The organism is Ruegeria marisflavi, assembly GCF_025673445.1.
GTDB classification, from domain to species: Bacteria; Pseudomonadota; Alphaproteobacteria; order Rhodobacterales; family Rhodobacteraceae; genus Ruegeria_B; species Ruegeria_B marisflavi.
Genome location: NZ_JAOVQN010000003.1, coordinates 1 through 225200, shown reverse-complemented (window position 1 = coordinate 225200; position 225200 = coordinate 1). Strand labels below are relative to the sequence as shown.

General features: G+C 62.9%; 220 protein-coding genes, 7 tRNA genes and 3 pseudogenes (1 of these 230 running past the window's edge). 120 read left to right on the top strand and 110 right to left on the bottom strand.

The features are described 5' to 3' along the window. The 3 genes in view from OEZ49_RS04915 to OEZ49_RS04905 are tightly spaced (each overlapping or abutting the next) and all read left to right on the top strand, a layout consistent with a single transcriptional unit that may run on beyond the window. A protein-coding gene (locus OEZ49_RS04915) for a glutathione S-transferase family protein (RefSeq protein WP_263387271.1) crosses the window boundary here: on the top strand, nt 1–215 show its final stretch. It extends 391 nt beyond the left edge of the window; 215 of the gene's 606 nt are visible here — the last part of the coding sequence; the start codon falls outside the window, past its left edge; it ends in the stop codon at nt 213–215. Next, nucleotides 212–946 (top strand): SDR family oxidoreductase, encoded by a 735-nt coding sequence (locus OEZ49_RS04910; RefSeq protein WP_263387270.1) that lies wholly within the window; start codon nt 212–214, stop codon nt 944–946. The genes OEZ49_RS04915 and OEZ49_RS04910 overlap by 4 nt, the downstream gene beginning before the upstream one ends. Continuing rightward, a complete protein-coding gene (locus OEZ49_RS04905; protein ID WP_263387269.1) occupies nt 946–1548 on the top strand; it encodes a 2-hydroxychromene-2-carboxylate isomerase in 603 nt (200 codons plus the stop codon). The genes OEZ49_RS04910 and OEZ49_RS04905 overlap by 1 nt, the downstream gene beginning before the upstream one ends. Here OEZ49_RS04905 and OEZ49_RS04900 read toward each other — a convergent pair. From OEZ49_RS04900 to OEZ49_RS04865, 8 genes are read right to left on the bottom strand one after another with little or no spacing between them, the layout of a single operon-like run. After that, a complete protein-coding gene (locus OEZ49_RS04900; RefSeq protein WP_263387268.1) occupies nt 1545–2324 on the bottom strand; it encodes an IclR family transcriptional regulator in 780 nt (259 codons plus the stop codon). The two genes, OEZ49_RS04905 and OEZ49_RS04900, sit on opposite strands and share 4 nt — an antisense overlap. A gap of 17 nt (nt 2325–2341) precedes the next feature. Then, nucleotides 2342–3370, bottom strand: coding sequence for a phosphotransferase (locus tag OEZ49_RS04895; protein ID WP_263387267.1), 1029 nt, complete (start codon nt 3368–3370; stop codon nt 2342–2344). Nucleotides 3371–3380: 10 nt separating this feature from the next. Next, the gene (locus tag OEZ49_RS04890) at nt 3381–4031 is read right to left on the bottom strand and encodes a histidine phosphatase family protein (protein WP_263387266.1); all 651 of its coding nucleotides are present in this window, start codon (nt 4029–4031) and stop codon (nt 3381–3383) included. A 3-nt stretch (nt 4032–4034) separates the two neighbouring features. Further along, a complete protein-coding gene (locus OEZ49_RS04885) occupies nt 4035–5036 on the bottom strand; it encodes an NAD(P)H-dependent flavin oxidoreductase (RefSeq protein WP_263387265.1) in 1002 nt (333 codons plus the stop codon). 13 nt (nt 5037–5049) lie between these two features. After that, nucleotides 5050–5979 (bottom strand): SDR family NAD(P)-dependent oxidoreductase, encoded by a 930-nt coding sequence (locus tag OEZ49_RS04880; protein ID WP_263387264.1) that lies wholly within the window; start codon nt 5977–5979, stop codon nt 5050–5052. A 10-nt stretch (nt 5980–5989) separates the two neighbouring features. Continuing rightward, nucleotides 5990–6808, bottom strand: coding sequence for an SDR family NAD(P)-dependent oxidoreductase (locus OEZ49_RS04875; RefSeq protein WP_263387263.1), 819 nt, complete (start codon nt 6806–6808; stop codon nt 5990–5992). Nucleotides 6809–6817: 9 nt separating this feature from the next. After that, a complete protein-coding gene (locus OEZ49_RS04870; RefSeq protein WP_263387262.1) occupies nt 6818–7933 on the bottom strand; it encodes an acyl-CoA dehydrogenase family protein in 1116 nt (371 codons plus the stop codon). 5 nt (nt 7934–7938) lie between these two features. Next, entirely contained in the window at nt 7939–9096 is a 1158-nt protein-coding gene (locus OEZ49_RS04865; protein ID WP_263387261.1) for an acyl-CoA dehydrogenase family protein, read from the bottom strand. 138 nt (nt 9097–9234) lie between these two features. Here OEZ49_RS04865 and OEZ49_RS04860 point away from each other — a divergent pair, with 138 nt between their 5' ends. Then, nucleotides 9235–10230 carry an NADPH:quinone oxidoreductase family protein gene (locus OEZ49_RS04860; RefSeq protein WP_263387260.1) on the top strand — a complete coding sequence of 332 codons (996 nt, stop codon included), beginning with the start codon at nt 9235–9237 and terminating at the stop codon, nt 10228–10230. 5 nt (nt 10231–10235) lie between these two features. Here OEZ49_RS04860 and OEZ49_RS04855 read toward each other — a convergent pair whose 3' ends face one another. Continuing rightward, the gene (locus OEZ49_RS04855; RefSeq protein ID WP_263387259.1) at nt 10236–10892 is read right to left on the bottom strand and encodes a histidine phosphatase family protein; all 657 of its coding nucleotides are present in this window, start codon (nt 10890–10892) and stop codon (nt 10236–10238) included. Between the two features lie 56 nt (nt 10893–10948). On the opposite strand from OEZ49_RS04855, the gene OEZ49_RS04850 reads away from it, so the two are divergent. The 4 genes from OEZ49_RS04850 (at nt 10949) to OEZ49_RS04835 (ending at nt 13571) form a co-directional block, all read left to right on the top strand. After that, entirely contained in the window at nt 10949–11773 is an 825-nt protein-coding gene (locus OEZ49_RS04850) for an enoyl-CoA hydratase-related protein (RefSeq protein WP_263387258.1), read from the top strand. A 9-nt stretch (nt 11774–11782) separates the two neighbouring features. Next, nucleotides 11783–12253: a MaoC family dehydratase gene (locus tag OEZ49_RS04845; protein ID WP_263387257.1), complete on the top strand. Its 471-nt coding sequence runs from the start codon at nt 11783–11785 to the stop codon at nt 12251–12253. A gap of 116 nt (nt 12254–12369) precedes the next feature. Further along, complete coding sequence (gene aroQ, locus OEZ49_RS04840) at nt 12370–12816, top strand: type II 3-dehydroquinate dehydratase (protein WP_263387256.1); 447 nt, start codon at nt 12370–12372, stop codon at nt 12814–12816. Further along, nucleotides 12816–13571 carry a LuxR family transcriptional regulator gene (locus OEZ49_RS04835; RefSeq protein ID WP_263387255.1) on the top strand — a complete coding sequence of 252 codons (756 nt, stop codon included), beginning with the start codon at nt 12816–12818 and terminating at the stop codon, nt 13569–13571. Before aroQ ends, OEZ49_RS04835 begins: the two co-directional genes overlap by 1 nt. 484 nt (nt 13572–14055) lie before the next feature. On the opposite strand, the gene tsf is transcribed toward OEZ49_RS04835, so the two are convergent. The 5 genes from tsf to OEZ49_RS04810 all read right to left on the bottom strand — a co-directional run bounded on the left by tsf (nt 14056) and on the right by OEZ49_RS04810 (nt 17826). After that, on the bottom strand, nt 14056–14931 hold the full coding sequence (tsf, locus tag OEZ49_RS04830; protein WP_263387254.1) for a translation elongation factor Ts: 876 nt from the start codon (nt 14929–14931) through the stop codon (nt 14056–14058). Between the two features lie 78 nt (nt 14932–15009). Further along, nucleotides 15010–15777 (bottom strand): 30S ribosomal protein S2, encoded by a 768-nt coding sequence (gene rpsB, locus OEZ49_RS04825; protein ID WP_263387253.1) that lies wholly within the window; start codon nt 15775–15777, stop codon nt 15010–15012. 173 nt (nt 15778–15950) lie between these two features. Beyond that, the gene (locus OEZ49_RS04820; RefSeq protein WP_263387252.1) at nt 15951–16778 is read right to left on the bottom strand and encodes a lysophospholipid acyltransferase family protein; all 828 of its coding nucleotides are present in this window, start codon (nt 16776–16778) and stop codon (nt 15951–15953) included. Nucleotide 16779: 1 nt separating this feature from the next. Further along, entirely contained in the window at nt 16780–17535 is a 756-nt protein-coding gene (locus tag OEZ49_RS04815) for a GNAT family N-acetyltransferase (protein WP_263387251.1), read from the bottom strand. Nucleotides 17536–17643: 108 nt separating this feature from the next. After that, nucleotides 17644–17826 carry a DUF3553 domain-containing protein gene (locus tag OEZ49_RS04810; RefSeq protein WP_164127794.1) on the bottom strand — a complete coding sequence of 61 codons (183 nt, stop codon included), beginning with the start codon at nt 17824–17826 and terminating at the stop codon, nt 17644–17646. 49 nt (nt 17827–17875) lie between these two features. On the opposite strand from OEZ49_RS04810, the gene OEZ49_RS04805 reads away from it, so the two are divergent. Then, nucleotides 17876–18472 carry a histidine phosphotransferase family protein gene (locus tag OEZ49_RS04805; RefSeq protein WP_263387249.1) on the top strand — a complete coding sequence of 199 codons (597 nt, stop codon included), beginning with the start codon at nt 17876–17878 and terminating at the stop codon, nt 18470–18472. On the opposite strand, the gene OEZ49_RS04800 is transcribed toward OEZ49_RS04805, so the two are convergent. The 9 genes from OEZ49_RS04800 to OEZ49_RS04760 all read right to left on the bottom strand — a co-directional run bounded on the left by OEZ49_RS04800 (nt 18473) and on the right by OEZ49_RS04760 (nt 25905). Then, nucleotides 18473–19726: a glutamate-5-semialdehyde dehydrogenase gene (locus OEZ49_RS04800; RefSeq protein ID WP_263387248.1), complete on the bottom strand. Its 1254-nt coding sequence runs from the start codon at nt 19724–19726 to the stop codon at nt 18473–18475. A gap of 53 nt (nt 19727–19779) precedes the next feature. Beyond that, entirely contained in the window at nt 19780–20886 is a 1107-nt protein-coding gene (gene proB / locus OEZ49_RS04795; RefSeq protein ID WP_263387247.1) for a glutamate 5-kinase, read from the bottom strand. Further along, a complete protein-coding gene (gene obgE / locus OEZ49_RS04790; RefSeq protein ID WP_263387246.1) occupies nt 20874–21908 on the bottom strand; it encodes a GTPase ObgE in 1035 nt (344 codons plus the stop codon). Before obgE ends, proB begins: the two co-directional genes overlap by 13 nt. A gap of 37 nt (nt 21909–21945) precedes the next feature. Continuing rightward, nucleotides 21946–22482: a GNAT family N-acetyltransferase gene (locus tag OEZ49_RS04785; RefSeq protein WP_263387245.1), complete on the bottom strand. Its 537-nt coding sequence runs from the start codon at nt 22480–22482 to the stop codon at nt 21946–21948. Next, the gene (locus tag OEZ49_RS04780; RefSeq protein ID WP_263387244.1) at nt 22479–23087 is read right to left on the bottom strand and encodes a LysE family translocator; all 609 of its coding nucleotides are present in this window, start codon (nt 23085–23087) and stop codon (nt 22479–22481) included. The genes OEZ49_RS04785 and OEZ49_RS04780 overlap by 4 nt, the downstream gene beginning before the upstream one ends. Nucleotides 23088–23184: 97 nt before the next feature. Further along, nucleotides 23185–23454, bottom strand: a complete 270-nt coding sequence (rpmA, locus tag OEZ49_RS04775) for a 50S ribosomal protein L27 (RefSeq protein ID WP_164127779.1) — start codon at nt 23452–23454, stop codon at nt 23185–23187. A gap of 11 nt (nt 23455–23465) precedes the next feature. Further along, the gene (rplU, locus tag OEZ49_RS04770; RefSeq protein WP_263387243.1) at nt 23466–24038 is read right to left on the bottom strand and encodes a 50S ribosomal protein L21; all 573 of its coding nucleotides are present in this window, start codon (nt 24036–24038) and stop codon (nt 23466–23468) included. Between the two features lie 221 nt (nt 24039–24259). Beyond that, complete coding sequence (locus OEZ49_RS04765) at nt 24260–25066, bottom strand: DUF2059 domain-containing protein (RefSeq protein WP_263387242.1); 807 nt, start codon at nt 25064–25066, stop codon at nt 24260–24262. Then, nucleotides 25066–25905, bottom strand: a complete 840-nt coding sequence (locus OEZ49_RS04760) for a DUF2059 domain-containing protein (protein WP_263387241.1) — start codon at nt 25903–25905, stop codon at nt 25066–25068. The genes OEZ49_RS04765 and OEZ49_RS04760 overlap by 1 nt, the downstream gene beginning before the upstream one ends. Nucleotides 25906–26028: 123 nt before the next feature. Between OEZ49_RS04760 and OEZ49_RS04755 the strand changes: the two genes are divergently transcribed. Together OEZ49_RS04755 and OEZ49_RS04750 are read left to right on the top strand one after the other, a co-directional pair. Then, nucleotides 26029–26118, top strand: a tRNA-Ser gene (locus OEZ49_RS04755). Nucleotides 26119–26634: 516 nt separating this feature from the next. Continuing rightward, entirely contained in the window at nt 26635–27948 is a 1314-nt protein-coding gene (locus OEZ49_RS04750; RefSeq protein WP_263387240.1) for a M8 family metallopeptidase, read from the top strand. Nucleotides 27949–28208: 260 nt separating this feature from the next. Here the strand turns inward: OEZ49_RS04750 and OEZ49_RS04745 are convergent. Beyond that, nucleotides 28209–28294, bottom strand: a tRNA-Leu gene (locus OEZ49_RS04745). A 138-nt stretch (nt 28295–28432) separates the two neighbouring features. Between OEZ49_RS04745 and OEZ49_RS04740 the strand changes: the two genes are divergently transcribed. Continuing rightward, the gene (locus tag OEZ49_RS04740) at nt 28433–29011 is read left to right on the top strand and encodes a YqaA family protein (protein WP_263387239.1); all 579 of its coding nucleotides are present in this window, start codon (nt 28433–28435) and stop codon (nt 29009–29011) included. Then, entirely contained in the window at nt 29011–29472 is a 462-nt protein-coding gene (locus tag OEZ49_RS04735) for a disulfide bond formation protein B (protein ID WP_263387238.1), read from the top strand. Before OEZ49_RS04740 ends, OEZ49_RS04735 begins: the two co-directional genes overlap by 1 nt. 82 nt (nt 29473–29554) lie before the next feature. Here OEZ49_RS04735 and OEZ49_RS04730 read toward each other — a convergent pair whose 3' ends face one another. Further along, nucleotides 29555–29980, bottom strand: a complete 426-nt coding sequence (locus OEZ49_RS04730) for an Lrp/AsnC family transcriptional regulator (RefSeq protein ID WP_263387237.1) — start codon at nt 29978–29980, stop codon at nt 29555–29557. Between the two features lie 111 nt (nt 29981–30091). Here OEZ49_RS04730 and rocF point away from each other — a divergent pair, with 111 nt between their 5' ends. The 4 genes from rocF to OEZ49_RS04710 all read left to right on the top strand — a co-directional run bounded on the left by rocF (nt 30092) and on the right by OEZ49_RS04710 (nt 33505). Then, a complete protein-coding gene (rocF, locus tag OEZ49_RS04725; protein ID WP_263387236.1) occupies nt 30092–31018 on the top strand; it encodes an arginase in 927 nt (308 codons plus the stop codon). Continuing rightward, a complete protein-coding gene (ctlX, locus tag OEZ49_RS04720) occupies nt 31015–31944 on the top strand; it encodes a citrulline utilization hydrolase CtlX (protein ID WP_263387235.1) in 930 nt (309 codons plus the stop codon). Before rocF ends, ctlX begins: the two co-directional genes overlap by 4 nt. Then, nucleotides 31941–33008, top strand: a complete 1068-nt coding sequence (locus tag OEZ49_RS04715) for an ornithine cyclodeaminase (RefSeq protein ID WP_263387234.1) — start codon at nt 31941–31943, stop codon at nt 33006–33008. Before ctlX ends, OEZ49_RS04715 begins: the two co-directional genes overlap by 4 nt. Nucleotides 33009–33169: 161 nt before the next feature. After that, complete coding sequence (locus OEZ49_RS04710) at nt 33170–33505, top strand: zinc ribbon domain-containing protein YjdM (protein WP_263387233.1); 336 nt, start codon at nt 33170–33172, stop codon at nt 33503–33505. 59 nt (nt 33506–33564) lie between these two features. Here OEZ49_RS04710 and OEZ49_RS04705 read toward each other — a convergent pair whose 3' ends face one another. After that, nucleotides 33565–34149 carry an HNH endonuclease gene (locus OEZ49_RS04705; RefSeq protein WP_164127914.1) on the bottom strand — a complete coding sequence of 195 codons (585 nt, stop codon included), beginning with the start codon at nt 34147–34149 and terminating at the stop codon, nt 33565–33567. A 214-nt stretch (nt 34150–34363) separates the two neighbouring features. On the opposite strand from OEZ49_RS04705, the gene OEZ49_RS04700 reads away from it, so the two are divergent. Beyond that, a complete protein-coding gene (locus tag OEZ49_RS04700) occupies nt 34364–34936 on the top strand; it encodes an rRNA large subunit pseudouridine synthase E (protein WP_263387232.1) in 573 nt (190 codons plus the stop codon). Between the two features lie 134 nt (nt 34937–35070). Here the strand turns inward: OEZ49_RS04700 and OEZ49_RS04695 are convergent, their stop codons facing one another. From OEZ49_RS04695 to OEZ49_RS04685, 3 genes are read right to left on the bottom strand one after another with little or no spacing between them, the layout of a single operon-like run. After that, nucleotides 35071–35370: a putative quinol monooxygenase gene (locus tag OEZ49_RS04695; RefSeq protein ID WP_263387231.1), complete on the bottom strand. Its 300-nt coding sequence runs from the start codon at nt 35368–35370 to the stop codon at nt 35071–35073. Nucleotides 35371–35391: 21 nt separating this feature from the next. After that, complete coding sequence (locus OEZ49_RS04690) at nt 35392–36057, bottom strand: alpha/beta hydrolase (protein WP_263387230.1); 666 nt, start codon at nt 36055–36057, stop codon at nt 35392–35394. Continuing rightward, a complete protein-coding gene (locus tag OEZ49_RS04685) occupies nt 36054–36686 on the bottom strand; it encodes a DNA-3-methyladenine glycosylase family protein (protein WP_263387229.1) in 633 nt (210 codons plus the stop codon). The genes OEZ49_RS04690 and OEZ49_RS04685 overlap by 4 nt, the downstream gene beginning before the upstream one ends. 104 nt (nt 36687–36790) lie before the next feature. Between OEZ49_RS04685 and OEZ49_RS04680 the strand changes: the two genes are divergently transcribed. Next, on the top strand, nt 36791–38008 hold the full coding sequence (locus OEZ49_RS04680) for an MFS transporter (protein ID WP_263387228.1): 1218 nt from the start codon (nt 36791–36793) through the stop codon (nt 38006–38008). 128 nt (nt 38009–38136) lie between these two features. On the opposite strand, the gene OEZ49_RS04675 is transcribed toward OEZ49_RS04680, so the two are convergent. The 3 genes from OEZ49_RS04675 to cysS form a co-directional block, all read right to left on the bottom strand. Then, a complete protein-coding gene (locus tag OEZ49_RS04675; protein ID WP_263387227.1) occupies nt 38137–38919 on the bottom strand; it encodes a squalene/phytoene synthase family protein in 783 nt (260 codons plus the stop codon). Further along, complete coding sequence (gene cimA, locus OEZ49_RS04670; RefSeq protein WP_263387226.1) at nt 38916–40547, bottom strand: citramalate synthase; 1632 nt, start codon at nt 40545–40547, stop codon at nt 38916–38918. The genes OEZ49_RS04675 and cimA overlap by 4 nt, the downstream gene beginning before the upstream one ends. A gap of 93 nt (nt 40548–40640) precedes the next feature. After that, complete coding sequence (gene cysS / locus OEZ49_RS04665; RefSeq protein WP_263387225.1) at nt 40641–42014, bottom strand: cysteine--tRNA ligase; 1374 nt, start codon at nt 42012–42014, stop codon at nt 40641–40643. A gap of 259 nt (nt 42015–42273) precedes the next feature. On the opposite strand from cysS, the gene OEZ49_RS04660 reads away from it, so the two are divergent. Beyond that, the gene (locus OEZ49_RS04660) at nt 42274–43461 is read left to right on the top strand and encodes a pyridoxal phosphate-dependent aminotransferase (RefSeq protein ID WP_263387224.1); all 1188 of its coding nucleotides are present in this window, start codon (nt 42274–42276) and stop codon (nt 43459–43461) included. Nucleotides 43462–43504: 43 nt separating this feature from the next. On the opposite strand, the gene OEZ49_RS04655 is transcribed toward OEZ49_RS04660, so the two are convergent. After that, nucleotides 43505–44023: an outer membrane protein gene (locus tag OEZ49_RS04655; RefSeq protein ID WP_263387223.1), complete on the bottom strand. Its 519-nt coding sequence runs from the start codon at nt 44021–44023 to the stop codon at nt 43505–43507. Nucleotides 44024–44430: 407 nt separating this feature from the next. Between OEZ49_RS04655 and OEZ49_RS04650 the strand changes: the two genes are divergently transcribed. Next, nucleotides 44431–45975, top strand: a complete 1545-nt coding sequence (locus tag OEZ49_RS04650; protein WP_263387222.1) for a trimethylamine methyltransferase family protein — start codon at nt 44431–44433, stop codon at nt 45973–45975. 385 nt (nt 45976–46360) lie between these two features. On the opposite strand, the gene OEZ49_RS04645 is transcribed toward OEZ49_RS04650, so the two are convergent. Then, nucleotides 46361–50008 carry a vitamin B12-dependent ribonucleotide reductase gene (locus OEZ49_RS04645; RefSeq protein WP_263387221.1) on the bottom strand — a complete coding sequence of 1216 codons (3648 nt, stop codon included), beginning with the start codon at nt 50006–50008 and terminating at the stop codon, nt 46361–46363. Between the two features lie 527 nt (nt 50009–50535). Here OEZ49_RS04645 and OEZ49_RS04640 point away from each other — a divergent pair. Then, on the top strand, nt 50536–50982 hold the full coding sequence (locus OEZ49_RS04640) for a hypothetical protein (protein ID WP_263387220.1): 447 nt from the start codon (nt 50536–50538) through the stop codon (nt 50980–50982). A 9-nt stretch (nt 50983–50991) separates the two neighbouring features. Here the strand turns inward: OEZ49_RS04640 and OEZ49_RS04635 are convergent. The 4 genes from OEZ49_RS04635 to pdxH form a co-directional block, all read right to left on the bottom strand. Further along, nucleotides 50992–51068, bottom strand: a tRNA-Pro gene (locus tag OEZ49_RS04635). Between the two features lie 43 nt (nt 51069–51111). Then, on the bottom strand, nt 51112–51579 hold the full coding sequence (locus tag OEZ49_RS04630; RefSeq protein WP_263387219.1) for a DUF192 domain-containing protein: 468 nt from the start codon (nt 51577–51579) through the stop codon (nt 51112–51114). A gap of 9 nt (nt 51580–51588) precedes the next feature. Beyond that, the gene (locus OEZ49_RS04625) at nt 51589–52116 is read right to left on the bottom strand and encodes a cold-shock protein (protein WP_263387338.1); all 528 of its coding nucleotides are present in this window, start codon (nt 52114–52116) and stop codon (nt 51589–51591) included. Between the two features lie 119 nt (nt 52117–52235). After that, nucleotides 52236–52841, bottom strand: a complete 606-nt coding sequence (gene pdxH / locus OEZ49_RS04620; RefSeq protein WP_263387218.1) for a pyridoxamine 5'-phosphate oxidase — start codon at nt 52839–52841, stop codon at nt 52236–52238. Between the two features lie 135 nt (nt 52842–52976). On the opposite strand from pdxH, the gene fabI reads away from it, so the two are divergent. The 6 genes from fabI to OEZ49_RS04590 all read left to right on the top strand — a co-directional run bounded on the left by fabI (nt 52977) and on the right by OEZ49_RS04590 (nt 59532). Further along, complete coding sequence (gene fabI, locus OEZ49_RS04615) at nt 52977–53783, top strand: enoyl-ACP reductase FabI (protein WP_263387217.1); 807 nt, start codon at nt 52977–52979, stop codon at nt 53781–53783. 6 nt (nt 53784–53789) lie between these two features. Continuing rightward, a complete protein-coding gene (gene gpt, locus OEZ49_RS04610) occupies nt 53790–54305 on the top strand; it encodes a xanthine phosphoribosyltransferase (RefSeq protein WP_263387216.1) in 516 nt (171 codons plus the stop codon). A gap of 69 nt (nt 54306–54374) precedes the next feature. Beyond that, a complete protein-coding gene (locus tag OEZ49_RS04605) occupies nt 54375–55550 on the top strand; it encodes an aminotransferase (RefSeq protein ID WP_263387215.1) in 1176 nt (391 codons plus the stop codon). Nucleotides 55551–55640: 90 nt separating this feature from the next. Next, nucleotides 55641–57485, top strand: coding sequence for a peptidylprolyl isomerase (locus OEZ49_RS04600; RefSeq protein WP_263387214.1), 1845 nt, complete (start codon nt 55641–55643; stop codon nt 57483–57485). 11 nt (nt 57486–57496) lie between these two features. Beyond that, entirely contained in the window at nt 57497–59008 is a 1512-nt protein-coding gene (gene trpE, locus OEZ49_RS04595; RefSeq protein ID WP_263387213.1) for an anthranilate synthase component I, read from the top strand. Beyond that, on the top strand, nt 59008–59532 hold the full coding sequence (locus tag OEZ49_RS04590) for a HutD/Ves family protein (protein ID WP_263387212.1): 525 nt from the start codon (nt 59008–59010) through the stop codon (nt 59530–59532). The genes trpE and OEZ49_RS04590 overlap by 1 nt, the downstream gene beginning before the upstream one ends. A 41-nt stretch (nt 59533–59573) precedes the next feature. On the opposite strand, the gene OEZ49_RS04585 is transcribed toward OEZ49_RS04590, so the two are convergent. Then, nucleotides 59574–61013, bottom strand: coding sequence for a divergent polysaccharide deacetylase family protein (locus OEZ49_RS04585; protein ID WP_263387211.1), 1440 nt, complete (start codon nt 61011–61013; stop codon nt 59574–59576). A 162-nt stretch (nt 61014–61175) separates the two neighbouring features. Here OEZ49_RS04585 and OEZ49_RS04580 point away from each other — a divergent pair, with 162 nt between their 5' ends. From OEZ49_RS04580 to lexA, 6 genes are all read left to right on the top strand, one after another. Further along, a complete protein-coding gene (locus OEZ49_RS04580) occupies nt 61176–61757 on the top strand; it encodes an anthranilate synthase component II (RefSeq protein WP_263387210.1) in 582 nt (193 codons plus the stop codon). Further along, nucleotides 61754–62773 carry an anthranilate phosphoribosyltransferase gene (gene trpD, locus OEZ49_RS04575; RefSeq protein WP_263387209.1) on the top strand — a complete coding sequence of 340 codons (1020 nt, stop codon included), beginning with the start codon at nt 61754–61756 and terminating at the stop codon, nt 62771–62773. Before OEZ49_RS04580 ends, trpD begins: the two co-directional genes overlap by 4 nt. Continuing rightward, complete coding sequence (trpC, locus tag OEZ49_RS04570; protein WP_263387208.1) at nt 62770–63582, top strand: indole-3-glycerol phosphate synthase TrpC; 813 nt, start codon at nt 62770–62772, stop codon at nt 63580–63582. Before trpD ends, trpC begins: the two co-directional genes overlap by 4 nt. Beyond that, nucleotides 63582–64055 (top strand): cyclic pyranopterin monophosphate synthase MoaC, encoded by a 474-nt coding sequence (gene moaC / locus OEZ49_RS04565; RefSeq protein WP_263387207.1) that lies wholly within the window; start codon nt 63582–63584, stop codon nt 64053–64055. Before trpC ends, moaC begins: the two co-directional genes overlap by 1 nt. Next, nucleotides 64052–65221: a molybdopterin molybdotransferase MoeA gene (locus OEZ49_RS04560; RefSeq protein WP_263387206.1), complete on the top strand. Its 1170-nt coding sequence runs from the start codon at nt 64052–64054 to the stop codon at nt 65219–65221. The genes moaC and OEZ49_RS04560 overlap by 4 nt, the downstream gene beginning before the upstream one ends. Before the next feature lie 78 nt (nt 65222–65299). Beyond that, nucleotides 65300–65992 carry a transcriptional repressor LexA gene (lexA, locus tag OEZ49_RS04555; RefSeq protein ID WP_263387205.1) on the top strand — a complete coding sequence of 231 codons (693 nt, stop codon included), beginning with the start codon at nt 65300–65302 and terminating at the stop codon, nt 65990–65992. Here the strand turns inward: lexA and OEZ49_RS04550 are convergent. Then, a complete protein-coding gene (locus OEZ49_RS04550; protein ID WP_263387204.1) occupies nt 65986–68016 on the bottom strand; it encodes a ComEC/Rec2 family competence protein in 2031 nt (676 codons plus the stop codon). The two genes, lexA and OEZ49_RS04550, sit on opposite strands and share 7 nt — an antisense overlap. 79 nt (nt 68017–68095) lie before the next feature. On the opposite strand from OEZ49_RS04550, the gene gltX reads away from it, so the two are divergent. Both gltX and OEZ49_RS04540 read left to right on the top strand, forming a co-directional pair. Next, nucleotides 68096–69502, top strand: a complete 1407-nt coding sequence (gltX, locus tag OEZ49_RS04545) for a glutamate--tRNA ligase (RefSeq protein WP_263387203.1) — start codon at nt 68096–68098, stop codon at nt 69500–69502. 123 nt (nt 69503–69625) lie between these two features. Beyond that, nucleotides 69626–70921: a citrate synthase gene (locus OEZ49_RS04540; protein WP_263387202.1), complete on the top strand. Its 1296-nt coding sequence runs from the start codon at nt 69626–69628 to the stop codon at nt 70919–70921. Between the two features lie 136 nt (nt 70922–71057). Here OEZ49_RS04540 and OEZ49_RS04535 read toward each other — a convergent pair whose 3' ends face one another. After that, nucleotides 71058–72146 carry a PA0069 family radical SAM protein gene (locus tag OEZ49_RS04535; protein ID WP_263387201.1) on the bottom strand — a complete coding sequence of 363 codons (1089 nt, stop codon included), beginning with the start codon at nt 72144–72146 and terminating at the stop codon, nt 71058–71060. 253 nt (nt 72147–72399) lie between these two features. Between OEZ49_RS04535 and OEZ49_RS04530 the strand changes: the two genes are divergently transcribed. Together OEZ49_RS04530 and OEZ49_RS04525 are read left to right on the top strand one after the other, a co-directional pair. Next, nucleotides 72400–73098 carry a corrinoid protein gene (locus tag OEZ49_RS04530; RefSeq protein ID WP_164127980.1) on the top strand — a complete coding sequence of 233 codons (699 nt, stop codon included), beginning with the start codon at nt 72400–72402 and terminating at the stop codon, nt 73096–73098. Nucleotides 73099–73289: 191 nt separating this feature from the next. Next, nucleotides 73290–73964, top strand: coding sequence for a DUF1638 domain-containing protein (locus tag OEZ49_RS04525; RefSeq protein ID WP_263387200.1), 675 nt, complete (start codon nt 73290–73292; stop codon nt 73962–73964). A gap of 60 nt (nt 73965–74024) precedes the next feature. On the opposite strand, the gene OEZ49_RS04520 is transcribed toward OEZ49_RS04525, so the two are convergent. After that, entirely contained in the window at nt 74025–74435 is a 411-nt protein-coding gene (locus OEZ49_RS04520; protein WP_263387199.1) for a SufE family protein, read from the bottom strand. 146 nt (nt 74436–74581) lie between these two features. Between OEZ49_RS04520 and OEZ49_RS04515 the strand changes: the two genes are divergently transcribed. Continuing rightward, entirely contained in the window at nt 74582–75106 is a 525-nt protein-coding gene (locus tag OEZ49_RS04515) for a hypothetical protein (RefSeq protein WP_263387198.1), read from the top strand. Here OEZ49_RS04515 and rnd read toward each other — a convergent pair. From rnd to OEZ49_RS04495, 4 genes are all read right to left on the bottom strand, one after another. Then, entirely contained in the window at nt 75103–76260 is a 1158-nt protein-coding gene (rnd, locus tag OEZ49_RS04510; protein ID WP_164127990.1) for a ribonuclease D, read from the bottom strand. The genes OEZ49_RS04515 and rnd overlap by 4 nt on opposite strands. A 126-nt stretch (nt 76261–76386) precedes the next feature. Next, complete coding sequence (gene purN, locus OEZ49_RS04505) at nt 76387–76983, bottom strand: phosphoribosylglycinamide formyltransferase (RefSeq protein ID WP_263387197.1); 597 nt, start codon at nt 76981–76983, stop codon at nt 76387–76389. After that, on the bottom strand, nt 76980–78026 hold the full coding sequence (gene purM, locus OEZ49_RS04500; protein ID WP_263387196.1) for a phosphoribosylformylglycinamidine cyclo-ligase: 1047 nt from the start codon (nt 78024–78026) through the stop codon (nt 76980–76982). The genes purN and purM overlap by 4 nt, the downstream gene beginning before the upstream one ends. Before the next feature lie 118 nt (nt 78027–78144). After that, nucleotides 78145–79107, bottom strand: a complete 963-nt coding sequence (locus OEZ49_RS04495) for an MBL fold metallo-hydrolase (protein WP_263387195.1) — start codon at nt 79105–79107, stop codon at nt 78145–78147. A gap of 119 nt (nt 79108–79226) precedes the next feature. Here OEZ49_RS04495 and OEZ49_RS04490 point away from each other — a divergent pair, with 119 nt between their 5' ends. From OEZ49_RS04490 to OEZ49_RS04480, 3 genes are all read left to right on the top strand, one after another. Continuing rightward, on the top strand, nt 79227–80150 hold the full coding sequence (locus OEZ49_RS04490; RefSeq protein ID WP_263387194.1) for a LysR family transcriptional regulator: 924 nt from the start codon (nt 79227–79229) through the stop codon (nt 80148–80150). 35 nt (nt 80151–80185) lie between these two features. Then, nucleotides 80186–80261, top strand: a tRNA-Ile gene (locus OEZ49_RS04485). A 430-nt stretch (nt 80262–80691) separates the two neighbouring features. Then, complete coding sequence (locus OEZ49_RS04480; protein ID WP_263387193.1) at nt 80692–81540, top strand: sulfotransferase family protein; 849 nt, start codon at nt 80692–80694, stop codon at nt 81538–81540. A gap of 20 nt (nt 81541–81560) precedes the next feature. On the opposite strand, the gene OEZ49_RS04475 is transcribed toward OEZ49_RS04480, so the two are convergent. Continuing rightward, the gene (locus OEZ49_RS04475) at nt 81561–82889 is read right to left on the bottom strand and encodes an ATP-binding protein (RefSeq protein WP_263387192.1); all 1329 of its coding nucleotides are present in this window, start codon (nt 82887–82889) and stop codon (nt 81561–81563) included. Between the two features lie 45 nt (nt 82890–82934). Between OEZ49_RS04475 and OEZ49_RS04470 the strand changes: the two genes are divergently transcribed. The 13 genes from OEZ49_RS04470 (at nt 82935) to OEZ49_RS04410 (ending at nt 95763) form a co-directional block, all read left to right on the top strand. Next, nucleotides 82935–83849, top strand: a complete 915-nt coding sequence (locus tag OEZ49_RS04470; protein ID WP_263387191.1) for an MBL fold metallo-hydrolase — start codon at nt 82935–82937, stop codon at nt 83847–83849. Nucleotides 83850–83928: 79 nt separating this feature from the next. Further along, nucleotides 83929–84003: transfer RNA gene (locus tag OEZ49_RS04465), tRNA-Asn, on the top strand. Nucleotides 84004–84143: 140 nt separating this feature from the next. Then, nucleotides 84144–84218: transfer RNA gene (locus OEZ49_RS04460), tRNA-Asn, on the top strand. Between the two features lie 220 nt (nt 84219–84438). Continuing rightward, nucleotides 84439–85053 carry a hypothetical protein gene (locus tag OEZ49_RS04455; protein WP_263387190.1) on the top strand — a complete coding sequence of 205 codons (615 nt, stop codon included), beginning with the start codon at nt 84439–84441 and terminating at the stop codon, nt 85051–85053. A 181-nt stretch (nt 85054–85234) separates the two neighbouring features. After that, complete coding sequence (locus OEZ49_RS04450; protein WP_263387189.1) at nt 85235–85870, top strand: TetR/AcrR family transcriptional regulator; 636 nt, start codon at nt 85235–85237, stop codon at nt 85868–85870. Between the two features lie 19 nt (nt 85871–85889). After that, a complete protein-coding gene (locus OEZ49_RS04445; protein ID WP_263387188.1) occupies nt 85890–86918 on the top strand; it encodes a zinc-binding dehydrogenase in 1029 nt (342 codons plus the stop codon). A 77-nt stretch (nt 86919–86995) separates the two neighbouring features. Next, nucleotides 86996–87871, top strand: a complete 876-nt coding sequence (locus OEZ49_RS04440; protein ID WP_263387187.1) for a branched-chain amino acid ABC transporter permease — start codon at nt 86996–86998, stop codon at nt 87869–87871. Nucleotides 87872–87875: 4 nt separating this feature from the next. After that, on the top strand, nt 87876–88973 hold the full coding sequence (locus OEZ49_RS04435; RefSeq protein ID WP_263387186.1) for a branched-chain amino acid ABC transporter permease: 1098 nt from the start codon (nt 87876–87878) through the stop codon (nt 88971–88973). Next, entirely contained in the window at nt 88970–89734 is a 765-nt protein-coding gene (locus tag OEZ49_RS04430; protein ID WP_263387185.1) for an ABC transporter ATP-binding protein, read from the top strand. Before OEZ49_RS04435 ends, OEZ49_RS04430 begins: the two co-directional genes overlap by 4 nt. Continuing rightward, a complete protein-coding gene (locus OEZ49_RS04425; protein WP_263387184.1) occupies nt 89731–90504 on the top strand; it encodes an ABC transporter ATP-binding protein in 774 nt (257 codons plus the stop codon). Before OEZ49_RS04430 ends, OEZ49_RS04425 begins: the two co-directional genes overlap by 4 nt. A 17-nt stretch (nt 90505–90521) precedes the next feature. Continuing rightward, nucleotides 90522–92405 (top strand): AMP-dependent synthetase/ligase, encoded by a 1884-nt coding sequence (locus OEZ49_RS04420; RefSeq protein ID WP_263387337.1) that lies wholly within the window; start codon nt 90522–90524, stop codon nt 92403–92405. A 32-nt stretch (nt 92406–92437) separates the two neighbouring features. Next, nucleotides 92438–93598, top strand: a complete 1161-nt coding sequence (locus tag OEZ49_RS04415) for an ABC transporter substrate-binding protein (RefSeq protein ID WP_164127536.1) — start codon at nt 92438–92440, stop codon at nt 93596–93598. 71 nt (nt 93599–93669) lie between these two features. After that, the gene (locus OEZ49_RS04410; RefSeq protein WP_263387183.1) at nt 93670–95763 is read left to right on the top strand and encodes a molybdopterin oxidoreductase family protein; all 2094 of its coding nucleotides are present in this window, start codon (nt 93670–93672) and stop codon (nt 95761–95763) included. A gap of 172 nt (nt 95764–95935) precedes the next feature. Here the strand turns inward: OEZ49_RS04410 and OEZ49_RS04405 are convergent, their stop codons facing one another. From OEZ49_RS04405 to OEZ49_RS04385, 5 genes are all read right to left on the bottom strand, one after another. Further along, the gene (locus OEZ49_RS04405; protein ID WP_263387182.1) at nt 95936–96838 is read right to left on the bottom strand and encodes an isocitrate lyase/PEP mutase family protein; all 903 of its coding nucleotides are present in this window, start codon (nt 96836–96838) and stop codon (nt 95936–95938) included. A 4-nt stretch (nt 96839–96842) separates the two neighbouring features. Beyond that, nucleotides 96843–98117 carry a TRAP transporter large permease gene (locus OEZ49_RS04400; RefSeq protein WP_263387181.1) on the bottom strand — a complete coding sequence of 425 codons (1275 nt, stop codon included), beginning with the start codon at nt 98115–98117 and terminating at the stop codon, nt 96843–96845. Further along, nucleotides 98114–98611, bottom strand: coding sequence for a TRAP transporter small permease (locus tag OEZ49_RS04395; protein ID WP_263387180.1), 498 nt, complete (start codon nt 98609–98611; stop codon nt 98114–98116). The genes OEZ49_RS04400 and OEZ49_RS04395 overlap by 4 nt, the downstream gene beginning before the upstream one ends. A 47-nt stretch (nt 98612–98658) precedes the next feature. Then, complete coding sequence (locus OEZ49_RS04390; protein ID WP_263387179.1) at nt 98659–99639, bottom strand: TRAP transporter substrate-binding protein; 981 nt, start codon at nt 99637–99639, stop codon at nt 98659–98661. 105 nt (nt 99640–99744) lie between these two features. Next, complete coding sequence (locus OEZ49_RS04385; RefSeq protein ID WP_263387178.1) at nt 99745–100323, bottom strand: lytic transglycosylase domain-containing protein; 579 nt, start codon at nt 100321–100323, stop codon at nt 99745–99747. A 205-nt stretch (nt 100324–100528) separates the two neighbouring features. Here OEZ49_RS04385 and ssb point away from each other — a divergent pair, with 205 nt between their 5' ends. Next, nucleotides 100529–101068 (top strand): single-stranded DNA-binding protein, encoded by a 540-nt coding sequence (gene ssb / locus OEZ49_RS04380; protein WP_263387177.1) that lies wholly within the window; start codon nt 100529–100531, stop codon nt 101066–101068. Between the two features lie 15 nt (nt 101069–101083). Then, nucleotides 101084–102154, top strand: coding sequence for a site-2 protease family protein (locus OEZ49_RS04375; RefSeq protein WP_263387176.1), 1071 nt, complete (start codon nt 101084–101086; stop codon nt 102152–102154). Nucleotides 102155–102166: 12 nt separating this feature from the next. Here OEZ49_RS04375 and aroB read toward each other — a convergent pair whose 3' ends face one another. Together aroB and OEZ49_RS04365 are read right to left on the bottom strand one after the other, a co-directional pair. Further along, nucleotides 102167–103279 carry a 3-dehydroquinate synthase gene (aroB, locus tag OEZ49_RS04370; protein WP_263387175.1) on the bottom strand — a complete coding sequence of 371 codons (1113 nt, stop codon included), beginning with the start codon at nt 103277–103279 and terminating at the stop codon, nt 102167–102169. A gap of 1 nt (nt 103280) precedes the next feature. Beyond that, complete coding sequence (locus tag OEZ49_RS04365) at nt 103281–103868, bottom strand: shikimate kinase (protein WP_164127554.1); 588 nt, start codon at nt 103866–103868, stop codon at nt 103281–103283. A gap of 218 nt (nt 103869–104086) precedes the next feature. Here OEZ49_RS04365 and OEZ49_RS04360 point away from each other — a divergent pair, with 218 nt between their 5' ends. The 4 genes from OEZ49_RS04360 (at nt 104087) to OEZ49_RS04345 (ending at nt 109577) form a co-directional block, all read left to right on the top strand. Then, the gene (locus tag OEZ49_RS04360; RefSeq protein ID WP_397545646.1) at nt 104087–105619 is read left to right on the top strand and encodes a hypothetical protein; all 1533 of its coding nucleotides are present in this window, start codon (nt 104087–104089) and stop codon (nt 105617–105619) included. A 3-nt stretch (nt 105620–105622) separates the two neighbouring features. Next, a complete protein-coding gene (locus tag OEZ49_RS04355) occupies nt 105623–106579 on the top strand; it encodes a tyrosine recombinase (protein WP_263387173.1) in 957 nt (318 codons plus the stop codon). A gap of 62 nt (nt 106580–106641) precedes the next feature. Further along, nucleotides 106642–107949, top strand: coding sequence for an HlyC/CorC family transporter (locus OEZ49_RS04350; RefSeq protein ID WP_263387172.1), 1308 nt, complete (start codon nt 106642–106644; stop codon nt 107947–107949). After that, nucleotides 107946–109577: an MFS transporter gene (locus OEZ49_RS04345; protein WP_263387171.1), complete on the top strand. Its 1632-nt coding sequence runs from the start codon at nt 107946–107948 to the stop codon at nt 109575–109577. The genes OEZ49_RS04350 and OEZ49_RS04345 overlap by 4 nt, the downstream gene beginning before the upstream one ends. On the opposite strand, the gene OEZ49_RS04340 is transcribed toward OEZ49_RS04345, so the two are convergent. Further along, a complete protein-coding gene (locus OEZ49_RS04340; RefSeq protein WP_263387170.1) occupies nt 109561–110808 on the bottom strand; it encodes a DUF2254 domain-containing protein in 1248 nt (415 codons plus the stop codon). The two genes, OEZ49_RS04345 and OEZ49_RS04340, sit on opposite strands and share 17 nt — an antisense overlap. A gap of 123 nt (nt 110809–110931) precedes the next feature. Between OEZ49_RS04340 and OEZ49_RS04335 the strand changes: the two genes are divergently transcribed. Together OEZ49_RS04335 and OEZ49_RS04330 are read left to right on the top strand one after the other, a co-directional pair. Next, entirely contained in the window at nt 110932–113340 is a 2409-nt protein-coding gene (locus OEZ49_RS04335; RefSeq protein WP_263387169.1) for a GcvT family protein, read from the top strand. 31 nt (nt 113341–113371) lie between these two features. Then, nucleotides 113372–113968 carry a nucleotidyltransferase family protein gene (locus OEZ49_RS04330; RefSeq protein WP_263387168.1) on the top strand — a complete coding sequence of 199 codons (597 nt, stop codon included), beginning with the start codon at nt 113372–113374 and terminating at the stop codon, nt 113966–113968. Between the two features lie 90 nt (nt 113969–114058). On the opposite strand, the gene OEZ49_RS04325 is transcribed toward OEZ49_RS04330, so the two are convergent. Beyond that, nucleotides 114059–117898, bottom strand: a complete 3840-nt coding sequence (locus tag OEZ49_RS04325; protein ID WP_263387167.1) for a Hint domain-containing protein — start codon at nt 117896–117898, stop codon at nt 114059–114061. Between the two features lie 943 nt (nt 117899–118841). Between OEZ49_RS04325 and OEZ49_RS04320 the strand changes: the two genes are divergently transcribed. From OEZ49_RS04320 to OEZ49_RS04295, 6 genes are all read left to right on the top strand, one after another. Further along, complete coding sequence (locus tag OEZ49_RS04320) at nt 118842–120470, top strand: amidohydrolase (RefSeq protein ID WP_263387166.1); 1629 nt, start codon at nt 118842–118844, stop codon at nt 120468–120470. Continuing rightward, on the top strand, nt 120470–121330 hold the full coding sequence (locus OEZ49_RS04315; RefSeq protein ID WP_317853158.1) for a CobW family GTP-binding protein: 861 nt from the start codon (nt 120470–120472) through the stop codon (nt 121328–121330). The genes OEZ49_RS04320 and OEZ49_RS04315 overlap by 1 nt, the downstream gene beginning before the upstream one ends. Nucleotides 121331–121339: 9 nt before the next feature. Next, nucleotides 121340–122713: a M20 family metallopeptidase gene (locus tag OEZ49_RS04310; protein WP_263387165.1), complete on the top strand. Its 1374-nt coding sequence runs from the start codon at nt 121340–121342 to the stop codon at nt 122711–122713. A gap of 104 nt (nt 122714–122817) precedes the next feature. Next, a complete protein-coding gene (locus OEZ49_RS04305) occupies nt 122818–124254 on the top strand; it encodes a DegQ family serine endoprotease (RefSeq protein WP_263387164.1) in 1437 nt (478 codons plus the stop codon). Between the two features lie 177 nt (nt 124255–124431). Further along, nucleotides 124432–125112, top strand: a complete 681-nt coding sequence (locus OEZ49_RS04300) for a response regulator transcription factor (protein ID WP_263387163.1) — start codon at nt 124432–124434, stop codon at nt 125110–125112. Next, on the top strand, nt 125105–126472 hold the full coding sequence (locus OEZ49_RS04295; protein WP_263387162.1) for a sensor histidine kinase: 1368 nt from the start codon (nt 125105–125107) through the stop codon (nt 126470–126472). The genes OEZ49_RS04300 and OEZ49_RS04295 overlap by 8 nt, the downstream gene beginning before the upstream one ends. Before the next feature lie 2 nt (nt 126473–126474). Here OEZ49_RS04295 and OEZ49_RS04290 read toward each other — a convergent pair whose 3' ends face one another. The 4 genes from OEZ49_RS04290 to OEZ49_RS04275 all read right to left on the bottom strand — a co-directional run bounded on the left by OEZ49_RS04290 (nt 126475) and on the right by OEZ49_RS04275 (nt 130858). After that, nucleotides 126475–127212, bottom strand: coding sequence for a ParA family protein (locus OEZ49_RS04290; RefSeq protein ID WP_263387161.1), 738 nt, complete (start codon nt 127210–127212; stop codon nt 126475–126477). Between the two features lie 3 nt (nt 127213–127215). After that, nucleotides 127216–128724, bottom strand: coding sequence for a CHAD domain-containing protein (locus OEZ49_RS04285; RefSeq protein ID WP_263387160.1), 1509 nt, complete (start codon nt 128722–128724; stop codon nt 127216–127218). Between the two features lie 71 nt (nt 128725–128795). Continuing rightward, entirely contained in the window at nt 128796–130025 is a 1230-nt protein-coding gene (locus tag OEZ49_RS04280; RefSeq protein WP_263387159.1) for a cytochrome P450, read from the bottom strand. Beyond that, nucleotides 130022–130858 carry a class I SAM-dependent methyltransferase gene (locus OEZ49_RS04275; RefSeq protein WP_263387158.1) on the bottom strand — a complete coding sequence of 279 codons (837 nt, stop codon included), beginning with the start codon at nt 130856–130858 and terminating at the stop codon, nt 130022–130024. Before OEZ49_RS04275 ends, OEZ49_RS04280 begins: the two co-directional genes overlap by 4 nt. Nucleotides 130859–130953: 95 nt before the next feature. Between OEZ49_RS04275 and OEZ49_RS04270 the strand changes: the two genes are divergently transcribed. Then, on the top strand, nt 130954–131304 hold the full coding sequence (locus OEZ49_RS04270; RefSeq protein WP_263387157.1) for a TfoX/Sxy family protein: 351 nt from the start codon (nt 130954–130956) through the stop codon (nt 131302–131304). Nucleotides 131305–131457: 153 nt separating this feature from the next. Here the strand turns inward: OEZ49_RS04270 and ndk are convergent, their stop codons facing one another. Both ndk and OEZ49_RS04260 read right to left on the bottom strand, forming a co-directional pair. After that, nucleotides 131458–131880, bottom strand: a complete 423-nt coding sequence (ndk, locus tag OEZ49_RS04265) for a nucleoside-diphosphate kinase (RefSeq protein ID WP_093027089.1) — start codon at nt 131878–131880, stop codon at nt 131458–131460. 127 nt (nt 131881–132007) lie between these two features. Further along, the gene (locus OEZ49_RS04260; RefSeq protein ID WP_263387156.1) at nt 132008–133207 is read right to left on the bottom strand and encodes a multidrug effflux MFS transporter; all 1200 of its coding nucleotides are present in this window, start codon (nt 133205–133207) and stop codon (nt 132008–132010) included. Nucleotides 133208–133327: 120 nt separating this feature from the next. Between OEZ49_RS04260 and OEZ49_RS04255 the strand changes: the two genes are divergently transcribed. From OEZ49_RS04255 to OEZ49_RS04240, 4 genes are read left to right on the top strand one after another with little or no spacing between them, the layout of a single operon-like run. Next, the gene (locus OEZ49_RS04255) at nt 133328–135178 is read left to right on the top strand and encodes an ABC-F family ATP-binding cassette domain-containing protein (protein ID WP_263387155.1); all 1851 of its coding nucleotides are present in this window, start codon (nt 133328–133330) and stop codon (nt 135176–135178) included. Continuing rightward, nucleotides 135175–135657: a GNAT family N-acetyltransferase gene (locus tag OEZ49_RS04250; RefSeq protein ID WP_263387154.1), complete on the top strand. Its 483-nt coding sequence runs from the start codon at nt 135175–135177 to the stop codon at nt 135655–135657. The genes OEZ49_RS04255 and OEZ49_RS04250 overlap by 4 nt, the downstream gene beginning before the upstream one ends. Continuing rightward, nucleotides 135654–136274: a MarC family protein gene (locus tag OEZ49_RS04245; RefSeq protein ID WP_164127599.1), complete on the top strand. Its 621-nt coding sequence runs from the start codon at nt 135654–135656 to the stop codon at nt 136272–136274. Before OEZ49_RS04250 ends, OEZ49_RS04245 begins: the two co-directional genes overlap by 4 nt. 39 nt (nt 136275–136313) lie before the next feature. Beyond that, nucleotides 136314–136895, top strand: coding sequence for a retropepsin-like aspartic protease family protein (locus tag OEZ49_RS04240; protein ID WP_263387153.1), 582 nt, complete (start codon nt 136314–136316; stop codon nt 136893–136895). Nucleotides 136896–136904: 9 nt separating this feature from the next. On the opposite strand, the gene OEZ49_RS04235 is transcribed toward OEZ49_RS04240, so the two are convergent. Next, nucleotides 136905–138461, bottom strand: coding sequence for an AMP-binding protein (locus tag OEZ49_RS04235; protein ID WP_263387152.1), 1557 nt, complete (start codon nt 138459–138461; stop codon nt 136905–136907). Between the two features lie 315 nt (nt 138462–138776). On the opposite strand from OEZ49_RS04235, the gene OEZ49_RS04230 reads away from it, so the two are divergent. Further along, complete coding sequence (locus tag OEZ49_RS04230) at nt 138777–139301, top strand: GNAT family N-acetyltransferase (protein WP_263387151.1); 525 nt, start codon at nt 138777–138779, stop codon at nt 139299–139301. Between the two features lie 41 nt (nt 139302–139342). On the opposite strand, the gene OEZ49_RS04225 is transcribed toward OEZ49_RS04230, so the two are convergent. Both OEZ49_RS04225 and OEZ49_RS04220 read right to left on the bottom strand, forming a co-directional pair. Then, entirely contained in the window at nt 139343–139807 is a 465-nt protein-coding gene (locus OEZ49_RS04225; protein ID WP_263387150.1) for a DNA polymerase III subunit chi, read from the bottom strand. A gap of 5 nt (nt 139808–139812) precedes the next feature. Next, nucleotides 139813–141288, bottom strand: coding sequence for a leucyl aminopeptidase (locus OEZ49_RS04220; RefSeq protein ID WP_263387149.1), 1476 nt, complete (start codon nt 141286–141288; stop codon nt 139813–139815). A 252-nt stretch (nt 141289–141540) separates the two neighbouring features. Here OEZ49_RS04220 and lptG point away from each other — a divergent pair, with 252 nt between their 5' ends. The 5 genes from lptG (at nt 141541) to rsmA (ending at nt 147895) form a co-directional block, all read left to right on the top strand. Further along, nucleotides 141541–142638, top strand: a complete 1098-nt coding sequence (gene lptG, locus OEZ49_RS04215) for an LPS export ABC transporter permease LptG (protein ID WP_263387148.1) — start codon at nt 141541–141543, stop codon at nt 142636–142638. Further along, nucleotides 142638–144785 (top strand): LPS-assembly protein LptD, encoded by a 2148-nt coding sequence (locus OEZ49_RS04210; protein WP_263387147.1) that lies wholly within the window; start codon nt 142638–142640, stop codon nt 144783–144785. The genes lptG and OEZ49_RS04210 overlap by 1 nt, the downstream gene beginning before the upstream one ends. After that, a complete protein-coding gene (locus tag OEZ49_RS04205; protein WP_263387146.1) occupies nt 144770–146008 on the top strand; it encodes a peptidylprolyl isomerase in 1239 nt (412 codons plus the stop codon). The genes OEZ49_RS04210 and OEZ49_RS04205 overlap by 16 nt, the downstream gene beginning before the upstream one ends. Before the next feature lie 3 nt (nt 146009–146011). Then, nucleotides 146012–146971 carry a 4-hydroxythreonine-4-phosphate dehydrogenase PdxA gene (gene pdxA, locus OEZ49_RS04200; protein ID WP_263387145.1) on the top strand — a complete coding sequence of 320 codons (960 nt, stop codon included), beginning with the start codon at nt 146012–146014 and terminating at the stop codon, nt 146969–146971. Between the two features lie 84 nt (nt 146972–147055). Further along, on the top strand, nt 147056–147895 hold the full coding sequence (gene rsmA / locus OEZ49_RS04195; RefSeq protein WP_164127619.1) for a 16S rRNA (adenine(1518)-N(6)/adenine(1519)-N(6))-dimethyltransferase RsmA: 840 nt from the start codon (nt 147056–147058) through the stop codon (nt 147893–147895). A gap of 86 nt (nt 147896–147981) precedes the next feature. Here rsmA and OEZ49_RS04190 read toward each other — a convergent pair whose 3' ends face one another. The 4 genes from OEZ49_RS04190 to prfA all read right to left on the bottom strand — a co-directional run bounded on the left by OEZ49_RS04190 (nt 147982) and on the right by prfA (nt 152501). Further along, nucleotides 147982–149556, bottom strand: coding sequence for a trimethylamine methyltransferase family protein (locus OEZ49_RS04190; protein ID WP_263387144.1), 1575 nt, complete (start codon nt 149554–149556; stop codon nt 147982–147984). Nucleotides 149557–149727: 171 nt separating this feature from the next. Next, nucleotides 149728–150372, bottom strand: a complete 645-nt coding sequence (locus OEZ49_RS04185) for a DUF4167 domain-containing protein (RefSeq protein ID WP_263387143.1) — start codon at nt 150370–150372, stop codon at nt 149728–149730. 234 nt (nt 150373–150606) lie between these two features. Then, nucleotides 150607–151449, bottom strand: a complete 843-nt coding sequence (gene prmC / locus OEZ49_RS04180; protein WP_263387142.1) for a peptide chain release factor N(5)-glutamine methyltransferase — start codon at nt 151447–151449, stop codon at nt 150607–150609. Next, complete coding sequence (gene prfA, locus OEZ49_RS04175; protein ID WP_263387141.1) at nt 151446–152501, bottom strand: peptide chain release factor 1; 1056 nt, start codon at nt 152499–152501, stop codon at nt 151446–151448. Before prfA ends, prmC begins: the two co-directional genes overlap by 4 nt. Nucleotides 152502–152563: 62 nt before the next feature. On the opposite strand from prfA, the gene OEZ49_RS04170 reads away from it, so the two are divergent. Then, nucleotides 152564–152857, top strand: a complete 294-nt coding sequence (locus OEZ49_RS04170) for a hypothetical protein (RefSeq protein ID WP_164127629.1) — start codon at nt 152564–152566, stop codon at nt 152855–152857. Here the strand turns inward: OEZ49_RS04170 and OEZ49_RS04165 are convergent. From OEZ49_RS04165 to OEZ49_RS04150, 4 genes are read right to left on the bottom strand one after another with little or no spacing between them, the layout of a single operon-like run. Continuing rightward, nucleotides 152798–153196, bottom strand: a complete 399-nt coding sequence (locus tag OEZ49_RS04165; protein WP_263387140.1) for a DUF1499 domain-containing protein — start codon at nt 153194–153196, stop codon at nt 152798–152800. The two genes, OEZ49_RS04170 and OEZ49_RS04165, sit on opposite strands and share 60 nt — an antisense overlap. 9 nt (nt 153197–153205) lie before the next feature. Further along, nucleotides 153206–154153 (bottom strand): agmatinase, encoded by a 948-nt coding sequence (speB, locus tag OEZ49_RS04160; RefSeq protein WP_263387139.1) that lies wholly within the window; start codon nt 154151–154153, stop codon nt 153206–153208. Beyond that, the gene (gene speB, locus OEZ49_RS04155; RefSeq protein ID WP_263387138.1) at nt 154150–155112 is read right to left on the bottom strand and encodes an agmatinase; all 963 of its coding nucleotides are present in this window, start codon (nt 155110–155112) and stop codon (nt 154150–154152) included. Before speB (OEZ49_RS04155) ends, speB (OEZ49_RS04160) begins: the two co-directional genes overlap by 4 nt. A gap of 51 nt (nt 155113–155163) precedes the next feature. Continuing rightward, nucleotides 155164–156327 carry a M20 aminoacylase family protein gene (locus OEZ49_RS04150; RefSeq protein ID WP_263387137.1) on the bottom strand — a complete coding sequence of 388 codons (1164 nt, stop codon included), beginning with the start codon at nt 156325–156327 and terminating at the stop codon, nt 155164–155166. Nucleotides 156328–156393: 66 nt separating this feature from the next. Here OEZ49_RS04150 and mazG point away from each other — a divergent pair, with 66 nt between their 5' ends. The 4 genes from mazG (at nt 156394) to OEZ49_RS04130 (ending at nt 159095) form a co-directional block, all read left to right on the top strand. Then, nucleotides 156394–157215, top strand: coding sequence for a nucleoside triphosphate pyrophosphohydrolase (gene mazG, locus OEZ49_RS04145; protein ID WP_263387136.1), 822 nt, complete (start codon nt 156394–156396; stop codon nt 157213–157215). A gap of 125 nt (nt 157216–157340) precedes the next feature. Then, complete coding sequence (locus OEZ49_RS04140; protein WP_263387135.1) at nt 157341–158282, top strand: nucleoside hydrolase; 942 nt, start codon at nt 157341–157343, stop codon at nt 158280–158282. Beyond that, nucleotides 158279–158728 (top strand): GNAT family N-acetyltransferase, encoded by a 450-nt coding sequence (locus OEZ49_RS04135; RefSeq protein ID WP_263387134.1) that lies wholly within the window; start codon nt 158279–158281, stop codon nt 158726–158728. The genes OEZ49_RS04140 and OEZ49_RS04135 overlap by 4 nt, the downstream gene beginning before the upstream one ends. A 100-nt stretch (nt 158729–158828) precedes the next feature. After that, nucleotides 158829–159095, top strand: coding sequence for a hypothetical protein (locus tag OEZ49_RS04130; protein ID WP_263387133.1), 267 nt, complete (start codon nt 158829–158831; stop codon nt 159093–159095). Here the strand turns inward: OEZ49_RS04130 and OEZ49_RS04125 are convergent. Continuing rightward, nucleotides 159076–159792 (bottom strand): haloacid dehalogenase type II, encoded by a 717-nt coding sequence (locus OEZ49_RS04125; RefSeq protein WP_263387132.1) that lies wholly within the window; start codon nt 159790–159792, stop codon nt 159076–159078. The two genes, OEZ49_RS04130 and OEZ49_RS04125, sit on opposite strands and share 20 nt — an antisense overlap. A gap of 107 nt (nt 159793–159899) precedes the next feature. On the opposite strand from OEZ49_RS04125, the gene OEZ49_RS04120 reads away from it, so the two are divergent. After that, a complete protein-coding gene (locus tag OEZ49_RS04120) occupies nt 159900–160196 on the top strand; it encodes an antibiotic biosynthesis monooxygenase family protein (protein WP_263387131.1) in 297 nt (98 codons plus the stop codon). 129 nt (nt 160197–160325) lie between these two features. Here OEZ49_RS04120 and eno read toward each other — a convergent pair whose 3' ends face one another. The 3 genes from eno to OEZ49_RS04105 all read right to left on the bottom strand — a co-directional run bounded on the left by eno (nt 160326) and on the right by OEZ49_RS04105 (nt 163207). Continuing rightward, on the bottom strand, nt 160326–161603 hold the full coding sequence (gene eno, locus OEZ49_RS04115) for a phosphopyruvate hydratase (protein WP_164127652.1): 1278 nt from the start codon (nt 161601–161603) through the stop codon (nt 160326–160328). A gap of 146 nt (nt 161604–161749) precedes the next feature. Next, the gene (locus tag OEZ49_RS04110; protein ID WP_263387130.1) at nt 161750–162661 is read right to left on the bottom strand and encodes a DMT family transporter; all 912 of its coding nucleotides are present in this window, start codon (nt 162659–162661) and stop codon (nt 161750–161752) included. Nucleotides 162662–162802: 141 nt separating this feature from the next. Then, complete coding sequence (locus OEZ49_RS04105) at nt 162803–163207, bottom strand: ACT domain-containing protein (protein WP_263387129.1); 405 nt, start codon at nt 163205–163207, stop codon at nt 162803–162805. 158 nt (nt 163208–163365) lie between these two features. Here OEZ49_RS04105 and OEZ49_RS04100 point away from each other — a divergent pair, with 158 nt between their 5' ends. Next, nucleotides 163366–163692, top strand: a complete 327-nt coding sequence (locus OEZ49_RS04100; protein WP_263387128.1) for a hypothetical protein — start codon at nt 163366–163368, stop codon at nt 163690–163692. Nucleotides 163693–163794: 102 nt separating this feature from the next. On the opposite strand, the gene OEZ49_RS04095 is transcribed toward OEZ49_RS04100, so the two are convergent. Continuing rightward, nucleotides 163795–164208 carry a Fur family transcriptional regulator gene (locus OEZ49_RS04095; RefSeq protein ID WP_164127660.1) on the bottom strand — a complete coding sequence of 138 codons (414 nt, stop codon included), beginning with the start codon at nt 164206–164208 and terminating at the stop codon, nt 163795–163797. Between the two features lie 337 nt (nt 164209–164545). Here OEZ49_RS04095 and OEZ49_RS04090 point away from each other — a divergent pair, with 337 nt between their 5' ends. Beyond that, on the top strand, nt 164546–165805 hold the full coding sequence (locus OEZ49_RS04090) for a DEAD/DEAH box helicase (RefSeq protein ID WP_263387127.1): 1260 nt from the start codon (nt 164546–164548) through the stop codon (nt 165803–165805). A gap of 89 nt (nt 165806–165894) precedes the next feature. Here OEZ49_RS04090 and OEZ49_RS04085 read toward each other — a convergent pair whose 3' ends face one another. Then, entirely contained in the window at nt 165895–166620 is a 726-nt protein-coding gene (locus OEZ49_RS04085; protein WP_263387126.1) for an endonuclease/exonuclease/phosphatase family protein, read from the bottom strand. A gap of 55 nt (nt 166621–166675) precedes the next feature. Here OEZ49_RS04085 and OEZ49_RS04080 point away from each other — a divergent pair, with 55 nt between their 5' ends. Then, nucleotides 166676–167581: a DMT family transporter gene (locus tag OEZ49_RS04080; protein ID WP_263387335.1), complete on the top strand. Its 906-nt coding sequence runs from the start codon at nt 166676–166678 to the stop codon at nt 167579–167581. Nucleotides 167582–167675: 94 nt separating this feature from the next. Here OEZ49_RS04080 and OEZ49_RS04075 read toward each other — a convergent pair whose 3' ends face one another. Further along, nucleotides 167676–169094, bottom strand: coding sequence for a protein adenylyltransferase SelO (locus OEZ49_RS04075; protein WP_263387125.1), 1419 nt, complete (start codon nt 169092–169094; stop codon nt 167676–167678). Between the two features lie 53 nt (nt 169095–169147). On the opposite strand from OEZ49_RS04075, the gene OEZ49_RS04070 reads away from it, so the two are divergent. Beyond that, nucleotides 169148–169579, top strand: coding sequence for a cupin domain-containing protein (locus OEZ49_RS04070; protein ID WP_397545645.1), 432 nt, complete (start codon nt 169148–169150; stop codon nt 169577–169579). 31 nt (nt 169580–169610) lie between these two features. Next, nucleotides 169611–170501, top strand: a complete 891-nt coding sequence (locus OEZ49_RS04065; protein ID WP_263387124.1) for a fatty acid desaturase — start codon at nt 169611–169613, stop codon at nt 170499–170501. A 66-nt stretch (nt 170502–170567) separates the two neighbouring features. Here the strand turns inward: OEZ49_RS04065 and OEZ49_RS04060 are convergent, their stop codons facing one another. Further along, entirely contained in the window at nt 170568–171680 is a 1113-nt protein-coding gene (locus OEZ49_RS04060) for an anhydro-N-acetylmuramic acid kinase (protein WP_263387123.1), read from the bottom strand. Nucleotides 171681–171742: 62 nt separating this feature from the next. Between OEZ49_RS04060 and tyrS the strand changes: the two genes are divergently transcribed. From tyrS to OEZ49_RS04045, 3 genes are all read left to right on the top strand, one after another. Then, nucleotides 171743–172990 (top strand): tyrosine--tRNA ligase, encoded by a 1248-nt coding sequence (gene tyrS / locus OEZ49_RS04055; RefSeq protein ID WP_164127669.1) that lies wholly within the window; start codon nt 171743–171745, stop codon nt 172988–172990. A gap of 224 nt (nt 172991–173214) precedes the next feature. Continuing rightward, nucleotides 173215–174117: a lipid II:glycine glycyltransferase FemX gene (locus OEZ49_RS04050; protein WP_263387122.1), complete on the top strand. Its 903-nt coding sequence runs from the start codon at nt 173215–173217 to the stop codon at nt 174115–174117. Between the two features lie 27 nt (nt 174118–174144). Next, nucleotides 174145–174900, top strand: a complete 756-nt coding sequence (locus tag OEZ49_RS04045) for an SDR family NAD(P)-dependent oxidoreductase (RefSeq protein ID WP_263387121.1) — start codon at nt 174145–174147, stop codon at nt 174898–174900. 72 nt (nt 174901–174972) lie between these two features. Here OEZ49_RS04045 and OEZ49_RS04040 read toward each other — a convergent pair whose 3' ends face one another. From OEZ49_RS04040 to OEZ49_RS04030, 3 genes are all read right to left on the bottom strand, one after another. Beyond that, on the bottom strand, nt 174973–176781 hold the full coding sequence (locus tag OEZ49_RS04040) for an ABC-F family ATP-binding cassette domain-containing protein (RefSeq protein ID WP_263387120.1): 1809 nt from the start codon (nt 176779–176781) through the stop codon (nt 174973–174975). A gap of 52 nt (nt 176782–176833) precedes the next feature. Continuing rightward, on the bottom strand, nt 176834–177574 hold the full coding sequence (locus OEZ49_RS04035; RefSeq protein WP_263387119.1) for a GNAT family N-acetyltransferase: 741 nt from the start codon (nt 177572–177574) through the stop codon (nt 176834–176836). 99 nt (nt 177575–177673) lie between these two features. Continuing rightward, on the bottom strand, nt 177674–178141 hold the full coding sequence (locus tag OEZ49_RS04030; protein ID WP_263387118.1) for an outer membrane protein assembly factor BamE: 468 nt from the start codon (nt 178139–178141) through the stop codon (nt 177674–177676). 84 nt (nt 178142–178225) lie between these two features. Between OEZ49_RS04030 and OEZ49_RS04025 the strand changes: the two genes are divergently transcribed. From OEZ49_RS04025 to OEZ49_RS03990, 8 genes are all read left to right on the top strand, one after another. Next, the gene (locus OEZ49_RS04025; RefSeq protein ID WP_263387117.1) at nt 178226–178762 is read left to right on the top strand and encodes a YceD family protein; all 537 of its coding nucleotides are present in this window, start codon (nt 178226–178228) and stop codon (nt 178760–178762) included. A 208-nt stretch (nt 178763–178970) separates the two neighbouring features. Continuing rightward, entirely contained in the window at nt 178971–179177 is a 207-nt protein-coding gene (gene rpmF, locus OEZ49_RS04020) for a 50S ribosomal protein L32 (RefSeq protein ID WP_093027172.1), read from the top strand. A 24-nt stretch (nt 179178–179201) separates the two neighbouring features. Beyond that, nucleotides 179202–180320 (top strand): phosphate acyltransferase PlsX, encoded by a 1119-nt coding sequence (plsX, locus tag OEZ49_RS04015; RefSeq protein ID WP_263387116.1) that lies wholly within the window; start codon nt 179202–179204, stop codon nt 180318–180320. 4 nt (nt 180321–180324) lie between these two features. After that, nucleotides 180325–181296 (top strand): beta-ketoacyl-ACP synthase III, encoded by a 972-nt coding sequence (locus OEZ49_RS04010; protein WP_263387115.1) that lies wholly within the window; start codon nt 180325–180327, stop codon nt 181294–181296. A gap of 85 nt (nt 181297–181381) precedes the next feature. After that, complete coding sequence (gene ihfA, locus OEZ49_RS04005; RefSeq protein ID WP_164127686.1) at nt 181382–181684, top strand: integration host factor subunit alpha; 303 nt, start codon at nt 181382–181384, stop codon at nt 181682–181684. A 16-nt stretch (nt 181685–181700) separates the two neighbouring features. Further along, entirely contained in the window at nt 181701–182426 is a 726-nt protein-coding gene (locus tag OEZ49_RS04000; RefSeq protein WP_263387114.1) for a MerR family transcriptional regulator, read from the top strand. Between the two features lie 61 nt (nt 182427–182487). Continuing rightward, nucleotides 182488–182564: transfer RNA gene (locus tag OEZ49_RS03995), tRNA-Pro, on the top strand. A gap of 61 nt (nt 182565–182625) precedes the next feature. Beyond that, nucleotides 182626–183705 (top strand): 2'-deoxycytidine 5'-triphosphate deaminase, encoded by a 1080-nt coding sequence (locus OEZ49_RS03990; RefSeq protein WP_263387113.1) that lies wholly within the window; start codon nt 182626–182628, stop codon nt 183703–183705. Between the two features lie 11 nt (nt 183706–183716). On the opposite strand, the gene OEZ49_RS03985 is transcribed toward OEZ49_RS03990, so the two are convergent. The 7 genes from OEZ49_RS03985 to OEZ49_RS03955 form a co-directional block, all read right to left on the bottom strand. Beyond that, nucleotides 183717–183932, bottom strand: coding sequence for a hypothetical protein (locus OEZ49_RS03985; RefSeq protein ID WP_263387112.1), 216 nt, complete (start codon nt 183930–183932; stop codon nt 183717–183719). Between the two features lie 70 nt (nt 183933–184002). Then, nucleotides 184003–184662: an SMC-Scp complex subunit ScpB gene (gene scpB, locus OEZ49_RS03980; protein WP_263387111.1), complete on the bottom strand. Its 660-nt coding sequence runs from the start codon at nt 184660–184662 to the stop codon at nt 184003–184005. Then, nucleotides 184659–185450, bottom strand: coding sequence for a segregation and condensation protein A (locus tag OEZ49_RS03975; protein WP_263387110.1), 792 nt, complete (start codon nt 185448–185450; stop codon nt 184659–184661). Before OEZ49_RS03975 ends, scpB begins: the two co-directional genes overlap by 4 nt. Beyond that, nucleotides 185440–186447, bottom strand: a complete 1008-nt coding sequence (nagZ, locus tag OEZ49_RS03970; protein ID WP_263387333.1) for a beta-N-acetylhexosaminidase — start codon at nt 186445–186447, stop codon at nt 185440–185442. The genes OEZ49_RS03975 and nagZ overlap by 11 nt, the downstream gene beginning before the upstream one ends. Beyond that, on the bottom strand, nt 186444–187532 hold the full coding sequence (locus tag OEZ49_RS03965) for an SPOR domain-containing protein (protein WP_263387109.1): 1089 nt from the start codon (nt 187530–187532) through the stop codon (nt 186444–186446). Before OEZ49_RS03965 ends, nagZ begins: the two co-directional genes overlap by 4 nt. 94 nt (nt 187533–187626) lie before the next feature. After that, nucleotides 187627–189378 (bottom strand): arginine--tRNA ligase, encoded by a 1752-nt coding sequence (argS, locus tag OEZ49_RS03960; protein WP_263387108.1) that lies wholly within the window; start codon nt 189376–189378, stop codon nt 187627–187629. A 72-nt stretch (nt 189379–189450) separates the two neighbouring features. Beyond that, complete coding sequence (locus tag OEZ49_RS03955) at nt 189451–190608, bottom strand: deoxyguanosinetriphosphate triphosphohydrolase (RefSeq protein ID WP_263387107.1); 1158 nt, start codon at nt 190606–190608, stop codon at nt 189451–189453. 76 nt (nt 190609–190684) lie between these two features. Between OEZ49_RS03955 and OEZ49_RS03950 the strand changes: the two genes are divergently transcribed. After that, nucleotides 190685–191008, top strand: a complete 324-nt coding sequence (locus OEZ49_RS03950; RefSeq protein WP_263387106.1) for a HesB/IscA family protein — start codon at nt 190685–190687, stop codon at nt 191006–191008. Between the two features lie 7 nt (nt 191009–191015). Here OEZ49_RS03950 and OEZ49_RS03945 read toward each other — a convergent pair whose 3' ends face one another. The 3 genes from OEZ49_RS03945 to OEZ49_RS03935 all read right to left on the bottom strand — a co-directional run bounded on the left by OEZ49_RS03945 (nt 191016) and on the right by OEZ49_RS03935 (nt 193453). Further along, nucleotides 191016–191903 carry a DMT family transporter gene (locus OEZ49_RS03945; RefSeq protein ID WP_263387105.1) on the bottom strand — a complete coding sequence of 296 codons (888 nt, stop codon included), beginning with the start codon at nt 191901–191903 and terminating at the stop codon, nt 191016–191018. Next, nucleotides 191900–192976, bottom strand: a complete 1077-nt coding sequence (locus tag OEZ49_RS03940) for a DUF6902 family protein (RefSeq protein WP_263387104.1) — start codon at nt 192974–192976, stop codon at nt 191900–191902. Before OEZ49_RS03940 ends, OEZ49_RS03945 begins: the two co-directional genes overlap by 4 nt. A gap of 63 nt (nt 192977–193039) precedes the next feature. Next, nucleotides 193040–193453, bottom strand: a complete 414-nt coding sequence (locus OEZ49_RS03935) for a DUF6749 family protein (protein WP_263387103.1) — start codon at nt 193451–193453, stop codon at nt 193040–193042. A gap of 340 nt (nt 193454–193793) precedes the next feature. Here OEZ49_RS03935 and xth point away from each other — a divergent pair, with 340 nt between their 5' ends. Next, nucleotides 193794–194600, top strand: a complete 807-nt coding sequence (gene xth, locus OEZ49_RS03930) for an exodeoxyribonuclease III (protein WP_263387102.1) — start codon at nt 193794–193796, stop codon at nt 194598–194600. A 4-nt stretch (nt 194601–194604) separates the two neighbouring features. Here xth and OEZ49_RS03925 read toward each other — a convergent pair whose 3' ends face one another. Continuing rightward, a complete protein-coding gene (locus OEZ49_RS03925) occupies nt 194605–195780 on the bottom strand; it encodes an FAD-dependent monooxygenase (RefSeq protein WP_263387101.1) in 1176 nt (391 codons plus the stop codon). A 72-nt stretch (nt 195781–195852) separates the two neighbouring features. Continuing rightward, nucleotides 195853–196275 carry an RNA polymerase-binding protein DksA gene (gene dksA / locus OEZ49_RS03920; protein WP_164127758.1) on the bottom strand — a complete coding sequence of 141 codons (423 nt, stop codon included), beginning with the start codon at nt 196273–196275 and terminating at the stop codon, nt 195853–195855. Nucleotides 196276–196653: 378 nt separating this feature from the next. Here dksA and OEZ49_RS03915 point away from each other — a divergent pair, with 378 nt between their 5' ends. The 4 genes from OEZ49_RS03915 to OEZ49_RS03900 all read left to right on the top strand — a co-directional run bounded on the left by OEZ49_RS03915 (nt 196654) and on the right by OEZ49_RS03900 (nt 200498). Then, nucleotides 196654–197499 (top strand): AAA family ATPase, encoded by an 846-nt coding sequence (locus OEZ49_RS03915; protein WP_263387100.1) that lies wholly within the window; start codon nt 196654–196656, stop codon nt 197497–197499. Nucleotides 197500–197761: 262 nt separating this feature from the next. Continuing rightward, nucleotides 197762–199135, top strand: coding sequence for a DUF2927 domain-containing protein (locus tag OEZ49_RS03910; protein WP_397545648.1), 1374 nt, complete (start codon nt 197762–197764; stop codon nt 199133–199135). Between the two features lie 6 nt (nt 199136–199141). Beyond that, the gene (locus OEZ49_RS03905; protein ID WP_164127716.1) at nt 199142–199309 is read left to right on the top strand and encodes an apolipoprotein acyltransferase; all 168 of its coding nucleotides are present in this window, start codon (nt 199142–199144) and stop codon (nt 199307–199309) included. Between the two features lie 4 nt (nt 199310–199313). Next, nucleotides 199314–200498 carry a vWA domain-containing protein gene (locus OEZ49_RS03900; RefSeq protein WP_263387098.1) on the top strand — a complete coding sequence of 395 codons (1185 nt, stop codon included), beginning with the start codon at nt 199314–199316 and terminating at the stop codon, nt 200496–200498. A gap of 35 nt (nt 200499–200533) precedes the next feature. Here OEZ49_RS03900 and OEZ49_RS03895 read toward each other — a convergent pair whose 3' ends face one another. Then, nucleotides 200534–200722: a hypothetical protein gene (locus tag OEZ49_RS03895; protein WP_263387097.1), complete on the bottom strand. Its 189-nt coding sequence runs from the start codon at nt 200720–200722 to the stop codon at nt 200534–200536. Between the two features lie 243 nt (nt 200723–200965). Here OEZ49_RS03895 and OEZ49_RS03890 point away from each other — a divergent pair, with 243 nt between their 5' ends. Then, nucleotides 200966–201652 carry a M48 family metalloprotease gene (locus tag OEZ49_RS03890; protein ID WP_263387096.1) on the top strand — a complete coding sequence of 229 codons (687 nt, stop codon included), beginning with the start codon at nt 200966–200968 and terminating at the stop codon, nt 201650–201652. A gap of 17 nt (nt 201653–201669) precedes the next feature. Beyond that, nucleotides 201670–202653 (top strand): LLM class flavin-dependent oxidoreductase, encoded by a 984-nt coding sequence (locus OEZ49_RS03885; RefSeq protein ID WP_263387095.1) that lies wholly within the window; start codon nt 201670–201672, stop codon nt 202651–202653. On the opposite strand, the gene OEZ49_RS03880 is transcribed toward OEZ49_RS03885, so the two are convergent. From OEZ49_RS03880 to OEZ49_RS03860, 5 genes are all read right to left on the bottom strand, one after another. Continuing rightward, a complete protein-coding gene (locus tag OEZ49_RS03880) occupies nt 202645–203199 on the bottom strand; it encodes an RSP_2648 family PIN domain-containing protein (protein ID WP_263387094.1) in 555 nt (184 codons plus the stop codon). The genes OEZ49_RS03885 and OEZ49_RS03880 overlap by 9 nt on opposite strands. Further along, complete coding sequence (locus OEZ49_RS03875; protein ID WP_263387093.1) at nt 203196–204407, bottom strand: RSP_2647 family RNA methyltransferase; 1212 nt, start codon at nt 204405–204407, stop codon at nt 203196–203198. Before OEZ49_RS03875 ends, OEZ49_RS03880 begins: the two co-directional genes overlap by 4 nt. A 39-nt stretch (nt 204408–204446) precedes the next feature. After that, complete coding sequence (locus tag OEZ49_RS03870; protein ID WP_263387092.1) at nt 204447–205013, bottom strand: DUF6778 family protein; 567 nt, start codon at nt 205011–205013, stop codon at nt 204447–204449. 338 nt (nt 205014–205351) lie between these two features. After that, nucleotides 205352–205627, bottom strand: a complete 276-nt coding sequence (locus OEZ49_RS03865) for a hypothetical protein (protein WP_164127734.1) — start codon at nt 205625–205627, stop codon at nt 205352–205354. Continuing rightward, nucleotides 205611–208412 (bottom strand): [protein-PII] uridylyltransferase family protein, encoded by a 2802-nt coding sequence (locus OEZ49_RS03860; protein WP_263387091.1) that lies wholly within the window; start codon nt 208410–208412, stop codon nt 205611–205613. The genes OEZ49_RS03865 and OEZ49_RS03860 overlap by 17 nt, the downstream gene beginning before the upstream one ends. 82 nt (nt 208413–208494) lie before the next feature. Here OEZ49_RS03860 and OEZ49_RS03855 point away from each other — a divergent pair, with 82 nt between their 5' ends. The 4 genes and pseudogenes from OEZ49_RS03855 to OEZ49_RS03840 all read left to right on the top strand — a co-directional run. Then, nucleotides 208495–208980 carry a YbaK/EbsC family protein gene (locus OEZ49_RS03855; RefSeq protein WP_263387090.1) on the top strand — a complete coding sequence of 162 codons (486 nt, stop codon included), beginning with the start codon at nt 208495–208497 and terminating at the stop codon, nt 208978–208980. Nucleotides 208981–209331: 351 nt separating this feature from the next. Next, nucleotides 209332–209493 carry a hypothetical protein gene (locus tag OEZ49_RS03850; RefSeq protein ID WP_263387089.1) on the top strand — a complete coding sequence of 54 codons (162 nt, stop codon included), beginning with the start codon at nt 209332–209334 and terminating at the stop codon, nt 209491–209493. After that, nucleotides 209484–209597 (top strand): annotated as a pseudogene (locus OEZ49_RS03845) (IS481 family transposase); the annotation flags it as partial. The gene OEZ49_RS03850 and the pseudogene OEZ49_RS03845, both read left to right, overlap by 10 nt. 67 nt (nt 209598–209664) lie before the next feature. Then, nucleotides 209665–209790 (top strand): annotated as a pseudogene (locus OEZ49_RS03840) (IS481 family transposase); the annotation flags it as partial. Between the two features lie 31 nt (nt 209791–209821). On the opposite strand, the gene rseP reads toward OEZ49_RS03840, so the two are convergent. From rseP to pyrH, 6 genes are all read right to left on the bottom strand, one after another. Next, nucleotides 209822–211174, bottom strand: a complete 1353-nt coding sequence (gene rseP / locus OEZ49_RS03835) for an RIP metalloprotease RseP (protein WP_263387088.1) — start codon at nt 211172–211174, stop codon at nt 209822–209824. 5 nt (nt 211175–211179) lie between these two features. Next, nucleotides 211180–212367, bottom strand: coding sequence for a 1-deoxy-D-xylulose-5-phosphate reductoisomerase (gene dxr / locus OEZ49_RS03830; RefSeq protein WP_263387087.1), 1188 nt, complete (start codon nt 212365–212367; stop codon nt 211180–211182). Next, nucleotides 212367–213149 carry a phosphatidate cytidylyltransferase gene (locus tag OEZ49_RS03825; protein WP_263387086.1) on the bottom strand — a complete coding sequence of 261 codons (783 nt, stop codon included), beginning with the start codon at nt 213147–213149 and terminating at the stop codon, nt 212367–212369. Before OEZ49_RS03825 ends, dxr begins: the two co-directional genes overlap by 1 nt. Beyond that, entirely contained in the window at nt 213146–213880 is a 735-nt protein-coding gene (locus OEZ49_RS03820; RefSeq protein WP_263387085.1) for an isoprenyl transferase, read from the bottom strand. Before OEZ49_RS03820 ends, OEZ49_RS03825 begins: the two co-directional genes overlap by 4 nt. Nucleotides 213881–213888: 8 nt before the next feature. Beyond that, entirely contained in the window at nt 213889–214452 is a 564-nt protein-coding gene (gene frr, locus OEZ49_RS03815; RefSeq protein ID WP_263387084.1) for a ribosome recycling factor, read from the bottom strand. Nucleotides 214453–214625: 173 nt separating this feature from the next. After that, nucleotides 214626–215366, bottom strand: a complete 741-nt coding sequence (pyrH, locus tag OEZ49_RS03810; RefSeq protein WP_263387083.1) for a UMP kinase — start codon at nt 215364–215366, stop codon at nt 214626–214628. Nucleotides 215367–215459: 93 nt separating this feature from the next. On the opposite strand from pyrH, the gene miaA reads away from it, so the two are divergent. From miaA to OEZ49_RS03780, 6 genes are all read left to right on the top strand, one after another. Next, nucleotides 215460–216362 carry a tRNA (adenosine(37)-N6)-dimethylallyltransferase MiaA gene (miaA, locus tag OEZ49_RS03805; protein WP_263387082.1) on the top strand — a complete coding sequence of 301 codons (903 nt, stop codon included), beginning with the start codon at nt 215460–215462 and terminating at the stop codon, nt 216360–216362. Further along, the gene (locus OEZ49_RS03800) at nt 216335–217201 is read left to right on the top strand and encodes a helix-turn-helix transcriptional regulator (protein WP_263387081.1); all 867 of its coding nucleotides are present in this window, start codon (nt 216335–216337) and stop codon (nt 217199–217201) included. Before miaA ends, OEZ49_RS03800 begins: the two co-directional genes overlap by 28 nt. A 236-nt stretch (nt 217202–217437) precedes the next feature. After that, a complete protein-coding gene (locus OEZ49_RS03795) occupies nt 217438–219102 on the top strand; it encodes an ABC transporter substrate-binding protein (RefSeq protein WP_263387080.1) in 1665 nt (554 codons plus the stop codon). Between the two features lie 140 nt (nt 219103–219242). Continuing rightward, nucleotides 219243–220289, top strand: coding sequence for an ABC transporter permease (locus tag OEZ49_RS03790; RefSeq protein ID WP_164126824.1), 1047 nt, complete (start codon nt 219243–219245; stop codon nt 220287–220289). Nucleotides 220290–220303: 14 nt separating this feature from the next. Beyond that, entirely contained in the window at nt 220304–221506 is a 1203-nt protein-coding gene (locus OEZ49_RS03785; RefSeq protein ID WP_263387079.1) for an ABC transporter permease, read from the top strand. A gap of 105 nt (nt 221507–221611) precedes the next feature. Further along, on the top strand, nt 221612–223699 hold the full coding sequence (locus OEZ49_RS03780) for a dipeptide ABC transporter ATP-binding protein (protein WP_164126828.1): 2088 nt from the start codon (nt 221612–221614) through the stop codon (nt 223697–223699). A 78-nt stretch (nt 223700–223777) separates the two neighbouring features. Here OEZ49_RS03780 and OEZ49_RS03775 read toward each other — a convergent pair whose 3' ends face one another. After that, nucleotides 223778–224896, bottom strand: coding sequence for an alpha-hydroxy acid oxidase (locus OEZ49_RS03775; protein ID WP_263387078.1), 1119 nt, complete (start codon nt 224894–224896; stop codon nt 223778–223780). After that, a pseudogene (locus OEZ49_RS03770) lies at nt 224896–225200 on the bottom strand (sulfopyruvate decarboxylase subunit beta); the annotation flags it as partial. The pseudogene OEZ49_RS03770 and the gene OEZ49_RS03775, both read right to left, overlap by 1 nt.

Genomic DNA, 225200 nt, shown 5'->3' with positions numbered 1-225200 from the left:
TGAAACTTCTCAATCAGATGCTCGCCGCGGTGGATAGGCATATGGAGGGCAGAGAGTATCTGGCGGGAGCGTTTTCGGGTGCCGATATCATGACCGGGCATGCGGTGATCACCTCTGCCCGGTTGGGGGGCGATTTCACCGACAAACCCAACCTGCAACCCTATGCCGGCCGGTTGCTGGCCCGGCCCGCGCTGCAAAAAGCGAACGCGCTGTGAGCGCGCCGGTCGCGCTGATCGTCGGTGCTGGTGACTATATCGGTGCCGCCATCGCGCGCCGGTTTGCGCGGGGCGGTTTCACGGTCTGTCTCGGGCGGCGAAACGGTGACAAGCTGATCCCGCTGGTCGAGGATATCCAGTCCGAAGGCGGCCGGGCGCATGGCTATACCATGGACGCGCGGGACGAGGACAGTGTTGTTGACCTCTTCGCCCGGGTCGAGAGCGAAGTCGGGCCGATCGAGGTCGTGATCTTCAATGTGGGCGGCAACGTCCGGTTTCCCATCCAGGAAACCACTGCGCGGGTGTTTCGCAAGGTCTGGGAAATGGCCTGTTTTGCCGGGTTCCTGACCGGGAGAGAAGCAGCCCGTCATATGGTTCCGCGGGGCCGAGGCAGCATCTTTTTTACCGGTGCCAGTGCCTCGCTGCGCGGCAATCCGGGGTTTGCGGCCTTTGCGGCCGGCAAAGCCGGGCTCCGCGCTTTGGCCCAGAGCATGGCCAAGGAACTTGGGCCAAAGAACATCCATGTCGCGCATCTGGTCATCGACGCAGGCGTCGATACTTCGTTTGTCCGCAAACGGATGCAGCAGGCAGGCCGCGACCCTGATACATTGCCGCCAGACACGCTGATGTCGCCGGATTCGGTGGCCGAGGCTTATTGGATGTTGCACCAACAGACACGGGACGCCTGGAGCTTTGAGATGGACCTGCGGCCCTTTGGAGAAAGATGGTAATGCACAATATCGAGTTCATTTATGATTTTGGAAGTCCGAATGCCTATCTCGTGCATCGGGTCCTGCCCGACCTGGTCGCGCGTCACGGCGCCATCATACGACCGTCTCCGGTCTTGTTGGGCGGTATCTTCAAGGCCACAAACAACCAGTCCCCGATGGAGGCGTTTTCGCGCGTCCGCCACAAGCTGACCTATCAGGCGCTGGACCTGCAACGCTTCGTGCTTCGTCATGGTCTGGTGTTCCACATGAACCCGCATTTTCCGGTGAATACGCTTCTGCCCATGCGCGGAGCAATATTTGCGCGCGGAAAAGATTGGGAAAACAACTATATGGATGCCATGTTTAATGCGATGTGGGTGCATGGCCAGAACCTTTCCGAACGGCATGTGTTCGAAGAGGTGCTGCGCGAGAGCGGCCTGCCTGTGCGGCGCACGCTGGAGGCGGTCGAGACGCCAGAGATCAAGCAGGCGCTGGTCGACGCAACGGCAAGGGCGGTGGAACGCGGCGTGTTTGGCGCGCCCTCGATGTTGCTGAACGACGAGCTGTTTTTTGGCAAGGACTCGCTACCGGACCTGGAGTTCGAGCTGGAAAAGACCGGCTAGGGAGTAAGGCCCAGTGCCTTCCCGGCCGCGATCAGCAGCGGTGCATAGGTGTTTTCCAGTTCCTCGACCGTGACATGAAAGCTGGGGCCGCCCACGTTGAGGCCGTGCACCCGGCTGCCGCCCAGCGAGACCACCGGCACAGCGATGGCATTCACATCGGCGCGCCAGTCTCCATAGCCGGAGCAATAGCCACGCGCTCTGTACTGTTCGACCGCGTTGCGGGCTTCAGCCTCCAGCGCTGCAATCTGTTGACCCGTGTCCCGCGCACCAGCCTGAATTGCCGCGCTCCGATCTTCCTCGGTCATACCCGCCAGAATGGCGCGCCCCATGGCAGAGCGGAACAAGGGCAGGCGCGAACCGACATGCATGCTGAGCGAGACATTCTCGCGCGATCGCGAGACCGCGACATAGACCGCTTCGGCCCGGTGCGCCTCTCCCAGTGCGGCGGTGATATAGGGGTTGGTGCCCGCGCGCAGACCGCGCAGCACCTCGGCGGCGCGGTCGCAGATATCCATGCCCGCCAGCACACCCATGCCCAGTTGCAGCACGCCCACGCCCAGCCGGTAGGCGCCGGTTTCACGATCCTGCACCAGATAACCCAACTGGCACAGCGTATAGGTCAGGCGCGAGACGGTGGGTTTCGGCAGGCTGGTCCGCTCGGACAGGTCGGTATTTGTCAGCAGCACCTCGCCGGGGCGAAAGCTGCGCAGCACATCCAGCCCCCGCGCCAGCGCGGTGACAAAATTGCGGTCCTTGCTCTCGGTCAGACCGTCCATATCACCGCCCTGCCCGCTCACCCGCGCAGCGCCCTCAACCCGTTTTGCGCAAACACGCCCACATACTGGCCCAGCCGCCGGGCGCGTTCGGGGTTTGACGCATTGCCATCCAGTGCGCGTTTGTAGACGCCCTGGATGATCGCGGCCATGCGGAAGAAGTTGAAGGCAAGATAGAAGCCGAACCGGTCGATCCCGCCGATGCCACGCCGCGCGCAATAGGCGGCGATGAATTCGGCATCCGTGGGCAGACCCAGCGCGGCACGGTCGACCCCTGCCAGCCCGCGGCCCTCCTTGCCCGGCGGCATCTGCCATTGCATGATCACGGCGGCCAGGTCGGCATAGGGGTGGCCGATGGTCGACAGCTCCCAGTCCAGCACGCCCAGACAGCGGGTGCCGCCCTTTTCGAACATCATGTTGTCGATCCGGTAATCGCCATGCACCAGCGTGCGCTGGCCGTCATCCGCGGGCATTTCCTGTCCCAGCGCCTCGATCAGCGCGTCCATGTCGGCGATGGTGTCCGTTTCCGAGGCGCGATACTGCTTGGTCCAGCGCGAGAGCTGTCGTTCGAAGTAGTTTCCCGGCGGGCCGTAATCGGACAGGCCCACGGCGTCGATGTCGACCGAATGCAGCGCTGCCAGCACCCGGTTCATCTCGTCGATGACAGCGGTGCGGGTGGCGTTCGTCTCGCCCTCCATCGTGGGTTCGTAGAAATTGCGCCCGTCCAGATGTTCCATCACGTAAAAGGCCGAGCCGATCACCGCATCATCCTCGCACAGCAGATACATGCGCGGCACCGGCACATCCGTGCCCGCCAGTGCGCTTTGCACCCGGAACTCGCGATCCACTGCGTGAGCGGATTTGAGCAAGACACCCGGCGGCTTGCGCCGCAGCACATAATTGCGCGCAGGTGTCTTCAGCAGGAACGTCGGGTTCGACTGGCCAACGTCGAACTTCCGCGCCTCCAGCGGCCCGGCATAACCCGGCAGGTGGTCGCGCAGATAGGCATCGACGGCGCTCAGGTCAAGGCTTTGGGTCGTGTCGCTCATATCCTGTTCCTCAACTATAGCTCAGCATATCCGCATGGGCCGGTTGGGCAAAATGCGGGGTGGCGTTGAATTCATGCAAAAAGAAGGCGCGCGGGGTAAAGATGAACCGCGACATGGCGGTGTTCTTGACCTGCAGGTTCAGCGCGATCATCTGCTCGGGCGGCGCGCTCAGCGCGGCGGCAGTCAACTGTCCGATGGCCCCGCCCGAGCTGATCACCAGCACCCGTTCGGCACCCTCGCGGGTAGCCAGCTGGCGTGCCGCCTCGATCCGGGCTGTGAACTGGGCCCAGCTTTCGCGCGCACCCTCGATACCGCCGCCCTGCCATTCGCGCAAAACATCGCGCAAGGTGCGGAAATGTGTCTTGCGGTCATGCTGCACCGGATCGGGGATAGTGCCGCCGAATTTCACCCGCAACAGGTCGTGGAAATCATATTCGTTCCAGCCCGCGTGCTCCTCGGGTGCGTCCGTGAACCCCATGCCGCGCAGGGTCTCTTTCTGTCGCGCCAGCGTGCCGGTGACCAGCCGGTCGGGCACCCAGCCCATTTCGCGCAGCGCGGCGCCCACCAGTTGCGACTGGCGATGGCCAAGCGCGCTCAGCCGGTCATAGTTGTCCGATCCGAACGAGGCCTGCGCATGGCGGATGACGATCAGTTCCGCCATGGCTCAGCCGGTGAACTCGGCGGCAAGCCGCGCGCCCGCCGCGCGATACTCGCGGTCGATCCGGTCCACCAGATCGGCCACCGGCACAATCTGGTGCACATCGCCCACGCCCTGGCCCGAGCCCCAGATCTCTTTCCACGCCTTGGGTTTGGAAGATCCCTGGCTGAAATTCATCGAACTGGCATCGGCCGAGGGCAGGTTGTCGGGATCCATCCCGGCGCGTTCAACCGACTTCTTCAGGTAATTGCCGTGCACCCCGGTAAAGAGCGAGGAATAGACGATGTCCTCGGCGGTGCTGTCGATGATCATCTGCTTGTATTCGGGCTGTGCATTGGCCTCATTCGTGGCGATGAAGGGCGAGCCCATATAGCCGAAATCGGCCCCCACGGCGCGGGCGGCCAGCAGGCTTTCGCCACAGGCGATGGCGCCCGACAGGGCCAGCGGCCCGTCGAACCACGACCGAATTTCGCGGGTGAGCGCTAGCGGCGATTGCTGGCCAGCATGGCCCCCGGCGCCTGCGGCCACGGCGATTAGCCCGTCGGCGCCTTTTTCAATGGCCTTCTTTGCAAACGTGTTGTTGATCACGTCATGCAGCACAACGCCGCCGCAGCTGTGCGCGGCCTCGTTCACCTCGACCCGGGCACCCAGCGAGGTGATCCAGATCGGCACGTTCCAGCGGCTACAGATCTCCAGATCCCGTTCCAGCCGCCCGTTCGAGCGGTGCACGATCTGGTTTACCGCAAAGGGCGCAGCCGGGCGGTCGGGGTTGTCTTGGTTGTGGCGATCCAGTTCCTCGGTGATGCGTTTCAGCCAGGCCTCGAGCAGCGGCGGCTCACCCTCCGCCTCTCGCGCGTTAAGCGCGGGGAAGGATCCCACGATCCCCGCCTTGCATTGCGCGATCACCAGATCGGGTACCGAGATGATGAATAGCGGCGAGCCGATCAGCGGGATGCGCAGGCCGCGCAGGGCCGGCGGCAGGTGGCTTTCGTCACGGGTCCAGGTCATGTCTTTCACTTTCTCATGCTCCCCAGGGCAGGTCGATGCCACGCGCATCCGCCGCCTTGCGGGCAAATTTGCGGGTCTGGCTGAACGCGTCGGTCAGCTCGCGCTTGCCCTCTTCGCTTTGCACCGATGCAAAGCGGGCGGCAATGTCCTCGGGCGTGTTGGCGCTGCCTTCCAGCAGGATGCCCTCGGTCTCGAATATGCGGGTCTGCGCGTAACAGCCCGCCCCGGCGCAGAGGATCACGCGCGAGGGTGCATCCTCGCTCACCAGATACAGAAGGCCGGGCGTGATCGTTTCGGGCGCCAGCAGCGCCAGCGCCTGTTCGGGGATCAGCGCCTCGGTCATCCAGGTCGCGGCGGTCGGCGCCAGACAGTTGACGCGGATATTGTCGCGCGCGCCCTCGAGATGCAGCACGTTCATCAGCCCCATCATCGCAGCCTTGGCCGCGCCATAGTTGGCCTGCCCGAAATTGCCGTAAAGCCCCGAGGCCGAGGAGGTGAAGACCACCCGGCCATAGCCCTGTTCGCGCATGATCGGCCAGCAGGCATGGGCCACATTGGCGCTGCCGATCAGGTGCACGTCGATCACCTTGCGGAAATCGCCCATACTCATCTTGGCAAAGCTCTTGTCGCGCAGGATGCCCGCGTTGTTGACCACGATATCGACGCGGCCCCATTGGTCCATGGTCTGGGTGACCATGTCAGCCACCTGCGCCTCGTCCGCCACATCGGCCCCGTGCGCGATGGCCTCGCCGCCCATGGCGCGGATCTCCTCGACCACCGCCTGCGCGGCGACGGAGGAGGCACCGGTGCCGTCGGGTGCCGCCCCCAGATCGTTGACCACCACCCTGGCGCCGCGCGCGGCCAGACCCAGCGCATGGGCGCGGCCCAGACCGGCGCCCGATCCCGTGACGATCGCCACCCGTCCGTCAAAACGAATGTCCATCCCCGCCCCCTTACAGCGCCTTTTCAAAGATGTTGGGGCCGGTCATCACGTTGATGCCGCCCGAAACCGGGATCACCGCGCCGGTGACATAGGCGCCGCCGCGCCCGCAAAGGAACAGCATACAGCCAGCGATATCCTCGTCCCGGCCGACCCGGCGCAGCGGCACGTCGCTGCCGACCTTGGTGCGTTTTTCCTCGTCAGCGGTGGCGAATGCGGTCATCCGAGACACAAACGGCCCCGGCGCAAGCGCGTTGACGGTGACGGCATAGGGCGCCAGTTCCTTGCCCATGATCTTGGTCAGATGGATCACCGCCGCCTTGGAGGCCGCATAGCTATAGGCGCCATCGCCCATCGGAACTTCGCCCATGACCGAGCCGACGTTGACCACGCGAGCAGGGTCATCGATGGTGCCGCTTTTCATCAGCATCGGCAACAGCTTCTGGGTCAGGTCAAAGACACCGGCCACATTGACGGACATCACCTTTTCCCAGGCCTCATGCGGGAACTGGCCCATCGGCGCGCCCCAGGTGACACCGGAATTGTTCATCAGGATATCAAGGGCTTCGGTGCGACCCTTCACCTCGGCGATAAGCGCGTCGATGCCCTCTTTGCTCCCCACGTCGCCCGCGAACCCCTCGGCGCTGCCGGGGGCATCCAGCGCGTTCAGCTCGTCAGCGACCGCTTCACAGGCCTCGCCCTTGCGCGAGGCGATCAGCACGCGGGCACCCGCGCGAACCAGCGCCTCGGCTGCCATGCGCCCTATGCCGGTGGCGCCGCCGGTGACCAGCGCGGTCTTGCCATGCAGCGAAAACAAAATCTCAGGTGTCATGATTATTCCTTAAAATCCGCGTGCTTGTGCAACGATGTTCGCGTGATATCCATAGTCGCCCAGCCATTCGGCCCCGACCCGGGCGCGTTTCATGTAGAAGCCCATGTCGAATGCGTCGGTCATGCCGATGCCGCCATGCATCTGCACCCCCTCCTGCACCGCACGCTGTGCAGTGTCGGTGGCGCGCGCCTTGGCCAGCGACACGGCCAGCGCCGCGTTCTCGGGGTCTTCGTCCAGCATCCGGCCCGCGTTCAGGATGGCCGAGGCGGTCACCTCGCATTCGCACCACAGATGCGCGGCACGGTGTTGCAGGGCCTGAAACGCACCAATCGGAACCCCGAACTGCTTGCGTTCCTTGAGATATTCGACGGTCATGGCAAAGGCGCCAGCGGCCAGCCCGGCCATCTCGGCCGCCAGCGCCGCCTGACCGGCCCGCAGTGCGGGTGCCAGAACGGTCATCGCGTCATCGACCTGACCCAGCACATCCTCGCCCGTGGCGATCACATCGGCAAACTCAATCCTTGCCGCGTCACGGCTGTCGATCATCGCCTGCCCCTCGCGGGTGATGCCGTCGCGGTCAGCGGGCAGGTCGAACAGGGTCAGCCCCGCATCGGTCCGCGCCAGCACCAGCAGGCGCTCGGCATTGGCGCCGTCCACGACAAACCGTTTTTCGCCGTTCAGGCGGAACCCGTTGCCCTCGGCCCGCGCCTGCATCTGTGTGGTCTCGGGGTCGAACTTGGCGCCCTCGTCGATGGCCAGCGCATAGGTGACCTCTCCGCTGGCGATCCGCGCCAGAGCCTGCCCCGCGCGGGCATCCGACACCTGCCGCAGCGCCGTCGCCGCGATCACTGCCGTGGACAGAAACGGCGAAGTGACCAAGGTCTTGCCCATCTCGCCGGCCAGTGCGCAGGCGGCGGCGTGGCCCATGTCGCTGCCCCCGGCCTCTTCGGGGACCAGCACCCCGGCCCAGCCCATGGCGGCCATTTCCGACCAGAGCGCCCGGTCCTGCGTCTGCCCGCTGTCGCGCAGCCCCCGCAGATGCGCCACCGGGGCGGCCTGATCCAGAAAGCCGCGCGCGGCATCGGCCAGCATGACCTCTTCTTCTGTACGTACCAGTTTTGCCATCTGCCCTATCCCGGAAGCCCAAGAACGCGTTTGGAAATGATCGACAGCATCACCTCGGAGGTGCCGCCCTCGATCGAATTGGCCTTGGTCCTCAGCCAGTTGGGCGCGCGCCCGTCCTCCCAGACCAGCGCGTCGGACCCGCCCGCCACCATCACCAGTTCCAGATTGCGCTTGTTCAGCTCGGTTCCCATGTATTTCAGCATGGCCGAGGCATCGCCCGCGCCCTGCCCGGTCTCGGCCTGATCCTTGTAGCGCTCCAGTGTCAGCGCCACCGCCAGCCCGTCGACCTCGGCTCGCATCGCATCAGCGCGCAGCACCGTATCGGTGCTGCCGCTATCGGCCAGCACGGCGCCGAGTGCCCGCCCCGAGCCCATGGTGCCACCGGCGGCCGAGATCATCTCGCGCTCATGCGTCAGCAGGTATTTGGCCACATCCCAGCCGCGATTAACCTCGCCCACCACCTGTTCGCGCGGCACCTGCACATTGTCAAAGAAGGTCTCGCAAAACGGCGACGCGCCCGAGATCAGCTTGATGGGTCGCGTGGTCACGCCCGGGCTGGTCATGTCGAGCAAGATGAAGGAAATGCCCTTGTGCTTGGGCGCTTCACGGTCCGTACGTAGCAGCGCAAAGATCCAATCGGCCTTATCGGCGTAAGAGGTCCAGATCTTTTGCCCGCTGACAAGCCAGTGATCACCCTTGTCCTCGGCCCGGCTTTGCACATTTGCCAGATCTGATCCCGCGCCCGGTTCGGAATAACCCTGACACCAGCGGATTTCCCCGCGTGCGATGGGCGGCAGGTAATGCAGCTTTTGCTCATGCGTTCCAAAATGCAAAAGCGCCGGTCCCAGCATCCAGATGCCAAAGCTTTGCAGCGGATAGCGTGCGTTCAGGCGGCGCATTTCCTGGTGGAACACCTTCTCCTGATCCCGGCTCAGCCCGGCACCGCCATACTCGATGGGCCAGGTCGGCACCGTGTACCCTTTGCTGACGCAACGTTGCAGCCAGGTACGCTGGGCTTCTGACGTAAAGTTCCAGTTCTTTCCGCCCCAGCAGATGCTAGCCTCGTCATTACGGCCATCGCGCATGTCTGCGGGGCAATTCGCCTCTAGCCAGGCGCGCAGCTCGTCGCGGAAGGCGGCAATCGCCCTATCCTCTTCGGCCATGTCTCCTCCCCATATACCGATATCTGTTTTGCATTGCAGAATTGCATTTCGATAACCGGTTGACAACCAAGGGGACGGGCCAAAGACTTGACGTCAAATCGCGGTACGCACGCGACCGCAACAGGGAGAAAGACCGATATGAAAGCCATGCTGAGCACCGCCGTGGGCGGCCCCGAAACGCTGGAACTGACCGAACTGCCGGACCCGGTGCCGGGCAAGGGAGAGCTGTTGCTTCGGGTGCATGCGGCGGGGGTGAACTTTCCCGATACGCTGATGATCCGCGACCTCTACCAAATGAAGCCGCCCCGCCCCTTTGCCCCCGGCGGCGAGATCGCGGGAGAGGTTCTGGCGGTGGGCGAAGGTGTCAGCGCCTATGCGCCCGGCGACCGGGTGCTGGCACTGACGGGTCATGGCGGCTTTGCCACCCATCTGACGGTCAAGGCCAATGTCGCGGTCAAGATCCCCGATGCGATGCCCTATGAGGATGCCGCCTGTTTCATCTTTACCTATGGCACCTCGCATCACGCGCTCAAGGACCGCGCGGCGCTGCAACCGGGTGAAACGCTGCTGATCCTGGGTGCTGCGGGTGGCGTGGGCGCCGCCGCGATCGAGCTGGGCAAGGCCGCAGGCGCGCGGGTGATCGCCGCCGTCTCGTCCCAGGAAAAGGCCGAATTCTGCCGCCAGATCGGTGCCGACGAGACGCTGATCTATCCGCGCGAACCGGACCGCGATGGGCAAAAGGCGCTGTCGGCCGAGATCAAGAAACTGGCCGGTGGCAATGGGGTCGATGTGGTCTATGATGCGGTGGGCGGCGCCTATGCCGAACCCTGCCTGCGGGCGATGGCATGGAAGGGCCGTTACCTGGTGGTGGGCTTCCCTGCCGGTATCCCGAACATCCCGTTGAACCTGACCTTGCTCAAAGGCTGCCAGATCGTTGGCGTGTTCTGGGGTGCCTCGGTGTTTCGCGATCCAAAGGGCCACGCCGAGAACATGACCGACCTGTTCCGCCTCTATGCCGAGGGTCGGATCAAACCGCGCATCAGCGCCCGGTTTCCGCTGGAACAGGCGGCTGAAGCGCTGGAGATGATGCAGGACCGCAGGGTTCTGGGCAAGGTCGTCATCACGATGGGCTGATCGGATCACCCCAGATGCGAAATGTCGTTGAACCCCCGGACGGCCATCCGCTCGCCATGTATCACAAGGCGGCTGATGGACCCGTTATGCGCGCCGTTGAAGGCAAACGCCTGTGCCCCACAGGCCATGGCAAGCGCGGCGCCGATGACGCCGCCATGCACGAACACCGCGACCCGTTGGTCGGCATGGCGCGCAGCGATGCGCAACAGCCCCGACCGCACCCGCGCATGGAATTGCGCGGTGGTCTCGGCCCCGGGGATTTCGCCCCATTCCTGCATGTCATGGACTCTCCGGATCACTGGGTCGCCATGCGCGGCCCGGATCCGGTACTCGCCCGTATCCCAGTCGCCCAGGAAAACCTCGCGAAGGTCCGGCTCGACAATCGGTTGCAGGTTCAAATGCGCCGCCAGCGGGGCGGCTGTCTGGTGAGTACGCCGCAACGTGGTGACATAGATCGCCTCCAGCGGTTCGGATTTCAGCCGCTCGCCGACGGCGTGCGCCTGCGCTTCGCCATTGGGGTGCAGTTCCGGGTCGCCATGCCCGTCGACCGTGGGAAATGCCTCGCCCGGTCGCGCGGCCCGGCTTTCTCCATGCCGGATCAGCAAAAGATCCGCCGCACCCTGCGGCGGCATATAGACAGATTGGCGATATTCCCTGGTCATCCGCGCCTCATACTCAGCTTTGCATCAAAGGTGACCCCAGACGGAAAGGAATTGCAATGACCCGACGAAAAATCGAAACGGGCAGTACGTTGGTTCAGTGCGAGGTGTCAAACCATGTCGCCACGATCACTCTGAACAACCCGGAAAAGCGCAACGCCATGTCTGGCAACATGACCGACGCCTTGTCGGAATTGTTCTTGGTACTCGACCTCGATTCCGAGGTGCGGGTTTTGATCCTGACCGGAGCGGCGGGCGCATTTTGCGCCGGTGGAGACGTGGCCAGCATGGGTGGCGCCCTAGCGGGCGGCGCTGCGCCCGATACCGATGCTATGATCCGCCGATTGCGCCATGCCCAGGAAACCGTGGGACTGCGCCTCTACAACCTTGGCAAGCCGACAATCGCGGCCCTGCCCGGTGCTGCGGCAGGGGCCGGAATGTCTCTGGCGCTAGCCTGTGACCTGCGGGTGATGGCTGACAGCGCCTTTCTTCTACCAGCCTTCGGCGGGATCGGACTGTCCGGGGATTTTGGCGGTACCTGGCTGCTCAACCAGTTGGTTGGCCCATCGCGCGCCAAGGAGATTTATTTCACCAACCGCAGGATCGGCGCAGAGGATGCGCTGTCGCTTGGGCTTGCCAACCGGGTTGTTGCCGCTGCCGAGTTGCAGCAAACAGCCGAAACCCTTGCCGCCGAAATTGCCGGATTTGCGCCAATGGCTCTGCGCTACATGAAGGAAAACCACAATCGCGCGCGGGCGACCAATCTGCAAACATCCATGGAGATAGAGGCGGACCGGATGATCCGGACGCTGCAAAGCAAAGATCACGCCGAAGGCGCACGCGCCTTCATGGAAAAGCGTAAGCCAGTATTCACGGGACGTTGAGAAAAAGATATGTCAGCACTCGCTCGGGCACTTGCCACCGAACAGGAGAAAACCGGCACCGAAATCGGCGTGTCGAACTGGATCACTGTCGATCAGGACATGATCGACCGTTTTGCAGAGGTGACGCATGATGACCAATGGATCCATGTCAACCCAGAGCGGGCCGCCGCAGAGACCCCGTTTGGCGGCACAATCGCGCATGGGTTTCTGACCCTGTCCCTGGCCAGCCGCTTCGTCTATGACGTGCTGCCCGAACAACCCGGACAGGTCATGGGCATCAATTATGGTTTCAACAAGCTCAGGTTTCTTGCCCCCGTCCCTGCCGGATCCCGCCTGCGCGGGCGGTTTGTACTAAAGGACGTTCGTCAGCGATCGGCGACCGAGTTGTTGCGCGAACATGCGCTGACAGTCGAGATCGAGGGCGAGAAGACCCCGGCGTTGGTGGCCGATTGGCTGGGCCTCAGCATCTTCGCCGACTAACAAAGTGGGGTAATACTTTGTCCGAACACGCGGCCTTTCACCGATATGGGTGACAGGATTATGGACAGAACACGCTATTCCCGTTTAAGAGATTCCTGAATGGGGATGAAATTGACATGATGAGTATTCTGGTCCTGAACGGCCCGAACCTGAATCTTTTGGGAACACGCCAACCCGAGGTCTATGGGTCCACAACCCTGACAATGGTCGAAGAGGCCTGTATCGCGCATGGCAAAACCCTAGGGCTGGATGTGTCGTGCTTCCAATCGAACCACGAGGGCGCGCTGATCGATCAGGTTCACGAAGCCAAGGGTCAAAAGCGCGGGATCATTCTGAATGCCGGGGCCTACACCCATACCTCGATCGCGTTAATGGATGCTATTTCCTCGATCGAATTACCTGTGGTCGAGGTGCACCTGTCCAATATCCACGCGCGAGAGACCTTTCGCCACAAATCCTATGTCGCGCCGGTCGCTTTGGGGCAAATCTGCGGATTCGGTGCTCAGGGTTACATTCTGGCATTGGACGCGCTCAAGGCTCATCTCTCCAAAGGAGGGACTTGATGAAGCTACGCAGCTATCTAGAGTTCCTGAGCTACGTCAAAACCCTGGAAGAGCTCTGGGATGCTCATACCAAACAGATGGCCGAGTACGGGTTTGACCGCCTGCTATACGGCTATACCAATTACCGGACCGCCACGTCGCTGGGCGATCCCGAAGATTTTGTCATCCTCACCAATCACGAGAAAGCGTATATCGACGGGTTCCTTCATTCCGGTCTCTACTTTCACGCCCCCATGCTGCATTGGGCGCTGGAGAATGAAGGCGCGGGAAGCTGGAAGATGATCTCGGATATGCTGTCCAGCGCAACGATGACCCCACAGGAACAGCGTGTCTATGACTTCAATGCGGCACATGGGGTCACCGCAGGTTACACCGTCAGCTTTACCTCTGTCTCGGCGCGGACAAAGGGCGCGATCTCGCTGAGCGCACCCAAAGGAACAAGGCAGGAAGAGGTCGACGCGGTTTGGTCCGAACACGGACAAGACATTCTGCTGATGAACAATGTCGCTCACCTCAAGATCATGACCTTGCCCTATGTGGCACCGAACCGGTCCCTGACACGCCGGCAACGCGAAGCGCTGCAATGGGTTGGAGACGGAAAAACGACACAAGACATCGCTATCTTGATGGGATTGACCATGGCGACGGTGGAAAAGCATTTGCGATTGGCGCGAGAGGCTCTGTCCGTTGAAACCACGGCACAGGCGGTCTTAAAAGCCGCTTTGCATAATCAGATGTTTATTATGGAAGCCTAAGGCGACATTCGCCCCGTTTCTCAGCCATCGTATTTAAAGAAGAAACCGGACTGTTGCGCTGTTTTTCCTTTTGATTTTCCACGTAAAATCACAATAACCACGCCGGATCCTCCCTAAACTTTCTGCGTAGTTGAACATAGGTAAGGAATCCCCGACTTTCGATCACGACAGGGGTTGGGCAATATGACCTTGTTCCGTGAGTGGTGGCTTTAGCCTGGGGACATCGGGAAAAGATCCTCGTTTATTCGAGAGGCTCTCTGACCTGTCCGGCGGCGGGTGTTTATTGATCGGCAAGCACCGTCGGAGAACATGAGGGGCCCCATCCATCCCCATCGACCGGGGCCCCTCTTCTTTTCAGGTGAAACAGGAGATATCCGGTTTCACCTTTTTCTCGATCAACCAACATAAAACCGGCCGCATTTTAACGCGACCGGTCTTTTCATTTTTCAGTCGGCCAAGTCCAGAGAACGTGGCCATAGACCAATCAGCCCTGCGCCGCCTTGGCGACTTCGGCAGCAAAGTCTTCTTTTTCCACCACGATGCCTTCGCCAACTTCCAGACGAACGAAACCGGTGATTTCCGCGCCAGCTTCCGCTGCTGCGGCCCCAACGGTCAGGTCCGGGTTCACCACGAACTGCTGGCTCAGCAGGGTCGATTCAGCGACGAATTTCTTCATCCGGCCTTCGATCATCTTTTCGATCACCTGCTCCGGCTTGCCGGATTCGCGGGCGATATCCATCTGGATCTGCTTTTCCTTCTCGACGACCGCCGGGTCCATGTCGGCTTCGCTCAGCGCGGCGGGGTTCACGGCGGCGATGTGCATCGCAACCTGTTTGCCCAGGGCTTCGTCGCCGCCTTTCATGGCGACCAGAACGCCGATCTTGCCCATGCCAGCGGTGGCGGCGTTGTGGACATAGGTCACAACGGTGTCGCCTTCGATCTTGGCCATCCGGCGCAGGGTCATGTTTTCGCCGATCTTGGCGATCTTGTCGGTCAGCGTGTCGGCAACGGTCTTACCACCCAGATCGGCACCGTTCAGCGCGTCAAGGTCAGCAACGTTGACAGCGGCGGCCGCGATCTGGCCAACCATGTCCTGGAACTCGGCGTTCTTGGCGACAAAGTCGGTCTCGGCGTTCACTTCGACGGCGACGCCCTTGCCACCTTCGACGACAACGGCGACCAGACCTTCGGCAGCGGTGCGGCCGGATTTCTTGGCGGCCTTTGCCAGGCCCTTGGTGCGCAGCCAGTCGATGGCGGCTTCCATATCGCCGTCGGTTTCAGTCAGTGCTTTCTTGGCGTCCATCATGCCGGCGCCGGTTGCGTCGCGCAGTTCTTTCACGAGTGCAGCTGTGATTGCCATCTTGGCTCTCCTCAAATCGAATCGGATTTGGGGCAGGTCATACCCTGCCCCATTTGACATACAGATGACGGAGACCGATCAGGCCTCGGCGTCTTCCGCCAGTGCTTCTTCGACAGGCGCTTCTTCCAGCGCGCCCAGGTCGACGCCAGCGGCGCCCAGCTGTGCCGACATGCCGTCCAGCGCGGCGCGGGCGGCCAGGTCGCAGTAGAGGCCAATGGCGCGCGCCGCGTCGTCATTGCCGGGGATGATATAGTCGACGCCATCGGGCGAGCAGTTGGTGTCAACCACGGCCACAACAGGAATGCCCAGCTTGTTGGCTTCGGCGATGGCCAGTGCTTCTTTCTTGACGTCGATGACGAACAGCAGGTCCGGCACGCCGCCCATCTCGCGGATACCACCCAGCGAGGCTTGCAGTTTGCCCTGGTCGCGTTCCATGCCCAGACGCTCTTTCTTGGTCAGACCTTCGGCGCCGCCTTCCATTGCTTCGTCAATGGAACGAAGACGCTGGATCGACTGCGAAACGGTTTTCCAGTTGGTCAGCGTGCCGCCCAGCCAGCGGTGGTTCATGTAATACTGTGCCGACTTTTCGGCTGCTTCGGCGATCGGGCCTGCGGCCTGACGCTTGGTGCCGACGAACAGGATACGGCCGCCCTTGGCGACGGTATCGCGGATGACCTTCAGCGCCTGGTCCAGCATCGGAACGGTCTGGGTCAGGTCGACGATGTGGATGCCATTGCGGGCGCCGTAGATGAACGGTGCCATGCGCGGGTTCCAACGTTGGGTCTGGTGGCCGAAGTGAACGCCAGCTTCCAGCAGCTGACGCATGGAGAACTCGGGAAGAGCCATGCGGTATTTTCCTTTTCCGGTTTACGCCTTGGCGGGGGAGAAGAAGCGGATGCTCCAACCGGCGGTTCGGATGGGGATGTCTCCCCCAAACGGACCAAAACCCCGCCTGCGGGTTTTGAATGGCGCGCGTATAGGCCAGCAGCGCCGCAAGCGCAAGGGGCAATATCGTTGTCTCAGGGTCGCGCCAGTTCATGGGCGTGGCGCACGGCGGCCTCGCAATAGGCAGCCAAGGCCTTGCGGCTATCAAAACCCGCGACACGGACGGGCTCGTGATAGATCAGCTCGACCCGGCCCTGTCTGCGGGCGGCCAGGGTCTTTAGCAGATGCGGACCGAACTCCATGTCGCCCCACCAGCCATAGAACCGGTTTGATTGTCCCTCGGGCGGATGGAATACCACCGTAACCGGCTGCACATACATGAAATCGCGCAGCTCAGGTGTGAAAAAGGCGGCAAACAGCGTGGTCTTGAACGGCAAGACCCGAAGCCCGTCGGTCGAGGTGCCTTCTGGAAAGAACAACAGTTTGTGTCCGGCTTTCAGCCGCTCTTCGAACAGCGCGGTCTGTTCGCGCGCCTTCTTGGGGTTGCGCTCGATGAACACGGTGCCGGTCGCCCGCGCCAACCAGCCGATGCCGGGCCAGCTCGCCACCTCGGCCTTGGAGACGAAATAGATCCGCTTGCGCGCGTTCAGCGCAAAAATATCGAGCCACGAGCTGTGGTTTGCCACTACCGCCCCGTGCTGGCGCATCAGCTCTCCGCTGGTAGAGAAGCCCATGCATAGGATACGAAACGCGTTGCGACAGACGAACTGGGTAATGAACGGTGTCACGGGACGGCGCACGCCGCACAAAGGCCGCTCGATCAGCCGCACGCAGAGCAGCACCAAAAGACCGCCAAACACCAACAGGGCCAGCGGCAGGCCGCGCAGCAGCGCCAGCAGCCATCCCAACGGGCCGATTTTCACCTCCTCGGGTGGCTCATCGCTGTTCCACAGAGGTTCCATGCTAAACCCCGGAGTAGATCTTGCGCTGGCGCTCGTTCAGGCGCGTGGTGTCCAGGATCAGACAGACGTCGGTGGTATTGAATGCCTGGTCGACATAGGCGCCATCACCCACGTATCCGCCAAGCCGCAGATATGCCTTAATCAATGCCGGGACGTCGAGCATTGCGCGCCGCCGGTCCAGTTGGTCGGGCGGAACCCGGTTCATCTCGACAAAATGTTGCGGCTGCGCGCGAACGCGAAGCTCTTCGGGTGCAAGATGGCTGTGGTACAGCAAAGACAGCGGTTCGGCCAACGTTTCGGGATTGGTGCCATGGAAACTTGCAACCCCGAAAAGAATCTCGATTTCATGTCTGGCCACATAGGCTGCCAGCCCGTTCCAGAGGTTATACATCGCCATGCCGCCACGATAGTTGCGGTGGACGCAGGAGCGCCCAAGCTCCAACAGCTTGCGGCCCGAGGTCTTGAGGGCCGTAAGATCGTATTCATCCTCGGAATAGAACTGCCCGACCGCCTCTGCCTGTTCCGACCGGAGCAGTCGGTAAACGCCGACAACCTGACCGGACTTGTTGTCGATACACAGCATGTGGTCGAAAAACGGGTCGAATCTGTCCTGCTCCAGGCCGCGATCATGGTCGACCATCGCGCCGCTGCCACCCAGTTCCCGCACAAACACGTCATAGCGCAACGCCTGGGCCGCGCGGATTTCGTCTTCGTTTTCGGCAATTTTCACGGTGAATGTTGATCCGCGATCAGTCATCGGAGATTGCTTCCAGATTTCCCGGTTGCGGGCAGATACCGCGCCTCTGACGAGGTTGGCAACCGAAAGCGAACAGAAACTTTGGCGTTAACCTTTCGGTAAGGCAAATCACAGATCAAAGACGGGCACCAAGGCGATGCGTGTACCGTCGATCACCACCTTTCCTTGATCGGGAAAGTTAACCGTGATCTTTCCGGCGATGCTGGATTGCACCTGGCCGATTCCCCAATCGGGGTAACTCGGGTGGCGTACATACATGCCCGGTGCAAGAATGGCATTCAGATCGGTCATGGGCGCCCCCGTGTGGCAAGCATGTGAAGATCTAAGACGGAGGTATCGCATGGCCCAAAGCGGCGTCAACCTGGCTGGCCTGATCGGCTCGCGCATCTGCCATGACCTGATCAGCCCGGTCGGCGCAATTACCAATGGCCTGGAACTGCTCGAAATGACCGGCGCCGTTCAGGGGCCCGAGATGGATTTGATCTCGGACAGCGTCAATTGCGCCGAGGCGCGGATCAAGTTCTTTCGCATCGCATACGGGGCGGCAGGAGAGCAGAAGATCGGTCGCGCCGAAGTGGCTTCCATTTTCGATGACCTCAATCGTGGAAACCGGATTCGGGCAGAATGGTGTCCCGTTGAGCCGGTGCTGCGCAGCGAAACGCGGCTTGCCTTTCTGGCACTGCAATGCTGCGAAACCGCGATGCCCGTTGGCGGCGAGGTGAAGATCGAGGAGACCTCGGCCAACTGGCGGGTGACGGGAACCGCCAGCAGACTGGCCGTCGATCCGTCTCTTTGGGAAGGGCTGAGCAATCCGGCCGCGCTGGTTCAGATCACCCCGGCCCAGGTTCAGTTTGCCCTACTGCCCGCTGTTGCCGCCGACACCGGCCGGCGGATCACCGTGGAAACCACCGAGTCCCAGGTCATCATCAGGTTTTGATCAGCCCCGGACGGTGCCTTCGCCACGGACCAGATACTTGAAACTGGTCAACTGCGCCGCCCCCACAGGGCCACGCGCATGCATCTTGCCGGTGGCGATGCCGATCTCGGCGCCCATGCCGAATTCGCCGCCATCGGCAAACTGGGTCGAGGCGTTGTGCATCAGAATGGCGCTGTCGAGCCGCTCAAAGAAACGCGCAGCGACCGCGTCATTTTCGGTGATCACGCAATCGGTATGGTTCGAGCCATATTGGCGGATATGGGCGATGGCGGCGTCCACATCCTCGATCACTTTGGCCGCGATGATCATGTCGAGGTACTCCTTGCCCCAATCCGCCTCGCTTGCGGCGATGGATCCGGGCAGGCCTTCGGCCCTTACCTCAACCCCGGCCTCGATCAGCGCGCGCACGAGATCAGCACCAAGACTGTCCGTTATATCCTTGTGAATCAACAGACATTCAGCAGCGCCACAAATCCCTGTGCGGCGCGTCTTGGCATTCATCACCACCCGCAGCGCCTTTTCAGGGTCGGCGTCCTTGTCGACATAGATATGCACGATGCCTTCGAGATGGGCAAAGACCGGCACCCGCGCCTCGCGCTGTACCAGACCCACCAGTCCCTTGCCGCCACGCGGCACGATCACGTCGACATAATCGGTCATGGTCAAGAGCTCGGACACCGCCGCCCGGTCGCGGGTGGGCACCAGCTGGATCGCATCCTCGGGCAGGTTCGCGGCGCGCAGCCCCTCGACCAGACAGGCATGGATCGCGCCCGAAGAGTGGAAACTCTCGGACCCACCACGCAAGATCACCGCGTTGCCCGACTTCAGGCACAGCGCGCCGGCGTCCGCCGTCACATTGGGGCGGCTTTCATAGATCACCCCGATCACCCCCAACGGCGTGCGTACCCGCTGGATATGCAGGCCCGAGGGCATGTCCCATTCCGCCAGAACCTCGCCCACCGGATCGGCCTGTTCGGCCACGGTGCGCAGACCATCGACGATGCCCTGAATGCGCGCTTCGTCCAGTTTCAGCCGATCCATCATCGCCGGGCTCAGCCCCTTGTCGCGGCCATAGTCCAGATCACGCGCATTGGCGGCGATGATCTCGGCCCGGCGAGCCCAAACCGCATCGGCGGCGGCGATCAATGCGGCATGCTTGCGTTCTGCTGTCGCAAAGGCCAACTCGGCCGCAGCGGCCTTTGCCCGTTTGCCGATATCGGTCATGACGGCGGCGATGTCTTCGATGTCTTTCATGGCGGTCCCCTGGCTTGGGTCAGGTCAATGGATAGAGCGTTGCGGTCTCCGGGTCAAAGCGCCATGTCGTCCCGGTGGATCAATGCGGCGCGGCCTGGATAGCCCAGCGTTGCCTCAATCTCAGAGGACTGACGCCCACGAATGGCCCGCGCCTCGTCGCCGGTATAGCGGCAAAGCCCCTGCCCCAGGCGCCGACCGTCCGGGCCCAGAATGGCCACCGGATCACCGCGCCCAAATGAACCCGAAATCGTCGTCACCCCGGCTGGCAACAGGCTTTTGCCACCTTCCAGCGCACGCGCTGCCCCGGCATCGACCGTGATTTCTCCACGCGGTTTCATCGCGGCGATCCAGCGCTTGCGCGCCGCCTGCGGGTCGAGCGTTGCGGTGAACCAAGTGCAATTCGCGCCATTCTCAAGTATTTTCAGTGGGTTCAATGGCGATCCTTCAGTAATCGCCATGGCGCAGCCGCCTGCCGTGGCCATCTGCGCGGCCATCAGCTTGGTCTTCATCCCACCTTTGGACAGACCAGAAACCGCGTCGCCCGCCATTGCCACGATCTCGGGCGTGATGCGGTCGACCACATCGAACCGGGTGGCGCTCGGGTCTTCGTTCGGATTACCGGTATAGAACCCGTCCACATCCGACAGCAGGATCAACTGATCGGCCCCGACCGTCACGGCAATCTGCGCCGCCAGCCGGTCGTTGTCGCCATAGCGGATCTCGTCGGTGGCGACAGTATCATTCTCGTTAACGATGGGCACCGCCCCAAGGCTCAGCAGGGTTTCCAGTGTCGCGCGCGAGTTCAGGTAGCGGCGCCGGTCCTCACTGTCTTCAAGCGTGACCAGCACCTGCGCGGTGGTGATCTTGTGCGGATCCAGCGCTTCCTCATAGGCGCGGGCCAGCCGGATCTGGCCAACAGCGGCTGCGGCCTGCGACTGTTCCAGCGGCAACGCCGTACGCGGCAGGCCCAGTACCCCGCGCCCCAATGCGATGGACCCCGACGAAACCAGGATCACATCCATGCCCTGCCCTTTGAGCCAGGCCACATCCTGTGCCAGCGAGCGCAGCCACTCGGCCCGCAGATCACCGGTCTTGCGGTCGACCAACAGGGCCGACCCGATCTTGACCACCAGCCGCCGGGCTGCCGTCAGGGTTGCCAAGTCTGTTCCTCCTCGGCGGGTTTGTGGCGCAGACGGTCGGCGTCAATCTGCGCGCGCAAAGCGCGCAACACATCGGTGATCCCTTCACGCGAGGCGCCTGACATCATCATCACCGGACCGCCCGAGGCCTCTTCCAGCTCTTCAACCAGAAAGGCACGCTCCTCGTCATCCAGCGCGTCTATCTTGTTCAGAACGGTGATACGCGGCTTGTCGGCCAGATCTCCGCCATAGGCTTCAAGCTCGTGAATGATGGTGTGGTAATCCTCGATCGGATCGCCCGAGGTGCCATCGACCAGATGCAACAACACCGCGCAGCGTTCGACATGGCCCAGGAACCGGTCACCGATCCCCCGCCCCTCGTGCGCGCCCGCGATCAGGCCGGGGATGTCGGCAATCACAAATTCCACGTTGTCGACACCCACAACCCCCAGATTGGGATGCAGCGTGGTGAACGGATAGTCGGCAATCTTGGGCCGCGCGTTCGAGGTCGAGGCCAGAAAGGTCGACTTGCCCGCATTGGGCATGCCCAGCAGGCCCACGTCAGCGATCAGCTTCAGCCGCAGCCAGATGGTCCGATCCACCCCCGGTTGGCCCGGATTGGCACGGCGCGGCGCCTGGTTGGTGGCGGATTTGAAATGCAGGTTGCCGAACCCACCATTGCCGCCACGCGCCAGCAGCACCCGCTCACCCACGGTGGTCAGGTCGGCGAGCACGGTCTCCTCATCCTCGTCGAGGATTTCGGTACCAACCGGCACCCGCAGGACGATGTCACTACCATCCTTGCCCGAACGCTGCTGGCCGCGGCCGGGCTGACCGTTGTCGGCAAAGAAATGCTGCTGATAGCGAAAGTCGATCAGCGTGTTCAGCCCTTCGACCGCCTCGGCCCAGACCGAGCCGCCATCGCCGCCATCACCGCCATCGGGCCCGCCAAATTCGACGAACTTTTCCCGGCGAAAGCTGACACAACCGCCGCCTCCCGCGCCCGAGCGAATGTAGACCTTTGCAAGATCGAGAAATTTCATATTTGCTCCCTACTGCAAAGGCCGCGTACGGCTCAAGTCACAGCTTTCGGCTATAGGTCCAGGTGGGTACGGTCGCGCCCCGCGCAACCGAATAACTCTCGGCGTCTCCAAGATACTGAAACCCGCAATGGGTCAAGACCCTGGCTGAGGCCGGGTTATCCTGGAACACGCTGGCGAACATCGTCGCGTTGTCCATCGGGTTGGCATTTACCAACGCCTCCACCGCCATCGAGGCGATACCGGTGTTCCAGTAGATCGGCGCAACCCAGTATCCAACCTCGGATTGGTTGCGGTCCATCTTCTTGAGCGAGATCACCCCGATCAACTCGGGCCCGTTGTCGCGCGTCGCGTCCATAGCCCAGATATCCTCGCCCCGGTCATCGGACATCGCACGCGCGACAAACGCCTCGGTCATGCCGGGCGGTAAAGGATGCGGGATCGAGGTGGTCATACGCGCGACACGTTCGTCGCTGGCATAATACTCGATCAGCCCCATGTCCGATTTGCGCAAGGGGCGCAGATCGAACCGGTCGGTTTCAATGACAGGCTGATTTATGATCGTATCAAGCTTCATTCCTGTGCTCCTCCTCCGAACACAACAAAAACAACAGAGGCAACCGTCAGCCCCGCCAGCGTCCACATCAGGTATTTCTCGGCAGGCCGTCCTGCAACCACATGGGCAATCCTGTCGCCGGCAAACGCCCAGATCGGGTGGAAAACCGCCTGGCACGCCAGCAATATGCCAGCGATTGTAAATGTCGCTTGAAAATGTGGCGTTCCCGCGACGACAAAACCGGTAAACCCCGCCAAAATCATGGCCCAGGCCTTTGGGTTGAGCGGATGAACCAGCAGGCCCGCGCGAAATCCCGGCGGGTTGTCGCCCCCGGTCTGCGGCGTCAGACGCAGATTGGCGATTTTCCAGGCCAGCCAGCAAACATAGGCCACGCAAAGATATTTCAGCCCCTCAAAAACCCAGGGCGCCCTGTTGGCCAGCTCCATCAGACCAAAGCCCACCGGCCAGATCACCAGCTGCTTGCCCAGAGCCACACCTGCCACAAAGGGCAAGGCCGCCACAAAGCCATAACGCGCGCCGACCGACATCAGGGCCATGTTGGCAGGCCCTGGCGTGCCGACCTGGCTGGCGGCAAAAATCAGAAAGCTGGTCGTGGCAACGCCCATGATCCTGTCCGATCAAACTCCGGTGAAGAACGAGAAAGGGGACCGGCAATCCTTGCCGGTCCCCCATGAATTTTTTCTAAACCTTCTGGGTTTCGGCTTACTCTGCGGCCTCCGCCACCGGCAGGACCGAAATGAAGGTGCGCTGTTTCAGGCCCTTGTGGAACTTCACGGCGCCGTCGACGGTTGCAAAGATGGTGTGATCCTTGCCCATGCCAACACCCTGGCCCGGCCAGAACTTGGTGCCGCGCTGACGCACGATGATGTTGCCAGCATCGACAGCTTCACCGCCGTATTTCTTGACGCCAAGGCGGCGACCGATGGAGTCGCGACCGTTACGGGAGGAACCGCCAGCTTTTTTATGTGCCATTCTTTCTCTCCTTAGCCCTGAGCCAGCTCTTTGGCCTGCTCAACCCATTCGGGTTTCACTTTGACCGCGTCGATAGCAGCAATCTGCTCTTCCGACAAGGCGGCCAGCGCGGCAAAACTGACGATGCCAGCTTCGACCAGCTTCTTGGCGGCTGCGGGACCCACGCCGGTGATCTTGGTCAGATCGTCCGAACCTGCGACAGCTGCGGCCGGAGCAGCGGAGCCTTTGGGGGCCTGGCCGGTAGCAGCCTTGACACCAGTCTTGTCGGCGCCCGAGGTCAGGATCTCGGTGATCTTGACCAGGGTCAGCTTCTGACGGTGGCCCTTGGTGCGCTGCGAGCTGTGCTTACGACGGCGCTTGACGAAATGGATCAGCTTTTCGCCCTTTACCTGATCGATCACCTCGGCCTGAACGGCCGCGCCATCGACCAGCGGAGCGCCCACGACCGGCGCGTCGCCGCCCAGCATCAGCACTTCGTTGAATTGAACTTTTTCACCTGCGTCGGCAGCCAGCTTTTCAACGCGGAGCACATCGCCCGCCTGAACCTTGTACTGCTTGCCGCCAGTCTTGAGGACCGCAAACATGCGTCTTTCCTTCTTGTCACCGCGTTCTTCGGTCCCCGGTTGCCCGGGCGTTCTGGCCCCGTTACGGAAAGCCACCTGCGAACAGCGCGCCCTGTCACGGGCTGATTGGACGATCTGCGGTTTCACGACAGATCAAACGATAACGAAACCCGGCGCGGATTTCCGGCCGGGATGCGGGCTTATCGTCAGATGACGGGTAATTGTCAACCGGAAAACGCGGGCTAAAGGTCCATCGCCCCAAGGGCCACACCAACCGCACGCCCCAGCTCATAGGATATGTCGTCATAGAGCCGATCAAACCCTTGAAACAGTGCATCGTTGACGGCTTGCCCGGCGCCGGTGGCCGAGAAATCCAGGTTCCCCTGCATCTGCGCATTGGTCAAAGGCGAATAGGCGAACAGCAAGAAGCCATACAGCCACTTGCGTGTCTCTGCCTCCGTTTCATGACTGTTTCCGATCAGTTCGCTCAACACCGCCTCGTCGTCGCGCGGCGTGCCCTGCCCGTCGGCCAGACCCAGATAGAAGTAAAAATCCGCACTTATGGCGCCGCGTACGTTGCGCTGGACAAGCTCGTTCAGTCGGATGTACTCGTCGACCAGCCGGTACATCGTTCGGGACTTGTCCATCTCCTGCGCGGTCTCGAACGCCAGTTCCTCGATTTCAGGTTCGGCAAAGGCGCGGCGGGCCGCGTTTTCCAGTTCGAGAATCGTCTGCCCAAGCTCCGAGCCAAAGAAAACCGTGGCCGCCGCCATGTCCTCGGCGCTCAGCCGCTCGGCCAGTACGTCGCGCAAGGTGTCGGTCATCCGGTCCGTATCGTAGATCGCTTTTACCTGCTTGAGAAAGACCTGCCCGCCGGATCCTTCAAGCATTTCCTCATCGAGGGTCTGGCCATAACGCAGACCTTCGTCGTGCAGGATCTCCACCACCTCATCCAGACGCATCGCAATCGCCAGCCGGTCGATGGCCTCGCTGGACCAAGCGGGCCAGGCCAGCGCCAGGCTCAGAACTGACGCGGCAAGCACCCGCATCAAAGATCCTGTGTCGGCTGAAGCCCGGCCATGCGCGCCGCGAGATGCTCGAACCGGTCGGCCATGATGTGGTACTGCACGGCGTTCAGCAACTCATAGACCTCCTGCATCAGCGGCTCCTCCAGTGCCTCGGTATAGCTCTGCACCTCGGCATCCGAAAACGCCTGATAGGTAAAGGCGGCCCCGGCAAGCGCCGAGAGTTGCAGGGCATTGCGCAATTCGGTCTCGTTCCGCTGCAAGAGCGCGCGCAGGTCCTCGGTGTCTATGTCCAGCTCGATCACGCCCGCGGCGCTGGCTGCCAGCAGGAACCGCAACTGGATCTCTTGCAAGGCCTTGAGTGCAGTCCCCGACGAGTCGATGGCTCGGTTCATCCGTTTCAGCCATTCCAGTCGCCCCGAGCCATGCCGGACAAGCTCAGACACGATTGCCTGGCCGGCTTCCTGCTTCAGGTCGTCATCTTCCAGATGGGAATCATTTTCGGCCACCACCAACCGCTGCCCCAAATCGCTGGCGTAGAAATCGACCGCGTGATCCAGGGCCTCCTCGCTCAGGGTTTTCTCGAGGATATCGAGCGCGTCGCTGCGCATTGTTTCGGTATCGAATACTTCTTCAGCCAGATCGCGCCACTGTTGCCCAAAGGCTTCGGCATCCAGCCCCAGCATCTGCGGCGCCGAGGCCGAGGACAGCGCGATCGAGTCAAGCGCCACATCGAACCCGGTGGTCACCAGAAACGCCTCGATCCGGGCCCGGTCAGCCGCCTGCCCAGGGCGCGCCGGCAAGGAAAGAAGTACGATCACAGCCGCGAACGGCACCCAATTGAGAAGACGCAGATGTTTCATGCCCCTGAGCCTAAGTGTTTTCCAGGCCTCGGCAACGGAAAAACGGGGGCGGCAAGAAACTTCGAACTTTCTGCTTGCGCCCATCCGTGAACCTCACTAAATCCCCCCCTCACAGACCCCCGCGGAGAGGTGCCGGAGTGGTCGAACGGGGCGGTCTCGAAAACCGTTGTGGGTGCAAGCCCACCCAGGGTTCGAATCCCTGTCTCTCCGCCATAAACCATTAACATAATGGTTTAATTTTTTCTTTTCCCCGGATTCTCCATCACTATTCCGCCATCTTAATTGTGCTTCGATACCAACACCTGCATAACCAAACTGAAGCTGTCAGGTGTTTTCTGCAATTTCCGAAATTCACATCGGTGCGCCACGAATGCCCTTCGATTTCTCACTCTCTAGGTGCGTGATTGAGGCAAGCTCAAGGTCATTCATTACCTCCCGTAAAACCGAATTGTTCAAAAGCACACCCCCAATCAGTTCGCGCCCTGACCAAAATCAGGAATCCCCTCAACCCCCAGAAATGCCAGTTTCCGGGAAGTTGGATTTGAAAAGCCCAGCACGTTATCCAAACTGTGTGTCAGAATATGAGACGCACTTGAGACCAATTACGGAAGTTCGATCAAAACGAACCCTAGGAAACAGTTTGTTGACCCAAAAATGACATCTTAGCCATATTTTTGCTGCTTTCATTAACGTCTCTTAAGGAAGTATTGTTCTTAAGAGGGACTACGCATGAACCCGATACTGTTCCCGAACCACATTCAGGACATCCTCGATCAAGTTGCTGAGGATATCCTCGGCGACACTTTTGCTTCGTTTCCCGGGAATGTTCCGAGCGTTGCAAACCTCCCAGACTGGCAAGAGGACCTGTTTTCCATTGAACTCGACGCATCGTTGGATGAGTTCGAGTTGGTCCAGCCCTCTTATCAAGGCAACGCTGGGGCTATTCCGGATAGTGGCGGCGGGTTCCTGACGGCGACCGACGCAATTGTCCCGACGATGGCGGCCGGCAAATCGGGTGGCGGCGGTGGTGGCGGCGGAGGCAGTAAAGGCGGTGGAAAGCCCGTCGACCCGCCAGTGGAACCAGCCGTATCCGAAAACAACCCGGATCAGGTGCTGGCCGATACCGGTACTGCCGCAGAACTGGGTGCCAGCGGCGGCAACTTCTATTTCTCCAGCGATGGCGCTGAACGGGTTGGCACCACGATCGACGCGGTCTCGGGGTTTGATATCGTCCTGGAATATGTCGGCGACTGGTCCTCCTCACTTGCGCAAACCTGGCAGACTGCGCTGGAGAACTCGGCGGATTTCTTCACCAGTTTCATTTCCGAGGGGCTGTTCGTCGAAGTCGACAGCAACGGCACCGCCATGGCCGACTCGTTGATCAATAACGGGTCTGTCTATTGGGACGACTTGTGGATCCAGGTGGACATCGGGGATATCCCGACCAACGGTGTGCTCGCTTCGGCAGGGCCGACGACTTTCTGGGGTGCAGCAGCGGGAACGACCAGCGGCTGGATGCCGGCTGCAGGCTCTATGTCGATCGATACCGATTATACTCTGACCGTCGACCAGGCCACCCTTATCGCCACGCATGAAATGATGCATGTTCTCGGCGTCGGCACACTTTGGGGTCAAAGCAATGCCCTTTTGGCACCTTACAACCATGATCTGGTCAACAGTCGCGGAATCTATACCGGCACTGCGGCAAATAGCGCCTATTCAGCCGAATTCGTCAGCGACGCTGGACGTATGCCCAAGCTGGCGGTCGAGAACAGTGGCGGCTCCGGCACGGCTGGTGGGCATTGGGAGACCGATCTGGCGGTATCAGCCCTGAATACCCCTTCCGAACCCAATTCAAACGAGTTCTTCTCCGGTGACTTCGCCTATGAGCTCATGACCGGCTGGATCGACTTGAACAATCCGCAGACGGCTTACTTGTCCGATACCAGCCTCGCGGTCCTCGAGGACCTCGGCTACACCGTGGATTGGGGCGTCGACTATCAATACGACAATTACATGTTTGATTATGGCCTGACCGCGTAAGCTCTCGTCGGCTCACTTGTCACTCTCGGGGCGCTTGTCTTGTCGATCCTCCGAGGAAATCGGTAGGATCGGCAAGGACCCCGCATTGAACCTGGCAGATGCGTCCGCTTGAATGCGGCACCCAGAGGAATCAGATTCTCCTGTGGACTCGCGAAATGCTAGTTCCTTGTATTGTGTTCCAGCAACCAAAGGGCGCGTCCTGCACAGGGTAGCCCATTCTGCACAATACTGCGCCACTCGAATATCTTTGTCTGGCATAGTGGTGCCCAAGGAGAGACTCGAACTCTCACGCCCGTGAAGGCGGGGGATTTTGAATCCCCTGCGTCTACCATTCCGCCACTTGGGCCACCTGCCCCTGAATTATCCGCAGCCGCAGAGAAGGTCCAGAGCGAAAAAGCGGCGACTGCCCGCTTTCGCATGGCAATGCGGTTGACCCCGGTTTGCGGTCGTGATTTGCAACCGGGCAGGCTTGGACGCGGGCGAAATGCTGAAATCACTTTACGACAGAACCATGGCTCTGGCCGATCACCCACAGGCGATGTGGGCGCTGGCGCTGGTCGCCTTTCTGGAAAGCTCGGTCTTTCCCATCCCGCCCGATCTCTTGATGATTCCGATGATTCTGGCTCGCCCCTCGCGGGCATGGGCCATCGCGCTGGTGGCACTGGTCGCCTCGGTGCTGGGCGGGCTTCTGGGCTATGCCATCGGCGCCTTCTCTTACGAGAGCATCGGCGCGCCGATCCTTCAGGCCATGGGCAAGGCCGAGGCGATGGAGGCGTTCAACACCCGTTTCAACGATTTCGGCTTCTGGGCGGTGCTGACGGCAGGGGTGACCCCCTTCCCCTACAAGGTGATTACCATCATGTCGGGCTGGACCGGCATGCCGCTCGGCACCTTCATCGCCACCTCGATTCTGGCGCGCGCGCTGCGCTTCTTCCTGGTCGCTGCCCTCTTGTGGAAATTCGGCGCCCCGGTCCGCGATTTCATCGAAAAACGCTTGGGTCTTGTGCTGACCGTGTTCATGGCGCTGCTGATCGGCGGCTTTCTTCTGGTGAGGTATCTGTAATGTCCCGCAAAACCCTGATCCTGCTGGCCGCCAGCGGGTCCGCCGCACTTCTCCTGGGCGCCTGGGGCTTCCAGTACATCGGCGGGCTGGCGCCCTGCAAGATGTGCATCTGGCAGCGGTATCCGCATGGCGCGGCGGTGCTGATCGGCGCACTGGCGCTGGCCGCCGGCTGGCGGTTCCTGCCCTGGGCCGGGGCGCTCGCGGCGCTGACCACCTCCGTCATCGGCTTCTTTCACGCCGGGGTCGAACAGGGCTGGTGGGAAGGCCCCACAACCTGCACCTCCGGTCCGATCGGCGGCCTCAGCGCCGAACAGCTGATGGAACAGATCATGACCGCACCACTGGTGCGCTGCGACGAGATTCCCTGGCAGATGCTGGGCATCTCCATGGCCGGGTGGAACGGCCTGATCTCGTTGGCGCTGGCGCTCATCTGGATCGTGGCCGCAACCCGCCGCGCCTGACGCTTCCCCACAAGCCCTTCATTTCGCGGGAAATACTCCGGGGGAGTCGCGCGTCCGCGCGACGGGGGCAGCGCCCCCTTCCTCACGTCGATTTCTTGGTCGATAGCAGCAGGTTCGTCTCGCTCGCCTGCACCCCTTCGAACATCCGGATCTTGGCCAGCGCCATGTCCAGATCCTCCAGCGTCTCGGTACCCAGCTCCACGATCAGATCCCAGCGCCCGTTGGTCGAGTGGATCGCCCGCACCTCCTTGAGCCCCTGCAACTGCCGTGTCACCCGCGCCGCGCCGCGCCCCTCGATCTCAATCATCATCAGCCCGCGCACCGGATCGTTCAGCACATCCTCTTTCAGGACCACCGAAAACCCCAGGATATCCCCCCGCTGCACCAACCGCTCGATCCGCGCCCGCACCGTGGTGCGCGACAGATCCAGCTGCAATGCCAGGTCCGACAGCGACGCGCGCGCGTCATGCCTCAGCGCGGCGATCAGGCGTTCATCCGTTTTGTCCATCTTTGCGTCCGATTTGATCAATCCAACGACGATATGACCAAATTTCCCACTTGGTTTCAACGCAAATCGACCAGAAATTGGCGCGACCCTGCAAAAACCCAAAGCGAACAGATGACCCCCAAACGTTGTATCCTGATCGGCGCCCCCGTGGACAGCGGCAAGCGCCGCACCGGTTGCCTGATGGGCCCCGACGCGTATCGCACGGCCGGTCTTGCCGAGGCGCTCTCCGATCTCGGCCATATCGTCGAAGATCTCGGCAACCTCTCGCCTGCCGAACACGCGCCCGAGCCGAACGAAACCCATCTACATCAACCCAACCGCACGATCGGCTGGACCAACCGCCTGATCCGCGCCGCCGAGCAGGCGATGCCGCGCGGTTTGCCGATCTTTCTGGGCGGCGATCACGCGCTCGCGCTCGGCAGCGTGGCGGGCGTGACCAACCATGCCGCCCGTGTCGGTCGTCCGCAATTCGTGCTCTGGCTCGATGCCCACAGCGACTATCACACACCGGAAACCTCTGCCTCGGGCAACCTGCACGGCACGCCCCTGGGTTATGTCACCGGGCGCGGCGGCTTTGCCGGATTCCCGGTGATCACCAACCCGGTGAAGCAACGCAACATCTGCATCCTCGGCCTGCGCTCGGTCGACCGGGCCGAGCGCGAGGCGCTGCAACAGACCAAGATCCGCTTTCACGACATGCGCCAGATCGACGAGACCGGAATCGCAAAACCGCTCCAGGCCTTCCTCGATACCGTCGCGGCCGCGAACGGCCTGCTGCATGTCTCGCTCGACGTCGATTTCCTCGACCCCGCCATCGCACCCGCCGTCGGCACCACGGTGCCCGGCGGCGCCACCATCCGCGAGGGTCATCTGGTGATGGAGATGATCTGCGACAGTGGTCTGATGACCTCCCTCGACCTGGTCGAACTCAACCCCTTCCTCGACGAACGTGGCCGCACCGCCCAGCTGATGGTCGATCTGGCCGCCTCGGCGCTCGGCCGCCGCGTCTTCGACCGTCCGACGCGGAGCTTTTCGTGACCACGATCCAGGCCCCCCAGGCGGTGGTTATGATCCGCCCGCATGCGTTCCGCTCCAACCCGGAAACCCGCGCCGACAACGCGTTCCAGACCGACAGCGCCACGGGTGATACCGCGCCGCGCGCCCTGGCCGAGTTTGACGCCGCCGTCGCCACCCTGCGCGCGGCGGGCGTCCGGGTGCATGTGTTCGACGACACCGGCGCACAGGACACGCCCGACAGCGTGTTCCCCAACAACTGGTTTTCCACCCATGCCGGCGGCCACGTGGCGCTTTATCCGATGTATACAGAGAACCGCCGCCGCGAACGCCGCCCGGACGTGATCGAGCTGTTGAAGCGCGAATACCGCGTCTCGGACGTGATCGACTATAGCGGGCTGGAACAGGACGGGCTTGCGCTCGAAGGCACAGGCGCCATGGTGCTCGACCATATCGGCCGCATCGCCTATGTCGCCCGTTCGCACCGCGCAGACCCGGTGCTGCTGGAGCGGTTCTGCGCCCATTTCAATTACGAGCCCATCTGTTTCGACGCGGCCGATGCGCAGGGTTGCCCGGTTTATCACACCAATGTGCTGATGGGGATCGGCACCGACTATGCGCTGATCTGCCTGTCGATGATCCCGGATCCCGAGCGGCGCCGTACCGTCGCCGAACGTCTGGCTGAAACCGGGCGTACCGTCATCGACCTAACGCCGGAGCAAATCGGCGAGTTTGCCGGAAACGCCATCGAACTGACCGGTCATCGCCGCTTGCTGGCCCTGTCGGCCCGCGCCCACAGGGCGCTGACCCCGGATCAGATCGCGGTGATCGAACGCTCGGCACAATTGCTGCCGCTCGCGATCCCGACCATAGAAACCGCCGGCGGATCCGTCCGCTGCATGATCGCCGGCATCCACCTGACACGCCGCCCGCAAAGGACCGCCGCATGACCCTCTCTTCCACCACCCCGTCCGACAAGGCGCTTGTCCCTTTCGTTTCCGTCGACCACATGATGCGCCTGATCCACCATATCGGCGTCGAAGAGATGATGCGCGGCATCGCCGCCTATATCGAGGCCGACTTCCGCCGCTGGGAAAGCTTCGACAAGACCCCGCGCGTGGCCAGCCACTCGGCCGTCGGCGTGATCGAGCTGATGCCAACCTCGGATGGCGAGCTTTACGGTTTCAAATACGTCAACGGCCACCCCAAGAACACCAAGGAGGGGCTTCAGACCGTCACCGCCTTTGGCCTTCTGGCCGCGGTCGAAACCGGCTATCCGGTGCTGCTGAGCGAGATGACCATGCTGACCGCGCTGCGCACCGCTGCCACCTCGGCCCTGGTCGCCAAATACCTCGCGCCCAAGGGCGCGCATACGATGGCGATGATCGGCAATGGCGCCCAGTCCGAGTTCCAGACCCTGGCGATGAAGGCGATCTGCGGCCTGAAATCCGTACGTCTCTACGATACCGATCCCGCCGCTACCGCCAAGGCCGCCCGCAACCTGGCCGGACAGGGGATCGAGGTGGTGAGCTGTACCAGCCCCGAAGAGGCGATCGAAGGTGCCCAGATCCTGACCACCTGCACCGCCGACAAGCTATATGCCACCATCCTGACCGACAACATGGTGGGTTCCGGCGTGCATATCAACGCCATCGGCGGCGACTGCCCGGGCAAGACAGAACTGGCCGAGGCGATCCTGCACCGCTCGGACATTTTCGTCGAATACCCGCCGCAAACCCGGATCGAAGGCGAGATCCAGCAACTGGCGCCGGACCATCCGGTGATCGAGATGTGGCAGGTGATCACCGGCAAGGCGCCCGGCCGCACCTCGGACCGCCAGATCACCCTCTTTGACAGCGTGGGCTTCGCCATCGAGGATTTCTCGGCCCTGCGTTACGTGCGCGACCAGTTGCAGGAGACCGGCCTTTATCACGCGCTCGACCTGCTGGCCGATCCCGACGACCCGCGCGACCTGTTCGGCATGCTGCAACGGGCGGCGCCTGCCAGGGGCTGAGGGCATGCGAGGCTCTGCCTCGCGCTCCGGAGTATTTGCGGCGAAATGAAAGAGCGGACCCCGGTCTTTCCTCTTGCTGCAAATATCCCCGCCGGAGGCATCGCGCGTCCCGCGCGAACCGGTCCCTTGCCAGAGGTCGGACGGACCGGTAAGGCAGGGGCATGACAGATACATTGCCCCCCTGCCCCGATTGCGGCTCAGCTTTCACCTATCAGGTGGACGCGCTGCTGAATTGTCCCGAATGCGGTCATGAATGGCAGGTCGGGGAAGAGACCGGGACCGCGATCCGCGACAGTGTCGGCAACCTGCTGGCCGATGGCGACACGGTGACCGTTATCAAGGATCTCAAGGTCAAGGGGTCCTCGGCGGTGGTCAAGGTCGGCACCAAGGTGCGCAATATCCGCCTGGTGGATGGCGATCATGACATCGACTGCAAGCTGCCCGGCATCGGCCAGATGGGGCTCAAGTCGCAATTCGTTAAAAAGGTCGCGGACTGACCGGTACAAAACGGTCAATCGGGGCCTGAAACGCTGTACAAAACGGTCAAAACCGGCGCTTACGCGTCCAGCACGGCATCCCAGTAGAGATAGTCGATCCAGCTGTCATGCAGGTGGTTGGGCGGGAACTTGCGGCCCACATTGCGCAGCTCTTCGGCCTGCGGCCGACGCGGTGGCCGACGCAAGGCCATGCCTGCCTGACGCAAGGATTTCGACCCTTTGCGCAGGTTGCAGGGGGCGCATGCGGCGACCACGTTTTCCCAGCTGGTAACCCCCCCGGCGGCGCGCGGCACCACGTGGTCAAAGGTCAGATCTCCCTTGCCGCCACAGTACTGACAGCGGAATTCGTCCCTTAAAAACAAATTGAAGCGCGTGAAGGCCACGCGCTTCTGAGGTTTTACATAGTCCTTGAGAACCACCACCGAAGGTATTCGGATCACCACGCTCGGGCTGCGGACGACCTCATCATATTCGGCGACGATATCCACCCTGTCGAGCCAGGCCGCCTTGATCGCCTCTTGCCAGGGCCATAGCGACAACGGGTAGTAGGACAATGGCCGGTAATCCGCGTTCAGAACCAGCGCCGGGTGGTGTTTCAACACCCCGGGCTCCCGTACAAACTCCGTTCTGAAATCGCCATCCATTCTGGACTCTCTCCTCGCCCCGGACTGCCTCTTGCCTGACCCGGAGCGGGGAGCACCCGCCCCAGCTTGAATCTGACTATATATCGTGGTCGGCCTCTGGCAAGTCCTGATTATCCACTACATGTCGCCCTGGTTATTGCGTGCACAGGTAACAGGCACATGACGGTTATCCACAGGCTTGCCGCAGCCGGTCCAGACAGCTATGGCCCTCTCTATGACATGGTTCATCCGCTTCAACAAACCCTATGACGTCCTGTCGCAGTTCACCGACCCCGGCAAGGCCGGCTCGCCGCGCCAGACCCTGTCCGATTTCATCGACCTGCCGGGCGTCTACCCCGCCGGACGCCTGGATCGCGACAGCGAAGGCCTGATGCTGCTCACAGACGACGGACGCCTGCAAGCGCGCATCGCAGACCCCCGGCACAAGATGGCCAAGACCTATTGGGCACAAGTCGAAGGCATTCCTGACGAAGCCGCCCTGCGCGCCCTGGCCAAAGGCGTTGAGCTGAACGATGGTCTAACCCGGCCCGCGCAGGCCCGGTTGATCGACACGCCAGCGGATCTGTGGCCGCGCACCCCGCCGATCCGGGTGCGCAAATCGGTGCCCGACAGCTGGATCGAATTGACCATCCGCGAAGGCCGCAACCGGCAGGTCCGGCGCATGACCGCCGCCGTCGGCCACCCGACCCTGCGCCTGATCCGTGCGCGCATCGGTGACTGGACGATCGACGGCCTTGCCCCCGGACACTGGGACACCCTCTGCCCGCCCGCCAATCCGCGCGGTTGACGGATCATCGCCTCGGCGCGAACCTGCTTCTTTCTGGTCAAAAATACTCCCGCCGGAGGCATCTGACCCAACCACCTGCGCCTAAGGCCCGGGGTTTTGACGAGGCAGCCGTCACACGGACTGGATCGGCCCGATCAGAGCGAAATCTTCTCGCCGCCCTCACGCCGATAGACATCGCGCGAGATCACGCCTGCCTGGGCCAGCGCCGTGCGGAACCGGGCCATGTGCGGGGTCGCGAAATGCGCTTCCAGCGCCGCCAGGTCCTGCCATTCCTCATAGACGCGAAAGCGGGTTTCCTGGCCGATGACCTGGCTGAATTCGTATCGAATACAGCCAGGCTCCTTCAGCGTCTCGGCAACCATGTCTGCCGTCGCCCCGCGGGCAAGCTCCACCCCGTCTGCGGCAACTTCGATCACACCTGTCACGATCAGCATGCGTCTCTCCCCCAATCAGCCCTACAGGCTCAGCTTGTCGCGCATAAAGGCCAGCGCCACCCCCAGTCCGTCCTGGTCGATCCCGTGGCCGGTGCCCTTCATCACATGGGCATAGATTTCCTTGAACCCCGCGCCTTGCAGCGCTTCGGCCGCTTGCGGCAAGGATTGCGGCGGCACCACGTCGTCAGCGTCGCCATGAACCAGCAGGATTGGCATGCGGCTGACCACCTCGTCCGCCAGCAGTTCCGGCTCCAACAGCCGCCCTGAAAAGGCGACGACACCGGCAATCGGATCCTCGCGCCGGGGGGCAACATGCAAGCTCATCATCGTGCCCTGGCTAAAGCCGAACAGCACGACCTGCTCAGGCAGCAGATCCTCGTCCACCATCAAAGCGTCGAGAAAGGCGTTGAAGTCCTCGACGGCCGCGGCCATGCCGCGCCGGGCCGCTTCCTCGGACGAGCCGTCCAGCCAGGGGATGGGAAACCACTGGAACCCAAAGGGCATACCCGGAATGGTCTCGGGCGCATCGGGGGCGACGAACAGAGTGTCAGGCAGATACTCTCCCAGCACATCGGCCAGCCCCAAAAGATCCGCACCATTGGCGCCATAGCCATGCACGAACACCACCGCCGAGCGGGTATCGCCCGATACCGGTGCCTTGCGCCCGGCCTTCAAAACCCGTGTCATCTGATCCCTTCCCTGTCCTTTGCCACCCGGTAATAGGCCCACAGAACCCGCGCCGCAACCGAGCGCCAGGGCGACCAGACCAGCGCCATCTGTCGCAGGGCGCGTTCCTTTGGGCGCTCGGGCAAGTCGTAGAGCACCCGGGCGGCCTCCTGCAAGGCAAGATCGCCGGGCGCAAAGACATCGGCACGACCCAGGCTGAACATGGCATAGATTTCGGCGGTCCAGACCCCGATCCCCGGCACCCGCACCAATTCGGCGTTCACGTCCTGATCCGCAGCGGTGCGCAGCCCGACGAAATCGATACGGGCGGCCGCCAATTCGCGGGCATAACGGATCTTTTGTCGGCTCAACCCCACCGCGCGCAAATCGTCGTCGCTGGCGTTCCGGATCTCTGTCGGGTCGGTCAGCTGCGCGTCCTTCATCCGGGACCAGATCGCGTTGGCCGAGGCGACGCTCACCTGCTGGCTAACGATGGCGCTCAGCAGTTCAGCAAATCCGTCCGGTCTCCGGCGCAGTGGCAAAGGACCAGTCAACGTCAACGCATGGGCCATGCGCGGGCAGGCCGTGGCCAGCCACGCCGCACCTTCGGCCACGCAATCGGGGGTCTCTATGATGCGTCCAACCGTCATGCTGACCCTTTCAATCCGATTCCGTCACATGGCAAAGGTTAATCTGTTCACAATTGGTTTCAACCGGCTTGCCGCCGCATGCATTCACCGATACGCATACGTCCATGACGCTCGCCGATAGCTACACAAACGACAGCCGCGCCAAGCGCAATGTCGCCGTTCTCGTCGCCGCCCAGGCCATTCTGGGCGCGCAGATGCCGATGATCTTTACCATAGGCGGGCTGGCGGGCCAGTCTCTGGCAAGCAATCCCTGCCTGGCGACGCTGCCGATTTCGCTTATCGTGCTGGGCTCGATGCTGGCGGCAACTCCGATTTCGGCCATCATGCAGAAATGGGGCCGCCGGGCCGGGTTTCTGATCGGTGCCCTGGCGGGTGCGCTGGGTGGCGCGGTCGGCGCCTATGGTCTCTATCTCTCCTCTTTCCCGATCTTTCTGGCGGGCAGCCTTCTGACCGGCATCTATATGAGCGCGCACGGCTTTTATCGTTTTGCCGCCGCCGATACAGCTTCGGACGCGTTCCGGCCCAAGGCGATCTCTTATGTCATGGCCGGTGGGCTGGCCGCCGCGATCATCGGGCCGCAGGCGGTCAAGGCCACATCCGACGCCTATGTTATCCCTTTCCTTGGCACCTATTTTGCGGTGATCGCGGTCAACCTGCTGGGTGCGCTCCTGTTCTTCTTCCTCGACATTCCGCGCCCGGCCCCACCGGCAGCCGACAGCCCGCGCGGACGCAGCCGAATGGAACTGCTCAAAACACCACGCATCGCGGTGGCTGTGATCTGCGCCATGGTCTCCTATGCTCTGATGAACCTGGTGATGACCTCGACCCCGTTGGCAGTGGTGGGCTGCGGCTATGACCGCGCCGATGCCGCCGATGTTGTGACCAGCCATGTGTTGGCCATGTATGTACCGAGCTTTTTCACCGGCCACCTGATCGCGCGGTTCGGGGTGGAAAAGGTCGTGGCTGCCGGTCTGGTGGTGCTGGCCGCCGCCGGAGTAGTGGCGCTGCAAGGCGTGGATCTGAACAACTTCTTCATCGCGCTGATCCTCTTGGGGCTTGGCTGGAACTTCGGCTTCATCGGCGCCACCACCATGCTGGCGGGCGCCCATGAGCCGCATGAGCGCGGCCGCATGCAGGGGCTCAACGACCTTCTGGTCTTTGGCGGTGTCACCATGGCCTCGCTGGCCTCGGGCGGGTTGATGAACTGCTCGGGGGGTTCCCCGGTCGAAGGTTGGACCGCCGTCAACCTGGCGATGGTACCCTTCCTGACCCTGGCGGGCGGCGCGCTGATCTGGCTGATGCTGCGCCCCAAGGACGCGTAAGCGGGGGCGCTGCCCCCGTCGCCTGAAGGCGACTCCCCCGGGATATTTTCAGCAAGAGGAAAGAGCGAAAGCGCTTCTTCATTCCGCTGCAAAAACTCCGGAGGGCGAGGCGGAGCCTCGTAAAACCGTCACCAGCGGCCAGTCGAAACCTGGAGACCGAGGCGCAGGTTGCGCGCAAAGGGGCTGAGGCCAAGCTGGCCCGCCGCCACGCGCGCGGGCTCCTTGTGTGCCTGACGCAGCAGCGCACTGCTCTGCCAACCGGGTAACAGCGCGGGCCGCGCGGCGGGTGAGATCATGGCACGTTTCGCACGCGCCCGAGACAGCCGCTCGAGCCCCTCCTCGGCCAATTTCCGGATACCTGCGGGGGTACCGTCGAGCAACGGGATGCGCCCGCGTTCCTCCAATTCGGGGATGGCGCGGAACCAGTTGGCCAGCCCAATTGCATAGCCGTAATCGCGCAAGACATCCTCGTCCGCCTGCCCCAACGTCGACGCGCAAACGCAAAGCAGGCTGGCGCTGCTTTCCTCCAGATAGCGGGTCAGGTGGGCGGCATCCTCGAACGGGTCGCGGTAGATGTCCCAGCGCCGCACCGCCACGAACCCATCGAGCCGCGCCGCCATCTGCGGGCTGAGGATACCCGCCAGCGGCGTCACCACCGGATGCCGGCGCGCAGGCTTGCCCAGCGCCAGCTCTTCCAGCGCGTCGCGCCACCATTGCAGGCGCATCTCGGCAATCATCGGTTCGGCCGAGGCCCAGGGCGCGCGCGCCACCTCGACCGCCAGCGCGTAGAGCGGGAACAGCATCCGCCGCGCCGCCACCGGGGCCGCCATCGCTGCCGCGAAACGGTCAGGATCGGCGCGCTGCACCAGCTCGGCGCAGGCGGTCAGATCGGCGTCGAAGACGTTGCTCACTCCGCCGCCACCCCTTGCCCCGCACAGTCGCGCAGCAGTTTCCAGTTGATCGCGTCAAGGAGCGCCTCGAACGAGGCGTCGACTATGTTCGCACTCACCCCCACGGTGGACCAGCGCCGCCCCTTGCCATCCTCGCTGTCGATGATGACGCGGGTCACCGCCTCGGTGCCGCCCTGGGTGATGCGCACCTTGAAATCCACCAGCCGCATGTCGCTGAGGATCGCCGAATAGCGCCCCAGATCCTTGGCCAGCGCCTTGTACAGCGCGTTGACCGGGCCGCGGTCGCTGCCGGTCTCGTCCAGCGACTCGCTGACCGAAAGCAGCTTTTCGCCATCCACCTTGACCACCACGACCGCCTCGGACAGGCTGACCATGCGGTCATACTTGTTCTTGCGCCGCTCGACCGTGACCTTGTAGCGCTTGACCTCGAAGAACTCGGGCATCTGGCCCAGTTCGCGCCGGGCCAGCAGTTCGAAACTGGCCTGCGCGGTGTCATAGGAATAGCCCTCGTCCTCGCGCAGTTTGATAAGATCCAGTATACGCCCCAGCGCCGGATCGCCCGGCGGCACGCTCAGCCCCGCATCGGTCAACCGCTTGCGCAGGTTCGACTGGCCCGCTTGGTTCGACATCGGGATGATGCGCTCGTTGCCGACCAGCGCGGGGTCGATATGTTCATAGGTCGAAGGGTCCTTGAGGATGGCGCTGGCATGCAGCCCGGCCTTGTGGGCAAAGGCGGACGAGCCGACATAGGACGCCTGTTTCACCGGCACCCGGTTCAGGATATCGTCCAGCATGCGGCTGATCCGGGTCAGGTCGGCCAGAGCCTCGGCGCTGACTCCGGTCTCGAACCGGCTGGCAAAAGGTTCCTTCAACAACAGCGTCGGGATCAGCGAAGTCAGGTTGGCATTGCCACAACGCTCGCCCAGCCCGTTCAGCGTGCCCTGGATCTGGCGCGCGCCCGCCATCACAGCGGCCAGCGAACAGGCCACCGCCTGATCGGTGTCGTTGTGGCAATGGATGCCCAGACGGTCGCCGGGGATACCGGCGGCGATCACCTCACCTACTACGCGGGCCACGTCGGCGGGCATGGCGCCGCCATTGGTGTCACAGAGCACGATCCAGCGCGCGCCCGCCTCCAGCGCGGCGCGGCAGACCTCCAGCGCATAGGCGGGATTGTCGCGATAGCCGTCAAAGAAATGCTCGGCATCGAACAGCGCCTCACGCCCCTGCGCCACGATATGGGCCATCGAGGCGCGGATGTTCTCGGTGTTCTCGGGCAGGTCGATCCCCAGCGCATGGGTCACGTGGTAATCATGCGCCTTTCCGACCAGACAGACGGTGCCGGTGCCCGCATTCATCACGGCAGCCAGCACATCATCGTTCTCGGCCGAGCGGCCCGACCGCTTGGTCATGCCAAATGCGGTCAGCTTGGCGCGGGTCGCTGGCGCCACCTCGAAAAACGCGCTGTCGGTCGGGTTCGCGCCCGGCCAACCGCCCTCGATATAATCCATCCCGAGACTGTCGAGCGCCTGCGCGATCCGCATCTTCTCGGGGGTCGAGAACTGGACGCCCTGTGTCTGCTGCCCGTCGCGCAGGGTGGTGTCGTAGAGATAGAGGCGCTCAGCCATGCCGGGGCTCCTGCTTCTTTCTGGTCCCAAATACTCCGGGGTCCGGGGCAGCGCCCCGGTCCGACGCTGGCCGCTCTTGGATATCAGGTAGCTTCATAGCGAACCCTCCAGCTTGTCCGGATCGAAATCCGGTCCCGGCACCAAATCCACCCCCGTCTTGCTCATCCGCACTTCAAGTCCCGCCCCAACGAAGACGGATTTCAGCCGGTCCACTTCCGAGAAATCCTTGCTCTCCATCGCTGCTTGCCTGGCTGCGAACAACTGCGCTTCGTGCTCCGCTAGATCGATTTCCGGTTCCGAGGCCCATTCGGGTACGGTGTCTCCCATCAGGCCAAGAAACTGCAACGAATACCGCAGCATGGCTATATCGTCTGCCAGCGACAGCTGGTGCAGCTCTGCAATCGCACCCGCAGTGTTCAAATCCTCGGACAGGCTCGAGACAATTTCGGAATAGGGTTCACCGGTACCGATGCCCTGGCGGGCCTGGGCGTAGAACTTGCGCAAGACTCGCTCCGCTTCCGCCGCCTTCCTCTCGGTCCAGTCCATTGGCTTGCGGTAATGCGTCGACAGGAAAACGAACCGGATCACCTCGCCCGGAATGCCCTGATCCAGCAGGTCGCGCACGGTAAAGAAGTTGCCCAGCGACTTGGACATCTTCTTGCCTTCGACCTGCAACATCTCGTTATGCAGCCAGACATTCGCAAAACGACCCTCGGGATGGGCGCAGCAGCTTTGCGCGATTTCGTTCTCGTGATGCGGGAACATCAGGTCGTTGCCGCCGCCATGGATGTCGAAGCTTTCGCCCAGAAGTTCATAGCCCATGGCCGAGCATTCGATATGCCAGCCGGGCCGCCCCCGGCCCCAGGGGCTGTCCCAGCCGGGCAGATCGGGGGTCGAGGGTTTCCACAGCACGAAATCCATCGGGTTCTTCTTGTAGGGCGCCACCTCGACCCGGGCGCCGGCGATCATGTCATCGACCGAGCGGCCCGAAAGCTTGCCGTAATGCTCTTTCCACGAATCCACCGCGAACAGCACATGGCCCTCGGCCTCATAAGCGTGTCCCTTGGCGATCAGGTCGGCGATCATCGCCACCATCTGCGGAATGTACTCTGTCGCGCGCGGCATGTGGTTGGGTTCCAGCGCGCCCAATGCGCCCATGTCGTCCAGAAACCACTGGGTGGTTTCGGCGGTGATGTCGCCGATGGGCCGTCCGCTCTCTGCCGCGCGCGCGTTGATCTTGTCGTCCACGTCAGTGAAGTTACGCGCATAGGTCACGTGATCCGCGCCATAGACATGGCGCAGCAGCCGGTAGAGCACGTCGAACACCACCACGGGCCGCGCGTTGCCCAGATGCGCCCGGTCATAGACCGTGGGACCGCAGACATACATGCGCACGTTCCGGGGGTCGATCGGGACAAACTCTTCCTTTGTCCGCGTCCTTGTGTTGTGCAGCTTGATCGTCGTCATCGGGTCTTGTTCCTCAACAGCATGCGGCAGGCGCTTGTCAGCGCGGGCTTAGCAACTTGTCTTTGCGAAGGAAACGACGAATGACCAGCCCGCGATTGGATCAGCGGGTAATGCAGCAGATAATGATGCGAATGGTGCGGGTCATGGCACATCGTCTAGCACGCGGGGCCTGCTTCTCCAACATGAAAATCCGGACGGCAATTGACAAGCGGAACCACCTCTGCCCCTCTCCGCCTGAAACGCAGACAAGGGAAGCGACATGAGACTGTCACGGCGGATAACCGGCCTCGCCGGGGGTGGATCGGATGGATGGGACCTGTTTTTGCGGGCGCGGCGGATGATCGCCGAAGGCATCGCCGTGACCGAACTAACCATTGGCGAACATGACACGCGAACGCACAGCTCGATTCTCGACGCAATGGACCGCTCCGCGCGCGGCGGCCACACCGGTTATGCCATGGTGCCCGGCACTGCCTTGTTGCGCGATACGGTGGCCGCGCGCGTGCAGGAACGGACAGGCCAGCGCACGACCCGTGATAACGTGCTGATCACGCCCGGAGGTCAGGCGGCCCTTTTCGCGGCGCATAGTGCCGCTTGTGATCCCGGGGATGCGGCGCTGTTTGTCGATCCCTACTACGCCACCTATCCAGGCACGATTCGCGGTGTCGGCGCCCTGCCCCGCGCCGTGATCGCGAGGGCCGAGGACGGGTTCCAGCCGCGCGCCGAAGCGATCGGGACGGAAGCAGATGGCGCGGTATCGCTTCTCATCAACTCCCCCAACAATCCGACAGGGGTGGTCTATGGCCGTGAAACACTGGAGGGGATCGCCCGTGTCTGCCGGGATCGCGATTTGTGGCTGATCTCGGACGAGGTCTATGACACCCAGATCTGGGAAGGGGCGCATCTGTCTCCCCGCACTTTGCCCGGAATGGCCGAGCGCACGCTGGTCGTTGGTTCGATGTCCAAGTCCCACGCCATGACCGGGTCGCGCTGCGGCTGGATCGTGGGCCCGGAAGAGGCGATTTCGCATCTGATCACGCTGGCCACCCATACCACCTATGGCGTGCCCGGGTTTGTCCAGGACGCGGCGGTGTTCGCCCTGGGCGAAGGACGGGACCTTGAAGAGGAGATCGCAGCCCCCTTTCGGCGGCGCCGAGAGCTTGCGCAGCATATCCTGGCGGGCCAGAATGCCGTCCGTCTCAGCCCGGCCCAGGGGGCGATGTACCTGATGTTGGATATCCGGGCGACCGGCCTGTCGGGCGAGGCCTTTGCCGCGGCCTTGCTCGAAACCCACCATATCGCCGTGATGCCCGGGGAAAGTTTTGGCAAGGCGGCGGCAGGCCATGTCCGGGTGGCAATGACCGTTGCCGACGATGCCTTTGCCATGGCGCTCAAGACGCTCTGTCATTTTGCGGCGCAGCAGGCGCCCAGTCCGTCCGAGGGATGATATCGGGCGGCCCGCAGGCCGCCCACCCTTGATTTCAATAGCCTCAGAACCGGAACGAAGCCCGCAGGTTGAAGGTATCGACGTTGAAATCGCTGCCCGCGCCGCCCAGATCGTTGAACTCGTGGCGTAAAACCTCGCCGCTCACGGCCCATTGTTCGGTCACGGGATAGGCCAACCCGACCCCATAGACCAAACCGGTGTCATTTCCAAACGACGTGGTTGCCCGCGCAGCGCCCACCACGCCATAGCCCAGAACCGGTCCAAAATCGTACCCGGCCTTGACCTTGAACCGGCCGATATTGTCGATCGTGCCGCCAGCGCCGCCCAGATCGGCATTCACGCGGTCATATTCGACCTCGCCGCCCAGCACGAACCCGCTGCCAAAGGAATAGTCATACCCGACATGGCCGCCAAAGCTGGTGTTGTCGCCGTCGCGTGCGCCCGGTCCGTCGGCGTCGGTGTAACCGACCCCCAGACCAAGATACGGGCCGTTGAACTCACCGGCCAAGGCGGGAAGGGATGCGACCGAGATGATCGCTGCGGCGGATACCAAGAGTTTCATTTTCTGACTCCTTGTCATTGACGCGCCGGTTTCGGAACGGGCCAGGACTGCTCTGCTCGTCTGTTTGCCCGACGCTTGATGCAGATGTGACCACGAGGCTGGGGTTACAACGCGGCGCCAGCCGCAGTTCGAGGCATGCGCTGAAATCTGCCCGGACACCCTTGGACGATTGCGGTTTTCCGCGCATGGCGTCTGCGACCTTCTGGTCGCAAACAGAACAGAATACGTCGGCATGCAATGTACGGTCACTTCATTCGGGAGAGAGGCCACATGCAAGGCGAACGCAGCAAGATCTGTCTGGTCAGTCGCACCATCGGTGCTGATCGCGGTCGTGCGGCGCGTGGTCGGCCAGTCCAAGTCTGAACCGAAATCAGACCCTCGGACCACATCAAACCGGATAACTAGAAATGAACGACCAGAACCGTAATTCCGCCCGCTCCGGCGGCCGTGCCGCCCGTCGCGCCGCCCGGGCATCAGCCCTGCCCGACCATCTGCGCCCCATTCGTCCTGGCATGAGCGGCGGGACACTCAACGTGCTCAGCCAGCAGGACATGGAGCGGATTCACAATGCCGCGCTCGACGCGCTGGAGCGGATCGGCCTGGCCGATGCGCCGCAAAGCGGCATCGACTATCTGGTCGGCGCTGGCTGTATCCTGGGCGAGGATCGCCGCATCCGGTTCCCGCGCGCCCTGGTCGAGGATACGCTGGCCCGCGCGAACCGCTCGGTCACGCTCTACAGCCGCGATGGCAAGACCGATCTCGACCTGTCCGGCAGCCGCGTCCATTACGGCACCGCTGGCGCTGCCGTGCACATGGTCGATGTTGAGGGCCGCGAATACCGGGATTCAACCGTTCAGGATCTGCACGACGCCGCGCGCATCTGCGAGCAACTGGACAATATCCATTTCGTTCAGCGCCCGATGGTCTGTCGCGATATTCCCGACAACCGCGACATGGACCTGAACACGGTCTATGCCTGCTGCGCGGGCACGTTCAAACATGTCGGCACCTCGTTCACCGACCCGTCTTTTGTGAAACCGGCCATCGAGATGCTGCATCTGATTGCCGGAGGCGAAGACAAATGGCGGGAGCGGCCTTTTGTGTCGAACTCCAACTGTTTCGTTGTCCCGCCGATGAAATTCGCCACCGAATCCTGTCTTGTGATGGAGGAATGCATCAATTACGGCATGCCTGTGCTTCTGCTGTCCGCCGGAATGGCGGGGGCCACGGCCCCGTCTACCATCGCAGGCGCCATTGTGCAGGCGGTGGCCGAATGCCTTGCCGGGCTGGTTTATGTAAACGCCGTAAAGCCCGGCGCACCGGCAGTTTTCGGCACCTGGCCTTTCGGGCTGGATCTGCGCACCGGCGCGATGACCGGAGGCTCGGGCGAACAGGCGCTTTTGACCGCGGGCTGCGCCCAGATGCATCGGTTCTACGATCTGCCGGGCGGTGCCGCGGCTGGGATCGCCGACAGCAAGCTGCCCGATATGCAGGCCGGTTGGGAACAGATGTGTTCCAACGTGATGGCGGGCCTCTCGGGGTTGAACATGGTCTACGAGGCCGCGGGCATGCATGCCTCGCTGCTGGGGTTCTGTCACGAGAGCCTGATCCTGTCGGATGACCTGATCGGACAGGCGTTGCGCTGTGTGCGTGGGATCGAGGTCAATGACGAGACCCTGGCGCTGGATCAGATCGCCCAGGTCTGCCTGGGTGGATCGGGCCATTACCTTGGCACCGACGCGACGCTGAGCCGGATGCAGTTGGACCATGTCTATCCGACCTATGGCGATCGGACTTCGCCCAAGGAATGGGCCGAGATCGGCAAGCCCGATCTTGTGGCCAAGGCAAAGGCGCGCAAGGAGCAGATCCTGGCAGAGCGCTCGCCGGCCCGGTTCGACCCGGTGACCGACGCCGCGATCCGGGCACAGTTCAACATTTTCCTCCGCGCATAAAACGTTGAAATAGCGTCGTAATACTATCCAAAAATGGCCAGTTCAGCTGACCATTCGGGAATGGGTCGCGTTGTTTCCAAAGAAAAGAAAAAGGGGGCCGGGGCCCCCTTTGAGTTTCGCCATCCAGGCTCACTTCGTTGACCGCCCGGTTTTTCTGCCTGCGGCCTGGACGCGTCGGGGGCGAGCGCACCCGCCCCGTGATCGAGTGAGGGGGCTGGTCACCCCGCCCCACCCGGGACCCGGCAGCCCCAGCAGAGGGGCCATCGGCTGGAACGCCGGGCGCGGATAGACCACGCCGCCGGTTCCGGATTTCGGCGGGGCCGGATTTCCGAGGGAAGCCCCGGCCCCTACACGCCCCGGCGGGGGCGCGATTGGCGCCCTGTGGTTACGAGCAGCCGCTCGTCGAGCCGCAGGTGTTGCACTTCATGCAGGTGCCGTTGCGCACCAGCGTGTAGTTGCCGCATTCGCCACAGGCCTCGCCCTCGTAACCCTGCATGCGGGCCTTTGTCCGGGCATCCATGCCGGTGACCGTACCGGTGGTCAGCGAGGTCACTGTCACCGAAGCCGAACCAGTTTCGGGCACCAGGGTCTGAAGCGCTGCCAGCGGGTCCGCCCCGTTCACGGCGCCACCGTTCAGCACCACGAGTTCCTGCGGCAGGCGCTTGCGTAGATAGCCGGTGGAGCTGATCTGTTTCAGCACTTCGAGCGATTTCGACGCCGCCGTTTCCGTTACCGGCGCGACGTTCGAGACGCCCTCTTCCTCACCCCGGCCGATATCGTCGAAGCTCGCGCCCTCGGGTTTGACATGCGCCAGGTCGGTCCGGTCCAGATAGCTGACCGCCAGTTCCCGGAACACATAGTCAAGGATCGAGGTCGCGTTCTTGATCGAGTCGTTGCCCTGAACCATGCCCGCCGGTTCGAACTTGGTGAACGTAAAGGCGTCTACAAACTCTTCCAGCGGCACGCCATATTGCAGGCCGACCGAAACCGCGATGGCAAAGTTGTTCATCATCGCGCGGAAACCGGCACCTTCCTTGTGCATGTCGATGAAGATCTCGCCAAGGCTGCCATCACCATATTCGCCGGTACGCAGATACACCTTGTGACCGCCCACGATTGCCTTTTGGGTATAGCCCTTGCGGCGATGCGGCAGCTTTTCGCGGTGGCTGCGGATCACCTCCTTGACCACGATCTTCTCGATCACCTTCTCGGCCAGTACGGCGGCCTTCTCAGCCGGAGAGCCACTTTCCAGAATTTCCGCCGCCTCGTCGTCATCCTCGACCAGGGCCGTGGCCAGAGGCTGGCTCAGCTTGGATCCATCGCGGTAGAGCGCGTTGGCCTTGACCCCCAGCGACCAGCTCAGCTCGTATGCCTTCTGGCAATCCTCGATAGTGGCGTTGTTCGGCATGTTGATCGTCTTTGAGATCGCACCCGAGATGAAGCTCTGCGCCGCCGCCATCATGGTAATATGGCTGTCCACGCCCAAGAACCGCTTGCCCTTCTTGCCGCAAGGATTGGCGCAATCGAAGATCGCGTAATGCTCCTTGGCCAGATGCGGTGCGCCTTCCAGCGTCATGGTCCCGCAAACGTGGTCGTTGGCAGCCTCGATATCCTTTTTCGAGAAGCCTAGATGGCGCAGCAGGTCAAAGGTGGGATCGTTCAGCTTGGCATCCGGGATGCCCAGAACCTGTGTGCAGAATTCCTGACCCAGGGTCCACTGGTTGAACACGAACCGAATGTCAAAGGCCGATTCCAAGGCCGCCTCGATCTTGCTCAATTCGTTCGGTCCGAACCCATGACCGGTGAGCGATGTATGGTTGATCCCCGGCGCATTGCCGATCGAGCCATGGCCGACCGCATACGAAACGATCTCTTCAATTTGCGAGCTGGAATAGCCCAGGTGCTCCAACGCGGCCGGGACCGAGCGGTTGATGATCTTGAAATAGCCGCCACCGGCCAGTTTCTTGAACTTCACCAGTGCAAAATCGGGTTCGATCCCGGTGGTGTCGCAATCCATCACCAGACCGATGGTGCCGGTGGGTGCGATAACCGTGGTCTGCGCGTTGCGATAGCCGTTCTTCTCGCCCAGGCTCAGCGCCTCGTCCCAGGCGGTCATCGCCAATTCGACCAGCCGGTTGTCGGGGCAATTGGCGTGATCCAGCGGCACCGGCTTGACGCTCAGCTTTTCATAGCCGTTGGCCTTGCCATAAGCAGCGGCACGGTGGTTGCGAATGACGCGCAGCATGTGATCGGCATTGCGCTGGTATCCGGAAAACGGCCCCAGCTCTCCGGCGATCTCGGCCGAGGTGGCATAGGCGACACCGGTCATGATCGCGGTCAGCGCGCCACACAGCGCGCGCCCCTCGTCGCTGTCATAACTATGGCCCATGTTCATCAAAAGGCCGCCGATGTTGGCATAGCCCAGGCCCAGCGTGCGGAAATCATAGCTGAGCTGCGCAATTTCCTTGGACGGGAACTGCGCCATCATCACCGAGACTTCCAGCGTCAGCGTCCACAGGCGGATTGCATGCATATAGTCGTCGGCCTGGAACTCGCCATCCTTGAGGAAGGTCAGCAGGTTCATCGACGCCAGGTTGCAGGCTGTGTCGTCAAGGAACATGTATTCCGAGCACGGGTTCGAGCCGCGGATTTGCCCGTCTTCGGGGCAGGTGTGCCATTCGTTGACGGTGTCGTGGAACTGGATGCCCGGATCGGCGCAGGCCCACGCGGCATGCCCGACCTTTTCCCACAGGTCTCGCGCCTTAACCGTCTTGGCAACCTTGCCATCAACGCGGTTGATCAGTTCCCAATCGGCGTCCTTTTCGACCGCCTTCAGAAAGGCGTTGGTCACACGGATCGAGTTGTTCGAGTTCTGTCCCGAGACCGAGCTGTAGGCCTCGCTGTCCCAATCGGTGTCATAGGTAGGGAATTCGATGCTGGTGTGGCCCTGCTTGGCGTAATCCAGAACCCGTTTGATGTAGGTTTCAGGGATCGCGACCTTCTTTGCCTCGCGGATAGCGACCTTCAGGCTGTCGTTCACTGCCGGATCATAGGCGTCCGCCTCCACCCCGTCCCAGGAGCGGATGGCGGCAAAGATGCCGTTCAGCATCTTTTCGTGCATCTTCGAGCCGGCCACGATGCTGGCAACCTTCTGCTCTTCGATGACTTTCCACTGGATGAACTGTTCAATATCGGGGTGATCGGCGTCAACGATCACCATCTTGGCCGCGCGCCGGGTGGTGCCGCCCGACTTGATCGCGCCCGCCGCGCGGTCGCCGATCTTGAGAAAGCCCATCAGGCCCGAGGATTTGCCGCCGCCCGACAATTTCTCGCCCTCGGCGCGCAGGTGGCTAAAGTTGGTCCCGGTGCCGGACCCGTATTTAAACAGGCGCGCCTCGCGCACCCACAGGTCCATGATGCCGCCCTCGTTTACCAGGTCATCACTGACCGACTGAATAAAACAGGCGTGCGGCTGGGGATGCTCATAGGCACTGTCGGACTTGGTCAGCTTGCCGGTCTTGTAGTCGACATAGTGGTGGCCCTGCGCGGGGCCGTCTATGCCATAGGCCCAATGCAGGCCGGTGTTGAACCACTGCGGGCTGTTGGGTGCGGCGCGCTGGGTTGCCAGCATGAACCGCATCTCGTCGTAATAGGCGCGCGCGTCTTCCTCGGTCGAGAAATAGCCGCCCTTCCAACCCCAATAGGCCCAGGCGCCGGCCAGGCGATCGAAGACCTGCTTGGACGAGGTCTCTCCCCCCATCTCGGCACCATCATCGGCAACCGACCGCCACAGGAACTCGGGCACGCCCTTCTCGCGCACTTTCTTCAAACGGCTGGGAACGCCTGCCTTGCGAAAGTACTTCTGCGCGATGACGTCGCTTGCAACCTGGCTCCAGTCCTCGGGGACCTCGATATCGTCCAACCGAAACACGATACTGCCATCAGGATTGCGAATCTCGGAGGTCGCAGTGACAAACTCCAGTTCCGCATAGGCATCCTGCCCCGCAGTCGTGAACTTTCTTTCGATCTTCATGTCCCCAGCCCCTGGTCTTTTGGTTCATATGCGGCCACCTGGCCTCATCTTGTTTTCGGGTCCTGACCCGAGTTGAAACGAAGCACAAACCATGCCAACCGAGCCGAGCGGCATCGGATATCCAAGAGGATTAGCTGACTTGCGGTCGTCCTACCCGCACGCGGCTCCTGGTTATTTGTTACCAGATTTAGTGGCCCAACGTTCGGTCCACACAATCTGACGTATGCGGACATACAAGGTCAACGGCATTTTTTGGTGTTTCGAAGAATATTTTTCGTTGACCCGGCACCGCTAAAATCCTGCCGTTCACGACTATGCGATTCCTCCACACGACATCCACAAGCCTTTGCTGCGACAGCAAAGAAAGCAAATCCGCATTTTGCCAAATTTTCCTGCCCATTTAGCGACTGATGCTTCGGTTTAGGACGAATTTTTCTGCGCCGCAGCGAAATTCAACGGACCTCGCGCCGGCCGATGAAATGGCGTAAACGGGGCGTAGCAGTCTGGCAAAGAAACGAGTTTCGGACGTGATCAATAATCGTGCATTTCTGCTCTGCGTTCCGCTTTTCGTTGCATCCTGCACACAAGATGTAGCGCGGTATCACACCGCCGCGGTCTTCCCAGAGCGCCCAGTTGCCCTAATAGAGGGATTCGAATCCGCGTGCTCGAACCAGGCCGAAACGCTTCGACGCCAAGATGCGGAAACCGCGCAATGTTGGGTCTATCTTCCGCCGGAGGTCACCGCGAGCCTGATTCTGATCCATGACGGAACGCACGAGGATCTGCCCCAGCTCGTCCTTCAACTGCGCATTACCCGTCTGCCGGATCAACGGTACAGGGCTGATTTGGAGAACTTCATAAACATTCCGCAAACCAACGGACCCGACGTGCAGATTATCTATGATGACACGGCCACCCAGCGCAGCATTGCGCGCATGCTCAACGAACTGGGCGGGGAACCGATCAAGGAGTGACAAGAAGAGTGGTCGGGGCGGCGAGATTCGAACTCACGACCCCCTGTACCCAAAACAGGTGCGCTACCAGACTGCGCCACGCCCCGGACCGTGCGCCTTCCTAGCGGTGTGGCACTGATTTGAAAAGGCCTAACACGGCCAAACAGCGGAACCTTGCAAAAAAATCGGATGGCGCAGCTTACTTCCCGTCGAGATTCCATAACTAGTCGCAAGTCCACCATTTATTTCGAGTACGGCGAACACATCATCGCCTCCGGGAATCGCGGTTTCGTCATGCGGCAAGGCATTGGAATGCACGCGAGTAACTTCCCCAAACTGATCGACGAAGATCATGTCGAGCGGGATAAGAGTGTTCTTCATCCAGAACGCCACCCGTTGGGGACGTTCGAAAACAAAAAGCATTCCGGCACTTCTGGGCAGATGTTCACGAAACATCAACCCGCGTGACCGGTCTTGCGGGGTCGCGGCCACTTCAACAGCGAAGCGCAATTCGGCGTTCTCGTTCTTAACGAAAACAACATCGTCGCGGCAGGCCTCGAGCGCAAACGCCGGCGCGCTCAGGATTAGAGCAAGAAAAAGGAGCGCTGTGCGCAACATGCCGACGCCTCAATCTTTGATGGCCGCTTCCCAAGCAAGAACCTCGGCCGCCATACGACCGCGTTTTCCGTCGATGACCCGCATAGCGAGAGCCTCGCCCGGTTGCAGGTCGGACAAGCCAGATTGACGCAGAACCTCTATATGCAAGAAGACATCTTCACTACGTCCGAAGACGTTGGCAAAGCCAAAGCCCTTGCCCTTGTCGAACCACTTGACGCGGGCAGGTTCCATCGGAGCCAAGCGAATGGCGTCCTGATCGAGTTCCGCAAAATCGGAGAGTACGGCATTTTCCGAACGTTCCGGTGGAACAATCGAGATAACCTCGACTGCCTGAACTCCGCGCTCCGTTCGATGCGTGGAAATCTCTATCAAAGCGCCATCGGCAACTGAGCTTTGGCCAAAGTTGCGCAGTACATTGACATGCAGGAGTATGTCCGTCCCCCCTGCATCAGAGACGACAAACCCGTACCCTTTAGAAGGGTCAAACCATTTCACCCGTCCCCGTACTTGATAAACACTGCTCAGATCTTCGGCCACTTCATTTCCATCGTGGTTGGATGCATTTTCAGACCTCTGATGTGCCGGATTTTCACCCTGATTTTCAAGTGAAAAAAACTTTTTGTTTTCCGTTGGTTGCATTTCACGTCACGCGAATATCAAGGGTTTAGACGCTGGATTTCCCAGCTGTCACCGGGTTTGTTACAGCGCCATACAAAGCGGTCATGTAGCCGAAAAGCTCCATCCGCCCAAAATTCGATCTCAACCGGTCGCAGACGGAAACCACCCCAAAACGGTGGGCGAGAGGGATTCGGCCCCTTTGTAGCGGTGACTTTGGCAACCTCGGCCATCAACGCAGTGCGGCTGGCCAGCGGCTGGGATTGCTTTGACGCCCAGGCACCCAAGCGACTCTTGAGCGAACGGGAGTGATAGTAGTCATCCGCCTGCGGACCGTCTTCGCGACTGACTAGGCCACGCACCCTGATCTGCCGGCGTAGCGATTTCCAGTGCATGACGAAAGCGGCTCTGCCAGCACCGTCAAGCTCCTGCGCCTTTACGCTTTCGTAATTGGTGTAGAAGACAAAGGCCTCGGCCTCGATATCCTTGAGCAAAACCATCCGTACGTTGGGCAAGCCGTCAGGGTTAACCGTGGCCAGCGCGATTGCATTCGGATCATTGATCTCAGTGGACTCGGCTTCCGCCAGCCAGCTTCGCGCAATGGCAAATGGGTCATCACCGGCGAAGATGCCAGTTCGGTCACTCATGTCCATCCCCCTGAACAAGTTAATTCGAACCCTAAGCGCTCTTGCCCCTCTCAGCAAGAGCGCGCGCCCTTGAAGCGATATGTCCAATCGCATAAACCACTTTCTCATGACGCGAAGACAGGCGGAGAACCGAAGATGTCAAATCAGTTGATGGCGGGCAAACGCGGCCTCATCATGGGGCTGGCCAACGATAAATCCATCGCATGGGGGATCGCCAAGGCACTGTCCGACGCTGGGGCCGAACTTGCCTTTTCCTATCAGGGAGACGCGCTGAAGAAACGGGTCGATCCTTTGGCGGCTCAGTTGGGCAGCGAAATCGTTCTGCCCTGCGATGTAGGGGACGAGGCATCCATAGATGCGTTGTTCGAGGCTCTGGCCGAAAAATGGGGCAAGCTCGACTTTGTCGTGCATGCCATCGGCTTTTCCGACAAGAACGAATTGCGCGGCCGCTACGTCGATACCAGCCGGGCGAACTTCAAACTGACCATGGACATCTCGGTCTTTTCCTTCACCGCCGTGATGAAACGTGCCGAGAAACTGATGACCGACGGTGGCAGCGCCGTCACCCTCACCTATTACGGTGCCGAACAGGTCATGCCTCATTACAATGTGATGGGGGTCGCCAAGGCGGCGCTGGAAGCATCGGTCAAATACCTCGCCGAAGATCTGGGCAAGGACGGTATCCGCGTAAACGCCATCAGTGCCGGCCCGATCAAGACGCTGGCCGCCAGCGGCATCGGCGATTTCCGCTACATCATGAAGTGGAACGAGTACAACTCGCCGCTCCGCCGCAACGTGACCATCGAAGATGTGGGCAAATCGGCCCTCTACCTGCTGAGCGATCTCAGCTCGGGTGTCACGGGCGAGAACCTGCATGTCGACAGCGGCTATCACATCGTCGGGATGAAGGCGGTCGACGCCCCCGATATCGACAAGGGGTAATAGGGCATGAGCACCAAGGATCCGCATCGGCTGCCGCACGAAAAGGGCTTTCACATCAGCTGGGACCAGATCCACCGCGACAGCCGGGCGTTGGCCTGGCGGCTGGATGGTCAGGGACCCGACGAAGGCGCCTGGCGCGCTGTGGTGGCAATCACCCGCGGCGGCATGGCCCCCGCCATGATCGTCAGCCGCGAGCTGGACATTCGCACCGTCGACACGATCAGCGTGAAATCCTACCACCATCAGTCTCAGGGACAGGCACAGGTGCTGAAGGCGCCGGATGCGGGACTGATGGGCGATGGCACCGGGATACTGGTGATCGACGACCTGGTCGACAGCGGCAAGACACTGGAACTGGTGCGTGAGATGTATCCCAAGGCACACTTCGCCACTGTCTATGCCAAGCCCAAGGGCCGACCGATGGTCGATACCTTTATCACCGAGGTCAGCCAGGACACCTGGATCTTTTTCCCTTGGGACATGGCATTGCAATATGTCGAACCCTATCGCGGCACGGATTGATCCCTGCCAAGTAAACACGCGCCCTGCGGGGCGCGTTTCCTCGTTCAGATCAAAAACAGAGCACGCCCGATGACCCTGCCCCGCACCGCGACCACCTTTGCCCCACCGGTGATGGAGGCGCGGCGCTGGCTGGATGGGGTGGTCTTTCCCGCTGACCGCCCCTTGATCAATGTCAGCCAGGCGGCCCCCGTCGACCCACCGCCGCAGGCGCTGCGCCAAGCGATGGCCGATTTCGCCCTGACCGAGGACAGCGCGCATCTTTATGGCCCGGTGCTGGGCAACCCCGATCTGCGCGCCGAACTGGCCGACCAGATCAGCCGCCACTATGGCGGCACTGTCAGGCCGGAACAGGTGGCAATCACCTCGGGCTGTAACCAGGCCTTTGCCGCCGCCATCTCGGCGATTACCGGCGAAGGGGATGAGGTCATGCTTCCCACGCCATGGTATTTCAATCATAAAATGTGGCTCGACATGGCAGGCGTCAGGGCGGTGCCGCTGGCCACCGGACCCGGTCTTTTGCCCGATGTGGACGCTGCCCGCGCCCTGATCACGCCGCGCACCCGCGCCATCGCACTGGTGACACCGAACAACCCCGGCGGCGTGGAATACCCGGCCGATCTGGTCGGTGCATTTTACGATCTGGCCGTCGAACACGGTCTGAGGCTGATGGTCGACGAGACCTATCGCGATTTCGACAGCCGGTCAGGCGCGCCGCATGATCTGTTCACCCGGCCTGACTGGGACCAGACGCTGGTACATCTCTATTCCTTCTCCAAGGCCTATCGGTTGACCGGGCACCGGGTCGGCGCGCTGGCCAGCGACACCGCCTTGCTGGCGGAGATCGAGAAATTCCTGGATACCGTGGCCATCTGCCCCGGCCAGATCGGCCAGCATGCCGCGCTGTGGGGTATGCAGAACCTTGGCCAATGGGTTGCCGGTGAACGGGACGAAATCCTCGACCGCCGCACCGCGATCGAGGACGGCATGCCGGCGCTCGAAGCGAAGGGCTGGAAACTGCTCGGGCTCGGGGCCTATTTCGCCTATGTCGAACATCCGTTCGACATCTCCTCGGACGAATTGGCCAAACGTCTGGTGAGCGAGGCCGGTGTTCTGCTGCTTCCCGGAACGATGTTCATGCCCGAAGGAGACCCGGCCGGGGCGCGGCAGTTGCGCATCGCCTTCGCCAATCTCGACCGGGCTGGAATCGGGCAGTTGTTCGACCGGCTTTCCACCGTCCGTATCTGACCTTGCCCACCGGTGCTGCCCGGCGTATTCAGGGCGGCAATCAAAGAGGCATGGCAGAACAGCCAGATCAAGCCGCAGCAAGGGGGCGACATGGCCGCACGCGTCAAAAGCTTATCGAAAACCTTCGTCTGGATTCTCATGGGTCTGCTGATGGCTGGCCTTGCGGGGTTCGGCGCCGTGAACCTGAGCGGGACGATCCGCACCGTGGCCACGGTGGGAGACGAGACGATCAGCGTCGATGATTATGCCCGCGAGCTGCAACGCGAGATTCGCGCCGTCGAGGCACAGACTGGCCAACCCCTACAAATGAGCCAGGTGCGCGATCTGGGCATTGACCAAAACGTTTTGGCTCGTTTGGTGGCGATTGCCGCCCTGGATAACGAGGTCGCGGGCCTTGGCGTGTCGATCGGAGACGAGAACCTGAGCAAGGAGATCGTGCAGATTCCGGCCTTTCAGGGAGTCGATGGCAAGTTCGACCCAGAGGGCTATCGCTATGCGCTGGATAACGCAGGGCTGAGCGAGGCCGAATTCGAGGCCGACCTGCGCCGGGAATCGGCGCGCACGCTGGTACAGGGCGCAATCATGGGCGGGCTTTCCATGCCCGATACCTTTGCCGAGACGCTTGCGCAGTTCGTCGGCGCCCGCCGCAGCTTTACCATGGCAACAGTTGCCCCGGCTTCGCTGGACGAACCGGTGGCGGAACCCACTGACGCGCAGGTCGCGGCCTATTACTCTGAAAATACCGACCGTTTCATGCTGCCGCAGACGAAACGGATCACCTATGCCATCCTGTCGCCGGAAATGCTGCTGGACAGCGTGGCGCTTGAGGACAGCGCGGTGCGGCAACTCTATGAAAGCCGCGAAAGCGAATATCATCAGCCCGAGCGCCGCCTTGTCGAACGCCTGGTGTTTGCCGATGACGACGCAGCCGCCAGTGCAAAAGCACAGCTCGAGGTCGGCTCCGCCACGTTCGAGCAACTGGTGCAGGACCGTGGGCTGCAATTGTCCGACATCGATCTGGGTGACATGACGGCCGATGATCTCGGTTCCGCCGCCGAGGCGGTCTTTGCCGCCGGTGTCGGCGAGGTGGTAGGCCCGCTTCCCTCGGACCTCGGGCCCGCACTCTTCCGGGTGAATGGCACTCTGGACGAGCGTCTGACCAGTTTCGAGAGCGTCGAAGCCGAATTGCGCGACGAACTGGCCGGTGAACAGGCACGCCGCCAGATCGAGGCACAGGCCGAAGCGCTGAGCGACATGCTCGCGGGCGGCGCGACACTTGAGGAACTGGCACAGGAAACCGCGATGGAACTGGCCCAGGTCGACTGGACCGATGACAGTTCCGAAGGGGTCGCCGCCTATTCCGGCTTCCGCGATGCCGCGACCGAAGTGACCGAAGGCGATTTCCCCGAAATCCGTTTTCTTGAAGACGGATCGGTCTTTGCCCTGCGCCTGGACGAGGAACTGGCGCCGCGTCCGGAACCGCTGGAAAGCGCGGGCGATCGTGTCGCTGCGGCCTGGATCGCCGAGGAAACGGCCAAGGCCCTTGCCGACAAGGCCGCCAGCGTCGTGACCGGGCTGGCGAAAGACGGCGATTTCACCGCGACCGGCCTGCCCTATCGGGTTGAAAATGGCCTGACCCGCACCGCGTTTATCGACGGCACGCCGGCTGACTTCATGGAGCAGGTCTTTGCCATGCAACCGGGTGACCTGAAAGTGATCAACGGAACCGACGCGGCCTTTATAGTGCGGCTGGACGAGATCCTGCCGCCTGCGGAAACCGATGAACTTGCACAGATGAAACAGGCGCTAAGCGCCCAGGTCAGCCAGGCCCTCGCCCAGAACATCTTCGACCTTTATGTCCGTGACGCCCAGACCCGTGCCCAGCCGACGCTGGACCAGCGGGCTCTGACTGCGGTGCAGACCAGCTTCCAGTAAGGGGCCGCAACATGGCGCTTACCCCCGACTTCGAAACCTTTGCCCGGGCCTACGAGGCCGGTGAAAACCAGGTGGTTCACACCCGGCTGGCAGCCGACCTCGACACTCCCGTTTCCCTGATGCTCAAGCTGACGGGCGCGCAGAAGGACGCCTTCATGCTCGAATCCGTGACCGGCGGCGAGGTGCGCGGGCGTTATTCGATCATCGGGATGAAGCCGGACCTGATCTGGCGCTGCCATGGCGAAACCTCCTCGCTCAACCGGTCGGCCCGGTTCGACCCCGACGCTTTCGTCGCGCAGGACGGTAATCCGCTGTCCAATCTGCGGTCGCTGCTGGCAGAAAGCCGCATTTCGTTGCCCGAGGACATGCCGCAGGCCTCGGCCGGGCTCTTCGGCTATCTTGGTTATGACATGGTCCGGCTGGTCGAGCACCTGCCCGACGTTAACCCCGATCCTCTGGGCCTGCCGGATGCGCTGATGATGCGGCCTTCGGTCGTTGCCGTGCTTGACGGCGTCAAGGGAGAGGTCACGGTCGTTTCTCCGGCCTGGGTCAGCGAAGGCCAGACGGCGCGCGCAGCCTATGCCCAGGCGGCCGAGCGGGTAATGGACGCGGTGCGCGACCTTGAACGTGCCATGCCGGGGGAAAGCCGAGACCTGGGCGAAGCCTATGAAGTGGCGCCGCCGGTGTCGAACTTTACCAAGGACGGCTACAAGGCCGCGGTGGAGAATGCCAAGGAGTACATCCGCGCGGGCGATATCTTCCAAGTCGTGCCCGCGCAGCGCTGGACGCAGGAGTTTCCGCTACCGCCATTTGCGCTTTACCGCTCGCTCCGGCGCACGAACCCGTCGCCTTTCATGTTCTATTTCAATTTCGGCGGCTTCCAGGTAGTGGGCGCAAGCCCTGAAATCCTGGTGCGTGTGTTCGGGCAGGAGGTGACCATTCGCCCGATCGCCGGAACTCGCCCGCGCGGGGCCACGCCCGAGGAGGATCGCGCGCTCGAAGCGGATCTTCTGGCCGACAAGAAAGAACTGGCCGAACACCTGATGCTGCTCGACCTTGGCCGCAACGATGCCGGGCGAGTGAGCAAGATCGGCACCGTGCGCCCGACCGAGAAATTCATCATCGAGCGTTACTCACATGTGATGCATATCGTGTCGAATGTCGTAGGCGAACTGGCTCCGGACAAGGACGCGTTGGATGCCTTTTTTGCCGGGATGCCTGCCGGAACGGTCAGCGGTGCGCCCAAGGTGCGCGCGATGCAGATCATCGACGAACTGGAGCCCGAGAAACGCGGCATCTATGGCGGCGGTGTCGGCTATTTCAGCGCCGGTGGCGACATGGACATGTGCATCGCGCTGCGCACCGCCATCGTCAAGGACCGCAATCTTTATATCCAGGCCGGTGGCGGCGTGGTCTATGACAGCGATCCCGAAGCAGAATTCATGGAGACCGTGCACAAATCGAACGCCATCCGGCGGGCGGCGGCGGATGCGGCGCGTTTCACTGGCAACGGCAACCGCTGATGACCGTTCTCGATCCGCTCACACTCCCGCCTGTTCCCTGGAAGAATGGCGGTGGCGTGACGCGCGAGATCGCGGGCAGTCCACCGACCTGGCGGCTTAGCCTGGCTGATGTGGCTAGCGAAGGCCCCTTCTCAGTGTTCTCTGGGCTTGAGCGTATTTTGACGGTGATCGAAGGCGCCGGGATGGAACTGCATTTCGAGCAGCAGGTGCGGCAGGCGCTCCTGGGGGAGCCGCTACGATTCTCGGGCGACGACCCGGTCACCGGCGTACTGCCCCACGGACCCATCCGTGATCTGAACCTGATCTACGACCCGCACCAAGTGAACGGAACAGTTGAGGTTTTTGAAGGCGCCCAAAGCCTGCCGACCAATCCCGCCGAAGTCGCGACATATGTTCTGACAGGCTCTGTCTCGTGCCAAGGTCAGAAAATGAGCGCTGGCAAGATGATGCTACAACGGGCAGCGCCGATCGCCCTGATCGACGGAACCAAGGTTATCCGCATTTCCATCTCTGAGCGTCCCTGAGCCCTCATCCAGTTGCACCCACCATCAGTGGCGCACCACCCCTACTGTGCACGACGCTTCATGACCGCGGATATCGGCGCCAAAGCCACGCGACCTGCGCGATCTTGCAAGCCCCAAAGCAGCAGCGCCGAAATCGTGTCCGGCCGGACCCGGCCCAACATGACCACCGAACCTTCCTGCCCTGCGCGGAACGCAGCCTGATCGAGGAATCGGCGCATCACCGTGGGCGACTGTCCGGCCCCATCAAAATCCCGAAACACAACCGCTGCCGGTATTCCGTCACGGGCCGCCAACTTGTAAACCGTGTTCAGCCCGTTGTCCTGTGTCAGCAACCCGCGCCCGGTGCCTGCCGCAATCGCGGTGACCTGATCCGAGAGCGCCCGGTTGCCCTGGATCCCAGTATCAGTCCCCTCCAGAATGCCCACGGTTTCCGGCAGCTTACCAAGCCAGACAGACATAGACACCTCTGCATCCTGCGCGGTGGAGGTCGCGGCCAGATCGGCGATGATCAAAACCTCGGCGCCAGCAGACCGATAACGGGCCATTTTCTCGGCGGCGTCGGGATCATTCGGGTCGAGTGCGTAACTTAGCGGATAAGGAAATTCGCGCAGCGCTTCGCCTCCCAACCCGTTCGCGTCATCGATCAGGACGATCGACAGCAATGGCTTGTCATCGGGGTTCTCGAACTCTGCCGCGAACAGGTCGATCGGCCGGGCTTCTAGCGCACCAGTTGCTGTCTCTGCCTTATCGCGCTCGGTGAGGGGAATGACGGGCGTGCCGACGTGAGGTACTGAAGCCTCCGACTCCGACCCGATCTGCGGCAGCACAGCGATACGGGAGGTCTTCTCCTCTTCCGGTTTCGGTTCTTCTGCGGCCTTGGTATCGGGCGTTGGATCAGAATCTCTGTCCGGCACGGTTGTCGCGGTGACCTCGTCCTTGGAAGGTTGCGCATCGGTGCTGGCGACAACCTCCAGCAAAGGCTCTGACACAGCAGGCGCCACAGCCTGATCGGGGACCGATGTGGTCGACAATGACGGTTGTTCCGGGGCGGCGGTGTTGATTGTGGGCTCGGTGCTATCTTGCGGCGCAAGCGGCGCTTCGGCCATTGGTGCCGGGGCAACCGGTTCGACGCCATCAACCGAGACATCCGCACCAGCGGCCTCGACCGGTTCCGTGATCGCATCCGAGACCGCGCCGACAACGGGTTTCTCGGGCGGTTGCGTGTCGGTCCCGGACAAGGCGGTGAGCGTTTCGCCGCCGTCCTTGGCATCCGGCTGGCGGGGGGCCAGTTCAACCAGGTCCGCGTCGCGCCCGGGTGCCGCGATGATTCCCGTCTCGGACTGTGCCGCACCGCTCTGCGCGGACGGGGCATCGCTTGCGACATCGGGACGTTTCGGCAAAGGGGTTGCAAGTGACAGCCACGCCCCCGCGATTAGCACCAGGATAGCGCCCGTAAGGATACCTCCGAAATATCCGCCCATCTCCTCAAGCCTCTTTGATTGGTCTTGTTTCTACTTTTTGCCTGTTGCTCCCGTCTGCCCTTGACGCTGCCGCGCAAGCCTGAACATGTAGGGGCGCGACCACTATAGCTTGGCTGGGCCCTGCGCCACCAGCCCCTAATGCCCGACAGGAAAAGGCCCAAGATGCTGCTCTTGATCGACAACTACGACAGTTTCACATACAACCTCGTGCATTACCTTGGCGAACTCGGCGCCGAGATCGAGGTGCGTCGCAATGACGCCCTGAACGTGCAGGAAGCAATGGCCATGCGGCCCGCCGGCATCCTGCTGAGCCCGGGTCCCTGCGACCCCGATCAGGCCGGAATCTGCCTTGCCCTGACCGAAGCTGCCGCTGAAACGCGCACACCGTTGATGGGTGTCTGCCTTGGTCACCAGACCATCGGTCAGGCGTTTGGTGGCAAGGTGGTGCGCTGCCATGAGATCGTGCATGGCAAGATGGGCAAGATGCACCACACCGGCAAGGGCCTGTTCGCTGGACTCCCCTCGCCCTTCGAGGCGACCCGATATCATTCCCTGGTCGTGGATCGCGAGAGCCTGCCCGAGTGCCTGGAAATCACGGCCGAGCTGGAAGACGGCACCATCATGGGCCTGCAACACAAGAGCCTGCCGATCCACGGTGTTCAGTTCCACCCGGAATCCATCGCCTCGGAACACGGGCATGCGCTGCTGAAGAATTTCCTTGATACTATGAAGGTTCCGGCATGAGCGACGCGCTGAAACCGTTGATCGGTGCCGCCGCCGACCGCCCGCTGACCCGTGCCGAGGCCGAAGCGGCCTTTACCATCCTGTTCGAAGGCGAAGCGACGCCCAGCCAGATCGGCGGCCTGCTGATGGCACTGCGTACCCGTGGCGAAACCGTCGATGAATTCGCAGCCGCAGCTGCTGTGATGCGGGCCAAATGCAACGCCGTGCGCGCGCCCGAGGGGGCGATGGATATCGTGGGCACCGGCGGGGATGGCAAAAATACACTCAACATCTCGACCGCGACCGCCTTTGTGACCGCTGGCGCAGGCGTCGTCGTGGCCAAGCACGGCAACCGCAACCTCAGTTCGAAATCCGGTACCGCCGATCTGCAATCGCAGATGGGAATCAACGTGATGGTCGGCCCAAAAACCGTTGAAAAGGCACTGAAAGAGGCTGGCATCGGCTTCATGATGGCGCCCATGCATCACCCGGCGACCGCGCATGTGATGCCGACCCGGTCAGAGCTGGGAACCCGCACCATATTCAACATCCTGGGGCCGCTCACCAACCCCGCCGGGGTCAAACGTCAATTGACCGGTGCCTTCACCCGGTCGTTGATCCGGCCCATGGCCGAAACACTGGGTCTGCTGGGATCTGACCGCGCCTGGCTGGTGCATGGCTCGGACGGCACCGACGAGATGACGATCACCGGCATCACCTGGGTCGCCGCGCTGGAGGACGGAACAGTCAAGGATGTCGAGCTTCACCCCGAGGATGCCGGGCTGCCGGTGCATCCGTTCGAGGCCATCATCGGCGGCACGCCCGAAGAAAACGCATCCGCTTTTCGCGCCCTGCTGGATGGTGCGCCTTCAGCCTATCGCGACGCGGTGCTGCTTAACGCCGCCGCCGCGCTGGTGGTCGCTGACACCGCCGCCGACCTGCGCGAAGGTGTCGCCATGGCCGCCGAAAGCATCGACAGCGGCAAGGCCCGTGCCAAGGTCGAAGCCCTTGCCCGCATTACACAGGAATCCGCATGACAGAGACTGTTCTGGACAAGATCAAAGCCTACAAGCTGGAAGAAGTCGCCGCCGACAAGGCCCGCGTACCGCTGTCGACGCTTGAGGCCGATGCGCGCGAGGCCGAACCGACACGCGGCTTTGCCGACGCACTGATCCAGGCGACACGCGACGGTTATGGCCTGATTGCCGAGATCAAGAAGGCCAGCCCGTCAAAAGGCCTGATCCGCCCGGATTTCGATCCACCCGCTCTGGCAGCAGCCTATGCCGAAGGCGGCGCGACATGCTTGTCGGTGCTCACCGATACCCCCAGCTTTCAGGGGGCCAAGGAATACCTGTCTGCGGCCCGCGCGGCCTGCACGCTTCCGGCCTTGCGCAAGGACTTCATGTACGACCCCTATCAGGTTGTCGAGGCGCGCGCGCTTGGGGCGGATTGCATCCTGATCATCATGGCCTCGGTCGAGGACGCGCAGGCAGAAGAGCTGGAACAGACCGCCATGGACTGGGGCATGGATGTTCTGATCGAAGTGCATGACGAGGCCGAACTGGAACGGGCACAACTTCTGAAAAGCCCGCTCATCGGCATCAACAACCGAAACCTCAAAACCTTTGAGACCTCGCTCGACACCACCCGGCGGCTGTCAAAGCTTGTGCCTCCGGACCGGATCATCGTGTGCGAAAGCGGGTTGAACACCTCGGCCGATCTGGCGGATATGGCCCGCTATGGCGCGCGGTGTTTCCTGATCGGCGAAAGCCTGATGCGGCAGGACGATGTGGCGCAAGCCACCAGCGACCTGCTTGCCAACCCGCTGATGCCCGGAGCGATGTGATGGCGCTTACCCATTTCGACGCCAAGGGCGACGCGCATATGGTCGATGTCTCCGACAAGGCGGTGACGGACCGGGTTGCGGTTGCGCGCGGGCATGTCGTGATGGCGCAGGCGACATTTGATCTGATCTCCGAGGGCCGCGCCAAGAAGGGCGACGTCCTGGGCGTGGCGCGTCTCGCCGGCATCATGGGGGCCAAGAAAACCCCCGACCTGATCCCGCTCTGCCATCCGCTTCCGATCACCAAGGTTGCAGTCGAACTGACGCTCGACCCAGACCTTCCCGGTGTTCAGATCGAAGCAACGGTCAAGACCACCGGCCAGACCGGGGTCGAGATGGAGGCGCTGACAGCCGTGTCCACCGCCGCGCTGACGGTCTATGACATGGTCAAGGCCGTCGACAAGGCGATGCAGATCGGCGGGATCCAAGTTGCCCTTAAAGATGGCGGAAAATCAGGACGTTATGAGGCGACATGATCACCGTCGAAGAAGCGCGCAAACTGCTGCTGGATCTGGTCACCCCGGTTGACACCGAACAGGTGCCATTGGCCCTGGCGGCCCGGCGCGTGTTGGCGGCCGATGTGGCCGCAACCCGGGATCAGCCGCCTTTTGCCGCCTCGTCGATGGACGGTTATGCCTTGAAATCCGCCGAGGTGGAACGCCACGCGATGCTCAAGGTGATCGGAGAAGCCGCTGCCGGCCATCGCTATGGCGGTCAGGTAGGCGCCGGACAGGCCGTGCGCATCTTTACCGGCGCCCCTGTTCCCGACGGCGCGGATTTTGTTGTCATTCAGGAAGATGTGGAGCGAAAGGGCGACCTGATCACCATTCGGAACCAACCCGGAGACAAATCAAACATTCGCCCCGCAGGTGCCGATTTCCGGGTTGGTCAGATCATCTCGTCCCCGCGGATACTGCGGCCCGAAGACATTGCGCTGCTTGCTGCCATGAACACACCGGTGGTACCGGTGCGCCGCAAGCCGGTTGTCGCCTTGATTTCGACAGGCGATGAACTGGTCATGCCCGGAGAAGAGCCAGGACCCGACCAGATCATCGCATCGAATACCTTCGGTCTGAAAGCGATGTTCGAGGAGGCGTGCGCGCATGTGCGTTTGTTGCCGATCGCACGCGATACCCGCGGATCGCTCGCCACCGCCCTGGATCTCGCGTCAGGCGCGGATCTGGTCGTCACCGTCGGTGGCGCCTCGGTCGGCGACCACGACCTGGTCGGCGATGTCACCTCTGGGCTTGGGATGGAGCGCGCCTTTTACAAGGTACGCATGCGGCCGGGCAAGCCCCTGATGGCCGGTCGCCTGAACGGCATGGCAATGGTTGGCCTGCCTGGAAACCCTGTTTCTGCAATGGTTTGCGGACATATCTTCGTGTTGCCCATGTTGCAGAAGCTTCTGGGTCTGAACCCGCAAGTGAACTTCCACCGGGCAACGCTGGCGGCCTCGTTATCCGCCAACGGCCCCCGCGAGCATTACATGCGGGCCACGGTCGAAAATGGCCAGATCACCGCATTCGGCGATCAGGACAGCTCGCTCCTGTCGATCCTGGCGCAAGCAAACGCCCTTTTGATGCGCCCACCCGATGACCCGGCTTTGGCCGAAGGTAACCAGGTACTCTACTTGCCGTTGTAGGTTGTTGACACGCTTGTTGACACAAAACAAGAACATGCGTAGAACAAATGTAAACACAAGGGTAAAGGGGTGCGGGCCATGCTGACCAAGAAGCAACTGGATTTGCTGGAATTCATTCACAAGCGGATGCAGGCGGACGGTGTTCCACCCAGTTTCGACGAGATGAAACTGGCGCTGGATCTGCGCTCCAAATCCGGCATCCACCGGTTGATCACCGCACTGGAAGAGCGGGGTTTCATCCGGAGATTGGCCCACCGTGCCCGCGCGATAGAAATCGTGAAACTTCCTGAAAGCCTGGGCGGCGAGCCAACGACAGGTTTTACCCCCCGCGTGATCGAGGGAGACCGGCCCAATTCACGCCCGGCAAACGCCGAGCCGGTCAGTATCCACGTCGTCGAGCTTCCCGTTATGGGCCGCATTGCCGCTGGCGTTCCCATCGAGGCGATCAGCCACGTCTCGCACCAGGTTGCGGTGCCCGGCAGCATGATCGGCCGAGGCGAACATTACGCGCTTGAGGTCAAGGGCGACTCGATGATCGAGGCCGGCATCAACGAGGGCGATGTCGTGGTAATCCGCGAAACTTCGGTAGCTGACAATGGCGATATCGTCGTGGCCCTTGTCGAAGGACAGGAAGCAACATTGAAACGATTCTTTCGTCGCGGCGGCTCCATCGCGCTCGAGGCGGCCAATCCGGCTTACGAAACCCGCGTGTTCCCCGAAGACAAGGTGAGCGTTCAGGGCCGGCTTGTCGGGTTGATCCGGACCTACTGATCCCGCTGCGCTGCCGGCGACCACAGCCGACGCTCCTGCCCTGCGATGGCGGACAGCTTGCCATCCTGAGACAGGCTGACCGCCCCCGAGCGCGACAGGCTGGCGGGATCAAACACCATGCACGGACCGATCAAGTCCAGTGGTACGGATGAAATGACGATTTCCGTCTTGGTACACCCGGTCAGTTGCTGCGCCCCGCGCTTGCCGGTCACATGTACAATTTGGACCGCCCCGCTCTGTATCCGTCTGACGTTACCCTCGCCTGGCCAGCGCGCAGCGGCAGTCGGTTGATCGGCACCGTCGCCATCATTCTCCAGCCAGACCTCGGCGATGAATCCCGAGCCGCGCGGCTTGCTCAGCGCGCGCCCCTCTGGCGTCATGATCCCGACCAGCCCGCCGGTGTCGGCAACCAAAATGTCCGGCCTCTCCGTCAGGGACCAAATGACCAGAGCCGCGGCCATGATCGGCACACCTGCCAACCGTAAGCGGCCGCGCCACAAAACAACACTCAACCCGCCGAGCGCCAGAAGCGGCAGCACCTCTGGCCCAGGACGCGCCACAAAGCCCTGAGCACCTTCGATACTGGCGGTCCAATGCGCCACCCCAAGGATCCAGCTGAGCCCCAACTCCATAAGCTTCAACCCGATCCAATCAAGCGAGACCGGCGCCAATACCAGCGCCAACACCGCCGCCGGAATGATCAGCAACCCCATCAGCGGGACCGAGACCAGGTTGGCTAACAGCCCGAAATGGGCAATGGTGTTGAAATGCGCGGCTGCGACCGGAGCCGTGGCCAGCCCGGCCACTGCCGAAGACACCACCAGCCCCGCCACCGGATGCAGCCACCGCGGTCCCAGGCTGATCTCTGCGTCCCGGATCCAGCCAAAGACCGCGACCAGCGCCACGGTCGCGGCGAAACTCATCTGGAACCCCGGACCAAGCAGCGCCTCGGGGCGCAGCAGCAGCACACCGGTGGCCGCGGCTGCCACCGCACGCAGCGACAAGGCCCGTCGGTCGACCAGCACCGCCCCCAGCATGACCGCGACCATGACAAAAGCCCTTTGCGTCGCCACGTTGCCCCCCGACAGCGCCAGATACCCCGCCGCGACCAGCAAAGCGCCAATGGCCGCAAGCTTGCGCACCGGCAGGCGCAACGCGAGCGATGGGATCAACGACAGGCCAACCCGCAATGCGGCAAACACGAACCCCGCGAGAAGCCCCATGTGCAATCCCGAGATCGCCAGCAGATGCGCCAGATTGCTTGCCCGAAGCGCCATCAGGGCAGATTGGCTGACACCGCTGCGGTCACCCGTGGTCACGGCGGCGGCAAACCCGCCGACATCGCCCGGCAGTTGCTCGCGGATCCTGTCCGAGGCCGCCGTTCGGACAGCCAGCAGGCGCAGCCGGAATGCGCTGGTATCCGCAGGGGCCGCGACCAACATGGGCGTTCGCGTGTACCCGATCGCCCCCAGCCTCTGAAACCAGGCGTGGCGCCGGAAATCAAAGCCGCCGGGCTCCACCGGGCCTTGCGGCGGCGCAAGATGCGCCATTGTCATGACACGCCCGCCCGGAGGCAATTGCGCGGTATCGTCGGACAGGGATATCCGGACCTGGTCCGGCACTTCGTCCGCCGCGATCCTGTCCATCCGGACCTGGTCCAATGTCACCCGCAACCGGTCCGAGGCAGAGCGGTCCAGCGCAATGACGCGCCCCTCGACCGGGCCGTAATATCGCCAGTCGAGCACCGGGGCCGAGACATAATGCGCCCGACCCGCCGCCAGGAGGAACCCGGAGTTGACCAGAACCAGCGCCCAAAGCAGCGGCGACCACGCGGCGGACACCCGCCGGGCCAGGACCGCCAGAACCAGCGCGACACAGGCGACGAATGCGACGCCCCATGTGCCCGGCTCCTGCCGTGGCAGAAAGTAGAAACCGATCCCAATGCCCAGAAAGACCGGAACCCAGGGAAACAAGTGCCCCCTCTGCTCCAGCAGGCCGCGTTCGATCCTGGCCAGAACGCGCATGCTTGCTCCTGATCGCCCGGCTCGTTAGACAGGCGTCAAACGCTAGCCCCCCATGGTTACCAAAAGGTAAATTGAACTTATGCCGGAACAGGTCGTTACCCGTTTTGCCCCCTCGCCCACCGGATATCTCCATATCGGCGGTGCCCGCACCGCCCTGTTCAACTGGCTTTACGCTCGGGGACGTGGCGGAAAATTCCTGCTCAGGATCGAGGATACCGACCGGGCGCGCTCCACGCCCGAGGCCACGGCCGCCATCCTGCAAGGGCTGAACTGGCTGGGCCTGGACCATGATGGCGAGGTGATCAGCCAGTTCGAACGCGCGCCCCGGCATGCCGAAGTGGCGCGGGAGTTGCTGGCCCAGGGCAAGGCCTATAAGTGTTTTTCCACACAGGAAGAAATTCAGGCCTTTCGCGAGGCCGCCCAGGCCGAGAAACGCTCGACCCTGTTCCGCAGCCCCTGGCGCGACGCCGATCCGTCGAGCCATCCGGACGTGCCCTATGTCATCCGCATCAAGGCGCCGCAGAGCGGGGAAACTGTGATCCGCGACCAGGTGCAGGGCGATGTGACCATCCGCAACGACCAGCTCGATGACATGGTCCTGCTGCGCTCGGACGGGACGCCGGTCTATATGCTGGCGGTGGTGGTCGATGACCACGACATGGGGGTGACCCATGTGATCCGGGGTGACGACCACCTGAACAACGCCGCCCGCCAGATGATGATCTATGAGGCGATGGGCTGGGATGTGCCGGTCTGGGCCCATATCCCGCTGATCCACGGACCTGACGGCAAGAAACTGTCCAAGCGCCACGGCGTGTTGGGAGCGCAGGAATACCAGGCCATGGGCTACCCCGCCGCCGGCATGCGCAACTATCTGGCGCGACTGGGCTGGAGCCATGGCGACGACGAGTTCTTTACCGATGCGCAGGCGCGCGCGTGGTTCGATCTGGATGGAATCGGCAAATCTCCTGCCCGGTTCGATCTGAAAAAGCTCGAGAATCTGTGCGGCCAGCATATCGCGATCTCGGATGATGCTGCGCTGCGGCAAGAGCTGGAAGCCTATCTTGCGGCAGCCGGTCTGCCTGCTCTCAGCGCGACACAATCCAGTGATCTCGAACGTGCGATGTATTGCCTCAAGGACAGGGCCCGCACTTTTCCCGAACTTGTTGAAAAAGCATCTTTTGTTCTGGCATCCCGCCCCATTCAACCGGATGAGAAAGCCGCCGCTGCGCTGGCGTCTGTATCCGACGGTATACTGAGAGAATTGACGCCGCACTTGCAAAATGCTAGCTGGACGCGAGATAGTCTGGAAGAAGCTTTGAACGCTTTTGCCGAGGCCAAGGGAACCAAGTTTGGCAAGCTTGCCGGTCCACTCAGGGCCGCACTTGCAGGACGTTCGATTACGCCTTCGGTTTTTGACATGATGCTGGTTTTGGGACGCGACGAAAGTCTGGCCCGTATCCAGGACGCGGCCGAGGCTGCCTGATCTTTACGATCGGGTAAACTCACGCGGTTAAGACCCGGGTCTGCGCGCGCGCGTGTGGACACGCCCGCATGGGACACGCGCCAGAGCCGCATGTCCCGTGCCTGCCACAAGGAAGGGACAAGAATGACTGAAGATAAGAAATCCGCGACGCTCAGCCTGAACGGCCAAACCTACGAGTTGCCAGTCCTTTCGCCTTCGACGGGCCCGGATGTCATTGATATCCGAAAGCTTTACGGTCAGGCGGGGGTCTTTACGTATGACCCCGGCTTCACCTCGACCGCGAGCTGCGACAGCACTATCACCTATATCGACGGCGAGCTGGGCGAGCTGTTGCATCGCGGTTATCCGATCGACCAGCTGGCGGCCAAGTCGCATTACCTCGAGGTCTGCTATCTGCTGCTTTACGGTGAGCTGCCGACCGCAAAGGATCTGGAGAAGTTCGAGACCACGATCACCCGCCACACCATGATCCACGAGCAGATGCACTATTTCTTCCGGGGCTTCCGCCGAGATGCGCATCCGATGGCAACCATGGTGGGTGTGGTCGGCGCGATGTCGGCCTTCTATCACGACTCGACCGATATCGCCGACCCGCATCAGCGCGAGATCGCCAGCCACCGGTTGATTGCCAAGATGCCGACAATCGCGGCGATGGCGTACAAATACTCCATCGGCCAGCCGTTCATGTATCCACGCAACGATCTGGACTACGCGGCCAACTTCCTGCAGATGTGCTTTGCCGTCCCGGCCGAGCATTACCACGTGGACCCGATCCTGGCCCGAGCCATGGACCGGATTTTTACGCTGCATGCCGATCACGAGCAGAACGCCTCGACTTCGACCGTGCGTCTGGCGTCGTCGTCAGGCGCCAATCCGTTCGCCTGTATCGCTGCAGGGATCGCCTGCCTCTGGGGGCCCGCGCATGGTGGGGCGAACCAGGCGTGCCTTGAAATGCTTAAGGAAATCGGCACTCCAGACCGTATTCCCGAGTTCATCGCCCGCGCCAAGGACAAGAACGATCCGTTCCGCCTGATGGGCTTTGGCCACCGGGTCTACAAAAACTTCGATCCGCGCGCGACCGTCATGAAACAGTCCGCCGACGAGGTGCTGGATCTGCTGGGCGTGGAGAACAACCCGATCCTGGCCACCGCCAAGGAACTGGAACGCGCGGCCCTGGCCGACGACTACTTCGCCGAGAAAAAACTGTTTCCGAACGTGGACTTCTACTCGGGCATCATCCTTGAGGCGATGGGTTTCCCGACCTCGATGTTCACGCCCATCTTCGCCGTGTCGCGGACTGTGGGCTGGATCAGCCAGTGGAAGGAACAGCTGTCCGACCCGCAGCACAAGATCGGCCGCCCGCGTCAGCTCTACCTCGGCTCGACCGCGCGCGATTATGTGGATATCGAAGACCGCTGATCCGATCCGTCGGACCCGACCAATTCAACCCCGGTGGAGCCATCCGCCGGGGTTCTTCGTTTGTACCGAAAAATGACCGTTTTGTACGCCCGCAAATGACCGGTCTGTCCGTTTTGTACAGCGTTCAACAGCTGTTTCAGAACAGGCTGAGCTGATCGCCCGGCTGCGGCGGCACCAGGAACAGATCGCACCTGAGGGCTGGCGCCTGCTGTGCCAGCCCGACGCGTTTGCAGGCGGCGCGGAACCGTTGCGCCATCATCTCGGCATAGTGCCCCTCGCCCCGCATCCGGTGGCCCCAGCGCGGATCATAGTCGCGGCCGCCATGCATCTCGCGCAGGCGCGCCATCACCTTGGCCGCCTGGTTCGGCTTGTGGTCGGCCAGCCACTCCTGCCAGAGCTGCGAGACCTCGCGCGGCAGGCGCAGCATGATCCAGCTGGCGGTGTCGGCGCCGGCCTCGGCCCCGGCGGCCAAAAGCGCCTCCATCTCGTGATCGGTGAGGCCGGGCACCAGCGGCGAGGTCATCAGACGCACCGGCACCCCTGCCCCGGTCAGCGCGCGGATCATCGCCAGCCGCCGGTTCGGTGCGGGCGCGCGCGGTTCCATCCGCCGCGACAGGTCGGCATCGAGCGTGGTGAGCGAGATGCCGACGCGCGCCAACCCGCGCGCCGCCATCGGGCCGAGGATGTCGAGATCACGCTCGATCAGGGCGCCCTTGGTCACGATGGCGACCGGGTGATTGAACTCGGCCAGCACCGCAAGGCAATCGCGGGTGATCCGGTGGGTTTTCTCGATTGGCTGGTAGGGGTCGGTATTGGTGCCGATGGCAATCGGCGCCACCTTGTAACGGCGGGCGCTGAGCTCGGCGCGCAGCACCTCGGCCGCGTTGGGCCGCGCCACCAGCCGGGTTTCGAAATCGAGCCCCGGCGACAGGCCGAGATAGGCATGGGTCGGGCGGGCAAAGCAATAGACGCAGCCATGTTCGCAACCCCGGTAGGGGTTGATCGAGCGGTCGAACGGCAGGTCGGGCGAGCGGTTATAGGTGATCAAGCTGCGCGCGGTCTCGATCGCGACATGGGTGCGCAACGGCGGCAGATCGCCGTCCTGCTCCCAGCCGTCGGATTCGGACATGCGCGCATGCCGCTCATACCGCCCCGCCAGATTGCTGAGCGCGCCACGCCCGGGGGTGCGGATGCCGAGATTCTGCGATGGATCGGTGGGACTCATGGAACATGACTAGAACATAATGCGAACATTACGCAAGGGACGGATCGCGCCCGGCAGCACGAGGACGTCAGATCATGCGCCCCGCCCATGATCATTCTGCGGATTACTCATTATCAATCCGGCGAATTCCTTTCTATAGGTCGGTTGCAACACCGCCCATGTCGCAATCGACGCAGTCGAAAAGTGACCCTTGGGCAAAAAGGGAAAAAACGCATCCGGGGCCTCTCCCCACCAACGCTCAAGGAATCACGCCATGTCGGAAGAAGATGACATCATCCTGTCGGAACTCGACGACGAGGAACTCGTCCAGCAGATGTTCGACGACCTCTATGACGGTCTCAAGGAAGAGATCGAAGAGGCCGTGAACATCCTGATCGAGCGCGGCTGGGCCCCCTATGACGTGCTGACCAAGGCGCTGGTCGGCGGCATGACCATCGTCGGCGCCGACTTCCGCGACGGCATCCTGTTCGTGCCCGAAGTGCTGCTGGCCGCCAACGCGATGAAGGGCGGCATGGCCATCCTGAAGCCGCTGCTGGCCGAAACCGGCGCGCCGCGTGTCGGCAAGATGGTGATCGGCACCGTCAAGGGCGACATTCACGACATCGGCAAGAACCTTGTGTCGATGATGATGGAAGGCGCGGGATTCGAAGTGGTCGATCTGGGCATCAACAACCCGGTCGAGAACTATCTGGATGCGCTGGAGCGGGAACAGCCCGACATCCTGGGCATGTCGGCGCTGCTGACCACCACCATGCCTTACATGAAGGTGGTGATCGACACGCTGGTCGAAAAAGGCGTGCGCGACGATTACATCGTGCTGGTCGGCGGCGCGCCGCTGAACGAGGAATTCGGCAAGGCCATCGGCGCCGACGCCTATTGCCGTGACGCGGCCGTGGCGGTGGAAACCGCCAAGGACTGGGTCGGCCGCAAGCACAACCGCATGGCGGTCTGAGCCAGCGCAAATGCGAAGATCGACAGGCCACTCCTAGGGGTGGCCTTGTTCGTTTCGAGGCGTCTGCGATGGGATCCCGACCAGCCCGGCCTGCAGCCGCCTGTCGTTGCATTGACATGCGAGGTCGGCGCGAGGCTTGCCCTCGCGGCGAAAGACGCCATTCTGAAAGTAGCATCACGGATGGACCCCAGATGACCAACACCAGCGCCCTGCCCGATGACGACACGCTGACCCGCGAGGGCGCTGACCTTCGGGATGACCGGTCCCGCATCCTGCTGATCGCCTGCGGTGCGCTGGCGCGCGAAATCCTGGACCTACGCGAGCGCAACGGCTGGTCCCATATGGACGTGACCTGCCTGCCCGCGATCCTGCATGTTCATCCCGAGCGGATCACCGCCGCCGTCGAGGAGGCAGTCGCCAAGCACCGCGGGCGCTATGCCCAGATCTTTGTCGTCTATGCCGATTGCGGCACTGGCGGCCTGCTGGAACAGGCCTGCGCGCGCCTTGGGGTCGAGATGGTCAAGGGCCCGCATTGCTATTCCTTCTTCGAAGGCAACGACCGGTTTACCAAGATCGCCGAAGAAGAGTTCACCGCCTTTTACCTGACCGATTTTCTGGTGCGCCAGTTCGATGCCTTTGTCTGGAAACCGATGGGCTTCGACCGCCACCCCGAACTCATCCCGATGATGTTCGGCAATTACACGAAACTGGTCTACCAGGCGCAGACTGACGACCCGGCCCTGACCGCCAAGGCGCGCGCCTGTGCCGATCGGCTCGGCCTCTCCTTCGAGCGCCGATTCACCGGCTATGGCGATCTTGAAACCACCCTGGCCCGATGGTCCGCATCGCCTCCATCCTCTTGCTGAAAATATCCCGGGGGAGTCGCGCATCGCGCGACGGGGGCAGAGCCCCCCGCCCGGCCCGCCTCAGGCGTGCGCGGCCGCGACCTCGCGGATTCGCTCGATCATCGCCCGCACCCCGTTCGAGCGCTGCGCCGAGAGGTGATCGTGCAGCCCCAGCCGCCCCAGTTCGGCGCGCGCATCGATGCTGCCGACCTCGGTCACCGGCGTATCGTTGTAAAGCGTCCTGAGCACCGCGATCAGCCCGCGCACGATCATCGCGTCGCTGTCGCCGTCGAACCGGAACACACCATTCTCGATCGCCGGTTGCAGCCAGACCTGGCTGGCACAGCCATGCACCTTGTTGGCGGGCACCTTGAACGCATCGTCGAGCGGCTCCATCGCCTTGCCCAGTTCGATGACATGGCGATAGCGGTCCTCCCAGTCGTCAAGGAACTCGAAATCCTCGACAATCTCTTCGAAGGCGGGGCTTGCCATCTGTTACTCCTGCTCTGCGCACGCGGGTTTGCTGTGACCTAAGGTGCGCGGGCGGGGCTGTCCAGCCCCGGCATGGCTTTTCAACGCGTCCGGGATGCGCTAACCGGTAATCAAGGGACCAACGCAATACGGGGCGCGCACACGAGATGCTGAAACCACTGACCGTTCTTGTGACTGCCGGGATGATGCTGAGCGCCTGTGGCGGCTGGCGCGACTCGCGGGTGAACCCGTCGAACTGGTTCGGCCCCTCGAACCCGGCGCCGGTGGCGGCCTCGGCAGATGCCGATGCCAACCCGCTGATCCCCAGCGGCGGCGGCAAGGGTCTGTTTGCCCGTCCGGACGCGGTAGACAACACGATCCCGATCACCCGAGTGACCGAGCTCAAGGTCGAACCGACCACCACCGGCGCCATCGTCTATGCGGTGGGCATTGCCAATCGCCAGGGCGCCTTTGACGCCGAACTGCGCCGGGTGATCAGCGAAGAGAACGCCAAGGCGGGTATCCTGGCCTATACGTTCCGCGTCGATTATCCCGAGGACGCAACCCCGCAAGGGGCCGAGAACACGCGGACCGTGCGGGCGGCCGCCAGCCTGACGCGCAAGGATCTGGCCGGGATCAAGGTGATCCGGGTCGAGGGCCAGCAGGGCGCGTTGGAATCGCGCCGCCGCTAAAGCTGTATCAGCCGGATGGTCTGGCCCTTGGCGGCCAGCGCCACCTTGCCGTCACAGAGGCGCAGCGCGTCCTCTCCGAACACCTCATAGCGCCAGCCGGTTAGCGCGCTCACGTCACGTTCGCCCGCCGCGATCAGGTCGAGATCGGCGCTGGAGGCGATGAGTTTTGCCGCGACGCCCTCGTTTTCGGTCTTGGCCTTCAGCAGAACGCGCAAGAGATCGGCCAGCGCCGGGTTGACCTGAAGGTTCTCGCGCCCGTTTTCCACCTTGGGCATCTGCTCGGGCGGGCATTCGGTGCCGCGCTTGACCGCTTCGAGGATACCATCGGCGATGGCGCCCTTGCGCGCCTCGCGCAGCAGGAGCCGCGAGCCGCCGAGGTCGGCATGGGTGCGCGGCTTGGTCGAGGCCAGCTCGATCAGCGCGTCGTCCTTAAACACCCGGCTGCGCGGGATGTTGTTGGTCTGGGCGTGGTTCTCGCGGAACGCGGCCAGTTCGCGCACAACGGCCAGGAACTTGCCCGAGGAGGTGCGCGTCTTGATCCGGCGCCATGCCTCTTCGGGGCGGATGTCGTAGATTGTCGGGTCGGTCAGGGTCTGCAACTCTTCGGCCACCCAATGGGTGCGGCCGGATTTCTCCAGCTCGGCCGAGAGATGTTCGTAGACGCGGCGCAGATGGGTGACATCGGCCAGCGCATAGGTCTTTTGCGCATCCGTCAGCGGGCGGCGCGACCAGTCGGTGAACCGCGAGGTCTTGTCGACGCCCTGGCGGCAGATCTTGCGCACCAGCGTCTCATACCCCACCTGTTCGCCGAAACCGCAGACCATCGCGGCGACCTGAGTGTCGAAGAGCGGCTTGGGGAACACGCCCGCATCGACCCAGAAGATCTCCAGATCCTGTCGGGCGGCATGGAATACCTTGACCACCGCCTCGTTGCGGAAGAGGTCATAGAGCGGGTCCAGTGACAGATCTTCGGCCAGCGGATCGACCAGAACCGCGCTGTCCTCGCCCTCGCCGGGATAGGCGAGTTGGACGAGGCAGAGCTTGGAGTAATAGGTCCGCTCGCGCAGGAACTCGGTATCGACGGTGACATAGGGGTGAGTTGCGGCTGCGGCACAGAAATCGGCCAGGTCTTGCGTCGTGGTCAGAGTTTTCATTCGGCTATGGTCTTGCTCTTGCTTTTCTATGCGTATGATCCCTGCCCTGCGAACGGCCCGGATTGGATGACATTAGGATCATACCCGAAGATCTGCAAACCCCCATTCGGCAACACTGGGTTTACATCAGGGCAACCAGACCGGGCGGCGATCGCCGCCGGCAAAGCGGCGCAGGACGGCAGGATAGAGTTTGTGTTCCCAGCTCAGCACCCGGGCAGCGAGGGTTTCCGGCGTGTCGCCGGGTTCGATGGCGACTCGGGCCTGACCCAGGATCGGGCCGTCGTCGAGCTCTGAGGTCACCTCGTGCACGGTGCAGCCATGTTCGGTATCACCGGCGGCCAGCGCGCGGGCATGGGTGTGCAGCCCCTTGTATTTGGGCAGCAGCGAGGGGTGGATATTCAGCATCCGACCCTGAAAGCGGTCGGTGAACCCGGCCGTGAGCACCCGCATGAACCCGGCCAGGCAGACGATATCGGTGCCCGCATCGAGGATCGGCTTGATCAGTTCGGCCTCGAACGCGGCACGATCCTTGCCAAAGGGGCGGTGATCGACCACCGCCGTAGGCACGCCGCGCGCGGCGGCCTTGGCCAACCCGCCCGCGTTTGCGTCATTCGAGAGCACCAGACAGGGCCGCGCCGGATGGTCGCCGGTCATGCTGTCGACCAGCGTGACCATGTTCGACCCGCCGCCCGAGATCAGGATCGCGACGCGCTTTGCGCTCACAGCAGCTTGCCCGTGTAGGCGATGCCGGGCGTGGTGGTGACGGTGCCGATGCGGGCGACAGTTTCGCCCTCGGCACTCAACAGCTCGGCCAGTGCCTCGGCCCGGTCTGCGGCGCAGACCACGATCATGCCGATGCCGCAGTTGAAGGTCTTGAGCATCTCGGCCTCGGCGATGCCGCCGGTTTCAGCCATCCAGCGGAACACAGGCGGCAGATCCCATGCGTCGAGGTCGATGGTGGCGCCCATGCCCTCGGGCAGGACGCGCGGCAGGTTCTCAGTCAGGCCGCCGCCGGTGATATGGGCCAGCGCATGCACGCCACCGGCGCGGATCGCGGCCAGCACCTGGCGCACATAAAGCCGGGTCGGCGTCAGCAGCGCCTCGCCCAGTTTGCCGGGGCCAAAGGGGCAATCCGATTCCCAGGTGTTGCCCGAGATCTCGACCAGTTTGCGCACCAGCGAATAGCCGTTGGAATGCACCCCGTTCGAGGCGAGGCCCAGCAGCACGTCGCCCTCTGCCACACCTTCGGGCAGCGCGGTGCCGCGCTCCATCGCGCCGACCGCAAAGCCTGCGAGGTCGAAATCGCCCGCCGGGTACATGCCGGGCATCTCGGCAGTCTCGCCGCCGATCAGGGCGCAGCCGGACTGCACGCAGCCTTCGGCGATACCTTCGATGATGCGGGCGGCCTGCTCGGTCTCGAGCTTGCCAGTTGCGAAATAATCGAGGAAAAACAGCGGCTCGGCGCCCTGACACACCAGGTCGTTGACGCACATGGCAACCAGGTCGATGCCGACGCCGTCGACCAGCCCGGTGTCGATGGCGATGCGCAGCTTGGTGCCGACCCCGTCAGTGGCCGCGACCAGCACCGGGTCGGTGTAGCCTGCCCCCTTGAGGTCGAACAGCGCGCCAAAGCCCCCCAGCCCGCTGGCCACGCCGGGGCGGTTGGTGCGCTTGGCGGCCGGCTTGATCCGGTCCACCAGCGCGTTGCCCGCGTCGATATCCACCCCTGCCTCGGCATAGGTGATGCCGTTCTTGCCGCTGGTCATCCTCTGGCTCCTTCCAAAACGTTGCGGCAGCCTTTAGCGCAAGGCGAAACGGAAGGGAACAGGGATCGCCCCGCACCGCGACATTGGGTGCGGGGCTGGGGGTGCGGGGCTGGGGGCGTCAGAGGCCGAATTGCCAGGGCGCGGCCTGCCAGGCATAGGCCTCGCCCTGCCGCAGCACCCGGCCAAGCGCCGGGAAGTCGAGATGCGCGCCGGTCACCAGCAGGTTGTCGGCCACGGCGCGGTCCAGCATCCGGCGCCGGGTGGTCACGGTCTGCGCCGGATCGGCGTCAAAGGCGATGGTCCAGCCCGGCTCGGCGAATTGCAGTGCGGTGGAATGGATCAGGTCGCCCCAGAACAACAGCCCCTCGCCCCCCGCATCCAGCATGAAGCCGGTATGGCCGGGCGTGTGCCCCGGCAGGTCGAGCGCGGTAAAACCGGGGGCCGCCTCGCCCTCGCCTTGCAGCAGACGCAGCCGGTCGGCATAAGGCGCCACCGCGCGGCGCGCCATATCGAAGAAGCCGCGGCTGCCCTCGGGCACGCTGGCCAGGATGGCGTCATCGTGCCAGAAATCCCATTCGCGCTGCGCCACCACCAGTTCGGCATTGGCAAAGGCGGCTGTCCCGTCAGCGGCCAAGAGGCCACCCGCGTGGTCGGGATGCATATGGGTCAGCAGCACGGTGTCGATACTGTCGGGCGCGACCCCGGCCGCCGCGAGACCCGCATGCAGCGCGCCCAGCCCGGGCCCCATCAGCTGGGCGGTGCCGGTGTCGATCAGCACCCGGCGCCCGGCGCGTTCGACCAGATAGCCGTTGACCGGAATGGTCAGGGCGTTGTCCTGCATCCGGTGCAGGCCCTGCGCCAGCACCTGTTGCGCGCGGGCCTCGTCATAGCCGTTGATCAGCTGAGTACCGACCGGCAGATGCCCGTCGAGGAGCACCGTCACCCGCGCATCGCCCAGGGTGAAACCATGGGTAATCGCCCCTGCCCCGGCCGCCTCGGCCCGCGCAACAGCGCCGCCACCAAGACTCAGAACCGGCGCCGCTGCCAGCGTGGACAAGAAAGCCCTGCGATTGATTGTCATAAGAAACTCCACTATCTGTTCCGGGGAATTTTCCCGTGAAGTCCGGATAATCTGCCAACAGGGCGGTAGATATCCCTGCCCCTCAGATAACGGTTATCAGCAACGCTTATAGGTAGGACATGGATCGGCTGACCCTGCTTGAAACCTTTGCCATTGCCCTGGACGAGGGCAGCCTGAACCGGGCCTCCCGCAGGCGCGGCATCACCCAATCGGCGGTCAGCCAGCAGATCAAGCAGCTGGAGACCGCCATCGGCCAGCAACTCCTGCACCGCACCGCGCGCGGCATTCATGCGACCCGGGCGGGCGATCTGGTCTATGTGCATGCCCAGACCCTGCTGTCGGGCTATAATCGGATGACGGCCGAGCTGGACCAGCTGGAAAGCAGCGTTTCGGGCACCTTTCGCATCAGCGTCAGTTCCTTTCTGGGGCGCAGCGTGATCGGACCCATGCTGATCGAGATGAATGCCGCCCATCCCGATCTGAACATCGTCATGCGTCTGGAGGACCGGCTGGTCGATGTGGTGCGCGAGGGCTATGATCTGGCGATCCGCACCGGACGGCTGGGCGATACGGACGGATTCGGGCGCAAGATCTCGGCGCTGGAAACGGTGCTGATCGCCACGCCCGCCTATCTCGACCGGGTCGGCCGACCCCGCCAGCCCGACGACATGAAGCGGCTGGATTTCATCCAGCATCACGAAGATCAGACCAAGGGGTTCTTTCCCCTGCGCCGCGACGGGCGGGAATATCCGGCGCCGGTGCGGGTGGGGTTCACCGCCGATGACCCGGACCTGATCATGCGGGCGGTCGCCTCTGGCTCGGGCTATACCCGGGTGCCCCGGTTCATGGTCGCGGAACAGATCGCCAATGGCGCGTTCGAACTGGTGCTGCCGGAGTACCAGCCGCCGATCAAGGATGTGTTTGCCGTCTACCCCTCGCGCCGCACACCCGACCGCCGCCGTGATCTGACCATCGAGACCGCGGTGGCCCGGTTCGAGGCGCTGCGCGATCCGCAGGCGAAGGTCGACGCAATCACCGCTTGACCCTGTGGCCCGCATTGCCTAACCAACAGGCAGGCGGGCCTGTAGCTCAACGGTTAGAGCAGAGCGCTCATAACGCTTTGGTTGCGGGTTCAAATCCTGCCAGGCCTACCAACGTCCACTGCCAGATCTTTCTATGAACCTGACCAGGGTCTGACCCTTGGGCTTGATTCGTTCGCCCATGATCAGGGAAACCAGGCTAAAACGCATCATTGAAAGTCCCACGTTTTCATAGCTCACAATCTCCTCGCCAGAGAGTTGCCGTCCACTGATCTTTCTCAATTGACACTGAAATACTCTGAGAATATCTGCGTGCATACAGTATCGAGGCCAACTGGCCATTCGTTTGATGCCGTCATAATTTGACAATCATACGCAAATTTTCGCTCGAAATCCATTTAAGCCGATTCACATTTCCGAGAGAAATCTGCTGTCAATCAATCTCCTAAAATTTCACCCTGCCACGACGTATCGTATTGATACCGGAAAGTAATGCCACTATCGGTTTTTTCGATGCCATTCCAATACCGCTGAAGGACCTTCCATGACCGTGATTCCCAGTCAACTCACGCTCGAACCGAGACCGCTTTTGTTCAGCAATAACAACGTTGTGCTGTCCTGGTCTCCGAAGTCCGGTTGCTCGCAAGCCTTGATCTGGTTCTTGATACACGAGGGATTGCTTCAGGAATCCAATCAATTCGATCCTTGGCCGCATAATTATCGTCAGAAACGCTACTATGATTCAGAAAACTATTCTCGGCGCCTGGCCGACCTGATCAACGCTGGCGGCAAGGGCTATACCCTGATCAAGATCACCCGTGACCCAGTAAAAAGACTTGTGTCCTGTTTCCGGCATGCAATTCAATACCCAGCAATAGATTCTATTGTGGAGGCAAAAGTTGGTACACAACCCGAGCGCGATGGCCTTTCGCTCAAAGATTTCCGGGATGCTCTGGCAGGTGAGGATCTGGTGTGCTGGAAAGGGTTTGACATGCATATCTGTGCGCAGCAGCAGCCGGTGTGGTTTTACAGCTTCGACCGAGTCATCACGCTGAACATTGACCAGACGAATATGTTTCCCGGCTTGAACGACATTGAAGACGAATTGGGAATGCAAAAAACAGTGTTCAGCGCTTATCCGAAATTCGCCAATCTGGCAGCTGGACACCACGCGAAAGATATTGCGTTTGACGCCGGGGCGGAGATCGAAACTCACAGGTTCCCCCGTACCCGGCATACCGAGTTCCCCAAATCTGCTTTGTTGGCGGCACCTTTGATGCTTCAGGCCGCCTGGGAACTGCACGGCAGGGATTTTCAATCCGTTGCCAGTGGCGACTCGGCGAACAGGCTGTTCCAAACTTACGACACTGGTCTGACAGGAAAGGTTGCATAGGTTCCTGCCGGAACCAGCAGTCACCGCCCGATAACGATATCCGCGCAGAGCCCGCCGAGGCGCTGGCTGTCGCCCAGCCTGAGCGCGCCGCCATGGGCGCGGGCGACATCGGCAACGATGGCAAGGCCCAGGCCCACACCACCGCCCTTGTTCTGGTTGCGCGCCGCATCGAGCCGCTGGAACGGCTTGATCGCCTCGGCCCTTTTGTCCGCGGGGATGCCGGGGCCGTCATCCTCGACCCGGATGCGCAGGAACTTCGAAGTCATGGCAAGGCTGACCTCGGCCCGGCTGCCATAACGCAAGGCATTGCCGATCAGGTTCTCGACCGCGCGGCGCAGCGCCATGGGGCGGAGCATGACCTTTTCGTCCGCTTCACAACCCTCACTGGCGACCAGTTCCACATTGGTTTGCGAGCGTTGGGCATCTTCGACAATCTGGCGCAACAATGCGACGGGGTCGACCGGTTCGGGCGCCGATTCCGAGACCCCGCGCGAGAAATCAAGAAAGGCGTCGAGCATCTGCTGCATCTCGGTAACATCCTGCAACAGCGGTGCTGCGTCCTCTTCATCGAGCATGGCAAGCCCGAGTTTCAAGCGGGTCAGCGGCGTGCGCAGGTCGTGGCTGACCCCGGACAGCATCAGCGTTCGCTGTTCGATGTGCCGCTCGATCCGGGCACGCATGTCGAGAAAGGCGCTGCCAGCGGCGCGAATCTCGATGGCACCAGAGGGGCTGTAGGGCACGGTATGGCCGCGACCAAAGGCCTGCGCCGCATCCGACAACCGTTTGAGCGGGCGCAACTGGTTGCGCATGTAGAGGAACGCAATCGCCGTCATCAGCACGCCGAAGAACACCATGGTCACGATCAGCTGATGCGGCGCGGCGGGCGACAGGCGGCGGCGGTCGAAGCTGAGCTCGACCGCGCCCAGATCGGTGTCAAGGAACAGCCGCGCCTGGCGGGTGTTGGGCAGTTCTACCGCCAGCACCTGTGGCAGACGGTTGCGAATCGTGCGCTGCACCTGGCGGCCGGTGTAGTCGGTCCAGGGCAGCAGATCGGCCTTGGGCACCTCGGCCGGTGGCACGAAGCGCATGGTGATGTGCAGCGGTGACAGGAAAGGCGCCAGCGTGGTCAGAAAGTGGTCCTGGGTGCCCGCCTCGGGCGCCTGGCGCGCGATCATCTCGATCTCGCGCACCACAGTCAGGGTCATCTGCTTGGTCACGTCCTCCAGGTGGCGTTGCAGGAACACCACCGAGACCACGATCTGCACGACGATCACCGGCACCACGATGATGATCGCCGCCCGGGTATAGATGCTGCGCGGAGAATAGTGTTTGAGCCAACGGAAGGTCATGGGCTAAGCCTAGCCTGCCGACAGAGGGAGCAAAAGACGCATATGATGACGCCGCCCGACGATTTTGACCCGCCTGTGGGCGTCTCCATCGAACTGACCCCCGGCTTGCGCCGGGTGGTGGCGCCGAATCCCTCGCCGATGACCTATCGCGGCACCAACACCTATCTGCTGGGCACGCGCGAACTGGCGGTGATCGACCCCGGCCCGGAGAGTGCGGCGCATCTGGAGGCGATTCTGGCGGCGCTGGGGCCGGGACAGAGCATCAGCCATATCGTGGTCACCCATACGCATCTGGACCACTCGCCGCTGGCCCGCCCGCTGGCCGCGCGCACCGGCGCGCCGGTATTGGCCTATGGCGGGCCCGAAGCCGGGCGCAGCGCGGTGATGCAGGCGCTGGCCGCCGGTGGGCTGACGGGTGGCGGCGAGGGCATCGACCGCGCGTTCACGCCTGACCGGACGGTTGCCGATGGTGAGGTCATCGAAGGCGACGGCTGGGCGCTGGAGGTGATCCATACCCCAGGCCACCTGGGCAACCATATCGCCTTGGCCTGGGAGGATCTCTGCTTCACCGCCGACCACGTGATGGGATGGGCCAGTTCGCTGGTCTCGCCCCCCGATGGCGACCTGACCGATTTCATGGCCGCCTGCGCCCGGCTGCGCGCCCGCAACTGGCGCGCGTTCCACCCCGGTCACGGGGCGCCGGTGGAAGCGCCCGCCGCCCGGCTCGACTGGCTGATCGAACACCGGCAGGGCCGCGAGGCCGCGATCCTGGAGGCGCTGGAGGATGGTGCGTGTACCGCGCGCGGACTGGCCGAACGGATCTATACCGAGACACCGGCCGCCCTGCTGCCTGCGGCCGAGCGCAACGTCTTCGCTCACCTCGTTGATCTTTATGGCAAAACCCGCGTCTCACCCATCGGAGACCTGGCCGCCGGAGCGACGTTTGAGCGTCTGAAATAGGGTACCGGCATTTTTCCCCGAAAAAATGCCCGGCCCCTCTGGACGCCCGGAATCGCTGTTGCTATAGGGCACGCACCGTTCCGGCGTAGCTCAGCGGTAGAGCAGTTGACTGTTAATCAATTGGTCGTAGGTTCGATCCCTACCGCCGGAGCCAAAATCCTCACATCTCGGGTAACCTTGTCGCCGCTGTGCCAGGCGTAATCCGCATGGCCGTTTCGACCTCGCCATTTTCTCAAAATTTTCCGCGCACCCTCTGGACGCCCGGAATCGCTGTTGCTATACGGCGCGAACCGTTCCGGCGTAGCTCAGCGGTAGAGCAGTTGACTGTTAATCAATTGGTCGTAGGTTCGATCCCTACCGCCGGAGCCATGAAAAGCCCTTGAGCCCTGCTCGAGGGCTTTTTTGTTTGCGGGATCGCGATGCGCCGCCTCGCGTTCCTTTGACAGAGGCGGCGGCTTGCCCAACGGATCAGTTCGGCCGGGCGGAAAAGCGCCGGGCGGGGCCGGATGATGAACAGGCGCGGGTTTTCCCCCTAGCCCAGGGCACCCGGCCCCTCCATCTAGACCACAGAATTGCCTTGGAGGTCTTCATGACACGCATTCTCGTTATTCTCGGAGCGGCAGCAGCCGGCGCTGCGGCCTATTTCCTTGTGATCCGGACCGAGCCCCAGGAAGCCGCTGTCGAGCCGTCGGCCCCGGCGGTTGTGACGCCGGCAGAACCCGGAACGGCCACGCTGGGCGACCAGATCAGGCAAGCCGCTGAAACCGCCCGGACCGAAGTCGAGGCCGCCGCCGAGCAAGCGTCAGAGCAATTGGCCGAAGCCCGCGATACCGCGGCCGAGGCCGCAGCGGAAGCCATCGAATCCGCCAGCGAGGCGGCATCGCAGGCAGCCGAAGCCGCGAGCGAAGCGGCAAGCAGCGCCGCCGAGGCCACCACCGAGGCGGTGGGCACCGCGATTGCCGCAGCGAACCAGGAGACCACGGCGGCCATCGCCTCGGCCCGCGAACTGGTCGAAAGCTGGGACAGCGAAGGCATGCTGACGCAGTCGGGCTTCGACTATGACACCATGGTTACCGCCGTCGAAGACAGCTCGATGAACGAGACGCTCAAGACCGGCATTCTGGGCATTCTCGAAGATATCCGGTCGGCGCCCGAGGCCATCGCTGTCCACGCACAGGCACTGCGCGCCCTGATCGGCATGTGACGGGACCTGTCCACCCGCCTGCAAACCCCCGCTGCGGCGGGGGTTTTTGTTTTTTGCGATGTGCGGCATTCGAAACCCTGCCGCCACGTCACGGTTTGGGTCGGTTGACAGACATACCCGTCGGTATGTTTGATCATACCCGAGAGTATGTCGCCAATGCCAACCGAGGAGGCCGCGCCCCGTGACCGAGATTGCAACCACAGCCCGCAACGACCGGTACGAGGAATTGCTGACGGCCGCGGCGGAGTGTTTCCAGAGCCGGGGATTCGATGCGACCTCGATCGACACGGTGGCGCGCCATCTGGGTGCGACAAAGGGCCGGGTCTATCATTATTTCCCGTCCAAGATGGATCTGTTCAACGCGGTGCGCGACCGGGGCATGGACATCGTCTTTCAGGCGACCGATCCGGGGTATTTTGCGGATCTGCCGGTATTGGACCGGCTGGAAGCCATGGCACGCGGCCATGTCAACGCGATGTTGCAACACCACTCCTTCATGCTGGTGCTGAAGGACGGGCTGCTGATGCGGCGCTATACCACCACGACCGATTTCCAGAAGGAATCGCTGTCCCAGCATATCGCCCGGCGCGACGCCTATGAGGCGCGGTTCCGCGAGTTGCTGGCGATGGGGCTGGCCGAGGGCAGCCTGCGGGCCGGTCCCGATCCGGCGATCACGGTGCAGACCTTCATGAGCGCGCTGAACGGGCCGGTGGCCTGGTTCCGCCCGCGCCCCGGCGATACGCCGGAGAAATACGATGCGATCGCGGAAGAGATCGTGCGTTTTGCGATGCAGGGACTGCGCGCCCTGCCCTCCTGACCCTGTGACGAGGACTATGATGACCGACATTCCCGAAACGATGTATGCCGTGCTGCAAACCGGCGACGGCTATTCCGGCAAGGCCACCGGCCCGGCGATTGACGATGCCGCCGACTGGCTGGAGCCGGGTCAGATCGCGGTGCCGAAACCCGGACCGGGACAGGTGCTGATCCGGCTGCGCATGGCCTCGGTCAATCCGTCCGATTTGCATTTCATCAAGGGCGAATACGGCCAGCCGCGCATCAAGGGCACGCCAGCGGGGTTCGAAGGCTGCGGCGACGTGGTCGTGGCGGGCAAAGGCGCCGAGGCACTGGTGGGCCAACGGGTCGCGTTTGTCGCCTCGGGGTCCGGCGCCTGGGCGGAGTATGTGGTGACGCAGGCGCAGATGTGCATTCCGCTGCGCCCCGATATCAGCGACGAGGACGGCTCGGCGCAGATCGTCAACCCGATGACCGCCATGGCGATGGTCGATATCGCGCGGTCCGAGGGCGAGGCATTCATTGTGTCGGCGGCAACCAGCCAGCTGGGCAAGCTGATGGTGTCACTGGGCCGCGATCTGGGGTTGAAACCCATCGCGCTGGTGCGCCGGGCCGAGGCGGTGGAGCCGCTCAAGGCGCTGGGGGCGGCCGAGGTTCTGGTCACATCGGATCCGGAGATGGGGCAGAAGTTCGCCACCATCAGTCGGGCGCTGAAACCGCGTGTGTTCCTGGATGCGGTATCGGACCAGACATCCGAGCGCATCTTTACCGCTATGCCGAACGGCGCGCGCTGGGTGTCTTATGGCAAGCTCGACGCCGAATTGCCGGTGCTGACCCAGATGGGCCAGCTGATTTTCATGCGCAAGCGAATCGAAGGCTTCTGGCTCACCCAGTGGATGATGACCACCCCGCCCGCCGATCAGGCGCGCGTGGTGACCGAGGTGCAGGCGCGTTTTGCCGACGGGCGTTGGAAAACCGATGTGTCAGGCTACCTTCCGCTTCGTGACGTTGTGTCAGGTCTGGCCGAGGCGCTGAAAAAGACTGACGGAAAGGTAATGATCACGCCATAGTGAGGCGAGGCCCGGCGACCGACGCGCTGCCGGGCCAAAAGAACGGGACGCCGGGATACCGGCGCAGGGAGGAAAATTTGGATAACGTACAGCTGCTGATCAGCGGGCTGGCGAACGGCTGTGTCTATGGCCTGATCGCGCTTGGCTTTGTTCTGATCTACAAGGCGACCGAGGCGGTGAATTTCGCGCAGGGCGATTTCATGATGCTGGGCGCCTTTGTCACCATCGGGTTGACCAACACCGAATATATGGGCCTGCCCTTCTGGATGGCGCTGCCGATCTCGATCGCGATCATGGCCGGGCTCGGCTATCTGCTGGACCGGCTGGTGATCCGTCGCATGTTCGGGCAAAGCCAGACAGCGGTGGTGATCTTGACCATCGCGCTGGGTTTCGTCATCCGATTTGTCGCCGGTCTGATCTGGGGCCACGAGCCGCAGACCTTGCAGAACCCCTTGGCCGGGCGCGAGATCGCCTTTGGCGGACTGGTGCTGGGCATGGAGGATGTGGCGGTCATCGTGGTCACCGTGCTGCTGACCGGTAGTCTGTTCCTGTTCTTCAGCCGCACCAAGCTGGGCCTTGCCATGCAGGGCGCGTCGCAGAACCAGCTGGCGGCCTATTACATGGGCATCCCGGTGAAACGGGTTCAGGGCTTTATCTGGGCGCTGGCGGGCGCGGTTGCGGCCATCGCCGGCATCCTGTTCGCGGCCAAGGGATCGGTCGATCCCTCGACCGGCCTGTTGGGCATCAAGGCCTTTGCCGCCGCCGTGATCGGTGGGTTCGGCAGCCTGCCGGGCGCGCTGGCAGGCGGGTTGATCGTGGGCGTCATTGAACCCTTTGCCAGCCGGTATATCGCCGCCGGTTACAGCCAGATCGCGCCATACGCGCTGCTGCTTGCGGTGCTGGTCTTCCGTCCCCACGGCCTGTTCAGTCAGGTCCGAGTCAAGAAGGTCTGAGCCCATGCGTATCGTATTCAAGACCGATTACATGCAGGATATCCGCCCCTGGAAGGACGGGTACCAGCTGAGCCTCTACCTGATCCTGCTGGCCGTGGTCTTTGCCGCGCCCTGGGTACTGGACGTGTTCTATCTGGGCGAGCTGACCAACGTGCTGATCTGGGCCATCGCCGGGATGGGGCTGATGGTGCTGACCGGGCATACCGGTCAGGCGAGCCTGGGGCATGCGGCCTTTCTCGCCTTTGGCTGTTATTCCAACGTGATTCTGCTGGAGGCCGGGGTGCCGTTCATCCTCGCCTTTCCGCTGGCCGGTGTGATCACCGGGATCATCGGCGCGCTGGTCGCCATTCCGGCGCTGCGGCTGCATGGCATCTACCTGGCGATCTTTACCCTGGCGATGTCGATCCTGGTCGACGACATCATCGTGCTGACCGAACCCTGGAGCGGCGGCGTGTCGGGCAAGTATATCGCGGGGATCGACCTGTTTGGTCTGACCATCGACCGCTGGGGCACGCCGATGCTGTTCTATTGGCTGGTGCTGGCGGTGACGGTGATCGTGACACTGGGCTATATCAACCTGCTGCGCTCGCCGCTGGGGCGCAGTTTCATCGCGGTGCGAGACAGCGAGGTTTCGGCACAGGCGATGGGTGTGGACATTGCCCGGACCAAGACCATCTCGTTCGGCCTGTCATGCATGGTCACCGGCTGGGCGGGTGCCTTCATGGGGCTGTTTGCGGGCGCGTTCAACAACGAGACCTTCAGCGTGGTGATCTCGATCGAGCTGTTGATGATGATCGTGATCGGCGGGCTGGGGTCGATCCACGGGGCGTTCTTTGGCGCCATCATCATCGGGTTCTTGCCGCAATTCCTGTCGATCGCCAAGGAATACGTGGGCGCGGTATTCGGAGGCAGCACGGTGGCCATTCCGGGTCTGGAGTTCGGCATCTTCGGCATGATCCTGATCGCCTTCATCCTGTTCGAGCCGATGGGCATCTACGGGCGATGGCTCAAGATACGGACGTTCTTCGAGCTGTTCCCCTTCTACCGCAAGGACATGTTCAAGCGGCAGAAGTCCTATCTGAAGACGGAGCGCCTGAGATGAGCCTGCTCGAGATTGAAAATGTCACGCTGAAATTCGGCGGGCTGACTGCGGTCGACAACCTGTCGTTCTCGGTCGAGGAAGGCGAGGTTTTCGCCATCGTCGGCCCCAACGGGGCGGGCAAGTCGACAGTGTTCAACCTGATTTCGCGGTTCTACGATCCCTATGCGGGCAGTATCCGGTTCGACGGGCATAACCTGTTGGAGGTCAAACCCTCGGGCGTGGCTGCATATGGGGTGGCGCGCACGTTCCAGAACATCGAACTTTTCGAGCATGCGACCGTGTTGCAGAACCTGCTGGTCGGCCGTCACCGGCACCGCAAGACCAACCTGTTCTCGGAGATCCTCTTCACCCCCTCGGCCCGGCGGCAGGAGTTGGAGAACCGCGAGAAGGTGGAGGAAGTGATCGACTTCCTCGACCTGCAAGCCTATCGCGACAAGATGATCGCGGGCCTGCCTTATGGCGTGCGCAAGGTAGTCGAGGTGGCCCGCGCGCTGGCGACCGACCCCAAGCTCTTGCTGCTGGACGAACCGGCCTCGGGCCTGTCGGTGGAAGAGACCACCGACATGCGCTGGTGGATCGACGATATCCGCCGTCAGATGGGGATCACGGTGCTGATGGTGGAACATGACATGGGGCTGGTCTCGGGCGTGAGCGACCGGGTGCTGGCCATGGCCGATGGCGCGAAACTGGCGCTGGGAACACCGGCAGAGGTGCAGTCGCACCCGGCGGTGATCGAAGCCTATCTGGGGAAGGCGTCATGAGCGAAGCAATACTCAAGATCCGCAACATCGAGAGCTTTTACGGGCCGATCATGGCGATCCGGGGCGTCTCGCTGGAGGTGCGGCCGGGCCAGATCGTGTCGATCCTGGGGGCCAATGGCGCGGGCAAGACCACGCTGATGAAGACGATCTCGGGCGTGATGGACCCTGAAAAGGGCACCATCACCTTTGACGGCGAAGAGATCCAGGGATCGGAGCCGCACAAGGTGGTGCAGAAGGGCATCGTGCACGTGCCCGAGGGGCGTGAGGTGTTCCCGCTCTTGACGGTGGACGAGAACCTGACCCTGGGCGCCTATACCGCCACAGACAAGGCGCAGATCGAGCGCGACCGGGAACTGGTGTTCAGCTATTTCCCGATCCTGAAGGAGCGGCGCGGCCAGGAGGCCGGGACGCTGTCGGGCGGTCAGCAGCAGATGCTGGCCATTGGCCGGGGCCTGATGGCCAATCCACGCATCATGCTGCTGGACGAACCCAGCCTGGGGCTGTCTCCGCTCCTGGTGCAGGAGATCTTTGCCATCCTCAAACGGTTGAACGAAGAGCAGAACATGACGATGATGCTGGTGGAACAAAATGCCAGCGCGGCGCTGAACCTGGCACATCATGGCTATGTGATGGAGGTGGGCCGTATCGTGATGGACGGCTCGGCCCAGGCACTGATGGCGTCCGAGGACATCCAGAACTTCTATCTGGGGGTTCAGGAGGAAGGCGCGCGGGAGAACCGCCGCTGGAAACGCAAGAAGACATGGCGATAACCGGAGAGGTGGACAAGATGGATACACGCACCCTGCCCGCCCAGACGCGGATCAACGGCGTCAGTTTCAACGCCACGCCGGGCCAGCGCCCGGTTCTGGTCGATGGCACGACGACAATCGTCGGCCTGTTCCAGAAGCGCTGCGCCGAACTGGGCAATCGCACCGCACATCGGGAAAAGGATTTCGGCATCTGGAAGACCTATTCCTGGGCCGATTACTGGCAGCATGCCAAGTGGATCGGGCTGGCCCTGCGCAAGCTGGGCCTGCAACGGGGCGAGGTCGTCTCGATCCTGAGCGAGGACCGCAAGGAATGGGCCTATTTCGACATGGGCATCCAGGCGGTCGGCGGCATCGCTTCGGGCGTCTACACGACCGATTCGGCCAACCAGTTGAAATACCTGGTCAATGACAGCGACAGCCGGTTCCTGATCGTTGAGAACGAAGAACAGCTGGACAAGTTCATGCAGATCGAGGGCGAGGTTCCCGGCCTCTTGAACGTGATCATCCTGGAGGATGAGGGTCTGCACGATCTGGATCATCCGCGCTGTCTGATGATCGACCGGCTCTACGAGATCGGCCGCCAGGCAGAGCAGGACGAACCTGACGCGTTCGAGGCAGAAATCGCACTGGCGCGGCCCGAGGATGTCGCGCTGCTCATCTATACGTCGGGCACCACCGGCATGCCCAAGGGCGCGATGCTGACCCATGAGAACATCATGGCGGCCATCGAGGCTGGCGCTCACAGGTTGCCGACCCTGCCCGAAGACGAGCAGCTCTGTTTCCTGCCGCTGTGCCATATCCTGGAGCGGGACGTGTCGATCTATTTCCCGCTGGCGTCAAAAAGCACGGTGAACTTTGCCGAAAGCCCGGAAACGGTGTTTGCCAACCTGCAAGAGGTGTCGCCCGCCACGTTCACGGCGGTGCCGCGGGTCTGGGAGAAGATCTATTCCCAAGTCTTGATCATGGCGCAGGAGGCCACGCCCGCCGGGCGCGCGGCCTTTGGCATGGCGCTGAAGGCCGGGATGAAGCGCGCCGAATACCTGATTGAAAACAAACCGGTTCCTGCCGGTGTGGCCGCGAATTTCTGGTTCTGGGACCGGTTGGTTCTGCGCAATCTGCGGCGGATGCTGGGCATGGACAAGATGCGCCGGGGCGGCACCGGGGCGGCGCCGATCTCGCCCGCGCTGCTGAAATGGTACTGGTCCATTGGCGTGCCGCTGGTCGAAGGTTACGGCATGACCGAGACCGCCGGGATCGCCACCATCAACACGCCCGAGGAAAACCGCATCGGCACCATCGGCAAGGTGGTTCCGGGTATCGAGGTGCGCATTGCCGACGGAGGAGAGATCCAGGTCAAGGGACTCAACACCTTCAAGGGTTATTGGCGCAACAACGAAAAGACCGCCGAGACCTATACCGCCGATGGCTGGCTGCGCACCGGAGACATCGGCAGGGTCGATGCCGAGGGCTATGTCACCATCACCGGGCGCCTCAAGGACATCATCATCACCGCGGGCGGCAAGAACATCACCCCCGCCGAGATCGAAAGCCGACTGAAGTTCAGCCACTATATCTCGGACGCGGTGATCATCGGCGACAAGCGCAAGTACCTGACCTGCCTGATCATGATCGACCAGGAGAATGTCGAGAAATTCGCGCAGGACCGGAAGGTGCCGTTTTCGAACTTCGCCTCGCTCTGCGCGGCGCAGGAGGTCAAGGACCTGATCGCCGCCGAGGTGGCGGCGGTCAACAAGGAATTCGCCCGCGTCGAGCAGATCAAGGATTTTCGCCTGATCGACGTGCTGCTGACGGCGGAGGACGAGGAACTGACCGCAACGATGAAGCTGAAACGCAGTTTCGTCGAAAAGAAACACGCACATCTCATCGAAGATATGTACTAATGATAAATGGGTTATCCATAGGGAGGAGAACTATGAAAACACTCATCAAACGTCTGGTCGCCGCATCGGCGCTGACGGCGGCGGCGACACTGGCCAACGCCCAGGCCCAGGGTGTGACCGACGATGAAATCGTCATCGGCGCGGTCAACGACCTGAGCGGCATCTTTGCCGCCGTGGGCGTGCCCGCGACCAAGGGCGCCAACGTCTATTTCGACAAGGTCAACGCCGCAGGCGGCGTACACGGGCGCAAGATCCGCTATGTGGTCGAGGATCACGGCTATCAGATGCCGCGCGCGATGCAGGGCTTCAACAAACTGCTGAACCGCGACAAGGTGTTTGCGATGATGCAGAACCTTGGCACGCCGATGAACCTGGCCGGGTTCAAGCTGATCGATCCTATGGGCATTCCGAACATCGCCCCGCTGTCAGCGGCGCGTCAGATGATCCAGGATCCGATGCACAACAAGTTCACCTCGTTCTCGAGCTATTACGACCAGAGCCGGGTGGGCGTGAAATATCTGGCCAGCACCTTTGGGGCCAAGAATGTCTGCACCATGTATCTGCCAACCGATTTCGGCAAGGAGATCCTGGATGGCACCAAGGCCGGGGTCGAGGAAGCGGGGCTGACCTTTGCCGCCGAGACCACGCACAAGCCGGATGAGACCGATTTTGTCGGCTCGCTGAGCAAGCTAAAGGAATCGGGCTGCGAGATCGTGACCATCGCGCTGGGCGTGCGCCAGGCGATCACCATCGTCGGCACCGCCAAGAAGATGGGCCTCACGGACATGAAATTCATGGGCACCTCGGCCAGCTTCCTGACTGTGGTGGCGCAGGTTCCGGGCGGCGTGACCGAAGGCTTCTATGCCGCGGCCAGTTGGCAGGACCTGTATGCGCGGGCCGAAGAGCCCGTCGTCAAGGCGTTCATCGAGGAATACAAGGCCGCAACCGGCGAGGATCCGCAGGGATTTGCGATGCTGGGCTATGCCGCGGCGCAACAGATGGTGATGGCGCTTGAGGCCGCAGGCCGCGACCTGACGCAGGAAAGCTTCATCGCGGCGATGGAGACGCTGGACTATCAGGATGACCTGGTCGGCAACCATATCAACTATGGCCCGGACGACCACCAGGGCGCTGACTCGGTCTATGTGCTGCTGGTCGAGAATGGCGGCTGGAAGAAAGTTCACGAGGAATAATCCTCGGTCTGGGCGTCCGTGGCAAACGGGCGCCCTATTTGTGTCCGCCGTACCCGACAGGAGATACCCCGATGGCTGAGCCGATGGTCCAGTACCGCAGCTGCAACATCTGCGAGGCGATGTGCGGCCTGATCGTGACCCATGACGGGAGCGATGTTCTGTCGATCCGGCCGGACCCGGACGACCCGCTGTCGCGCGGTCATATCTGCCCCAAGGCGGTGGCCTTGCAGGATTTCCGCACCGATCCCGACCGGGTGACGAAACCCCTGCTGAAACGCGGCACCGATTTCGAGGAAATCAGTTGGGACGAAGCGTACGACCATGCCGCCGAGCGTATCCGCGCGGTGCAAGCCACGCACGGACAGGATGCGGTCGCCGTTTATCTGGGCAATCCCAACGCGCATAAATTCGGCAACATGCTGAACCTGCCGACGCTGATCAAGGCGATCGGCACCGGCAACCGTTTCAGCTCGGCCACCGCCGACCAGATCCCGCATCACGTGGCGTCGATCCATATGCTGGGTCATCCGATGCTGATGCCGATCCCCGATATCGACCGCACCGATTTCCTGCTGATCATCGGCGGCAATCCGGTTATCTCGAACGGCTCGATGATGACCGCGCCGGGATATGGCCTTCGCATGGACGCGATCCGCGCGCGCGGCGGAAGGGTAGTGGTGATCGACCCGCGCCGGACCGAGACCGCCGAACGCGCGGGCGAGCATCATTTCATCCGCCCCGAGACCGACGCTTGGCTGATCCTGTCGATGATCCATGTGATCCTGGTGGACGGCCCTGCCCGGCTGGGTCACCTGGCGCCGCTGGTCGACGGGTTGCAGGCGTTGACGGACGCGGTCGAGCCCTTCACACCCGAAGCCACCGCAGCGGCAACCGGCATCGAGGCCGAGACCATCCGCAGGCTGGCACGCGACTTCGCCGCAGCACCACGCGCCGTCTGCTACGCCCGCATGGGCGCCTCGACCCAGAGCTTTGGCACGCTGTGCCAATGGGCTGCCAATGCGCTCAACATCGTGACCGGCAATTTCGATGCCGAGGGTGGCGCCATGTTCACCACGCCGGCGCTCGACTATGTCGGGCTGACCTCGCGCAAGGGCAAGGCACGGACCTATCCCGAGCGCCGCTCGCGGGTCTCGGGACAGCCGCTTTATAACGGCGAATTTCCGGTATCGACACTGGCCGAAGAAATCGAGACACCCGGTCCGGGCCAGATCCGCGCGCTGGTGACGGTGGCCGGCAACCCGGTTCTGACCGCGCCCAACGGACGGCGCATCGAACGGGCGCTGACGGGGCTCGATTTCATGATGTCGCTCGACATTCATGTGAACGACACCACCCGGCATGCCGACCTGATCCTGCCCGGGACCGTGGCGCTGGAGGAACCCATGTATGACATGGTGTTCCACACCTTCGCGGTGCGCAACACGGTGGGCTTTGCCCCGGCACTTTTTGCGCCGCCGCACGGCAACCCTTCCGAATGGGAGGTGATTGCGCGTCTTGCCGCCCGGCTGACCGGCGCCAACCATATCGGCCCCGCGCCCGAACAGGTGCTGGGGATGCTGCTGCCTCAGGGATTTCACGGCGACAAGGTCACGCTTGACGGGCTGCGTTCCCGGGGCCGCCCCATGGACCTCGGCCCGCTGGTGGCCAATCTGAGCGACCGGTTGGAAACCCCGGACGGGCGGCTGAACCTGGCGCCAGGCGCCTTTCTCGACGACCTGCCGCGCCTTTTGGTCCTGGCCGACCACCGGGGGGATACATCCCGTCCCTTTGCCCTGATCGGGCGCAGGCAGGTGCGCAGCCACAACAGCTGGACCCAGAACAGCCCGCGCCTGGTCAAGGGCCGCAACCGCTGCACGGTCGAGGTCAATCCCGAGGATGCCGCCCGCCTGGGTTTGTCCGACGGGGCGGATGCGGTGGTGACGAGCGCCACCGGATCGGTCACCCTGCCGGTCGAGATCACCCCGGCAATGGCGCCGGGGGTGGTCTCCATTCCCCAGGGCTGGGGCCAGAAAAACGGCCGTCTCAGCGCCGCCACGCAAACCGCCACCGTCTCGATCAACGACCTGACCGATGACAGCCGCACCGACCCGCTCAGCGGCAATGCCGCCTTCAACGGCCTGCCCGTGGCCCTGCATCCGGTCTGAGACCGCCATAGCGCTTCTTTCTGGTTAGAAATACTCCGGGGGAGTCGCGCACCCGCGCGACGGGGGCAACGCCCCCCGCGCCGCGCAGAGCGCGGCGCCCGGCCCAACGGCCCGGGGGCGTTTTCGCCAGAAAACGATCTCAGCGGGCGGGAGCGCCCCGTCTCTCGGGTGGTCAGCTTCCGCCACCCCGCGCCGGACTGTGGTCGCGTTTTGACGAGGCATAGCGTTCAGACGTCTTGTAATAGTCGTCGAACCCGATCCGCTGGCGCAATTCGGCGAAATCCATCAACCCGGTCCGCGTTTCTCCCCGCATCTGCCGCAGGCAGGTGACCATCGCCTGCATCGCCGCCGCCATCAGCGACAGCGGATAGGCGGCGATGGAATAGCCGATGTCGTGCAGCGCCGCATTGGGCAGGTCCGGGGTTTCCCCGCCTTCGACGATATTGGCCATCTTGGGCCCGGGCAGATTGACGCAAACCTGCCGCATCTCGGTCTCGTTGCGCGGCGCCTCGACAAACAGGATGTCGGCACCCAGTTCGGCAAAGCGTTCGGCACGGGCGATGGCCTCGGCCAGCCCGTGTTCATGCCGTGCATCTGTGCGGGCAAGGATCAGGATATCGCCGCCCGCGGCACGCAGTTCCTCGCGCGCGTCCACCGCAGCACGGATGCGGTCGAATGCCTCATCCCGCCCGACCACCGCCTTGCCGGGCGTATGACCACAGCGTTTGGGCGCCAGCTGATCCTCGATCATGACCGAGGCACAGCCCGCGCGGGCAAACCCGGTCACCGTGCGGCGCACGTTCATCGCATTGCCATAGCCTGTGTCGCCATCGCCGATCAGCGGAATATCGACCGCCTCGGTGATGTTGCGGGCCTGATCGACCACCTCGCCATAGCTCATCAACCCCAGGTCGGGCGCGCCGATCCGGCTGGCCGAGGCGGCAAACCCCGACATGAAGGTCAGCGCATAGCCCTCTTGCGCGACCAGCCGGGCCGAGAGCGCGTCAAAACAGCAGGGCATCACATGGCAACGGTCCTCGGCCAGGAGAGAGAGGAGTTTTTGCGCTTGTATCATCGGGTTACCACTTGAAAGGGATGTAAAGGGCGAGATCGGGCCAAAGGTAGAGCAGCACCACCGTCAGCAGCATCAGGAGCAGGAAGGGCCAGACGCCACGCGCCACCTCGCCCAGCGAGACCCGCGCGACGGCCTGGATCACATAGAGGTTCAGCCCCACCGGCGGCGTGATCAGGGCACATTCGACCATGATTACCATGAAGATGCCGAACCAGATCGGGTCGAACCCCAGCGCCATCGCCGCCGGCAGCAAAACCGGCGTCATGATCAGGATCATCGACAGCGCCTCGAACACCAGCCCCATCAGCAGAAGCACGACAGACACCAGCAGGATGAACACCACCGGCCCGTCGATATGGGCAGCGATAAAGGCCGAGATGTCCTGAGGAATACGGTAGAGGGCGATGGCCTTGCCGAAGATCTTGGCCCCGGCGATGATCAGCAGGATCGCGGTGGTGGTGACCGCACTGTCGCGCACGGCCTCCCACAGCTTGGCCCAGGTCAGGGTCCGGAGACCTAGCCCGGTGATGACCAGCGCGGCGGCAAAGCCGACGGCCGCTGCCTCGGTCGGGGTAAAGGCGCCGGAATAGAGGCCCAGCACGATCAGCAGCGCCAGCGCCAGCGATGGCAGCGCGCGAAAGGTGGCGACCATGCGCTCGGGCCCGCTGGCCTTGGGCATGGGCGTATAGCTGGAGGTGAAGCGCGCATGGATCATCGCAAAGACGATGCACAGCCCCACCAGCAGGATGCCGGGGCCGATCCCGGCCAGGAACAGGGCGATGACCGATTCCTCGGCCACAAAGCCAAAGACGATCATCGGGATCGACGGCGGGATCAGGATGCCCAGGGTGCCCCCTGCGGCCAGGAGGCCATAGACGAAACGGCGGTCATAGCCGCGACCGACCATCTCGGGGATGGCAACCGTGCCGATAGTGGCGGCCGTCGCCACCGAAGAACCGGAGATCGCGGCGAAGAGGCCGCAGCTGAGGATCGTGGCCACCGCCAGCCCACCGGGCCAATGCCCGACCCAGGCCTGCACTGCGGCAAAGAGATCGCGCCCGACGCCGCCCTTGAGCAGGATGTTCGACATCAGCAGGAAGAGCGGCACGGCGAGCAGAATGAACCCGTCGAGCGTGGAGAGCACCGCCTGTGGCGCCATCAGGGGCGAGAACCCGCCCAGGATCAGCATGCCAAGGCCCAACCCACCCAGGGCAAAGGCAACGGGCACGCCGATCAGCAGCACCGCGAAGAGACAGACAAGGATCAGGACGATGGTCATTCGTGGCTGCTTCCCAATGAGGCGATGTCGCCGTGGCGCAGGCTGGCCAGTTCGACCAGCGCCTGTGCCGTCAACAGGGTGAACCCGACCGGAACCGAAAGCTCGGCCACCCAGCTGGGCAGATCGAGCAGCGAACCGGTGGTGCGGCCGCGCACGAAACTGTCATGGAAGATGTCCCAACCCCAGATGGTGACGATGACCGAGAACACGATCACCGCCAGCATCGACAGCACCACGCAAAGCCTTTGCGCGGCCGGCGGCAACAGGTCGGTGACCGCGTTCACCGTTATATGGCGGCGCATGTTCAGCACCCAGGCCATCGCCAGCAGGCAGCCCCAGATCAGGCAGAGCTGGCTGAGCTCTGCCGCCCAGATCGTTGGTTTCACGAAGAAATAGCGCGCGACGACCTCATAGGTCAACATCGCGCCGGTCGCCGCCAGCAGGCAAGCGCCAAAGACGCCCGCCCAGCGGGAGATGGTGGTAACCAGCATCATGGCAAATCCCTTGGGCGGCTGTCGCCAGCCGCCCGGTATGGTCAGGTTCAGTTGCCTGCGGCGTCAAGGATCGCCTTGCCCGCATCGCCCGTGGCCGCAAGGTAAGCGTCATAGACCGGCTGCGCCACGGCTTTCCAGGCGGCCAGGTCCCCGTCGCTGAGCTCGACCACGGTCATGCCGTTTTCCTTGGCGGCGGCATAGGCTTCGGCCTCGATCTCGGACATGCGGTTGCGCACATCCTCTTGCGCGACGTTGGCGGCCTCGCGGATCTGGCCCTGGATCTCGGGCGAAAGACCGTTCCACCAGTCGGTGTTGACCACCACGACAAACTCGATATCGGCATGGTTGGTCACGGTGATCGTGTCCATCACCTCCCACAGCTTGCGCGACTTGACGCCGGATACGCCGGTCATGCCGACATCGACGGTGCCGCGCTGATAGGCCAGGTATTGTTCCGAGCCGGAGACCAGTGTCGGCGCCCCGCCAGCGGCGGTGACAAAATCGCCCAGCGTCTTGCCGAATACCCGCACCTTCTTGCCCTTGAGATCCTCGGGCGTCTTGATCGGCCCGCCCTGCGACAGCATCACCGCGCCGCCATAGGCCTGCCAGAACAGGATCTGGCCGCCGGTCTTGGCCACCTCGGCCTCGATGGCGGTGCGGATCGGGCTGCCTTCGGCGACGGCAGCGCGCACCTTGTCCTCGGAATTGAAGAGGAAGGGCATGTAGAAGACATCGACCACCGGCGCATCCCCCACATAGCGTGTCAAGGACGCCACCCCGGCCTCGATAGCGCCCGAGCCGACGGCGGCGGGCACTTCCTTGTCCTTGTAGAGCGTTGCGCTGTCGTAGATCTCGACGTCGATGGCGCCGCCGGTGCGGGCCTCGACCTCTTTCTCGAACAGTTGCAGGTTCTGGCCCAGGTGGCTCTTCAGCGGCAATTGCAGCGAGATGCGCATCTTTTCGGTGGCACTGGCGGTCGTTGCCATCAGGGTCAGGCCCAGAGCGGTGCCCAGCAATGTCTTCATCATATCTCTCTCCTCCCAATTGTGGAGCGAGACTATCGCGACGGTCCCATTTCGCAAGACCTTATGCACATTGTGGAATATCTGGAAAAGGGCCGCTGGCCCGTGCCCTCAGCTGCCCCAGATCGCCTTGACGTAGTTGCGGGTTTCCTCATAGGGCGGCACGCCGCCATGCCGGGTGACCGCCTCGGGTCCGGCATTATAGGCCGCAAGCGCCAGGCGCCAGGACTTGAACCTTGTGTACTGGCGCGACAGATAGCGCGCGCCGCCGTCCAGGTTTTGATAAGGGATGTGCGGGTCGACACCCAGCCGACGGGCGGTCTCGGGCATCAGCTGCGCCAAGCCCATGGCACCCTTGTGCGATTTGGCGTGTGGATTCCAGCCGCTTTCTTGCTGCACCAGGCGCAGGAACAGATCCTCGGGCACGTTGTGACGGCGCGCCGCGTCGCGGGCCATTTGCAGGTACTCGCCCTTGTATTTGCCGACATAGCGCTTGTCGAAACTGCCTTGGGCCGAGGGCGGCTTCAGGCGGGTCGACGACTCGTACTGGCTGGCGCCGCGCGTATCCAGAAGCTTGGCCTGTTTCTGAAAGATATCCCGCCGGTTCTTGGTGGAGAACATATCCGCCTGCACGGGCATGGCCGCGACAGACACCGCCGCAACGAGAAAACCGGAAACAAGCCTGCGCATTCTTGGTAACCTGTTCTTAACCCCACGCGCGGAACTATACGAACTTTGGCACAAATTGGAACCCTTGCGAGACCTGCGCTATGGGATCGGCAGGCTGCCGCTTCCGGTTTCCCTCTGCCGCCCGGCGCGTGTAGGGTCTGCGCAGCGGGTCTTGGTGAGATTCGCGACACATGAATCAGACAGTGAGAAAAAAGCGGGGAAACATATGGCTGGCTCGGTCAACAAAGTCATTCTGGTGGGAAATCTGGGCCGCGACCCCGAAGTGAGGTCGTTTCAGAACGGCGGCAAGGTCTGCAACCTGCGAATCGCAACATCCGAGACCTGGAAAGACCGCAACACCGGTGAACGCCGCGAGCGCACCGAATGGCATTCGATCGCAATTTTCAACGAGGGTCTGGCCCGCGTCGCCGAGCAGTACCTGCGCAAAGGGTCCAAGGTCTATATCGAGGGCCAGTTGCAGACTCGCAAATGGCAGGACCAGTCCGGCCAGGACCGCTATTCCACCGAGGTGGTGTTGCAGGGCTTTGGCTCGACGCTGGTGATGCTCGATGGCCGTGGCGAAGGCGGCGGCAGTGGCGGCGGAAACTATGGCGGCGGCCAGGGCGGCGGCGATCCTTATGGCGGCTATGACAGCGGCCCCTCGGGCGATCCCTATGGCGGCGGCCCCTCGGGCGGTGGCAGCGGTGGCGGACGCGGGCGTGGACCGGCCTCGGGCGGGATCGACGACGACGAAATCCCGTTCTAAGACCGGAGGCTAATCATGACATGGTCCTTCTCCCTAGGCCGTCTCTTTGGCTCGGAACTGAAGGTCCATGTCACCTTTTTCCTGCTGATCGGCTGGATCGGTATTTCCGCCTATCAGATGGGCGGCTGGCCGAGCGCGGTGGAAAACACCGGTTTTGTGCTGGCGCTGTTTGCCTGTGTGGTGGCGCATGAATATGGCCATGCCCTGACCGCGCGCCGCTATGGCATCCGCACCCCCGATATCACGTTACTGCCCATCGGCGGGCTGGCCCGGCTGGACCGGATGCCCGAAAGACCGGGGCAAGAGATCGTGGTGGCGCTGGCCGGTCCGGCGGTGAATGTCGCGATCTGGATCGTGCTGACCCTGCTCGGCGTCGATACAAGGCTGGAGACGCTGACGTCCATCGACAGTGCCGAGCCCGATTTCCTGTCCCGGTTGGCGATGGTCAATCTGTTCCTGGCGGTGTTCAACATGATCCCCGCCTTTCCGATGGATGGCGGGCGCGTTCTGCGTGCGGCGCTCAGCCTGACCATGGACCGGGTACGCGCCACCCGGATCGCGGCCGCCGCCGGGCAGCTGGTGGCGCTGCTCTTCGGCTTTGCCGGGCTGAGCGGCGGCAACCCGGTGCTGGTGCTGATTGCGGTCTTTGTCTTTATCGCCGCCAATGCCGAGGCGCAGGATGTCGCCATGCGCGCAGTGACCCGCCGCCTGCTGGCGCGCGACGCAATGATCACCCGGTTCGAGACACTGGGCCCGACTGACACGCTGGCCACCGCCGCGCAGGCGGTGCTGCATACCACCCAGCATGAGTTTCCGGTACTGGATGGCGATGGGCAACTCTTGGGGTTCGTGACGCGGGCACGGCTGTTCGCGGCGCTGGCCTCGGACCATCCGCGCTCGGATTCAGCGGAAACCGTGATGGAGCGTGACATCCCGCAGGTGCCGCTTTCCAGCGGGTTGGAGACGGTTCTGGACGCGCTTTACAAAGGGGCACCCGCGGTTGCGGTCACCACATCAGAGGGGCGGATGCTGGGCTATGTCACCCGCGAGAATGTGGGCGAACTGATGGTGATCCAGGGGCGGTAAACGCCCCCTTTTTCAACAGGTTGCCAGCGCATCCTCAAGCACGGAAAGCACCGCCGCGCGCGGCACGTCCGACGTGACAAAAGCCTGCCCGATGCCGCGCGCCAGGATAAAGCGCAACTGCCCGTCGACCACCTTCTTGTCCTGCGCCATCAGATCGACCAGCGCCACCGCATCCGGCAGATCGCCGGGGATATCGGACAAATCGGTCTTCATCCCCATTGCCTTGAGATGCGCGCGAACCCGGCTTGGGTCCTCTTGCGAGCAGAGACCCAGCCGCGCCGAGAGTTCAAACGCCAGCGCACAGCCAATCGCCACCCCCTCGCCATGCAAGAGCCGGTCGGAATAGCCGGTCGCCGCCTCAAGCGCGTGGCAGAAGGTATGACCGAGGTTCAACAGTGCCCTGTCGCCCTGCTCGGTCTCGTCGCGGGCGACAATATCGGCCTTCATCTGAACCGAGCGGGTCACCGCCTCGACCCGGGCAGTCATGTCGCCTGCGGCCAACGCCGGGCCCTGCGCTTCGAGCCAGTCAAAGAACGCCGCATCGCCCAGCAGTCCGTATTTCACCACCTCGCCATAGCCAGCCAGGAAATCGCGCGCCGTCAGCGTGCCCAGCACCGAAGTATCCGCCAGCACCAGCGAGGGCTGGTGAAAGGCGCCGATCAGGTTCTTGCCATGGGTCGCGTTGATGCCGGTCTTGCCGCCCACCGAACTGTCCACCTGCGCCAGAAGCGAGGTCGGGATCTGCACGAACCGCACGCCCCGGCGCAGAATGGCGGCGGCAAAGCCCGCCAGATCGCCAATCACCCCGCCGCCAAAGGCCACCACGATATCGTTGCGCTCGACCTTCTGGTCCAGCAGCCAATCGACCGCGCGTTCCAGATGCGGCCAGCTTTTGGTAGCCTCACCGGGCGGCAGCGCCAGAGCCTCCATCGTGATCCCGGCGGCGGCCAAGCCGTCGCGCAGCGCCTCCAGATGCAGACGTGCCACCGTCTCGTCGGTCAGCACGCAGACCCGGCGCCGTTTCATCAACGGCGCGATGCGTGCACCCGCCTCGGCCAGCAGGCCCGGCCCGATTTCCACATCATAGCTGCGCGCCCCAAGCGCCACATGCACGGTATTCTTCATCTCAGGTCAGTTCCAATACGTCCGGCCGCGACTGCAAGGCTTCGATAACCCGGTCGGCCATCTGTTCGATCGAGGTTACGGCATCCGACACCACGGTCAGATCGGCCTCGGCATAGATCGGAACCCGTGCATCGTGAAGCGCGCGCAAGGTCGCACGCGGGTCGGGTGTGCGCAGCAAGGGGCGGGTATCCTTGTGCCGAACCCGGCTCCACAAGACGCTTAGATCCGCCTTGAGCCAGACCGAAACGCCGCGTTCGGAGATCATCTGGCGATTCGCAGGCGCCAGGAAGGCCCCACCGCCCGTGGACAGCACGCAAGGGCTGCCATCCAGAAGCCGGGCGATCACCATGCTTTCCTTTTCGCGAAAAAACGCCTCGCCATCGCGCGAGAATATCTCGGGGATCGACATGTTTGCGGCCGCTTCGATCTCGGCATCGCTATCGAGGAAGGGAACCGCCAGTTTTTGCGCCAAAGCCTTGCCGACAGCGGTTTTTCCCGCCCCCATCATACCCACCATCACCACGGTCTTGCGCAGAACAGACCGCGTGGTGCCCCTTGTTTGGGCTGAGTTATGCTCAATTTGCTTCATTCCACCGTGAATGACGTGATCTTGTGAAAAAGGCCAGTTATAACTTGGTCAAAACAAAGAAATGAGGCAGTTTCAAATGATGGGTCGTCTGGTCAAACTCGTGATTTACATCGTGTGTCTGAGTATCATCGGCCTGGTCGGTTATGCCTATGTGGGTCCCTTCTTTGGCGTCGATTTTTCCGCTCCACAGAAGGAGATAAGACAACCGGTGGTCTTGAATGCCGACTAGGTTGGTCGTTTTGCTTCTGGCCCTGCCCGGTCTCGGGCTGGCTCAAACACAGCAACCCATGTCCGTCATCGATTGGCTGAACACGCCGCCGCCGGCGAATCTGCCGGGGACGGTTCTGTTGGAGCCGCCCGTGACACAGAGCGGCCAACAGCCGCAGATCGAGGTGACGCCGCTGGAATCGTTGGCCCCGCCGCTGGGGCTGGTTGCCTCAAGCGTGACCGGCTTGCCCGTGGATCTCTGGCAGCGCAGCGACGCGCGGCAATTGGCCGAGCGGCTGATGAACGTGCCGGTTCGCGACAACCCGGCCATGCAGACTCTGCTCTATACCCTGCTTCTGTCGGAAACGCGCCCGCCGCACGGATCGGCCGAGGCGGGGGAAACCCTGTTGCTGGCACGCCTGGACCGGCTCATGCAACTGGGTGCGGTGGACCCCGCGCAGGCAATTGTGCAACTGGCCGGGCCGACCGACACGGCCGAGCGGTTCGGCCGCTGGTTCAACGCGACGCTGCTGACCGGAGACGAGGATCGCAGCTGCGCGGCGCTGGTGGCTCAGCCCTACCTGGCGCCGGATTATGGCGCGCAAATCTTCTGCACCGCACGACGTGGCGACTGGACCTCGGCCGCGCTGACACTTGAAGCCGCGCATGCGCTCGAGTTGCTGCCATCAGCGTCGCTCGACTTGCTCGACCGGTTTCTCAGCCCCGAAATCTTCGAGGATCTGCCGCCGCCGCAACGGCCCTCGCGCCCCGATCCTCTGACCTTTCGCCTGTTCGAGGCGATCGGAGAGCCGATGGCCACGGCCTCTTTGCCGCGCGCCTTCGCCAACGCCGATCTGCGCGACCTGGCGGGCTGGAAGGCGCAACTGGAGGCGGCCGAACGCCTGACCCGGATCGGAGCTTTGACCCCGAACCAGTTGCTGGGTCTTTACACTCAAAGGACGCCGGCGGCCTCCGGTGGCATCTGGGACCGGGTTACCGCCTTGCAACGCTTCGAGACCGCGCTGAATTCAAACAGCTCCGAGGCAGTGGCCAAAACCCTGCCGATTGTCTGGCTGGCGATGCAACAGGCCCGGCTGGAAGTTCCCTTTGCCCATCTGTTTGCCAAGGCGCTGGCCAATCAGGCGCTGACCGATCCCAAGGCGGCCGCGCTTGCCTGGCGGATACGGCTGTTGTCCCCCGATTACGAGGTCGCGGCGCGCGCACCGGTTGGAACCGACGCCGAGGCGGGTTTTCTTGCGGCCTTGGCCAAGGGAGAGCCGGGAAATGTGCTGCCGCCCTCGCCACGCGCCGCCGCGATTGCGCAAGGGTTCTCGCCCGACGCGCGGCTGTCGCCGGAGCTGGAACTGATGCTGGACGAAGGGCATCTGGGCGAGGCCATCCTGGAAGGGATGGACCGGTTCGCGCGCGGCGCCCAGGGCAATCATGGAGATCTTGCGATGGCGCTGGCTCTGTTCCGCCGTGTCGGGCTGGAGGACACCGCGCGCCGGGCCGCGTTGCAGCTGATGCTGCTGGACCGGAGCTGATCCATGACCGCACCCGCAAGTCCGGACCGCTGGATAACGACCTTTCTGGAGGCGCAAGCCGCCGAGTTGGGGGCCGCCACCAACACGCTGCTGGCCTATGGCCGCGACCTGATGGATTTCGCCGCGTTCCTGGAACGGCGCAGCACCGGTTTTGCCGAAGCCGACCGTGACATGGTCGAAGCCTATCTGATCCAGTGCGACGCCCAGGGGCTGGCCCGCTCCACCCGAGCCCGGCGCCTGTCGGCGATCAAGCAACTGTACCGCTTTGCCTTCGAAGAAGGCTGGCGTAGTGAAAACCCAGCGATCCAGATCCGCGGGCCGGGGCGGTTGAAATCCCTGCCCAAGACACTGGAGGTGGTCGAGGTCGACCGCCTGCTCGATGCGGCCCGTCAATCGGGCCGGACCGAGGCTGACAGGCTGCGCAACATCTGCCTGATGGAGGTGCTCTATGCCACGGGCATGCGGGTGAGCGAACTTGTGTCGCTGCCAGTCTCGGCCGCGCGCGGCGATCCACGCATGCTGCTGGTGCGCGGGAAGGGCGGCAAGGAGCGTATGGTGCCGCTGTCCCCTCCGGCCCGTGCGGCGCTGGCGGCATGGCTTGCCGCCCGTGATGCGGCCGAGGACGAGGCGGTCGCCAAGGGCAAGGCACGCAGCGCTCATCTGTTTCCCTCGCGCGGCAAGAGCGGACACCTGACGCGCCATGCGTTCTACCTGCTGATCAAGGATTTCGCGGTGGCGGGCGGCATCGACCCCGGCAAGGTGACACCCCACACGCTGCGCCATGCCTTTGCCACCCACCTGCTGGCCAATGGCGCAGATCTGCGAACCATTCAGACCCTGTTGGGCCATGCTGACGTGGCAACTACCGAGATCTACACCCATGTGCTGGACGAACGGCTTGCGGAACTGGTGTTGTCGCACCATCCGCTGGCGCGAACAAAGTCGCGGGATTCCGACTGACCCCTTGATCGGATGCGGGCCGAACCCCATAACGGATGCCACATCAACAAGTTTCAGGACCAATGGACCCTTCTTCTTCGGCGCTTGACAGCGCATTCTGGATCACGGCTGGCGCCATCCTTGGCCTGCTTGTCCTATCGGCCTTCTTTTCGGGTTCCGAGACGGCGCTGACCGCCGCGTCACGCGGCAAGCTGCGCAGCCAGGCCGACCGGGGGTCGACCGGTGCCGAAAAGGCACTGAAAATCACCGAGAACAATGAAAAGCTGATCGGCTCTGTCCTGCTGGGCAACAATATCGTCAACATTCTTTCGGCCTCTCTGGCGACTGCCCTGTTCACCCGGCTGTTCGGAGAGAGCGGCGTTGCGCTCGCCACCATCGTGATGACGATGCTGGTGCTGGTCTTTGCCGAGGTGCTGCCCAAGACCTATGCCATCACCAATGCCGAAAAGGCCGCCGCCGCCGTGGCCCCGATCATCAGCGTGGTGGTGATGCTGTTTGCACCCATTGTCGCCCTGGTCCGGGTTCTGGTGCGCGGGGTTCTGCGCCTCTTTGGCGTGCAGATCGACCCAGACAGCCATATCATGGCGGTGCGCGAGGAGATTGCCGGCGCGCTCTATCTCGGCCATTCCGAAGGCGTCGTCGAAAAAGAGGACCGCGACCGCATTTTGGGAGCGCTCGATCTGGCCGAGCGCACGGTCGAAGAGATCATGCTGCATCGCTCGAACATCCTGATGCTGGATGCCGACGCCGAGCCCGAGGCGATCCTGGCGCAATGTCTGGAAAGCCCGCATACCCGCCTGCCCGTCTATCGGGGAGAGCAGGAAAACATCATCGGCGTGGTCCATGCCAAGGATCTGTTCCGCGCCATGTATGCCCAGGTGGGCGGCAGCGATGGCAATACACGGCGGCTGAAGGATTTCGATATCACCAAGGTGGCAACCGCCCCCTACTTCGTGCCCGAAACCACCACACTCGACGATCAGATGCGCGCCTTTTTGCGGATGCGCAGCCATTTCGCGCTGGTGGTGGACGAATACGGGTCACTGCGCGGGCTGATCACGCTCGAGGACATTCTCGAAGAAATCGTGGGCGAGATCACCGACGAATTCGATCTGGAGAGCGAAACGCCCGTCACCCGCAGCGAGGACGGCCAGTTCGTGGTCGAAGGCGCCACAACCATCCGCGATCTCAACCGTGCGTTGGACTGGACCTTGCCGGATGACGAGGCGAATACTGTGGCCGGTCTGGTGATCCACGAGGCGCAGATGATCCCGACCATCGGCCAGGTCTTTGCCTTTCACGGCTTTCGCTTCGAGGTGACGGGCCGCGAAGGCAACCGCATCACCGAATTGAAGATCCGCCCGCTATGACCGCCGCACGGCGCCTCTGGTCGTGGTTCGACGCGGTGGTGCTGGACCTTGGCCGGCAGATGCGCTGGTCGTTTCTGCCGCCGCTGATGGTCTATTTCGCGGCGGGCGCGCAGGGGCTGACTGCTGTTGTCGGCACGTTCTTCGTCAAGGAATACCTGGATGTCTCGGCGGCCTTCATCGCCGGGCTGGCCTTCTGGGCGGGGTTGCCCTGGGCACTGAAGATGCCTTTGGGCCATCTGGTCGACCTGATCTGGCGCTGGAAAGCCTGGCTGATCTATCTGGGCGCGGCGCTGATCGCGGCCAGTTTCGCCATCATGTACGGGCTGGCCACCCGGGCCGATTGGATGCCGGGCATCATGTCGGTGACCGCCTGGTACGTGCTGGCGGTGATCCTGGCGCCCTGCGGTTACGTGGTTCAGGACGCGGTCGCCGATGCCATGTCGGTCGAGGCGGTGCCGCGGCATCACGAAAGCGGCGCACCGCTGTCGGACGAGGCACAGCGCGCCCAGCACACCACCATGCAGACGCTGGGACGGTTCGCCTTGATCGGCGGCGCCAGCGCGGTCGCCGCACTCAACATCATCCTGTTCGACGGGATCGAGACGCTGGCCCCGGCCGAGAAAGCGGCACGCTACGGGCAAATCTATGCGCTGGCGCTGCTGATACCCTGTATCTCGATCTCTGGTGTGCTGCTGGCCGGGTGGCAAAAACGGCGCATCATTGCCCGGCTGACCGCAAGCGGGATGGACCGCGTCCGCGCCTTGGCCGCCTTCGACCCCGAGGGCGAGAAAGTGCGGCTGAACCACTGGTATTTCACCGGTGGCGCGGTCTTTGTCGCGATGACGCTGACCGTCGGGCTGATGGACCTGCCGTTTTCGCAGGAGATCGTCTTTGCCGGGTCTATGGCGATCGTGCTGACCCTGATGCGGCAACTTGTGCGCAATCTGGATCAGGCGCATGCGCGCGCGCTGATCGGAACCGCGATCATCGTCTTCATGTTCCGCGCCATGCCGCTGAACGGCGCGGCCTCGACCTGGTTCGATATCGACGTGCTGGGCTTTGACCAGCAATTCCTGTCGCTCTTGTATCTCATCACCTCGGTGCTGACTCTGGTGGGCATGGTGGTGCTGCGGCCCTTGATCGCCTCGCGCACCATCGCCGATATCGTGATCCTGCTGACGCTGGCGGCGGGGGTGCTGTCGCTGCCCGGTATCGGCCTCTACTACGGGGTACATCACTGGACCGCCGCCCTGACCGGCGGCATTGTCGATGCGCGGTTCATCGCAATCGTCAACACTGCGGTGGAATCGCCGCTGGGTCAGGTGGCGATGATCCCCATGCTGGCCTGGATCGCACGCAATGCGCCCGCCAACCTCAAGGCGACGTTCTTTGCGGTCATGGCCTCGTTCACCAACCTGGCCTTGTCGGCCTCGAGCCTTGGCACCAAGTACCTCAACCAGATCTATACCGTCACCCGCGAGGTCCGCGCCGAGGATGGGACCATAACGGTTCCGGCGGATTATTCACAGCTTGGCTATCTGCTGATGACGGTGGCCGCGATCACCGTGATCGTCCCCCTGATCACCGTTTGGCTGGTACAACAGAGCCGGTTCAAGAGCCGCGACTGACCCGTTCCAGCCGGTCGCGATCCTCGGCCGCGCTCAACCCTGCGATGCCCCGGGCCAGGCTGCGCGCGGCAGAGCGGCGGGCGGCCTGCGCCAGCTCGCCATCGCCGCGCGTGAGTATTGCCGCCAGCGCCCGCTGCACCGCCAGTTGCACCTCGATGTTGCCTGCCCCATCCCGCGCGATCCGGTCAAAGGTCTCGGCAAACAGCGCCTCGGGCGGCAGCGGACGCAGCCAGACACGGTCGTAAGTCGGGCCGTCACCTTCAGGCTCCGCGCCCGCAAGCAGCAACAGCGAGGACAAACGGTCAATCACGGTTATTGCGGTCGACGGATCGTTGATTCCCGGTGACAGCGCCCGGCAAGCCATGTCGCCCAATACCGACAAGCCAAACAGCGGGTCCTGAACAAAGGTGCGCGCGCCCTCGACGGCAAAGGCTCGGAGGGCGGCTTTGGCGACCTCTTCGTCCAGATTACCGGTATTGAACCGGGCCAGGTCCTGCCCCTCCTGCACGTAATCGCCGACCGACACGGCGACATAGACCTGGGTCTCGGCCTGTTGAGCCAGTTCCTGCAACATCCCGGTAAAGATCTGCTGGACATATCCGGCCCGAGGCGCGCGGACCGGCTGTCCGCCTGCGGGCAGGTCCGCCCCCTCGGTCAACGCATTGGCCCCGTAACAGGGCGTCTGTGCCAGTGTCCGCAGCGACACCGCCACGCGGCGCTCGACCTGTGCCAGGGTCTCACCAAAACTGCCCAGATCCTCCAGATGCGCGATCCAGCGGATGATCGAGACCACGATCAGGGCAATCACCAGCAGCGTCATGGCAAAGAGCGCCACGCTCTCCTGTTCGCCGAAAATGGGCGTGCGCCGCAGCACCATACCCGACATGGCAAAGAGATAAGCGCCGACAAACACCGCCAGAATCGAATGGGTGGCCGTGTCGTCCTTGAGGATCACATGTGTGCGCGGCCCCCATTGCGCCCAGGCGGCCCGATGGGCTCCGGTCATCACCGTCAGCGAAAAGGTGGTCACCGCCAGCATGCTCGTCGCCAGCGTCGCCAGGATCGGATCCACCGCCGCCGCACCAATGCGGTCGGCCAGCCCCGGCGGGATCAGATCACCCAAGAGCGCCGCCAGCGGCACCGACATCAGGCTGAGCGCGGCGATCAGGATGATCCGCACATAAAGCAGCCGCAGCATGCGCCGCAGGATATTCAGGACCTTATTTCGCAAATCGCCCTCTCGAAGCCATGCACATTTCATTTGCGACATATCCCGTCGCTGAGCGACAAGAATGCACCCGGGATCTGCCGTGACTGATGAGACAGACCTGTGCCCAGACTAACGGAGAGTGAAATGAAAACCACCACCCGAGTGGCCGTCATCGGCGGCGGCGTTGTCGGCTGTTCCGTCCTGTATCACCTGACCAAACTCGGCTGGTCGGATGTGATGCTGCTGGAGCGCTCGGAGCTGACCTCGGGCTCGACCTGGCATGCGGCAGGCGGGTTTCACACGCTGAACGGTGATACCAACATGGCCGCCCTTCAGGGCTATACCATCCGGCTGTACAAAGAGCTGGAAGAGATCACCGGCATGTCCTGCGGGCTGCACCATGTGGGCGGTATCACGCTCGCCGACAATCGCGACCGGTTCGACATGCTGCTGGCCGAACGGGCCAAACACCGGTTCATGGGGCTGGAGACCGAAATCGTCAGCCCCGAAGAGATCGCCAAGATCGCGCCCATCACCAATCTGGACGGCATCATCGGCGCGCTTTATGACCCGCTTGACGGGCATCTGGACCCGTCCGGCACTACGCATGCCTATGCCAAGGCCGCTCGCATGGGCGGCGCCACCATCGAAACGCACTGCATGGTACGCGAAACCAACCAGCGCGCGGACGGCACCTGGGACGTGGTGACCGACAAGGGCACCATCCACGCCGAACATATCGTAAATGCCGGTGGCCTCTGGGCGCGTGAAGTGGGCGCAATGGCGGGAGTCTATTTCCCGCTGCACCCAATGGAGCACCAGTACATCGTCACCGACGACATCCCCGAGATCCATGAACGCGGCAGCGAACACCCGCATGTGATGGACCCCGCTGGTGAAAGTTATCTGCGGCAAGAGGGGCGCGGGCTGTGCATCGGCTTTTACGAACAGCCCTGCAAACCCTGGGCAGTGGATGGCACACCCTGGACTTTCGGGCACGAACTGCTGCCCGACGACTTTGACAAAATCGAGGAAAGCATTGAATTCGCTTACAAACGCTTCCCCGTCCTGGCCCGTGCCGGGGTCAAGTCGGTCATTCACGGCCCCTTTACCTTTGCCCCCGATGGCAACCCGCTGGTGGGGCCAGTGCCGGGAATGCGCAACTATTGGTCAGCTTGCGGTGTCATGGCAGGGTTCAGCCAGGGCGGCGGTGTTGGCCTGACGCTGGCGCAATGGATGATCGAGGGCGAGCCCGAGCGCGATGTCATGGCGCTGGACGTGGCACGGTTCGGTAGCTGGATCAGCCCCGGCTATACCCGGCCCAAGGTGATCGAGAATTATCAGAAACGGTTCAGCGTCTCTTACCCGAACGAGGAACTGCCCGCCGCGCGCCCAAACCGCACCACGCCGATGTATGATATCTTTTCCGACATGGGCGCGGTCTGGGGCCAGCAATACGGGTTGGAGGTTGTGAACTATTTCGCTCAAGACGGCGAACCCACTTATGAAACCCCCTCCTTCCGCCGCTCGGATGCGTTTGCGGCCACCGGCCGCGAGGTGCGTGGCGTGCGAGAAGGCGTCGGCATCAACGAATTGCACAATTTTGGCAAATACCTGGTGACCGGGCCACGGGCGCGGGCCTGGCTTGACCGGATCATGGCGGGCCGTATCCCAGCGCCCGGACGGCTGTCGCTGACCCCGATGCTGAGCGCCAAGGGCAAGCTGATCGGCGATTTCACCGTATCCTGCCTGAGCGAAACTGAGTTCCAGCTGACCGCATCCTACGGGTCGCAGGATTATCACATGCGCTGGTTTCAGCAGCATGAGGAAGATGGCGTAAACATCGAGAATATAAGCGACAAACGCAACGGGTTTCAGATCGCAGGCCCAAAGGCACGCGCGGTTCTCGCCGCCTGCACCCGCGACGACGTGGACAGCCTGCGCTTCATGGATGTGCGGCGGATGGTGGTGGGCATGACCGACTGTATCGTGCAGCGGGTCAGCTATACCGGTGATCTGGGATACGAGATCTATTGCGATCCGATGGCACAGCGGCAGCTTTGGTGGACCCTGTGGCAAGCCGGGCAAGCGCATGGCATGGTCCCCTTCGGCATGCGCGCGATGATGAGCCTGCGGCTGGACAAGTTCTTTGGCTCGTGGATGCGCGAGTTCTCGCCCGACTATACACCGGCGGAAACCGGGCTGGACCGGTTCATCTCGTTCAAGAAGAACACCGATTTCATCGGCCGTGCAGCGGCCGAGGCAGAGCGGGCGGCGGGCCCCGCCCGCCGTCTCTGCGCCTTTGAGGTCGAGGTGGACGACGCAGATGTCAACGCCTATGAGCCGATCTGGCTGAACGGCGCGGTGGTTGGGTTCTGCACTTCGGGCGGTTATTCGCATCATGCGGGCAAGTCCATCGCCCAAGGCTTCCTGCCCAGCGACCGCATCGCCGAGGGGCTGGAGGTGGAGATCGAGATCCTGGGCCAGATGCGCAAGGCGCGGGTGATCACCGAGCCGCTCTTTGACGCGGATGGGGCGCGTATGCGCGGGTGACAAACCCTGCGCCAGTGGCCACAGTGGCGGCATGAACAAGATACCCATCCTTCTTCTGGCCGCGGGCCAATCGCGCCGCATGGGCGGCGCCGACAAGCTGATGCAGGAGATCGACGGTGAACCGTTGCTGCGGCGATCTGCCAGGATCGCGATGACAGCGGGTCCGGTCATTGCCGCCCTGCCGCCTGCGCCCCACCCGCGTCACGGGGCGTTGGCCGGGCTGGACATCGAGATCGTCGAAGTTCCCGACGCGGCCGAGGGCATGAACGCCAGTCTGCGCCGGGCGGTTGCCGCCCTGCCGCCACAGGCCCCGGCGGCGATGGTACTGCTCGCCGATCTGCCCGATCTGACAGCGCAGGACCTATCGCTTGTTCTAGGCGCCATTGATTTTTCGACGAAAAATCTGGTCTGGCGCGGCACGACCGAGGACGGCCGCCCGGGCCACCCGGTGGTGTTTCATAAGGCGCTTTTCACGGAGCTCTTAGCCCTGACAGGTGATGGCGGTGCGCAATCGGTGGCGCAGGCCCATAAGGACAGGCAGGTGCTGGTACCCCTGCCCTACCAGAATGCCCGAACCGATCTGGACACGCCAGAGGCCTGGGCGGACTGGCGCGCAAAACGGCAATAGGCGGAGCGCGATAACCGCGCCCCGCCCTGCCCGCGCGCCCCGAGATCACGCGGTTCATGCTGCATATTCGGGGAAGGCCGAAGCCCGCTGTCAGATCAGCAGGCGGGCTTCGTGTTTCTTCAGCGACCGGCGGGCCGCTGTATAGGCTTCGATTCCCTCAGCGGTCTTCAGTTCGGGGAATAGCTCGAACAGTTCGTTGCGCTGCGACCTGCCAAGCCCGGCCAACGACTGGTTGCCCGGCTGGAAGCTTTCGGTCCATGCGCCATCCGACAACACCACTTCGTGCTGTTCGAACATGAAGTGGATATAGGTCACTTCCGACATTTCCACGATGTCGACGCCATCCAGACCGATCAGATGCTTTGCCGCGACCAAAACCTCGCGCTCTTCAAAGTAGAGCACGGTCTTGTCATTGGCCACCAATATCCGGTGATTGGGGCTGACGATCATGTCACGCTCCGGCAACCCGCCACCCAGAGCGCCCTGCCGGATCAGGACCGGATTCAGGTGATCCGCAAGCGCCAGTTCCGCCTTGGTGAGTGTACGGGAACCGACCCAACGGATTTCCCGGATGCCGTTGTCGCGGGTGATCACCCGGTCGCCAACGTTTAGATCCTCGACAAGGCGCTCGCCCTTGGGTGTTGCAATCATAGTGCCCGGTGTAAAGCAAGGTAGGATGACGGTCTCGATCTCGCTAAAGGTCGAGGTGCCGACTTCTGTTCCGACGCCATCAAAGAAACGCACAGTTCCGGCTTCGCTGTCGGTCGGGTCATACTCGACCGTGACCGATCCCCCCGGAACCCCGGCATTTGTCAGGTCCAGAACGTCCTCGTCCAGATCGTCGGCATCCTCGCCGCCGATGATGACTTCACCGATCCCGATATTGACAAATCGGTCGTCGCCGAACTGGCCAGCCAGAATATCACCACCATCGTCGGGATTGTCATTGCTGCCCGAAAGAGTGTCGTCACCGTCGCCGCCAACCACGATATCTCGGCCAGCGCCACCGTCGAGCGAGTCGTTGCCAGCCCCGCCGTCGATGGCGTCACCGCCCTCTTCGCCGTAGACGGTGTCGTCACCGGCCCCGGCGAACACGACATCAGTATCGAGACCGCTGTAGACAAGATCGTCACCGGCGCCTGCAATCACCACATCCTGTTCATCGACAAGCGGCGGCACAGCATCGTCGTTGTCGATCATGTCACCGTCCGGGTCTCCGGTATACCCAAGGTCGATGGTGTCGTTGCCGGACGTGCCCTCGACTACGCCGTCGATGCCGCTGGGAGGTGTCGGAGCGCCCCCCGGTGGAAGAGCGCCATATTGCGCACCAACGGGAGTTCCTGCCGCACCGGGATTTCCTATTACCAGAACATTTTCGATTTCCGAGAATTCCGCTGTTCCGGCAACCGACAGGTCTTCGTTGAAATAGGTGATGGTGCCGGATTCTCCGGCCGGGTCATTCTGGTCATAGCTGACCACGGCCAGGCCCGTCGCAATTGCCACGTCAACGTCGTTGCCACCCTCGCCACCATAGAGAGTGTCGCCAATGCCGGCACCGATGGTATCTGCATCGTCATCGCCATAGAGGACGTCGGCCTCGGTACCACCCAGGATCACGTCGTTTCCGGTGCCGCCGTGGATCTCGTCTTCGCCGTGCCGGCCAAGCAACGTGTCGTCGCCATCACCGCCTTCGATGCTATCTTGATCGATACCACCGTCGATCCAGTCATCTCCGGAACCGCCGAGGATGGTGTCATTGTCATCCTGGCCAAAGAGCGTGTCATTGCCGTCGCCGCCGTCGATGAAGTCGAGACCGTTGGTGGTCTCAGGATCGGCGGGGCCGTCGGTGCCATCGTCACGGATGTTGAGGGCGTCAGGGAAGCTCGGGTCGAGGCCGCCATAGACCACGTCGTCGCCAGCGCCCGCTAAAATGGAATCCGCTCCTTCACCGCCGACGATCAGGTCAGCCCCATCACCACCGTCGATGGTGTCGTCGTCTAGGCCAGCGTTGATCGTGTCGTTGCCCGCGCCGCCGGTGATCAAGTCAGTGTCATCACCGGTTATGATGATGTCATTGCCGGCGCCCCCGTCGACCGTGTCGCGGTCGTCGTCAACAACCGGGTCGGCGGGCACCGCAGGCAAGCCGTTATAAGATGGGAAGCCGCGGTCAGGCAGGTTACCGGACAGGCTGCCTGTCGTGTCGATCACGTCGTCGCCGTCGCCGCCGTCCACGCTGTCGCTGCCGTCGCCGCCGATAAGGGTGTCATTACCGCCCTCGCCGATCAGCGTGTCGTCGCCGTCGCCGCCGGTCATGCTGTCATTGCCGTCGACACCGCTGTCTGCGTTCGGAACATCGAAGTACACGTCCGAAACGCTGATCTCGCTCGGGTTCGGGCCCGCCTGGCTGTGTTCGATCGTCAGGCGCGCAACCGGACCCGGGATGGTGATCAGGATCGAGTAGTTTGCGTTGTTGGGATCGGCATAGCCGCCGTCACCGGTGGCGGTTTCATTACCGGCCACACCGTCGGTGTCGCTTTCGCTGACGTTCAACCCACCGGCAATGTTCACCGTGATCGGGTCGCCGTTCACGTCGAACGCCTGAACCGTCGCGCGACCGTCGCCGTCGATATCGTTGATCCGGAAGGACACGTTGGTCACGGCTTCCGAGAACGCCAGCTGATAGGCACCGGTGTTGGCCTGACCGTTCAGTTCAGACTCCATCCCGCTGTCGTCGCTGGCGGTCGGGCCGTTGGTGTCGATATTACCGACGTGCTGTTCCTGGGTGGAAAACTGGGTCGTCACACCGCTATCGGCGCTCAGCACCGAGAAGGTGACATCCACACCGCCGGTGTTCTGGGTAAAACCACCGCTAAGGTCGTCTTCGTCGTCGACCGCACCACCATCGTCAGGATCGGGTGCCCGGAACCATTCAAATACCTCGCGGGTGCTACCACCAGCACCGCCACCTGGCGCGGTGCTGTCGCCATAAAGCAGGTCGTCACCTTCTTCGCCGTTCACGGTATCGTTGCCGCTACCGGCATAGACTGTATCGTCACCAAGCCCCGCATTTATCAGGTCATCCCCAGCGCCGCCGTCAACGACATCGTCGTCAGGGCCATGGGTTGGGTCGATCGCATCACCGTGATCGATCATGTCGCCTTCTGGATCACCGGTATAACCCAGGTCGATGACATCGTCCCCGGATGTGCCGTCGACAATACCATTCGGCTGGCCCAGGACCGGGGCATCCAGAACGCCGACATAGTCGATGCCACCTTCGAAATGCTGGTCGAACTCGCCGGCCGTCGCCTCGCGGGCGCCGATAGTAAAGCTCTGTTCGGTGTCTGTGGTGACGTCCAGCGTCATGCCGGTCTGGTCACTCGACACCAGGGTCTCGGTGCCCTGGGTCTCATTCTCGACCTTCATGTCCAGCCCGTTGTCCGACCAGGAGTAGGTCACGTTGATGACATCACCGATCGCGAAGAAACCCGGGTCTGTACTCAGTATTTCTTCGATTCCATTGGAACGATGCAGTATCTCGACCTTGCCGTCATCTGTCACGCGCAGTTCGAAAAAACCGCTGTCAGCACCCGGCGTGGTACCCGTGCCGTCATCGACATTTCCCGAGTCCTCAACACCACGGCTGAAAACGGTCGAAGGGCCATTCGGGTCAGTGCCGAACACCCGGAAGGAGCTGACAATCGTGCCTTCTTCGAGGTCGAACTGGTCGTCATCGCCATCGTTGACGTCCATTCGCTGGTCGGACTGGCCTGTGAACATCCAGCCTGCGGCGAACTGTGGGTCGTTTACCGGCGTACCATCCTGCGCGATTCCATCATCAAGGCCCGTGTCGTTCGTCTCGGCACCGGGACGAAAATCCCAAAGGCCAATAAGGTTGGCCGAGTACGGATTGTCAAAGTTCGTCGCCATACCAATCTCCTTCCCGACACAAACGTGTCGATCCGCAACCCTGCGGAAACCAAATTATTACGGCGATGACGGCCTGGTAGCGACTGCACTCAAATCGTTAATCCCATCCACCGAGAAAACCGCTTGAAAGCAACTGAGGCAGGGACACTTGTGCAATGCGCGCACGTCTCCCCACATCACCGGCGACATCCAAGCCGCCGCGCGATCACGCAATTTCTCACGTCGGAAAGACGTAATTTTAGTGCGGTCGTCCCCGTGACCAACAAACATCGCCCCCCAGATGGGCTGCATCCATGAATACCGGACGCGCCTTGGGTCACAAAGGAAAAAAGGGCCAGAAAATGCCACATTTGCCACCGCGCTGGTCCGAAACCCGGCCTGAATGGCGGCCTCGCACAGCCTAGGGTGGAACAATGTTTCCAAATATTTTAGTGAAATTCGGTCGAAATCTTAGTTTTCCCTGAATTTTCTTTCAATAGAGGTCACGGCCACCAGCAAAGACAGGTGTCTTTGTTTCCGCTTTGATGACAGTGGCAACTTCATGGCGCGGTACATGTCACTGAGGTTCTCTGCCACTATTTTGCCGCATTTTGCCTCCTCATTCGTAATCAATACAGGAAAACAAGGCTGTTCTTCTCAAATCTTCAAACAATCAAGCCGAAAATCCCTCGAATCAAGAACTCCGCAGTCGCGAAACTTCGACAAGAAGGGCAAGAACCTAGCGATAAGTTATTTGGTCGAGATAGGGGCTTGCTACCTGCTTTCTGGATCGTTGCCCTTATCGAAATTCGGCTGGAACCAGAACCGGCAACATCACCCATTCATCGGTCAGGACTGGGCGAAGAAAAGGTTCAGGCACAAAGTTGCAGGCCGCCGGCGGGGATAACAATTTACAGCCGTCCAACCGCAAGCTACCCCTTTTGCAGGTCAGGGAGAAATCGAGATGTCAGGTATCACCGTCTTTGCCGCAAAGAAGATCATTACCATGGATCCAAGCAGTCCGACCGCCACCCATGTGGCGGTGCGCGACGGCAAGATACTGGCCGTCGGCGCGGCCAATTGCGCCGATGCGTGGGGGCCGGTGACGCGTGACGACAGCCTGGCGCATGCGGTGCTGATGCCCGGCCTGGTCGAAGGACATGCTCATATGATGGCCGGGGCAATGTGGGAGTTTGCCTATGCCGGTTATCACGACCGGATCGACCCTCAAGGCCGCATGCACAAAGGCATGACCGATATCGGCGCCGTTGTCGCCCGCCTTCGGGAATACAGCGCGACCCTGCCCGAAGGCCAGCCGCTGATCGCCTGGGGCTTCGATCCGATCTTTCTTCCCACCGAACGGCTGAACCGGCATCACTTGGACCAGATCGCCTCTGACCGGCCGGTTGTCGTGATGTTCTCGAACTTTCACCTGCTCTGCGCCAACAGCCTGGCGCTGGAGATGGCGGGGTACGGTCGCGATACCAATGTCGAAGGTGTCGTCAAGGGAGCAGACGGCGAACCCACCGGTGAGTTGCAGGAAATGGCCGCCATGTTCCCAGTGATGCGGCGCACCGGCGTCGATTTTCGCGGCCTGTCGCAAAAGGAGAGCGCCATCCGCGCCTATGCGGATGTCTGCAAACATGCAGGCGTGACGACAGTGACGGACCTGTTCTCGGAGATGCAGGACGAAGACCTCGGCGCGCTGCTGGCCGTCACTTCGGACCCGGGCTTTGCTCTGCGCATCGTGCCGGTGCTGGGTGCAATGGGAGCCGCACCGCGGGATATCGCCAAGCGCGCATTGGCGCTTCGCAAGAAATCCACTGACAAGCTGCGTCTGGGCGCGGTCAAACTGATGACCGACGGGTCGATCCAGGGCTGGACCGCGCGCGTGAAATGGCCGGGCTATGTCGGCGGCCAGCCCAACGGGATCTGGAACACGCCGCCCGACCTAATCCACGAACTTTGCGCTGCAATGCAGGAAAACGGCGTGCAGATGCATATCCATGTGAACGGCGACGAGGCATCTTCGATCACGCTCGACGCGCTCGAGGCCGCAGGCCGCGCCCATCCCTGGCCCGGATCGCGCCATGTCTTGCAGCATTGCCAGATGATGGGGCCGGATCAATTCCGCCGCTGTGCGGAAATGGGCGTATGCACCAACATCTTCTCGAACCACATCTGGTTCTTTGGCGACCAGCACGCCGCGCTCACCATTGGCGAGGACCGCGCCACCCGCATGGACGCCGCCCGCTCGGCACTGGATGCGGGCGTGCATCTGGCGATCCATTCCGATGCGCCGGTGACCTCGATGGGGCCGCTCTTTACCGCCTGGTGCGCGGTCAACCGCCAGACCATGTCGGGCCGGACGTTGGGCGCGGAGCAACAGATCACGGTGGACGAGGCGCTTTACGCGATCACCCTTGGCGCGGCCTATACGCTGAAACTCGATGCCGAGATCGGCTCTATCGAAACCGGCAAGATCGCCGATTTCGCCGTGCTGGGCGCGGATCCGACCGAGGTCGATCCGATGGCACTGAAAGATGTGCCGGTGCTGGGCACCGTGTCTGGTGGCCGGGTGAACCTGATCTGATGCGCCTGCCGCTCACCGTCATCTCCGGTTATCTGGGCGCGGGCAAGACCACGCTGATCAACCGCCTGCTGGCCGAGGATCACGGGCTGCGCCTGTTGGTGATGGTCAACGATTTCGGCGCCATCAATATCGACGCGGGCCTGATCGCCGCGATGGGCGAGGATACCATCGCACTGACCAATGGCTGCGTCTGCTGCACCATGGGGGCGGACCTGTTCCTGGCGCTGGGCGATGCGCTGGACCGCAACCCGCGCCCCGATCACCTGGTGATCGAGGCAAGCGGCATCGCTGACCCGGCAGCCATCGCCAATGCCGCCAAGGCCGAGCCGGACCTGAGCTATGCCGGTATCATCACGCTGGTCGACGGGCTGAACGCCGCAACGCTTCTGGCCGAACCGCTGATCGCGCCGCAGGTGGCGCAGCAGATGCGGGTGGCGGACCTGCTGTTACTGACCAAGACGCAGGCCCCCGATGCCGAACTGACGCAGGCGCTGGCCGGGGCTGGGATTGCCGAGCCTGTGCCCCTGCCCCGGGACAGCGCGCTGGCACCGCTGCTCTTTGATGTGATGCCGCGCCCGGGATCGGTCGCCAGCGTGCCGCATCCTGCCTATACCGGCTGGTCCTGCGCCGCGCCGTGGCCTATGACGCGGGACGCCCTGCGCGACAAGCTCTCCACACGCCCGGCAGCGATTTACCGGCTGAAAGGCTTTATCCCCGGACCCGATGGCATGACCGAAGTCCATGTGGTTGGCGCCCATGCCGATCTGCGCCCGTCGCAGACCGGGACCGCCGGGCTGGTCGCGCTGGGCCTTGCAGGCCGGATCACACCGGAAGAGATCGAGGCGTGGTGGAACAGCTAGGGGCGTGACATGAGCAGGCAACAGGCGATTGCACGGGCGGAACAGGGTTTTGACAGCGGCCAGTTCTGGCGGGATCTGGCGGATCTGGTGGCGCAGGAAACCGAGAGCCAGGTGTCAGGGCGTGGCGACGCGCTGAGCGCCTATCTGACCGAAGCGCTGGCACCGCATCTGGTCGCACTTGGCATGACCGCGCGCCTTTTGCCCAACCCCGCCCCCAATGGCGCGCCGTTTCTGCTGGCCGAACGGGTCGAAGCGCCGGGCTTGCCGACGGTCCTCAGCTATGGCCACGGCGATGTCACCCGCGCCCAGACCGATGCCTGGGCCGAGGGGTTGCATCCGTTTCGCCTGACCCAGCAGGGTGACCGGTTTTATGGCCGGGGCAGCGCCGACAACAAGGGGCAGCATCTGGTCAACCTGACCGCGCTGCGCGCCGTACTGGCCGAACGGGGACGGTTGGGCTTCAACCTGAAACTGCTGATCGAGATGGGAGAGGAAATCGGCTCGCCCGGGTTGGCCGATCTGTGCCAGGCCCAGTCAGAGGCATTGCGAGCGGATGTGCTGATCGCGTCCGACGGGCCACGGCTGGACCCGGAACACCCGACGATCTTCATGGGCGCGCGCGGCGCGCTGAACTTTGACCTGCGGGTGCGGCTGCGCCCCGGCGCCCATCATTCCGGCAACTGGGGCGGCCTGCTGGCCGATCCGGCGATGATCCTGGCGCAGGCGCTGGCCTGCATCACCGATGCGCGCGGCGCGATCCGGGTACCGGAATGGCGGCCCGACAGCCTGACCGACGATATCCGCGCGGTGCTGGCCGCCCTGCCCGAGCCCGCTGGCGCCGACCCCGACTGGGGCGAACCGGGGCTGAGTGCGGCCGAGCGCGTCTATGGCTGGAATTCCTTCGCCATCCTCGCCATGACCGCCGGCGTGCCCGAGGCCCCGGTGAATGCCATCGCCGGCGAGGCCCGCGCCACCTGCCAGCTGCGGTTCGTGGTCGGCACCCGGCCCAAGGCCATCCTGCCCGCCCTGCGCGCGCATCTGGACCGACACGGGTTCCCCATGGTCGAGATCGTCGACAGCGACGAGTTGCCGTTCACCGCCACCCGGCTTGACCCAAGCCATCCCTGGGCCCGGTTCGCCATCGCCTCGGTCACGGAAACCGTGGGCACCGCCCCGCATGTGTTGCCAAATCTCGGCGGCTCGCTGCCCAACGAGTGCTTCTCGGACATCCTGGGCCTGCCCACGATCTGGGTGCCGCATTCCTATGCGGGCTGCAACCAGCACGCGCCCGACGAACATGTCCTTGCCCCGACGATGCGGCAGGCCGCACAGGTCATGGCGGGGCTCTTCTGGGATATCGGCGCGACCCCGCCTGGCAAATGAAGCCGGATTAACGAATTTTAATCCGAGGATCAGCAAAGGATCAGATTGCCGGCTTATTCCTTTTGTCAGACCCCGGCCAACCGGGACACTGACAGGAGAACAAGATGAGCATTCGCATGTCCCGTAAACTGAACCCTTCCCTGCCGAACTGGGCCGCCGCCCCTGTCCTGGGCGCGCTGCTGTTGGGCTCGACCGCCTTGCCCGGCCTGGCTGACGAGGCGCTGGCCGATCTGGTCGAGCGCGTCTCGCCCGCGGTGGTTACCGTGCTGGCCTCGGAAGAGGCTAGGCCACAGCAGATGAACGGCCAACACAACCCGTTCGAAGGCACACCGTTTGAAGAGTTCTTCCACCAGTTCGGCGGACCTGGCGGAATGCAACCGCCGCAGAGCGGCCCGCGACAGGGCTTGGGGTCTGGCTTCATCCTCGACGCCGAGGGCTATATCGTCACCAATAACCACGTGGTCGAAGGCGCAGACAAGGTGACCGTCCGGCTCAGCGACGATCGCGAGTTCACCGCCGAAGTGGTTGGTACCGATCCGCTGACCGACCTGGCGCTGCTTCGCATTCAGGCTGGTGTGGACCTGCCTGCCGTGACCCTTGGCGACAGCGACGCCATCCGCGTGGGCGAGGATGTGGTGGCCGTCGGCAACCCCTTTGGGCTGAGCTCCACCGTCACTACCGGCATCGTCTCGGCCAAGGGGCGCAACATCTCGGACGGGCCGTATGCCGAATTCATCCAGACCGATGCCGCCATCAACAAAGGCAACTCGGGCGGGCCGCTGTTCAACATGGAGGGCGAGGTCGTGGGCGTGAACTCGGCCATCTATTCGCCGACGGGCGGCTCGGTGGGCCTGGGTTTTGCCGTCACCTCGAACATCGTCGAGCATGTGATCGACGATCTGCGCGAGGACGGCCAGGTTGACCGTGGCTGGCTGGGCGTGTCGATCCAGAACGTGGGCGCCGATATCGCCGCGGCGATGGGGCTGGACAGCCCGAACGGGGCTCTGGTGTCGGACGTTGTCCCGGACAGCCCCGCTGACGGCAACCTGAACCCGGGCGACGTGATCGTGGCCTTCGAAGGAAAGGCCGTGAAATCAAGCTCTGACCTGCCGCGTCTGGTCGGCGCCACCAAGGCTGGCTCCAGCGCCAATGTCCGGGTCATCCGCGACGGCAAGGCACAGGATGTGACCGTGACCATCGGCCAGCACCAGCAATCGGCCTCGGCCAGCGGGGTTGCCCCCCCCGATCCGGCCGAGACACCGGCCTTGGGCCTGACCGTAGCGCCGCTGACCGACGGCATGCGGGCACAGGCCGGGGTTGGCAGCGATGTCAGCGGCGTTCTTGTCACCGATATCGACCCCAATGGCCCCGCAGCCCAGGCGGGATTGCGCCGGGGTGACGTGATCCAGCGGGTGGGCGGAACCGATACCGACAGCCCGGCCGCGCTCAAGGCCGCACTAGGCAAGGAAAAGACCGACCCGGCGCTAGTTCTGATAAACCGCGACGGCAACCGGTTGTTTGTTGCCGTGCGACTGGCCTGATCCCCCGCTGCTGCCGCGCCGCCACCACTCAAGACACTTGTTGGCGCGGCCGCAGTGCACCGCCCGGGCACCTCATGCCTGACCCGGGCACGCCGGGCGCGACCCCATCCGCGCCCGGCGCGTGCATTTGTGGATTGTCTTGGATATATCCTGATAAAAACAAGGACCGGATTTTACATGAGCCGACGTGTTCTGATCGTCGAAGACGATGACGAGACCCGTGAGTTCCTGGTCAAGGGCTTCACCGAAGAAGGCTTTGCTGTGGAGAGCGCCGCCGACGGGCGCGAGGGGTTGTTTCATGCGACCGATGGCGGGTTTGACGCGGTGGTGTTGGACCGGATGCTGCCGGGGCTGGATGGCCTGTCGCTGATCAAATCGATCCGAGCCGCCGGGTTGAAAACCCCCGTCATCATGCTGACCGCGATGAGCGCCGTCGATGAACGCGTCAAGGGGTTGCGCGCGGGTGCAGACGACTATCTGGTTAAACCCTTTTCCTTTCAGGAACTTCTGGCCCGTATCGAAGCCCTGTTGAGACGCCCCAAGGACACGCAGGAGGCTGCGACGCTTTCCTGCCGGGATCTGGAAATGGACCTGCTGCGCCGCAGGGTAACGCGCGGCGGTCGCGACATCACCCTGACCCCGCGCGAATTCCAGATCCTGGAATTCTTTCTGCGCCGCAAGAACCGCGTGGTGACCCGGACCATGCTGCTCGAAGGGGTCTGGGACTATCATTTCGATCCCAATACCAACATCGTGGATGTCCATATCTCGAAACTCCGGCGGCAGATCGACGAGGGTTCGGAAACCCCGCTGATCGAGACCGTTCGCGGCGCGGGCTACATGATCTCTGATGGATAAGCCTCTGGTTACCCTTAGAAATGCCAGAACCCGGCTGGTGCTACTCAGCATGGTCTTGAGCACGCTTCTGACTGCGGCCGTACTGGTGCTGGTCTATGTCACCGCAAACCGCACCATCGCGGGCGAGACGCGCTCGGTGGTGACGGCAGAACTGGCCGGACTGTCGGATGAATACCAGCGGCGCGGCCTATTCGGCCTGACCGAGGCCATCGAACGCCGCACCCAGGACGCCGCAGAGCGCGACGCGCTTTACCTGTTGACCGGGCCGTTCGGAACCGTGCTTGCCGGCAACCTCGTGCGCTGGCCCCCGGATGTGGAACCGGGCAGCGGTTGGGTCGAACTGGACCTGATCCGTACCGAATCCCGCGAGAACGTACCGGTATCGGCGGCCTCGATCCGGCTGCCGGGTGGCGAGCGGCTGCTCGTCGGACGCGATGCGTCGGCCCGACGACAGTTTGACCGCGTGTTGTTGCGCTCTGTCGGGCTGGCCTTGCTGGCCGCGCTGGCGCTCAGCCTGCTGACCGGCTGGTTTCTGACCCGGCTGGTGTTTTCGCGGCTCAAGGACATCTCGCGCACCGCAACAGAAATCGTTTCGGGCGACCTGACACGCCGGATCCCCTTGCGCGGCACCGGGGATGAGTTCGACCGCATGTCCGGTACCCTGAACGAGATGCTGGACCGGATCGAAGAACTGGTCGGCCATCTTCGAACTACGTCGAACTCGATCGCGCATGATCTGCGCTCGCCCTTGTCGCGCCTGCGCCAAAAGGTCGAGGCCCTGACCAACCCCAGCCGGGGCGACGCAGAGCGGGATGCGGACGCCGCCCGCGCGCTGGCCGAGGTCGACCACCTGCTCCGGGTGTTTTCACAGCTAACCGAAATCTCGCGTGCCGAGGCGGGGCTGGGCCGGGAAGAGTTCGAACCGGTGGATCTGGCGGCGCTGGCCCGAGACGTGGCTGAATTCTATGAACCGCTGGCGCAAGAGAACGGCGTCACACTCACGGTAGAGACGGACCCGGCCATCCTGCCGGGTCACCGCGCCTTGCTGGCACAGGCGCTGTCCAACCTGCTCGACAATGCCCTGCGCTATGCGCCGGGCGGCACCGAGGTGGAGTTGCACATCACCGCCGCCGAGGACGTGGTGATCCTGTCGGTGCGCGATCACGGCCCGGGCGTGCCCGAGGCCGATCTGGAGCGGCTGGCGCAGCCTTTTGTCACGCTCGACCCGGCACGTACGGGGGGCAACTCGGGCCTGGGTCTGGCGTTGGCGGCGGCCATTGCACGGATGCAAGGCGGGGTGTTCGAGGCGCGCAATGCAAAACCGGGGCTGGAGGCCCGGCTGGTTCTGCCAAGACCCTGAGGTCAGAGCGCCAGTTCCCCGAACAGGTCGGCGTAACAGGCGGCGGCCTTGCTGCGGGGGGCATATTCGGCAACCGGTGCCCGCCGCAACCCCATGCGTTCCACATCCGCAGAATAGGGAATGCTGGCGGCGAGAAACCGCTTGGGATACGCCGCGCGCATTCGGGCCATGGTGTCGCGATGCAAGGACTTGCGCCCCTCAACCATCGAGAAGAACGCCGAAATCTTGCGGCGCGGCAACCCCTGATCCTTGAAGAATTCGACCAGCTGCTCGAACGTCCGCTCGCTCAGCGTGCTGGGCGGAACCGGCACCACAATTCGGTCGGCGGCACGAAACACGTTCTCGGAGAGCAGGGAAAAGTTCGGCGGGCAGTCGAGCACCACGACATCGTATTCGGCGCCACCGGCCACCAGTGCCCTGGACAGGCGCGAGCGCTTGCTGCGGATGCGACTCAGGAAACGGTCGAAATCACGAAAACTCCGGTTGGCGGGCAAGATGTCGAGCCCATCGAAATCGCTTGCGCGGATCGCATCGGCAAAGCGGTCGGAACCCTCGAAAAACCGCGTCTCGCTCAACCTTTTCGACGGCTTGACGCGAAAATAGTAACTCGATGCCCCCTGCGGATCGAGATCGCACAGCAGCACCTGCCGCCCGGAATGCGCGATGGCATGGGCCAGGTTCACCGATGTCGCCGTTTTGCCGACACCGCCCTTGTTGCTGTAGCAGGCGATCACATGCATGGCCTAGCGCCGCGCCTCCTCTGGCTGGTGAAAAAGCTCTTCGAACACGGCCCGCATCGCGCGATTGTCGAAATCCGCGAAACTGGAGACAACCCGCGTCCGTTCACCGGCCTGCAAGCTCGACAGCGTCGCCAATAGCGCGCCAACGGCTGCGGCCATGTCGGTCTCTACCGGCGCGCCATCGTCGGGATGCAGGTACCGGCTGAGTTCCAATTGCTGCACCGAATAGTCGTTGAAAAGACCAAGATTGTCCTGCAAGCCTCTCAAGGGTCTCAGAATTTTCCTGAACTTCTTCTTCGGGAACAAAGGCCCGAAGAACTCCATGAGATAGCGCAGCTTCTTGCAGTGGATGCGCAGACGATGGACATCGTCATCCGGGGTATCCGCATCTATGCGCCGCGCCAGCTTGCATACCTTGCGATAGCGCGTCCAGATCAGGGCCTGCGCATAAGGCAGCGCCGCGCGGTCGCCCTCGGGCCCGGGCGGCAGACCTGAGGGATCGGTCAGCCGCGCGTCCAGCGCGGCAACACGTGCGGTATAGCGGGCACTGCGCAGGTGACGGGCCAGGGCCCGTTGCGCGACGTCCCGTTCGGTCTTCATCCGGGCAAAGAGAAGGTCCAACCCGGGATGCAGCGCCTCGGGCACAAGGGCAAAGAACCCAGGCTTTCCCAACAGATACACATCGAGGTCGCGCACCCGTCCGGTAGGCGCCATCAGCTCCGAGAACTCCCTTTGCAACTCTTCTGTCTCTTCGGGCGGAAACACGTCGCGAAACAGGCTCAGGACCGAACGGATGCGGCGCAATCCAATGCGATAGTCATGCAGGAATTCGGTATCGATATCCTTGATGATCCCCGCCTCGTTCTGGCGGGCACCGGACATGGCAGACCCGATCAGATCCGCCGCGACACGATGCGCCGGTTCATCCGCAGTGATCGGCACCTCGGGCTTGGACTGGTAAGGTTGGACCCCAGGCAGAAGAAGCGGCCAGAGACCGGTCGCGGCCCGGGATGCGCCCTCACAGTCCAGCAGGGCATCGACCACGCGCTGATGCGCCCTGTCATACCCGCGCATCGGTTCGGTCAGAATCAATGTCGCCGTGCCGGACTGGGCCGACAGAGTGATGACCTGCATCCGTAGACAGGTTTTCTCCATATCGTCCAGAACAGCGACCGAAAGCGTTTCCGCCCGGCCCGCGCATTGCACCATGAGCGCCCGCAGCGGAGACAGGCCCGTCAGCGCGTCGCACACCGCGCCGGATGCAATCGCGGGCACGCTACCTCGGCCCGGGTCCACCTTTTGTGAAATGGGTACCGAGTCGTCGGACAACAGGATCAGATCGCGACCGGTCCGCAGCAGAACCCGCCCCGAACGGCGCAGGGGCTGGTCGAAACAATCGTAGAGCGCAAAATCACGACGCAGGGCGCCGCCAACGGCAAACCGCAGGCCCTCGCACGGCCTGGCCAGAACCAGAGGTGCGGCTTTGCCGGCGATGACAATCAGGCTGGTCATGTCCGCATCAAATCACGGCACGGGCCGCAATGAAACATTCATCTTTCCCGATGCTTTGTTTTACGCAGGGCTCAGGGTGTCATCCGCGCTGGCAGGGTGGCGTAGCCGTGAAACCGGATGCGCCCTCCGGGCACCCGGCCCTCGCGCAGGCGATAGTCCGGGTAACGGTCCAGCAGGCGCCCGAGCGCGATCCGCCCTTCGAGTCGCGCCAATGTCAGCCCGACACAGACATGTGGCCCGCCGGCAAAGGCCAGATGCCGGTTCGGTTTACGCGTGATGTCAAAGCGCACCGGATCGTCGAACACAGCCGGATCGCGGTTTGCCGCGCCAATGCACAGATGCAGGTTGGTGCCCGCAGGCAGGCGCAGCCCGTCAAGTTCGATCTCGGCTGTGGTCTCTCGGTTGCCCAATTGGTTCGGCGATCGGAACCGCAGGATTTCCTCGACAGCCGAGGGCAGTAGATCCCGATCTTCAAGCAGTTTTCGGCGTTCTTCAGGGAAATCGTTCAACAAGGCCAGCCCATTGCCGATCAGGTTCGAAGTGGTCTCGTGCCCGGCGTTCAGGATGAAGATACAGTTTTGCAGCAGCTCGATTTCCGACAGTTTCTGGTCGGCGCCCTCGCCCCGGATCAGCCGCGTCAGCACGTCGGTTTCCGGGTCGCCCGGCTTGGCGCGGCGCCGCGCAACCAGGTCCTCCAGATAGGTCTTGAACTCGGTCACGGCCGCCTGTCCGCGCGCCAGTTGATCGTCGGTCAGTTTCGGTTCCAGCGCGCCCAGGATCACCAGGGACCAATCCCGCAGGGGTCCGCGTTCCTCCATCGGAACATCCAATAGGTTGCCAATAATCTGAATCGGGATGGTCGAGGCGAATTCCTCGATCAGGTCGACCGTTTCCCGCCCCGCCATCGCATCCAGCAGGTGATCGACCGTCGAGATCAGCCCCGGCTCCATCCGGGCGATGGCGCGCGGCGTCAGCGCCGAGGTCATGATCTTACGCACCCGCGTGTGCAAAGGCGGGTCGTTGAACACCAGCGAGGTGGTGTGATGCTCGAACAGCGGCGAGCCGACCCCGAACTTGGGACCAAAGGCCGCCTTCTTGTCCGAAGAATAAAGCGTTGTGTCACGGTAGATACGGTCAAGATCGACATGTCGGCTCAAGAGGACCGACCCGTCCGGTTGTGGCAGCACCGGCGCATGTTCCAGAAGCGCGTCGTAATATCGGAACGGATCTACCAGAAACCCCGTCGGCGGCGCGGTCAGGTCCAACCTCTCGATTTCCGCCGCCGTCATTGCTTCGCTCATTCCGTGCCTCCTTCTGGCCCTTTGGGCCATGCCTTGCGCCAGCCGGTCAGCGCGCGGGCACTATCCTCGTCCGAACGCTTCAACCGGCGAGGCGAGACCCGCTCGTCCCGGCGCAACTCCGCATCCGAGGCCAGCACCGGACGGTCGAGTTCCCGACGCGACAACAAGATACCCTGCGCCCCGGTCGACCCCCGCACACGATAGAGATGCACCTGCTCCCAATCCAGATGCCCGCCTGCGGCGAGGGCGCGCAGGTCGGCCACGAAATTGTGGCACTGCACGTTCTCGACCAGCAACACATGGTCGCGCGCCTGACGCACCATGTTGGCCAGCGCCACGAAATGGCTGACCGCAGTGTGGATATGCATGATCACTGCCTGGCTATAGACCAGGTCGGCGCGCGGCCACTGGTGGGAGAATGGCATGGTGATATCCTGCACCCCGATCCGGCCCGCCAGTTTCGGATGGCGCGACAGCGCCAGGCTCAGCTGGGTATGCCCCCGATCACCACCGGTCACCCTGATACCGGGATACAGCCGCGCCGCATGCGCCACATGATCGCCACCGCCGCAGCCCACCTCGTGAACCGACTCCGGCGCAAGCTGCCCGATGGTCTCCAGGATCAACTGCACATTGGGATGCAGCGCCTCTCCCCGCACCGAGACCTGCCCGGTCACGGCATCGAAACTCAGGTCCCCCTCGTCCGAAATCGCCTTGTAGAGCGGTTCCACGTCACCTCTCAGGCGCCGCTCGTAACTGTCGGCGGTATAGGACTCCCAATCGAAATCGTCATCATAAAACCTGCGCGATTTGTAAAAAAGCCGTTTCAGCATCCGCATATCTCCCCTCACGAAACCGTGAGTACCGCGCCGCCGCCCTCCGGACAAGTTTCGATGACAGGTCAGCGACCCAGAGCTATGGTGCCGCCATGACCGATCCCGTTTCCTCGATCCGCAATCTCGGCCCCGCCATGGACGCGGCCTGCGCCCGTGCCGGCATCCATTCGGCGGATGACCTGCGCGCGCTGGGCGCCGATGCCGCCTATGCCCGGCTGCTGGCCGCCGGAACCCGGCCGCACTTCATCGGCTATTATGTCCTGGTGATGGGCCTGCAAGGCCGCCCCTGGAACGATTGCAAGGGCAAGGAAAAGGCCGAGTTGCGCGCCCGCTTCGACGCGATCAAGGCGGCGACCAAACCCGCCCCGGCCAGCAAACTGGTGGCAGAGCTCGACGCACTGGGCGTCCGTATCCGCCCCGAGGATCTGCGCCCGCAATCCTGACACAGAACTGCTCTTTCCTCTTGCCGCAAATATCCCGGGGGAATCGCGCCCCCGGCGCGATAGGGGCAGCGCCCCCCGACCCCGCCCGACAAAAAAGCCGCCCTCGAAACCGGGGCGGCTTTTCCTGTTCGTTCAGGTCCGCAGACCGGCGGCTTAGCCGACCAGTTCGATACCCGAGAAAAAATAGGCGATCTCGACCGCGGCGGTTTCGGGCGCGTCCGAGCCATGCACCGAGTTTTCACCGACCGACTCGGCGAACTCGGCGCGGATGGTGCCGGGGGCCGCGTCGGCGGGGTTGGTGGCGCCCATGACTTCGCGGTTCTTGGCAATGGCGTTTTCGCCTTCCAGAACCTGCACCACGACCGGGGCCGAGGACATGAATTCGCACAGTTCATCATAGAACGGGCGCGCGGCGTGCACTTCATAGAACTTGCCGGCTTGTTCCTTGGTCATGTGGATGCGCTTCTGCGCGACGATGCGCAGGCCGGCTTCCTCGAACTTGGCGTTGATCTTGCCGGTCAGGTTGCGGCGGGTTGCATCGGGCTTGATGATCGAAAAGGTGCGTTCCAGTGCCATCGGGGCTCTCCTTGAATCTGGCGGCGCGCCTTTCGCGCCGGATGTATCGCGCGCCGCCTATCACGATGGAACGCGCAAGGAAAGTGCCATGATGGCAAATCCCGGACCCGGAAACCGGATTGCCCGGTCAGGTCTCGGTCAGAGGGTCGCGCAGGTCTACCCAGCGGGTGTAGAGCGCGGCGGCAAGGCTGAGCAGGCTGGCGGCCAGCATCAGCCCCAGAACGGCATAGGGCGCGTTCTGGGCATTCACGACGACGCCCGTCGCCATGGTCAGCGCCGCCCCCAGCGCCACGGTCAGCGCGCCCGACAGGCCCGAGGCACTGCCCGCCAGATGCGGGCGCACCGACATCAGCCCGGCATTGGCATTGGCCAGCGTCAGCCCGTTGCCAAAGCCCACGAATATGGCCGAGGCAAAGAACACCCAGACCGATCCCAGACCGACAAGAAACAGCACCAGCCCCAACAGCGGCCCCAGGCTCGCCACCCAGCGCCCGGCAACGATCAGCGGCATCAGTCCCACGCGCGGCGCGATGCGCCCGGTGACAAAGTTGCCCGCCATGAACCCCAAGGTGATGATACCGATACCCAGGCCCAGCATCGCCGGGCTGAGGTCGAACGCAGTCGCGGCGACCATGGGCGCCCCGGTGATGAAGGCATAAAAGCCCCCGACCGAGAAGGCGGCACACAGACTGTAACCCCAGAACCGGCGCGATCCGAACAGCTCGGGGTACTGTCGCATCTGTGCCCCGAAGGTGGCCGAGCGGTTCTGGTTCGTTTCACCCATATCCGCCCAGACGAGCGCCAGCATTCCGAATCCCATGACGGCATAAAGAACAAACCCGGCCCGCCATCCAAACAGGCTCTCCAGCATGCCCCCCAGCATCGGCCCCAACATCGGCGCCAACGCCATCGCCATGGACAATTGCCCCAGCCGCGCCGCGGCCTGTGACGGCGGGTAGAGATCGCGCAGCGCTGCCCGAGGCAGGACCTGCCCCGCGATCACCGCGCCCTGCACCATCCGGAAGCCAAGAAAGACCCAGATATTCTCGGCCAGCGCGCATCCGACAGAAGCCAGCGCAAAGACGCCCATCGACCACAATAGCACCGGGCGCCTGCCATAAAGGTCGGACAAGGGCCCGATGATCAGCTGCAAGACCCCGGTGATGATCAGGTATCCCGCTATCGACAGGTTCGCCAGCGCGTAGTCCACCCCGAAATCCGAAGCGATATGCGCCAGCGACGGCAGGAACATGTTCAGGGTCAGAACCGCCAGCGCGGTGGCCAGAACAAGCGTGATCAGATGCGGTGGGTTGGTGGCGGGACGCATGGGCGAAATCCGGCGGTTTGGGCTGGATTTCCGCGCTATCACGCGGCCGCGCGCTTGACCATCCCGGCAACGGGCCCAAGCCGCTGGCGGCCCCCTCACCTCTCTGTTATGAGCGCGCCCATGTTGAGGATTGATAACATCTCTTACGCGGTCGAGGGCCGGCCGCTGTTCGACGGCGCCAGCGCCGTCATTCCCGATGGCCACAAGGTCGGTCTGGTGGGCCGCAACGGCACCGGCAAGACCACGCTTTTTCGCCTGATCCGGGGCGAGCTTGCGCTGGAAACCGGCAATATCGCCCTGCCCCGCCGCGCCCGTATCGGCGGCGTCGCGCAAGAGGCGCCCGCCTCGGACGTCTCTCTGCTTGATACGGTTCTGGCCGCCGATACCGAACGGTCCGCGCTCCTGGCCGAGGCGGAAACCGCCACCGATCCGACCCGCATCGCCGAGGTGCAGACCCGGCTGGCCGATATCGACGCCTGGAGCGCGCCGGCGCGCGCCGCCTCGATCCTCAAGGGGCTCGGATTCGACGATGACGAACAGATTAAACCCTGCTCCGATTTCTCCGGCGGCTGGCGGATGCGGGTGGCGCTGGCGGCGGTGCTGTTTTCCCAGCCCGACCTTCTGCTTCTTGACGAACCGACCAACTATCTCGACCTCGAAGGGGCGTTGTGGCTGGAAAGCTATCTGGCGAAATACCCCCATACGGTGATCATCATCAGCCATGACCGCGGGCTGTTGAACCGTGCCGTCGGCGCGATCCTACATCTGGAGGATCGCAAGCTGACCCTTTATCAGGGCCCCTACGACCAGTTCGCCCGCCAGCGGGCCGAAAACCTGGCCCAGGCCCAGGCGATGGCCAAGAAGCAGGAAGCACGCCGCGCGCATCTGCAATCGTATGTCGACCGCTTCCGGTACAAGGCGGACAAGGCCAAGCAGGCACAGTCGCGCCTCAAGGCGCTGGCCCGGATGCAGCCGATCAGCAGCCCGCAAGAGGCCGCATTGCGCGCCTTCACTTTTCCTAAGCCCGAGGAGATGTCGCCGCCGATCATCCATCTCGAAGGCGGGGCGACGGGCTATGGTGAAACGCAGGTCCTGAAACGGCTGAACCTGCGCATCGACCAGGACGACCGGATCGCGCTCTTGGGCAAAAACGGCCAGGGCAAATCCACCCTGTCGAAACTGCTCTCGGACCGGTTGCCGCTGATGGCGGGGCGGATGACCCGCTCGCCCAAGCTGCGCATTGGCTATTTCGCCCAGCACCAGGTCGACGAGCTATATGTGGACGAAACCCCGCTCGACCACCTGCGCCGCCTGCGCCCGGGCGAGACGCCCGCAAAATGGCGGGCGCGGCTGGCGGGATTCGGCCTTGGCCCCGAACAGGCGGAAACAGCGGTGGGGCGGCTTTCGGGCGGGCAAAAGGCGCGCCTTAGCCTGCTGATCGCCACCCTTGACGCGCCGCATATGCTGATCCTCGACGAACCGACCAACCACCTCGATATCGAAAGCCGCGAGGCGCTGGTCGAGGCGCTGACCGATTATACCGGCGCAGTGATTTTGGTCAGCCACGACATGCACCTGTTGACCCTTGTCGCCGACCGGCTGTGGCTGGTCTCGGACGGGTCGGTCAGACCCTTTGACGGCGATCTGGAGGCTTACCGCGATTTCCTGCTGGCGCGTGACAAGCCGGAACCGGTAAAACCGGCCGAGGCCAAACCCAAGCGCGCCAGCCGTGACACCGTACTGGCACTGCGGGCCGAGCTGCGCAAATGCGAAGAGCGGGTCGAGAAGCTGACCGAGATGCACGACAAACTCGCCGCCAAGCTGGCCGACCCCGCGCTTTACGCCGATGACAAGGTCGCCGATCTGGAGGTCTGGAACCGCAAGTATGCGGAACTGAAGGACGCGATGGACCGGGCCGAGACCCTTTGGATGGACGCGCAAGAGAAACTCGACGCCGCGCAGGCCTCATGATCGTCCGGCAGGCAGAGGCGGCGGATGCCGCCGCGATGAGTGCGGTACTGCAACCGATCATCTCCGGCTGGAGCAGTGCCCGCCGGGGCGATGCCGCAACTGTTCTGAGCCATTACATAGCGCATCCCGACCGGCTGAGCTGTGCCGTGGCCTGCGAGGGCGCGCGCATCCTCGGCTTTCAGTCACTGAAAGTCGCGCGCGCCCGGAACGATTATGACCTGCCCGCAGGCTGGGGAATCATCGGCACCTATGTCGCCGCCGATGCGGGCCGCCGGGGCATCGGGCGGGCGGTGTTCGCCAGCACGCTGGCGGCGGCGCGGGATGCCAATCTGGCCCATATCGACGCCACCATCGGTACGGCGAATGCAGAAGGTTTGGCCTATTACACCGCGCTTGGCTTTCAGACCTGGCGCGCGCTTGACGGCGCCGTGGGCAAGCGATTTGACCTGCCCGCGCCCGACCAGACGGAGGGGACATGATCGACACCGCCTTTCTGATCACCGCATTCACCACGCTTTTCGTGGTGATCGACCCGCCGGGTCAGACGCCCATCTTCATGGCGCTGACCCAGGGCATGGACAGCCGCACCCGGCGCGGCATCGCGCTGCGCGCTTGCCTGACGGCGGCGGGAATCCTCGCCATGTTCGCGGCCTTTGGCGAGGCGGTGCTGGGCTTTGTCGGCATCTCGATGCCGGCTTTTCGGGTCGCGGGCGGCGTGCTCTTGTTCCTCACCGCGCTCGACATGCTGTTCGAACGCCGCACCAAGCGGCGCGAGGACCGGGCCGAGGCCGAAGACCATGCCGACCCCTCGGTGTTCCCGCTGGGTATTCCGCTGATCGCCGGTCCCGGCTCGATCGCCACCATGATCCTGCTGGCAGGCCAGCATCCCGGCGCCGAGGGGCTGGCCACCGTGATCGGGGTGATGCTGGCGGTGCTGGCGGTGGTGCTTTTTCTCTATCTCATCTCCGGCCTCTTGGCGCGACTTCTGGGCAAGACCGGGCTAAACGTGGTGACCCGCCTTCTGGGCATGCTGCTGGCGGCGCTGGCGGTACAATTCATCCTCGATGGGCTCCGGGCCTTTGGCTTTGCCGGGTGACACCCCATATCGGGGAGGACCCCGCAGGAAAGGCCGCTCATGGACGCAGACAGCACCGCCCGCCTGATCTATCTCTCGCTGCTTGGCGCGGCGCTGATGTTCTGGTTCATCAGCCATAATCGCGCGAGCCTTGGCAAGTCCGTGCAAATGGCGCTGGCCTGGGTGTTCATCTTCATCGGCGCGATTGCGGTGGTGGGTCTCTGGCAGGACATTCGCGGGACCGTTGCGGGCACCCCGCGCATCTCGGTGAGCGAGAACCGGGTCGAGATTCCGCGCAGCCCCAACGGCCATTATTACGCGACGCTCATCGTCGAGGACAAACCGCTGCGCTTTCTGGTCGATACCGGCGCCAGCCAGGTGGTGCTGAGCCATGCGGATGCCGAACGGCTGGGCATCGACACAGCCGCGCTCAACTATTTCGGCCGCGCCTATACCGCCAATGGCGAGGTACGCACCGCACCGGTGAAACTGGGCCAGGTGCAGTTGGGCGGGTTCACCGACCAAGGCGTCACCGCCTGGGTGAACGAAGGCGAGATGAGCGAATCGCTCCTCGGGATGGATTACCTGCAACGGTTCGGTAGTATCGAGATCGCGGGCGGCAAACTGGTGCTGAGCCGCTAAACCCGCCGCTCACCCCGCGATCTGGTCGCGCAAGAGCCGGCGCAGGATCTTGCCCGAGGCGGATTTCGGGATCGCCTCGACCACCTCAAGCACGCGCACCTGCTTGTAATGCGCCAGCCGGGTTTCAAGATAGGCCTGCACCTCATCCAATGTCGGCGCGGTCTGCCCCGGCGCCGGAACGACAAAGGCCATGGGCAGTTCCCCGGCCTCGCTGTCGGGCCTGCCGATCACGGCGGCATCGCCGATTGCGGGATGGGTCAGCAACTCGGCCTCCACCTCGGCCGGGGCCACCTGAAACCCCTTGTACTTGATCAGCTCCTTCAGCCGGTCGGTAATGTAGAGATAGCCGTCGACATCGAAATGAGCGATGTCGCCCGTGCGCAGCCAGCCGCCCTCGACAATGGTCGAGGCCGTGGCGTCGGGGTTATTCAGGTATCCCTTCATCACCTGCGGCCCCCGCACCCACAGCTCTCCGTCCTCACCCGGCGGCATGTCGGCGAGCGTTTCGGGGTTCACGATCCGGGATTCGGTGTTTGGTATGGCGATGCCCGAGGCCCCCGGCTTGCCCTTGCCGTAGGGTGACACATGGCTGACCGGCGACAATTCGGTCATACCATAGCCTTGGGCGGCATTGGTGCCCAGCCTCTGCCCCATGGCGTCGCTGAGATCGGCGCTCAGCGGCGCTGCGGCACAGTTGATGTGCTGCACGCAGGACAGATCATAGCCTTCCACCATCGGATGCTTTGCCAACGCCAGCGCCACCGGCGGCACGATCCACAGGCGCGGGGTCTGGTATTGGGTGATCAGGTTCAGGAACATCTCTAGATCAAAGCGCGGCATCGTCACCAGACCGCCCCCCGCCGCCATGTAGATATTCATCAGCACCTGAAGCCCGTAGATGTGAAAGAACGGCAGAAAAGCGACTGTCTTTTCATGCGCGGTCAGATCGGCGGCAGCCAGCGTCTGGTCGATATTCACCACAAGGTTGCGATGCGTCAGCATCACCCCCTTGGGCAACCCCGTCGTGCCCGAGGAATAGGGCAGCACCGCGATATGCTCATCCAGATCGACCGACGCCTGTTCGGCCAGAGGTGGCCCCATCAGTGCCGAGAGCGACACCATCCCTTCGGGCGCATCGCCGATGATCACGATCTCGCTGACGCCGGTGCCCTCGATCGCCGCGCGCGCGGTGTCGGCAAACATCGCGATGGTCACCAGTACATCGGCGCCCGCATCCTTGAGCTGATGGTTCACCTCATGCGCCGTATAGGTCGGGTTGATCGTAGTCACCGTTCCGCCGGCCCAGACCGAGGCGTGGAAGACCACGCAATATTCGGGGATGTTGGGCGCCATCAGCGCCACAACCTTGCCCGCGCCCCAGCCGCGCGCGGTCAACCCTCCGGCCAGCGCCTTGACCCCGCCGATGAATTGCGCGCCCGTCAGGCTGCGGCCCGAGGGCCCATCCACCAGAACCGTGGCCGCAGGATCCAGACCGGCGAACACCCGCTGGGTGACCGTCAGGTCCGACAGGGCGACGTCCGGAAAAGTGCTCTTGTAAATATTCATTTCAACCTCCCCTTTTGGGACAGACTACGCTGGCTCGACCACTTTCCAAATGTTTTTGGATTCGGGCGTTGTAACCGGAACAAAGGCGTGATGTTGACGCGCGTCGCCTGCGGTGCCTGTGCCGGGGTCTGCCGAGCCTCGGCAAACGTCTTTCGTTCGGTTCTGGTGCGGCCCGGATGCAGACGAACCCCGGACAAGATCGGAACAATGTGGTATGATCCGCCAAGATCAAGCAACTCGGACCACAGATCATCCAGCGAGGGGCCTATGTTCGAAACAGCCGACCGATCCGCCCAGACCGAGGTGCTCAACGGCTTGACACTGGGCTTTGCAGCCGACCCTTTCATACGCTGGCTCTACCCGAAGCCGGACGATTTTCTAAAGCATTTCCCGCGTGTGATGAACTTCTTTGGCGGGCGGGCGTTCGACCATGGGTCGGCCTATCGCAATGCCGACTGCACGGCGGCTGCCTTGTGGCTTCCGCCCGATGTCCATCCGGACGAAGACAATCTGCTGGCCTGCTTTGAAGAGACGGTCGCCCCGGAAAAACACACCGCCCTGTTTGCGACATTCGAGCAGATAGACAGCTTTCACCCAAGTGACCCATGTTGGCACCTGGCCTTCATCGCTGTCGATCCGGTACGTCAGGGCAAAGGTATGGGCTCGGCGCTGCTCAAGGCGTCGCTGGACCAGTGCGACGCCGACGGAAGACCTGCCTATCTGGAATCCACCAACCCGGCGAACCTGTCGCTCTACCGCCGTTTCGGGTTCGAGCAGATTGGCGTCATCGAAACGGACGAAGCCCCACCGCTGTTCCCGATGTTCAGACCGCCGGCCTGATCCGCTCCCTCCGGGACTGCGGGGTTTGAGGCGTTGCCGGTTCAGCCGCCGGTTTCGGCCTTTTTCTCCCAACGGCCCGAATCCTCGGACCAGTATTGCGCCGCACAGCCCGCACCGGTCAGCGTGCGCCACTGGCCGCGCGCTGCCTCTACCGCAGAGGGGTCATTGCCGTCGAACAGGATGCAGACCCGGTCAAGCGCGGTTACTTCCTCGGGGCTGACAGCGGCGCCGTCGATGCACATGACACAGGTCGCGCCATTGGGCAGCTCGGGTTTCGAGGTCAGCAACACAGGCTGTTCCGCGTCATGCGGCCCACCCGCCATTCCATGCGGCAGGAACCCGTCGTCCGCGCCCAGCCACAGTTTCTCGTCCAGCCAATCGAGCCGCCCCGGATCACTGCCCCGAACCGCCACCCGCCAACCTGCCGCCAGCGACTTACCCAGCAGCACACCCAGCGTCTCCTCGAGCGGATTGCGGGTCAGGTGATAGAAATAGGCGGCGCCCATCGGTTTCAGCCCGCCAGATCGTCCACCAGCCGGTTCAGCGCCATCACGCCCCAACCGGTCGCGCCCTTGGGCGCCCAGGCGGTTTCCGAGGTGACCGAAGCCACACCAGCAATATCCAGGTGGATCCAGGGCGTGCCCTCTTGCACAAAGCGCGCCAGGAACTGCGCTGCTGTGATCGATCCGGCCGACCGTCCGCCTACATTCTTCATGTCGGCAATGCGTGATTTCAGCATATCGTCATAGGCCTTGCCCAGCGGCATCCGCCAGGCGCCCTCGCCCTCGGCAGCCGCAGCCTTGAGGAAAGCGTTGCAAAGCTTATCGTCGTTGGAGAACACCCCGGCATTTTCATGCCCCAGCCCGATGATGATGGCGCCGGTCAGGGTGGCGAGGTCAATCATGCCCGACGGCTTGAACCGCTCCTGCGCGTACCACATCACGTCACACAGCACGAGCCGCCCCTCGGCATCGGTGTTGATGATCTCGACTGTGTCGCCCTTCATGGATTTCACCACGTCACCCGGCCGGGTGGCCCGCCCCGAGGGCATGTTCTCGACCAGGCCCACCAGGCCCACGACGTTTGCCTTGGCCTTGCGCAGGGCGAGCGCCAGCATGGTGCCCGCGACCACGCCCGCGCCGCCCATGTCCATGGTCATGTCTTCCATCCCGGCGGCGGGTTTCAGCGAGATGCCGCCGGTATCGAACACTACGCCCTTGCCCACCAGCGCCAGCGGGGCGGCGTCCTTCTCGCCGCCTTTCCAGTGCATCACGACCACCTTCGACGGGCTGTCGGACCCCTGCCCGACGCTCAGCAGCGTGCGCATGCCAAGCTCGGCCAGCTTGTCCTCTTCCAGCACCTCGACCTCCAGCCCCAGTGCTTCCATCTCCTTGAGACGGTTGGCGAATTCGCTGGTGGTCAGTACGTTGGCCGGTTCGTTGACCAGATCGCGGGTCATGTGCACGCCCTCGGCCACCGCCAGCAGCGGGGCAAACGCCTCGGCCACCGCCTCGGCCTTGTTATGGGCGATGGTGACCGCGCCCTTGTCGCCACCGGCATCGTCGCCAGGCGTCTTGTGCGCGGTAAAGTCATAGGCCCGCAGCGCAAGCCCCAACGCCAGATGTTCGGTCCGCGCCTGTCCGCCCGCCATCACCAGCATCGGCTTGGCGCCTGTCAGCTTGGCCAGAGCCGCGCCGCCCTTGCGCGCGGTCAGAGCATCGGCCCGGCGCGGCAGCACCAGAATATCCAGTGCCTCGGCGGCCATCCCGGCAGGCCAGGCCAGCGTCACCGTCTGACCGGTCTTGAGCTTGGAGAACCGCTCGCTTTCCACCAGCCGCAGCAGCGCGCCCCGGGTCAGCCGATTGAGCCGCCGCGCCGCCGGACTGAGCGTGCCCTCGGGCGGCAGGATCACCGCGACCCGTCCGGTCACGGTTGCCAGGGCATCGATCTGCGGCTCTTCGAAACGGATCTGGGTCAGGCTGGTCATCAGGGTCTCCTCAACATCTGTCCGACAACAGGTAGCCTGCCCACCGCATCTTGACCAGATAGCAGTTTTCCCGGCCAACCATTTGCTTTAAGGTCACAACAAAAATCGCATGACAGGCTCCTGGGGGATCGCGGTGTCAGAAAACACAAGGCATGTCTCGCTGTCCGCAGCGGCGTACCACGTTTGTGTGGGCATGGCTTGTTTTGCCGGTCCCGATGATCCAAAGCATCGCCTTTGCAGGAAAGGCGGCGCATGATTCTGGATCGTTACTTTGCCCGGCGTTTCACGCAAAGCTTTGTGATCATCGGCGCGGTGTTTGTCGCGCTGGTCATGCTGATCGACCTGATCGAACAATTGCGGCGATTCGAAAGCCATAATGTCAGCTTCGGCCAGATGCTTGGCCTGACTCTGTTGAACGTGCCGGCGGGGATCAGCGAGATCCTGCCATTGTTGATGATCCTGTCCACGATCGTCCTTTTCGTCGGACTTGCACGCAGTTCAGAACTGGTCGTGACCCGGGCCATCGGCCGCTCTGGCATCCGGGTGCTTGTCGGCCCTGTGTTGGTCGCGGTGGTCATCGGTGGGCTGGCGGTTATCATGCTAAACCCGATTGTTGCCGCGACGTCTGTCCGTTATCAGACGCTGGCCGACACGTATCGCAATGGCGGTCCCTCGGCGCTGTCGCTCAGCGGTGAAGGTTTGTGGCTGCGACAGGGCGATGCGCAGGGCCAGTCGGTGATTCACGCCGAGGGCTTTGGCGGCGACGGCGTGACCCTGCTCCGGGTCACCATCCTCAGCTATGCGCCCGATGGCCGGCCGGTGCGCCGGATCCTGGCCGACAGCGCGATGCTGGAACCCGGCCGATGGATGTTGAGCAACGCCAAGGTCTGGCCGCTAGAATCTGGCCAGAACCCCGAGGTCAACGCCACCCGGCACGACTCGTTCGAGCTTCCGACCTCGCTGACCCAGGACCGAATACAAGACACCCTGGGGCGTCGAGAAACGATCTCGATATACGACCTGCCCCAGACCATCGATGAGTTGCAGCAGGCGGGTTTCTCGACCAGACGCCATCAGGTCTGGCTGCAAGTCGAGCTGGCTCGCCCACTTTTTCTGATCTCGATGGTGCTGGTGGGCGCGGCCTTTACCATGCGCCACACCAGGTTCGGCGGTACTGGGGTCGCGGTGCTGACAGCGGTGCTACTGGGCTTTTCGCTCTATTTCATGCGCAACTTCGCGCAAATTTTGGGTGAAAATGGCCAGATCCCGGTGGCGCTGGCTGCATGGGCGCCGCCGGTTGCGGCGATCATGCTGACTTTTGGCCTGTTGCTGCACGCGGAGGACGGTTGATGCGTCCACTCTTTCGCACCGTGCTGGCCGGTGTCGCCTGCCTGTACCTGACAAACCCGGCCCTGGCGCAAACGACCGGGGATGCCACGGAGACTGCCCAGCCTGCCATACTGGTGGCCGACCGTGTCTTTATCACGCCCGAACGCCAGCTGATCGCCGAAGGAAATGTCGAGGCGTTCCAGGGAAACATTCGCCTGCGAGCGCAAAAGATCACTTTTGACCGGCAGACTGGCAAACTCGAGATCGAAGGTCCAATCCGGATCGACCAGGGCGGCCGGGCGACGATTCTGGCCGATGCTGCTGCGATGGACAAAGGGCTCCAAAACGGTCTCTTGCGCGGGGCGCGGATGGTGTTCGACCAGCAGCTGCAACTGGCCGCTTTGCAGATGACACGTGTCGGTGGCCGCTATACTCAGCTTTACAAGACCTCGGTTACCTCCTGCCATGTCTGCGACGATGGCAAACCACCGCTCTGGCAGATCCGGGCGCAAAAGGTCATCCATGACCAGCTGGAACAGCAGCTTTACTTCGAAGGCGCGCAGTTCCGCGTGCTCGATGTGCCGGTGTTCTATTTCCCGGCGATCCGTCTGCCCGATCCCAACCTGAAGCGCGCTACCGGCTTTCTGATCCCGTCAATCCGCACCACGTCGCAACTGGGAACCGGGATCAAGGTGCCCTATTTCTTTCGCCTCGGCGACAACAAGGACCTGACCGTCTCGCCCTATATCTCGGCCAAGACAAAAACCCTCGATCTGCGCTACCGCCAGGCGTTCCGCCGTGGCCGGATCGAGATCGAGGGCGCTTATACCCGCGACGACCTGATCCCGGGAGAGGACCGCGGCTATGTCTTTGCCTGGGGGCAGTTCGACCTTCGCAACGATTACAAGTTCAGCTTCGAGGTCCAGACCGTTTCGGACAACGGCTACCTTGCCGATTACGGCCTGCCCGAGTACGACCGGCTGCAGACCGAGATCGCACTGACCCGTGTCAAGCGGGACACCGCCTTTCGCATCGGGATCATTCATTACGAAACCCTGCGCGACAGCGAAAACGAGGACGAGATCCCCTCGGACGTGTTTGATCTCAACTACGAAAAGCGGTTTTTCCCCACCGCCATCGGAGGAGAGGTGCGGCTGGCCTTCGACGGCCACGGCCACCAGCGGACCTCGACCGCCGACGTGATCGGCCGCGATGTCGCCCGCGCCACCATTGACGCGGAATGGCTGCGCAGCTGGACCTTTGCCAGCGGCCTGCGCGCCGACTGGAAGATGGGTGTCGCAGTCGACGATTACCGGGTCTGGAACGACAGCAATTTCAACAGCGACACACTCAGGACCGCGCCGCGCGCGGCGCTGACCCTGCGCTATCCGACCGTGTACCGGGGCGCTGGCGGGACTCACTATCTGGAACCCATCGCACAGATCGGCTGGTCAGACGTCTCCGGCGCCGCCCTGCCCAATGACGAAAGCAATTTCGTCGAATACGATCAGGGCAACCTGTTGGCGCTGTCCCGCTTCCCGGCCCCCGACCAGCGCGAGGAAGGCACGCGCGCCGTCTTTGGCCTGAACTGGGCACATTACTCGAATAAGGGATGGCAGGCCTACGCAACCGTGGGCCAGGTATTCCGCAGCACGGCCGACCCGCGGTTTTCGAAAACCTCTGGTTTGGGTGGTACCGCATCGGATCTGCTGCTCGCCGGCCAGGTGCTGTTGCCTCAGGGGTTGGGCCTGACCGCACGCGGGCTCTTGGACGGATCGCTCAACTTCTCCAAGGTCGAGGTACGCGGCAGCTGGACGGACGACCGCACCAATGTGAGCGGCACCTACCTATGGCTGGGGCGCGACCTGGCCGAGAACCGCACGCTGGCGGTGTCCGAGTTCTGGTTCGATGGTGCCTACAAGGTCAACCCGAACTGGACCGCCTCCGCAAACATCCGCTACGATATTGAAGACTCGCGGGCCACAAGGGCAGGCGTGGGCTTTATCTACCAGAACGAATGCGTATCGGTTAACATTTCGGTCAATCGCCGCTACACATCGTCGACAAGTGTTGAGCCATCGACCGATTTCGGATTTACCATCGCCCTCAGCGGCTTTGCCGTGGAGAGCGGAAACAAAGAATACAGGCGAACATGCAGCAAAACCTGACCCACCTGTCCCGATCCTTGGCGCAGCTTTTGGGCGGTGCCGTTCTGGCGCTTGGCCTGTCAGCCACCACGATTGCCGCGCAAAGCCTGTTCAGCCCGGCGGTTCGCGTGAACCAGGGGATCATCACCCATTTCGAGCTGGAACAGCGCGTCCGCCTGATGGAAGTACTGCGAATCCCCGGTGACCCCACCAAGGACGCCCGCCGCAGCCTAATCGAGGAAAAACTTAAATTGCAGGCTGTCGATGAGGCCGGGATCGAAGTCCCTCCTGAGGACGTGCAGCTTGGTATTGACGAATTCGCAGCCCGAACCCGCCTCTCGACCGAGGAGTTCCTGGCCGCGTTGCAGAACGAAGGGGTTTCGGCCGAGACCGTGCGCGATTTCGTGCGCAACCAGATGGCTTGGCGCGACTATATCAGCGCCCGCTACCTGGCTCAGGCGCGCCCAACCGAGGACGAGATCAACCGCGCGCTCGGGCTGGCTGGTGGCGGCGGATTGCAGGTTCTGCTGTCCGAGATCATCATCCCTCTCACTCCGCAGACGGTGGACCAGGTAGATGACCTGGCCGCACAGATCGCCGAGCTGAAAAGCTACGACGCCTTCGCGACGGCGGCCACCCAGTTTTCCGCAGCCGACACCCGCGCGCAGGGCGGTCAGATGCCGTGGCTGCCGCTGGCACAACTACCACCAGCCCTGCAACCGGTGATTCTGGAACTTGACCCGGGCGAGGTCTCGGCGCCCATCACCCTGCCCAATGCGGTTGCATTATTCCAAATGCGCGGCTTGCGCGAAGCCCCGGTCGGGACCCCGCGTTATGCTTCGATCGAATACGCCGCCTATGCCATGTCCGGTGGCCGCAACCCTGAAACGCTCAAAGCCGCGGCCGAGCTGCAACAGCGCGTCGACACTTGTGACGACCTTTATGGTGTGGCCAAGGGACAGCCGGTCGAAGTGCTCGATCGGGTCACGGCCAAGCCCGGCGAAATCCCGCAGGACATTGCCCTGGAACTGGCCAAGTTGGATCCAGGCGAAACCTCGATTTCGGTGACCCGAAACAATGGCCAGACACTAATGTTCCTGATGCTTTGTAACCGGACCCGTGATCTGGGTGGCGACGCTTCGCGCGAGGATGTGGCCAATGCCTTGACCCAGCAGCGGCTTGAGACATTGGCAAACAGCCTGCTCGAGCATCTGCGCGCCGATGCCATTATCACCGAGGAATAACGCGTGCGCCCCATCGCGCTGAGCTGTGGCGAGCCTGCCGGGATCGGACCCGAGATCGCCGTGGCGGCCTGGCGCGCGCTGCGCGCCGATTGCCCGTTTGTGTGGATCGGCGATCCCGGCCACCTGCCAACGGGCACGCCTGTTGCCCTGCTCGACACCCCCGGTGAAGCGGCCCAGGCCGCGGCAGAAGCCCTGCCCGTGCTGCCGCTGCCCTTCGCCGCGCCAACGACTCCGGGCCAGCCGGATCCCCGCAATGCCGCGGGCGTGATCGCCGCAATCGAACGTGGCGTGGCGCTGGTGCAGTCGGGAGATTGTTCGGCCCTTTGCACCGCCCCCATCCACAAAAAGGCGCTGATCGACGGTGCGGGCTTCGCCTATCCCGGTCATACTGAGTTCCTTGCCGCGCTCGCAGGCCGCGACCGCGTGGTGATGATGCTGGCCAGCGACCAGTTGCGGGTGGTACCCGCCACCATCCACATCGCCCTGTCCGATGTCCCGCGCACCCTGACGTCTGCGCTTCTGCGGGACACCATCGAGATCACCGCCACCGGCCTGCGTACCCAGTTCGGCATCGCCCGTCCCCGCATCGCGGTCGCCGGGCTGAATCCGCACGCAGGCGAAGGCGGCGCCATGGGCCACGAGGAACGCGACTGGATCGCGCCGCTTTTGCAAGAGATCCAGGGCGATTTTACCCTCACCGGCCCGCATCCCGCCGACACCATGTTCCACGCCGCCGCCCGCGCCCGCTATGACGCAGCCGTCTGCATGTATCACGACCAGGCGCTGATCCCTATCAAGACGCTCGACTTCGATCGCGGCGTCAACGTGACCCTCGGCCTGCCGTTCATCCGCACCTCGCCCGACCACGGCACCGCCTTCGACATCGCGGGTCAGGGCATCGCCAAACCCTCCAGCCTAATCGAGGCGCTGAAAATGGCGCGAGATATGGCAAACTCGGTCTGACCCCCTTCATTTCGCTGCAAAAACTCCCGCCGGAGACGAAATCCTCTGGCGCTTCCCCTGCTGCAACGCATACATCCTGAACCTATGAGCGCCATCGACACCCTGCCTCCACTGCGCGAGGTCATCGCCACCCACCAGCTCTCGGCCCGCAAGTCGCTGGGCCAGAACTTCCTGCTCGACCTCAACCTGACCGCCAAGATCGCGCGCCAGGCGGGTGATCTGAGCGATTGCGACGTGCTGGAAATTGGCCCCGGTCCGGGCGGCCTCACACGCGGGCTTCTGGCCGAAGGCGCGCGCCGGATCCTGGCGATCGAGAAGGACCCGCGCTGCTTGCCTGCTCTGTCCGAGATTGCCGAAGCCTACCCGGGCCGCCTCAAGGTGATCAACGGTGACGCGCTAGAGATCGACCCGCTGGCCTATCTGACCCCACCAATCCGGATCGCAGCAAACCTGCCCTATAACGTCGGCACCGAGCTGCTGGTGCGCTGGCTGACTCCGCCCGACTGGCCTCCCTTCTGGCAAAGCCTGACCCTGATGTTCCAGCGCGAAGTGGCCGAACGCATCGTCGCCCGGCCTGGCTCCAAGGCCTATGGCCGGTTGGCGATTCTGGCGCAATGGCGGGCCGAAGCGCGGATCGTCCTGTCGCTGCCGCCCGAGGCCTTCACGCCGCCGCCAAAGGTCTCCAGCGCCGTGGTCCACCTGACCGCCCTGCCCGAACCCCGGTATCCCGCGAACGCGGCCATTCTCAGCCGGGTCGTGGCGGCGGCGTTCAACCAGCGGCGCAAGATGCTGCGCGCCGCGCTCAAGGGCCTGGCCCCCGATATCGAGGACAGGCTGACAGCAGCGGGCATCGCACCAACCGAACGGGCTGAGCAGGTCTCGCTCGAAGCCTTCTGCGCCCTCGCCAGAGAGCTGGACCGTTGAACCGGGCAAAGGCAGAATTTCCCCGAAATTCTGTCACAGAAAATGTTCCATTTTCTGGCCGTTTCCCGGTCCGGGAAACCGCGGTTTCAGATTACTTGCGTCCCCGCGCCATGATGCACGGCATCCACGATGAACCGGTCGGCCGCCGCCACGATATCTGCGATCTCACGTCGCTGGTCCTCGCTCAATACCCCCTGCTCCGGCGCGGCGGCGATCAGCGACAGCGCCTTGTCGCGCGCCGCGTCAAATGCGGTGCGTCGACCCGACTTCTCGTAATCGTCGCGCCCTTGCCGCAGGAACACGCCCGGCTGGTGCTGATCCCGGCAGAGCGCCAGCGTATGGGTGCTGTCAAGGAAATGCCCGCCCGCGCGCACCTTTAGCATTTCCTCCCAGTTCAGCGCCTCGGCGCTGATTTCGGCGGGCTGCATGAAGCGCCGCACCATCGCCCCCACTTCGTCATCGAGGACCGCCTGCACCGGGCTGAACACGGTCGCACATTCCAGCTGTCCGACCCCGCCCAGGATATCGGCACCCGACAGCGCAACCGTCTGCGTGATCAGGGCCCGTTCGGCCATCGACTGGTGGTCGGCATCCGGCGTATCCGATCCCGACCCATAGGTATGCGTCGGCAGGCCAAATCCCTGTTTCATCAACTGCACCGCCATCGACGCCGCCTGGATCGATTCCGGGCAGGATTGCAGCGCCGAACCGGTCCGCATATCCAGCGTGAACATCAGCGGCACCGCAATTACCGGTGTCCCCGGCGCCAGCACATGTGTCACCGTCAGCATCGACAGGATCTCGGCCGCCGCCATCAATACCAGCCCGGCGCTGCTGAGCGGCGCGGTCCCGCCCGCCGAGGGCAGTGAGCAGGCATGCAGCGGCAGCCCAAGCGCACCGGCCTGAAGGATCACCTCGGTATCCATATACTTGAATTCCAGCGGCGAGAACGAACAGGTGATGACTGATGTGATCGGATGCGCCTTCAGCGCCGCCTCGCCCCCGGCCGCGACGGCGGCGACCTTCAGCAGGAACTCGATGTTCTCCTTGCCATAGGGCTGCATCCAGCAATGCTTGTCGGTGTGCGACACCATCTCGGCAAAGGAATGCACATCGGCTGTCACTTCGGGCACGCCGTGCACAAAGGGATGCGCGATGAAGCCGATCTGGTTCAGCCCGCTGGCCACGGCCGCCATCTCGCGCACCGCTTTCAGATCCAGATTGCGATACCTGGTATCGCGCGGGTCGACATAGCCGTGCGCGCCGGTGCCGGTGCGCATGATGAAACCGCCGTCCGCCCGGGGAATGGTCAGGTCAAGCGCGCGCCGCTTGCCCGCAAGCGCAAAGTCGCGCGGCGCCTCGGCAATCGCCTCCTCGACCAGCGCGCGCGGAAAGCGCAGCCGGTCGGCGTCGCGCCCGGGCGTGGCGCCCGCCGCAAGCAGCGCGGCGCGGGCGCGGGGATGGATGATTACGACGCCGTAATCGGCCAGCAGATCAAGACTGCGGCGACGCAGATCTGAGATCTGGTCGCCCGACAGGAACCCGAACCGGGTTTGCGCCAGCGATACGGGCGAGGCGCGGAATGCATCGGGTGTTGTTATTTCCGGGACTGGCGCTGTGCGGCGGCGGGTGCGGCGGGGTGCGGCGGTATTCGTTTCCATGGCAATTTCCCAAGTCAAAGGAGCGTTATGGCACACACCGATTAGACTCACTGCCTGCCGACTTGAGCAGCGAGACGGTGCCGCAAGCCACAGATTCGGTCAATTCCCCCGTAACAACAAAAAGCACCGCCCAATTTGGCGGTGCGCGCGTCTGTTCAAGATCAGACTTGTTTATTCTGCCGCTTCGGCGGGGCCGCCACCAGGTTGCGGATCGGTCGGCTCGTCTGCCGCCGCGGGTTTGCGCGTCCGCGGACGGCGCGGCTTTTTGGGTTTGGGCTCGGCCGCACCCTCGGGCTCGGCTGCCGCTTTAGGCTCGGATGCCGCGCCCTGCGGCGCCGGTTCCTTGCGTTTCGGGCGGCCACCGCCACGGCTTTCGGGCGTTTCCACCAGTCCCGAGTCGTCCTCGACCTGGTCGTTCGTTCCCATGTCCAGCAGGCTCGGCTGCGGCGCATCGGCAAGATCTGCGGGCGTGTTGCTTTCCCGCTCCTGCCGCTCGGCCCGCTCGCGGTCGCGCTCGACCTGACGTTCGCGGTTGTGACGCTCCTGCTCTTCTCGGCGCGCGTCGATCTCGCGCTGCGCCTCGCTCAGCAGCCGGGTATAGTGCTCGGCATGCTGCTGAAAGTTCTCCGCAGCCACCCGGTCGTTAGCCAGCTGCGCATCGCGGGCAAGCTGGTTGTACTTCTCGATGATCTGCTGCGGCGTGCCGCGCACCTTGCCCTCGGGGCCGGAGCTGTCGAACACGCGGTTGACGACATTGCCGCCAGTGGGCCGGTTGCGGTTGTTTTTCGACCGCGAACGGGATTTGGACGATCTCATATTGTTAACGTCAGCCTTGTTGGTCTCTGCCGATGAACCCCTCGATGCCGCTGGCGGAATTTGCTGCCGGGTCATCGACTTTTTGGGCGTGTTGTCGGGGATGCACCGTATCCTGCGCATCAAATGCCGCGACAATCCCGAGTAACCACGTTCAGCCGCCGCAGACAAGAGGTTTGGCCGAAAAATATCAGTATTTCGATCAGGATTGGCACATTTGCACCGCACCAGACCGGGTTATTCCACCAAGACTGCCGTCACGACACGGTCGCGCCCGTCCAGATCCGGAATCACCCGGACGCCCGACAGACCCGCCGCTTCGAAGAGTTGCGACACCGCCAGCGCCTGTGTCGGGCCGATCTCGACCATCAGCCGACCGCCAGACCGCAGGTGATCAGGCGCGCCAGCGGCGATCCGCCGATAGGCGCCCAACCCGTCGCCGCCATCGGTCAGCGCCATCCGGGGTTCGTGCTCGATTACCTCGGGCGCCAGCCCCGGCATCTCCTCCAGCGCGATATAGGGCGGGTTCGAGACGATCAGGTCGAACCGCCCGGCCACCTGCGCGAACCAGTCCGAGGTCCGCACATCCGCCCGGTCGGCCACCCGGTGCAGCACCGCGTTGGCGCTGGCCTGCAAGCAGGCCACTTCGCTCAGATCGACACCAAGCCCGGTCGCCTCGGGCCGCTCGGCCAAAAGGGTCACCAGAATGCAGCCCGACCCGGTCCCCAGGTCCAGCACCCGTTCAAACGGTGCGCTCAGCGCCGCCTCGATCAGGATCTCGGTCTCGGGGCGCGGGTCCAGCACCTCGCCCGAGACCTTGAACCGGCGGCCATAGAATTCGCGCTCGCCCAGCAGATGCGATACCGGCACCCGGACCGCCCGCAGTGCAATCAACTGCTCGTAACGCTCGGCAATATCCGGGGCCAGATCCTCGGGCGCGATCAGGGTCACGCGGCTGGCCTCGATCCGCGCGGCATGGGCCAGGAGCAGCCGCGCATCGCGGGCTGGGTCGGGCACACCGGCGGCGCGCAGCCGGGCGGTGGCGGCAACCATGGCCTGGGCAGCGGTCTGACCGCTCATTGCCCCATCTCGGCCAGCATCCGCGCCTGCCCGTCGGCGATCAGCGCGTCGATCACCTCGTCCAGATCGCCCTGCATCACCGCATCGAGCTTGTAGAGCGTCAGGTTGATCCGGTGATCGGTCATCCGCCCCTGCGGGAAATTATAAGTGCGGATCCGTTCCGACCGGTCGCCGGTTCCCACCTGCGCCGAGCGGCTGGCCGAGCGTTCGCTGTCCAGCCGCTGGCGTTCAAGGTCGTAAAGCCGGGTTTTCAGCACCTGCATCGCGATCTCGCGATTGCGGTGCTGCGACTTCTCGGAACTGGTCACCACGATGCCGCTGGGCAGGTGGGTGATCCGTACCGCCGAATCGGTGGTGTTCACGTGCTGCCCGCCGGCACCAGACGACCGCATCGTGTCGATGCGGATATCGCCCGGATCGATCTGGATATCGACATCCTGCGCCTCGGGCAGCACGGCCACCGTCGCGGCCGAGGTATGGATGCGCCCACCGCTCTCGGTCTCGGGCACCCGCTGTACCCGGTGCACGCCGCTCTCGTATTTCAGCCGGGCAAAGACATTCTCGCCGCTGATCCTGGCCACCACTTCCTTGATGCCGCCCAGCTCGGTCTCTTGCAACTCGATCAGCTCCAGCTTCCAGCCGCGCGCCTCGGCATGACGCTGGTACATGCGTAGCAGATCGCCCGCGAACAACGCCGCCTCGTCGCCGCCGGTTCCGGGCCGGATTTCCAGCATCGCGGGCCGCGCGTCGGCCTCGTCCTTGGGTAACAGCGCCAGTTGCAGCGCGCGTTCGGCCTCGGGCAGGCGCGCCTTGAGCAGCGGCAGCTCCTCCTCGGCCAGCGCCTTCATGTCCGGGTCCGACAGCATCTCCTTTGCGTCGGCCATATCGGAACAGAGCTGCCGCCAGGCGGCAATCTGCTCGACCACCGGGCGCAGGTCGGAGTATTCCTTGGCCAGCCGCGCGATATCGCCGCCCGAGGCGCCATCGGCCATGGCCGCCTCCAGATAGTGGAAGCGCTGGGTAATCTGGTCTAGGCGTTCTTCTGGGATCATTGCGGCGGTGTCCGATATCCGGGGGCTTTGGTCAAGGGGCTGGGCTGTGCTAGCTTAGGCGCATGACACGTATTCTCGCCCTGATCCTGATGTTTGCGTCCCCGGCTCTGGCCGATGTCGTCGGCCCCGGCGGCAAGACCATCGACTGCTATTGCACCGACACATCCGGCAGCCGGGTGGAACTGGGCGAAACCATCTGCCTGCAAGTCGACGGGCGCATGTTCATGGCGCAATGCCAGATGTCGCTGAACGTACCGATGTGGCGCGAGGTGTCCGAGGGCTGCCTGTCCTCTGGCCTAGTGCCTCAGCGCCGCAAGCCACTGATCGACACGGTCGCGGTTTACCCCAAGATCTGAGCGCCCGAACCTGAGCCGCCCCCAGATCCGCAGCGTATCGCCATCCTGCCAGGCCGTGGTGTAGTCGGGAAAGCCGAACACGCGGCTGCGGGTGACATATGTAACCATGCCCTGCCCGACCGACCCGGCCAGCACCCGCGTGCGCGGGGTGGCGCGCGCGACCGCATCCAGTCGCACCAGCCCCTCCGGCCCGGTCACCACGGCACGCAGAACACCGCCCTTCATGTCGCGGTCCGCCGCCACCGCCGGGCGCTGGTGCCAGCGCGCCGGGTCCGAGGGCGCAAGCCTGATCCAGACAAGCCCCAGCACGACCAGCGCAATCAGGAACCAGACCAGCATCCGCACCGCTCAGCGCGCCCGCACGCCGGGCAGCACGCAGAGCAGTTCATAGAGCAGATTGGCCGCCGTCAGCGCCGTGTTGCCCGAGGTGTCATAGGGCGGCGACACCTCGACCAGATCGCAGCCGACGATATTCAGCCCCTTCAGTGCATGGATCAGTTCCAGCGCCTGTGGCGTGGTCAGCCCGCCGATCTCGGGCGTGCCGGTGCCGGGCGCATAGGCCGGATCGAGACTGTCGATATCATAGGTCACATAGACCGGCCGGTCCCCGATATCGCGGCGGATCTCCTCACCCAACGGCTTCAGGCTGCGGTGCCACAGCTCCCAGGCCGGGAAATGCTGAAATCCCCAACCCTGCGCCTCGGTAAAATCGGTGGCCGCATAACCCGATCCGCGAATACCGATCTGATAGGTCTTGTCGGGCTGGATCAACCCTTCCTCATAGGCACGGCGGAACACGGTGCCGTGTGTTTCACGCTCGCCGAACATCTCGTCGTTTACATCCGCATGGGCATCCACATGCACCAGCGCCACCGGGCCATGTTTGGCCGCAATCGCCCGCAGGATCGGCAGGGTGATCGAGTGATCGCCCCCCATCGCCACCGGGATCACGTCATGGGTCAGGATCGCGTCATAGCTCTCCTTGATGATACGCAGGCTGTCGGCCAGCGAAAACGTGTTGATCGCCAAATCGCCGATATCGGCAATCTGCAAACTGTCAAAGGGCGCCGCCCCGGTCGACATGTTATAGGGCCGGATCATCGCGCTTTCGGCGCGGATCTGTTTCGGCCCAAACCGTGTGCCCGAGCGCCACGAGGTGCCGATATCCATCGGCACCCCCAGAATGGCCACGTCCAGCCCCCCCAGCGCCTGCGCCTGCGGCAGCCGCATGAAGGTGTTCGGCCCGGAAAACCGGGCCAGATCGTTGCCACCTATGGGCTGGTTGAAATCGCTCATACCAGCTTGTTCCACCCCAGCAGACAGATGAGCTGCGTCGCCACATGCGCGCCTGCGATAGCGGTCGCGCCGGTGGTATCATAAGGCGGAGAGACCTCGACCACGTCACCGCCCTTGATGTTGATGCCGCCCAGGTCGCGCAGCATGATCGCGGCCTGCATGGAACTCAGGCCACCCCAGACCGGCGTGCCGGTACCAGGCGCATAGGCCGGATCCAGCGCGTCGATATCAAAGGTCAGATAGACCGGATGATCACCGACAATCTCGCGCACCTGTTTGGCAACCGCCGCCGCGCCACGCTCCTCGACCGCGCGCGCGTCGATGATGTTGAACCCCATCGTGTCCGGGTTGGTGGTCCGGATGCCGATCTGCACCGAGCGCGCCGGGTCCACCAGCCCAAGCTTCACCGCCTTGTAGAACATGGTGCCGTGGTCGATCCGCTCCATGTTGTCATCGGCCCAGGTGTCCGAATGGGCATCGAAATGCACCAGCGACATCGGCCCGTATTTCTCGGCATAGGCCTTGAGAATGGGGAAGCTGATATAGTGATCCCCACCCAGCGCCACGGTCGGCACATCCGCGGCCAGAATGGTGCGGATATGGTCGCTCAGACGGTCCGGAAAGGCCGCCACATCGGCATAATCAAAGGCCAGGTCGCCATAGTCGACAATGGCCAGATCGCTCAGCGCCGCAAACGGCCAGCCATAGGGTTCGTCCATGGATTGCAGCGTGCTCGCCTCGCGGATGGCACGCGGCCCCATCCGGGTGCCGGTCCGGTTGGTCACCGCCTGGTCGAACGGCACGCCCGTCACCGCGACATCGACGCCTTGCAGGTTCTTTGTATAAAGCCTGCGCAGGAAGGACACCGCCCCGCCAAACGTGTTCTCAAAGGCCAGCCCCTTGAGTTCCGGTACGGTGAACGCCTCGTCCACCGCATTCTTCGCATCTTCTAGAGCCACTTTTTCTTGCTCCTCCTTGGGTTCCCGGCGGGTTGGCGACGCGCGTCAACGTCAAGCCACCGGCTGTGCCTTCTCCACGATCCTCGCAAAAAAGGACGCCCCCACCGGCGCGATCTCGTCGTTGAAATTGTATTTCGGATGGTGCAGCCCGGCGCCCTCGCCCTGGCCGATGAACAGATAGGAACCGGGCCGTTTTTCGAGCATATAGCTGAAATCCTCGGCCCCCATCTCGCGCCCGCCATCGGCCACCACATTGGTCGCGCCCGACACCTCGCGCGCCACCTCGACGGCAAACGCGGTCTTGGCGGCATCGTTGATGGTGGCGGGATAGCCCACCTGGTAATCCAGCTCGGCCGTCACCCCATAAGAGGCCGCCTGCCCCGCCACGATCTCCTTCATGCGGCGCATCACCATCTGCTGCACCGCCGGATCAAAGGTCCGCACCGTACCGTTCAGATAGGCGGTGTCGGGAATGACGTTGTTCACGGTGCCGGTATGGATCTGGGTGACCGAGACCACCAGATCGTCCAACGCATAGTGGTTGCGGCTGACGATGGTCTGGATCGCCTGTGCGATACCGCAGGCCGCCATCACCGGGTCGATCGTCTCATGCGGCATGGCGCCATGGCCACCACGCCCCTGGATATGGATCTCGAACGAATCCACCGCCGCCATCAGCGGTCCGGGCGTGGTATAGAATGCGCCTTCGGCATGGCCCGGCGCATTGTGCAGCGCATAGACCTCGCCGATATCGAACCGCTCGAGGATGCCCTCGCGCACCATTGCATCGGCGCCGCCACCCTCTTCCTCGGCGGGCTGAAAGATCAGCGCCACCCGGCCGCTGAAATTCCGCGTCTCGGCCAGATATCGCGCCGCTCCCAACAGCATGGTGGTATGCCCGTCATGGCCGCAGGCATGCATCTTGCCCGGGTTGGTGGAGGCATAGGATACCCCCGTCTCCTCGGGGATCGGCAACGCATCCATATCCGCGCGCAGCCCGATGGTCGGCCCATCGCCCTGCCCGCTGATGATCGCCACGATGCCGGTCTTGGCAATGCCCTCGTGCAGCTCGTCCACCCCGAATTCGCGCAGCCGCTCGGCGACAAAGGCCGCCGTCTGATGGCACTCGAACTCCAACTCCGGGATGGTGTGAAGATGCTGGCGCCACGTGGCCATATCGGCTGCGAAATCGGCGATGCGGTTGATGACGGGCATGAGGTCTGGACTCCGGGGCCTTGCTGCGGGATGGATGCATCTGACACAGGAACGAGGACCGCCGCAATGCCCGATGACACGCTGATCCACGACCAGACAGCCGGAATCGAGCGCCTGCTGGAGATCATGCGCCGCCTGCGCGATCCCGAAACCGGCTGCCCGTGGGACATCGAACAGGACTTCGCCACCATCGCCCCCTACACGATCGAAGAGGCTTATGAAGTCGCAGACGCGATCGAGCGCGGTGCTTGGGACGAGCTCAAGGGCGAGTTGGGCGATCTGCTGTTCCAGTCCGTCTTTCACGCCCAGATGGCCGCCGAGGCGGGGCATTTCACCTTTCAGGACGTGGTACGCACCATGTCCGACAAGATGGTCGACCGCCACCCGCACGTGTTCGGAGACGAGACGCGCGACAAGTCCGCCGAACAGCAGACCCGCGACTGGGAGGCAATCAAGGCCACTGAGCGGGCAAAGAAGGCGCAGCAGGGTGCGCTTGACGGGGTGGCCCTCGGCCTGCCCGCCCTCCTGCGCGCCTACAAGCTGCAAAAACGCGCCGCCCGTGTCGGCTTCGACTGGGGCGATGTGGGCCCGGTGCTCGACAAGATCGCCGAAGAGACCCGCGAACTGGTCGAGGCGCGCGACAGTCTCGATGCGGATGCCATCGAGGATGAATTCGGCGACCTTCTCTTTGTCCTTGTCAATCTCGGCCGCCACCTCGGCGTTGAGCCCGAAGCCGCCTTGCGCCGCACCAATGCCAAGTTCACCCGTCGTTTCGCCCAGATCGAGGCACGGCTGGCGACACGGGGCAAGACCCCCGAGGACAGCACGCTGGACGAGATGGACGCGCTCTGGAATCAGGTCAAGGCGCAGGAAAAAACCCGTCCCTGACCCTTCATTCCGCCGCAAATACTCCGGGGGAGCGCCGCCAGGCGCGGGGGCAGCGCCCCCTGCCTGCCTCTGGACAGACACCCCCGCACCTGTCACCACTGACCCCGACACGACCGGAGACGCCCATGCCCCCCCGCAAGATCATCATCGACACCGACCCCGGCCAGGATGACGCCGTCGCCATCCTGCTGGCGCTGGCCAGCCCCGACGAGATCGAGGTGCTGGGCATCACCGCCGTCGCCGGCAACGTGCCGCTACCGCTGACCGCGAAAAACGCCCGCATCGTCTGCGAACTGGCCGGTCGGCCCGATGTACCGGTCCATGCCGGGTGCGACGCACCCATCGGGCGCAAACTGGTCACCGCCGAACATGTGCATGGCAAGACCGGGCTCGACGGCCCCGACCTGCCCGATCCGGTGATGCCGCTGCAAGAGGCGCATGCCGTCGATTTCATCATCGACACCCTGCGCGCCCAGGCGCCGGGCACGGTGACGCTCTGCCCGCTGGGACCGCTGACCAATATCGCCACCGCCTTCACCCGCGCGCCCGACATCGTCTCCCGCGTGCAGGAAATCGTGCTGATGGGCGGCGCCTATTTCGAGGTGGGCAACATCACCCCCGCCGCCGAATTCAACATTTACGTCGACCCTGAAGCAGCTGATATCGTGTTCAAATCCGGTGCACCCATCGTGATCATGCCGCTCGATGTCACCCACAAGGCGCTGGTCACCAAGGCGCGCAACGACGCCTTCCGCGCCCTCCGCACCCCTGTCGGCATTGCGGTCGCCCAGATGACCGATTTCTTCGAGCGCTTCGACAAGGAGAAATACGGCTCCGAAGGCGCCCCCCTGCACGACCCTTGCGTCACCGCCTATCTGCTCAACCCCGATCTGTTCTCCGGTCGTCACATCAATGTCGCGGTCGAGACCACCTCGGACCTGACCCTCGGCATGACCGTCGCCGACTGGTGGCGGGTCACCGACCGCGCGCCCAACGCGCTCTTCATCGGCGACATCGATGCCGACGGCTTTTTTGCGCTCCTCACCGAACGGCTGGCCCGGCTATGACCGCCGCCTTGCATCTCGCTCGCCTGGACGATCTCGACCGGATCGCGGCTATGGTCTCGGCCTCTCATACCGAAGCCGGTCTGCAAGGGACCGACGAGGCGCGCCGCGATGCCTTGCGTCCGCTGCTTGACGGTATCCCGCATGGCTGCGCCTACCTGATCGGCCCGGCCCGCGCCCCGCTCGGCTATGTCATCGTCACCTTTGGCTGGTCTATCGAATTCGGCGGGCTCGAAGGGTACATCGACGAAATCTGGCTGCGTCCCGCCGTGCGCGGCCGCGGCATCGCCAGCGAGGTTCTCACAGAACTGCCCAAGGCGCTGGCCGCAGCGGGCATGAAGGCGCTGCATCTCGAAGTCGGGCACCAAAACGAACGCGCACAAAGCCTCTATTCCCGCGCCCGTTTCGAACCACGCCCCGACTTCATGCTGATGAGCAAGCGCCTTTGAGACGCACTCTGCGACCTCAAAACGTTTTTTCCCCTGACCGCCTGGCCGTGACGACGCTACGCTGACCGCTTTAACGTAGCTCGCGAACAGGGAAAACATCATGGAACAGCTCATTGCACAGGTTCTGGGCGGCGCTCTTGGCGGTACTGGCGGCGGTAAGTTGATGCGTCAGGCAGATATGGGCGGTATCGGCAATGCCGTCGCCGGAGCCATAGGCGGTCTTGGCGGTGGTCAGATCCTGGGCGGGCTGATGGGAGCCGGCAGCGTCAATCTGAGCGCGCTCACCAGCAACCTGGTGGGCGGAGGCATCGCCGGTCTGTTAGTTCAGGTGGTGGTAGGTCTGGTCTTCAAGCGCCTGCGCAGCTGACCTCGCCCCTGGATCGGAGAACCAGAATCTGCGCCGCCAGATCAGCAAAATCCTCGGCTATCACGTCCCAATCACTCTCTGGACGCAGATCCTGCACCTGCCCTGGCCCATGCTCCCGAGGTCGGGCCACGAAACCTGTTCGTAACCCAACCGCGCGCGCAGCGGCCAGATCCGAGTTATGCGCGGCCACCATCATCACCGCCTCGGGTGGCAGTCGCAGCGCCGCGCAAGAGGCCAGATAGACCTCTGGCTGCGGCTTGTATCCGCGCGCCAGATCTGCCCCCAGAATGCAGTCCCAAGGCAGCCCAGCATGCCGAGCCAGACGGGTCATCAAGGCAATCGACCCGTTGGAACATGGCGCGATCATCGCCAGCCTCTTCAACGCCGCCAATCCCTGGATCACATCCGGCCAGGGATCCAACCGCTCCCAGGCGGCATTCAGCGCCAACCGGTCCGGCACCCGAACACCAAAGGCCCGCGCCACTGTGTCGAGGTTCTCTAGATGCAGATCATCGAGCGGCACATAGCCCCGCGCGCCCTCGCGAATACGCGCCATCGCCGGATCATACTCCCCCCGCCAGGCCGTGGCAAAGGCCTCGGCATCGACCTCAGGCAAGACCGCCGCCACCTCGCGCGCGACAGACGCGCGCCAGTCCACGCATGTCCCGAACACATCGAAAATCAGCGCCTCGACCATGCCCCAGCCTCCCTTGCCCCCACTGTGCTACAATGGGCGCATAGCGGCGGGCGGATTGCAATGCCGCGTTACGGACCCGTCCCGCCCCGAACCAGGAGGACACCGCCATGATCATGCGCATCTTTCAGGTCACGACCCGACCGGGCAAGGAAGCCGAGTTCGCCGAATTCTTCCACAGCACCGCGATCCCGCTGATGAAAGGCACCGAGGGAATCGTCCAGGTTCTACCCGGTGCGCCGCGCCCCGATACTCCGCGCGACTTCAGCTTCGTGATGATCTGGCGGGATCTCGACGCGCTCAAGGCCTTTGTCGGCGAAGATTATCAGAGCCCGCATATCGACCCTGCCGAGGCCGAACTGGTCGAATCCCGGACAATCCGGCACTACAGTTTCGTGGCCGACTGAAAGGGTCGCGCTTCTTTCTGGTGGGCAATACTCCGGGGGAGCCGCCCAAAGGGCGGTGGGGGCAGCGCCCCCGCATTTTTTCGTGAAAAAATGTGCTCAGAAAATCTCAGATTTTCTGCCCGCGCCCGATCAGCCGCGCAGGATCGAGCGGCCGGCGTATTCTGCCACTTCCCCCAGCGCTTCCTCGATACGGATCAACTGGTTGTACTTGGCCAACCGGTCCGAGCGGGCCAGCGAACCGGTCTTGATCTGACCGCAATTGGTCGCCACAGCCAGATCGGCAATGGTGGCATCCTCGGTCTCGCCCGACCGGTGGCTCATCACGTTGGTGTAGCGCGCGCGATGCGCCATATCGACCGCCTTCAGCGTCTCGGTCAGCGACCCGATCTGGTTCACCTTGACCAGCATCGAGTTGGCACAGCCCTTGGCAATCCCCTCGGCCAGACGCGCCGGGTTGGTCACGAACAGATCGTCGCCCACCAGTTGCACCTTGCCGCCCAGACGGTCGGTCAGCGCCTTCCAGCCGGCCCAGTCATCCTCGGCCATGCCGTCCTCGATCGAGATGATCGGATAGTCGGCCACCAGTGCCGCCAGATAATCCACGTTCTCTTCGCTCGACAGGGTTTTCCCTTCTCCGGCAAGCACATATTTGCCGCCCTTGAAGTATTCCGTCGCGGCGCAATCCAGCGCCAGGTGGATCTCGTCGCCGGGCTTGTAGCCCGCCTTTTCGATGGCTTTCAGGATGAAGTCCAACGCGTCGCGGGTGCTCGACAGGTTCGGAGCAAACCCGCCTTCGTCGCCCACACCGGTCGCCAGACCCGCCGCCGACAATTCCTTCTTCAGCGTGTGAAACACCTCGGCGCCCATACGCACCGCGTCACGGATGTTTTCCGCCGCCACCGGCATGATCATGAATTCCTGGATGTCGATCGGGTTATCGGCGTGTTCGCCGCCGTTGATGATGTTCATCATCGGCACCGGCAACACCCGCGCCGAAGTACCGCCGACATAGCGGAACAACGGCTGGGTGGTGAAATCGGCGGCCGCCTTGGCCACCGCCAGCGACACGCCGAGGATCGCGTTGGCGCCCAGGCGGCTCTTGTTCTCGGTGCCGTCCAGTTCGATCATCGCGGCGTCGATGGCGACCTGTTCGGTCGCGTCAAAACCCACCAGTTCCTCGGCGATCTCGCCGTTGACGGCGGCCACCGCCTCCAGCACGCCCTTGCCCATGTAGCGGCTCTTGTCGCCATCGCGGCGCTCCACCGCCTCATAGGCCCCGGTCGACGCGCCCGAGGGCACGGCGGCGCGGCCCATGGTGCCGTCTTCCAGGATCACGTCCACCTCGACGGTCGGGTTGCCCCGGCTGTCCAGGATCTCGCGCGCGTGAATGTCGATGATGGTGCTCATGAAATCGGTCCCCGACTCTGCAATTGGATTGCCGCCCTCATAGCAGCAGCCGTGTGAAAGTAAACCACGCTCGTTACCGCTAACACGCAGAAAAACCGCTGGTTAGGGCTAACATTTCATTGTTTGCGCCAACAGGCGGCGCTGGTTCACGCCACAGCGGCACCGTGCCGCGCCGGAACGCGGGCCCGCGCCATCGCGCGCGCCAGACGCCGCTCGCGCAGGAAAGTATAAAGCCCCGACCCGATGATCAGCGCCGAGCCCGCCAACGTCAGCAAGTCGGGCCGTTCGCCGAACACCAGCATCCCGGCGAGGATCGAGAACAGCAACCGCGAATACCGGAACGGTGTCACCACCGAGGCCTCGCCGACCCGCATCGCGGTGACGATGCCATAATAGCCCAGAACCCCGAACAGGATCGCGCCCGCGTAGGGGACCCAATGCCCCGGCGCCACCGGCACCGGCGCGGTTCCCGACAGCACCAGTATTCCCGCGCCCCCAAGGATCAGCGCCAGATAGGCCTGGAACGATACCACGGCCGAGGCCACATGCGCGTCGATCCGCCGGGTGATCAGGTCGCGCGCCGCCACGCTGACGACCGAGGCCAATATAAGCAGTTGCGCGGGCTGGAACCCGGCCATGCCGGGGCGAATGATCATCAGAACACCAATGAAACCAACGGTGATCGCGCTCCACCGGCGCCAGCCCACCTTCTCGCCCAGAAACAGCGCCGCCCCCATCGTCACCACCAGCGGCATCGCCTGGAACACCGCCGCCACGGTGGAAAGATCAACCAGCGACAGCGCGGTGGCAAAGGTCAGCGCGCTCACCGCCTCTGTCGCGGCGCGGATCAGCAGAAGCGGCGACCAGGCCGCCCGGCTGAAAACCCTTTTCCGCGTCGCCACCGCCATGATCAGGAAGGTGGCGCCGCAGAACACGCCCAGCACCAGCAGGATCTGACCGATCGGCACCGTGGCGGACAGTTGCTTGATGAACATGTCCTCGATCGAAAACGCCGCCATGGCGGCGACGACCAGAAGGATACCGTTGACATTGTTCATGAGCGCACGCCTCGACAGGGCCCCCGAGGGCCGGATTTTGCCCGCAGCCAAAGCGCAAGCGCAGCGCCGCCGCAAGGCCAAATCCCCCATCACCCATGAAAAGACGTGGACCGCCCCATCGCGTCCCGTGATGCCGTGCCGCTAATCCCCCGCGCCGCGCGCGATGTCCGAAAGGATGCGCATCGCGTCCGCCGCGCGTTCCTCGGGCACGAACAGGTGATCGTGATAAAAGCCCGAAACCGGGTTCACCCCCATGCCATGACGCGCAAGCGCACTGGCGATCCGCGCGATGAACCCCACCGCCGCCAGCGAGGAATGCACCTCCAGCGTGATCATCCGGCAGGGAAATTCGAACGCCAGCCCCTGCGCCTCGGCCTCGGATTTAAGAAGGATCAGCGTTGTGCCCTCGGCCTCGCGAAACATCATCCGGGGGTGCAGCCCGGCAGGCACCGCGCCGTCCTCCAGCGTGACAAAAACATAGACCCCCTCCGCCAGCCGGGCCGACAGGCTCTGCAACAGGATGTCGAGGTCGGTTTCTCCGCTCATCTCATGTTCTCCCTTGGCACCCGCAATACTAGGCCGGGGTCGCCCGGATCGAAAAGTGCCGATCCGCAAGGCGCCTGTACAGGAATGGTTTGAGATCAAGGACCCCTGCACTACACTGTCCCAAGGACTGCTTCATTCTCAACCAACGGTGTATCCCCATGACACGTCTGTTTACGCTTTCCGCCCTCTGCATTGGTCTTTCCACGCCTGTATTTGCCGCCGACGCCTGCCCCTGGGCCGATGGTCAGTACGCATTTAGCGAACATGGCATCTATGGCGACTTCGCCGTCAACGGCGATTGCACCGAACTGGTCTGGGACCGACTCAGCAACGCGCCCGAAACCACCACCCTGGAACGCAGCAAACATGGCTGGAAAGGCAAGCTCAGCAAGGCCGATGTGGAACTGCTGGACAATGGCGACAGCCTGCGGGTCACCGGCACTGGCGGAGCCATGCGCCAGGTCAAGGCAAAACGCGAAAACTGAGCCCAAAGACCCCGCCGACAACGGCCCCTGCTTCTTTCTGGTTCGGAATACTCCGGGGGAGTCGCCCGGCACGGGCGACGGGGGCAGCGCCCCCTATACTCCTTACCCTTTGCGCAGCGGCACGCCGTAAAGCTCCAGCTTGTGCCCCTTGAGCCGGTATCCCAGCTTGGCCGCGATGCGTTCTTGCAGCGCCTCGATCTCGGGATCGCAGAACTCGATCACCTCGCCCGAGTTCAGGTCGATCAGGTGGTCGTGATGGTCGCGCTCGGCATCCTCGTAGCGCGCCCGCCCGTCGCCGAATTCCAGCCGGTCGAGAATGCCCGCCTCCTCGAACAGTTTGACCGTCCGATAGACCGTCGCGATCGAGATCCCCGAATCCATCCTGGACGCGCGGGCATACAGCTCTTCCACATCCGGATGGTCCTCGCTCTCCTCCAGCACCTGCGCGATGGTCCGGCGCTGGCCGGTCATGCGCAGGCCCTTGGCCTCGCAACGGGAGATGATCGGTTTGGACATGGGCGTATCCTGTCACGGTATTCGGGAATCGGGTTTACATGCTGTTGCGCCACAGGGCCAGCCGCGATTGGTACCGGGCAGTTGACTTTTCCCCTCCAAGCCGCCACATGGGGCCCTACGCCAATGTCCTCTGCCGCGTGAGCAGATGAAAAGACGTGCGGGGACAACCCGCCAGCCCGAACAAGGAAGGGCCTCGACAGGACAGGCGCAACAGTTCCCACATTCACGCATGGGGCAAACCGCTGGACCGGTCCGGGGCATGAGGCTGCCGGATCCGAGGCTCCGCGGACCCGCTCGTGACGCCGTGCCATTAGGGGTGCGGTGTGAAAGGATTATTGTGAGCGATTTTGATATGATGGGTCTCGACACGGCCCTGGTGAACCGCCTGTCCAAGATGGGCATCACCGAACCGACCCCGATTCAGGCCCGCGCCATACCCGAGGCACTGAACGGCCATGACGTGATGGGCCTCGCGCAGACCGGCACCGGCAAGACCGCCGCCTTTGGCGTGCCACTGATCACCCTCTTGGGCCAGGTCGGCCGCAAACCGGCGCGCGGCACCGTGCGCGGACTGGTGCTGGCCCCCACCCGCGAACTGGCACAACAGATCGCCGAAACGCTCAAGGCGTTGACCGAGGATACCCCGCTCAAGGTGGCGATCGTGGTCGGTGGCGTGTCCATCAACCCGCAGATCAAGCGCCTGGAACGCGGTATCGACATTCTGGTCGCCACCCCGGGGCGCCTGATGGACCTGATGGAACGCCGCGCCGTCGATCTGGGCAGCTGCTCCTTCCTGGTGCTGGACGAGGCCGACCAGATGCTCGATCTGGGCTTCATCCATGCCCTGCGCAAGATCGCGGCGGTGCTGCCGAACGAACGCCAGACCATGCTGTTCTCGGCCACCATGCCCAAGCTGATGAACGAGATCGCCCAGAGCTATCTGAAAAGCCCGCGCCGGATCGAGGTCTCGCCCCCGGGCAAGGCCGCCGAAAAGGTGACACAGGTGGTGCATTTCATTGCCAAGGCGGCCAAGACCGATCTGCTGATCGAGCTTCTGGACACCCATCGCGACGAACGCGCCATCGTGTTCGGCCGCACCAAATGGGGCTGCGAGAAGCTGGCCAAGACGCTGGAAAAGGCCGGTTTTGCCACCGCCGCCGTACATGGCAACAAGAGCCAGGGCCAGCGTGACCGCGCCATCGCCGCCTTCAAGGAGGCGGAGGTCCGGGTTCTCGTGGCCACCGACGTGGCCGCGCGCGGACTGGATATCCCGGACGTGAAGCATGTCTACAACTATGAACTGCCCAATGTGCCCGACGCCTATGTGCACCGCATCGGCCGCACCGCGCGGGCGGGCAAGGACGGCGCGGCCATCGCCTTCTGCGCACCGGACGAGATGGAGGAACTGGCAGCCATCCAGAAAGTGATGAAGGCCGCGATCCCGGTCGCCTCGGGGCGCCCCTGGCAGCCGATGGACGACCCCGCAAAGCCGGCGGCCAAGAAAGGCCCGCAACGGGGCGGCGGCGGCAAACCCGGCGACGCGCGCCGCAGCCGCAGGGGTGGCCGAGGCCGCAGCGGACCGCGCAAGGCGGCCTGACAGGGATGTTTCGCCGCCTGACGGCGGCGACAAGCCGGGGGGCGCTGCCCCCCGGTCCCCCCGGGATATTTTCGGCAAGAGGATGGGGATCAGGTCGATCTGACCAGATCGGCCCAGACCGGCAGGTGGTCCGAAGCGATATGGGCCGGGCGCTCGGCATGCACGCCATGCGCCGTGACCGCCAGTCCGGCGCTATACGCGATCCGGTCGAGGGCGCCCAGGGGCTGCGGCGATGGAAAGCTGGGGCGCGGCGGCAGGAACCGCATCATCGGCGCCAGGTGATCGAGCACCGGCTGGCGCGACCATTCGTTGAAATCCCCGGCCCAGACCGTGGGCATCGCCTCCAGCCGGTCCATGTCCCGCGCCAGATGCACCACCTGGTCACGCCGTGACGCGCTCAGCAGCCCCAGGTGCATGCCGATCACCCGCAAGGGGCCGATGGGCGTGTCGAACTCGACCCGCACAGCGCCGCGCGGTTCCAGCCCGGGCAGATCGTGATGAGCGGTGGCGCGCAGGGCGATATCCGATCCCTGCCAGATCACCGCGTTGCCATGCCAGCCCAGCGACCCCGCGCCGCCAAGATCGGCAATCTGCCACCCCGCCTCGTTCAGCACGAAATGCGGTAGCGCCGCAGGGCGCGGCGGCAGACGCTTGTCCGCCTCCTGCAACACCACGACCTGCGCACGCAGCGCGCTCAGCACCTGCAAGGTGCGGCGCGGCTGGCGGCGCAGGTCGAGACCCACGCATTTCTGGATGTTGTAGCTGGCAAGACGCAGGGTCTGGGGTCGGTGCATCGGGTCGGCCGGAGATCTCATGCCCCTGTCATGCGGGAGGTCGTGCCGCAACGCAAGGGGGCGGGATATGCTTGACATGTGCAGGAACTGCGCCTCCTTTGGGCGCATGGAAGAAAAACGCCCCGTCGACGCGGCCGGAGCCGCCGCCCTGATCGGCATCGCCGCGCTTCTGGCCTTCAACCAGGTTGTGATCAAGATGACCGGTGGCGGGTTCGGCCCGGTGTTCCAGGCCGGGCTGCGCTCGGCCATCGCGCTGGTCTTTCTGCTGGGCTGGATGCGGGTGCTGGGCAAGCCGGTGACCTTTCCCCGCGCCGCGATTCTGGGTGGGCTGGTGACCGGGCTGCTCTTTACCATCGAGTTCATGGCGATCTTTACCGCGCTCGACCTGACGACGGTATCCCGCTCGTCGATCCTCTTCTACTCCATGCCGATTTGGCTGTCGCTCGGCGGGCATGTCCTGCTGCCGGGCGAGCGTCTGTCGGGCCTACGGATCGCGGGGCTGGGGTTGGCGATGGGCGGCGTGGTGCTGGCGCTGCTGGAGCGCGACGCGGCTCATGTCAGCCTGAAAGGCGACGCGTTGGCGGTCTTTGCCGCCATTTGCTGGGCCGGACTGGCGCTGGTGGTGCGGATTACGCCCCTGGCGCGGGTTTCGGCAGAACTACAGCTGATGTGCCAGCTGGTGGTTTCGGCCCCGATCCTGCTGGTGCTGGCGCCGGTGTTCGGCGACCTGTTTCGCAACCCGCAGCCGTTGCACTGGGCCGGGCTGATGTTCCAGGCCATTGGCGTCGTGGGCCTGGGCTTCATCATCTGGTTCCGGCTGCTGGCAACCTATCGGGCAAACGGGGTCGCCTCGTTCAGTTTCCTGTCGCCGGTACTGGCGGTGATCTTTGGCTGGCTGGTACTGGGCGAGCATGTCGGCGGCCAGGTCTGGCTGGCGCTGGGGCTGGTGGCGGCCGGTATCTATCTGATCAACCGACGCTAGGGCCGCAAAGTCAGTTGGGGGCGCTGCCCCCCGGGATCAAAATTCACTGAATTTTGCCCCCTTCCCCCCGGAGTATTTTTCGCGAAATGAAGGCTCAGGTGCCGCAGAACGTGGCCTGCACCACTTCGTTTTCCGCAGGCGGGCGGGTCAGGTCGATGTGATCCGGCTGATCCTCGTAAGGGCGCGCAAGCACGGAATTGAGCCGATGGAACGGGGCATAGTCGCCGCTCACCGCTGCCGCGATCATCTGCTCGACCCGGTGGTTGCGCGGGATAAAGGCCGGATTTCTGCCCCGCATCACCGCCTCGGGCGCGGCCTCGCAGGCCAAACGCTGCCGCCAGCCCTGGGCCCAACTGTCATAGGCGGTCGGATCGGCGAACTGGTCGCGGGCTTTGGGTGCGCCAAGTGCCCGGAACGTGTTGGTGAAATCGGCCTGCCCCCGTGCCATGCGCACCAGCAGGTCAGTCACCAGCGCCTTGTCCCCTTCGACAGGCCGTTCGATGCCGATCTTGGCGGCAAAGACGCGCAACCATTCGCGCTCCAGCAGGCCGGGCATTGCATGCACGATCCCGGTGGCCTCTTCAACGGCGGCCTTTTTGTCCTCGGCCTGCTGGATCAGCGCTGTGGCCAGCTGTGCCAGGTTCCAGACCGCGATATCGGGCTGGTTGGAATAGGCATAGCGCCCATAGCGGTCGATCGAGGAATAGACCGTATCCGGATGATAAGTGTCCATGAAGGCGCATGGACCATAGTCGATGGTCTCCCCCGCGATCGAGCTGTTGTCGGTATTCATCACCCCGTGAATGAACCCCACCCCCATCCAGCGCGCGATCAGTCGCGCCTGTGCGTCGCGCACCGCCGTGAGCAGACCCATAGGCCCATCGGCATCCGGATAGTGGCGGGCAATGGCATAGTCGGTCAGCCGTTTCAGGTGCCCGATCTCGCCCCGCGCGGCAAAGACCTGGAATGTGCCCACCCGCAGGTGGCTTTGCGCCACCCGGGTCAGCACCGCGCCGGGCAGAACCTGCTCACGCCGCACCGCCTCGCCGGTCTCGACTGCCGCCAGCGCGCGGGTGGTGGGGATGCCAAGCGCGGCCATCGCCTCGCTCACCACATATTCGCGCAGCACAGGGCCCAGCCAAGCCCGTCCGTCACCGCCGCGCGAATAGGGCGTGCGCCCCGCGCCTTTGAGCTGTATGTCGCGGCGGATACCGTCGCTGCCCACCACCTCGCCCAAAAGAATCGCGCGTCCGTCCCCCAATTGCGGGTTGTAATTGCCGAACTGGTGCCCGGAATAAAGCTGCGCCAGCGGCTCGGCCCCCTGCGGCAGCGCATTTCCGGCAAAAACCTGCGCCATTTCCCCGACCTCGCCCGGAGTGATGCCCAGAAGCTGCGCCAGGTCGGCGTTGAATGCGACAAGGCGCGGCGCCTGCACCGGGGTCGGCGCCTGTACCGAGTGAAACCCACCCGGCAGGCGGGCGTAACTGTTGTCGAAGGGGATCGCGATTGTCATGCGCCCAAGATATGCTCGCCCGAGCGAAAGACCAGCCCCAAGCGAGAGAGCCGATGCCTGATCCCATGACCGCCGAAGAGACCATCCGCCGTCTGGAGCTGGAACCCCACCCCGAGGGCGGCTGGTACCGGCAGACCTGGATCGCCGACAATCCGGGCCGCGCCAGCGGCACCTGCATCTATTTCCTGCTGAAATCGGGCGAGCGCAGCCATTGGCACCGGGTCGACGCGACCGAGATCTGGCTCTGGCACGCGGGCGCGCCGCTGGTCCTGTCGAAAAGCGCGACCGATACCGGCCCAGCCACCGATCACCTGCTAACCCCTGATCTGGACGCAGGCGCGCCGCAACAGATCGTGCCGTCCGGCTGGTGGCAGGCCGCGCGCAGCACCGGCGAATACACGCTGGTCAGTTGCACCGTCTCGCCCGGCTTCCGGTTCGAAGGGTTCGAACTGGCGCGCCCCGGCTTCGACATCCCCCGCGCTTGACCTGCCCCGCCGCCTGGCTACGCTCGACCGCATGGACCACAAGACACTTGTCGCCAGCCTGCCGCCCGAGACCCGCGCCCACCTGACCGCGCGCTCGGACTCGGCCGGTCTGAGACATCTGACCGTATACGCAGCGCTGCTGGGCCTGTGCAGCCTCGGCATTGTGATGCAAGTCCCCATCTGGCTGCTGCTGATGCTGCCGCAGGGTATCCTGCTGGTTTTCCTCTTCACCCTCTGCCACGAATGCACCCACCAGACGCCGTTCCGCTCGACCTGGCTGAACGAGGCGGCGGGACATGCCTCGGGCGCCCTGATCGCCCTGCCCTTCACCTGGTTTCGCTACTTCCACCTGGCCCATCACAAATGGACAAACGACCCCGCGCGCGATCCCGAACTGGCAGGCGGGCCGCGCCCGGGTAACCGGCGCGCGCTCATGGTCTACCTGACCGGATGGCACTACTGGACCGGCATGGCATGTGTCCTGTTCGACAACGCCCGAGGCCGCATGACGGCCCTCTACCTACCGGAACGCCAATACCCCGCCATGCGGCGCGAGGCGCGGGCGCTGCTCGCCCTATACGCCCTGGTGCTGGCCAGCCTTGCCGTCTCGCCGCTGGCTCTGTGGCTCTGGCTGCTGCCCCTCGCCATCGGACAGCCCTTCCTGCGCCTCTATTTGCTGGCCGAACACGGGCTCTGCCCGGCGGCCGCGGATATGCTGGAAAACTCGCGGACCACCTTCACCACCAGGCTGGTGCGCTTCCTGGCCTGGAACATGCCCTATCACGCCGAACACCACGCCTTTCCGTCGGTGCCCTTTCACCGGCTTCCGGCCTTCCACCGCTGGACCCGGGCGCATCTGAAATCCACCTCGGAAGGCTATACCGGTTTCACCGCGCACTACCTCGACAGTCTCCCCGACTGATCGCCCCTTCCTCTTGCCACAAATATCCCGGGGGTGAGGCCGCATGCCGAGGGGGCAGCGCCCCCTTCATGCCTCGTCCGGCAGGCTGACGATGCCGCCGCCCACCAGCGCGCCCACACCGGTGGTGCCGGGGCACGAGGTCGGCAGCCCCCGCGCCACCCGCACCGCCAGATAGGCGAAGGCCTGTGCCTCGAGCATGTCACCGTCCAGACCAACACTTTCGACCGGTTCAACCGGACAATCCAGCGAGACTTGCAGCATCTCCATCAGCACCGGGTTGTGCCGCCCGCCGCCGGTGACCAGCACCCGTGCAGGCGGGCGCGGGCAATGTTCCATCCCCTGCGCCACCGCTGCCGCGCACATACCCGTCAGCGTTGCCACCGCGTCGCTGTCGCTGAGTTCGGACACCAATCCGATCATCTCGGCAAAATCATTCCGATCCAGCGACTTGGGCGGCATTCTTGCAAAATAGGGCTCGGCCAGGAACAGCTCCAGCGCGCCGGTCTCCACCGTGCCGCCTCGTGCCACCGCGCCGCCCTCGTCCATCGGCAGCCCCAGCCGCGCCTGCATCAGATCGTTGACCGGCGCGTTGGCCGGACCGGTGTCAAAGGCCAACAGAGCGCCGGGCACCTCGGGCCGGTCAAAACCCGGGTCCACATAGGTCAGGTTGCCCACCCCGCCGAGGTTGAGAAAACACAGGGGCTCGCTCGCGCCGATCCACTTGGCGCAGGCAAAGTGAAAGAACGGCGCCAAAGGCGCCCCTTCGCCGCCCAGTTGCACATCGTCGCTGCGAAAATCCCAGACTACCGGGCGCCCCAATGCGGCGGCCAAGGCCGCGCCATCGCCCACCTGAAGCGTGCCGCGCCCGCGTGGCTCATGCGCCAGGGTCTGGCCGTGAAACCCCACCAGATCGACGCCCTCGAACCCCGCCAGCGCCTGCGCATGGGCGCGCGTCACCAGATCGCCCGCCGCCTCCACCTCGGGCCCGGCCCAACGCCCCAGACCGGCGCGCAACACGCTGCGCTCCTCCGCGGAATATGCTCGGTACCCCACCGGTCCGAATCCGAATATCGCCAGACCGTTGGTCTCCACCACCGCCGCATCGACCCCGTCCAGCGACGTGCCCGACATCGCCCCCAGCGCCGTCACCGGCCCCTCTCGCCCGATGGCCCTCTTCATGGCCTTTTCCTTTGTTCAACTGCCGCCTATAAGTGCCCCGCAATCCAACCCCGAGGCAAGACATGACCTACCATCCCAAATCGGATTTCATCGCAGTGATGATGGAGCGCGGCTTTCTCGCCGACTGCACCGATTACCAGGGCCTCGACGAGGCACTGATCAAGGGATGCCAGCCCGGCTATATCGGCTTTGACGCCACCGCCAAATCGCTGCATGTGGGCAGCCTCATTCAGATCATGATGCTGCGCTGGCTGCAAAAGACCGGGCACAAGCCGATCACCCTGATGGGCGGCGGCACCACCAAGGTGGGTGATCCGTCCTTCCGCGCCGACGAACGCCCGCTGCTGACGCCCGCCCAGATCGACGAGAACATCGCCGGGATCCGCAAGGTCTTTGCCGCCTATATCGACTATGACAGCGGCGCCGAGAACGCGGCGCTGATGCTCAACAACGACGAATGGCTGGCCGATCTGAACTATCTCGATTTCCTGCGCGATATCGGGCGGCATTTCAGCGTCAACCGGATGCTGTCGTTCGAGTCGGTGAAATCCCGCCTCGACCGCGAACAATCGCTCAGCTTTCTCGAATTCAACTACATGATCCTGCAAGCCTATGATTTCATGGAGCTGAACCGCCGATATGGCTGCATCCTGCAAATGGGCGGCTCGGACCAGTGGGGCAATATCGTCAATGGCATCGACCTGACCCGCCGGGTGATCGATCACGAGGTCTATGGCCTCACCTCGCCGCTCCTGACCACGTCTGACGGCAAGAAGATGGGCAAGAGCCAGGACGGCGCTGTCTGGCTCAACCCGGACATGCGGTCGCCTTACGAATTCTGGCAGTTCTGGCGCAACACCACCGATGCCGATGTGGGCCGCTTCCTGAAACTCTATACCGAGCTTCCGGTGGGCGAATGCGACCGTCTGGGCGCGCTGGCGGGCTCCGAGATCAACGCCGCCAAGGTGATCCTCGCCAACGAGGTCACCGCGCTCTGCCACGGGGCCGAGGCGGCCGCGACGGCCGAGGCGACCGCCCGCGAAGTGTTCGAAAAGGGCGGCATCGGCGACGACCTGCCGACGCTCACCCTTGACGCCGCCGACCTGCCCGCCTCCATCGTGCAGCTGATCGTCAAGACGGGCCTCGCCAAATCCGGCAAGGAGGCCAAGCGCCTCATCGCCGAAGATGGCGCGCGCCTGAATGACACGCCGCTCACCGATGCCGGGATGATGATCGAGGCGGGTGACCTCGCCCAGCCGATCAAGCTCAGCGCCGGCAAGAAACGCCACGCGCTGGTGCAGCTGGCGTAAAATCAGCCGCCCCTTCATTTCGCCCCAAATACTCCGGGGGTGAGGCCCGTCAGGGCCGAGGGGGCAGCGCCCCCTTGCACCCAAAGGGCTCAGAACAGGGCCATAACCCCCAGTAGCAGCACAGCCGACAGGATCGCCGCCAGCAGGGCGGCGATCCTCTGACCAAGAACCGGTTTCATACATGCATTAACCCGGTCTTAGGTTTCGAACCGGTTAATGATGCCATGTTCGACACCATCGCCCTCGCTTCGCCCCCCTTGCAGCAAAGCGCCGAATTCGCCGCCACACTGGCGCTTTGCGGCCAGCAGGCGGCGCAACTGGACGACGGAACACTGGTGCTGACACGGCGCATTGGCTGGTTACCCATTGCTTTGCTCAGCCGCGCCCGCCTCGATCCACAGACCCTGCCCGGCCTGCTCGCCCGCGCCGGGCTGCGCCGCAGCCTGATCCTGATGAACCCGGACGCACCCTGCCCGGGCCTCGCCCGGATGGGGGCGGTACCGCTGATCACCCCCGCCCATGTCGCCGAACTGGACCTGACCGGCGACCTGATGGCCGGGTTGCACCAGAAATGGCGCAACCGCCTGCGTCACGCGCGCAGCCAGGGCCTGCACGTGACCCAAGGCCCGCTGTCGCAGGATACCGCCCACTGGCTGCTCACCGCAGAGGCCGCGCAACAGCGCGCGCGTGGCTATCGCAACTGGCCCACGGCCCTGACACTGGCCTATGCCCGCGCCAATCCCGGCGCGGCCCAACTCTTGACCGCCCGCCAGGGCGGCACCCCCATCGCGGGCCTGCTGATGCTGCGCCATGGTACAGCCGCCAGCTATCACATCGGTCACAGCACTCCGGCGGGCCGCGCCTCCAGCGCCCAGACCCTGCTGATGTGGCATGCGATGACATGGCTTGCCGAACGCGGCGTAACCCGGCTCGACCTCGGCCCGGTGGAGACCGAGCAGACCCCCGGCCTGACCCGGTTCAAGCTGGGCACCGGCGCCCGCGCCCGCCCCCTCGGCGGCACCTGGGCCTGGTGGCCGCCTATCGGTAAAACGTTGCGTCCGCTGGCCCGGCTCGACCGCGCGCGCATGTTTCAAAGCTGGACAGACGCCCCCGCCCCGGATTATTGAACATATGTTCATATCAGGGAGAGGCCCATGCAACTCGACACCACAGCAGCCGTGATCACCGGCGGCGCTTCCGGCCTGGGCGAGGCGACCGCCCGCTATTTCGCCGCCAATGGCGCGCAGGTGACTATCCTCGACCGAGATGCCGAACGCGGTGAAAAGGTCGCCGCCGAGATCGGCGGGTATTTTGCCCAGACCGACGTGACCAGCGAAGACTCGGTCGCCGCCGCCATCGCCCATGCCAAGGCCAAGATGGGCAAGATCACCGCCGCGGTGAACTGCGCCGGTATCGGCACCGTCGGCAAGACACTGGGCAAGGACGGCCCGCTGCCGCTCAAGACCTTCGAGATGACGATCGACGTCAACTTGCTGGGAAGCTTCAACGTCGCCCGCCTGGCCGCCGCCGAGATGGCCCAGAACGAGCCCGATGCCGACGGCGAGCGCGGCGTGATCATCAACACCGCCTCCATCGCCGCCTTCGACGGGCAAAAGGGCCAGGTCTCCTACTCGTCTTCCAAGGGCGGCATCGTCGGCATGACCCTGCCGATGGCCCGCGATCTGGCGCGCGACAACATCCGCGTCATGGCGATTGCGCCCGGCATCTTCCTGACGCCCATGCTGCTCGGCCTGCCGCAAGAGGCGCAGGATTCGCTGGCCGCCGAGGTCACCTGTCCCGCCCGTCTGGGCCGCCCTGAAGAGTTCGGCCGCATGGCCGGCTTCATCGTGCAGATGGGCTACCTCAACGGCGAGGTCATCCGCCTCGACGGCGCGCTGCGGATGCGCTAAACCGGCCTGTCCGGTCTTGTACAAAACGGTCAGTACCGGCCTTGGGGCCGGTACAAAACGGTCAATTCGCGCCTATTCGGCCTCGGCCTTCTCGGCCAATACCAGCCATTCCTCCTCGGCCGCCGACAGCTTGTCCTGCCGCTGCACCAGGGCCTCGGTCGCCTTCTGGAACTTGACCGGCTCGCGACTGTAGAGCTCGGGATCCGACATCAGCTCGTTCAGCTTGCCAATCTCCGCCTCCAGCCGCGCGATCTCGCCCGGCAGGGCCTCCAGCCGGTGTTTCTCCGAGAAGGTCAGCCCCGGTTTCGGCTTGGTTTCCGACTTCACCTTTTGCGCGGATACCTTTGGTTTATCTATGTTTTCTGAAATCTGTTCAGGACGTTGCGCGCGATAATCCGACCAGCCGCCGGCATAGACCACGGCCTTGCCATCCCCCTCCATCGCCACTGTGGTGGTGGCGACCCGGTCCAGGAAATCGCGGTCGTGGCTGACCAGCAGAACGGTGCCGTCATAGTCGTCAAGGATTTCCTGAAGCAGGTCCAGTGTCTCCACATCCAGATCGTTAGTCGGTTCGTCCAGCACCAGAAGGTTCGACGGCCGCGCCATCAACCGGGCCAGCAGCAACCGCGCTTTTTCTCCACCAGACAAGGACTTAACAGCCGCTCTTGCCTGCCGCTCATCGAACAGGAAATCCTTGAGATAGGCCACCACATGCCGTGGCTCGCCCCGCACCATCACCTGATCCGCCTTGCCCGAGACCCGCATTTCCGGATCCCCCGTCAGGCTGTCCCACAGTGTCATCTCGGGGTCGAGCTGCGCCCGCGTCTGGTCAAAGACCGCAACCTCCAGATTTGTGCCCAACTGCACAACACCTGCGTCCGGTTCGACCTGCCGCAACAACATCTTGAGCACCGTGGTCTTGCCCACACCGTTCGGCCCCACAAAAGCGACCCGGTCGCCTCGCAGCACGGTCAGGTCCAACCCCCTGACGATGGTCTTGCCGTCATAGGACTTGCTCAGCCCCTTGGCCTCGATCACCTTGCGCCCGGATTTTGGACCGGATTCCAATGACATGGCCGCCGTTCCCTGGCGCTTGACCTGGGCCGCGCGTTCGGCGCGCAGCGCCTGTAGCGCGCGAACACGGCCCTGGTTGCGCTTGCGTCGAGCACTGATTCCCTCGACCGCCCAGCGGCCCTCGGACTTGATCAACCGGTCCAGCTTGTGGCGGGCGGAATCCTCGTCCTCCCAGACCTTGTCGCGCCAGGACTCGAAATCCTCGAAACCACGCTCCTGCCGACGAACCATTCCCCTGTCAATCCAAAGGGTTGCACGCGTCAGTGCCCGCAAGAATGCCCGGTCGTGCGAGATCAAGACATATCCCGCGCGGGTCGCCGACAACTCCCGCTCCAGCCAGCCGATCGCCTCGATATCCAAGTGGTTGGTTGGCTCGTCCAACAGCATCAGATCGGGCGCCTCGGCCATAAGCTTGGCCAGCGCCGCGCGCCGCCGCTCGCCGCCCGAGGCGGTGTCGACCGCGCGGGCCGGATCGAATTTGAGGCCTTCTCCGGCGCGTTCGACCCTGTAAAGTTCTCCCGGTTCCAGCCCGCTGGAGGCATAGTCGCCAAGCGTCGCATACCCGGTCATCGTCGGGTCCTGTTCCATGTAACCCACTGACTTTCCAGGAGGTATCACGATCTCTCCGGCGTCCGGCTCGACCAGGCCGGCCATCACCTTCATCAAGGTTGATTTGCCCGACCCGTTGCGCCCGACAAGCGCGACGCGGTCACCGGGCTGAACCACAAGGTCGAGCCCGGAAAAAATCGGATCTCCGCCAAAGGTCAGCGAGATACCGGTCATCTGCAACAGAGGAATACGTGCCATGAGCGCCAGCTAAACCGCGCCTTGCAGGACGTCAACGCCCCTTGAAGACGGCCTAACCCGCGACCAGCCGCAAAAGCCGTTTGCGCGCCGGTGGAATCGCGCCGATCTCGACGCCTGTAAACACATGCAGCGTGTTCATCTGTCGGTCCACCACCGCATGATCGCTGACCCAGCCCCCCATCATCAGATAGGTCCTGAGCAAGGGCGGCATCCTGAGCATCGCCTTTTTCGCATCCGGCTTGCGCCGCAGCCGGGCCGCGAACCGGAACACATCAGGGGCCTTGACCCGGGGCAGCCAACGCTTGGGCGCGAGATGCCGGTGCTTCAGCATCGCAAACGCGTCGAGATACATGTCGGTCTCTGTCCCCGCGAAGGACGAACAGCCAAACAGCAACTCGATCCCGTTGCGATCCACAAAAGCCGTCATACCCCCCCAGGCCACCCGCAGGATATCGGGGTCATGGCGATCGGGATGCAGGCAGAACCGGCCCATCTCCACCATCGGCCCCGCGAAATCCTGAAGCGCGGAGAGGTCATAGAACTGTGCCGAATAGCTGTTGGTGATCTCTTGTCCGCCCTGCATGGTCAGCATGCGAAAGCAACAGACCAGCGCCTCGCCGTCACTCAAATCCTCGATCAGGACATGTTCGCAGATCGTGTCGAAGCGGTCCTGGTCCAGCTCTTGCGTGCCAAAGGCCAGGGTCCGCAACTGTTGCGCCCTCACCAAATCCCCAGACGACGCGGCAAGCCGTGCGCGATAGCGGCCCTTACTCAACAGCACAGCGTCACTCATGACCCGGTCCTTTGCGAGATCAAACCAAAGCTATTGCGCTCTGCCCTATCACACAAGTGTGTGACGGGTCGGTGATGTGCCCGCAGAGAACAGCGCCAATCAGTTGATCACGTTGGCCGGGTTGAAGCTGCCGATATTGCCCAGAAGCTGCCGCAGGAAGGTTTTGTCCTCGATGCTGGAACTGGTGACCCGACGATCCAGCGCAATCACACGGCCATCTTCCAGCCCGTAGCGCTCGATGTTGCGCACCACGCCGCGCTGATCAAAGCTGATCGCCACCAATTGGCGCGACACCACTTCGGGCGCGCGCGCCCCATAGTGACGCATGCGGGTCGAGACATAGTAATAGCCGCTTTCGTTCAGCAGGCCCGAAGAGCTGGGAGCGCCCACCGCCTCAAGTACACTGTCGCGGTTATCCACGCCCACGGTGATCGCGGCCAGTTCCTCTTCGGTTGGAACATAGCCGTGATTTCGGTAGATGGCGGTGCAGGCGGTCACAACGCCGACGGTGAGACCGATCGCCAGGATACGGAACACCGGTTTTATCAGCCCTGCGGTCTTTGACATTCCTGCCCCCTTGCCTTGGCCTTGCGCGCCTTTTATCCCGATTACAGAAACCTTTGCTTCGGTTCAACAGACGAAAGCCACTCGATGACTGACGAAACCGTGCTGCGGGTCTCGGATCTGCCGCAAAACAGGGCCACACCCTTTTCGATCAGGCCGGATTCGACCAAACTCGGCGACATTGCGCGCGAGCTTGGCCTCGACGGGCTGAGGAAGCTATCCTTTACGGGCCAAGTGCAGGCCGAAGGCAAGCGTGACTGGCTGCTGACCGGGATGCTGGGCGCAACCGTCGTGCAGCCCTGCGTCGTGACACTGGAGCCGGTAACAACCCGCATCGACACCGAGGTGCGCCGGCTGTTTCTTGCCGACTGGTTGGATCCGGACGAAGAAGAAGCCGAAATGCCCGAGGACGACGAGTCGGAACCGCTGGATTCAGTGATAGATCTGGGGACTGTCATGGCCGAGGCCTTGGCGCTGGCACTGCCTGTCTATCCTCGCAAGAAAGGTGTCGAGCTGGGCGAAGCGATATTCGCAGAGCCCGGGAAAAAGGCAATGACCGACGAGGAAACGCGCCCCTTTGCAGGTTTGGCGGCGTTGCGGGACAGCCTGAAAAAAGACTCATGACAAGGGCCCGGAAACCTGCCATAGGGGGCCGCCAGAAAAACCCCTTGAACGTGGCGAGAATCGCAGTATTTTCGCGCGCTCAATCGGATTTAGGGTTGGACAACGCGTGGGCAGCAGCCTAAACGCTCGTCACACCTTCTAGGAAACGAAGAATGAAACCGGCCCGCGGCTTTGACCGAGGCCCTCAGTTAAGACAAAGGTTGAGACCATGGCTGTCCAACAGAACAAAGTATCCAAATCGCGTCGCAATATGCGCCGTGCACATGACGCCCTGGTTGCTGCCAACCCGAATGAATGCCCGAACTGCGGCGAGCTGAAGCGCCCCCACCATGTGTGCGGCGCCTGCGGCCACTATGACGACCGCGAAGTCGTTGCCAAGGCCGACGAGATCGAGCTGGACGAAGACGCGGCCTGAGCGCGACCCTGAGCAGGCCACGGCATGACAGCTCAGCCCGATCAGACCGGCACAGCGACCGGAAAGATCATCATCTCGGTTGACGCTATGGGCGGGGACGCGGGTCCTTCGGTCGTGGTGGCAGGGATTGCAAACTCGGCAGAGAAGAACCCCGAACTGGGGTTCATCTTGCACGGCCCCGAAGAAACGCTGCGCGACTTGGTGGCGAAACGACGTGTCCTGGACGGGCGCGTCGTTTTTCGTGATTGTCCGGACATCGTTACGATGGAAGACAAGCCGAGCCAAGTTGTCCGCAACGGCAAAAACACGTCGATGTGGTCGACACTCGAATCGGTGCGTACGGGCGAAGCCACAGGTGCGGTAAGTTGCGGTAATACCGGCGCTCTGATGGCTCTCAGCATGCTCCGGCTGCGACGGTTGCCGGGAGTGACCCGCCCGGCGATCGCAATTCTGTTCCCCTCGCGCAACCCTCAGGGGTTCAACGTCCTGTTGGACGCAGGCGCCGACATTCGCGCCGACGCTCCCGACCTGCTGCAATATGCGTTGATGGGGGCCTCTTACGCCCGCAACGGCATGCACCTGTCGCGCCCGCGTGTCGGCCTGCTGAACGTCGGTACAGAAGAGCACAAGGGTCGCGCTGAGTTGAAAGAGGCACAGGCACTGATTGCGCAATACGCAGAGCCTGCGAACTTCGAATTCGTTGGCTTTGTCGAAGGCAGCGATATTCCAGGCACCCGCTGCGATGTGATCGTGACGGATGGGTTCACCGGCAATGTCGCGATCAAGACGGGCGAAGGCACCGCGCGCATGATCGCCTCTCTGCTGCGCGAAGCGTTCCAGTATTCGCCACTGTCGCGTCTGGCCTCTCTGCTGGCCGTCACATCGCTTCGGCGGCTCAGCAAGCGCATCGACCCGCGCCAGGTCAATGGCGGCGTGTTCCTGGGGCTGAACGGCACCGTGATCAAATCGCACGGCAGCGCTGATGCCACCGGGGTTTCTGCCGCGATCAAACTCGCCTTCACGCTGGCGCGATCTGGTTTTGCGGAAAGACTCGCCGCCCGCGTTGCCTCTGTCGCGGAACTGACGCAGGATGTCACCAAGACCGCAGATGCGGCCGCGAACAAAGAACAAGAAAGCAACTGATTCGATGACAGGCCGAGCAGTCGTAAAAGGAGTTGGGCACTATCTTCCCGCCCGTATCGTTCCCAACTCCGAGTTTGAAAAGACCTTGGATACGACGGACGATTGGATTCGGAGCCGCTCGGGCATCGAAAGACGGCATTTCGCGGCCGAGGGCGAAACCACATCGGACCTGGCCACAAAGGCCGCCCAGGCTGCTCTGGATGATGCAGGCCTGCGAGCAGATCAAATTGATGCCATTGTGCTGGCGACATCGACCGCGGATCTGACCTTTCCATCTGCCGCGACCATGGTGCAGGCCCGCCTTGGGATGACCAGCGGTTACGCGTTCGACGTACAGGCCGTCTGTGCCGGTTTTGTCTATGCGCTAAGCAATGCAAATGCTCTGATCGTATCGGGCCAGGCAAAACGGGTGCTGGTGATAGGAGCCGAAACCTTTAGCCGGATCATGGACTGGACGGACCGTTCGACATGCGTTCTGTTCGGCGACGGCGCGGGAGCGCTGGTTCTGGAGGCCGAAGAGTCGGCGGGCACCCCGGAGGACCGTGGCATCCTTGCCGTCGACCTGAACTCGGACGGGCGCTATCGAGATCTGCTTTATGTCGATGGTGGTGTGTCGACGCAAACAACGGGTTTCCTGCGCATGCAAGGCAACCAGGTGTTCCGCCACGCTGTTGAAAAACTAGCCCAAACCGCCGAATCTGCATTGGAAAAGGCAGGTCTGCACACTGCCGATGTGGACTGGATCGTCCCGCATCAGGCCAATATTCGCATCATCCAGGGCACAGCAAGAAAAATGGGGCTACCGATGGAGAAGGTGGTGGTCACGGTTCAGGATCACGGCAACACTTCGGCCGCTTCCATCCCTCTGGCCCTGTCGGTGGGCAAGCAACGCGGCCAGATCCAAAGGGGTGATCTGATCGTGACCGAGGCAATCGGCGGCGGTCTTGCTTGGGGTGCCGTAGTACTGCGCTGGTAACGGCCTAACCTGCGCTTTGCAATTCATTGATATTGACAGGGATTTTGCCCTCACCCTATGCTCACAAAACAGCACGGGGGTCCCAATGAGTGACAAAACTCTGACACGAATGGATTTGAGCGAAGCGGTTTTTCGCGAAGTTGGTCTTTCACGCAATGAAAGCGCACAACTGGTCGAGAGCATGCTGAACCATATGTCGGACGCGCTTGTGCGCGGCGAACAGGTGAAGATATCTTCCTTCGGAACGTTCAGCGTGCGGGAAAAAACGGCACGCGTTGGACGCAATCCAAAAACTGGCGAGGAGGTTCCGATCCAGCCCCGCCGAGTGCTGACTTTCCGCCCTTCACACCTGATGAAGGAACGGGTTGCCGCCGGAAACCGTAAGTAGGTCAAAGGCATAGCTCATGGGCAAGTCGCCGGATGCATTTCGTACTATATCCGAAGTCGCGGAATGGCTCGGCGTTCAGGCACATGTTCTGCGGTTCTGGGAGAGCAAGTTCAGCCAGGTCAAACCGGTGAAACGCGCTGGTGGTCGACGCTATTATCGTCCAGCTGACATGCAACTTCTGGGCGGGATCAAGAAGCTGCTGCACGACGATGGCATGACCATCAAGGGCGTCCAGAAAGCCCTGCGCGAACAAGGTGTGAGCCATATCGCCTCATTTTCTCAGAGCCTTGACGATTCGGCGGGCGCCGATTTGGAAGACGACGGCAATGTTGTTAAGTTCCATGCCCCCAAGCAATTGCCGGCGGGAGCCGTGCAGATCGACATGGACCTGGGCGAGGACAACGGCCTGGGCTCCCTGTTCCCAGATATTGTTTCTGAACCCTTGGTAGCAGACGGTTCTGACGCGCCGAATGACAATGACGATGATGAGGTTGCGGACGGTGTCAAAATCGTAACCCTATCAGCTGCTGGCAGGCTTGAAGACGAGGCGGAGGCAGAGGAAGAGCACATCGCTTCTGAAGAAGGAAGTGAGATCGTGGATGCAAGCGACGAAGAAACCGAAGCACCGCCCGGACTGCTTGGTTTACTTTCGCAAGTCACAGTCCTAACCCCAGCTTCGCAAGCGGAAATCCAACCCTTGGTCGATCAGTTGAAAGGCTGGCTTTCCCGGCAGGCCGGGTAACGAAAAAGGTTATGTTTTCCCCTTGCCCCTGCCGCGAAAACCGGTATGAACACTCCAACGTCGGGCTATGGCGCAGCCTGGTAGCGCGTCCGTCTGGGGGACGGAAGGTCGCAGGTTCGAGTCCTGCTAGCCCGACCAAATTCAACCGACGTAACGAAAAAATGGCAAACCAGGGCCTCTGTAGGACGGGGGAGATGGGATGACGGGCGTTTGTCCGAACCAGCAGATCGAGGCAATGATAGCCTCGGGCCATATCCGCGCGCTGCCGCCGGTGCTGCCGGCGCAGGTTCAACCCGCAAGCTTGGATTTGCGACTGGGAAACGTTGCGTATCGCGTACGTGCTTCATTCTTGGCCGGGGCCGGAAACAGCGTTTCTAGCCGCCTGAACGAATTCGAGATGCATCGTATTGATCTAAGCCAGGGAGCGGTTCTGGAAAAAGGGTGCGTCTACCTGGTTCCGCTTATGGAATCACTGGCCTTGCCCGACGATGTCAGCGCAGTGGCCAATGCCAAGAGTTCGACCGGAAGGCTGGACCTGCTGACGCGTACCATCACTGACGGCGGAATAGAATTCGACCGGATTCCAGCCGGGTATTCCGGCCCACTCTATGCCGAGATCTGCCCCAGATCTTTTTCGGTTCTTGTGCGTCCGGGAATGCGATTGAACCAGATCCGCTTTCGCTGCGGCCAGGCCAGCCTGAGCGACGATGACCTTCGCGCCTTACATGCCCAGACGCCCTTGGTCGATGGACCTGCCGTCGTTCAGGACGGGCTGGGATTTTCCGTCGATCTGCGCCTGCCTGGCAGCGATCTGGTGGGGTACCGGGCGAAACCCCATACCGGCGTTATCGATCTGGACCGTATTGCCGCCTATGACCCGGCCGAATACTGGGAAGAGGTGCGCTCCAGCGATGGGCGCATCATCCTCGACCCTGGTGCCTTTTACATCCTCGTGAGCCGTGAGGCGGTGCATATCCCGCCACTCTACGCGGCCGAGATGGCGCCCTATCTTGCCATGGTTGGGGAATTCAGGGTGCATTATGCGGGCTTTTTCGACCCCGGCTTTGGCCATGCTGAGGCAGGCGGTGCCGGGTCGCGCGGCGTTCTGGAAGTTCGCTGCCACGAAGCGCCGTTTGTGCTGGAACACGGTCAGATCGTCGGCAGGCTGGTCTACGAGAAAATGTCAGAGCGCCCGACGCAGCTTTACGGCGCGGGAATCGCTTCGAACTATCAGGGGCAGGGTCTGAAGCTCTCGAAACACTTCAAGGCCCCAACTTGAACGGCTGAGACTTAGCCTTGCGAGGATCGCGCGGCACGGCGCGCCTGACGCATTGCGCGCAGCTTTTCACGCTCCGGATCTGGTTGCGGCTTGCCCTGAGTCTTGTTCTTCGCTTCCGGGGTACTTCTTTGACCGAGTTTCGACACCGCATCGAAGCCCGCGTTTACACCTGAATTGACCGCCCGCCGAATGACCGTGCGCACAATCATGTCGATCAGCTGGTTCATATTCATTCTCTCGTTCCTTTTACTGCCCATCAGGAATGTAGTGTCAAAATTGGGAGATTTCAGGGCGCGACTATCCCTCGCCTTCAAATAACTCCGGTTGTCCGGTATCTGCCTCGTCCTCTTCGCGTTCTTCGCTGATCGGTAGCATGCCAGGCGGAGGCCGGTTTTCCAGTAGCCCGGCGGCGCGCAACTCTTTCAACCCGGGCAGGTCGCGGGCGCTTTCCAACCCGAAATGATCAAGGAAATGCGGTGTGACCACAAAGGTGACCGGTCGTCCGGGCGTCATACGGCGGCGCCCCAGCCTGATCCACTCCATCTCCAACAATTGGTCAATAGTTCCGCGCGAGACCGATACACCGCGGATCTCTTCGATTTCGGCCCGTGTCACCGGTTGGTGATAAGCGATGATCGCAAGGGTCTCGATCGCTGCACGCGACAGTTTGCGAGTCTCGACCGTTTCCTTCTGCATCAGGAAACCAAGGTCGGGCGCGGTACGAATGGCCCATGCCTCGCCGACCTGAACCACCCGCACGCCGCGCCCTTCATAGCGCTTGCGCAACAATTCGACGGCCTGCGCCGGGTCGCTGCCATGGGGCATCCGCGCGGCCAGGTCGGACAGACTCACCGGTTCTGGGCTGGCGAACAACACTGCTTCTACCATGCGTTCCTGTTCCGCCAACGGCGGTGCTTCGAACAGGCTTTCGGTGCGGTCGTCGGACGGGTCGCTCACGTCTCGGGGTCCTTTCTGCGCACATGGATGGGTGCGAAACTGTCGGCCTGACGGATCTCCAGATGGCCTTCCTTGACCAGTTGTAACGAGGCCGCGAAGGTCGCGGCTGTCGCCGAACGGCGGCGGACAGGGTCGAGCCCCCAGCCCTCGGGCAGATAACTGGCCATTTCGGTCCAACTGCCGGCAAAACCGATCAAGCCACGCATCCGCTCCAGCGCCTGTTCCATCGTATAGACCTTGTCCCGGTCCATCACGAAGGGTCGGAATTCGTCCCGGGTCCGGGTGCGAGCATAGGCCTGCATCAGGTCGAGCAGCGAGGCAGAATAGGTGACGGTTCTGATCCGCGCGATATCCTCGCCCTGCCCCCGGCGGAAGAAGTCTCGCCCAAGCTGGTCGCGCGCCATCAGACGGGCGGCGGCATCGCGCATCGCCTGGAGGCGCTCCAACTGGAACGCCAGATGCGCGGCCAGTTCCTCGCCCGAAGGGCCGTCCTCGTCCGGGTCTGGGGGCAGCAGCAGACGTGATTTCAGGAAGGCTAGCCAAGCCGCCATCACCAGGTAATCGGCAGCCAGTTCGATACGCAGCGCCTTGGCGCGTTCGACAAAGGCCAGGTATTGCCGTGCCAGTTCCAGCACCGAGATCTTGCGCAGATCCACCTTTTGCGTACGCGATAGGGTCAACAGCAGGTCGAGCGGCCCTTCGAACCCGTCCACATCGACGATCAGCGCTTCAGCGGCCAGGCGATCGGCCACCGATGTCTGATCTTCGCTAAAGAGGTTATCCGTCATACACCTGCCCGCCCATGAGGCGCGATAGTTCCGCTTCGGCGGCGGTGATGTCAAGTTCCGCTGGCGGATGACGCACGGCCAGCGCCCGCTCGGCCCGGGCTTGCGCCGGACCAGTCATTCGACCGGCGGCTTGTGCTGCGGCTTCGCGGTCCTTCAGTGTCTGGTTACACACCAGCGCGATATCGCAGCCCGCTGCGATAGCCTTCGCGGTCTTTTCGGCGATGGTACCGGCCAATGCCTTCATCGAGATATCATCCGTCATAATCAGCCCCTGAAAACCGATCCGCTCGCGGATCAGCTCCATCACGACCGGGGAAATCGTCGCCGGGCGCGGGTCGATCTGGTCAAGGACAATATGCGCCGTCATCCCAAGTGGGAGGTCGTTGAGTATACGAAATGGTGTAAAATCGGTGTCATCGAGGTCTTCGCTGCTCGAGGAAACATGCGGCAGGTCATGATGGCTGTCGAGTGTTGCGCGTCCATGGCCGGGCATATGCTTGACCACAGGAAGAACGCCCCCCTCCAACAGCCCATCGGCCACGGTCCGCCCCAACCGGGCAACCGTCTCAGGCGCACTACCGTAGCAGCGGTTGCGCAGAAAGGCGTGGGTATGATCCCGCGCAAGGTCCAGCATCGGGGCACAATTGCTGTCTATCCCCAGGTCACGAAGCTCGGAGGCAATGAGGCGATAGCGCAGGTACATCGCCCGTTCCGCATTCTCACCCGCCCGCGCGACGTGATCGAGCGGCGGCAACCAGTTGCGCGCCAACGGCGGGCGCAGCCGCTGGACGCGGCCACCCTCCTGGTCGATCGTGATGATGCAATCGCGCCCGACCGCCTCGCGAAAGTCGGAACAAAGGGCGCGTACTTGATCCGCTGTATCGATATTGCGCCCGAACAGGATGAAACCGAACGGGTCGGCGTCTCGAAACAGTGCCTTCTCATCCGCACTGAGGCGCAGACCCTCGGCATCGAGGATGGTCGCGCCGCAACTCACCGTGTCGTCACCGGGATGCAATCGGCACGTTCCGCAACCAGAACCGAACAGAAATGACGCGCCTCACTCAGGTCGTCGAACCCCGCGGCACGAAGCCGGTAGAAGGTACGTCCGCCGCTGGACGCCTCTTGAATGACGCGCTGCTTTCCATCCATGTATTCACCGAAACGGCCATAGAGGCGATCCCATTCGGCGCGCGCGATATCCGGCGTGTCATAAGCACCAAGTTGGGCCAGGCGTGTCCCGGCCGACAACGCTTCGGGGTCCAGATCAACGGCTGTGGCCGTGCCTAGCGCAGCCTTGACCGCGGCATTGGTTGCGGCCATCGCCGAGCTATCGCTGGGTACGGCGCGACCCGGTCGCGCCATCGGTCGCAGAGACCGGTGGACCCCTGTCTCTCCGACAAGTGCGTTGCCAGAAGTCGCCTGCGCCAGATCCGCGGGATCAATAGCTGTCAACGGCGCGGGTTGCTCGATCGAAGCCAGTTCTGTCTTTTCTTCCTCCAGCAAAGCGTTTTCGCTCCCAGAAAGTTGACCTGCGCCCCGTGTAAGTTCTTGGACCAATTTATCTATCTGTCCGTTCCGGAAGGCTTCTACCGTTTCGGGCCGTACTGCATCCGTGTTGGAAAGCGAAGCTGGAATCGGCTTGATCTCGCTCATTGGAACGTCTTCGTCGCTGAGCGGCACGGGGCGCGGCGCGAGCATTAGACGATCCGCAGGAGGTGCAGCGGCACCCTGTGCGGCGACCGTATTCACCGCAAGACCCTGGTGATCGGCAGGCAATCCACCTGGATTTTCGGGTTGGATGCGCATCGGCCCTTCGAGCGCGCGCACGACCGGAACGCCGCTTACGTCCCGCATTACAAGCTTGTAACCCCAGACACCGATTCCAACGACCAGTGCCAGCGAGCCAGCCGCCCCCAGTAGGCTGACAATCCGGCCAAATCGGGGACTTCCTTGCTCGGATATACTCTCTTCCGACCGACCTTCCTCGAGGGGAAACTCAGCCACATCAAACTCTGGCACCTTGTATGAGTATTGCACTTGGTTCGGGTTCACGCGACCCGTGTAATCGAAACTCGCCATGCTCTGCCTCACTGCCCATTCGCGTAGCTCTACGGCTACGCTCAGGTTCTTCTTGCTACTGCCTCGGCCAGCGGTTCGGGCGGTTTTGTTTCGATTACCGCATCTCCTCCGCTGGAGTTACTCCGAGAATAGCAAGACCCGCCGAAATCACAACCGCCACTGAACGGGCCAATGCGATTTTTGCCTGGCTAGTGGCGGCCTCGCCATCTTGGATGAACCTGAGCTCGGTCACTTCGTTTCCACGGTTCCACAGCGAATGAAACTCGCCGGCAAGCTCGTAGAGGTAGAAAGCAATCCTGTGCGGCTCGTTGGTGCGCGCGGCAATCTCGACCAGACGTGGCCATTCGGCCAGCTTGCGGGTCACGGCAATCTCGCTCTCGTGGTTCAGCAACGTGAGATCAGCCGTGGCCAGCGTGGCGTCATCGGTGGCAATGCCCGCGTCGGCCGCCCGTCTCAGTACCGAGGATACCCGGGCATGGGCGTATTGCACGTAGAAAACCGGGTTCTCGCGGCTCTGCTCCAGCACCTTGTCGAAATCGAAATCCAGCGGCGCGTCGTTACGGCGGGTCAGCATAACGAACCGGGTCACATCCGGGCCAACCTGGTCGATCACGTCGCGCAGGGTGATAAAGGTCCCTGCCCGCTTGGACATCTTGAACGGTTCGCCGTTCTTGAACAGCTTGACCAACTGACACAGCTTGATGTCGAACGACACGCGCTTTTCGGTATCCAGCGCAGCGACAATCGCCTTCATCCGTTTAACATAGCCGCCGTGGTCAGCCCCGAACACGTCGATAATCACGTCGAACCCGCGTTTCACCTTGTCATAGTGATAGGCGAGATCAGGTGCAAAATAGGTCCAGCCGCCGTCGGACTTCTGTACGGGACGGTCGACATCATCGCCATAGTCGGTCGCCTTGAATAGCATCTGCTCACGCGGCTCCCAATCCTCAGGCGGGGCCTTGCCCTTTGGCGGTTCCAGCGTGCCGCGATAGATCAGCCCCAAATCGGTCAGCTCTTGCAGCGTGCGCTCGATCTTGCCGCTTTCATAGTAAGAACGTTCCGAGGACCAGACGTCCATCTCGACACCCAGCGCCGCAAGGTCGCCGCGGATCTGTTCCATCATCGCGGCCATGGTGAAATCGCGGAACGGATCCAGCCACTCGCTTTCCGGCTTGTCGATCATGGTGTCGCCGAATTTCTCCTTCAGCGCCTCACCGACCGGCACCAGATAATCGCCGGGATAGAGCCCTTCCTTGACCTCGAAATCCAGACCGTTGGCCTCGCGGTACCTTTCATAGGCCGAGCGCGCCAGCACATCGACCTGCGCGCCGCCGTCATTTATCCAGTATTCGCGGGTCACGTCATAGCCCGCATATTCCAGCAGCCCGGCCAGGGCATCGCCGAACACCGCGCCCCGGCAATGGCCCACGTGCAGCGGTCCGGTAGGGTTGGCCGAGACATACTCGACGTTGGCGCTCTTGCCGACGCCCATGTCGGACTTGCCGAAATCGGTGCCCTGACGCAGCACTGCACCCACCACCCTCTGCCACATCGAATGTGCCAGTGTCAGGTTGAGAAAACCCGGGCCTGCTACCTCGGTATTCGAAATGCGCGGATCGGCCGCCAGTTTCGCGGCGAGCCCCTCGGCAATGTCGCGCGGTTTTTGACCGGCCGGTTTGGCCAGAACCATGGCGGCATTGGTGGCCATATCCCCGTGCAGCGCATCGCGCGGCGGTTCGACCGCGATATTGGCGAAATCGAGGCCCTGGGGCAGCGCGCCCTCGGCTTGCATCTGTTCCAGTGCCGCCACGACCAGGGCGCGGATCTCGGTAAAGAGGTTCATCTCTGTGTCCTTTTGCTTGGTTGGCGGTTTACCACGCAAAGCGGCAAGGTCAATGGAACCGTGAGTTTCCGCTCAAATCCGGGCCGGATCGGCCCCGGTCAGCCGGGCATGATCCAACAGGGCGAAGCGGTCGGTCATACCTGCGATGTAGTCCGAGACGATCCGGGCCAGCGCCGTTTCATCGGACGCAGCGTCGATCTCTGGATGCCAGCGTTCGGGCATCTGATGCGGATCGCTTAGATAGATGGGAAACAGGTCCTCGACCACCTTTGCGACCTGGGTCCGTTTTTCCATCACCGAAGGCGCCCGATACATCCGTGTGAAAAGAAAGGCGCGGATCACCTTGAGGTCGCGCCAGACCGTATCTGAAAACCGGATCACCGGATGACCAAGGGAGCGGACATCCTCGACCGTTTGCGCCCCCGACGCGATCAGCGCGGCGCGCGAGGTTTCGATCACGTCCGATACCATTACGCCAAAAACCCGGCGCAGCGCCTCGTGCCTGCGGCGCAGCGCATCTGTCTGGGGGTAAAGCCTGTCGACCTCGGCGTAACACTCTCCCACAATAGGCAAGCCGGTGATCTGTGCGTCGGTGAAAAGCCCGGCACGCAACCCGTCATGCAGGTCATGATTGTTATAGGCGATATCGTCCGACAGAGCTGCGACCTGCGCCTCCGCACTGGCATGGGTGTGTAGTTCCAGGTCGAAGGCCACGTTGCATTCGGCCAGCGCCCAAGGCAATTCGCCCAGCACCGGGCCGTTGTGCTTGGCGATCGCCTCGAGCGTTTCCCAGGTCAGGTTCAGCCCATCGAAGGCCGCATAATGGCGTTCCAGACTGGTGACGATGCGGATCGCCTGCGCGTTGTGGTCAAACCCGCCATATGGCGCCATCAGGGCATGCAGCGCGTCCTCGCCCGTGTGGCCAAAGGGCGTGTGACCGAGGTCATGCGCCAGTGCCACCGCCTCGGTCAGTTCCGCGTTCAGGTTCAACGCGCCGGCGATGGTGCGGGCAACTTGCGCCACCTCGATGGAGTGGGTCAGCCGCGTGCGGTAATTGTCGCCCTCGTGTTCGACAAAGACTTGTGTCTTGTGCTTCAGGCGCCGAAAGGCACTGGCGTGAATAATCCGGTCCCGGTCGCGCTGAAAACACGACCGGAACACACTTTCCTCCTCGGTCACCAGACGCCCCCGCGTCCGGGCCGGATCCGACGCGAACCCCGCTCTTGTCACTCGTTCAAGTCCTTGTCGCCTGTCCTCGGGCTTTCTATATTGCACGATACCGCAGATTGAAACCGTGGAGACGGCCATGCTCTTGCCCCCTAAAGTCACTGACCGCGCCTTTTCCCGGCTGGCCGAGATCGGCGCCTCTGGCCAGGGTCAGGCATTGCGGGTCGCTGTCGAAGGCGGCGGTTGTTCAGGATTTCAATACGAGATCGCCCTGGATGAACCAAAGGAGGACGATCTGGTGCTCGAGGGACAGGGGGAGCGGGTGGTTGTCGATGCGGTGTCGCTGCCGTTCCTGGAGAATGCCACGATCGACTTTACCGAAGAGTTAATCGGCGCCCGCTTTGTCATCGACAATCCGAACGCTACCTCGTCGTGCGGCTGCGGAACGTCGTTCTCGATCTGAACTGCCTTCAGGGATCTGTTCGGGCACGCCAAAGAGGGGCACGCTGCGGTGCCAGTTGATCCCAAAGCAGGAACAACCCCGACCCCATAACGATGGCCACGCCAAGCCACGTCATCGGTTGCGGCCATTCACCAAAGGCAAAGGCGCCCAGCCCGACCATCCAGACGAATTGCAGGTTCAACAGCGGCGTCACTACATAGGCAGCCAAGAGGCGCAACGCCACGACCAGCAGCCAGCGTGCCGAGAACAGCAGCCCGGCATAGGCTAGAACCCAGCCCATATCTGTCAATAGCATCGGCTTCCACACAAACGGCAGCGCCAGACAAGTGCTGAGCCCAAGGGCAAGATTGGGGTAGAACACCTGCGCCAGCGCGTTTTGTTCAAACCGGGCGATATAGCGCGAAAGGACGAGCGAAAACGTTCCGGTCACTACGCCGCCCATGGCACAGAGATGGCCATGTGACGCCGTGCTGATACCGCCGGGCATCAGGCAAAGAAGCCCGACAAACCCCGCGACCAAAGCAGCCCAAGCAGCCGGGCGCGGATGTTCGCCCAACAGCAGGCCGGACATCAGCGCCGCCGTGATCGGCATCAGCCCGACGAATACGAAGACATCAGCAAAAGGCAGCAAGCGGAAGGCGTAAAAGAAACAAATCGACGCCAGAACCGTCGCCGCCGCGCGCAAGGCCATGGCCCTAGGACAGGCGGTGCGCAGCGCCCTACCAGAACGCCCTCCTGCCGCAACCAGGCTAAGCGCGGCAACGATCATCCCCGAGATGGCGAACAACTGTGGCGCGGCATAGCCTTGAGCGATGAACTTAGTGATGGCGTCGGCCGAAGAGATGACAGCGGTATAGGCTACCACCAGCAGCCCGCCACCCAGCGCCGCCCTCACACCGCCACCTGCATCCGCGCTGCCCGCGCGAAGCCCGCAAAGAAACTATCGAAATGCGAACTGCTCGAAACCGCTTCAGCTAGGATATCGTGGCCTTTTTGTCCCAGCGCGGCCGTGACCCGGGGGGCCATGACCCCCCAGTCACCGCTGCGTCCAGCCCCCATTCGAAAGATGCATTCGGATATTGTCCGCAATGGGCCGGCAAAGGCCGGTTCCCGGTAAAATGCCGAGGGACCCACAGCCAACGGACCTTCGAACGCCCGCGCCCCCGCAACCCGGGCCGCCCAGCCACAAACGAGGTATTCGTGATAATCATCCTGCGCCGCCTCATTTGGGCGATCTAGAACTGTAAAAGCCCTTGCAGCGTTCAAAACCCAATCTTCCCAGATTGTTGACGGTGTCGCGCCAGCGTAGCGCATGGCGACACAGATTTCAGCCAAAAGATCCGCGTTCTGTTCCAGATAGGCGAGAATCCCGGCATATTCCAAGCTGATCAGCGCTTGAGGTGGCAATTCTGGATTCTTGCGCCCGTACTCCGACAGATAAAAAACGATATGGGTCAGCTCATACGCAGCCTTCTTGTTCGGCAAGGCAAAGGTTGCCGACCGCGAGATGAACCGGTGCAAACGCTCTGTCAGCGCGCCGTCGTCGGAGCGCAGCACGACGCCGCGCCGAGACAGCAGGCGCCGCGCCTCGGCGCGTTGCAGGTCCGACAGTTCCGCCTCGGGCAGGCCCTGCGCAGCGACCCAGTGCGCCGATGCCTCCCCCTTGGCGCCGCCGAGACCGAGGTCTTCGAGGTCCAGGCAGAGCGACAGCAAAAAGCGATAGTATTGCGGAAAGAACTCAAGCCGCTTTTCGATCTCTTGATAAAGGGCGTGGTGCGGCTCAAGCGCGGCTGGTTCCAGCGTCTGCCCCGTACATTCCAGAATGTTCAGTAGCTCGGCGTTTTCCTTGAGCCAAAAAACATCGTCGACAGAGCGCCGGTGATCGGCGAAACCGGCGACGAGGGCGGCAGGCCCCGCGAGGGGCCTGGCCAGGGTACGCCGGGCATTCAACTGGATGACGTTCGACATGAGATTTTTCTCCTGTTTCGCGGCCCCCAGTGGAAAGCCGGCCTGCCTTTTGGTCCGAGCGTCTTAGCTGCCCGACGAGAACATCTGGGTCCCTTCGCCCAGCTTGACGGCGACGGCATCCGACATCTGGCAACTGGTCGAGAACATCTGGGTTCCTTCTCCGGCCATCGAATTGGACCCGGTCATCTGGCAGCTGGTCGAAAACATGTGCACGCCTTCGCCGTCGATCACCGTCGACCGTTTGGCGGGGTTGCAGCTGGTCGAGTAGAGCTGGGTCCCCTCGCCCTCAATCGTATCCGCGCCCAGCATCGGGCCGCAGCTGGTCGAGAACATCTCGACCCCCTCTCCGATCTGGCCGCATGCCTGTGCCCTGGGTGCGGAACCCGAAGAAAACAGGCCGGTCACATCACCGTCCAACGTGCTGAAACGATCGCTTGCGAAAGCCGCGGAATAGTCAGTCTTGAACATTGCAGTCATGGTCGAAGGTCCCCTTTTAGGTGTGTTTGACCCCCTCACGGTTGCAGCCCAGCAAAATAATGAAAAGCTTTTTTCTATTTTAGATTGCAAAACATTCAGTTATCCACATTAACAAATAGAGGCAAAAATATGACATCGAAGAAAATTGCATCGCACTGCAACAATTGAATTTTTTTATCCACAAGGCAAGATTTTCATGAAAATGCCTGAATTCCTATCAATCTATTGGCGAATCAATTTCCAGAATCGCGGTGTGACACCCTCAAGGAGCAGGGCTGTGTCTTGCCCCTATGTCCCTTTCAGGGATAGACCGTCTGTGAAAAGGACAGGGAGCGCCTCCATGAAGATCGCCACCTTCAACATCAACGGGATCAAGGCTAGGATAACCGCCCTGCCCGGGTGGCTGGACCAAACCCAGCCCGACGTTGTCGTCTTGCAGGAAATCAAGAGCGTCGACGATGCTTTCCCGCGCGAACTGTTCGAGGAGCGGGGTTACAATGTCGAGACACACGGACAGAAGAGCTTCAACGGGGTGGCGATCCTTTCGAAACTCCCACTCGAGGATGTGACCCGCGGCCTGCCGGGAGACGACACCGACGAACAGGCGCGCTGGATCGAGGCCACGGTTGTCGGAAAAATGGCGCTGCGGATCTGCGGCCTCTACCTCCCGAATGGCAACCCGGTCGAACTGGATGTAGATGGGAATCCGGTTCCGGGCGGCAAATACGCTTATAAACTAAACTGGATGGAGCGGATGCGCCGCCGCGCCGCCGAATTGCTAGTCGCAGAGGAACCGGCCCTGATGGCTGGAGATTACAACATCATCCCCCAGCCCGAAGATGCAAAGCGCCCCGAATCCTGGCGCGAGGATGCGCTGTTTCGCCTCGAAAGCCGGGCCGCGTTTCGCCGAATTTTGAACCTCGGGTTTACCGAAGCCTTTCGCGCCCGGGAACAGGGGCCGGGTCACTATTCCTTCTGGGATTATCAGGCCGGCGCTTGGAACAGGAATGACGGGATACGGATCGACCATCTGCTGCTCAGCCCACAGTCCGCCGATCTGCTGACGGATTGCGGCATCGACAAATCCGTTCGTGGCGACGACAAGCCATCGGACCACGTGCCGGTCTGGATCACGCTCGACCTCTGATGGCTCAATCGCCGCAGGTCACATCGTGGCGATAGATCCAGTCGAACTGCCGAACCATGCGAACAGGTGCCGCCATTCCGCCAAGACGAAGCGCCACATGCGCCGCGGCGCGAACCGGCCCTGACCGCAGATGGTATTTCCAGGCATTGCCATTGGCAGCCGCGACCACCCGCTCGACCCGAGGCCGTCGGCGGTTCTGATAGGCCTCCAGCGCAATTTCGATCCCGGGCGCCCGCGCCAGTTCCTCGGCTAGAACCCAGGCGTCCTCCAGCGCCATGTTCGCGCCCTGCGCCATGAATGGCAGGGTCGGATGCGCCGCATCGCCCAGGATTGTAACCCGGCCCTTGTGCCAGCAGCTGGCCACAGGATGCCGGAACAGCCCCCACAGACCCGGGTCTACAACCCTGCCCAACAACGACATGGGCAGGTCCGAGAAATCGCTGAACGCGGCCCGCAGGTTGTCGGCGTCGTCCGAATGGCTCCAGCTTTCCGCCGCCCAATCTCGGCGCTCCTGCACCGCGACCAGATTGACCAGACTGCCGTTCCTCAGAGGGTAACACACAAGGTGCCGCCCGGGCGCCATGAACACGCGGGCCTCGTCGGCAAGGCCGATGTCATTCGGCACTGTTGCCCGCCAGGCCACCTGCCCCGTGAAGAACGGGTTTGACGACCCGTTCAGCGCCTTGCGCGCGGGGCTGTGAAGCCCATCGGCCCCGACAATCAGATCCGCCGAGATTCGGGCGCCGCTGGTCATGCGCAAAGTCGGTGGCGACCCGGGCTCTACACTGTCAACTTTTTGCAGCAGGCGAATGTTGATGCCTGCCTGCCGTACGGCATCCGCCAGCAGGTCGATCATGTCGGCCCGATGTACAAAGGCAAAGCGCAGGTCGTGCGCATGGCGCATCAGATCAAGCCGCAGAACCTCGCCCCGACGATTGTAATCAGCCAGCACCACGGCACGACACCGGATCGAAGCTGCCTCAAACTCCTTTTGCAGGCCAAGCGCTGTCAGGACCGCCGCGCCATTTGGGCTGACCTGAATGCCAGCGCCAACTTCGGTGATTGCTTCTGCCTGCTCCAGTACGCTCACGTCGGCACCACGCGCCTTCAGAGCCAATGCCGCGGCCAACCCGCCAATCCCGGCGCCTACGATGACGATTTTGATACCGTTGAGTTGCATGGCACTCCCTTAACGGAAAAACGCCGAGGCAAAAGCCTCGGCGTTTTCGCAGATTGTCGCAGTATCAGCGGATCAATCGTCGCGATGGACCTTTTCACGGCGCTCGTGACGTTCCTGTGCCTCCAGCGTCATGGTGGCAATTGGGCGCGCATCGAGACGCTTGAGCGAAATCGGATCTCCGGTGACCTGACAATAACCAAACTCACCTTCGTCGATCCGCCGCAGAGCGGCGTCAATCTTGGCGACCAGTTTGCGCTGGCGGTCACGGGTCCGGAGCTCCAGAGCCCGATCCGTTTCCTCGCTGGCGCGATCCGCCACGTCAGGAATGTTGCGCGTGCTGTCCTGCAAGCCTTCGATCGTGTCGCGGCTTCCCGCCATCAATTCGGTTTTCCAATTAAGCAGCTTGCGGCGGAAATACTCAAGCTGCCTGTCGTTCATGAATGGCTCGTCTTCGGCCGGGCGATAGTCTTCCGGCAGAAAGGATTCCGGCTTCATCTTTGCTCCCTCGGTATGGCCAACAACGTCCGTATCGGTAGTGTGTTCAGACATTCGGCACCCCCTTCTGCCGCTGCCTTTAACCGACGGGCCCGGGAATGTCACTACACAATGACATGCAAAAGCGACCAAATCGGGCCCCAGAGCGGAAAACTTCATGGCGCTGAAATTTAAGGCTCAAACCCTTGTTTTTCTGGCAATTCATCAATGATCTACAAAAGCGGCAGGCATTGTTACGTGGCGGAACCAGATTGACAGGACGCAAAATTGGCCGCACTTGACCGCACTCGCCACAACACGCGACGCAGCGGCGTGCCTTGCCAAACGGTCAGCGTCCCTTTACCTCACCTGCGATACGCGCCGCCGAAGGGATTTGCCATGACCGCACGTTTTCAGGGAACCGCCGAATATGTGGCGACCGAGGATCTGACCATCGCGGTCAATGCAGCCGTGACGCTGGAACGGCCTTTGTTGGTAAAGGGCGAACCCGGCACCGGCAAGACCGAGTTGGCCCGTCAAGTCGCCGGTGCTCTGGGCTTGCGGATGATCGAATGGAACATCAAGTCGACGACTCGCGCGCAGCAGGGCCTGTATGAATACGATGCCGTCAGCCGACTGCGCGACAGCCAGTTGGGCGAAGAGCGCGTTCATGACGTTTCGAACTACATCAAGAAGGGCAAGCTGTGGCAGGCCTTCGAGGCGGATGAAAAGGTGGTTCTGCTGATCGACGAGATCGACAAAGCCGATATCGAGTTTCCCAACGACCTTCTTCAGGAACTCGACAAGATGGAGTTCCACGTCTACGAAACCAGTGAAACGATCAAGGCGCGGAACCGGCCGATCGTGATCATCACGTCGAACAACGAAAAAGAACTGCCGGACGCTTTCCTGCGTCGCTGCTTCTTTCACTACATCCGGTTTCCCGATGAAACCACGATGCGCCGGATCGTCGAGGTTCACCATCCCGGCATCAAGGAAGCCTTGCTGAGCACCGCGCTGACCCAGTTCTACGAGATTCGCGAGACCTCGGGCCTGAAGAAGAAACCCTCGACATCCGAGGTTCTCGACTGGCTGAAACTCCTGCTGGCCGAAGATTTGACCGCCGAAGACCTGCGCCGCGACGGCGCAAACGCCCTGCCGAAACTGCATGGTGCGTTGCTCAAGAACGAGCAGGATGTGCATCTTTTCGAACGTCTCGCCTTCATGGCGCGAAACAAGCGCTGAATCGGTATATTGGTTCCAAGACGTGGGCGGTCCCGTTGCGGCCGCCCATTTTGTTTCGAAAATACTGGTAAATGAGCCCTTAAATCGCCTTGTCGCGCTTGCTTTGACCCCGTTGCCGATGCGACCATGATCTTGCGAAACGGATCCGGCCACCCACGGAACGGACGCGACGACAGGTTCTTGGTATCATTGAGCAGTGACAAAGATGCAGATTTTCAGCACCGTTACCCCCACAAAGTCTACGCCGCGCAACCGCATCGGAATGCGTTTGGCTCATACGCTGTCTTTGGTCTCGGTTCTTGGTCTCGCGGCTTGTTCGACTGTCCCGCTCGAAGATACGCCGACACGCGCCCAGACCACGGAATTCTCAGTCCAGCCGATGAAGAGTTTCGGCAGCCCGCAGCCGCAACCCGCACAACGCTCCAACGGCAATATCGCGGCCGACTTCCTGTCTCTGCATTTCCAACTGGAGAGTGGGCGGGAATTGCCGGTGTTCACGCGCTTCGAAACTCCGATCACGGTCCGTGTGACGGGCTCTCCGCCGCCGAGCCTGCAACCAGATCTGACCCGTCTGCTGGGTCGGATGCGCAACGAAGCAGGCATCGACATCCGCCAGATCACCGCCGGTGCGGCCAATATCACCATCGAGGCCGTCAGCCGCGAGGAGATCGGCCGTGCGTTGCCGCAGGCCGCCTGTTTCGTGGTTCCGAACGTGTCCAGCCTGAGCGAATTTCGCCGCGACCGCCGCAAGGACAAGACCAATTGGGGTAGTCTGCGCAACCGGGAACGGCTAGGTGTGTTCGTTCCCTATGACAGCAGCCCGCAAGAGTTGCGCGACTGCCTGCACGAGGAACTGGCGCAGGCCATCGGCCCGCTGAACGATCTCTACCGCCTGCCCGATTCGGTCTTTAACGACGACAATATCCATACCGTCCTAACAGGATTCGACATGCTGGTGCTCAAGGCGACTTACGCGCCGGAACTGCGCAGCGGTATGACACGCGCCGAGGTGGCAGCCGTCTTGCCCGACATCCTGGGTCGTCTCAATCCCCGCGGCGTGACCTATGCGCCACAACCGGTGACTGCAACTCCGCGAGAATGGATCGAAGCGGTCCAGACCGCGCTTGGCCCCGGCACCGCCTATCAGACCCGGCTGGAATCGGCCAATCGCAGCGCGCATCTGGCCCAGGCCTGGGGCTGGACCGACCACCGCCGCGCGTTTGGACATTACATGATGGGCCGGATGTTGCAGTCTGGCGACCCACAATTGGCCCAGCGGCATTTCCTGACCGCGATGCAGTACCTGCAATCGACCCCGGGAACCGAACTGCACCGCGCGTATGTGACGACACAGACCGCGGCACATGCCATCACCCTGGGCGATGCAGCCAGCGCGCTGGCGCAGATACGCCCGATGCTGCCGGTGGCGCAGCGTTCGGAAAACGCAGCCCTTCTGTCGACCCTGATGATGCTCGAGGCCGAAGCGCTCGAGCTCCTGGGTGATGCAGAGAAAGCACGCGCCGTGCGGCTGGACAGCGTCGGCTGGGCACGTTACGGGTTCGGCTCGGACTGGGCGGTTCGCGCCAAGATGCAGGAGATCGCGGCGCTGAACCCCCGCAACAGACTGGGCGGGTAAACACGCATGATTGTCATCACGGCGGCGCTGGTGGGCGCCCTTCTTGGCGGCCTGACCGCCAAGCGACGTAACGGCACGGCTGCCGATATCGCACAGTATGCGGTGGGTTACGCAATTGCCTTTGCTCTTCTTGGGATGATAGCAACATTGGTGATCCACCGTCTGATGGTCTAAGCCGATGTTCCTGCCCTTTTTCGAGAATTTGCGCAAAGCCGGGGTGCCGGTGTCGTTGCGCGAATACCTGACCTTTCTCGAAGGTATGAAGAAAGGGCTGGCCACTTACGATGTCGAGGCCTTCTATTACCTGGCCCGCGTGTCGATGGTGAAGGACGAACGCAATATCGACAAGTTCGACCGCGCCTTTGCCGCCAGTTTCAAGGGGCTGGAAGAGATCACCTTTGAGCAGGTGATGGAGGCCGTGGACATCCCCGCCGACTGGCTGGAGAAGATGGCCGAAAAGTATCTGTCGCCCGAGGAAAAGGCCGAGATCGAGGCGCTGGGCGGGTTCGACAAGCTGATGGAGACGCTGCGCGAACGGCTCAAGGAACAAGAGGGCCGCCACCAGGGCGGCAACAAGTGGATCGGCACCGCCGGCACCTCTCCCTTTGGCGCCTATGGCTACAACCCCGAAGGCGTGCGGATCGGCCAGAAGGAAAGCCGCCACCAGCGCGCGGTCAAGGTCTGGGACAAGCGCGAGTTCAAGAATCTCGACGACACGGTCGAACTGGGCACCCGCAACATCAAGGTGGCGCTGAAACGCCTGCGCCGCTGGGCCCGCGAGGGCGCGGCGATGGAGCTGGACCTGGATGGCACCATCCGCGCCACCGCCGAACACGGCTATCTGGACGTCAAGGAACGCCCCGAACGGCATAACGCGGTCAAGGTGGTGCTGTTCCTGGACGTGGGCGGCTCGATGGACCCGCACGTGAAGGTGGTCGAAGAGCTGTTTTCGGCGGCGCGTGCCGAGTTCAAGCATCTGGAATATTACTACTTTCACAATTGCCTCTACGAAGGCGTCTGGCGCGACAACCGCCGCCGCTGGGATACGCAGATCCCCACCCATGAGGTGCTGCGCACCTATGGGCCCGATTACAAATGCATCTTTGTGGGCGATGCCTCAATGAGCCCCTACGAGATCGCCTATCCCGGCGGCGCCAACGAGCATTGGAACCAAGAGGCAGGTCAGGTCTGGCTCGCGCGCGCGCGCGAGCAATGGGCCAGCAATCTCTGGATCAACCCGGTGCCCGAGAAATACTGGGACTATACCCATTCCATCGGCATGATCCGCGAGATTTTCGACGACCGGATGGTGCCCATGACTCTGTCGGGGCTGGAACAGGGCATGCGGGTGCTGACCCGCTGACCGCCACTTGCGCGGCGGCCAGCAACATCCTGCGTTCAGTACACGACCCCGGCACAAACCGGCTCTCCGGTCTCGGTGGTGGCGAGGCTATAGCCTTCGGGACAGACCGGATTGCCCAACTTGTCGAACGAGGGGGCTTCAAGGATCTGAACCGGCTCGGGTTCGGGCTCGGAACAGCCCATCAGCGGCAGGGCAAAGGCAATCAATAGGGTCAATCTGGTCATCATCGCTCGTGGTTCCTTGCATCAAAGCGCGCGGCTACATCGGGCCGCCGGTGGCACGCTAGGCGCGGGCTCTTTGGCGCGACAAGCCCCTTGCGCGGACCCGAATGAAACCAGCGGAAACCCTGTCTGCGGTGCGGGATGCGGGGGCAGAACTCTGCCCAGAAAGCCGCCCGGAACCGGGTATGCCCTGCCATCGGCGGCTTGCCGCTTGCCCCGGGCCCCGGAACGCCCCATATCTGACCCATGTTGCGCGTCACCCCGATCCTGTTGGCGGTTCTCTACGCCTTTGCCATGTACCATTTCTCGGCCTGGCGGACCCGGCGCGAGCTGGATGCCCGCTCGACCGAACTGGCCGACCCGGCGCTGAAACGGCTGACCGACCGGCTGGCGGCGGCCCTGGGCGTGGCCCGCGTACCGGTGCATATATACGAGATCGACCCGGTCAACGGGCTGGCCGCCCCTGACGGACGCATCTTCATCACGCGCGGCTTCTACCGCAAATATCAAAGTGGCGAGGTTACCGGCGAGGAACTGACATCGGTCATTGCGCACGAATTGGGGCATGTGGCGCTGGGCCATTCGCGGCGCCGGATGATCGACTTTTCCGGCCAGAACGCCATGCGCACCGCACTCGCCATGCTGCTGGGTCGGTTCATCCCCTTCTTCGGCGTCTGGATTGCCAATATGCTGACCACCCTGCTTGCCGCGCGGCTGAGCCGGGCGGACGAGTACGAGGCCGACGCCTATGCCGCCGCCCTGTTGACCAAGGCGGGTATCGGCGTGGCGCCGCAAAAGGCGCTGTTTCACAAGCTCGACGCGCTGACCCAGCAGCGCGCGGGCGTGGCGCCAGCCTGGCTGCTCAGCCATCCCAAAACGGCCGAGCGCATCGCCGCGCTCGACCGGCTCGAAGCGCGCTGGCAGCCTCGCTGACCCTCAGGACAGTTCTCATGCTCTATTCCCTGCTCGACCTTGCCCCGGTGCCCGAGGGTAGCGACATTCTTCAGGCGCTGGCCAACAGCGCCGATCTGGCCACCCACGCCGAGGCGCTGGGCTATCACCGCTACTGGCTGGCCGAGCATCACAACATGCCCGGCATCGCCAGTGCGGCACCCGCCGTGCTGATCGGCCATATCGCCAGCCGGACCAGCCGGATGCGGATCGGCGCCGGTGGCATCATGCTGCCCAACCATGCGCCCTACATGGTGGCCGAGGCCTTTGGCACGCTGGCCGCGCTTTATGGCGACCGCATCGACCTGGGGTTGGGCCGTGCGCCCGGCACCGACATGGCCACCGCGCGCGCCCTGCGCCGGGGTCTGTCGCAGCAGGACAGTTTTCCGCAGGATGTGATCGACCTGGTCGGTTTTCTCGGCCCCGAGGACCCGGCGGCCCGGGTACGCGCCTTTCCCGGCCAGAACACCCATGTGCCGGTCTGGATCCTGGGGTCCAGCCTCTATGGCGCGCAATTGGCCGCGCAGCTGGGCTTGCCATACGCCTTTGCCTCGCATTTCGCGCCGCAGGCGCTGGAGGAGGCGCTGGACGTCTACCGCCGCGCCTTCCGCCCGTCGGCCTATCTGAATCAGCCCCATGCGATGATGGCGATCAATGTCTTTGCCGCCGAAACCGACGCCGAGGGGGTGCGCCTGCGCACCACCATGCAACAGGCCTTTGCCCGGCTCAGGATGGGGCGGCCCGGCAAACTGCCGGCACCGGTGGACGATATCACAGCGCATCTGGACCGCGCCACGCTGGCCGGGGTGAATGCCGCGCTCAGCATCTCGGCGGTGGGCAACGCCGGGACCGTGCGCGCCGATCTGACCCGCATCATCGACCGCTATCAACCCGACGAGGTGATCCTGACCGGACAAATCCACGATCACGCCGCGCGCAAACGCTCGTTCGAGATCGCGGCCGGGATCCTGCGTTCACTCTGAGCGGTAGTGTTCCAGCGCCTTGCCCAGCCGGGGCAGCCGGGCCTTCTTCATCAGACTGCGGAGAGTCCATGTCTTGCCGGACAGGCGGTTGGCCTCATCCAGCACTTTTGCCGCCATGCGCGCAAAACCCTCAGGGCCATCATTGAAAAACTGCAAAAGGAGTGCATCCGGGTCGATCCTATCCAGCCCTTCCTCGGCCAGGATATTGCGCGGGAAATCGGAACGGTTGAGGGTAACGATCGCATCCGCCGACCCGGCGATGGCCGTGGCCAGAACATGGATATCCGCCGGATCCGGCAGCCAGAGGCGCGCCTCGACGCCCGGCGCTTGCGGCACCTCGGCCCTGGGCCAGGTGGCGCGTGTCAGCGTGATCTCGGCGCGCGCCTGCGCCTCCCCCGCCGGCCCCAACTTGACCGCCGCGCGTGCCCATTCCTCCAGGATGCGGGCCGACCAGAGCGGCGTGAAATGCCCCAGCCGCGCCGCGCCCAGCAGCATCTCGCGCATGACCGTGGGATAGATCACGCAAGTGTCGAGCACCGCTTTCACAGCCGGAAGAACACCGCCTTGAGATAGCCGCTCTCGGCCAGTTGCGGCAGCTGCGGATGATCCGGCCCGGCAAAACCGGTATGGATCAACTGCCCGCTGCGCCCGGCGCGGCCGATGCCGCGTACGCTGGCCTCGCGGAACCGCGACAGATCGGCGGCATGGGAGCAGGAACACAGACCCAGATAACCACCCGGCCGCACCAGCGCCGCAGCCAGCCGCGCCACCCGTTCATAGGCGCGTAGTCCCGCATCCAGCGCCTGTTTCGAGGGTGCGAAGGCGGGCGGATCGCAGATCACCACATCAAATGTTTCGCCTTCCTCGCCCAGCGCGGTCATCACGTCAAAGGCGTCACCCTGCCGAGTGTCGAACCGCCCGGCCAGGCCCGAGGCCAGCGCCCCCTGTTCGGCCAACGTCAGCGCCGGGGCAGAGCCATCAACCGCCAAAGCACTACCCGCGCCGCCGGCCAGCATCGCCAGCGCAAAGCCACCCACATGAGAGAACACATCCAGCACCCGCGCGCCCTGCCCCGCCAGCCGCGCGGCAAAGGCATGGTTGGGGCGCTGGTCGTAGAACAGACCTGTTTTCTGGCCCCCGGTCAGATCTGCCATATAGGTCGCGCCATTCATAGGCACAGGAACCGGCGCCACAGGCGCCGCCCCGGCCAGCACCGCGTTCTGGTCATCTAGCCCTTCGAGTGACCGCGTCCGGCCCGATGCATTCTTCAGAACAGTGCTGACACCAGTGACCTTGATCAGCGCCGCGCTCAGCAAGCCCAGATGTGCCTCGGCCCAGGCGGCATTCGGCTGGATCACACCCGCGTCACCGAACCGGTCGATGATGACGCCCGGCAACCCGTCGGCTTCGGCGTGGACAAGGCGGTAAAAAGGCGCGTCAAACAGGCGTTCGCGCATCGCAAGCGCCCGGGTCAGCCGCGCCTCGAACCAGGTGGCGTTCAAATCCGCCTCGGGGTCGCGATCCAGCATCCGTGCCAGAATGCGCGAGCCGGGATTGACCGCCACCAACCCCAAGGCTGTGCGGTTGTCATCCTCGAGCACCGCAACCGTTCCCGGCGCGATCTTGCGGGTGCGGCGGTCGGTGACCACCTCGTTATCGAACACCCAAGGTGCCCCATGACGGATGGCACGGGCGTTGGCCTTGGGCTTCAGGCGGATGCGGGGACGGTCAAAAACGTCAGAGGGCGCTGTCATGAGCGCCCTCTTAATCTCATTCCCAGTGGCTGGGAAGTGTTAGAGGCGATTCATCACCTGGATGATACCCAGCGATGCATTCTTATATCCTTCGGGATCGGTCAGCTCTTGCTGGATCACCCAAGCCAAGTGATCGGTGATACGCACTTTCTGGGTCTGACCACGTGCCTCGGCATTGATCGCCTGTTGGCCGCCAAACGCCTCGAGATCGGCGCGCACTTCGCGCGGCGGCATCAGCTGCGCGCCTGTGGCCGGATCCTTGAGGGTGATGTCAAAGGTGATCGCATGGATGCCACCAGTGGTATACCGTGCCTTTTCGGTCAACGCGTGAAAGCGTTTGAGGACGATTTCCAGGTCGGCGTTGACCGGGCCGCTCAGCGGGCTGACGCCACGCACCATTGCGTCCTGCACAATCTTCTGCACCTGAGCGTGACGGTCGCCGATCGGATCCTCGCGCCAGACAATGTCACCACGCGGCAGATAGCTGTTGCGTTCCGAAACCTTGAGAGAACGCGGCACAACAACGGTAACCGAATTGATCTGCACGGGCGACTGGCCCGGCGCAATGGTCAACCCGCCCGTGTCGTCGGTTGCGGCGCGCGCCACAACATCCCCGTGTGGGATAACGACTTGTCCCGTTGCGGCCTGCGGTTTCGCCGCGATCTGCGGCTGGATAAGGTCATAGCCGGCCGGCGCACTGACGGCCGAATTCGGAAGATCCTCAAAAGGAGCGTTACGGGTAGGAATATCGACAGCCGTACAAGCCGTAACGGTCAGCCCTAAACCAGCTGCTAGGAAAATCCGCAAGGTCTTCATCGTTACTTCTCCTTGACCGGGTTGCGACTCCCACAGCCGCTACCGTTTGAAGGGAATTTGATGGAGAATTGGGGCGACTTTGCGACAAATTGAGTACGATTCGAAGATTGTTGCTCGGATCGATACGGTCAGTTTCTATCTCGCGAACGCCAACCACCGCGCCTTTTGGGGGTGGCCGTGGCGCTCAGCCCGTCCCGGATGACGTCTGTCATCGGATGATCGGGCGCCTCTGGCCCGTAGCGAGAAATCAGGTCGCTCAGCGCCTCGCGCTGATCCAGTCCGATGGGCAGGCTCAACGCCCAGTCAAGGAAGATGGTGCGGCATTCCTGAAGCGTTATGCCTTCGATTCTATAGGATTCAAAGATCAACCCTTTGGGATCGAACCGGTCACCCGTCTTTGGCATCTTCCCACTCTCCCACCGCCGCGTCGATCAGATCTGCCGACACGGCATAGTTTTCCTCCAGCGCGGCGGCCAACTGTTCAATCGTTCCAAATCCGGTACTGCGACACAGGAACACCGCGCCGCCCTCACCCATGCTTTCGGGCAAAATCAGTGTACTGGACAGCAATCGTGCTGCAGTCTGTACCGACCAGAATAGGTCGTATGCATGCCGAAGTGAGTGTGCATCTGCGACCTCCAACCAACCGGCAGCGACCGCGGCGTCGAGACCCGAGGCCACGTCGTGCGCGGCACTTCCGGCAAGCAAGGCGCCCGCCTGGGCGACCAGTTCGATGTCCAGCATCCGCCCCGGCCCGGTCTTTGCATCCCAGAGGCCAGACGGGACCTTGGCAGCCGCAAGTCTGGCGCGCATGTCGGCGATTTGCCGCAATACCTGGTCCTGTTCCGAACGACCTGACAACAACTCTTTTCGGAAGGTCTCGATATCAACCGCCAGTTCCGGGTTTCCAGCCACCGGACGGGCGCGCGTGAGCGCCAAATGCTCCCACACCCAGGCCTCGCTTTGCTGATAAGCGGTGAAACTGGCCCAGCTTGTGGCAACCGGTCCCTGATTCCCCGAAGGTCTGAGGCGCATGTCCACCTCATAGAGCTTTCCTTGCGACATCGGCGCGGTCAACGCTGTGATCAAGGCCTGCGTCAGTCGGGCGTAGTAAGTTCGCGTCGCAAGAGGGCGCGGCCCATCAGAGTTTTCGACATCTTGTGGATCATAGATAAGGATCAGGTCCAGGTCGGACTGGGCGTTGATTCTGCCCGCCCCCAACGATCCCATCCCCAGAACCGTGGCACCCCGTCCAGGGGGCATACCATGTTTGGCGGAAAATTGATCAATAACAACCGGCAAGACCGCGGCAATGACCGCTTCTGCCAATTCCGCGTATTGCACCCCGGCCCGGTCGGCTCCGATCAATCCGCGCAGGTGGTGCACACCGATGCGGAAATGCCATTCCTTGGTCCAGCGCCGCGCCATATCCAGACGCAATTCGTAATCGGGTTCCGCCGCAAGCTTTTCGGACAGTTCGGTCTTCAATACCTCCAGCCCGGGCCAGCGGTCAAAAAACGACCCCCCAATGACCGCGTCAAAAACACCGGAGTTCCGGGACAGGTAACTGGCCAGCATGTTGCTGGTACCAACAATGTCGATCAGCAACTCGATCAGTTGCGGGTTGGCTTCGAAGAGCGAAAACAGTTGCACACCCGCCGGCAGACCGGCCAGGAAGCCATCAAGCGCCAGCAATGCCTCGTCCGGCTTTGCCGTCTTAGCCAACCGCCTCAGCAGTTCCGGCTTCAGACGCTCGAAGATCCGCCGCCCGCGTTGCGAACGCAGTGCGGGATATGTGGGCCAGCGCGACAGAACGTTTTCGTCGAATTCGACCGTTTCGACAGGTTGCTGCGCCTGACCGCTGCGGCTTCCCGGCGCGAAGAACCCCTCGGTCAACTCATGCACTTCGTTCAGCCTGCGGGTGATGTCCGCCGTCATCTGCCCGACATCGGTCCCCATCAGGCAGGCGACCCGCTCCAAGCCATCCTTGGTCTGCGGCAACCGGTGGGTTTGCGTGTCATGCACCATCTGGATGCGGTGTTCAACTTCCCGATGGGCCCTGTAGTGGTCGGCGAGCCGGTCGGCGACATCGTGCGGCACCCATTCCTTGGCGGCAAGCGCCTCCAGCCCCGGCACGGTACCGCGCATCCGCAAGTCGGGATCACGCCCGCCGGCGATCAACTGTCGGGTCTGGGTAAAGAACTCAATCTCGCGAATGCCACCCCGCCCCAGCTTCATGTCATGGCCGGGGATTGTCAGCGGTCCGCCCGTCCCTTTGTTCTCGCGAATGCGCAGGCGCATGTCATGCGCGTCCTGGATCGCGGCGAAATCTAGATGCCGCCGCCAGACAAATGGTCGCAATGCCTTGAGAAAGCGCGCGCCAGCGTCAAGGTCGCCTGCGCAGGGGCGCGCCTTGATATAGGCGGCCCGCTCCCAGGTCCGGCCCAGGCTTTCGTAATACCGTTCGGCTGCCTCCATCGCCATGCAGACCGGTGTCACCGCCGGATCAGGCCTGAGCCTCAGGTCGGTGCGGAACACATAGCCATCGGCGGTCTTATCGCTGAGCGTCGAACAAAAGTTGCGCGTTGCTTTCACCATCCCCTGCCGCGCATCGTAGAAATCGTCGGGGTCGTACCGGGTTTCATCAAAGAGCACGATCAGGTCGATATCGGAACTATAGTTCAGCTCGTGCGCCCCCATCTTGCCCATCGCCAGAATGACCATCCCGGCCGCGCATTCAACGTCATCCTCGGATTGACCGGGCAGCTTTCCCCGCCGGACCAATGCGGCGATCTCGGCTTTGGCGGCCACATCGGCGGCCAGTCCCGCGAAATCGGTGAGCAGCCCCGTCACCCGTTCCAGCGGCCAGGCACCGGACAGGTCCGCAAGCGCGGTCAACAATGCCAATCTTTGCTTCGCGCGCCGCAGCCCCGGCTTCAACTGATCAGGGGGCAAGGCGCGGACAGCAGCCAGTTCAGCCGCGACCGCAGCGTCCGGATCTGTCAGCGCTTCGGGGAGCCAGCCGGTTTCAAGTGCCATCAGGCTCATCAGATACGGGCTCGATCCACCGGCACCGGCCACGAGATCGGACATCTCGCCGGTGAATTCGGGGAACAGACTGCGCGCTTCCCTCGCAAGGTCGAGGTCAAACGCTCGGGGAAGTCGGGATATTGCAAGGCCGGTTGTCATAGCTCCAATAGCGCAGCCTCATAGTGCCGCGTCAATGCGGCAAAGCTTGATCTCCCGACCGAATTCCGGCAGGCCTGTCAGCATGAGCAAAAGCCTTTCCCGCGTCCGCTCTGCGCTGCATGCCGCAGGAGTCGCCCCACGCATTCAAGAGACCGGGAACGCGCGCACCGCCCGTGATGCCGCAGCCGCAGCCGCAGCCGCAATTGGTTGCGAACGGGATCAGATCGTCAAGACGATTGTCTTTGAAGGCGTCGACAGCGGCTCACTCCTTCTTTTCCTGACAGCAGGCGGCAATCAGGTTGATACTGCGCTTGCCGCGACGTTGGCCGGAGAAGATCTGAAACGCGCCGCCCCTGACAATGTGCGCAAGACCACCGGGTTCGCTGTCGGCGGCGTGTCCCCTATCGGGCACCTCTCCCCTGCGCGCGCCTTCATGGATCCCCGCCTGATGGAATTCACGCTAGTCTGGGCAGCCGCCGGAACGCCGCGCCATGTGTTCGCAATTTCGCCGCGAGAGTTAGCGGCCCTAACTAAAGCCGAGCGCGCCACGTTCACGACCGGAATCTAGACCGCATCGATTACCTATTCGGGACCAGTGCCTGGAAAACCCGAAAGAAGTGTGGGCAACAATGGCAATTTGGCAGATGACCTCGCATCGTCTTTTGCAGACTTCGGCAGGCTATGCGGCGTATCCTTCGTCCAATCTCTATGAAATGAAGGTCGATAATGCAGATGCTTTGGTTTACGTCTACTTGAGCCCGACCGGCGTCAACGGGAAAGGGGGTTGTCAGCCAGAAACATCGTTCCGGCCACTATTGGTGTTGTTGTAAGATTGGATTGCCTAAGCCGCCGCTAGGATGGTTGCAAATGGTTCAGGCCGCGCCGTCTCGGGTGTCTCGGAGACATCAGCCCCGAAACCATGATTGACGTCGAGCGCGCGGCGCACGTTCTCTACTTGCAGCGAACAGCTTTCGGCGAGGAGGTCTCGACGAGCAATCTCGCCGTCTCGCCGGACCAACCGGAGCGATTTAACCTGATTGCGCTGGAGCCGATACTCGAAGACGTGGGAACCCTCACCTGACCAGGTCAGCGCAGCATCGGTGCCTTTGGCGACAGGCCACCTCGCCTCTCCCCGAGGTCGGAGGCGACAAACCGAAGCTGGCGAAGCTCAAACGCGGCCCTATTGACTGCCGAGAGGGGACTTGGAATTGCCCTGGTTTCGTGGAGAGCGTTTAGCTCACTTCGCGGGCCTTTCACGCGCTGTCTCAAGACCCTCAGAGGTCTCACGCCTTACGAACACCTCTGAAAAGTCCGGACTTCAAAGCCGGGCACTTTCATCGTCGACCCGATTTACCAGATGCCGGAACTGATCAACTAGTCAGAATAACATCTTTCGACGCTGCGTGTCCCTAGCAGAACAAATCGTTGCTAAGCGAGAACAGCATCAACGAGAGGATCAGGGTTATGCCGATTCCCATCAGTACCCTCAACACGTTGTCGCTGGGGGGTTTTCCCGCCACCGCCTCGTAGGCGTAAAACATCAGGTGCCCACCATCCAGTGCCGGTATCGGGAACAAATTCAACAACCCCACTGCCGTGGACAGCACCGCGATGAAAGCGATAAAACTTTGCGCCCCCTGGCTGGCAACGGCCCCCGAGGCTTGTGCGATGCCGATCGGTCCGGAGATGTTGCAGGTCGAAATCTGACCGGCAATCATATGCCAAAGACCGGACAGCGACGACTGAACGATGTTGTAGGTACCTTCGACTCCAGCCACCAGTGCCGCACCCACACCGGGTGTTGTAGTTGCCGGCTCGAAAGCCTGTCCACTGGCAACGCCAATCCGCCAGTTCGTCTCGTACCCCCCTTCGGGCTTAGGTGAGTCGGTTCTGCGCGGCACAAGTAGCAACTGCAAGGTCTCGTCGCCCCGCCAAACGTCCAAAACCAAAGGTTTGCCCTCTGATCCCTCGACCGTCTCCTTTAACTGACGAAAGGCAACAATCGGTGTCCCATCTATGGCTGCAATCACATCGTCGGGGCGCAGCCCCGCATCCTGCGCCGCACTGCGCGGAATCACCGAGCCAACCACAGCCGGGTAGAAATGCGGACCTGGGACGAGCACCTCGACACCGTCGCGTTCAACCTTGTAGTCCAGCGGGCTCTCCAGCGGAAGAAGCCCTTCAAATGTGTCCCAACCAGGAGACGCGTTTGCATCGGGCGGAACTTGTCCTGCAATCGACACGATCCTGTCGCCGGCACGTAATCCGCTTTCGATCCCGGGGTAATTCTGCGTTTCGCCCACTGTCAGCGGTTCGACGGGAACACCGCGGGCCAAAAAGATCGCAGAGAAAACCAGAATCGACATGACAAAATTGAACACCGGACCGGCGGCGACGGTCGCGGCACGGGCCCAGAGCGGCGCGCCATGCATAGTACGGCGCAGATCGTGGGGGTTTCGGCGATAGATTTCGGCCATGGTTTCGCCGTCCTTGCCGGATGCCGCGTTGGCATCGCCCATGAACTTGACGTAGCCTCCGAAAGGAAGTGCCGCAATCTGCCAGCGGGTTCCGCGCCGGTCGATCCGGCTCCACAAGACCGGGCCGAAACCGATGGAGAACACCTCGGCATGGATGCCCGACCAGCGGCCGACGATGTAGTGACCATATTCATGCACCGCGACGATAACGGATAGTGCCGCGACGAAGGCCGCAATCGTGTACAGCAATCCACCAAATTGCGGAATCAAGCCCAGAATATCCAAAGTCTCTACCCTGCTCGTTGTGCCATGGCCGCGTCCACCCTCTGACGGGCCAGATGGTCTGTTTGTGTCACAGTATCAAGGGTCATTGGGGCGTCAATAAGACCCGGATCGGACTCAAACCGGTCCAACACCGCCTCGACCAATCGCGCGATGTCGAGAAAACCGATATGCCCCGCGATAAAGTGATCCAGCGCGCGTTCCTTGGCGGCGTTGAATACGGCGCCCGACAAACCGCCTCTCGCCATCACCCGCCGCGCCAGCCGAAGGGCCGGATAGCGGGCATCGTCAGGGGCGCGAAAGTTGAGCTGCCCCAGCGCCGCGAGGTCAAGCCGCGCCACCGGCAGATCGCGCCGTTCCGGCCAATGCAGCGCATAACCGATCGCGTGCCGCATGTCGGGCGCGCCCAAATGCGCCATCAGCGCTCCATCGCGGAACCCGACCAGCGCGTGGACCATGGATTCAGGGTGAACAATGACCTCAATCCTGTCGGGGTCAACGTCAAAAAACTCCCGTGTCTCAATGATTTCCAAGGCCTTATTGAACATCGAGGCACTGTCGATCGTGATCCGCTGCCCCATGTCCCAATTGGGGTGCCGGGCGGCCTCTTCGGCAGTGGCACCGGCCAGCCGCTCCAGCGGCCAGTCGCGGAACGCCCCACCCGAGGCGGTGATGACGATCCGTTCGACTGCCTCCATGTCCTCGCCGACCAGCGCCTGGAACACCGCCGAATGCTCGCTGTCCACCGGCAAGAGCCGGGCGCCATGCTGTCGCGCGGTCTCCAGCACCAGCGGACCGGCGCAAACCAGCGTTTCCTTGTTGGCCAGCGCCAGGGTGGCGCCCTGCTTGAGCGCCGCCAGCCCCGGCGCCAGCCCCGCCGCGCCCACGATGGCAGACATCACCCAATCCGCCGGGCGCGCGGCAGCTTCAACCAGCGCCGCGGACCCCGCTGCCGCCTCGACCCCGCTGCCCGCAAGCGCGGCGCGCAGATCATGCAGCTTTTCGGGAAAGGCGGTCACCGCAACATCGGCGCGCAGCCTCCGCGCATCCTCGGCCAACTGCGCTATATTGGCGCCGCCGCTCAACGCCACTACGTCATAGGCATCCGGATCACGTGCGATCAGGTCGATCGTGTTCTGCCCGATGGACCCAGTGGCCCCGAAAATCGAGACCCTGCGCGGAGTTGCAGCGGTCATCAGGCCCCCCAAAGCGCGCGCAGCAGTCCGACAAGCAGCACAAAGACCGCAGCCCCCATCATCCCGTCGAACCGGTCGAGAAAACCGCCATGGCCAGGGATCAGGTTGGAACTGTCCTTGACCCCCATTCTGCGTTTTAGCGCGCTTTCGGCGAAATCACCCGCCTGGCTCGCCATCGAGGCCAGCACCGACAGGATCAGAATCCCCGCCCCCAGCCCAGCGTAAAAGGCGAATCCGCCCCCAACCAACGCCGCTGCGACCCAGCCACCCGCGGTGCCCGACCAGGTCTTTTTCGGGCTGACACGCGGCCAGAATTTCGGCCCACCGATCAGCTTTCCCACGAAATAGCCCGCCACGTCAGTGGCCACCACCACCAGGATCAGCCACAGCATCCAGTCGAGGCCCTTGACCTCGCGAATCCATATGAAGCCCAGACCAGCAAAAGCGATCCAAAGCGCGAAAACAGCGTAGAGTCCTTTGTACCGCCCTGCCTGTCCGGCCCCCACCAAAGCCGGGGCTACCAGTACAGGTAAGCTGTAGAGCGGCGGCAGGTGATAGGCGAGCAGGACCGCAAAGCCCGTGAGCAACGCCATCTGTATCGCCGGCCCGCTCCGCTCGGGTGCGATCATCCGCATCAGTTCCCACACCATCAGCCCTGTGACGATGGCGATGAAGCTTTCGAACCACAGTCCGCCCAGCCAAAGCTCGATCCCGGCCCATCCCGCCAGCACCACGGCCGAGCCTACGCGGGCTGTCAGATCGGACCAGCGCCCCTCGCTCATGCCTTGACCGCGCCGAACCTACGGTCGCGGCTCCCATAGCTTTGGCACAGCCGGGCCAGTTCGTCGGCGGTGAAATCAGGCCACAGCGTGTCGATGAATTCGTATTCGGAATAGGCCGACTGCCAGAGCAGGAAGTTCGAGATCCGCGCTTCTCCACTGGTGCGGATCACCAGATCGGGATCTGGCAGCACCCTTGTGTCAAGGTAGCGCGGCAACGTCTCCTCATCCACTTCCTCGGGTTTCAGACGGCCCTCGGCCACGTCACGGGCCAAGCGGCGGGTGGCACGGGCCACCTCGTCGCGGCCGCCGTAGTTGAGCGCTATGGTCAGATGCACGCTATCGTTTTCGCAGGTCTGCTCTTCGAGAGTGTCCATCAGAGCGATCAGCTTGGCATCAAGTCGCACCCGATCACCAATGAAGCGTACCCGCACCCCGCGCGCATGCAGCGCCCGGGTTTCCTTAGCGATATAGCGACGAAACAGGCTCATCAACCCAGCTACTTCGACCTGGGTTCTTTTCCAGTTCTCGGTCGAGAAGGCGAAGATCGTCAGGTATTTGATGCCTAGGCTTGGACATGCCTCAACCACTTCACGTACGCGTTTGGCACCGGCGTGATGTCCAAACAGGCGCGGCCGACCGCGGGCCTGTGCCCAGCGGCCGTTACCATCCATGATTATGGCGACGTGTCGCGGACCAGAGGATTCGGTTCCGGGTTTCTGGTCGCTCGGCATGAAAGTAATCAAACCTGCATGATCTCTGCTTGCTTGTGCTCAAGCGCAGCATCGACTCCTTTGATCATCTTGTCCGTCAACTCTTGCACTTCGGCTTCCCAGAACTTTTGGTCATCCTCGGACATACCGTCGGCTTTGGCCTTCTTGATCTGATCCATACCGTCCCGGCGGACGTTGCGAATGGAAACTCGGGCATGTTCGGCATATTGGCCTGCGACCTTTGTCAATTCGCGGCGGCGCTCTTCGTTCAATTCCGGGATCGGAAGCATGATGATCGTTCCGTTGAGCTGCGGATTGATACCAAGACCAGACTCCCGAATAGCTTTCTCGACCTTGCCGACCATCGACTTGTCCCAGACGTTGATGGTGACCATCCGTGGTTCAGGCACGTTAATCGTTCCGACCTGATTGATCGGCGTCATCTGACCATAGGCCTCAACCTGGATCGGCTCCAGCATCGCACCGGACGCGCGCCCGGTGCGAAGCGAGGCGAACTCGGTCTTCAGGTTTTGCATCGCGCCTTCCATACGGCGCTTGAGATCATCGGTGTCCAGCTCGAAATCGTCAGACATGCTGCTCACTCCTCTGTTTGAGGTCCTGTTTATTGGGTCTTACGCCATCCCCGGCAAGATGTATAGCGATCAAGAAATGGAAAGGCTGTCGAAACACCTCGAAGGCTCCGACGGCTCCGACCGTTTGGAACACGTGCCATCACGTTCCCAGCTCTGGGACCTTTACGTGCCAGTTATCCCTGCACCTTGGTATAGGTTCCCCGCCCGGCAAGGATACCCCGGAACCCGCCCGGTTCATCCAGTGAAAAGACGATAATCGGCAGATTGTTATCACGCGCCAATGCAATCGCGCTCGCATCCATGACACCAAGACGTTTGGCCAGTACGTCATCATAGCTGACAGTATCGTAGCGCTTGGCGTCTGCGAACTTGACCGGATCCTTGTCATAGACACCATCGACCTTCGTACCCTTGAAGATGGCCTGACATCCCATTTCATTGGCCCGCAGCGTGGCTGCAGTATCGGTCGTGAAGTAAGGGTTTCCGGTTCCGGCCGCAAAGATACAGACGCGCTTTTTCTCCAGGTGTCGCACCGCGCGGCGACGGATGTAGGGCTCGCATACCTGGTCCATCGGAATCGCCGAGATGACCCGGGTAAAGACCGAAAGGCTTTCCAGCGCGGCCTGCATTGCCAGAGCGTTCATTACCGTCGCGAGCATCCCCATATAGTCGGCCGTGGTCCGCTCCATGCCTTGCGCGGCGCCGCTCAGGCCGCGAAAGATGTTTCCGCCGCCGATGACCATGCAGATTTCTACGCCAAGATCGTGAACGGACTTAACTTCCTGAGCGATACGCTGAACCGTGGGGGGGTGCAGTCCAAACCCCTGATCTCCCATCAATGCCTCACCGGAGATCTTCAGCATCACGCGTTTGTACTTGGTATCCGAGATTTCCGGTGTGGGGGAAAGGGTCATGTTGCGCTCCGCTGTGGCACAGGTCTATTTTTCCGGCGCAAAATGACGGAAAAACACAGAGGGTTCAATGCAGGTAGCGGCAGGAAACACAGAATGATCGACAAAGGCCGCGCATCGACCATTAAACTGATCGACCAATTGCCCGAGATTCCGGACGGTACACCGATATTGATGGCCGGCCCGACCGCGTCGGGAAAGTCCGCATTGGCAATGGAAATCGCGGAACGCTTCGGCGGGGTAATCGTCAACGCCGATGCCAGCCAAGTCTATGACTGCTGGCGCGTGATCAGCGCCCGGCCGTCAGAAGAGGACGAAAGACGCGTTCAACACAGGCTCTATGGCTACGTATCCTGCGAGACTTCCTATTCGACCGGCCATTGGCTGCGGGACGTGACGGCGATACTTGCTGGCGCGGAAAGACCCATCATCGTGGGAGGAACCGGGCTCTACTTTTCAGCGCTGACCGAAGGCATGGCCAACATACCCGAGACCCCACCCGAGATACGGGCCGAGGCAGATACGCTTTCTTTGGAAACGCTCTTGGCCGGGATCGACCCGGTAACAGCCGCAGGCCTCGACCTGATGAACAGGGCTCGGGTGCAGCGGGCCTGGGAGGTTCAGCGCGCATCGGGCCGGGCCCTGCACCTGTGGCAGGCCGAGACACCGCCCCCTGTGCTTGAATTGCGGGATTGTGTACCCCTTGCGCTCGAGGTCGACAAGTTTTGGCTTTGGGATAGAATAGCTCGCCGCTTCGACCAGATGCTGGATCAAGGCGCTCTGGAAGAAGTGACAGCGACCATCGATCGCTACACGCCCTCGTTGCCCGCCTACAAGGCAATCGGCGTACCGGAGCTTGTCGCGTATCTGCGTGGAGAAATTTCTCTGGATACAGCACGCCAAAAGGCTACCGTGGCGACCCGCCAATATGCCAAGCGCCAACGCACATGGTTTCGTGCAAGAATGGGCAAATGGACCCACTTGACCGTGCCGATATGAGTTTCCGGCCAGTTGCAACAAGTTACAATAGGCCCGTCATGGCTTTTGCTCCTCCACCCACTAACCGAAGCCATCTACAAACCCTTGCGCAACTGGCGGCGCGCGGTGCTTGGCAGGTCAGCCTCCCCCATGATCGGGCTCATCATCTCTTGATCTGGATTACTCGTGGTCAAGGAACTTGCGTTCTGGGTGGCGCACGCGAGGGCTTTGGAGCGCACAATGCGCTGTTTCTTCCCGCCCGGCATCTCTTCATGCTCGAACTCGGCAGGGGCTGTTTGGGACAGGCGCTGTCAATACCGTTCGGATCCGTGACACTTTTGCCTGAAAAGCCGAAGCATCTGAGAATACGAGACACCTCCAGCCAAGCGGAGCTTACCGGTCTGCTGGACGCAATCGGGCAAGAGCAACTGGCCGACCGGCACTATGCGACCCAGGCCGTGAACGCCATTGCCAGTCTGGTCGGCATCTGGCTGCTGCGGAAATCCGTAGCTTCGGCTCCAACCGGCCCCGTGACCCCTGCCCGTCGTCTCGTCTGCAAATACTCAGAACGCTTGGTCACCAGTTTTGACAGCGGTGAGGGTGTCTCGATGCATGCCGCCGCCCTTGGAGTCACGCCTGAACACCTGACCCGAACCTGCAAGGCGTCAACTGGCAGAACGGCCTCCGATCTTTTGTGGGGACGTATTGAACATGCGGCGCGCAGCCTGATCTGCGGCACAGAACGACCGATTGGCGACATAGCGCGCGATCTTGGATTTTCCAGTATCCAGTCATTCTCCCGCTTCGTCCGGCAACAAACCGGACAATCCCCTCGCGATCTGCGTCGCATGACAAAATGACGAAATGTACACTTCTGTCCACTTTAGCGCTCTCAGGGTCAGAAATCGACGGCCCAATGTCGCATTCTAATCAGTAAGTGACGAAACCAGTCATTGACGTGAAGTGATTTCTGTTGCGGAATAGGCCCCATGGGGACGCAAGAATTCCACAAGTTGAGGGCGGTCCTATTGGTGCGCCGGGTGCCATTCTGGATCAACACCTTCCAGAACCTGAACGAAGTCACAGGGAGACTTTCATGAAAACCGAACTTCACACCACGCAGTCCACCCATTGGGCGGCGGAAATGCATGCGCAGGAGTATCGCGATGGCAAACTCAGCCGCCGCGAGTTCCTCGCCCGCGCGACCGGTCTTGGTGTCAGCGCTGCTGCTGCCTACGGTCTGATTGGCCTGGCCGCTCCGACGCCAGCCGCCGCCGAGGCCAAGCAAGGCGGTACGCTGCGTGTTCAGATGAGCGTGCGCGAGCTGAAGGATCCGCGCACCTATGACTGGTCCGAACTGGGTAACGAGACCCGCGGCACGATGGAATATCTGGTCGAGTACAACTCGGACGGGACCTTCCGCGGTATCCTGCTGGAAAGCTGGGAGATCAACGACGACGCCACCGTCTACACCCTGAACGTCCGCAAAGGCGTCAAGTGGAACAATGGAGACGATTTCACCGCCGATGACGTCGCGCGCAACATCGCCCGCTGGTGCGACAAGAGCTCGGAAACCAACTCGATGGCGGGTCGTTTCGCCACCCTGATCGACGCCGACAGCGGTCAGGCGCTCGATGGCGCGATCGAAGTGGTCGACAGCCACACCGTGCGCCTGAATCTGCCGAATTCGGACATCTCGCTGATCGCGGGCATGTCTGACTATCCTGCGGCTATCGTACACAGCTCGTTCAGCGAAAGCGACCTGACCAACAATGTGGGCACCGGCCCCTATGTGATCGAAGAGCTGGAAGTGGGTGTGAAATGCGTCTTGGTGCGTAACGAGAACCACAGCTGGTGGGGCGAAGCGGTGTTCGGCCGCCCGGCGCTCGACCGGATCGAGTATATCGACTACGGCACCGACCCATCGGCATGGTTGTCGGCGCTGGAATCCGACGAAGTCGACATGCTGCACGAATCCGTCGGTGAATTCATCGACGTGATGGATGGCCTTGGCTATGCCAAGTCCGAAGTGGTGACCATGAGCACCGTGGTGGTGCGCCCGAACCAGCTGGCCGAGGTCGACGGCAAGAAACCCTATGCCGACAAGCGCGTGCGCCAGGCCATCTCGATGGCAGTGGACAACGCCATCTGCCTCGAATTGGGATATGGCGGGCGCGGCGCACCGGCCGAAAACCACCATGTCGGACCGAGCCACCCGGAATACGCTGCCCTGCCCGCGCGCAAGCACGATCCGGCCGCGGCCAAGGCACTGATGGAAGAAGCCGGGATGATGGATTTCGAGCACGAGATCGTCTCCATCGACGACGACTGGCGCCGCAACACCACCGATGCCGTGGCAGCCCAGCTTCGCGACGCGGGCTTCAAGGTCAAGCGGACGGTACTGCCAGGCTCGACCTTCTGGAACGACTGGACGAAGTATCCGTTCAGCTCGACCAACTGGAACCACCGTCCGCTGGGCGTGCAGATCTGGGCGTTGGCCTATCGCTCGGGCGAGGCCTGGAACGAGTTCGGCTGGGCCAACCCCGAGTTCGACGCCATCCTGTCGGACGCGCTGGCGCTGGCAGATGCCGACAAGCGGCGCGAGGTTGTGGCAAAGGGCGAGGCCCTGATCCAGGAGGAAGGTGTGACCATCCAACCCTATTGGCGCGCGCTTTACCGCCACATGAAAGTGGGTCTGGTGGGCACCGACATGCACATCTCCTTTGAACATCACCACTACAAGTGGGGCTGGGCGGCCTGATCGGCCGACACCCGGAATAAACCGGAGCGCGCCCAAGGGCGCGCTCCTCCAGCCGCAGCATCACCACGCGATTTGTGGGATTCAGGCGCCGAAACCAAGAGCGCAACCGCTGCGGACCAGCCTGACCAACAGGGGCTAATATGGGACTTTTCATACTCCGGCGGTTTGGGGTGATGCTGTTGACGGCATTATGCCTGACCTTCATCGTCTTCTTCCTGACCAACCTGTACCCCAACCTGGAAAAACTGGCGAAGACCCAGGGCAACCAGCGGATGAGCGACGAGCAGGTGCAGACCTGGCTCGACAATCGCGGCTACAGCGAGCCGCTGCTCACCAAATACGGGCGCTGGCTGGGCGTGGTGCCGGGCTTTACCAAGACCCTGAACGACGGCCAATTCGTAGGCAGCTGCGTGCGTCCCGGCGTGACCCAGGAGGAAACACCCCGGTTCTGCGGTATTGCTCAAGGCGACTGGGGCTACTCCACCCGGTTCAAGGCCGATGTTGACGAGATCATCTGGAAACGGCTGGGCAACACGCTTTACCTGATGATGTGGGTGATGATCCTGATGGTGCCCTCGGCCCTGTTGGTGGGCGTGTTGGCGGGCATGCGCGAAGGATCGCGAACGGACCGTTCGCTTTCCACCTTCTCGATCCTCAGCACCGCGACACCGGAATATGTGTCGGGCGTGATTTTTATCGCGGTCTTCACCTCTTCAACGGTGGGGCTTAAATGGTTCAAGGGCACCGCGACCCAAGCGATGGAAGAACCGACGTTTGAGAACTTCTTTCTGCCGGTGCTGACCATTGCGCTGTATGGCATGGGCTATATCGCACGGATGACCCGCGCCTCGATGACCGAGGTGATGACGGCGCAATACATCCGCACCGCACGGCTCAAGGGCGTGTCTTTCCCAAATATCGTGATCAAACACGCGCTCAGAAACGCGCTGATCGCGCCCTTTACGGTGATCATGCTGCAATTCCCCTGGCTGTTGAACGGTGTCGTCATCGTCGAGAGCCTGTTCAACTACAAAGGCTTCGGCTGGGTTCTGGTCGAGGCGGCGGGCAATAATGACATCCAGCTCTTGCTGGCGGTATCGGTGGTTTCGGTCTTCGTGGTTCTGATCACGCAGCTGATCTCGGATATCGGCTATGTCTACCTCAACCCGCGCATCCGCATTTCGTAAGGGAGGAACGGGACATGGAACCTCTCGGTACATTCGAAATCATCATCCGCGTGCTGTACCAGCTGTCATCGGTCTGGATCGCACTCTTGCTGCTTTTTGCCCTGTCGATCGCGTTCAAGCGGCGGCTGGGTCTTTATGGCAAGCTGTTTGACAGCCCCATCGGCATGATCGGCTTTGGCCTCGTGATGTTCTGGGTCTTTGTCGGCATCTTTGGCGCCATGGACCTGATCATCACCCATGACCCGCTGAGCCAGGTCTCGGGCATGAAGAACAAGCTGCCCGGCACGCCGCTGGCGGGCGCCGAGGCAGGCGAATACGCCTGGTATCTGCTGGGCGGCGACAACTTGGCGCGTGACGTATTCAGCCGAGTGGTCAAGGGCGCCTGGATCGTCGTACAGATCGCACCGCTGGCCACGCTTTTCGCCTTCATGGTCGGGATCACGCTGGGCCTGCCCGCCGGGTATTACGGCGGTCGGCTGGACACGTTCCTGTCCTTCCTCGCCAACCTGATTCTAGCCTTTCCGGTCATCCTGCTGTTCTACCTGCTGGTCACACCCGAGATCGTAGCCACCGGCCTGCCCACTATGATGGCCATCGTGCTGTTCATGTTCCCGATCATTTTCCTGGGCGTGCTGCTGAACTCGCGTTACCGCACTCAGCCTGCGTTCCGTACGCCGCTGCTGATCGGGGTGCTGGGGTTCGCGCTGTGGCTCTATCTGGCACTGATTTCAGAAGGCGGCTATCTGGTACGCAGCATTCCCGGCCTGCCCTCGGTGCTTGACCCGTTCGACATTCCGGGCGGCATACTGGTGGTCTTTGTCTCGGTAGTCTTCGTCAATTCGCCCACGGTGTTCCGTATCGTGCGGGGCCTGGCGATGGACATCAAGACGCGCGACTATGTGGCCGCCGCCCAGACCCGCGGCGAGGGCCCCTGGTACATCATGCTGTGGGAGATCCTGCCCAATGCGCGCGGGCCGCTGATCGTCGATTTCTGTCTGCGGATCGGCTATACCACGATCCTTTTGGGTACCCTGGGCTTCTTTGGCCTGGGTCTGCCGCCGGAAAGCCCGGACTGGGGCAGCACGATCAACGAGGGCCGCAAGCTGTTGTCGATCTACCTGCACCCAGCCCTGCCACCGGCATTGGCGCTGCTGTCGCTGGTTCTGGGTCTGAACCTCCTGGCGGACGGGCTGCGCGAGGAAAGCCTGAAGGACTGACGTGAACACGGCCGGGGGGCCAGCCCCCCGGACCCCCCGAAGTATTTCGGGCGAAATGAAGAACAAGGGGTCAAAACGGCCCACGCTCCAACAGGGAGATGCATAATGTCGAAACTGGCGGAATATGACGGGCCGATCCTGGAGATCGACAAGCTGTCGATTTCCTTTTTCACCCGGCTGCGGGAAATCCCCGCAGTGATGGATTTCTCGGTCACCGTACAGCCCGGCGAGGCGGTGGGTTTGGTCGGCGAAAGCGGTTGCGGCAAGTCCACTGTGGCACTGGGGGTGATGCAGGACCTGGGCAAGAACGGTCGTATCGTGGGCGGCACCATCAAGTTCAAGGGCCGTGATCTGGCGCAGATGAGTGCCGACGAGCTGCGCGACATTCGCGGCAACGAGATCGCGATGATCTATCAGGAGCCGATGGCGAGCCTCAATCCGGCGATGAAGATCGGCAGACAATTGATGGAAGTTCCGATGATCCATGAGGGGGTCAGTAAGGAAGAGGCGCGTAAACGCGCGCTCGAAGTGGTAACAGACGTGCGCCTGCCCGATCCGGAGCGGATGCTGAACAGCTATCCACACCAGCTGTCAGGCGGCCAACAGCAGCGCATCGTCATCGCCATGGCGCTGATGTCGAAACCGGCGCTGCTGATCCTGGACGAACCGACCACAGCTCTGGACGTGACGGTCGAGGCCGCGGTGGTCGAGCTGGTCAAGGACCTGGGTAAGAAATACGGCACCTCGATGCTGTTCATCAGTCACAATCTGGGCCTGGTGCTGGAGACCTGTGACAGGCTTTGCGTGATGTATTCCGGCGAAGCGGTGGAGCGCGGCTCGATCAAGGATGTCTTCGACGAGATGCAGCACCCCTATACCCAGGCGCTGTTCCGCTCGATCCCGCTGCCGGGCGCCGACAAGAACAGCCGCCCGCTGGTGGCCATTCCTGGCAACTTCCCCCTGCCCCACGAGCGCCCGCCCGGCTGCAACTTTGGTCCGCGCTGTGACTATTTCGAGGCCGGGCGCTGTGACGCGCAGGATATCCTGATGGAGGCGGTGCCGGGCAACGACCGCCACCACACCCGGTGCCTGAAGTTCCGCGAGATCGACTGGAACGCGCCGATCACCCTCGCGGCACAAAAGGAAAAGGGCGAGATCGGCGAGGTGGTTCTGAAGATGGACAACCTCAAGAAGTATTACGAGGTCTCGGCCAATGCCCTGTTCGGCGGCGGCGAGAAGAAGGTGGTCAAGGCCAACGAGACCTTGTCATTCGAGGCACGCGAATCCGAAACGCTGGCAATCGTTGGCGAAAGCGGCTGCGGCAAGTCCACCTTTGCCAAGGTGCTGATGGGGCTCGAGACCGCCACTGACGGCCACATCCTGCTGGACAACCGCAGCATAGAACAGATCCCGATCGAGGCGCGCGACACCAAGACCGTCTCGGACGTGCAGATGGTGTTCCAGAACCCGTTCGACACGCTCAACCCTTCGATGACCGTGGGCCGCCAGATCATCCGCGCGCTCGAAATCTTTGGCATCGGCAAGACCGATGGCGAGCGCCAGCAGCGGATGCTGGAACTGCTCGATCTGGTGAAACTGCCCCGCGCCTTTGCCGAGAGGATGCCGCGACAGCTGTCGGGCGGCCAGAAACAACGCGTCGGCATCGCCCGCGCCTTTGCCGGCGGTGCCCGCATCGTGGTGGCGGACGAACCGGTCTCGGCGCTGGATGTGTCGGTGCAGGCGGCTGTGACCGACCTGCTGATGGAGATTCAGCGCGAGCAGAAAACGACGCTGCTGTTCATCAGCCACGACCTGTCGATCGTGCGCTATCTCAGCGACCGGGTGATGGTGATGTATCTGGGCCATGTGGTGGAGCTTGGCACCACCGACCAGGTGTTCAGCCCGCCCTATCACCCCTATACCGAGGCGCTGCTGAGCGCGGTGCCGATTGCCGATACCAGCGTGCAGAAGAAGCATATCGTTCTGGACGGCGACATTCCTTCGGCCATGAACCCGCCGCCCGGCTGCCCGTTCCAGACCCGCTGCCGGTGGAAGTCCAAGGTTGAAGGCGGACTTTGCGAACGCGAAGTGCCGCCGGTCAAGACCCTGGAGGACGGTCACCAGATCAAGTGCCATCTGTCAGCGGACGCTTTTGCCGAAATGGAGCCGGTCATCAAGATCGCTGCTGAGTAAACTGGAAACGGTGGTCCGGTCGGAATCTGACCAGCAAGAACTTGATCGCATCACAATGGCGACCGACACTCTCTGTGGTTACGGCAGCGGTCGGGCCTGCTCGCAGGCCTCGCGGATCGAAGTGACCCCGATCTGAGCCATCGCGAGACTCAGCTCTTCGCTGAGTATCGTCCACATGGTGTGCAACCCGGCTTCGCCCGCAGCGGCAATGGCGTATTGTAGAATACGCCCGACAAAGGCAAAATTCGCCCCCCGTGCCAGTGCCTTGAGAACATCCTCTCCGGACCGGATACCGCTATCGTAGTAGATCGGATAGTCGGGTCCCAACGCGCCAGGGATCTCCGCCAGCACATCAATTGGCGCGGGCGCGCTTTCCAGTTGCCTTGTACCATGGCTGGACACCTGTATTGCGTCGACCCCGGCCATCACCAACCCCTTGGCGTCCTCGACATCCAGGACGCCCTTGACCACCAAAGTCCCGGGCCATGCATCACGCAACCTTTTGAGGATATCCCAGGTCAGATTGGCGCGCGTCTCGGTCCGGTCGAATTCAAACCCGTCCATTTCGAAATTCGCCATCTGCGGCTTGCCCCTGAAGAGCGTTGCAAGTGACCATCGCGGGTGCAGGGCGAAATCCACAAACTGGCGTGGCCCGATACGGAATGGCATCTTGAATCTATGCCGCAACTTGCGTGGGCGGCGTCCCACTTCTGGCACGTCGACAGTCAGGACAAGGGTCTTGTACCCGGCCGCTTTTGCCCGTTCGACAAGTTTGAATGTGCCTTTGCCATCCCCACTGAAATAGAGTTGAAACCAGGCATACCCTTCAGCCTTTTCGATGATTTTCTCCATCGGGGTCGAAGCCACGGTGGAGACACCATGCGGGACACGGTACCTTGCGGCCAGCCGAGCCAGCATCAGATCCGCGCCCGGACGCGACAGGTTGCACATCCCCATAGGCGCAATGCCAAAGGGACGTTCCGCCGATGCGCCTAGAACAGTAGTGGCCAGTGAGCGTTGACTGACATCCTTCAGGATACGGGGACGCAGCGTGACCGCGTCAAGGGCCGCCCGATTGCGCGCGGCCCCGGTTTCCTGGCCTGCGGCGCCGTCGATATAGTCGAACAACATCCATGGCAGTCGGCGCCGTGCCAATCGGCGGGCGTCGGCGGCTGAATGGATGGCGTTGGCGACCATCAGCTTGCCACCGCTTTCATGAATCTGTCTCGGATGATGACGGGGTCCATGGTGATGACCGTCATCTTGGCATTGCCGCTGTCGCATTTCACCACCAGCACCGTCGCCTGCCCGCCCTCGATCGCCGCTTGCAGCGCCGGGCCGGTGTCAACGTCCTGAACGATAACGACATTATCGCAGCCCGCCGCCCGCGCCATCCCGGCCAGGTCGGTCTTCTTGCCGGTACAGTGTTGATTGCCACTGAGATTTGACCCGGCAACCGCCAAAATTGTCACCGAGATCTGACCCACGCTGTTGTTATGTT

What these genes read in the sequence shown, in the direction of transcription:
- OEZ49_RS04905 (WP_263387269.1), top strand. Translation starts at nt 946, where the DNA reads ATGCACAATATCGAGTTCATTTATGATTTTGGAAGTCCGAATGCCTAT.
- OEZ49_RS04900 (WP_263387268.1), bottom strand. Translation starts at nt 2,324, where the DNA reads ATGGACGGTCTGACCGAGAGCAAGGACCGCAATTTTGTCACCGCGCTG.
- OEZ49_RS04895 (WP_263387267.1), bottom strand. Translation starts at nt 3,370, where the DNA reads ATGAGCGACACGACCCAAAGCCTTGACCTGAGCGCCGTCGATGCCTAT.
- OEZ49_RS04890 (WP_263387266.1), bottom strand. Translation starts at nt 4,031, where the DNA reads ATGGCGGAACTGATCGTCATCCGCCATGCGCAGGCCTCGTTCGGATCG.
- OEZ49_RS04885 (WP_263387265.1), bottom strand. Translation starts at nt 5,036, where the DNA reads ATGACCTGGACCCGTGACGAAAGCCACCTGCCGCCGGCCCTGCGCGGC.
- OEZ49_RS04880 (WP_263387264.1), bottom strand. Translation starts at nt 5,979, where the DNA reads ATGGACATTCGTTTTGACGGACGGGTGGCGATCGTCACGGGATCGGGC.
- OEZ49_RS04875 (WP_263387263.1), bottom strand. Translation starts at nt 6,808, where the DNA reads ATGACACCTGAGATTTTGTTTTCGCTGCATGGCAAGACCGCGCTGGTC.
- OEZ49_RS04870 (WP_263387262.1), bottom strand. Translation starts at nt 7,933, where the DNA reads ATGGCAAAACTGGTACGTACAGAAGAAGAGGTCATGCTGGCCGATGCC.
- OEZ49_RS04865 (WP_263387261.1), bottom strand. Translation starts at nt 9,096, where the DNA reads ATGGCCGAAGAGGATAGGGCGATTGCCGCCTTCCGCGACGAGCTGCGC.
- OEZ49_RS04860 (WP_263387260.1), top strand. Translation starts at nt 9,235, where the DNA reads ATGAAAGCCATGCTGAGCACCGCCGTGGGCGGCCCCGAAACGCTGGAA.
- OEZ49_RS04855 (WP_263387259.1), bottom strand. Translation starts at nt 10,892, where the DNA reads ATGACCAGGGAATATCGCCAATCTGTCTATATGCCGCCGCAGGGTGCG.
- OEZ49_RS04850 (WP_263387258.1), top strand. Translation starts at nt 10,949, where the DNA reads ATGACCCGACGAAAAATCGAAACGGGCAGTACGTTGGTTCAGTGCGAG.
- OEZ49_RS04845 (WP_263387257.1), top strand. Translation starts at nt 11,783, where the DNA reads ATGTCAGCACTCGCTCGGGCACTTGCCACCGAACAGGAGAAAACCGGC.
- aroQ (WP_263387256.1), top strand. Translation starts at nt 12,370, where the DNA reads ATGATGAGTATTCTGGTCCTGAACGGCCCGAACCTGAATCTTTTGGGA.
- OEZ49_RS04835 (WP_263387255.1), top strand. Translation starts at nt 12,816, where the DNA reads ATGAAGCTACGCAGCTATCTAGAGTTCCTGAGCTACGTCAAAACCCTG.
- tsf (WP_263387254.1), bottom strand. Translation starts at nt 14,931, where the DNA reads ATGGCAATCACAGCTGCACTCGTGAAAGAACTGCGCGACGCAACCGGC.
- rpsB (WP_263387253.1), bottom strand. Translation starts at nt 15,777, where the DNA reads ATGGCTCTTCCCGAGTTCTCCATGCGTCAGCTGCTGGAAGCTGGCGTT.
- OEZ49_RS04820 (WP_263387252.1), bottom strand. Translation starts at nt 16,778, where the DNA reads ATGGAACCTCTGTGGAACAGCGATGAGCCACCCGAGGAGGTGAAAATC.
- OEZ49_RS04815 (WP_263387251.1), bottom strand. Translation starts at nt 17,535, where the DNA reads ATGACTGATCGCGGATCAACATTCACCGTGAAAATTGCCGAAAACGAA.
- OEZ49_RS04810 (WP_164127794.1), bottom strand. Translation starts at nt 17,826, where the DNA reads ATGACCGATCTGAATGCCATTCTTGCACCGGGCATGTATGTACGCCAC.
- OEZ49_RS04805 (WP_263387249.1), top strand. Translation starts at nt 17,876, where the DNA reads ATGGCCCAAAGCGGCGTCAACCTGGCTGGCCTGATCGGCTCGCGCATC.
- OEZ49_RS04800 (WP_263387248.1), bottom strand. Translation starts at nt 19,726, where the DNA reads ATGAAAGACATCGAAGACATCGCCGCCGTCATGACCGATATCGGCAAA.
- obgE (WP_263387246.1), bottom strand. Translation starts at nt 21,908, where the DNA reads ATGAAATTTCTCGATCTTGCAAAGGTCTACATTCGCTCGGGCGCGGGA.
- OEZ49_RS04785 (WP_263387245.1), bottom strand. Translation starts at nt 22,482, where the DNA reads ATGAAGCTTGATACGATCATAAATCAGCCTGTCATTGAAACCGACCGG.
- OEZ49_RS04780 (WP_263387244.1), bottom strand. Translation starts at nt 23,087, where the DNA reads ATGGGCGTTGCCACGACCAGCTTTCTGATTTTTGCCGCCAGCCAGGTC.
- rpmA (WP_164127779.1), bottom strand. Translation starts at nt 23,454, where the DNA reads ATGGCACATAAAAAAGCTGGCGGTTCCTCCCGTAACGGTCGCGACTCC.
- rplU (WP_263387243.1), bottom strand. Translation starts at nt 24,038, where the DNA reads ATGTTTGCGGTCCTCAAGACTGGCGGCAAGCAGTACAAGGTTCAGGCG.
- OEZ49_RS04765 (WP_263387242.1), bottom strand. Translation starts at nt 25,066, where the DNA reads ATGCGGGTGCTTGCCGCGTCAGTTCTGAGCCTGGCGCTGGCCTGGCCC.
- OEZ49_RS04760 (WP_263387241.1), bottom strand. Translation starts at nt 25,905, where the DNA reads ATGAAACATCTGCGTCTTCTCAATTGGGTGCCGTTCGCGGCTGTGATC.
- OEZ49_RS04750 (WP_263387240.1), top strand. Translation starts at nt 26,635, where the DNA reads ATGAACCCGATACTGTTCCCGAACCACATTCAGGACATCCTCGATCAA.
- OEZ49_RS04740 (WP_263387239.1), top strand. Translation starts at nt 28,433, where the DNA reads ATGCTGAAATCACTTTACGACAGAACCATGGCTCTGGCCGATCACCCA.
- OEZ49_RS04735 (WP_263387238.1), top strand. Translation starts at nt 29,011, where the DNA reads ATGTCCCGCAAAACCCTGATCCTGCTGGCCGCCAGCGGGTCCGCCGCA.
- OEZ49_RS04730 (WP_263387237.1), bottom strand. Translation starts at nt 29,980, where the DNA reads ATGGACAAAACGGATGAACGCCTGATCGCCGCGCTGAGGCATGACGCG.
- rocF (WP_263387236.1), top strand. Translation starts at nt 30,092, where the DNA reads ATGACCCCCAAACGTTGTATCCTGATCGGCGCCCCCGTGGACAGCGGC.
- OEZ49_RS04715 (WP_263387234.1), top strand. Translation starts at nt 31,941, where the DNA reads ATGACCCTCTCTTCCACCACCCCGTCCGACAAGGCGCTTGTCCCTTTC.
- OEZ49_RS04710 (WP_263387233.1), top strand. Translation starts at nt 33,170, where the DNA reads ATGACAGATACATTGCCCCCCTGCCCCGATTGCGGCTCAGCTTTCACC.
- OEZ49_RS04705 (WP_164127914.1), bottom strand. Translation starts at nt 34,149, where the DNA reads ATGGATGGCGATTTCAGAACGGAGTTTGTACGGGAGCCCGGGGTGTTG.
- OEZ49_RS04700 (WP_263387232.1), top strand. Translation starts at nt 34,364, where the DNA reads ATGACATGGTTCATCCGCTTCAACAAACCCTATGACGTCCTGTCGCAG.
- OEZ49_RS04695 (WP_263387231.1), bottom strand. Translation starts at nt 35,370, where the DNA reads ATGCTGATCGTGACAGGTGTGATCGAAGTTGCCGCAGACGGGGTGGAG.
- OEZ49_RS04690 (WP_263387230.1), bottom strand. Translation starts at nt 36,057, where the DNA reads ATGACACGGGTTTTGAAGGCCGGGCGCAAGGCACCGGTATCGGGCGAT.
- OEZ49_RS04685 (WP_263387229.1), bottom strand. Translation starts at nt 36,686, where the DNA reads ATGACGGTTGGACGCATCATAGAGACCCCCGATTGCGTGGCCGAAGGT.
- OEZ49_RS04680 (WP_263387228.1), top strand. Translation starts at nt 36,791, where the DNA reads ATGACGCTCGCCGATAGCTACACAAACGACAGCCGCGCCAAGCGCAAT.
- cimA (WP_263387226.1), bottom strand. Translation starts at nt 40,547, where the DNA reads ATGGCTGAGCGCCTCTATCTCTACGACACCACCCTGCGCGACGGGCAG.
- cysS (WP_263387225.1), bottom strand. Translation starts at nt 42,014, where the DNA reads ATGACGACGATCAAGCTGCACAACACAAGGACGCGGACAAAGGAAGAG.
- OEZ49_RS04660 (WP_263387224.1), top strand. Translation starts at nt 42,274, where the DNA reads ATGAGACTGTCACGGCGGATAACCGGCCTCGCCGGGGGTGGATCGGAT.
- OEZ49_RS04655 (WP_263387223.1), bottom strand. Translation starts at nt 44,023, where the DNA reads ATGAAACTCTTGGTATCCGCCGCAGCGATCATCTCGGTCGCATCCCTT.
- OEZ49_RS04650 (WP_263387222.1), top strand. Translation starts at nt 44,431, where the DNA reads ATGAACGACCAGAACCGTAATTCCGCCCGCTCCGGCGGCCGTGCCGCC.
- OEZ49_RS04645 (WP_263387221.1), bottom strand. Translation starts at nt 50,008, where the DNA reads ATGAAGATCGAAAGAAAGTTCACGACTGCGGGGCAGGATGCCTATGCG.
- OEZ49_RS04630 (WP_263387219.1), bottom strand. Translation starts at nt 51,579, where the DNA reads ATGTTGCGCACAGCGCTCCTTTTTCTTGCTCTAATCCTGAGCGCGCCG.
- pdxH (WP_263387218.1), bottom strand. Translation starts at nt 52,841, where the DNA reads ATGAGTGACCGAACTGGCATCTTCGCCGGTGATGACCCATTTGCCATT.
- fabI (WP_263387217.1), top strand. Translation starts at nt 52,977, where the DNA reads ATGTCAAATCAGTTGATGGCGGGCAAACGCGGCCTCATCATGGGGCTG.
- gpt (WP_263387216.1), top strand. Translation starts at nt 53,790, where the DNA reads ATGAGCACCAAGGATCCGCATCGGCTGCCGCACGAAAAGGGCTTTCAC.
- OEZ49_RS04605 (WP_263387215.1), top strand. Translation starts at nt 54,375, where the DNA reads ATGACCCTGCCCCGCACCGCGACCACCTTTGCCCCACCGGTGATGGAG.
- OEZ49_RS04600 (WP_263387214.1), top strand. Translation starts at nt 55,641, where the DNA reads ATGGCCGCACGCGTCAAAAGCTTATCGAAAACCTTCGTCTGGATTCTC.
- trpE (WP_263387213.1), top strand. Translation starts at nt 57,497, where the DNA reads ATGGCGCTTACCCCCGACTTCGAAACCTTTGCCCGGGCCTACGAGGCC.
- OEZ49_RS04590 (WP_263387212.1), top strand. Translation starts at nt 59,008, where the DNA reads ATGACCGTTCTCGATCCGCTCACACTCCCGCCTGTTCCCTGGAAGAAT.
- OEZ49_RS04585 (WP_263387211.1), bottom strand. Translation starts at nt 61,013, where the DNA reads ATGGGCGGATATTTCGGAGGTATCCTTACGGGCGCTATCCTGGTGCTA.
- OEZ49_RS04580 (WP_263387210.1), top strand. Translation starts at nt 61,176, where the DNA reads ATGCTGCTCTTGATCGACAACTACGACAGTTTCACATACAACCTCGTG.
- trpD (WP_263387209.1), top strand. Translation starts at nt 61,754, where the DNA reads ATGAGCGACGCGCTGAAACCGTTGATCGGTGCCGCCGCCGACCGCCCG.
- trpC (WP_263387208.1), top strand. Translation starts at nt 62,770, where the DNA reads ATGACAGAGACTGTTCTGGACAAGATCAAAGCCTACAAGCTGGAAGAA.
- moaC (WP_263387207.1), top strand. Translation starts at nt 63,582, where the DNA reads ATGGCGCTTACCCATTTCGACGCCAAGGGCGACGCGCATATGGTCGAT.
- OEZ49_RS04560 (WP_263387206.1), top strand. Translation starts at nt 64,052, where the DNA reads ATGATCACCGTCGAAGAAGCGCGCAAACTGCTGCTGGATCTGGTCACC.
- lexA (WP_263387205.1), top strand. Translation starts at nt 65,300, where the DNA reads ATGCTGACCAAGAAGCAACTGGATTTGCTGGAATTCATTCACAAGCGG.
- OEZ49_RS04550 (WP_263387204.1), bottom strand. Translation starts at nt 68,016, where the DNA reads ATGCGCGTTCTGGCCAGGATCGAACGCGGCCTGCTGGAGCAGAGGGGG.
- gltX (WP_263387203.1), top strand. Translation starts at nt 68,096, where the DNA reads ATGCCGGAACAGGTCGTTACCCGTTTTGCCCCCTCGCCCACCGGATAT.
- OEZ49_RS04540 (WP_263387202.1), top strand. Translation starts at nt 69,626, where the DNA reads ATGACTGAAGATAAGAAATCCGCGACGCTCAGCCTGAACGGCCAAACC.
- OEZ49_RS04535 (WP_263387201.1), bottom strand. Translation starts at nt 72,146, where the DNA reads ATGAGTCCCACCGATCCATCGCAGAATCTCGGCATCCGCACCCCCGGG.
- OEZ49_RS04530 (WP_164127980.1), top strand. Translation starts at nt 72,400, where the DNA reads ATGTCGGAAGAAGATGACATCATCCTGTCGGAACTCGACGACGAGGAA.
- OEZ49_RS04525 (WP_263387200.1), top strand. Translation starts at nt 73,290, where the DNA reads ATGACCAACACCAGCGCCCTGCCCGATGACGACACGCTGACCCGCGAG.
- OEZ49_RS04520 (WP_263387199.1), bottom strand. Translation starts at nt 74,435, where the DNA reads ATGGCAAGCCCCGCCTTCGAAGAGATTGTCGAGGATTTCGAGTTCCTT.
- OEZ49_RS04515 (WP_263387198.1), top strand. Translation starts at nt 74,582, where the DNA reads ATGCTGAAACCACTGACCGTTCTTGTGACTGCCGGGATGATGCTGAGC.
- rnd (WP_164127990.1), bottom strand. Translation starts at nt 76,260, where the DNA reads ATGAAAACTCTGACCACGACGCAAGACCTGGCCGATTTCTGTGCCGCA.
- purM (WP_263387196.1), bottom strand. Translation starts at nt 78,026, where the DNA reads ATGACCAGCGGCAAGAACGGCATCACCTATGCCGAGGCAGGGGTGGAT.
- OEZ49_RS04495 (WP_263387195.1), bottom strand. Translation starts at nt 79,107, where the DNA reads ATGACAATCAATCGCAGGGCTTTCTTGTCCACGCTGGCAGCGGCGCCG.
- OEZ49_RS04490 (WP_263387194.1), top strand. Translation starts at nt 79,227, where the DNA reads ATGGATCGGCTGACCCTGCTTGAAACCTTTGCCATTGCCCTGGACGAG.
- OEZ49_RS04480 (WP_263387193.1), top strand. Translation starts at nt 80,692, where the DNA reads ATGACCGTGATTCCCAGTCAACTCACGCTCGAACCGAGACCGCTTTTG.
- OEZ49_RS04475 (WP_263387192.1), bottom strand. Translation starts at nt 82,889, where the DNA reads ATGACCTTCCGTTGGCTCAAACACTATTCTCCGCGCAGCATCTATACC.
- OEZ49_RS04470 (WP_263387191.1), top strand. Translation starts at nt 82,935, where the DNA reads ATGACGCCGCCCGACGATTTTGACCCGCCTGTGGGCGTCTCCATCGAA.
- OEZ49_RS04455 (WP_263387190.1), top strand. Translation starts at nt 84,439, where the DNA reads ATGACACGCATTCTCGTTATTCTCGGAGCGGCAGCAGCCGGCGCTGCG.
- OEZ49_RS04445 (WP_263387188.1), top strand. Translation starts at nt 85,890, where the DNA reads ATGACCGACATTCCCGAAACGATGTATGCCGTGCTGCAAACCGGCGAC.
- OEZ49_RS04435 (WP_263387186.1), top strand. Translation starts at nt 87,876, where the DNA reads ATGCGTATCGTATTCAAGACCGATTACATGCAGGATATCCGCCCCTGG.
- OEZ49_RS04430 (WP_263387185.1), top strand. Translation starts at nt 88,970, where the DNA reads ATGAGCCTGCTCGAGATTGAAAATGTCACGCTGAAATTCGGCGGGCTG.
- OEZ49_RS04425 (WP_263387184.1), top strand. Translation starts at nt 89,731, where the DNA reads ATGAGCGAAGCAATACTCAAGATCCGCAACATCGAGAGCTTTTACGGG.
- OEZ49_RS04420 (WP_263387337.1), top strand. Translation starts at nt 90,522, where the DNA reads ATGGATACACGCACCCTGCCCGCCCAGACGCGGATCAACGGCGTCAGT.
- OEZ49_RS04415 (WP_164127536.1), top strand. Translation starts at nt 92,438, where the DNA reads ATGAAAACACTCATCAAACGTCTGGTCGCCGCATCGGCGCTGACGGCG.
- OEZ49_RS04410 (WP_263387183.1), top strand. Translation starts at nt 93,670, where the DNA reads ATGGCTGAGCCGATGGTCCAGTACCGCAGCTGCAACATCTGCGAGGCG.
- OEZ49_RS04405 (WP_263387182.1), bottom strand. Translation starts at nt 96,838, where the DNA reads ATGATACAAGCGCAAAAACTCCTCTCTCTCCTGGCCGAGGACCGTTGC.
- OEZ49_RS04400 (WP_263387181.1), bottom strand. Translation starts at nt 98,117, where the DNA reads ATGACCATCGTCCTGATCCTTGTCTGTCTCTTCGCGGTGCTGCTGATC.
- OEZ49_RS04395 (WP_263387180.1), bottom strand. Translation starts at nt 98,611, where the DNA reads ATGATGCTGGTTACCACCATCTCCCGCTGGGCGGGCGTCTTTGGCGCT.
- OEZ49_RS04390 (WP_263387179.1), bottom strand. Translation starts at nt 99,639, where the DNA reads ATGATGAAGACATTGCTGGGCACCGCTCTGGGCCTGACCCTGATGGCA.
- OEZ49_RS04385 (WP_263387178.1), bottom strand. Translation starts at nt 100,323, where the DNA reads ATGCGCAGGCTTGTTTCCGGTTTTCTCGTTGCGGCGGTGTCTGTCGCG.
- ssb (WP_263387177.1), top strand. Translation starts at nt 100,529, where the DNA reads ATGGCTGGCTCGGTCAACAAAGTCATTCTGGTGGGAAATCTGGGCCGC.
- OEZ49_RS04375 (WP_263387176.1), top strand. Translation starts at nt 101,084, where the DNA reads ATGACATGGTCCTTCTCCCTAGGCCGTCTCTTTGGCTCGGAACTGAAG.
- aroB (WP_263387175.1), bottom strand. Translation starts at nt 103,279, where the DNA reads ATGAAGAATACCGTGCATGTGGCGCTTGGGGCGCGCAGCTATGATGTG.
- OEZ49_RS04365 (WP_164127554.1), bottom strand. Translation starts at nt 103,868, where the DNA reads ATGAAGCAAATTGAGCATAACTCAGCCCAAACAAGGGGCACCACGCGG.
- OEZ49_RS04360 (WP_397545646.1), top strand. Translation starts at nt 104,087, where the DNA reads ATGCCGACTAGGTTGGTCGTTTTGCTTCTGGCCCTGCCCGGTCTCGGG.
- OEZ49_RS04355 (WP_263387173.1), top strand. Translation starts at nt 105,623, where the DNA reads ATGACCGCACCCGCAAGTCCGGACCGCTGGATAACGACCTTTCTGGAG.
- OEZ49_RS04350 (WP_263387172.1), top strand. Translation starts at nt 106,642, where the DNA reads ATGGACCCTTCTTCTTCGGCGCTTGACAGCGCATTCTGGATCACGGCT.
- OEZ49_RS04345 (WP_263387171.1), top strand. Translation starts at nt 107,946, where the DNA reads ATGACCGCCGCACGGCGCCTCTGGTCGTGGTTCGACGCGGTGGTGCTG.
- OEZ49_RS04335 (WP_263387169.1), top strand. Translation starts at nt 110,932, where the DNA reads ATGAAAACCACCACCCGAGTGGCCGTCATCGGCGGCGGCGTTGTCGGC.
- OEZ49_RS04330 (WP_263387168.1), top strand. Translation starts at nt 113,372, where the DNA reads ATGAACAAGATACCCATCCTTCTTCTGGCCGCGGGCCAATCGCGCCGC.
- OEZ49_RS04325 (WP_263387167.1), bottom strand. Translation starts at nt 117,898, where the DNA reads ATGGCGACGAACTTTGACAATCCGTACTCGGCCAACCTTATTGGCCTT.
- OEZ49_RS04320 (WP_263387166.1), top strand. Translation starts at nt 118,842, where the DNA reads ATGTCAGGTATCACCGTCTTTGCCGCAAAGAAGATCATTACCATGGAT.
- OEZ49_RS04315 (WP_317853158.1), top strand. Translation starts at nt 120,470, where the DNA reads ATGCGCCTGCCGCTCACCGTCATCTCCGGTTATCTGGGCGCGGGCAAG.
- OEZ49_RS04310 (WP_263387165.1), top strand. Translation starts at nt 121,340, where the DNA reads ATGAGCAGGCAACAGGCGATTGCACGGGCGGAACAGGGTTTTGACAGC.
- OEZ49_RS04305 (WP_263387164.1), top strand. Translation starts at nt 122,818, where the DNA reads ATGAGCATTCGCATGTCCCGTAAACTGAACCCTTCCCTGCCGAACTGG.
- OEZ49_RS04300 (WP_263387163.1), top strand. Translation starts at nt 124,432, where the DNA reads ATGAGCCGACGTGTTCTGATCGTCGAAGACGATGACGAGACCCGTGAG.
- OEZ49_RS04295 (WP_263387162.1), top strand. Translation starts at nt 125,105, where the DNA reads ATGGATAAGCCTCTGGTTACCCTTAGAAATGCCAGAACCCGGCTGGTG.
- OEZ49_RS04290 (WP_263387161.1), bottom strand. Translation starts at nt 127,212, where the DNA reads ATGCATGTGATCGCCTGCTACAGCAACAAGGGCGGTGTCGGCAAAACG.
- OEZ49_RS04285 (WP_263387160.1), bottom strand. Translation starts at nt 128,724, where the DNA reads ATGACCAGCCTGATTGTCATCGCCGGCAAAGCCGCACCTCTGGTTCTG.
- OEZ49_RS04280 (WP_263387159.1), bottom strand. Translation starts at nt 130,025, where the DNA reads ATGAGCGAAGCAATGACGGCGGCGGAAATCGAGAGGTTGGACCTGACC.
- OEZ49_RS04275 (WP_263387158.1), bottom strand. Translation starts at nt 130,858, where the DNA reads ATGCTGAAACGGCTTTTTTACAAATCGCGCAGGTTTTATGATGACGAT.
- OEZ49_RS04270 (WP_263387157.1), top strand. Translation starts at nt 130,954, where the DNA reads ATGACCGATCCCGTTTCCTCGATCCGCAATCTCGGCCCCGCCATGGAC.
- ndk (WP_093027089.1), bottom strand. Translation starts at nt 131,880, where the DNA reads ATGGCACTGGAACGCACCTTTTCGATCATCAAGCCCGATGCAACCCGC.
- OEZ49_RS04260 (WP_263387156.1), bottom strand. Translation starts at nt 133,207, where the DNA reads ATGCGTCCCGCCACCAACCCACCGCATCTGATCACGCTTGTTCTGGCC.
- OEZ49_RS04255 (WP_263387155.1), top strand. Translation starts at nt 133,328, where the DNA reads ATGTTGAGGATTGATAACATCTCTTACGCGGTCGAGGGCCGGCCGCTG.
- OEZ49_RS04250 (WP_263387154.1), top strand. Translation starts at nt 135,175, where the DNA reads ATGATCGTCCGGCAGGCAGAGGCGGCGGATGCCGCCGCGATGAGTGCG.
- OEZ49_RS04245 (WP_164127599.1), top strand. Translation starts at nt 135,654, where the DNA reads ATGATCGACACCGCCTTTCTGATCACCGCATTCACCACGCTTTTCGTG.
- OEZ49_RS04240 (WP_263387153.1), top strand. Translation starts at nt 136,314, where the DNA reads ATGGACGCAGACAGCACCGCCCGCCTGATCTATCTCTCGCTGCTTGGC.
- OEZ49_RS04235 (WP_263387152.1), bottom strand. Translation starts at nt 138,461, where the DNA reads ATGAATATTTACAAGAGCACTTTTCCGGACGTCGCCCTGTCGGACCTG.
- OEZ49_RS04225 (WP_263387150.1), bottom strand. Translation starts at nt 139,807, where the DNA reads ATGGGCGCCGCCTATTTCTATCACCTGACCCGCAATCCGCTCGAGGAG.
- OEZ49_RS04220 (WP_263387149.1), bottom strand. Translation starts at nt 141,288, where the DNA reads ATGACCAGCCTGACCCAGATCCGTTTCGAAGAGCCGCAGATCGATGCC.
- lptG (WP_263387148.1), top strand. Translation starts at nt 141,541, where the DNA reads ATGATTCTGGATCGTTACTTTGCCCGGCGTTTCACGCAAAGCTTTGTG.
- OEZ49_RS04210 (WP_263387147.1), top strand. Translation starts at nt 142,638, where the DNA reads ATGCGTCCACTCTTTCGCACCGTGCTGGCCGGTGTCGCCTGCCTGTAC.
- OEZ49_RS04205 (WP_263387146.1), top strand. Translation starts at nt 144,770, where the DNA reads ATGCAGCAAAACCTGACCCACCTGTCCCGATCCTTGGCGCAGCTTTTG.
- rsmA (WP_164127619.1), top strand. Translation starts at nt 147,056, where the DNA reads ATGAGCGCCATCGACACCCTGCCTCCACTGCGCGAGGTCATCGCCACC.
- OEZ49_RS04190 (WP_263387144.1), bottom strand. Translation starts at nt 149,556, where the DNA reads ATGGAAACGAATACCGCCGCACCCCGCCGCACCCGCCGCCGCACAGCG.
- OEZ49_RS04185 (WP_263387143.1), bottom strand. Translation starts at nt 150,372, where the DNA reads ATGAGATCGTCCAAATCCCGTTCGCGGTCGAAAAACAACCGCAACCGG.
- prmC (WP_263387142.1), bottom strand. Translation starts at nt 151,449, where the DNA reads ATGAGCGGTCAGACCGCTGCCCAGGCCATGGTTGCCGCCACCGCCCGG.
- prfA (WP_263387141.1), bottom strand. Translation starts at nt 152,501, where the DNA reads ATGATCCCAGAAGAACGCCTAGACCAGATTACCCAGCGCTTCCACTAT.
- OEZ49_RS04170 (WP_164127629.1), top strand. Translation starts at nt 152,564, where the DNA reads ATGACACGTATTCTCGCCCTGATCCTGATGTTTGCGTCCCCGGCTCTG.
- OEZ49_RS04165 (WP_263387140.1), bottom strand. Translation starts at nt 153,196, where the DNA reads ATGCTGGTCTGGTTCCTGATTGCGCTGGTCGTGCTGGGGCTTGTCTGG.
- speB (WP_263387139.1), bottom strand. Translation starts at nt 154,153, where the DNA reads ATGAGCGATTTCAACCAGCCCATAGGTGGCAACGATCTGGCCCGGTTT.
- OEZ49_RS04150 (WP_263387137.1), bottom strand. Translation starts at nt 156,327, where the DNA reads ATGCCCGTCATCAACCGCATCGCCGATTTCGCAGCCGATATGGCCACG.
- mazG (WP_263387136.1), top strand. Translation starts at nt 156,394, where the DNA reads ATGCCCGATGACACGCTGATCCACGACCAGACAGCCGGAATCGAGCGC.
- OEZ49_RS04140 (WP_263387135.1), top strand. Translation starts at nt 157,341, where the DNA reads ATGCCCCCCCGCAAGATCATCATCGACACCGACCCCGGCCAGGATGAC.
- OEZ49_RS04135 (WP_263387134.1), top strand. Translation starts at nt 158,279, where the DNA reads ATGACCGCCGCCTTGCATCTCGCTCGCCTGGACGATCTCGACCGGATC.
- OEZ49_RS04130 (WP_263387133.1), top strand. Translation starts at nt 158,829, where the DNA reads ATGGAACAGCTCATTGCACAGGTTCTGGGCGGCGCTCTTGGCGGTACT.
- OEZ49_RS04125 (WP_263387132.1), bottom strand. Translation starts at nt 159,792, where the DNA reads ATGGTCGAGGCGCTGATTTTCGATGTGTTCGGGACATGCGTGGACTGG.
- OEZ49_RS04120 (WP_263387131.1), top strand. Translation starts at nt 159,900, where the DNA reads ATGATCATGCGCATCTTTCAGGTCACGACCCGACCGGGCAAGGAAGCC.
- eno (WP_164127652.1), bottom strand. Translation starts at nt 161,603, where the DNA reads ATGAGCACCATCATCGACATTCACGCGCGCGAGATCCTGGACAGCCGG.
- OEZ49_RS04110 (WP_263387130.1), bottom strand. Translation starts at nt 162,661, where the DNA reads ATGAACAATGTCAACGGTATCCTTCTGGTCGTCGCCGCCATGGCGGCG.
- OEZ49_RS04105 (WP_263387129.1), bottom strand. Translation starts at nt 163,207, where the DNA reads ATGAGCGGAGAAACCGACCTCGACATCCTGTTGCAGAGCCTGTCGGCC.
- OEZ49_RS04100 (WP_263387128.1), top strand. Translation starts at nt 163,366, where the DNA reads ATGACACGTCTGTTTACGCTTTCCGCCCTCTGCATTGGTCTTTCCACG.
- OEZ49_RS04095 (WP_164127660.1), bottom strand. Translation starts at nt 164,208, where the DNA reads ATGTCCAAACCGATCATCTCCCGTTGCGAGGCCAAGGGCCTGCGCATG.
- OEZ49_RS04085 (WP_263387126.1), bottom strand. Translation starts at nt 166,620, where the DNA reads ATGAGATCTCCGGCCGACCCGATGCACCGACCCCAGACCCTGCGTCTT.
- OEZ49_RS04080 (WP_263387335.1), top strand. Translation starts at nt 166,676, where the DNA reads ATGTGCAGGAACTGCGCCTCCTTTGGGCGCATGGAAGAAAAACGCCCC.
- OEZ49_RS04075 (WP_263387125.1), bottom strand. Translation starts at nt 169,094, where the DNA reads ATGACAATCGCGATCCCCTTCGACAACAGTTACGCCCGCCTGCCGGGT.
- OEZ49_RS04070 (WP_397545645.1), top strand. Translation starts at nt 169,148, where the DNA reads ATGCCTGATCCCATGACCGCCGAAGAGACCATCCGCCGTCTGGAGCTG.
- OEZ49_RS04065 (WP_263387124.1), top strand. Translation starts at nt 169,611, where the DNA reads ATGGACCACAAGACACTTGTCGCCAGCCTGCCGCCCGAGACCCGCGCC.
- OEZ49_RS04060 (WP_263387123.1), bottom strand. Translation starts at nt 171,680, where the DNA reads ATGAAGAGGGCCATCGGGCGAGAGGGGCCGGTGACGGCGCTGGGGGCG.
- tyrS (WP_164127669.1), top strand. Translation starts at nt 171,743, where the DNA reads ATGACCTACCATCCCAAATCGGATTTCATCGCAGTGATGATGGAGCGC.
- OEZ49_RS04050 (WP_263387122.1), top strand. Translation starts at nt 173,215, where the DNA reads ATGTTCGACACCATCGCCCTCGCTTCGCCCCCCTTGCAGCAAAGCGCC.
- OEZ49_RS04045 (WP_263387121.1), top strand. Translation starts at nt 174,145, where the DNA reads ATGCAACTCGACACCACAGCAGCCGTGATCACCGGCGGCGCTTCCGGC.
- OEZ49_RS04040 (WP_263387120.1), bottom strand. Translation starts at nt 176,781, where the DNA reads ATGGCACGTATTCCTCTGTTGCAGATGACCGGTATCTCGCTGACCTTT.
- OEZ49_RS04035 (WP_263387119.1), bottom strand. Translation starts at nt 177,574, where the DNA reads ATGAGTGACGCTGTGCTGTTGAGTAAGGGCCGCTATCGCGCACGGCTT.
- OEZ49_RS04030 (WP_263387118.1), bottom strand. Translation starts at nt 178,141, where the DNA reads ATGTCAAAGACCGCAGGGCTGATAAAACCGGTGTTCCGTATCCTGGCG.
- OEZ49_RS04025 (WP_263387117.1), top strand. Translation starts at nt 178,226, where the DNA reads ATGACTGACGAAACCGTGCTGCGGGTCTCGGATCTGCCGCAAAACAGG.
- rpmF (WP_093027172.1), top strand. Translation starts at nt 178,971, where the DNA reads ATGGCTGTCCAACAGAACAAAGTATCCAAATCGCGTCGCAATATGCGC.
- plsX (WP_263387116.1), top strand. Translation starts at nt 179,202, where the DNA reads ATGACAGCTCAGCCCGATCAGACCGGCACAGCGACCGGAAAGATCATC.
- OEZ49_RS04010 (WP_263387115.1), top strand. Translation starts at nt 180,325, where the DNA reads ATGACAGGCCGAGCAGTCGTAAAAGGAGTTGGGCACTATCTTCCCGCC.
- ihfA (WP_164127686.1), top strand. Translation starts at nt 181,382, where the DNA reads ATGAGTGACAAAACTCTGACACGAATGGATTTGAGCGAAGCGGTTTTT.
- OEZ49_RS04000 (WP_263387114.1), top strand. Translation starts at nt 181,701, where the DNA reads ATGGGCAAGTCGCCGGATGCATTTCGTACTATATCCGAAGTCGCGGAA.
- OEZ49_RS03990 (WP_263387113.1), top strand. Translation starts at nt 182,626, where the DNA reads ATGACGGGCGTTTGTCCGAACCAGCAGATCGAGGCAATGATAGCCTCG.
- OEZ49_RS03985 (WP_263387112.1), bottom strand. Translation starts at nt 183,932, where the DNA reads ATGAACCAGCTGATCGACATGATTGTGCGCACGGTCATTCGGCGGGCG.
- OEZ49_RS03975 (WP_263387110.1), bottom strand. Translation starts at nt 185,450, where the DNA reads ATGACGGATAACCTCTTTAGCGAAGATCAGACATCGGTGGCCGATCGC.
- OEZ49_RS03965 (WP_263387109.1), bottom strand. Translation starts at nt 187,532, where the DNA reads ATGGCGAGTTTCGATTACACGGGTCGCGTGAACCCGAACCAAGTGCAA.
- argS (WP_263387108.1), bottom strand. Translation starts at nt 189,378, where the DNA reads ATGAACCTCTTTACCGAGATCCGCGCCCTGGTCGTGGCGGCACTGGAA.
- OEZ49_RS03950 (WP_263387106.1), top strand. Translation starts at nt 190,685, where the DNA reads ATGCTCTTGCCCCCTAAAGTCACTGACCGCGCCTTTTCCCGGCTGGCC.
- OEZ49_RS03940 (WP_263387104.1), bottom strand. Translation starts at nt 192,976, where the DNA reads ATGTCGAACGTCATCCAGTTGAATGCCCGGCGTACCCTGGCCAGGCCC.
- OEZ49_RS03935 (WP_263387103.1), bottom strand. Translation starts at nt 193,453, where the DNA reads ATGACTGCAATGTTCAAGACTGACTATTCCGCGGCTTTCGCAAGCGAT.
- xth (WP_263387102.1), top strand. Translation starts at nt 193,794, where the DNA reads ATGAAGATCGCCACCTTCAACATCAACGGGATCAAGGCTAGGATAACC.
- OEZ49_RS03925 (WP_263387101.1), bottom strand. Translation starts at nt 195,780, where the DNA reads ATGCAACTCAACGGTATCAAAATCGTCATCGTAGGCGCCGGGATTGGC.
- dksA (WP_164127758.1), bottom strand. Translation starts at nt 196,275, where the DNA reads ATGAAGCCGGAATCCTTTCTGCCGGAAGACTATCGCCCGGCCGAAGAC.
- OEZ49_RS03915 (WP_263387100.1), top strand. Translation starts at nt 196,654, where the DNA reads ATGACCGCACGTTTTCAGGGAACCGCCGAATATGTGGCGACCGAGGAT.
- OEZ49_RS03910 (WP_397545648.1), top strand. Translation starts at nt 197,762, where the DNA reads ATGCGTTTGGCTCATACGCTGTCTTTGGTCTCGGTTCTTGGTCTCGCG.
- OEZ49_RS03905 (WP_164127716.1), top strand. Translation starts at nt 199,142, where the DNA reads ATGATTGTCATCACGGCGGCGCTGGTGGGCGCCCTTCTTGGCGGCCTG.
- OEZ49_RS03900 (WP_263387098.1), top strand. Translation starts at nt 199,314, where the DNA reads ATGTTCCTGCCCTTTTTCGAGAATTTGCGCAAAGCCGGGGTGCCGGTG.
- OEZ49_RS03895 (WP_263387097.1), bottom strand. Translation starts at nt 200,722, where the DNA reads ATGACCAGATTGACCCTATTGATTGCCTTTGCCCTGCCGCTGATGGGC.
- OEZ49_RS03890 (WP_263387096.1), top strand. Translation starts at nt 200,966, where the DNA reads ATGTTGCGCGTCACCCCGATCCTGTTGGCGGTTCTCTACGCCTTTGCC.
- OEZ49_RS03885 (WP_263387095.1), top strand. Translation starts at nt 201,670, where the DNA reads ATGCTCTATTCCCTGCTCGACCTTGCCCCGGTGCCCGAGGGTAGCGAC.
- OEZ49_RS03875 (WP_263387093.1), bottom strand. Translation starts at nt 204,407, where the DNA reads ATGACAGCGCCCTCTGACGTTTTTGACCGTCCCCGCATCCGCCTGAAG.
- OEZ49_RS03865 (WP_164127734.1), bottom strand. Translation starts at nt 205,627, where the DNA reads ATGCCAAAGACGGGTGACCGGTTCGATCCCAAAGGGTTGATCTTTGAA.
- OEZ49_RS03860 (WP_263387091.1), bottom strand. Translation starts at nt 208,412, where the DNA reads ATGACAACCGGCCTTGCAATATCCCGACTTCCCCGAGCGTTTGACCTC.
- OEZ49_RS03855 (WP_263387090.1), top strand. Translation starts at nt 208,495, where the DNA reads ATGAGCAAAAGCCTTTCCCGCGTCCGCTCTGCGCTGCATGCCGCAGGA.
- OEZ49_RS03850 (WP_263387089.1), top strand. Translation starts at nt 209,332, where the DNA reads ATGATTGACGTCGAGCGCGCGGCGCACGTTCTCTACTTGCAGCGAACA.
- dxr (WP_263387087.1), bottom strand. Translation starts at nt 212,367, where the DNA reads ATGACCGCTGCAACTCCGCGCAGGGTCTCGATTTTCGGGGCCACTGGG.
- OEZ49_RS03825 (WP_263387086.1), bottom strand. Translation starts at nt 213,149, where the DNA reads ATGAGCGAGGGGCGCTGGTCCGATCTGACAGCCCGCGTAGGCTCGGCC.
- OEZ49_RS03820 (WP_263387085.1), bottom strand. Translation starts at nt 213,880, where the DNA reads ATGCCGAGCGACCAGAAACCCGGAACCGAATCCTCTGGTCCGCGACAC.
- frr (WP_263387084.1), bottom strand. Translation starts at nt 214,452, where the DNA reads ATGTCTGACGATTTCGAGCTGGACACCGATGATCTCAAGCGCCGTATG.
- pyrH (WP_263387083.1), bottom strand. Translation starts at nt 215,366, where the DNA reads ATGACCCTTTCCCCCACACCGGAAATCTCGGATACCAAGTACAAACGC.
- miaA (WP_263387082.1), top strand. Translation starts at nt 215,460, where the DNA reads ATGATCGACAAAGGCCGCGCATCGACCATTAAACTGATCGACCAATTG.
- OEZ49_RS03800 (WP_263387081.1), top strand. Translation starts at nt 216,335, where the DNA reads ATGGACCCACTTGACCGTGCCGATATGAGTTTCCGGCCAGTTGCAACA.
- OEZ49_RS03795 (WP_263387080.1), top strand. Translation starts at nt 217,438, where the DNA reads ATGAAAACCGAACTTCACACCACGCAGTCCACCCATTGGGCGGCGGAA.
- OEZ49_RS03790 (WP_164126824.1), top strand. Translation starts at nt 219,243, where the DNA reads ATGGGACTTTTCATACTCCGGCGGTTTGGGGTGATGCTGTTGACGGCA.
- OEZ49_RS03785 (WP_263387079.1), top strand. Translation starts at nt 220,304, where the DNA reads ATGGAACCTCTCGGTACATTCGAAATCATCATCCGCGTGCTGTACCAG.
- OEZ49_RS03780 (WP_164126828.1), top strand. Translation starts at nt 221,612, where the DNA reads ATGTCGAAACTGGCGGAATATGACGGGCCGATCCTGGAGATCGACAAG.
- OEZ49_RS03775 (WP_263387078.1), bottom strand. Translation starts at nt 224,896, where the DNA reads ATGGTCGCCAACGCCATCCATTCAGCCGCCGACGCCCGCCGATTGGCA.